The organism is Agrobacterium sp. OT33, assembly GCF_017313365.1.
Taxonomy (GTDB): domain Bacteria; phylum Pseudomonadota; class Alphaproteobacteria; order Rhizobiales; family Rhizobiaceae; genus Agrobacterium; species Agrobacterium rhizogenes_A.
The window spans coordinates 166186-394846 of the sequence record NZ_JAFLMZ010000001.1 but is presented as its reverse complement, the minus strand read 5'-3'; the positions used below and the strand labels follow the sequence as shown (position 1 = coordinate 394846).

The 228661-nt window shown below is 60.3% G+C and carries 211 protein-coding genes, 2 tRNA genes and 1 pseudogene (2 of these 214 running past the window's edge); 128 read left to right on the top strand and 86 right to left on the bottom strand.

Annotated features, from left to right (window positions below; all coding sequences use genetic code 11):
- The 10 genes from JZX88_RS01940 to JZX88_RS01895 all read left to right on the top strand — a co-directional run.
- Positions 1–1156: the 3' portion of a chemotaxis protein CheA gene (locus JZX88_RS01940; RefSeq protein ID WP_206912362.1), read on the top strand. It extends 1106 nt beyond the left edge of the window; the window shows 1156 of its 2262 coding nt (coding positions 1107–2262); the start codon falls outside the window, past its left edge; its stop codon occupies positions 1154–1156.
- A gap of 12 nt (positions 1157–1168) precedes the next feature.
- Positions 1169–2077, top strand: coding sequence for a protein-glutamate O-methyltransferase CheR (gene cheR, locus JZX88_RS01935; protein WP_142855297.1), 909 nt, complete (start codon positions 1169–1171; stop codon positions 2075–2077).
- Positions 2074–3129 (top strand): protein-glutamate O-methylesterase CheB, encoded by a 1056-nt coding sequence (cheB, locus tag JZX88_RS01930; RefSeq protein ID WP_046800554.1) that lies wholly within the window; start codon positions 2074–2076, stop codon positions 3127–3129. Before cheR ends, cheB begins: the two co-directional genes overlap by 4 nt.
- The gene (gene cheY2 / locus JZX88_RS01925) at positions 3129–3518 is read left to right on the top strand and encodes a chemotaxis response regulator CheY2 (protein WP_003493781.1); all 390 of its coding nucleotides are present in this window, start codon (positions 3129–3131) and stop codon (positions 3516–3518) included. The genes cheB and cheY2 overlap by 1 nt, the downstream gene beginning before the upstream one ends.
- The gene (gene cheD / locus JZX88_RS01920) at positions 3515–4060 is read left to right on the top strand and encodes a chemoreceptor glutamine deamidase CheD (RefSeq protein WP_065114815.1); all 546 of its coding nucleotides are present in this window, start codon (positions 3515–3517) and stop codon (positions 4058–4060) included. The genes cheY2 and cheD overlap by 4 nt, the downstream gene beginning before the upstream one ends.
- Before the next feature lie 14 nt (positions 4061–4074).
- Positions 4075–4458, top strand: a complete 384-nt coding sequence (locus tag JZX88_RS01915) for a hypothetical protein (RefSeq protein WP_065114816.1) — start codon at positions 4075–4077, stop codon at positions 4456–4458.
- A 130-nt stretch (positions 4459–4588) separates the two neighbouring features.
- Positions 4589–6271 carry a flagellar basal-body MS-ring/collar protein FliF gene (gene fliF / locus JZX88_RS01910; protein ID WP_174028846.1) on the top strand — a complete coding sequence of 561 codons (1683 nt, stop codon included), beginning with the start codon at positions 4589–4591 and terminating at the stop codon, positions 6269–6271.
- Between the two features lie 370 nt (positions 6272–6641).
- A complete protein-coding gene (visN, locus tag JZX88_RS01905; protein ID WP_065114818.1) occupies positions 6642–7373 on the top strand; it encodes a transcriptional regulator VisN in 732 nt (243 codons plus the stop codon).
- Positions 7374–7426: 53 nt separating this feature from the next.
- Complete coding sequence (visR, locus tag JZX88_RS01900) at positions 7427–8128, top strand: transcriptional regulator VisR (RefSeq protein WP_065116124.1); 702 nt, start codon at positions 7427–7429, stop codon at positions 8126–8128.
- A gap of 153 nt (positions 8129–8281) precedes the next feature.
- Positions 8282–10129, top strand: a complete 1848-nt coding sequence (locus tag JZX88_RS01895) for a methyl-accepting chemotaxis protein (protein ID WP_065114819.1) — start codon at positions 8282–8284, stop codon at positions 10127–10129.
- Between the two features lie 53 nt (positions 10130–10182).
- Here JZX88_RS01895 and JZX88_RS01890 read toward each other — a convergent pair whose 3' ends face one another.
- Positions 10183–13692, bottom strand: a complete 3510-nt coding sequence (locus JZX88_RS01890; protein WP_174030540.1) for a PAS domain-containing hybrid sensor histidine kinase/response regulator — start codon at positions 13690–13692, stop codon at positions 10183–10185.
- Between the two features lie 219 nt (positions 13693–13911).
- Here JZX88_RS01890 and mscL point away from each other — a divergent pair, with 219 nt between their 5' ends.
- The 3 genes from mscL (at position 13912) to galE (ending at position 17027) form a co-directional block, all read left to right on the top strand.
- A complete protein-coding gene (mscL, locus tag JZX88_RS01885) occupies positions 13912–14340 on the top strand; it encodes a large conductance mechanosensitive channel protein MscL (RefSeq protein ID WP_065114821.1) in 429 nt (142 codons plus the stop codon).
- Between the two features lie 157 nt (positions 14341–14497).
- On the top strand, positions 14498–15664 hold the full coding sequence (locus JZX88_RS01880) for a pyridoxal phosphate-dependent aminotransferase (RefSeq protein ID WP_110755526.1): 1167 nt from the start codon (positions 14498–14500) through the stop codon (positions 15662–15664).
- Positions 15665–15995: 331 nt separating this feature from the next.
- Positions 15996–17027: a UDP-glucose 4-epimerase GalE gene (galE, locus tag JZX88_RS01875; RefSeq protein ID WP_065114823.1), complete on the top strand. Its 1032-nt coding sequence runs from the start codon at positions 15996–15998 to the stop codon at positions 17025–17027.
- A 12-nt stretch (positions 17028–17039) separates the two neighbouring features.
- Here the strand turns inward: galE and JZX88_RS01870 are convergent, their stop codons facing one another.
- The 12 genes from JZX88_RS01870 to JZX88_RS01815 form a co-directional block, all read right to left on the bottom strand.
- The gene (locus JZX88_RS01870) at positions 17040–17876 is read right to left on the bottom strand and encodes a DUF6030 family protein (RefSeq protein ID WP_206912361.1); all 837 of its coding nucleotides are present in this window, start codon (positions 17874–17876) and stop codon (positions 17040–17042) included.
- 146 nt (positions 17877–18022) lie between these two features.
- Positions 18023–18250: a DNA gyrase inhibitor YacG gene (gene yacG / locus JZX88_RS01865; RefSeq protein ID WP_065114825.1), complete on the bottom strand. Its 228-nt coding sequence runs from the start codon at positions 18248–18250 to the stop codon at positions 18023–18025.
- A gap of 3 nt (positions 18251–18253) precedes the next feature.
- Positions 18254–18877 (bottom strand): Maf-like protein, encoded by a 624-nt coding sequence (locus JZX88_RS01860; RefSeq protein ID WP_110755520.1) that lies wholly within the window; start codon positions 18875–18877, stop codon positions 18254–18256.
- Between the two features lie 32 nt (positions 18878–18909).
- The gene (infA, locus tag JZX88_RS01855) at positions 18910–19128 is read right to left on the bottom strand and encodes a translation initiation factor IF-1 (RefSeq protein ID WP_003503453.1); all 219 of its coding nucleotides are present in this window, start codon (positions 19126–19128) and stop codon (positions 18910–18912) included.
- Between the two features lie 144 nt (positions 19129–19272).
- Positions 19273–19761, bottom strand: a complete 489-nt coding sequence (locus tag JZX88_RS01850; RefSeq protein WP_046800566.1) for a low molecular weight phosphatase family protein — start codon at positions 19759–19761, stop codon at positions 19273–19275.
- A gap of 2 nt (positions 19762–19763) precedes the next feature.
- A complete protein-coding gene (locus JZX88_RS01845) occupies positions 19764–20237 on the bottom strand; it encodes a UPF0262 family protein (protein ID WP_065114827.1) in 474 nt (157 codons plus the stop codon).
- A gap of 3 nt (positions 20238–20240) precedes the next feature.
- Positions 20241–21539, bottom strand: a complete 1299-nt coding sequence (hisD, locus tag JZX88_RS01840; RefSeq protein WP_206912360.1) for a histidinol dehydrogenase — start codon at positions 21537–21539, stop codon at positions 20241–20243.
- A gap of 133 nt (positions 21540–21672) precedes the next feature.
- Positions 21673–22113: a DUF2948 family protein gene (locus JZX88_RS01835; RefSeq protein ID WP_065114829.1), complete on the bottom strand. Its 441-nt coding sequence runs from the start codon at positions 22111–22113 to the stop codon at positions 21673–21675.
- A 170-nt stretch (positions 22114–22283) separates the two neighbouring features.
- A complete protein-coding gene (locus JZX88_RS01830) occupies positions 22284–22838 on the bottom strand; it encodes a YbhB/YbcL family Raf kinase inhibitor-like protein (RefSeq protein ID WP_246753418.1) in 555 nt (184 codons plus the stop codon).
- A gap of 94 nt (positions 22839–22932) precedes the next feature.
- Positions 22933–23508, bottom strand: coding sequence for a helix-turn-helix transcriptional regulator (locus JZX88_RS01825; protein WP_246753417.1), 576 nt, complete (start codon positions 23506–23508; stop codon positions 22933–22935).
- Positions 23509–23840: 332 nt separating this feature from the next.
- Entirely contained in the window at positions 23841–25133 is a 1293-nt protein-coding gene (murA, locus tag JZX88_RS01820) for a UDP-N-acetylglucosamine 1-carboxyvinyltransferase (protein ID WP_065114831.1), read from the bottom strand.
- 102 nt (positions 25134–25235) lie between these two features.
- On the bottom strand, positions 25236–25502 hold the full coding sequence (locus tag JZX88_RS01815; RefSeq protein WP_206912359.1) for a hypothetical protein: 267 nt from the start codon (positions 25500–25502) through the stop codon (positions 25236–25238).
- 155 nt (positions 25503–25657) lie between these two features.
- Here JZX88_RS01815 and JZX88_RS01810 point away from each other — a divergent pair.
- Positions 25658–25732, top strand: a tRNA-Thr gene (locus JZX88_RS01810).
- A 201-nt stretch (positions 25733–25933) separates the two neighbouring features.
- Here the strand turns inward: JZX88_RS01810 and JZX88_RS01805 are convergent.
- The 13 genes and pseudogenes from JZX88_RS01805 to flgB form a co-directional block, all read right to left on the bottom strand.
- Positions 25934–27268 (bottom strand): flagellin, encoded by a 1335-nt coding sequence (locus tag JZX88_RS01805; protein ID WP_206912357.1) that lies wholly within the window; start codon positions 27266–27268, stop codon positions 25934–25936.
- 260 nt (positions 27269–27528) lie between these two features.
- On the bottom strand, positions 27529–28860 hold the full coding sequence (locus tag JZX88_RS01800; RefSeq protein ID WP_110755513.1) for a flagellin: 1332 nt from the start codon (positions 28858–28860) through the stop codon (positions 27529–27531).
- A 589-nt stretch (positions 28861–29449) separates the two neighbouring features.
- Complete coding sequence (locus JZX88_RS01795) at positions 29450–30451, bottom strand: flagellin (protein ID WP_110755511.1); 1002 nt, start codon at positions 30449–30451, stop codon at positions 29450–29452.
- Positions 30452–30823: 372 nt separating this feature from the next.
- Positions 30824–31561, bottom strand: coding sequence for a flagellar type III secretion system pore protein FliP (gene fliP / locus JZX88_RS01790; protein ID WP_110755509.1), 738 nt, complete (start codon positions 31559–31561; stop codon positions 30824–30826).
- Positions 31558–32061 (bottom strand): flagellar basal body-associated FliL family protein, encoded by a 504-nt coding sequence (locus tag JZX88_RS01785; RefSeq protein ID WP_206912356.1) that lies wholly within the window; start codon positions 32059–32061, stop codon positions 31558–31560. Before JZX88_RS01785 ends, fliP begins: the two co-directional genes overlap by 4 nt.
- Before the next feature lie 27 nt (positions 32062–32088).
- Positions 32089–32808 carry a flagellar basal body L-ring protein FlgH gene (gene flgH / locus JZX88_RS01780; RefSeq protein ID WP_046800576.1) on the bottom strand — a complete coding sequence of 240 codons (720 nt, stop codon included), beginning with the start codon at positions 32806–32808 and terminating at the stop codon, positions 32089–32091.
- Positions 32805–33341: a MotE family protein gene (locus tag JZX88_RS01775; protein WP_065114836.1), complete on the bottom strand. Its 537-nt coding sequence runs from the start codon at positions 33339–33341 to the stop codon at positions 32805–32807. Before JZX88_RS01775 ends, flgH begins: the two co-directional genes overlap by 4 nt.
- Positions 33338–34393 (bottom strand): annotated as a pseudogene (locus JZX88_RS01770) (flagellar basal body P-ring protein FlgI); the annotation flags it as partial. The pseudogene JZX88_RS01770 and the gene JZX88_RS01775, both read right to left, overlap by 4 nt.
- A 62-nt stretch (positions 34394–34455) precedes the next feature.
- Entirely contained in the window at positions 34456–34944 is a 489-nt protein-coding gene (gene flgA, locus JZX88_RS01765) for a flagellar basal body P-ring formation chaperone FlgA (protein WP_065114838.1), read from the bottom strand.
- Positions 34945–34964: 20 nt separating this feature from the next.
- The gene (gene flgG / locus JZX88_RS01760) at positions 34965–35753 is read right to left on the bottom strand and encodes a flagellar basal-body rod protein FlgG (RefSeq protein WP_065114839.1); all 789 of its coding nucleotides are present in this window, start codon (positions 35751–35753) and stop codon (positions 34965–34967) included.
- A gap of 18 nt (positions 35754–35771) precedes the next feature.
- Positions 35772–36107, bottom strand: a complete 336-nt coding sequence (locus tag JZX88_RS01755; protein WP_065114840.1) for a flagellar hook-basal body complex protein FliE — start codon at positions 36105–36107, stop codon at positions 35772–35774.
- Positions 36104–36523 carry a flagellar basal body rod protein FlgC gene (flgC, locus tag JZX88_RS01750; protein ID WP_065114841.1) on the bottom strand — a complete coding sequence of 140 codons (420 nt, stop codon included), beginning with the start codon at positions 36521–36523 and terminating at the stop codon, positions 36104–36106. The genes JZX88_RS01755 and flgC overlap by 4 nt, the downstream gene beginning before the upstream one ends.
- Positions 36524–36526: 3 nt before the next feature.
- Complete coding sequence (gene flgB, locus JZX88_RS01745; RefSeq protein ID WP_065114842.1) at positions 36527–36919, bottom strand: flagellar basal body rod protein FlgB; 393 nt, start codon at positions 36917–36919, stop codon at positions 36527–36529.
- 309 nt (positions 36920–37228) lie between these two features.
- Between flgB and JZX88_RS01740 the strand changes: the two genes are divergently transcribed.
- The gene (locus JZX88_RS01740) at positions 37229–37879 is read left to right on the top strand and encodes a LysE family translocator (RefSeq protein ID WP_065114843.1); all 651 of its coding nucleotides are present in this window, start codon (positions 37229–37231) and stop codon (positions 37877–37879) included.
- A gap of 123 nt (positions 37880–38002) precedes the next feature.
- Here the strand turns inward: JZX88_RS01740 and JZX88_RS01735 are convergent, their stop codons facing one another.
- Genes JZX88_RS01735 through JZX88_RS01720 form a run of 4 tightly spaced genes read right to left on the bottom strand, consistent with a single transcriptional unit; the run spans position 38003 to position 41500 of the window.
- Positions 38003–38563, bottom strand: a complete 561-nt coding sequence (locus JZX88_RS01735; protein ID WP_065114844.1) for a hypothetical protein — start codon at positions 38561–38563, stop codon at positions 38003–38005.
- 3 nt (positions 38564–38566) lie between these two features.
- Positions 38567–39973 carry a flagellar protein export ATPase FliI gene (gene fliI, locus JZX88_RS01730; protein WP_065114845.1) on the bottom strand — a complete coding sequence of 469 codons (1407 nt, stop codon included), beginning with the start codon at positions 39971–39973 and terminating at the stop codon, positions 38567–38569.
- An 11-nt stretch (positions 39974–39984) separates the two neighbouring features.
- Entirely contained in the window at positions 39985–40719 is a 735-nt protein-coding gene (flgF, locus tag JZX88_RS01725; RefSeq protein ID WP_065114846.1) for a flagellar basal-body rod protein FlgF, read from the bottom strand.
- Between the two features lies 1 nt (position 40720).
- Complete coding sequence (locus JZX88_RS01720) at positions 40721–41500, bottom strand: DUF1217 domain-containing protein (RefSeq protein ID WP_110755502.1); 780 nt, start codon at positions 41498–41500, stop codon at positions 40721–40723.
- Positions 41501–41685: 185 nt separating this feature from the next.
- Between JZX88_RS01720 and motA the strand changes: the two genes are divergently transcribed.
- The 30 genes from motA to JZX88_RS01570 all read left to right on the top strand — a co-directional run bounded on the left by motA (position 41686) and on the right by JZX88_RS01570 (position 71567).
- Entirely contained in the window at positions 41686–42558 is an 873-nt protein-coding gene (gene motA, locus JZX88_RS01715; protein WP_004432509.1) for a flagellar motor stator protein MotA, read from the top strand.
- Positions 42555–43514: a FliM/FliN family flagellar motor switch protein gene (locus JZX88_RS01710; protein ID WP_206912351.1), complete on the top strand. Its 960-nt coding sequence runs from the start codon at positions 42555–42557 to the stop codon at positions 43512–43514. The genes motA and JZX88_RS01710 overlap by 4 nt, the downstream gene beginning before the upstream one ends.
- 65 nt (positions 43515–43579) lie before the next feature.
- Entirely contained in the window at positions 43580–44119 is a 540-nt protein-coding gene (gene fliN / locus JZX88_RS01705) for a flagellar motor switch protein FliN (RefSeq protein WP_065114849.1), read from the top strand.
- Positions 44120–44146: 27 nt separating this feature from the next.
- Positions 44147–45190 (top strand): flagellar motor switch protein FliG, encoded by a 1044-nt coding sequence (gene fliG, locus JZX88_RS01700; protein WP_065114850.1) that lies wholly within the window; start codon positions 44147–44149, stop codon positions 45188–45190.
- Between the two features lie 124 nt (positions 45191–45314).
- The gene (flhB, locus tag JZX88_RS01695; RefSeq protein ID WP_065114851.1) at positions 45315–46397 is read left to right on the top strand and encodes a flagellar biosynthesis protein FlhB; all 1083 of its coding nucleotides are present in this window, start codon (positions 45315–45317) and stop codon (positions 46395–46397) included.
- Between the two features lie 5 nt (positions 46398–46402).
- Positions 46403–46840: a hypothetical protein gene (locus JZX88_RS01690; protein ID WP_065114852.1), complete on the top strand. Its 438-nt coding sequence runs from the start codon at positions 46403–46405 to the stop codon at positions 46838–46840.
- A 305-nt stretch (positions 46841–47145) separates the two neighbouring features.
- Positions 47146–48462, top strand: coding sequence for a flagellin (locus JZX88_RS01685; RefSeq protein WP_206912349.1), 1317 nt, complete (start codon positions 47146–47148; stop codon positions 48460–48462).
- A gap of 248 nt (positions 48463–48710) precedes the next feature.
- Positions 48711–49361: a hypothetical protein gene (locus JZX88_RS01680; protein ID WP_065114854.1), complete on the top strand. Its 651-nt coding sequence runs from the start codon at positions 48711–48713 to the stop codon at positions 49359–49361.
- Positions 49358–50665, top strand: coding sequence for a MotB family protein (locus JZX88_RS01675; protein WP_142855313.1), 1308 nt, complete (start codon positions 49358–49360; stop codon positions 50663–50665). The genes JZX88_RS01680 and JZX88_RS01675 overlap by 4 nt, the downstream gene beginning before the upstream one ends.
- On the top strand, positions 50662–51936 hold the full coding sequence (gene motC, locus JZX88_RS01670; RefSeq protein WP_206912347.1) for a chemotaxis protein MotC: 1275 nt from the start codon (positions 50662–50664) through the stop codon (positions 51934–51936). The genes JZX88_RS01675 and motC overlap by 4 nt, the downstream gene beginning before the upstream one ends.
- On the top strand, positions 51933–53285 hold the full coding sequence (locus JZX88_RS01665; protein WP_206912346.1) for a flagellar hook-length control protein FliK: 1353 nt from the start codon (positions 51933–51935) through the stop codon (positions 53283–53285). Before motC ends, JZX88_RS01665 begins: the two co-directional genes overlap by 4 nt.
- Complete coding sequence (locus JZX88_RS01660) at positions 53233–53799, top strand: lytic transglycosylase domain-containing protein (protein WP_065114858.1); 567 nt, start codon at positions 53233–53235, stop codon at positions 53797–53799. Before JZX88_RS01665 ends, JZX88_RS01660 begins: the two co-directional genes overlap by 53 nt.
- Positions 53800–54081: 282 nt before the next feature.
- Positions 54082–54753, top strand: a complete 672-nt coding sequence (locus JZX88_RS01655) for a response regulator transcription factor (RefSeq protein WP_065114859.1) — start codon at positions 54082–54084, stop codon at positions 54751–54753.
- Between the two features lie 105 nt (positions 54754–54858).
- Complete coding sequence (locus JZX88_RS01650; RefSeq protein ID WP_110755490.1) at positions 54859–56157, top strand: flagellar hook protein FlgE; 1299 nt, start codon at positions 54859–54861, stop codon at positions 56155–56157.
- A gap of 22 nt (positions 56158–56179) precedes the next feature.
- Entirely contained in the window at positions 56180–57673 is a 1494-nt protein-coding gene (gene flgK, locus JZX88_RS01645; protein ID WP_142855316.1) for a flagellar hook-associated protein FlgK, read from the top strand.
- A gap of 3 nt (positions 57674–57676) precedes the next feature.
- On the top strand, positions 57677–58780 hold the full coding sequence (locus tag JZX88_RS01640) for a flagellar hook-associated family protein (protein ID WP_065114862.1): 1104 nt from the start codon (positions 57677–57679) through the stop codon (positions 58778–58780).
- A 34-nt stretch (positions 58781–58814) separates the two neighbouring features.
- Positions 58815–59159 carry a flagellar biosynthesis regulator FlaF gene (gene flaF, locus JZX88_RS01635; RefSeq protein WP_065114863.1) on the top strand — a complete coding sequence of 115 codons (345 nt, stop codon included), beginning with the start codon at positions 58815–58817 and terminating at the stop codon, positions 59157–59159.
- A complete protein-coding gene (flbT, locus tag JZX88_RS01630; RefSeq protein ID WP_065114864.1) occupies positions 59156–59605 on the top strand; it encodes a flagellar biosynthesis repressor FlbT in 450 nt (149 codons plus the stop codon). The genes flaF and flbT overlap by 4 nt, the downstream gene beginning before the upstream one ends.
- The gene (gene flgD / locus JZX88_RS01625; RefSeq protein WP_174028862.1) at positions 59596–60066 is read left to right on the top strand and encodes a flagellar hook assembly protein FlgD; all 471 of its coding nucleotides are present in this window, start codon (positions 59596–59598) and stop codon (positions 60064–60066) included. Before flbT ends, flgD begins: the two co-directional genes overlap by 10 nt.
- Before the next feature lie 49 nt (positions 60067–60115).
- On the top strand, positions 60116–60382 hold the full coding sequence (locus JZX88_RS01620) for a flagellar biosynthetic protein FliQ (protein ID WP_003515115.1): 267 nt from the start codon (positions 60116–60118) through the stop codon (positions 60380–60382).
- A 329-nt stretch (positions 60383–60711) separates the two neighbouring features.
- Complete coding sequence (locus tag JZX88_RS01615) at positions 60712–62541, top strand: PhoX family phosphatase (protein ID WP_371741047.1); 1830 nt, start codon at positions 60712–60714, stop codon at positions 62539–62541.
- A gap of 404 nt (positions 62542–62945) precedes the next feature.
- On the top strand, positions 62946–65033 hold the full coding sequence (gene flhA, locus JZX88_RS01610) for a flagellar biosynthesis protein FlhA (RefSeq protein ID WP_065114866.1): 2088 nt from the start codon (positions 62946–62948) through the stop codon (positions 65031–65033).
- A complete protein-coding gene (gene fliR / locus JZX88_RS01605) occupies positions 65030–65785 on the top strand; it encodes a flagellar biosynthetic protein FliR (protein ID WP_065114867.1) in 756 nt (251 codons plus the stop codon). Before flhA ends, fliR begins: the two co-directional genes overlap by 4 nt.
- A gap of 15 nt (positions 65786–65800) precedes the next feature.
- Complete coding sequence (locus JZX88_RS01600) at positions 65801–66220, top strand: hypothetical protein (protein ID WP_206912344.1); 420 nt, start codon at positions 65801–65803, stop codon at positions 66218–66220.
- A 115-nt stretch (positions 66221–66335) separates the two neighbouring features.
- Positions 66336–66893 (top strand): rod-binding protein, encoded by a 558-nt coding sequence (locus JZX88_RS01595; RefSeq protein ID WP_065116126.1) that lies wholly within the window; start codon positions 66336–66338, stop codon positions 66891–66893.
- A gap of 29 nt (positions 66894–66922) precedes the next feature.
- Positions 66923–67291, top strand: a complete 369-nt coding sequence (locus tag JZX88_RS01590; RefSeq protein WP_065116127.1) for a hypothetical protein — start codon at positions 66923–66925, stop codon at positions 67289–67291.
- The gene (locus JZX88_RS01585) at positions 67291–67833 is read left to right on the top strand and encodes a flagellar basal body-associated FliL family protein (protein ID WP_142855318.1); all 543 of its coding nucleotides are present in this window, start codon (positions 67291–67293) and stop codon (positions 67831–67833) included. Before JZX88_RS01590 ends, JZX88_RS01585 begins: the two co-directional genes overlap by 1 nt.
- Positions 67834–68033: 200 nt before the next feature.
- Positions 68034–68732, top strand: coding sequence for a WecB/TagA/CpsF family glycosyltransferase (locus JZX88_RS01580; protein ID WP_206912343.1), 699 nt, complete (start codon positions 68034–68036; stop codon positions 68730–68732).
- 88 nt (positions 68733–68820) lie between these two features.
- Positions 68821–70590 (top strand): GumC family protein, encoded by a 1770-nt coding sequence (locus JZX88_RS01575; RefSeq protein WP_206912342.1) that lies wholly within the window; start codon positions 68821–68823, stop codon positions 70588–70590.
- A gap of 77 nt (positions 70591–70667) precedes the next feature.
- Positions 70668–71567, top strand: coding sequence for a bifunctional methylenetetrahydrofolate dehydrogenase/methenyltetrahydrofolate cyclohydrolase (locus JZX88_RS01570; RefSeq protein ID WP_206912341.1), 900 nt, complete (start codon positions 70668–70670; stop codon positions 71565–71567).
- Between the two features lie 20 nt (positions 71568–71587).
- Here JZX88_RS01570 and JZX88_RS01565 read toward each other — a convergent pair whose 3' ends face one another.
- A complete protein-coding gene (locus JZX88_RS01565; RefSeq protein WP_206912340.1) occupies positions 71588–72613 on the bottom strand; it encodes a LacI family DNA-binding transcriptional regulator in 1026 nt (341 codons plus the stop codon).
- 275 nt (positions 72614–72888) lie between these two features.
- Between JZX88_RS01565 and JZX88_RS01560 the strand changes: the two genes are divergently transcribed.
- The 6 genes from JZX88_RS01560 to JZX88_RS01535 all read left to right on the top strand — a co-directional run bounded on the left by JZX88_RS01560 (position 72889) and on the right by JZX88_RS01535 (position 79927).
- Positions 72889–74250 carry an ABC transporter substrate-binding protein gene (locus JZX88_RS01560; RefSeq protein WP_174030563.1) on the top strand — a complete coding sequence of 454 codons (1362 nt, stop codon included), beginning with the start codon at positions 72889–72891 and terminating at the stop codon, positions 74248–74250.
- Between the two features lie 103 nt (positions 74251–74353).
- Entirely contained in the window at positions 74354–75367 is a 1014-nt protein-coding gene (locus tag JZX88_RS01555) for a carbohydrate ABC transporter permease (protein WP_206912339.1), read from the top strand.
- Between the two features lies 1 nt (position 75368).
- Positions 75369–76529: a carbohydrate ABC transporter permease gene (locus tag JZX88_RS01550; RefSeq protein WP_142855323.1), complete on the top strand. Its 1161-nt coding sequence runs from the start codon at positions 75369–75371 to the stop codon at positions 76527–76529.
- A 37-nt stretch (positions 76530–76566) separates the two neighbouring features.
- Positions 76567–78222: an alpha-glucosidase family protein gene (locus tag JZX88_RS01545; protein ID WP_206912338.1), complete on the top strand. Its 1656-nt coding sequence runs from the start codon at positions 76567–76569 to the stop codon at positions 78220–78222.
- A 20-nt stretch (positions 78223–78242) separates the two neighbouring features.
- Positions 78243–79331, top strand: coding sequence for an ABC transporter ATP-binding protein (locus tag JZX88_RS01540; RefSeq protein WP_142855325.1), 1089 nt, complete (start codon positions 78243–78245; stop codon positions 79329–79331).
- Positions 79332–79570: 239 nt separating this feature from the next.
- Positions 79571–79927, top strand: a complete 357-nt coding sequence (locus JZX88_RS01535; protein ID WP_034501827.1) for a hypothetical protein — start codon at positions 79571–79573, stop codon at positions 79925–79927.
- 23 nt (positions 79928–79950) lie between these two features.
- On the opposite strand, the gene JZX88_RS01530 is transcribed toward JZX88_RS01535, so the two are convergent.
- The 6 genes from JZX88_RS01530 to JZX88_RS01505 all read right to left on the bottom strand — a co-directional run bounded on the left by JZX88_RS01530 (position 79951) and on the right by JZX88_RS01505 (position 88544).
- Positions 79951–81315, bottom strand: a complete 1365-nt coding sequence (locus JZX88_RS01530) for a metallophosphoesterase (protein ID WP_206912336.1) — start codon at positions 81313–81315, stop codon at positions 79951–79953.
- Positions 81316–81533: 218 nt separating this feature from the next.
- Positions 81534–83354, bottom strand: coding sequence for a phosphogluconate dehydratase (gene edd, locus JZX88_RS01525; protein WP_174030571.1), 1821 nt, complete (start codon positions 83352–83354; stop codon positions 81534–81536).
- A 129-nt stretch (positions 83355–83483) separates the two neighbouring features.
- On the bottom strand, positions 83484–84182 hold the full coding sequence (gene pgl / locus JZX88_RS01520) for a 6-phosphogluconolactonase (protein ID WP_065114878.1): 699 nt from the start codon (positions 84180–84182) through the stop codon (positions 83484–83486).
- A 10-nt stretch (positions 84183–84192) separates the two neighbouring features.
- Positions 84193–85668, bottom strand: coding sequence for a glucose-6-phosphate dehydrogenase (gene zwf / locus JZX88_RS01515; protein WP_065114879.1), 1476 nt, complete (start codon positions 85666–85668; stop codon positions 84193–84195).
- Between the two features lie 137 nt (positions 85669–85805).
- Positions 85806–87092 (bottom strand): FAD-binding oxidoreductase, encoded by a 1287-nt coding sequence (locus JZX88_RS01510; RefSeq protein WP_206912335.1) that lies wholly within the window; start codon positions 87090–87092, stop codon positions 85806–85808.
- A gap of 12 nt (positions 87093–87104) precedes the next feature.
- Complete coding sequence (locus tag JZX88_RS01505) at positions 87105–88544, bottom strand: glutamine synthetase family protein (RefSeq protein WP_065114881.1); 1440 nt, start codon at positions 88542–88544, stop codon at positions 87105–87107.
- 123 nt (positions 88545–88667) lie between these two features.
- Here JZX88_RS01505 and JZX88_RS01500 point away from each other — a divergent pair, with 123 nt between their 5' ends.
- Complete coding sequence (locus JZX88_RS01500) at positions 88668–89852, top strand: NAD(P)/FAD-dependent oxidoreductase (protein WP_206912333.1); 1185 nt, start codon at positions 88668–88670, stop codon at positions 89850–89852.
- 110 nt (positions 89853–89962) lie between these two features.
- Here JZX88_RS01500 and JZX88_RS01495 read toward each other — a convergent pair whose 3' ends face one another.
- Entirely contained in the window at positions 89963–90310 is a 348-nt protein-coding gene (locus JZX88_RS01495; protein ID WP_174030581.1) for a hypothetical protein, read from the bottom strand.
- A gap of 86 nt (positions 90311–90396) precedes the next feature.
- Between JZX88_RS01495 and JZX88_RS01490 the strand changes: the two genes are divergently transcribed.
- Positions 90397–91269 (top strand): LysR family transcriptional regulator, encoded by an 873-nt coding sequence (locus JZX88_RS01490; protein WP_206912331.1) that lies wholly within the window; start codon positions 90397–90399, stop codon positions 91267–91269.
- A gap of 141 nt (positions 91270–91410) precedes the next feature.
- A complete protein-coding gene (locus JZX88_RS01485; RefSeq protein ID WP_080852665.1) occupies positions 91411–91734 on the top strand; it encodes a hypothetical protein in 324 nt (107 codons plus the stop codon).
- A gap of 64 nt (positions 91735–91798) precedes the next feature.
- On the opposite strand, the gene JZX88_RS01480 is transcribed toward JZX88_RS01485, so the two are convergent.
- Positions 91799–92056: a hypothetical protein gene (locus JZX88_RS01480; protein WP_004432604.1), complete on the bottom strand. Its 258-nt coding sequence runs from the start codon at positions 92054–92056 to the stop codon at positions 91799–91801.
- 84 nt (positions 92057–92140) lie between these two features.
- Complete coding sequence (gene aceA / locus JZX88_RS01475; protein ID WP_110755456.1) at positions 92141–93430, bottom strand: isocitrate lyase; 1290 nt, start codon at positions 93428–93430, stop codon at positions 92141–92143.
- Between the two features lie 256 nt (positions 93431–93686).
- Here aceA and JZX88_RS01470 point away from each other — a divergent pair, with 256 nt between their 5' ends.
- The 5 genes from JZX88_RS01470 to JZX88_RS01450 all read left to right on the top strand — a co-directional run bounded on the left by JZX88_RS01470 (position 93687) and on the right by JZX88_RS01450 (position 99382).
- Positions 93687–95102, top strand: a complete 1416-nt coding sequence (locus JZX88_RS01470) for a short-chain fatty acyl-CoA regulator family protein (RefSeq protein ID WP_206912329.1) — start codon at positions 93687–93689, stop codon at positions 95100–95102.
- A gap of 152 nt (positions 95103–95254) precedes the next feature.
- Positions 95255–96352, top strand: coding sequence for a polyamine ABC transporter substrate-binding protein (locus tag JZX88_RS01465; RefSeq protein ID WP_065114888.1), 1098 nt, complete (start codon positions 95255–95257; stop codon positions 96350–96352).
- Positions 96353–96487: 135 nt separating this feature from the next.
- Positions 96488–97645, top strand: coding sequence for an ABC transporter ATP-binding protein (locus JZX88_RS01460; protein ID WP_206912328.1), 1158 nt, complete (start codon positions 96488–96490; stop codon positions 97643–97645).
- An 11-nt stretch (positions 97646–97656) separates the two neighbouring features.
- Positions 97657–98565 carry an ABC transporter permease subunit gene (locus tag JZX88_RS01455; RefSeq protein WP_065114890.1) on the top strand — a complete coding sequence of 303 codons (909 nt, stop codon included), beginning with the start codon at positions 97657–97659 and terminating at the stop codon, positions 98563–98565.
- 4 nt (positions 98566–98569) lie between these two features.
- The gene (locus tag JZX88_RS01450; protein ID WP_004432617.1) at positions 98570–99382 is read left to right on the top strand and encodes an ABC transporter permease; all 813 of its coding nucleotides are present in this window, start codon (positions 98570–98572) and stop codon (positions 99380–99382) included.
- A gap of 311 nt (positions 99383–99693) precedes the next feature.
- Here the strand turns inward: JZX88_RS01450 and JZX88_RS01445 are convergent, their stop codons facing one another.
- Entirely contained in the window at positions 99694–101352 is a 1659-nt protein-coding gene (locus JZX88_RS01445; protein ID WP_065114891.1) for an iron ABC transporter permease, read from the bottom strand.
- A gap of 280 nt (positions 101353–101632) precedes the next feature.
- Positions 101633–105388, bottom strand: a complete 3756-nt coding sequence (locus JZX88_RS01440; protein ID WP_206912327.1) for an ATP-binding protein — start codon at positions 105386–105388, stop codon at positions 101633–101635.
- A gap of 348 nt (positions 105389–105736) precedes the next feature.
- Between JZX88_RS01440 and JZX88_RS01435 the strand changes: the two genes are divergently transcribed.
- The 3 genes from JZX88_RS01435 (at position 105737) to JZX88_RS01425 (ending at position 108416) form a co-directional block, all read left to right on the top strand.
- Positions 105737–105813, top strand: a tRNA-His gene (locus JZX88_RS01435).
- A 231-nt stretch (positions 105814–106044) separates the two neighbouring features.
- Positions 106045–107679 (top strand): Ppx/GppA phosphatase family protein, encoded by a 1635-nt coding sequence (locus tag JZX88_RS01430; protein WP_206912326.1) that lies wholly within the window; start codon positions 106045–106047, stop codon positions 107677–107679.
- Complete coding sequence (locus tag JZX88_RS01425; protein WP_110755445.1) at positions 107676–108416, top strand: RlmE family RNA methyltransferase; 741 nt, start codon at positions 107676–107678, stop codon at positions 108414–108416. Before JZX88_RS01430 ends, JZX88_RS01425 begins: the two co-directional genes overlap by 4 nt.
- Here JZX88_RS01425 and JZX88_RS01420 read toward each other — a convergent pair whose 3' ends face one another.
- The gene (locus tag JZX88_RS01420; protein ID WP_065114920.1) at positions 108417–109814 is read right to left on the bottom strand and encodes an MDR family MFS transporter; all 1398 of its coding nucleotides are present in this window, start codon (positions 109812–109814) and stop codon (positions 108417–108419) included.
- Between the two features lie 208 nt (positions 109815–110022).
- On the opposite strand from JZX88_RS01420, the gene JZX88_RS01415 reads away from it, so the two are divergent.
- From JZX88_RS01415 to JZX88_RS01395, 5 genes are all read left to right on the top strand, one after another.
- Positions 110023–111024, top strand: coding sequence for an MBL fold metallo-hydrolase (locus JZX88_RS01415; protein WP_206912325.1), 1002 nt, complete (start codon positions 110023–110025; stop codon positions 111022–111024).
- A gap of 284 nt (positions 111025–111308) precedes the next feature.
- On the top strand, positions 111309–112814 hold the full coding sequence (gene guaB, locus JZX88_RS01410) for an IMP dehydrogenase (protein ID WP_065114921.1): 1506 nt from the start codon (positions 111309–111311) through the stop codon (positions 112812–112814).
- Between the two features lie 114 nt (positions 112815–112928).
- Positions 112929–113330 carry an MAPEG family protein gene (locus JZX88_RS01405; protein ID WP_161991334.1) on the top strand — a complete coding sequence of 134 codons (402 nt, stop codon included), beginning with the start codon at positions 112929–112931 and terminating at the stop codon, positions 113328–113330.
- Between the two features lie 148 nt (positions 113331–113478).
- Complete coding sequence (adhP, locus tag JZX88_RS01400; RefSeq protein WP_110755438.1) at positions 113479–114507, top strand: alcohol dehydrogenase AdhP; 1029 nt, start codon at positions 113479–113481, stop codon at positions 114505–114507.
- Between the two features lie 121 nt (positions 114508–114628).
- Positions 114629–115504: a dienelactone hydrolase family protein gene (locus JZX88_RS01395; protein WP_206912324.1), complete on the top strand. Its 876-nt coding sequence runs from the start codon at positions 114629–114631 to the stop codon at positions 115502–115504.
- Positions 115505–115779: 275 nt separating this feature from the next.
- Here the strand turns inward: JZX88_RS01395 and moaB are convergent, their stop codons facing one another.
- The 4 genes from moaB to JZX88_RS01375 form a co-directional block, all read right to left on the bottom strand.
- On the bottom strand, positions 115780–116325 hold the full coding sequence (moaB, locus tag JZX88_RS01390; protein WP_206912323.1) for a molybdenum cofactor biosynthesis protein B: 546 nt from the start codon (positions 116323–116325) through the stop codon (positions 115780–115782).
- 10 nt (positions 116326–116335) lie between these two features.
- Positions 116336–117220, bottom strand: coding sequence for a 4-(cytidine 5'-diphospho)-2-C-methyl-D-erythritol kinase (locus JZX88_RS01385; protein WP_206912322.1), 885 nt, complete (start codon positions 117218–117220; stop codon positions 116336–116338).
- Positions 117221–117226: 6 nt separating this feature from the next.
- Complete coding sequence (locus JZX88_RS01380) at positions 117227–119119, bottom strand: tetratricopeptide repeat protein (protein ID WP_206912321.1); 1893 nt, start codon at positions 119117–119119, stop codon at positions 117227–117229.
- A gap of 142 nt (positions 119120–119261) precedes the next feature.
- A complete protein-coding gene (locus tag JZX88_RS01375) occupies positions 119262–120278 on the bottom strand; it encodes a polyprenyl synthetase family protein (RefSeq protein WP_206912319.1) in 1017 nt (338 codons plus the stop codon).
- Positions 120279–120389: 111 nt separating this feature from the next.
- On the opposite strand from JZX88_RS01375, the gene JZX88_RS01370 reads away from it, so the two are divergent.
- The 11 genes from JZX88_RS01370 to JZX88_RS01320 all read left to right on the top strand — a co-directional run bounded on the left by JZX88_RS01370 (position 120390) and on the right by JZX88_RS01320 (position 131796).
- Entirely contained in the window at positions 120390–120620 is a 231-nt protein-coding gene (locus JZX88_RS01370) for a DUF2007 domain-containing protein (protein WP_065114928.1), read from the top strand.
- Between the two features lie 6 nt (positions 120621–120626).
- Positions 120627–121427, top strand: coding sequence for a tRNA1(Val) (adenine(37)-N6)-methyltransferase (locus JZX88_RS01365; protein WP_206912318.1), 801 nt, complete (start codon positions 120627–120629; stop codon positions 121425–121427).
- Positions 121428–121516: 89 nt separating this feature from the next.
- Entirely contained in the window at positions 121517–122383 is an 867-nt protein-coding gene (locus JZX88_RS01360; RefSeq protein ID WP_161991597.1) for a S49 family peptidase, read from the top strand.
- A 20-nt stretch (positions 122384–122403) separates the two neighbouring features.
- The gene (locus JZX88_RS01355) at positions 122404–122598 is read left to right on the top strand and encodes an NfeD family protein (RefSeq protein WP_065114931.1); all 195 of its coding nucleotides are present in this window, start codon (positions 122404–122406) and stop codon (positions 122596–122598) included.
- A 208-nt stretch (positions 122599–122806) separates the two neighbouring features.
- On the top strand, positions 122807–123787 hold the full coding sequence (locus tag JZX88_RS01350) for an acyltransferase (protein WP_174028882.1): 981 nt from the start codon (positions 122807–122809) through the stop codon (positions 123785–123787).
- A 113-nt stretch (positions 123788–123900) separates the two neighbouring features.
- Positions 123901–124863, top strand: coding sequence for a glycine--tRNA ligase subunit alpha (locus JZX88_RS01345; RefSeq protein ID WP_059760683.1), 963 nt, complete (start codon positions 123901–123903; stop codon positions 124861–124863).
- A 78-nt stretch (positions 124864–124941) separates the two neighbouring features.
- The gene (locus JZX88_RS01340) at positions 124942–125493 is read left to right on the top strand and encodes a LemA family protein (RefSeq protein WP_004432753.1); all 552 of its coding nucleotides are present in this window, start codon (positions 124942–124944) and stop codon (positions 125491–125493) included.
- An 87-nt stretch (positions 125494–125580) separates the two neighbouring features.
- Entirely contained in the window at positions 125581–126858 is a 1278-nt protein-coding gene (locus JZX88_RS01335) for a 3-phosphoshikimate 1-carboxyvinyltransferase (RefSeq protein ID WP_206912314.1), read from the top strand.
- Between the two features lie 22 nt (positions 126859–126880).
- A complete protein-coding gene (locus JZX88_RS01330) occupies positions 126881–128818 on the top strand; it encodes a DUF2207 domain-containing protein (protein ID WP_206912312.1) in 1938 nt (645 codons plus the stop codon).
- Positions 128819–128916: 98 nt separating this feature from the next.
- Positions 128917–131070 (top strand): glycine--tRNA ligase subunit beta, encoded by a 2154-nt coding sequence (gene glyS, locus JZX88_RS01325; protein ID WP_206912310.1) that lies wholly within the window; start codon positions 128917–128919, stop codon positions 131068–131070.
- A gap of 231 nt (positions 131071–131301) precedes the next feature.
- Complete coding sequence (locus tag JZX88_RS01320) at positions 131302–131796, top strand: DUF523 domain-containing protein (RefSeq protein WP_206912308.1); 495 nt, start codon at positions 131302–131304, stop codon at positions 131794–131796.
- 57 nt (positions 131797–131853) lie between these two features.
- Here the strand turns inward: JZX88_RS01320 and JZX88_RS01315 are convergent, their stop codons facing one another.
- From JZX88_RS01315 to purD, 3 genes are all read right to left on the bottom strand, one after another.
- Positions 131854–133677: a methyl-accepting chemotaxis protein gene (locus tag JZX88_RS01315; RefSeq protein ID WP_065114937.1), complete on the bottom strand. Its 1824-nt coding sequence runs from the start codon at positions 133675–133677 to the stop codon at positions 131854–131856.
- Between the two features lie 324 nt (positions 133678–134001).
- Positions 134002–134514 (bottom strand): plant virulence effector HPE1-like domain-containing protein, encoded by a 513-nt coding sequence (locus JZX88_RS01310; protein ID WP_206912306.1) that lies wholly within the window; start codon positions 134512–134514, stop codon positions 134002–134004.
- A gap of 157 nt (positions 134515–134671) precedes the next feature.
- The gene (purD, locus tag JZX88_RS01305) at positions 134672–135943 is read right to left on the bottom strand and encodes a phosphoribosylamine--glycine ligase (RefSeq protein WP_206912304.1); all 1272 of its coding nucleotides are present in this window, start codon (positions 135941–135943) and stop codon (positions 134672–134674) included.
- Between the two features lie 201 nt (positions 135944–136144).
- On the opposite strand from purD, the gene JZX88_RS01300 reads away from it, so the two are divergent.
- From JZX88_RS01300 to ubiA, 4 genes are all read left to right on the top strand, one after another.
- Positions 136145–138463, top strand: a complete 2319-nt coding sequence (locus tag JZX88_RS01300; RefSeq protein ID WP_206912302.1) for a Tex family protein — start codon at positions 136145–136147, stop codon at positions 138461–138463.
- Between the two features lie 168 nt (positions 138464–138631).
- Positions 138632–139888 carry a cyclopropane-fatty-acyl-phospholipid synthase family protein gene (locus JZX88_RS01295; protein ID WP_065114940.1) on the top strand — a complete coding sequence of 419 codons (1257 nt, stop codon included), beginning with the start codon at positions 138632–138634 and terminating at the stop codon, positions 139886–139888.
- Between the two features lie 246 nt (positions 139889–140134).
- Positions 140135–140935, top strand: a complete 801-nt coding sequence (locus JZX88_RS01290; RefSeq protein WP_206912300.1) for a MipA/OmpV family protein — start codon at positions 140135–140137, stop codon at positions 140933–140935.
- Between the two features lie 120 nt (positions 140936–141055).
- On the top strand, positions 141056–142009 hold the full coding sequence (gene ubiA, locus JZX88_RS01285; protein ID WP_206912297.1) for a 4-hydroxybenzoate octaprenyltransferase: 954 nt from the start codon (positions 141056–141058) through the stop codon (positions 142007–142009).
- Between the two features lie 80 nt (positions 142010–142089).
- Here ubiA and JZX88_RS01280 read toward each other — a convergent pair whose 3' ends face one another.
- Positions 142090–142656: a DUF6101 family protein gene (locus JZX88_RS01280; RefSeq protein ID WP_065114942.1), complete on the bottom strand. Its 567-nt coding sequence runs from the start codon at positions 142654–142656 to the stop codon at positions 142090–142092.
- 367 nt (positions 142657–143023) lie between these two features.
- Here JZX88_RS01280 and JZX88_RS01275 point away from each other — a divergent pair, with 367 nt between their 5' ends.
- Entirely contained in the window at positions 143024–145462 is a 2439-nt protein-coding gene (locus JZX88_RS01275) for a DUF1217 domain-containing protein (protein ID WP_206912296.1), read from the top strand.
- Positions 145463–145531: 69 nt separating this feature from the next.
- On the opposite strand, the gene JZX88_RS01270 is transcribed toward JZX88_RS01275, so the two are convergent.
- Positions 145532–146482, bottom strand: a complete 951-nt coding sequence (locus JZX88_RS01270) for a LysR substrate-binding domain-containing protein (protein WP_004432791.1) — start codon at positions 146480–146482, stop codon at positions 145532–145534.
- Between the two features lie 202 nt (positions 146483–146684).
- Here JZX88_RS01270 and JZX88_RS01265 point away from each other — a divergent pair, with 202 nt between their 5' ends.
- Positions 146685–146978, top strand: a complete 294-nt coding sequence (locus JZX88_RS01265; RefSeq protein WP_127756322.1) for a DUF1127 domain-containing protein — start codon at positions 146685–146687, stop codon at positions 146976–146978.
- Between the two features lie 228 nt (positions 146979–147206).
- Here the strand turns inward: JZX88_RS01265 and JZX88_RS01260 are convergent, their stop codons facing one another.
- From JZX88_RS01260 to JZX88_RS01230, 7 genes are all read right to left on the bottom strand, one after another.
- Entirely contained in the window at positions 147207–148580 is a 1374-nt protein-coding gene (locus JZX88_RS01260) for a glutamate--cysteine ligase (protein WP_206912295.1), read from the bottom strand.
- A gap of 118 nt (positions 148581–148698) precedes the next feature.
- Positions 148699–149436: a 16S rRNA (uracil(1498)-N(3))-methyltransferase gene (locus JZX88_RS01255; protein ID WP_065114946.1), complete on the bottom strand. Its 738-nt coding sequence runs from the start codon at positions 149434–149436 to the stop codon at positions 148699–148701.
- A gap of 17 nt (positions 149437–149453) precedes the next feature.
- Positions 149454–150959, bottom strand: coding sequence for an inorganic phosphate transporter (locus JZX88_RS01250; protein ID WP_206912294.1), 1506 nt, complete (start codon positions 150957–150959; stop codon positions 149454–149456).
- A 161-nt stretch (positions 150960–151120) separates the two neighbouring features.
- A complete protein-coding gene (locus JZX88_RS01245; RefSeq protein WP_065114948.1) occupies positions 151121–151561 on the bottom strand; it encodes an NUDIX hydrolase in 441 nt (146 codons plus the stop codon).
- 295 nt (positions 151562–151856) lie between these two features.
- Positions 151857–152603: an HAD-IIB family hydrolase gene (locus JZX88_RS01240; RefSeq protein ID WP_142855356.1), complete on the bottom strand. Its 747-nt coding sequence runs from the start codon at positions 152601–152603 to the stop codon at positions 151857–151859.
- Positions 152600–153946, bottom strand: a complete 1347-nt coding sequence (locus JZX88_RS01235) for a glycosyltransferase family 1 protein (RefSeq protein WP_161991599.1) — start codon at positions 153944–153946, stop codon at positions 152600–152602. The genes JZX88_RS01240 and JZX88_RS01235 overlap by 4 nt, the downstream gene beginning before the upstream one ends.
- Positions 153947–154049: 103 nt before the next feature.
- Positions 154050–154823 carry a FadR/GntR family transcriptional regulator gene (locus JZX88_RS01230; protein ID WP_206912293.1) on the bottom strand — a complete coding sequence of 258 codons (774 nt, stop codon included), beginning with the start codon at positions 154821–154823 and terminating at the stop codon, positions 154050–154052.
- A gap of 296 nt (positions 154824–155119) precedes the next feature.
- On the opposite strand from JZX88_RS01230, the gene JZX88_RS01225 reads away from it, so the two are divergent.
- On the top strand, positions 155120–156394 hold the full coding sequence (locus JZX88_RS01225) for a DUF3422 family protein (RefSeq protein WP_065114952.1): 1275 nt from the start codon (positions 155120–155122) through the stop codon (positions 156392–156394).
- A 74-nt stretch (positions 156395–156468) separates the two neighbouring features.
- Here the strand turns inward: JZX88_RS01225 and JZX88_RS01220 are convergent, their stop codons facing one another.
- Positions 156469–157368 (bottom strand): LysR family transcriptional regulator, encoded by a 900-nt coding sequence (locus JZX88_RS01220; protein ID WP_065114953.1) that lies wholly within the window; start codon positions 157366–157368, stop codon positions 156469–156471.
- A 110-nt stretch (positions 157369–157478) separates the two neighbouring features.
- On the opposite strand from JZX88_RS01220, the gene JZX88_RS01215 reads away from it, so the two are divergent.
- The 3 genes from JZX88_RS01215 to glcF all read left to right on the top strand — a co-directional run bounded on the left by JZX88_RS01215 (position 157479) and on the right by glcF (position 161694).
- Complete coding sequence (locus JZX88_RS01215; protein ID WP_206912292.1) at positions 157479–158912, top strand: FAD-linked oxidase C-terminal domain-containing protein; 1434 nt, start codon at positions 157479–157481, stop codon at positions 158910–158912.
- A 262-nt stretch (positions 158913–159174) separates the two neighbouring features.
- Complete coding sequence (gene glcE / locus JZX88_RS01210; protein WP_174030728.1) at positions 159175–160377, top strand: glycolate oxidase subunit GlcE; 1203 nt, start codon at positions 159175–159177, stop codon at positions 160375–160377.
- A gap of 15 nt (positions 160378–160392) precedes the next feature.
- On the top strand, positions 160393–161694 hold the full coding sequence (glcF, locus tag JZX88_RS01205; RefSeq protein ID WP_206912291.1) for a glycolate oxidase subunit GlcF: 1302 nt from the start codon (positions 160393–160395) through the stop codon (positions 161692–161694).
- 233 nt (positions 161695–161927) lie between these two features.
- Here glcF and JZX88_RS01200 read toward each other — a convergent pair whose 3' ends face one another.
- Positions 161928–162587, bottom strand: coding sequence for an outer membrane beta-barrel protein (locus JZX88_RS01200; protein WP_142855362.1), 660 nt, complete (start codon positions 162585–162587; stop codon positions 161928–161930).
- 275 nt (positions 162588–162862) lie between these two features.
- Positions 162863–163639: a L,D-transpeptidase gene (locus JZX88_RS01195; RefSeq protein WP_065114958.1), complete on the bottom strand. Its 777-nt coding sequence runs from the start codon at positions 163637–163639 to the stop codon at positions 162863–162865.
- A gap of 238 nt (positions 163640–163877) precedes the next feature.
- Between JZX88_RS01195 and JZX88_RS01190 the strand changes: the two genes are divergently transcribed.
- Together JZX88_RS01190 and JZX88_RS01185 are read left to right on the top strand one after the other, a co-directional pair.
- Complete coding sequence (locus tag JZX88_RS01190; protein WP_206912290.1) at positions 163878–164507, top strand: DNA-3-methyladenine glycosylase I; 630 nt, start codon at positions 163878–163880, stop codon at positions 164505–164507.
- Complete coding sequence (locus tag JZX88_RS01185; protein ID WP_206912289.1) at positions 164504–164947, top strand: hypothetical protein; 444 nt, start codon at positions 164504–164506, stop codon at positions 164945–164947. Before JZX88_RS01190 ends, JZX88_RS01185 begins: the two co-directional genes overlap by 4 nt.
- Positions 164948–164957: 10 nt before the next feature.
- Here JZX88_RS01185 and JZX88_RS01180 read toward each other — a convergent pair whose 3' ends face one another.
- Positions 164958–166001 (bottom strand): YeiH family protein, encoded by a 1044-nt coding sequence (locus JZX88_RS01180; protein ID WP_206912288.1) that lies wholly within the window; start codon positions 165999–166001, stop codon positions 164958–164960.
- 81 nt (positions 166002–166082) lie between these two features.
- Between JZX88_RS01180 and JZX88_RS01175 the strand changes: the two genes are divergently transcribed.
- Positions 166083–167000, top strand: coding sequence for a LysR substrate-binding domain-containing protein (locus JZX88_RS01175; protein ID WP_142855367.1), 918 nt, complete (start codon positions 166083–166085; stop codon positions 166998–167000).
- 134 nt (positions 167001–167134) lie between these two features.
- Here the strand turns inward: JZX88_RS01175 and JZX88_RS01170 are convergent, their stop codons facing one another.
- The 5 genes from JZX88_RS01170 to JZX88_RS01150 all read right to left on the bottom strand — a co-directional run bounded on the left by JZX88_RS01170 (position 167135) and on the right by JZX88_RS01150 (position 169271).
- A complete protein-coding gene (locus JZX88_RS01170; RefSeq protein ID WP_142855368.1) occupies positions 167135–167509 on the bottom strand; it encodes a DUF305 domain-containing protein in 375 nt (124 codons plus the stop codon).
- Between the two features lie 58 nt (positions 167510–167567).
- Positions 167568–167876: a hypothetical protein gene (locus tag JZX88_RS01165; RefSeq protein WP_246753416.1), complete on the bottom strand. Its 309-nt coding sequence runs from the start codon at positions 167874–167876 to the stop codon at positions 167568–167570.
- Positions 167877–168013: 137 nt separating this feature from the next.
- Entirely contained in the window at positions 168014–168778 is a 765-nt protein-coding gene (locus JZX88_RS01160) for a hypothetical protein (RefSeq protein ID WP_206912287.1), read from the bottom strand.
- 6 nt (positions 168779–168784) lie between these two features.
- On the bottom strand, positions 168785–169054 hold the full coding sequence (locus tag JZX88_RS01155; RefSeq protein WP_206912286.1) for a type II toxin-antitoxin system RelE/ParE family toxin: 270 nt from the start codon (positions 169052–169054) through the stop codon (positions 168785–168787).
- On the bottom strand, positions 169038–169271 hold the full coding sequence (locus JZX88_RS01150) for a DUF6290 family protein (RefSeq protein ID WP_003503188.1): 234 nt from the start codon (positions 169269–169271) through the stop codon (positions 169038–169040). Before JZX88_RS01150 ends, JZX88_RS01155 begins: the two co-directional genes overlap by 17 nt.
- 157 nt (positions 169272–169428) lie before the next feature.
- Here JZX88_RS01150 and hisS point away from each other — a divergent pair, with 157 nt between their 5' ends.
- The 4 genes from hisS to hisG are packed head-to-tail and all read left to right on the top strand — an operon-like array spanning position 169429 to position 173158.
- The gene (gene hisS, locus JZX88_RS01145; RefSeq protein ID WP_206912284.1) at positions 169429–170952 is read left to right on the top strand and encodes a histidine--tRNA ligase; all 1524 of its coding nucleotides are present in this window, start codon (positions 169429–169431) and stop codon (positions 170950–170952) included.
- A 4-nt stretch (positions 170953–170956) separates the two neighbouring features.
- Positions 170957–171325, top strand: coding sequence for a VOC family protein (locus tag JZX88_RS01140; RefSeq protein ID WP_174028905.1), 369 nt, complete (start codon positions 170957–170959; stop codon positions 171323–171325).
- A 16-nt stretch (positions 171326–171341) separates the two neighbouring features.
- The gene (locus JZX88_RS01135) at positions 171342–172469 is read left to right on the top strand and encodes an ATP phosphoribosyltransferase regulatory subunit (protein ID WP_206912283.1); all 1128 of its coding nucleotides are present in this window, start codon (positions 171342–171344) and stop codon (positions 172467–172469) included.
- Positions 172466–173158 carry an ATP phosphoribosyltransferase gene (gene hisG / locus JZX88_RS01130; protein WP_206912282.1) on the top strand — a complete coding sequence of 231 codons (693 nt, stop codon included), beginning with the start codon at positions 172466–172468 and terminating at the stop codon, positions 173156–173158. The genes JZX88_RS01135 and hisG overlap by 4 nt, the downstream gene beginning before the upstream one ends.
- 64 nt (positions 173159–173222) lie before the next feature.
- Here hisG and JZX88_RS01125 read toward each other — a convergent pair whose 3' ends face one another.
- The 4 genes from JZX88_RS01125 to groES form a co-directional block, all read right to left on the bottom strand.
- Entirely contained in the window at positions 173223–173669 is a 447-nt protein-coding gene (locus JZX88_RS01125; RefSeq protein WP_206912281.1) for a DoxX family protein, read from the bottom strand.
- Positions 173670–173822: 153 nt separating this feature from the next.
- On the bottom strand, positions 173823–174191 hold the full coding sequence (locus JZX88_RS01120) for a hypothetical protein (protein ID WP_371741042.1): 369 nt from the start codon (positions 174189–174191) through the stop codon (positions 173823–173825).
- Between the two features lie 701 nt (positions 174192–174892).
- Complete coding sequence (gene groL, locus JZX88_RS01115; RefSeq protein ID WP_063947704.1) at positions 174893–176527, bottom strand: chaperonin GroEL; 1635 nt, start codon at positions 176525–176527, stop codon at positions 174893–174895.
- Positions 176528–176601: 74 nt separating this feature from the next.
- Positions 176602–176898, bottom strand: coding sequence for a co-chaperone GroES (gene groES / locus JZX88_RS01110; RefSeq protein WP_003522946.1), 297 nt, complete (start codon positions 176896–176898; stop codon positions 176602–176604).
- Positions 176899–177266: 368 nt separating this feature from the next.
- Here groES and JZX88_RS01105 point away from each other — a divergent pair, with 368 nt between their 5' ends.
- From JZX88_RS01105 to JZX88_RS01090, 4 genes are all read left to right on the top strand, one after another.
- Positions 177267–178115 carry a TIGR01459 family HAD-type hydrolase gene (locus JZX88_RS01105; RefSeq protein WP_206912280.1) on the top strand — a complete coding sequence of 283 codons (849 nt, stop codon included), beginning with the start codon at positions 177267–177269 and terminating at the stop codon, positions 178113–178115.
- A gap of 63 nt (positions 178116–178178) precedes the next feature.
- Entirely contained in the window at positions 178179–179159 is a 981-nt protein-coding gene (locus JZX88_RS01100) for a bifunctional riboflavin kinase/FAD synthetase (protein ID WP_065114973.1), read from the top strand.
- 280 nt (positions 179160–179439) lie between these two features.
- Positions 179440–182385, top strand: coding sequence for an isoleucine--tRNA ligase (gene ileS, locus JZX88_RS01095; RefSeq protein ID WP_206912279.1), 2946 nt, complete (start codon positions 179440–179442; stop codon positions 182383–182385).
- A gap of 142 nt (positions 182386–182527) precedes the next feature.
- Positions 182528–183172, top strand: coding sequence for a hypothetical protein (locus JZX88_RS01090; protein WP_065114975.1), 645 nt, complete (start codon positions 182528–182530; stop codon positions 183170–183172).
- Between the two features lie 61 nt (positions 183173–183233).
- Here JZX88_RS01090 and JZX88_RS01085 read toward each other — a convergent pair whose 3' ends face one another.
- Complete coding sequence (locus JZX88_RS01085) at positions 183234–183692, bottom strand: nucleoside deaminase (protein WP_065114976.1); 459 nt, start codon at positions 183690–183692, stop codon at positions 183234–183236.
- Positions 183693–183763: 71 nt separating this feature from the next.
- Here JZX88_RS01085 and JZX88_RS01080 point away from each other — a divergent pair, with 71 nt between their 5' ends.
- From JZX88_RS01080 to JZX88_RS01070, 3 genes are all read left to right on the top strand, one after another.
- A complete protein-coding gene (locus tag JZX88_RS01080; RefSeq protein ID WP_174030751.1) occupies positions 183764–185671 on the top strand; it encodes a pseudouridine synthase in 1908 nt (635 codons plus the stop codon).
- The gene (gene rsmD, locus JZX88_RS01075; protein ID WP_065114978.1) at positions 185652–186209 is read left to right on the top strand and encodes a 16S rRNA (guanine(966)-N(2))-methyltransferase RsmD; all 558 of its coding nucleotides are present in this window, start codon (positions 185652–185654) and stop codon (positions 186207–186209) included. Before JZX88_RS01080 ends, rsmD begins: the two co-directional genes overlap by 20 nt.
- Positions 186210–186396: 187 nt before the next feature.
- Complete coding sequence (locus JZX88_RS01070; RefSeq protein ID WP_174030753.1) at positions 186397–187323, top strand: patatin-like phospholipase family protein; 927 nt, start codon at positions 186397–186399, stop codon at positions 187321–187323.
- Between the two features lie 110 nt (positions 187324–187433).
- Here the strand turns inward: JZX88_RS01070 and JZX88_RS01065 are convergent, their stop codons facing one another.
- Positions 187434–189266, bottom strand: coding sequence for a monovalent cation:proton antiporter-2 (CPA2) family protein (locus JZX88_RS01065; protein WP_065114980.1), 1833 nt, complete (start codon positions 189264–189266; stop codon positions 187434–187436).
- A 116-nt stretch (positions 189267–189382) separates the two neighbouring features.
- Here JZX88_RS01065 and JZX88_RS01060 point away from each other — a divergent pair, with 116 nt between their 5' ends.
- From JZX88_RS01060 to lpxK, 6 genes are all read left to right on the top strand, one after another.
- Entirely contained in the window at positions 189383–190729 is a 1347-nt protein-coding gene (locus tag JZX88_RS01060; protein WP_110757254.1) for a TldD/PmbA family protein, read from the top strand.
- 94 nt (positions 190730–190823) lie between these two features.
- Complete coding sequence (locus JZX88_RS01055; protein ID WP_065114981.1) at positions 190824–191630, top strand: 3'(2'),5'-bisphosphate nucleotidase CysQ; 807 nt, start codon at positions 190824–190826, stop codon at positions 191628–191630.
- A gap of 61 nt (positions 191631–191691) precedes the next feature.
- Positions 191692–191931 (top strand): DUF4170 domain-containing protein, encoded by a 240-nt coding sequence (locus JZX88_RS01050; RefSeq protein ID WP_065116138.1) that lies wholly within the window; start codon positions 191692–191694, stop codon positions 191929–191931.
- A gap of 215 nt (positions 191932–192146) precedes the next feature.
- Positions 192147–193469 carry a lipid IV(A) 3-deoxy-D-manno-octulosonic acid transferase gene (gene waaA, locus JZX88_RS01045; RefSeq protein ID WP_065114982.1) on the top strand — a complete coding sequence of 441 codons (1323 nt, stop codon included), beginning with the start codon at positions 192147–192149 and terminating at the stop codon, positions 193467–193469.
- Entirely contained in the window at positions 193463–194200 is a 738-nt protein-coding gene (locus JZX88_RS01040; protein ID WP_206912278.1) for an HAD family hydrolase, read from the top strand. The genes waaA and JZX88_RS01040 overlap by 7 nt, the downstream gene beginning before the upstream one ends.
- Before the next feature lie 352 nt (positions 194201–194552).
- The gene (gene lpxK, locus JZX88_RS01035) at positions 194553–195599 is read left to right on the top strand and encodes a tetraacyldisaccharide 4'-kinase (protein WP_206912276.1); all 1047 of its coding nucleotides are present in this window, start codon (positions 194553–194555) and stop codon (positions 195597–195599) included.
- Between the two features lie 202 nt (positions 195600–195801).
- Here the strand turns inward: lpxK and JZX88_RS01030 are convergent, their stop codons facing one another.
- Both JZX88_RS01030 and mutL read right to left on the bottom strand, forming a co-directional pair.
- The gene (locus JZX88_RS01030; RefSeq protein ID WP_065114985.1) at positions 195802–196023 is read right to left on the bottom strand and encodes a DUF2093 domain-containing protein; all 222 of its coding nucleotides are present in this window, start codon (positions 196021–196023) and stop codon (positions 195802–195804) included.
- A gap of 151 nt (positions 196024–196174) precedes the next feature.
- Positions 196175–198007, bottom strand: a complete 1833-nt coding sequence (gene mutL / locus JZX88_RS01025) for a DNA mismatch repair endonuclease MutL (RefSeq protein WP_206912608.1) — start codon at positions 198005–198007, stop codon at positions 196175–196177.
- A 407-nt stretch (positions 198008–198414) separates the two neighbouring features.
- Between mutL and JZX88_RS01020 the strand changes: the two genes are divergently transcribed.
- Together JZX88_RS01020 and JZX88_RS01015 are read left to right on the top strand one after the other, a co-directional pair.
- The gene (locus JZX88_RS01020; protein WP_206912607.1) at positions 198415–200034 is read left to right on the top strand and encodes a response regulator; all 1620 of its coding nucleotides are present in this window, start codon (positions 198415–198417) and stop codon (positions 200032–200034) included.
- Positions 200035–200218: 184 nt separating this feature from the next.
- The gene (locus JZX88_RS01015; protein ID WP_174030761.1) at positions 200219–201571 is read left to right on the top strand and encodes a bifunctional diguanylate cyclase/phosphodiesterase; all 1353 of its coding nucleotides are present in this window, start codon (positions 200219–200221) and stop codon (positions 201569–201571) included.
- A gap of 175 nt (positions 201572–201746) precedes the next feature.
- On the opposite strand, the gene JZX88_RS01010 is transcribed toward JZX88_RS01015, so the two are convergent.
- From JZX88_RS01010 to JZX88_RS00995, 4 genes are read right to left on the bottom strand one after another with little or no spacing between them, the layout of a single operon-like run.
- Entirely contained in the window at positions 201747–202634 is an 888-nt protein-coding gene (locus JZX88_RS01010) for an SMP-30/gluconolactonase/LRE family protein (protein ID WP_206912274.1), read from the bottom strand.
- Positions 202635–202638: 4 nt separating this feature from the next.
- Positions 202639–203268, bottom strand: coding sequence for a 2-dehydro-3-deoxy-6-phosphogalactonate aldolase (locus JZX88_RS01005; protein ID WP_206912273.1), 630 nt, complete (start codon positions 203266–203268; stop codon positions 202639–202641).
- Between the two features lie 14 nt (positions 203269–203282).
- On the bottom strand, positions 203283–204197 hold the full coding sequence (locus tag JZX88_RS01000; RefSeq protein ID WP_206912272.1) for a 2-dehydro-3-deoxygalactonokinase: 915 nt from the start codon (positions 204195–204197) through the stop codon (positions 203283–203285).
- The gene (locus JZX88_RS00995; protein ID WP_174030767.1) at positions 204197–204979 is read right to left on the bottom strand and encodes an SDR family NAD(P)-dependent oxidoreductase; all 783 of its coding nucleotides are present in this window, start codon (positions 204977–204979) and stop codon (positions 204197–204199) included. The genes JZX88_RS01000 and JZX88_RS00995 overlap by 1 nt, the downstream gene beginning before the upstream one ends.
- Positions 204980–205051: 72 nt before the next feature.
- Between JZX88_RS00995 and JZX88_RS00990 the strand changes: the two genes are divergently transcribed.
- From JZX88_RS00990 to JZX88_RS00935, 12 genes are all read left to right on the top strand, one after another.
- On the top strand, positions 205052–205921 hold the full coding sequence (locus JZX88_RS00990; RefSeq protein ID WP_174028919.1) for an IclR family transcriptional regulator: 870 nt from the start codon (positions 205052–205054) through the stop codon (positions 205919–205921).
- Positions 205922–206131: 210 nt separating this feature from the next.
- The gene (locus JZX88_RS00985) at positions 206132–206872 is read left to right on the top strand and encodes a LuxR family transcriptional regulator (protein WP_065114993.1); all 741 of its coding nucleotides are present in this window, start codon (positions 206132–206134) and stop codon (positions 206870–206872) included.
- 78 nt (positions 206873–206950) lie between these two features.
- Positions 206951–208174 carry a CmpA/NrtA family ABC transporter substrate-binding protein gene (locus tag JZX88_RS00980; protein WP_206912271.1) on the top strand — a complete coding sequence of 408 codons (1224 nt, stop codon included), beginning with the start codon at positions 206951–206953 and terminating at the stop codon, positions 208172–208174.
- A gap of 128 nt (positions 208175–208302) precedes the next feature.
- A complete protein-coding gene (locus tag JZX88_RS00975; RefSeq protein WP_142855386.1) occupies positions 208303–209427 on the top strand; it encodes an Mrp/NBP35 family ATP-binding protein in 1125 nt (374 codons plus the stop codon).
- 339 nt (positions 209428–209766) lie between these two features.
- Positions 209767–210744, top strand: a complete 978-nt coding sequence (locus JZX88_RS00970; protein ID WP_065114996.1) for a magnesium transporter CorA family protein — start codon at positions 209767–209769, stop codon at positions 210742–210744.
- Between the two features lie 15 nt (positions 210745–210759).
- The gene (locus JZX88_RS00965; RefSeq protein WP_065114997.1) at positions 210760–212679 is read left to right on the top strand and encodes a potassium transporter Kup; all 1920 of its coding nucleotides are present in this window, start codon (positions 210760–210762) and stop codon (positions 212677–212679) included.
- 367 nt (positions 212680–213046) lie between these two features.
- Positions 213047–214210: a cell wall hydrolase gene (locus tag JZX88_RS00960; RefSeq protein WP_065114998.1), complete on the top strand. Its 1164-nt coding sequence runs from the start codon at positions 213047–213049 to the stop codon at positions 214208–214210.
- 269 nt (positions 214211–214479) lie between these two features.
- Entirely contained in the window at positions 214480–214845 is a 366-nt protein-coding gene (locus tag JZX88_RS00955) for an AtpZ/AtpI family protein (RefSeq protein WP_065114999.1), read from the top strand.
- A gap of 60 nt (positions 214846–214905) precedes the next feature.
- A complete protein-coding gene (locus JZX88_RS00950) occupies positions 214906–215655 on the top strand; it encodes a F0F1 ATP synthase subunit A (RefSeq protein WP_065115000.1) in 750 nt (249 codons plus the stop codon).
- Between the two features lie 72 nt (positions 215656–215727).
- The gene (locus JZX88_RS00945; RefSeq protein ID WP_003494147.1) at positions 215728–215955 is read left to right on the top strand and encodes a F0F1 ATP synthase subunit C; all 228 of its coding nucleotides are present in this window, start codon (positions 215728–215730) and stop codon (positions 215953–215955) included.
- Between the two features lie 79 nt (positions 215956–216034).
- Positions 216035–216676: a F0F1 ATP synthase subunit B gene (locus JZX88_RS00940; RefSeq protein WP_065115001.1), complete on the top strand. Its 642-nt coding sequence runs from the start codon at positions 216035–216037 to the stop codon at positions 216674–216676.
- A gap of 1 nt (position 216677) precedes the next feature.
- Positions 216678–217163 carry a F0F1 ATP synthase subunit B gene (locus JZX88_RS00935; protein ID WP_065115002.1) on the top strand — a complete coding sequence of 162 codons (486 nt, stop codon included), beginning with the start codon at positions 216678–216680 and terminating at the stop codon, positions 217161–217163.
- Between the two features lie 258 nt (positions 217164–217421).
- Here JZX88_RS00935 and JZX88_RS00930 read toward each other — a convergent pair whose 3' ends face one another.
- Positions 217422–218234 (bottom strand): aminotransferase class IV family protein, encoded by an 813-nt coding sequence (locus JZX88_RS00930; RefSeq protein WP_206912270.1) that lies wholly within the window; start codon positions 218232–218234, stop codon positions 217422–217424.
- A gap of 79 nt (positions 218235–218313) precedes the next feature.
- On the opposite strand from JZX88_RS00930, the gene JZX88_RS00925 reads away from it, so the two are divergent.
- Positions 218314–218688 (top strand): MerR family transcriptional regulator, encoded by a 375-nt coding sequence (locus JZX88_RS00925; protein ID WP_065115004.1) that lies wholly within the window; start codon positions 218314–218316, stop codon positions 218686–218688.
- 158 nt (positions 218689–218846) lie between these two features.
- Here JZX88_RS00925 and JZX88_RS00920 read toward each other — a convergent pair whose 3' ends face one another.
- Both JZX88_RS00920 and JZX88_RS00915 read right to left on the bottom strand, forming a co-directional pair.
- Positions 218847–219500: a ribonuclease HII gene (locus tag JZX88_RS00920; RefSeq protein ID WP_065115005.1), complete on the bottom strand. Its 654-nt coding sequence runs from the start codon at positions 219498–219500 to the stop codon at positions 218847–218849.
- A gap of 337 nt (positions 219501–219837) precedes the next feature.
- Positions 219838–220995 carry a PA0069 family radical SAM protein gene (locus JZX88_RS00915; protein WP_206912269.1) on the bottom strand — a complete coding sequence of 386 codons (1158 nt, stop codon included), beginning with the start codon at positions 220993–220995 and terminating at the stop codon, positions 219838–219840.
- A gap of 284 nt (positions 220996–221279) precedes the next feature.
- On the opposite strand from JZX88_RS00915, the gene JZX88_RS00910 reads away from it, so the two are divergent.
- A complete protein-coding gene (locus JZX88_RS00910; RefSeq protein ID WP_065116140.1) occupies positions 221280–221798 on the top strand; it encodes a glycosyl transferase in 519 nt (172 codons plus the stop codon).
- A gap of 15 nt (positions 221799–221813) precedes the next feature.
- On the opposite strand, the gene JZX88_RS00905 is transcribed toward JZX88_RS00910, so the two are convergent.
- The 3 genes from JZX88_RS00905 to JZX88_RS00895 form a co-directional block, all read right to left on the bottom strand.
- Positions 221814–223244 (bottom strand): FAD-binding oxidoreductase, encoded by a 1431-nt coding sequence (locus tag JZX88_RS00905; RefSeq protein ID WP_206912268.1) that lies wholly within the window; start codon positions 223242–223244, stop codon positions 221814–221816.
- 45 nt (positions 223245–223289) lie between these two features.
- Entirely contained in the window at positions 223290–224267 is a 978-nt protein-coding gene (locus JZX88_RS00900) for an L-threonylcarbamoyladenylate synthase (RefSeq protein WP_206912267.1), read from the bottom strand.
- 147 nt (positions 224268–224414) lie between these two features.
- Positions 224415–225023: a DUF6656 family protein gene (locus JZX88_RS00895; RefSeq protein WP_161991603.1), complete on the bottom strand. Its 609-nt coding sequence runs from the start codon at positions 225021–225023 to the stop codon at positions 224415–224417.
- Positions 225024–225354: 331 nt separating this feature from the next.
- On the opposite strand from JZX88_RS00895, the gene JZX88_RS00890 reads away from it, so the two are divergent.
- The 4 genes from JZX88_RS00890 to JZX88_RS00875 form a co-directional block, all read left to right on the top strand.
- Positions 225355–226599, top strand: coding sequence for an aromatic ring-hydroxylating dioxygenase subunit alpha (locus JZX88_RS00890; RefSeq protein WP_142855392.1), 1245 nt, complete (start codon positions 225355–225357; stop codon positions 226597–226599).
- Positions 226600–226606: 7 nt separating this feature from the next.
- Positions 226607–227689 (top strand): hybrid-cluster NAD(P)-dependent oxidoreductase, encoded by a 1083-nt coding sequence (locus JZX88_RS00885; RefSeq protein WP_065115010.1) that lies wholly within the window; start codon positions 226607–226609, stop codon positions 227687–227689.
- A 187-nt stretch (positions 227690–227876) separates the two neighbouring features.
- A complete protein-coding gene (locus JZX88_RS00880; RefSeq protein ID WP_065115011.1) occupies positions 227877–228335 on the top strand; it encodes a BA14K family protein in 459 nt (152 codons plus the stop codon).
- 240 nt (positions 228336–228575) lie between these two features.
- Positions 228576–228661, top strand: the beginning of a protein-coding gene (locus JZX88_RS00875; protein WP_065115012.1) for a BA14K family protein. It continues 430 nt past the right edge of the window; 86 of the gene's 516 nt are visible here — the first part of the coding sequence; the start codon lies at positions 228576–228578; the stop codon falls past the right edge of the window.

Sequence of the window (228661 nt, the reverse complement as noted above, 5' to 3'; positions counted from 1 at the left end):
CGTCGGCGAACTCGTCATCAATCAGGCGATGCTGTCCCAGAGCGTCATCGAAAACGATGCGAGCGGCACCTCCGCCGTCAATATGGGCCTCGACGAGCTGCAGCAGCTGACGCGCGAAATCCAGGACAGCGTCATGGCCATCCGCGCGCAGCCGGTGAAGCCGGTTTTCCAGCGCATGTCGCGTATCGTGCGCGAAGTCGCCGACATGATCGGCAAGCAGATCCGCCTCGTCACCGAAGGTGAGAACACCGAGGTCGACAAGACGGTCATCGACAAGCTGGCCGAACCCCTGACGCACATGATCCGCAATGCCGTCGACCACGGCATCGAAACACCGGAAAAACGCGAAGCGGCCGGCAAGAACCCGGAAGGCACCATCAAGCTTTCGGCCAAGCATCGCTCGGGCCGCATCCTGATCGAGCTTCAGGACGATGGCGCCGGCATCAATCGCGAGCGTGTCCGCCAGAAGGCGATCGACAATGATCTTATTGCCGCTGATGCGAACCTGACCGACGAGGAGATCGACAATCTGATCTTCGCGCCGGGCTTCTCCACCGCCGACAAGATTTCCGACATTTCCGGCCGCGGCGTTGGCATGGATGTGGTCAAGCGTTCCATTCAGGCGCTTGGCGGCCGCATCAGCATCTCCTCGCGCCCCGGTCACGGTTCCACCTTCACCATGAGTCTGCCGCTGACGCTCGCCGTCCTTGACGGCATGGTGGTGACGGTGGCCGGTCAGACGCTCGTCGTGCCCTTGACCGCAATTGTCGAAACCCTGCAGCCGGAAGCGAAGAACATCCACTCCTTCGGCTCCAACCAGCGGCTGATCTCCATCCGCAACTCCTTCTGCCCGCTGGTCGATGTCGGACGTGTTCTGAACTTCCGCCCGACGCAGGCCGATCCGGTTGAAGGTGTCGCGCTTCTGGTGGAATCGGAAGGCGGCGGCCAGCGCGCCCTGATGGTCGATGCGATCCAGGGCCAGCGCCAGGTCGTCATCAAGTCGTTGGAAGCGAACTATACCCATGTTCCGGGCATTGCCGCCGCCACCATTCTCGGTGACGGGCGCGTCGCGCTCATTCTGGATGTAGACGCCATCGTCAGCGCCTCGCGCGGACAGCCACTGAAGCAGGAAATGTCCCTAGCGGCGACCGGTTGAAACGGATAATCCATGGCAGCACTTAATCTCAGCGACCAGCGCCAGTCTTCCGACGACGTTCTTGCCAGCGGTGAATACCCGCTGACGCGACGCGACCTGTCGGAAATCGCTGCGATGATCTACGCGGATGCGGGCATCTATCTCAACGACACCAAGGCGTCGCTGGTCTATTCCCGCCTGTCGAAACATATCCGCAATCTCGGTCTTTCCGGTTTCCGCGAATATTGCGCGCTCGTCTCCTCACCGGAAGGCGCGCAGGCACGACGCGAAATGCTGTCGCATCTGACGACAAATTTCACGCGTTTCTTCCGCGAGAACCATCATTTCGAACATCTGCGTGACGAGGTCCTGCCGGGTCTCATCGCCCGCGCGAAAAGCGGTGGACGTGTCCGCATCTGGTCGGCGGCCTGTTCCGACGGGCAGGAGCCCTATTCCATCGCGCTTACCGTGCTCGCCATGTTCCCGAATGCGGCCGACTACGATTTCAAAATCCTCGCGACGGATATCGATCCCAAGATCCTGGCGCAGGCCCGCGCCGGCGTCTATGACGACAACGCGCTCGAAACCGTTTCCCCCGCCATGCGCAAGCAATGGTTCACGGAGGTCGATGCCGGCGGTCGCCGCAAATTCCGTATCGACGACAAGGTCAAGCGCCTCATCACCTTCAACGAATTGAACCTGATGACGCAATGGCCCTTCAAGGGCAATTTCGACGTCATCTTCTGCCGCAACGTCGTCATCTATTTCGACGAGCCGACACAGACGCGCATCTGGTCGCGTTTCGCCGGGCTGCTGCCGGAGGGTGGTCATCTTTATATCGGCCATTCCGAACGCGTCTCCGGCGATGCCAAGAACCTGTTCGACAATACCGGCATCACCACCTACCGCTTCATTGGTCACGCATCCGGGAGGAAGGCATGAGCGCACTCGCACGGGTACTCGTCGTCGATGATAGTCCAACGATGCGTGGCCTGATTTCGGCTGTCCTCAAGGCCGATCCGGAAGTCGAAGTGGTCGGGCAGGCCGGCAACGCCATGGAAGCGCGCGCCGCCATCAAGCAGCTCAACCCCGATGTCGTGACGCTCGACATCGAGATGCCGGAAATGAACGGGCTGGAATTCCTCGAAAAGATCATGCGCCTGCGGCCCATGCCGGTGATCATGGTCTCGTCGCTGACCCATCGTGGTGCGGATGCTTCGCTGGCGGCGCTTGAAATCGGTGCTTTCGATTGCGTCGGCAAGCCGGCGCCGGGCGATGCGCGCCCCTTTGGCGATCTCGCCGATAAGGTAAAAGCTGCTGCCCGCTCCCAGCACGCCGCCTATCGCGCGGCGCGCCCGGAAAGCGCCGCGGCAGTGCAGCCTACCCCGGTCAGTGATTATCGCGCGGGCCGCAAGGTCGTGGCCATCGGCTCCTCCACGGGCGGCGTCGAGGCGCTGATCGCCGTGCTGCAAAAGTTCCCGGCCAATTGCCCGCCGACCGTCATCACCCAGCATATGCCGCCGACCTTCACCAGGAGCTTCGCCGAAAGGCTGAACCGCATCTGCGCTCCCGTGGTGGAAGAGGCAACCGATGGCGCGCGCCTGCAGACCGGCAAGATCTATCTCGCGCCGGGCGGTGAACGCCATCTGCAGATTGCCAACCGGGCCGCGCCCTGCTGCCGGCTCATCGAGCGCGATCCGGTTAACGGCCATCGTCCCTCCGTCGATGTGCTGTTTGATTCGGTGGCCGAGCTTGCCGGCCGCAACGCCGTCGGTGTCATTCTGACCGGCATGGGCCGCGATGGCGCGGCCGGACTCTTGAAAATGCGCCATGCCGGTGCCCGCACCGTCGGCCAGAACGAAAAAACATGTGTCGTCTACGGCATGCCCCGCGTGGCCTACGAGCTCGGTGCCGTCGAACAGCAATTGCCGCTGGCCTCCATCGGTGAAGAAATCCTGAAACTAACCACTGCCCGCAAAGAAGGTGCTGACTAATGTCTCTCGCAGAAAAGATCAAAGTTCTGATCGTTGACGATCAGGTGACCAGCCGGCTGCTCCTCAGCGATGCGCTGACACAGCTGGGCTTCAAGCAGATCACTGCCGCCGGCGATGGCGAGCAGGGATTGAAGATCATGGAGCAGCAGCCCCATCATCTCGTCATCTCCGACTTCAATATGCCGAAGATGGACGGTCTCGGTTTCCTGCACGCCGTGCGGGCCAACCCGACCACCAAGAAGGCAGCCTTCATCATCCTGACGGCGCAGGGCGACCGCGCGCTGGTGCAGAAGGCGGCGCAGCTCGGCGCGAACAACGTGCTGGCCAAGCCCTTCACCATCGACAAGATGCGCGCGGCCATCGAGGCGGTTTTCGGATCGCTGAAATGATTGAAGCTGCGGCCAAGCGCGTACATATCATTCAGGGCGAGTATAAGGTTGTCAGCGATCCCGACGTGGTCATGACGACGATACTCGGTTCGTGCGTGGCCGCCTGTCTGAGAGACCCCGTTGCCGGCATTGGAGGAATGAACCACTTCCTTCTGCCGGGAACGGGCAGTGTGACCGGGGGAGACGCGACGCGTTACGGCGTGCATCTCATGGAACTTCTGATCAACGGCCTTCTGAAGAAGGGCGCCCGCCGCGACCGGCTGGAGGCCAAGGTTTTCGGCGGCGCCAAGACGATCGCCAGCTTCTCGAATGTCGGTGAGCAGAATGCCATCTTCGCCATGCAGTTTCTGAAGGATGAAGGCATTCCGGTCATAAGCTCCTCCACGGGCGGGGAACATGGCCGCAAGATCGAGTTCTGGCCGGTTTCGGGTCGCGCGCGTCAGCATCCGCTCAGCGGCGCGGAAACCCAGAAGACGGTCGCCATGGAAACGCGTCCGGTGCCGGCCCCCAAGCCCGTCGCCAACGACATCGAATTTTTCTAGTCACGGAGTTTCCAATGCAGATTGCAGACCACGCCGGCGCTACTCCGTTCGAAGAGGCCCTGCCGGATGTTCTCATGCGCGTGGTGTCGGAACTGCACGATGTCGCCTATCTCATAGAGCGCATCGAACCGCAATTGCTGGAGGCGACCAGCGGCCAATTGTCCGGCGATGGCATCAAGCTGCTGCAGGGCATCGATCTCGCCGTCCAGAAGACCCGCGGTCTTGCCGAGTTCATCGATACGATCACCGGCTCCATCCCCGGCGACTGGTTCGTGGATGTGTCCACGGCGCTCAGCCTCGTCAAGCTTGCCGAAATGCAGAAGGCGCTCGGCGCGGCCTTCCGCCACGGCCACTCGCAGCCGCTCGACAAGGCGTCCGGCGACTTCGACCTGTTCTAGACCGCATTTCAGCCGATGTTCCTTTCCGTCGCGGAATGCGGAGAAAGGCAACGCTCGCGCAAGCTTCGCACCCTATTGTCACGACGGGGCCAAAAGGTCTCGGACTCTATGAATGACGGTGCGGAACAGAATGAATCTGTTAAATCAAATCCCTCAGGTCTTGAAGAATGTCGCGGCGCTGGGGCAGACACGGCTGCTGATGCTTGGCGGCGTGGGCGTCCTGTCCATGGCCCTTATCCTTGCAGCAGCCCTTTACGTGAACCGTCCCGCTTACGAGACCCTTTATGTGGGGCTTGAAAAAAGCGACCTCAACAAGATCAGCATTGCGCTTGCAGAATCAGGGCTGGACTTCCAGGTCGGAACCGACGGCGCCAGCCTCCAGGTTCCCGTTGGGCTCACCAGCAAGGCAAGGCTGCTTCTGGCCGAGCGCGGCCTGCCTGATAGCGCCAATGCCGGTTACGAGCTTTTCGACAATGTCGGCTCTCTCGGCCTGACCTCCTTCATGCAGGAAGTGACGCGCGTTCGCGCCCTCGAGGGCGAGATCAGCCGCTCCATTCAGCAGATCGACGGCGTTGCGGCCGCGCGCGTGCATATCGTCATGCCTGATGTCGGCAATTTCCGCCGCGGCGAACAGAAACCCACCGCATCGGTCATGATCCGGGCCAGCGCCACCGCGGGGCGCAAGGCCTCCGCCTCCATCCGTCACCTCGTTGCCTCGGCCGTTCCCGGTCTTGAAGTCGACGACGTGACGCTGCTCGATTCCACCGGCCAGCTTCTGGCTTCCGGTGACGATGTCACCAATGCCGCGATGAACCGCTCGCTGACGCTGGCGCAGAATGTGCAGCAGGAAATCACCACCAATATCGACAAGGCGCTGGCGCCTTTCCTCGGCATGGACAACTTCCGCTCCAGCGTGACGGCGCAGCTGAATACCGACAGCCGGCAGATTCAGGAAACCGTCTACGATCCGGAATCGCGTGTCGAACGTTCCGTGCGGACGGTGAAGGAAGACCAGAAGTCCCATGAGACGCAGCCTGATACGGCCGCGACTGTGGAGCAGAACGTACCGCAGGCAGCCCCCCAGGGTGGCGGCAGTGGCCCGCAATCTTCGGATGAATCGGCCAAGAAGGAAGAGCAGACGAACTACGAGATCAATTCCAAGACGGTCGCCACGGTCAAGAACGGCTATACCGTCGAGAAGATTTCGGTCGCCGTGGTGGTCAACAAGGGACGTATCGCCAAGATGGTCGGCGAGCCTGTCGATCAGGCCAAGATCGACGCCTATCTCGCCGAAATGCAGAAGATCGTGACCTCGGCGGCGGGTATCTCTTCCGATCGCGGTGATGTCGTGACGCTGACGGCGATGGACTTCCTTGAAACGCAGTTGCTGGACGAGGCCGCCACTGGCCCCGGCATCATGGAAGTGCTGAGCCGCAATTCCGCCGGCATCATCAACTCGCTTGCCTTCGTCGCCGTCGCCTTCCTCGTCGTCTGGCTTGGTGTGCGTCCCCTGGTGCGCACGGTTACCGGCAACGGTGCGGCTGCGGGCCAGCTCAGCCAGGAGACGGCCGGTCTCGAACTGCCGGATTTCTCTCCGGGCATGGATGCGGGTGCGGGCGGTCTCATGGAAGGTTTCGGGGCGGATTTCGGCTTCGACAGCACCGACGATCTTCTGGCAGGCGGCGACAGCGAGGGCACCTTCAACCGCCGGGTTCGCGAAGGACCAGAACGCAGGCTCTCCCGCATGGTGGAAATCAGCGAGGAAAGAGCAGCCAAGATCCTGCGCAAATGGGCGGTGGAAAAAGCAGCATAATTCTGAAAAGGCCGGTTTTACCCGGCCTTTTTCGCATTTCGCGGGCTTTTTGCTATCCTTGGCGAAGAGGTCGTGGCAATCTCGTTTCAGGACAGTGTTTACAAAAAATTCAGCAACGATACAGTTTGCTGGGAATAGGCTGAGAATGCCGTTTATGAATTGAACAGCTTTTCAGTATGTTTTTTTAGCAATAGACGAACAGGGAAATACGTGGAAAGGCTGTTGTCAGGTAATGGCAAATTCCGGTCGGTTCCATAAAATGAAGTGATTCGGTCTCCGGGGGCGTGCCATTCCGTTTGGTAAGCTTCTTGAATGGAATGATTCCATCCCGATGTATAATCTCCCGCTGGGAGCAAGAGGGCGTAGGCGATTGAAAGTCGATGTTGATATCCGCAGGCTGTCTGCCAAGCCTATGGAGGGCATGGGTAAGCCCTTGCCGCGCGATCAGCTTGCCAAGAACGTCGCAGCCACGGCTGCTGCCGGTAACGTTGCAGGCGCGCTGGATTTGCTTGTAACCTATGCCGGCGCCTCGCATTATCTGCTGGCGCGGGACGATCTTCTCGAAGAAACCGGGCTGAAATTCATCGTCACATCCGACTGGCCATTCGATCTTGTCCGCAGGCTCGGCATCGAGCTGACGAACAGCCAGAACAGATCGAGCGAAATGGAAAAATGCCTTTCGCTTCTGCAGCCGCGATTGCTGTTTCTTCCCGATGACGTCGCGGTTCCCTACGGTATCGACCGGCAATATTCCGCACTCTCCTTCTGTGTTGGCCGTATCCGCCTTTCCCTCCTGCTGCTCTTTCCCGAAGAGGCGGTTCCTTCGCCGGAGCGCCTGCGTGAAATCGCCCTGCTGACGGGCTATTGCGTCAGTTTCGGCATTGCCAGCGAAGCAAAGGCCGTGCGCGATATCGATCTCACCGAGCGTGAACTCGAGTGCCTCTTCTGGATCGCGGAAGGCAAGACAAGCGACGAAATTGCCATGATCCTTGGCATTTCCCGCAATACGATCAATAATTACATCACCAGCGTGATGCGTAAAACCGCGACAAAAACCCGCTCGGAGGCAATTGCCTATGCCGTGCGCAACAACCTCGTATAATGGTCGGACGGATGGTACAGACGAAAGACAATGAGGGCACAGGTCAAACGGGCATGTTTTACCGCAGCCCTGTCGTAACGAGCCGGTCGGATCTTTTTCCGAAGCTGGTCGCGATGCAAAAGCTGGTCGGCGCGCGAAATTTCGTGGTGACGAAGGCTGCCGCTTCCGGTTTCCCGAACAAGAAGAAGCTGACCTGCGAGCTGGAAAACTGGGGCATGAATGCCGCCGAGCAGAGCGGGCAGTTCATCCGCGCCGTCGGCGATATTCTTCTCGATCACATTGAAACGTCGCTGCTGCCGGTCATCTGGCGCAACAAGAACGCCGGCGGCTTTGCCGATCTTCCCGACGTTCCTGCTTTGCTGCGCCGGATCGAGAATGACACATTGTCCTATGCCGGACTGGCCCTGCCGGTGCGGCTCGGCACGATCGGCAACGGCTATATCGTCTTTTGCGGCACCAACCTCGTTCTCGACAACGAGGTGGTCATCGAGCAGCATATCAAATGCTGCGAGATCATGGTCGACATGCTGGCGCTGGACGAGCGCAAGGCCGCGCCCTCGGAAGCCTTGAGCGAAAGGGAAATCGCCTGCCTGCAGCTGGCTGGTGACGGCCGCATCAGTGAAGAGATCGCGGTCAAGCTCGGGCTCTCCGTGCACACCGTCAATGCCTATCTCGGTTCCGCAACGATCAAGCTCGATTCCGTCAACCGCATCCAGGCAATCGCGAAAGCCATCCGGCTCGGTTATATCCACTGATCGGGGACGGGATTTTCCCGTCCTGCAGACCAGCCGTTCAGGGGCCGTCAAACGTGCTTTTCCCGGCGTGAGGCGTGGCAAAGCGCCTCATTTCGCGTTTTTTAACAGTTGCCAACTAGAACTGTCACAGGTTTGGCTTTGGGGAACTGTTTCATGCACAACCGCCTCTTTAAGACCGTCGCGAGTAAGGTTGTCGTGCTGACGATCGGCTTGATCATGCTCAGCGTGGCGGCAGTTGGTTTTTCCACCTACATGCGCCTGAAGGATAATATCATCACGACCGCGTTGCGCGATACGCACAGTGCAATGCGCGGCATGGCGATCCTGTATGAGCTCAAGGTTGGCGGCGTGTCCCTCGATATGGGAGACGGTGAGCTGAAGAGCGTCGGACGCGCCAGCATCGGGACGTTGCGCGACAACGACCTCGTCGACCGCACGGCCGCCGGCAATGGCGGTATCGCCACGGTTTTTGAAACCAAGGCCGGCGAATATGTCCGTCTGACCACCAATCTGAAAAATGAAAAGGGCGAACGGGCGGTCGGCACGAAGCTTGCCACGGATCACCCCGCTTTCGAGAAAATCTCCAAAGGCGAAGCCTATTTCGGTCCCGCCACCCTTTTCGGCGTTGATTATATGACCGGTTATATGCCGGTCCTGAACAAAACCGGCGTGACCGTTGGCATCCTGTTCGTGGGTGTTCCCATGGATGTCTACAATGCGCAGATATACAGCCTGCGCGACATGATGCTGATCTGTGGCGCGCTCGCCATGGTCGGGGTGGGGCTGCTCGCCTATTTCGTCATCAGGCGCACCCTGCAGCCTTTGGGCAAGCTGACCGATGCGGTGAAGTCCCTTTCGGATGGCAATCTCGATACGCCGATCCCCTATGCCACCAATACGAACGAGTTCGGCAACATCGCGCGCGCGCTGGTGATATTCCGCGAGAATGCACTTGAAAAGCTGGCCATCGAGGGAAAAAGCGCCGAGGAACGCACTGCTGCGGAATCCGAACGCTACCGTAATGACATCGAAAAGCAGGAACTTGACGGACAGATCGAATTTGCGGTCGCGCAGATCGCATCCGGTCTCGGCCGGCTTTCGCGTGGCGATCTGAGCCTTACGATCGAGACGCCCTTCGCCGGCCGTCTGGACCGGTTGCGCACGGACTTCAACGAATCCCTTCTCAACCTGCGTGATGCGCTGGGCCAGATTCGCGAACGCACGCTGATCATCCAGCACAGCGGCTTTGAAATCGAGCAATCGTCGGTCGATCTGTCGAAGCGAACCGAAAACCAGGCGGCGTCGCTGGAAGAGACGGCAGCCGCCGTCGAAGAAATCACCGCAACCGTCAGATCGTCGGCCGAGCGGGCGAGAGAGGCCAATGAGGCTGTTCGCGTCACCAAGCAGAGCGCCGACAGCTCCGGTTCGGTCGTCAGCAATGCCGTGGATGCCATGGGCCGCATCGAGGACGCTTCCCGCAAGATCGAGCAGATCATCGAGGTCATCGACGATATCGCCTTCCAGACCAACCTTCTTGCGCTCAATGCCGGCATCGAGGCGGCGCGCGCGGGTGAGGCGGGCAAGGGCTTTGCCGTCGTGGCGCAGGAAGTGCGCGAGCTTGCCCAGCGCTCCGCCGATGCCGCCCGCGAGATCAAGCAGCTCATCAACCAGTCGACACATGAGGTCAGTTCCGGGTCCAAGCTGGTGCAGGAGGCGGGCACGGTTCTGTCCGCCATCAGCCAGCAGATCGTCACCGTCAGCCAGCATGTCGAAACCATCGCGACGGCGACGCAGGACCAGTCTTCCGCGCTTCACAACGTCAACAGCTCCGTCAACCAGATGGACCAGATGACCCAGCAGAATGCAGCACTTGCCGAACAGTCGAGCGCCGCCAGCAGGGTGCTGTCCGGCGAGGTGGAAGCGCTGCTCGAGCTTGTCCAGCGCTTTCAGATGGAGCAGGGTTCGGCAACTGGCAGAGACCGGTTGAGCCGGGCGGCCTGAACCTTCGCATCCTGAACGCCAGCTACTCCCGGATCGCAGGGTCCGGGAGTTTTTTATTCTGCCGCGGCCCGCGCCGCGCTGGATATCTGGTTTATATAGGCGCGCAGCGCCGCCGGTTTGACCGGCTTGTGCTGAACGGAAATCCCGTATTTTTCGGCATCGCTGCGCACTTCCGGGCTGCGGTCCGCCGTCACAAGCAGGGCAGGAATTGCCTTGCCGTGGAATGTCCGGATCAGGCGGATGGCGCTGATGCCGTCACCATCGTCGAGATGGTAATCGGCGATGATGACATCGGGCGCCGCCGCCAGGCTGAGGAAGGGCTCCTCCAGTGTCGCCACGGAGCCCGCCGGCAGAACCTCGCAGCCCCACCCCGTCAGCAACAGCGTCATGCCTTCGAGGATTTTCGGTTCATTGTCGATGCACAGGACCCTGACGTCCTGAAGGCGGTCGCTCGCCACCGGACTGGCGATCCCGCCGCCGGCTTTGGCGGGCATAAGGCGATCCGATTCACGCGGCAGATGAATGCGGAAGGTCGTGCCCTTGCCGGGCGTCGAGGTCAGCTGCACGGGATGATGCAGCATGCGTGACAGCCGGTCGACGATGGAAAGACCGAGCCCGAGGCCGGATGCCGTTTTTGCTCCCTCGTCCAGCCGGGCGAATTCCTTGAAGACGGTGCGGAATTTGGATGCGGGAATGCCGATGCCGGAATCCGTCACCTGAATGACGACTTCGTTGCCCCGGCGGCGCGCACCGACCACCACCTTGCCCTTCAGCGTATATTTGATGGCGTTCGAGACCAGATTCTGTACCAGCCGTCGCAACAGGTTGGGGTCGGAACGGACCGTGAGCGACGTGGGCATGACCACGAGATCGAGATTCTTTTCCTGCGCCATGGGCGCAAAATCGGTCTCGATGCGTTTCAGCAGCTCGTTTAGCGGCACCGAGGTCATGCGCGCCTTCATCGAACCCGTGTCGAGGCGGGAAATATCGAGAACGGCGCCCAGAATGGTCTCGACCGATTCCAGCGCCGAATCGATATTCTGCACCAGTTCGCTTTCTCCCGATGCACCCAGCCGTTCGACGAGCGAGGACGAATAGAGGCGCGCGGCATTGAGTGGCTGGAGAATGTCGTGGCCGGCGGCGGCGAAGAAGCGTGTCTTGCCGATATTCGCCTCATCGGCCGAGGCCCGCGCTTCGGCGAGCTCGCGGTTGACGCGGGTGAGTTCGACAGTGCGCTCCGCAACACGCTGCTCCAGTGTCTCATTGGCCTGTTTCAGCGCCTGATCGCTTGCCACACGCTGCGTGATGTCGGTGAAGGTGGCGACGATGCCCTTGTCCGGCATGGTGTTGGACCGCACTTCGATGATGCGCTCTCCGCCCGCCAGCACCAGTGAGAAGGGCAGGTCCATGGTCAGGAAGCTGGTGATCAACTCATCCGTATCACCATCAGGCATATCGCCGCGCTCCTGCAGCATGGAGACGATTTCGGTCAGCGGCACGCCCACCTGGCCGAATTGTTCCGGCAGATCCAGCAGGGTGCGGAAGCGCCGGTTCCAGATGGTCAGCTGCTGCGAACTGTCGAAAACGGCAATGCCCTGATCCATCTGCGCCAGCGCCGTCTGCAGCATGTCCTGGTTATATTGCAGGGCTTCACTGGCCTGATCGAGCAGCCATGCCGTGTCCGCGCTGGTGTCTTCCGCCTTCTGGAGAATGATCGAAAGCACGAGGCGGGCCGAGGAGGAGCCGATGGCGCTGCCCAGCAATTGTTCGGAGAAATGGATCAGCGCCATGTCCGCCGGCTGGTCGTCATTGAGCTTCCGGCCGGCCGTCTTTTCATAGGTGGCGAGTGAGCGCAGCATGCGCTCTTCCCCGAGATAACGGGCGATGGCGCTTTTGAGGTCGCCGACGCTCACGCGGGTTTTCCAGCCGCGCGTGGCAAATTGCGATTTCGAATGGCGCTTGACGAAAATGCCGGACTGGATGCGCTCCACCGGCCGCGGATTGCGCGAAAGTGAGCCGAGCACGAAGGCCATGCTGTTGACGAGCAGGCTGAGAATGACCGCGTTCACGAATGGATCGGCCTCGGGACCGTTGAATACGGTGCTGCCGGAAAACAGGAAGCCGAGAATATTCGCCGCGACTTCCGAATTGTCGGGTCCGCCGAAGCTTGGCAGAAACAGCAGATAGGCCCAGACGAAAAAGCCCGAACTGAGACCCGCGATTGCGCCGCGCGCATTGGCCCGCCGCCAGAACAGGCCGCCAAAAAGGGCAGGGGCCATCTGGGCGATGGCGGCGAAGGCCAGAAGGCCGATGGAGGCAAGCCCCGTGGCGCTGTCGGCGGCGCGATAATAGCCATAACCCAGCAACAGAACCGCGAAGATCGCCGTCCTGCGGATGTTGAGCAGCGTCTTGGCGAAATTATCCCGGTGCGGCGAGCGGTTCAGCAGCTTCTGCCGCAGAAAGATCGGCATGACAATGTCATTGGAAATCATGATCGACAGCGCCACCGAAGCGACGATCACCATCGCGGTTGCCGCCGAAAAACCGCCGATGAAGGTGATCAGCGATACGACCGGCATCTGATGGGTGAGCGGCAATTGCAGCACGTAGAGGTCGGCATCGCCGTTGGCGCCGAGCGTCAGAATGCCGGCGAGCGCGATCGGCAGCACGAAGATATTGATGGCGATGAGATAGAGCGGTAGCAGGAACCCCGCCATGCGCAGTTCTTCCGGCGTGCGGTTCTCCACCACTGCGACATGAAACTGGCGCGGCAGGAGGATGATGGCGAAGCCGGACAGCAGCGTCATCACGATCCAGCGGCTGACGGGCGTGTGATAGGATATGGCCCGCATGGCCTGCTCATTCTCCGTGGCAAGCTGCCACAGATGGGTGGGGCCGTCGAACAGGACGAACAGCACATAAAAGCCGACGGTACACATGGCGACGAGCTTGACCAGCGATTCCATCGAGATCGCCAGAATAAGCCCGTCCTGATGTTCGGTGGCGTCCGTATGCCGGGTGCCGAACATGACGGCGAAACCCGCCATGACAATGGTGACCACAAGTGGCAGGTCGAGGAAATAGAGATTGCCGCTGCCGATGCCGTAGTCGCCGGGATCCACCATCGTCGCCACCGAGCTGGAAACGGCCTTCAGCTGCAACGCGATATAGGGAATGGCGCCGACGAGCGCTATGACGGCGACGATCATCGCCACGGTGGAGTTTTTGCCGTAACGGGCGGCGATGAAATCCGCAACCGATGTCAGCTTTTCCGTTTTGGCCAGTTCAACGATTCGGCGAATGATCGGCATGCCGATGGTGAAGGCGAGGATTGGCCCGGTGTAGATACCGAGGAACTCCAGCCCCCTGTCGGCGGCAAGCCCGACACCGCCGAAATAGGTCCAGGAGGTGCAGTAGATCGCCAGGCTGAGCGCATAGACGAACGGACGTCCCCTTTTGGGTGCGTTTCTTTTCCGGCTGTTCCTGTCCCCGAAGCTGGCAACCGCAAACAATAGCAGGACATAAGCGAAGGCCGAACCGAATATGATCCACCCAGGAAGCACGCATCCTCCCCATGCAAGAATTCCCTGAGATGAGCATAGGCGAAATCCGCACCGTTGAGAATGAGCGCGGTCTGATCATAAAGTTCAAGATGAGCGTGCAAAAAAGCTAATAAATGCAATCTTGACGAATTCCAAATGCGGAAACGAATCTATATGGTTGAAGGCGTAGGGACAGTCACATAGCTTCAGCTTTCGAAGCAGAAGAGAGGGACAATCTGGATGCTTAACGAATTTAAAACCTTCATTGCCCGCGGCAATGTCATGGACTTGGCCGTGGGTGTTATCATTGGAGCGGCTTTCAGCAAGATCGTCGATTCCGTCGTCAACGATCTCATCATGCCGATCGTCGGCGCGATTTTCGGCGGGTTCGACTTTTCGAACTACTTCCTGCCGTTGAGTTCCAGCGTCACCGCCACCTCGCTGGCCGCCGCCCGCGATCAGGGTGCCGTTTTCGCTTACGGTAGCTTTCTGACGGTTCTCATCAACTTCCTTATCCTGGCCTGGATCATTTTCCTGATGGTCAAGGGCGTCAACAAGCTTCGTGATTCGGTTGATCGCAAGAAGGTTGAGGAAAAGCCGGAAGCAGCTCCGCCGCCGGAAGACGTCAAGCTCCTCACCGAAATCCGCGATCTGCTCAAGACGCGTTGATGCCGGAATTATTCCCGGCCTGGTCTCGCCGGTCCTTCGGGCCGGCGGTCTCTCCCGCCGGGGATCAATCCATAAAGAAAATCCATGTTCGCCTCACGGAATATCATGCATATCGCCGGTTCGATGCGATAAGAAGGCACCAAACGGAGTGTCTTTAATGTCCATTTTGAACAGTCTGAGTGCGCGCTCTCTGGCGGCCCCGCAGAGCGGCATCGTTGAAGTCGTGAATTATGCCCGGGGACGCGACAATCTGTTGCCCCTCTGGGTTGGTGAAGGCGATCTGCCGAGCCCGGACTTCATCAATCAGGCTGCCATCGACGGGCTGAACAATGGCGAAACCTTCTACACCTGGCAGCGCGGCATTCCCGAACTGCGTCAGGCGCTGAGCCGTTATTACGAGCGGCATTTCGCGGCCTCGCTGTCGCCGGATCATTTTTATGTCACCGGCTCCGGCATGCAGGCCATTGCGCTTGCCGTGCAGGCGCTGACCTCGCCCGGCGACGAGATGGTCTATCTCTCTCCGACATGGCCCAATATTGTCGCTGCCATCGGTGTGGCGGGCGCGAAGGCCGTCCCGGTCGGCATCGATTTCCGCGATGGCCGCTGGGATCTCGATATCGGCAAGCTGGAAAGCGCGATCACCGGCAAGACGAAGGCGCTTTTCATAAACACACCTTCCAATCCCACCGGCTGGACAGCGACGAGCGACAATCTGCGCGATGTTCTGGCGCTTGCCCGCAAACACGATCTGTGGATCGTGGCGGATGAGATTTACGCGCTTTATCATTATGCCGGCACTCGCGCGCCATCGTTTCTCGATGTGATGGAGCCGGATGACAAGATCGTTTTCGCCAATTCCTTTTCGAAGAACTGGTCCATGACCGGCTGGCGGGTCGGCTGGCTTGCCGCGCCGCCAGCCATCGGTCAGGTCATTGAGAACCTCATTCAATATTCCACGTCAGGTGTGGCGCAATTCATGCAGCGCGGCGCCGTTGCAGCCCTCGATCAGGGCGACGGTTTCATCCGCGAAAACTATGAACGCGCCTTGATGTCGCGCGATATCCTTTGCGATGCGCTGATCGCGACGAACCGTGTGGAAACGCTGAAGCCGGACGGTGCCCTTTATGCATTCCTCAAGATAGACGGTGTAACGGACAGCCGCGCCACAGCGCTGGACATCGTCGACAAGACCGGCGTTGGCCTCGCGCCCGGCACCGCCTTCGGCCCGGGAGGGGAACTGTTTCTGCGGGCCTGCTTCCTGCGCAACCCAAGGCAGATAGAAGATGCCGCCGATCGGCTGGCATCCTACATCCTCAGCAGGTAAGGCCTCGATCTTCTCTCACGCTGTTTGCCCTGTCGCGTCGGGTATCTTGCCGCGACAGGCGCATCTGCTCCGGAAAACACAGTGACGCTCCAAAACTACAACCCCACGGCGTAACCATCGACGTGCGGGATTTTCTGTGTTATGCGGTTTTTGTTCCATTTATGAGAACATTTTCATCTAATCAATAAAAAGCAGGTCATTGCGCTAACCAATCGTAAGCCACCTTTTGAAAGGGGCGGGGGATTGGCTGCGTATTCTCTGTGCAAGTAATCAATGATGAAGAATTATTGGCTTTGATGGGCTCAAGAAAAGCAAACAGGGAAGTATTGTCATGGCTGTTCTGGTCACGGGTGGGGCCGGTTATATAGGAAGCCACATGGTGTGGGCCCTGCTCGATGCCGGGGAAGAGGTCGTCGTGGTCGACCGGCTTTCCACGGGGTCGCGTTGGGCCGTCGCTCCGGCGGCGCGTTTTTATCTGGGCGATGCGGCGGATCGCGCCATGCTCGACCAGATTTTCGAAGAAAACCAGATCGAGACCATTTTCCATTTCGCCGGCTCCGTCAGCGTCCCTGAATCGATCAGCCAGCCGCTCGAATATTACGAAAACAATACCGGCACGACCCGCGCGCTCGTCGCTGCGGCGGTCGCCCATGGCATCCGCAATTTCATTTTCTCCTCGACAGCAGCGGTTTACGGCAACCAGCCGTTTGAGGGGCCGGTGCCGGAAACGGCGATACTCAGCCCGGAAAATCCTTACGGCCTGTCGAAACTCGCCTCTGAAATCATGCTGCGCGATGTCGTGCAGGCGCATGATTTCAACTATGTGGCACTGCGTTATTTCAACGTGGCCGGGGCCGACCCGCAGGGCCGCGCCGGGCCTTCGCCGACGGGCGTGGCAAACCTCATCAAGGTGGCGTGCGAAGCCGCAACCGGCCGGCGGGATCGGGTGGAGGTCTACGGCACGGATTATCCCACCGCCGATGGCACTGGCGTTCGCGACTATATCCATGTCAGCGATCTCATCGATGCGCATGTGCTGGCCATGGCGCATCTGCGCGCCGGCGGCGGCACCAGGACATTGAATTGCGGTTATGGCGTCGGTTATTCGGTGCTGGACGTCCTGCATGCGGTACAGCGGGAATCGGAGCATGAATTCCCGATCATCCATTGTCCCCGCCGCGCAGGCGATATTGCGACCATGGTGGCGGATTCCGCTCGTATTCAGTCGGAGCTAGGTTGGCGCCCGCGCTTCAACGATCTGTCGACCATCGTTCGCACGGCATTGCAGTGGGAGGCCAAACGTCAGGCCCAGCAGAATGACAGGCTGCCACCGATCCGGCGCAAGCTGGCGGTGATAGGCTGAGCCGTTTCCGCATCATCGGATGCGGTTTGTCTTGACGGAAGGATAAAGGACAGGACGGTCCGGGACGATGGCGGAAGGAAGCCATCGTTCGCTGTCGAAAAAGCTGCGCGTCAGCTTCAGCCCCGGCGATTGTTCGGTTGCGAGCAAAATCACGTTCAGACGATGTGGCGCGGTCTGCTCCGGCTTCATGGAAACCGAAATGCCGAAGTGCTGCGCCTGATAGGGCTGCAGCGTGCGTGCCGGTTCACGCATGGCCGCAAGGTCGGCAAAGCGCGTCTGTTCGATGATCAGGATCAGCGTATCGTCAAGTTTTGCCCTGATGGCGGTGCCATCGGGTGTCTGAGGTGCCACTGCCTTCATGCGGATGGATCGAACCTTGCCGTCAGCCTCGCCTCTGATTTCAACGAAAAGCGATGCCGGTTCCGCCGGGGCTTCCGCGGTCCCCATGGTAAGATCGGCCATGCATTCGAAATTGTGGATGTTGACCGGGCTGGCATGCCAGCCTTTCGGGTTGGAAAAACCCTCAGCGGTGAAGCGGCCGCATAAATCCTTGCCGGAAAGAAGGAAATCGCGTGCGAAAGAGGCTCTTTCGCCACCCTGTTCGGGTTTCAGCAAATGGGGCGGCAGATCGATTTTTCTGGCGGCGAGTTTCTTGCGCTTGACGGGCTGCATCCGGGGAGGGGGCTCGACGGAATATGTGGCGGGGGCCAGTTTGAGGTAGGTCAGCAGGCTTTTGAGGTGCTTTCCGTCATTGGCAAGCAGCACTGTCGCCAGAATGGCGAAACAGACGGCCAGCACCGCAAGCAGCAGCGCGCCATGGCTTACTCTTTTTTGCAGGTTTGCGTCCATCGCAGAACCCTAATGGCTGACGGGTCAGGGAAACAGCCGGTTTTGGTATGAATTTCGGGCTGTTGAAAGCCCCGTGAATATGGGCGTGAGCGGAGGGGCTCAAAAATATCGTGCCATGCATGCGGGCGTTTCCCCCGCATGGAGAGTTATTCGGAGGTATTTTTACCTGCGTCCTGTCCACCGGCGCTGCTCTCATCGTCAGCGACCGGAATGGCGTAGGAGCCGTTTAGCCAGCGGGAGAGATCAAGCGAACGGCAGCGATCCGAACAGAAAGGGTAATCGTCGCGCGTCGAAGGGCGCCCGCATTCCGGGCATGGCTGGGGCTTGCGAAGCGGCGCGACATTTCCGGCGCCTTCAGTGGAGGATTTTGCCATGGTCTATCCCTCAAGCCAGCCCGAAGTCACCTCGAAGCCTTCGCCCGAAAGAAGCGACATCGTCTCGTAGAGCGGCAGTCCGACGACGTTGGTGTAGGAACCCGTCAGTTTCTGCACGAATGCGCCGGCAATGCCCTGAATGCCATAGGCACCGGCTTTACCACGCCATTGTCCAGATGCGATGTAGGCATCGATTTCGCGCGTCGAGAGGCGCTTGAAACGAACCTTGGTTTCCACCACCTTCTGGCGAACCTTGCCGCCGGGTGTCACGAGGCAGATACCGGTATAGACCCAATGGCTGCGCCCCGAAAGAAGATGCAGCGCCGCCGAAGCATCCTCGGTATATTCCGCCTTGCCGACGATGCGGCGACCGACAGCCACCACGGTATCGGACCCCAGAACATAGGCGTCTTTCCACGTCTGTTCATTCTTCAGCGCCGCCTGTGCCGCTTCGGCCTTCTGCAGCGAAAGACGACGGCAGAGCGTGCGCGGATGCTCGAGCTTCGCAGGCGTCTCGTCAATATCCATCGGCATCAGGCGCGCCGGTTCGACACCGATCTGATGCAGCAGTTCCAGACGCCGCGGCGAGCCGGATGCCAGAACGAGCTTTTGTTTTGAATTGGTCATTGCGCTGCCCGGGCGTCCGATGCGGAAGTGGATTACTTGAAGCGGTAGGTAATGCGGCCCTTGGTCAGGTCGTAAGGCGTCATTTCGACCAGCACCTTATCGCCCGCCAGAACGCGGATACGGTTCTTGCGCATGCGGCCCGCCGTGTGGGCGATGATTTCGTGGTCGTTCTCAAGCTTCACGCGGAATGTTGCGTTCGGCAGCAATTCGGTTACGATGCCCGGGAATTCAAGGACTTCTTCTTTTGTCATGTAAGGGTTTTCTTCCTGTTGATAGTGCCGGACATGGCGTGTCCGGGAAAATTGCGCGGAAACTACACAATCCCGGCACATTTGTGAACCTCTAAAGCATCGGCTTGAAAATCAGTACCGATTTTCATGAGGCGAGGGCAGTTTTCAGTCTTTTGAAAGCGTATCCGCCACCGGCTGCTGCCGCCCCGGCAGGCGTTCCGAAATCAGTTTCGACAGATGGTCCCGCACCTCGCGATAGGCGTCGAGGATCTGCTCGCGCGTACCTGTGATCACCGTCGGGTCCATGGTCGGCCAATAGACCACATCGAGCGAATTCGAGCGCGTCAGTTCCAGTGCGGCGTGATGGGCTTCCGGCGTCAATGTAATGATCAGATCGAAAAAATCATCCTCGATCTCATCCAGCGTGCGCGGCTTGTGCTTGCCGAGCGAAAAACCCTGTTCTTCCAGTACGGCATCCACGAAGGGGTCGCGCTCGCCGGCCCGCACGCCGGCCGACTGGATGTAGATGCCGGGCGCCACCAGCCGTTTGGCGATCACCTCTGCCATGGGGGAACGGATGGAGTTCATGCCGCACATGAAGAGGACCGATTTGGGCGCTCGTCCCTCGTTTGGCGCTGCGGCAGGATCGCTCATCTCTAACCCCGCCAATAAAGCACGCAGACAAGGGTGAAGAGGCGGCGCGCGGTATCGAAATCCACCTTGATCTTGCCGGAAAGCCGATCCATCAGCGTCTGCGAACCGTCATTGTGAATGCCGCGCCGGCCCATGTCGATCGCCTCGATCTGACTGGGTGTGGAGGAGCGGATCGCCTCGTAATAGCTCTCGCAGATCAGGAAATAATCCTTGATGATGCGGCGAAACGGCGTCAGCGACAGGATATGGGTCGCGACATCCTTCTCGTCTTCGGTGCGGATCGAAAAGACCAGCTTGGCGTCCACCAGCGAGATATGCAGCCGATATGGCCCGCCGGCATGGCCGAGCGGCTCGAAGCTGTTTTCTTCGATCAGGTCGAAAATGGCGACGGCGCGTTCATGCTCCACGTCGGGCGTGGACCGGCCGATGCTGTCGTCCAGAACCACGTCGCAGAGCCGGAAATCGCCTGAAGCCATCGCTTAACTTTCCGGATTGAGGCGGATTGCGACCGAGCGCGCATGCGCGTCCAGTCCTTCCGAACGGGCAAGGGTGATTGCCGCCGGTGCAAGCTGGCGCAATTGCTCCGGCCCAAGCCGCAGGATCGAGGTGCGCTTGACGAAATCCAGCACCGAAAGCCCGGAGGAGAAGCGCGCCGAGCGCGCCGTCGGCAGAACGTGGTTGGAGCCGCCGACGTAATCGCCGATCACTTCCGGCGTGTGGCGCCCGACGAAGATCGCGCCGGCATTGCGGATATGCGCCATCAGCGCGTCAGGATCGTCGACCGCAAGCTCCAGATGCTCGGCGGCGATGCGGTTGGCGAGCGGAATGGCGTCGGTAAGCTTTTCGACCAGAATGATCGCGCCGAAATCCGCCCAGCTTGCCGCCGCCGTCTCGGAGCGCGACAGGCGCTTCAGTTGCCGTTCGACGGCGGCCTCCACCGCCTTGCCGAGTTCGGCATTGTCGGTGACGAGAATGGATTGCGCGCCGCGATCGTGCTCCGCCTGCGCCAGAAGATCGGCGGCCAGCCAGTCGGGATCGTTATCCTTGTCGGCAATGACAAGCACTTCGGAGGGGCCGGCGATCATGTCGATGCCGACAGTGCCGAAAACCTGGCGCTTGGCCGCCGCCACATAGGCATTGCCGGGGCCGACGATCTTGGCGACCGGCGCGATGGCTTCCGTGCCATAGGCAAGCGCCGCCACGGCCTGCGCCCCGCCGATGCGATAGATTTCCTCGACGCCCGCGATGCGCGCGGCGGCAAGCACGGCGGGATTGACCGCACCGCCATTTGCCGGCACGACCATGACGATGCGCTCGACACCGGCAACCTTGGCCGGCACGGCGTTCATCAGGACCGAGCTTGGATAGCTGGCCGTGCCGCCGGGCACATAAAGGCCCACGGCCTCGATGGCCGTCCAGCGAGAGCCGAGGCCCACGCCGATATCGTCCTCGTAAATATCGTCCTTCGGCATTTGCCGCGCATGGTGTTTTTCAATGCGCCGGGCCGCGAGTTCGAGGGCTTCGATGACGTTTTTGTCGACCGCCGAATAGGCGGCATCGATTTCATCCGCCGTTACCCGCATCGGGGCCTTGGCAAAATCGATGCCGTCGAATTTGAGGGAATAATGGGCAAGCGCCGCATCGCCGCGATGGCGGACATCGTTGATGATGTCGCGAACGGTCGCGTTGACGTCTTCGGAAACTTCTCTCTTGGTTGTCAGGAAGGCAGCGAACTTCCGTTCGAAATCAGCCGATGCCTGCTCCAGCCAGATTGCCACGCCATTACCCTTTCATTGTCCCCGCGGGCGATCCCGCAGGGTGCACGAACTCACCGCAGAACAATTGCGGCTCTGGTATGTGGCATAAATCGAAACGGTGACGAAAGGCAACCGTTGCAATGGCGCGGCGCGTTTATTCGCTGTCGGGGTGATGCGGTTTGGAGGCGGTTTCCCAGGCGCCGCTCACATCCGTCAACTGCGCTTCGATGCACTCGACATCAAGCGCGATGGCGCCACCGCCCGAAAGCGTCAGTTCGACGGACCCGTCAGGCCCCTCGCCATTCGGCACGAACCGCATGGCGAGCAGCGACAGCACCTGTTCCTTGTCGGCGCGGTTGATGCCGTGCGAGCGCACGGCCGAGACACGTTTCAGGAAAATGACGCTGCGGCAGCGCTCCGGCGGCAGGTTCTTCTTCTCGGTGCTTTCCCAGACGAAACGATTGGCGGAAAGCGTGAACTGGCCATGTTTCGGCTCGAAGGCAACGTCTTTCAGCTTGAAGACGCTGTCCTGCATATGCGTCGAGATGACGGAGAGATCTTCAGTATCCAGCGCGAGCAATTTCAGGCCGCTCATCGTTTTCTTCCTTTTCCGCGGGCCACGGGCCGCAATGTCTATTTCTTGTACTGGAAATAGGCAGTCGAGGCCCGCTCTGCAACGGGTAGAAGCGGATGAGCGGCGGTTGAGGCATTCAGGCAGCGGCGTGAACCATGGGTTTGCCGGCAAAGCTGCCCCCCGCCTTGATATTACCTGTTATACACAGCCGTAATGCTCGCTTGGGAAATCGTATTGGCGCGCACCATGAAGCCGGCGAGAGCGTTGCTCGCACCTTCGGGCAGTTCAAGCTTTTCAACGCCGAGCGCATATACGGTAAAGACGTATCGATGCATCTCGCCGGGAGGCGGGCAGGCGCCGCCGAAACCCGTTGTTCCATAGTCGTTCCGCAATTCCAGCGCGCCTTTCGGCATGTCGTCTTTTCCGCTCGCGCCAGCGTCAAGCTGCATGATCTCGACCGGAATATTCACGACATTCCAATGCCACCAGCCCGAACCGGTCGGCGCGTCGGGATCATAGGCGGTGATGGCAAAGCTCTTGGCTTCCTTCGGTGCGCCGGACCACGACAATTGTGGAGACAGATTACCGCCTTCACAACCAAAGCCCTGGAAGACCTGAACGGCCGCAAGCTGGTTTCCTTCCGAAATGGAGGAGCTGGACAAGCGGAAATCGTCGGCAAGGGCGGGTGCAGACATCGCGGTCGCAATGGTCAAACCGGCAAAGAGTAGCTTTTGAAATCTGGACATATCGTTTCCTTCAGGGACGTTGATAACGGCCGAACGATATAGTCCCCGGGCGGCGCACGCTTCCGGCAGAGATGCAACGACTATCGAAAAACGATCAATCGCCGGCCGATCTTATCGCCTTCGGTTTGATCCCGAATCGTTTTTTGAAAGAATCGGAAAAATGCGATGGTGTTTTGAACCCACATTCCAGCGCGATCTGCGAAATGGGAGCGTCGGTCGCCTGCAGCAGGGCAAGGCCCTTTTCGAGGCGGGTATTCTGTAGAACCCGCGAGAAGCCCAGACCTGATCTGGCAAGGGAGCGACGAAATGTTGCTTCGCTCATGGCAAAGCTTCTGGCGACATCCGACACCCGCCAGTCACGGCTCGGATCGCTTTCGATCAAACTCCGCAACTTGCTCGAAGGCTGTTCATCCGTCCTCGCGGAAAGGCGGATTCCCTGATGCTGCAACCAGATCAAGGGTTCCCGCAGCCGGTGTCGGCGTATGGGCGGGGGAAGGCTGCTGTCATTGAGCGTATCTTGAATACGCTCAAGAATATCCGGTGCATTCGCAAGTGCGCGAATGACCTGTATGCCGGGCGGACTATCGGAATGCCGTTGATCCGTGAAAACGGAATTGATCAAGTCATGGCTGAAATACACACCTTCGGCCCGGTAATGTGCGTCCAGCAATGGCCGGTTTTCCAGCGTTACCAGAGACCCCGGAGGGAAAACCAGCAAATCCCCCTCTCGGGCCGTCAGTTCACCATTGATCGGGCAAATTACTCTCTTGGAGCCTGCGCGGATAAAGCAGAGGAAGGTCAGCCTGATAAAGAGACCGGAAAATGTCGCGGCCGTCGCCTGCGTGATCGACAGGACGGAGACGTCGTCCTTGCATGGCGTGGCGGTTTCGATGTGCGGCGTGGCAAATGGTTTCACGAGGAATTCTCCCTTCGCCGCCTCGCGTCGATTGTCATGAAATCCACCCGGTTGCGCTGACAGCCGGGTGGATTTTTCAGTCGGTATCAGTCGCTGACGCGTTCGACCAGAGCGCCGCAGCGGGTGAGCTTTTCTTCAAGACGTTCGAAACCGCGATCGAGGTGATAGACCCGCGAAACCATGGTCTCGCCTTCTGCCACGAGGCCGGCAATGACCAGTGACACGGAAGCGCGCAGGTCGGTCGCCATCACAGGTGCGCCCTTCAGGCGGGAAACGCCTTCGATGCGGGCCATCTGGCCGGAGAGCGAAATCTTCGCGCCGAGGCGCGCCAGTTCCTGCACGTGCATGAAGCGGTTCTCGAAGATGGTTTCGGTAATGTGCGAAACGCCCTGCGACCGGGTCATCAGGGCCATGAACTGTGCCTGCAGGTCGGTCGGGAAGCCGGGGAAGGGTTCTGTGACGATATCGACCGGCTGGATGCCATTGCCGTTGCGCACCACCCGAAGGCCGGTCTCGGTCTCGCTGATCGTGGCACCGGCAAGCCGCAGCGTATCGAGTGCATTGTCCAGCAGCGATGCGCGCGTGCCTTCCAGCACCACGTCACCGCCGGCCATGGCAACCGCCATGGCATAGGTGCCGGTTTCGATACGGTCCGGCAGAACCCGGTGGCGTGCGCCGGAAAGCGAGGTGACGCCCTCGATGGTGATGGTGGAGGTGCCCGCACCTTCGATCTTCGCGCCCATGGCTGTCAGGCACTGGGCCAGATCGACCACTTCCGGCTCGCGGGCGGCGTTGTGGATGACGGTTGTGCCGCGGGCAAGGCTGGCGGCCATCAGCATCACATGCGTCGCGCCGACGGACACTTTGGGGAAGGTGTAAACCGCGCCGATGAGGCCGCCCTTCGGGGCGCTGGCGTTGATGTAACCGCCATCGATCTCCATCGTCGCGCCGAGTGCCTCGAGGCCCTCGATGAACAGGTCGACCGGACGTGTGCCGATGGCGCATCCGCCGGGCAGGGAAACACGGGCACGGCCTTCACGCGCCAGAAGCGGGCCGATGACCCAGAAGCTTGCGCGCATCTTGGATACCAGCTCGTAAGGAGCGGTGGTATCGACAATGGTGCGGCAGGTGAAGTGCACGGTACGGGAATAGGCTTCGCCCTGGCTTTCGCGGCGGCCGTTGACGGAAATATCGACGCCGTGATTGCCGAGAATACGGATGAGCTGCTCCACGTCAGCCAGGTGCGGCACGTTTTCGAGCGTCAGCGTGTCGCTGGTCAGAAGCGATGCGATCATCAACGGCAGGGCGGCGTTTTTTGCGCCGGAGATGGGTATGATGCCGTTGAGCTTGTTACCACCCGTGATTCTGATGCGATCCATGCGTCCCTACGGGCCTGTGCCCGCCTTTCTTTATCGTGCCTTGCGGAAGGCGCGTCCTTAGACGAATTTCCGCGGCGTTTCAATTTTATGCTGATGAATTCTCTATGAGGATGATTCGTCCGTTTTTGCGGCAGGCAGGCCGATCGTCTCGTCAGCATCGCCGGCGCGGCGTGCGCGAAGCTGCTGTTTGCGCTTCAAAAGATTCTCACGAAGCTTTTTCGCCGCGCGCGCCTTGCGCTCTGCCTCACGCTCGCGCGCCTTTTCGCCCGGGCCAGCCTGCTGGTTGCCTGCCGCCGTCAAGGCCGACGGTTTCGCGGCGGCATCAGCGCCAACCGCCAGCTTTGCCTGTTTGTCATGATGTTCGTTCATAAATTCAGCAATATCCGAAAAATGTATTTTTCAACAGGGGGCACGCTTTTTTGCTCCACTTGATCAAGAATATCGTTTTGCGACTTGCGCTCGTCAAAAACCTATGGCAATAGGCCGCCACGCTTGATGCTGAAGCAAACGCTTCGGCACCGGATGCTGCTATAGCTCAGGGGTAGAGCACTCCCTTGGTAAGGGAGAGGCCGAGAGTTCAAATCTCTCTAGCAGCACCATTTTCCCCGTCAAATCAGATATTTCCGCACCGGCCGTTGCCGCATCTGTTTTGCGCGACGCAATCTGCATGTTTTGCCACACAGTCCGAGCAGGTCCCTGCAAACGGGAAAACCACGCTTCCTGCGAAGCGCGGTTTCCGTATCCGAATATTCTGTTGCTGCCAGAGCGGGACGAAACCGCCCGTAGCCAACGGGCGCCGCTTACTGGCGGAATAGCGACAGGATATTTTCGGAGCTGGTATTGGCGATGGAGAGCGACTGGATGGCCAGCTGCTGCTGCGTCTGGAGCGCCTTGAGCTTGGTGGATTCCTCGTTCATATCCGCGTCGACGAGGCGGCCGATGCCCTTGTCGATGGAGTCGGTCAGCTTGGAGACGAAGTCTTCCTGCAGGTCGAGGCGCATCTTGATCGAGCCGAGATCGGCGCTGGCGCTGATAAGCGATTCCAGCTGCGTGTTGACGAACTGGATCATGTTATCAAGGCCGTCATTCTCCGTCAGCGGCTGGCCGTTGGCGTCCGTCAGCCCGCTGAGGTCCTTGGTGATGTCGAGATCGATCAGCGAGTAATCGAGTTTCTGCGCCATCTGCGAGTCTGCTGCGACGGTTTCGAGATAGATATTGTTGTTGGACGAGCCACCGGTGCCGATCGATGTCACTGTGGTGCCTGTAGGCGTTGGCGTCGTATTGTTGGCTTTCACGTAAAGTGCTTCGCCAGCCTCGTTTTCACCGATCTTGAAGTAGGTGCCGTTGTTTCGTGTGGTGCTCGCCGCAGCAACGGTAACGAGACCGGTTGCCGCGTCCGGAGTGATCGTGGTCGTCGTACCTGACGGGAAACCCAGAAGCTGGGATTCAGTAAAGACTTTCGCGGTATAGGGAGTGGTTGTCGAAACACCCGCAGCCGTCGTCGTCGTGATCTCGAAATCGCGCAGAACGCCGGTGTCTGAGTAATAGGCGGCGCTGTCGAGAATGCCGTTTTTCGTTGCGCCGGTTGTCGTGTCGAAAAGCGCGGTCTTGTTGTCGACCTGAATATTGATGGTCTTGACGGCGACATTGCCCGCGCCATCGCGGATGAAGGAGCCGACGATCTGCTTGGTGACGGGTGTCAGGTTGCCGGAGGCGTCGCTGATCTTGCCCTTCAGCCAGTTTTCACCGGAGAAGGAGGCGGATTCGCCGATGCTTTTCAGCTGGTCCTGAAGCTGGCGGATTTCTTCCTGTATCTTGGCCTTGTCAACGCCGGCTTCGCGGGCGGCAACCAGCTTCTTGCTGATTTCCTTGACGACATCGACGGTGGTTTCCATGGCGGAGTAGGCGGTGTCGACCTTGGCTGCGCCGAGGCCGAGGGCATCCTGAACGGCGGAGAGGGCGCCATTGTCGGAACGCATGGTGGTTGCGATGGACCAATATGCGGCATTGTCGGATGCGGTCTTGACGCGCATGCCGGAGGAAACACGCGACTGCGTTTCTTCCATGTTGCTGCCGATGGCGCGAAGGGTCTGCAGGGCGGCCATGGCCGCGACGTTCGTCAAAATGCTGGTCATAATAATTTGCCCCTTGATTGGCTGAAATGAGAAGGGACATTCCGGATTGTCACCGGGAACGATCGAGCGGCTTGATGCCTGTTAACCTCTTTTTCGTCTTGGTTAACCAATCGTTTCGATGACTAGGTTTTAGGCGGCGAATGGTTAACAAAGCCTAAACCGGCAAAGGAAAAAATTAAGGAACGATAATTTTTCTTAACCATGACGAAAAAAGCCGCGCCTGAGGCGCGGCTTTCCGATGTGAATGATGTCGCTTGTGATTAGCGGAAGAGCGAGAGAATGCTCTGCGAGTCGTTGTTGGCAATCGACAGGGCCTGAACAGCAAGCTGCTGCTGGGTCTGAAGAGCCTTGAGGCGGGTCGATTCTTCGTTCATCTCGGCGTCGACCAGACGGCCGATACCGCTGTCGAGCGAGTCGGTCAGCTTGTTGACGAAGTTTTCCTGCAGTTCGACACGCATCTTGACAGAACCGAGATCGGCGGCTGCCGACGTCATGCTCTGGAGCTGCTTGTCGACGAAGGAAATCATGGCATCGAGATACTGGTTTTCCGACAGCGCGGTGCCGTCAGCGTTGGTGAACGAACCCTTCAGATCCTTGGTGATGTCGAGCGACGTCAGGGAGTAGGTCAGCTGCGTCGGTGCATCGATATTTGCAGCGGTCGTCTCGAGGTAATACTTCGTCGAGCCGATGGTGCCGACTTCGGAAGTGGTCGAGCCAGTTGCTGCCGGATCTGTGGTGACCACCTTAACGTACTGGTTCTCACCGATCTTGAGGTAGGTACCGTTCTGCTCCGTGCCGGAACCCAAGGTAACGGTAGCGAGGCCTGGTGTTGTCGTGTAGTCGATCGCGACCGGAGTGCCGGCGGTTGCCGGTGCGAGAGCGGCCAGCTGCGCTTCGGTGTAGATGGTAGCTGCAACGGGTTTTTCGGTCTTTGCGCCTGTCGCTGTGACGGTCGTCGTGATGTCGAACGACTTGTAGTTGCCGGTCGTGGAATAGTAAGCGAAGGAATCGAGGATACCCTGCTTGTCCTTGGCTGCGCCCGAAGACGTATCGAACAGAACCGTACCGTTGCTGAGGGCGACGTTGATCGTCTTGACCGAGACATTACCGCCAGCGTCGCGGATGAAAGAGCCGACAACCTGCTTCGTAACGTCGGTCAGCGTGCCTGCGCCGTCGCTGATCTTTGCCTGCAGCCAGTTTTCACCAGAGAAAGACGAAGAGCTGGAGATCGACTTCAGCTGGTCCTGAAGCTGGGTGATTTCTTCCTGGATTTTCGACTTGTCGACGCCAGGCTCGCGAGCCGCAACCAGCTTGTCCTTGATCTGCTTTACGACGTCGATAGACGATTCCATACCGGAATAGGCAGTATCAATCTTGGCGGCGCCGAGGCCCAGGGCGTCCTGAACAGCGGAAAGGGCCGAATTGTCCGAACGCATGGTCGTTGCGATCGACCAGTAGGCAGCGTTATCAGAAGCTTCGCCGACGCGGAGGCCGGAGGACACGCGATCCTGCGTGGATTCCATGTTCTGGCCGATGGTGCGCAGGGTCTGGAGAGCAGACATGGCTGCAATGTTGGTAAGAATGCTCGTCATAATAAAATTGCCCCTTGAATGGCTGATTAAAGAAGGGACATTCCGGTCTCACCGGGAACGGCGCACAGCATCATGCCTGCTAACCGGCTGATTTTTAATGGTTAGCTCACCGTTTCGATGGCACTAGCTAACCGCCATATGGTTAACGAAGACCTAAGGAGCATGAAAAAACACACACGCTGAGATTTTATTTTGCAATCTTTGCGCGTGCGCGCGCGTAGCCGAGAATGCTTAAAAAACAATAAAGCCGCATCCGTTTCCGGATGCGGCTTTTATCAACAGGCAATACGCTCGGGTCAGCCTCCTTCGCGTCTGCCATTTTACGCGGTTACAAGACGGTCAGCCCCCGCTCGTAATCCTGCGTTTATATCATTCCGGCCTGCGGCTATCCGCTTGTCCGTGCGAGAAACCTGACAGCCGGTGCTTTCCAATTTCCTAATTTCGGAAGGTACCCGGCTCTTCGCTCAAATCGTGGTAAATGCTTTGAAAGCAGGGATGGTAAATGAAATCTTTCAATCCCCGGGCCATGCCGTAAACGCGAAACCGCGCCCTTTCGGGCGCGGCTCGTTTCTTGTGATCTCTGGTCCGATTAACGGAAGAGCGACAGGATGTTCTGCGAGTCGCTGTTGGCGATCGACAGAGCCTGAATTGCCAGCTGCTGCTGTGTCTGCAGAGCCTTGAGGCGGGTGGACTCTTCGTTCATGTCGGCGTCGACCAGACGGCCGATACCCTTTTCCATGGTCGACGTCAGCTTGGAGACGAAGTCTTCCTGCATCGAGATGCGGTTGGAGACCGAACCCAGATCAGCAGCGGCGCTGTTGAGGGTTTCAAGCTGCTTGTCGACGTGGCTGATGAGAGCGTCAAGCACGTCGTTGTCTGTCGCGTTAGCGGCCACGAGACCTGTCGTGTCGTTCTTGTATCCAGCCAGCGTGGAGATATCGAGCGTCATGATCGAGGTCTTTGCGACATCAGCCTTTGCAGCAGAGTCGAGAATACCAGCGCTCAGTTTGCCGTCCGTTGTAAGGCCGGTGTCAATGAGAACGTTTGTGCCGCTGAGCTGCAGGTCAACACGCTGGACCTTGACGGCGCCAGCGGAGTCACGGGTGAAGGACGCGACAACCTGCTTTTTCAGATTTGCTATGTCGGCGTCAGCTGTCAATGCAGCGCCATCGTTGGTGACTTTCGTCTTCAGCCAGTTTTCACCGTTGAAGGTCGCGGAGTCGGCAATGGAGGTCAGCTGCTTCTGGAGCTGGCCGATTTCCTTCTGGATCTTGTTCTTGTCGGCGGTCGGGTCCTGGGCAAGGATCAGCTTGTCCTTGATTTCCTGAACGACCTTGATCGTCGCTTCCATGCCGGAATAGGCGGTGTCGACCTTGGCTGCGCCAATGCCGAGCGCGTCGGAAACGGTGGAGAGTGCCGAAGCATCCGAACGCATGGTGGTCGCGATGGACCAGTAAGCGGCGTTATCGGAAGCGGAGCCTACCTTCAGGCCCGACGAAATCCGGGCTTGCGTCGTTTCCATGTTGCTACCGATCGAACGCAGCGTCTGGAGAGCAGCCATGGAGGAGGCGTTGGTGAGAATGCTTGCCATAGTATTTGTCCCTTGTTTTTACGAGATACTGGAATTGGGGACATTCCGGACTGTGTATTACCGGTCACAACGTTTCGGCTTCATGCCACTCGGTTCAGAACTACTTGTTTCTGGAAACCAAACCCGCTGCGTGTGGAGAGAATTTCGCAGCCAAAAATTGCACAATTATTAATTTGAGAATTAAGAAATACTAGAAAATACTTATGGTTACTGGTTGGTTTTCATGAATGGTAAGTTTTTAATTTAAAATTATAGTTATTCAGCTGCTAGCAAAAATGGTAAGCAAAGCATTAAAACGACAAAACCCCGCGGCCGTGGGGCTGCGGGGTTAAGAAACAGGGTTAATGCGTGTCAATGCGGCACGGATGCCCGTCAGTTGAACGATCTGACGAGGCTGCCGACGAGCAGGTTCCAGCCGTCGATCAGTACGAAAAACAGGATCTTGAACGGCAGGGAAATGGAGGTGGGAGGCAGCATCATCATGCCCATGGCCATGGTGATGGTGGCAACGATCAGATCGATGACGAGGAATGGCAGGATGATGAGGAAACCGATCTCGAAACCGCGCCGGATTTCCGACAGCATGAAGGCCGGAACGAGCACGCGGTAGTCAACGACATTGTCGGTCATCACTTCCTGTCCGCGCTCGCGGGCAATATCCACGAAGAGCTTCAGATCCTTGTCACGCGTGTTGGCGTTCATGAAGGTGCGGAACGGTTCGGCGATGCGCTGAATGGCCTGCTGTTCGTTGATCTGGTTCTGCAGCAGCGGCTGCACGCCGTCGGTCCAGGCTTTGTCGAAGGTGGGCGACATGACGTAGAAGGTCATGAACATCGCCATCGACAGCAGGATCATGTTGGAGGGTGTCGATGCGAGCCCCATGCCGGAGCGCAGGATCGAAAAGGCGATCACGAAGCGCGGAAAGCTCGTGACCATGATCAGGATGCCCGGCGCGACGGAGAGGACCGTCAGAAGGCCGAAGGTGCGGATGATCCATGCCGCGACGGATCCGTCTATCTGCGTGTTGAACAGATCGGACGGAAATTGCTGGGCGTTGGCAAGGCCCGGCAAGGCGAGGAGGACGGCAATGGTTACAAGAAATCGAATCATTCGATGACAAAGGTCCGGAACATGACCTTGGATACGCGCCCTTGCGAGCGCAGGTCAACTCGTTCCTGAATGTCATCCTTAAGATATTGAAAGCCGCGCGGCCCTTCCAGCTGCTGAAGGGAAACGGTGCGCACATAGGCCAGGATATCCTGATGGATATCCTCCGCCAGCCCGACTTCCACCGGCCCCTTGAACATCAGCGCCACTTCCAGCCGCACCCAGTTGGTTGAAGGGTAGGCGAGGTTGGTGGTGATGGGATCGAGCTGGACGATGCCGTTCGCTTCGGCCGAGATTTTCTCGATGCCCTCGGCGGCCTTGCCCTTTTCACCCGAAGCGGCCGGTGCGTGCGCTGCGGCTTCCGCGCCGGCGATTTTCGGGGCGATCATGCCGCCCACCAGCCAGCCGCCGCCCGCACCGAGCAGCGTCAGGATCACAACCCCGGCGATGGTCATGACCACCGGGGAGGACTTTTTCTTGCTCTCAGCCTGTTCGTTTTCCATGGTCAGTCCCGCTCCCGCAAACCGGCGTCAGAGCGGCGAGAACAGGTCGACGACCTGCTGACCGACCGGGGGCTGCTGCACTTCCGTCAGGCGGCCACGACCGCCGTAGGAGATGCGGGCCTCGGCGATACGCTCATAGGAAATCATGTTCTGCGCATCGACATCCTGCGGCCTGACGATACCGCCGACATTGAGGATGCGGATTTCATGGTTGACGCGCACTTCCTGCGAACCGCTGATGATGAGGTTGCCGTTTTCCAGAATGCCGGTTACCACGGCGGCCACCATCAGCGTCAGCTTTTCGGAACGCTTGGTCTTGCCCTTGGCCTGGGTGTCGGTATCGGATCCGTATTTGATGTTGGAGTCCGCCTCCGGCGTCCAGCCGAAGATTTCCGCCTTGGCCTTCCAGTTCAGACCGCTGGAATTGGTGCGGTTGCGCTCGGTCTCGTTGTCGAAATCGGCCTTGTCGTTGATCTGGATGTTGACGGTCAGGATGTCGCCGATATTCAGCGCGCGCAGATCCTTGAACAAGGCGCCCTGGCTGTCGCTCCACAGCGAATAGCCGCTCGCCATGTGCTTCGGCTGCTTGGGATACATGCCCATCTGCGGCGTCTGGCTGAACTGCAGACCGCTGCCGATCGGGCTCATCGCGGGTGCGTTGCCGATTTCCTTCAGGGTCTGGTTGTTCTGGCAGCCTGCCAGGAGAGCGAGCGGCAGGAGGAGGGCCGGGAGACGACGCGTGCTCATGAAGGATCCTTCGAAGTGTTTTTGTCGGTTGCCTGCGACATGATGCCGGCGACAGTGGCGGCTTTCTGCGCATCCATCTCGCTGAGGATGAGGCCGGATTGGCGCGGCGGCAGCTGCATGATGATGGCGGCCGCAATCTCCACATGCATCTTCTCGAGCTGGGGTGCGGCGGCATCCGGCTTCATCGTCTTGTAGACATCGACGAGATTGGCTTTCGCCTGGGCGAGGAAATGTTCGCGGCGCGCCAGCCAGTCCTCATATTCCGCCTTGCGGTCCTCCAGCACGGAGATGCGCTCGTTGACGTCGGCCTGAAGCTTTTCAAGCTCCTGCTTCTGCATCAGGTACCGCTGGTCGCGGGCGGCATCGGCAATGTTGGTGCAGAATTTCTGGATTTCATCCTGCGTGCTGAGTTCGGAGACCACGTTCTGCTGGCTCTCGGCACCGGCCGCGGGCAGCAGGAACAGCAGCGAGGCGACGGCCGCGAAGCGGACGAGGCCATTCGAAAGCGGATTTTTGATCTGATGTTCCATCATTGCAGCACGAGCTCCGCCTGAAGGGCACCGGCGGATTTGATGCCTTGCAGAATGGCGATGATGCCGTCCGCCTTGAGCCCGATGCTGTTGAGACCGGCAACCAGCGTACGAAGGTCAGGCCCTTCGACGATGGCGACCTTGCTGCCTTCCTGCATGGCCATGATGTCGGTCTGTGGCTGTACGGCCGTCTGGCCGCGCGAGAAGGGAGCCGGCTGGATGACCTGCGGCGATTCCGTCACCTGCACGGTCAGCGTGCCGTAGCTGACGGCGACGCGGGAAATACGCACATCCGCGCCGATGACGATGGTGCCGGTGCGCTCATTGATCACGACCTTGGCGGGCGTATCCGTTTCCACCGTCAGGTTCTCGATTTCCGCCATCAGCCGGGTCAGATCCGCGGTGCGGGGCTTCTGCACCGCGATTTCCTGCGAATCGCGCGGTTCGGCGATCGGGTCGCCATAACGGGCGCGGGCAAAGGCATTGACGACGTCGGCGACGCGCACCGCGGTCGAAAAGTCCGGATTGCGCAGTTGAAGGACCAGATTGACCGAATCCTTGAACTTTGACGGCAGCTCACGCTCGATGATCGCACCGTTCGGCACGCGTGCCGAGGTGGTCACGCCCTGCGTCAGCGTTGCCGCGTCGCCCTGCGCTGAAAAGCCGTTGACGATCAGCGCACCCTGCGCGACCGCATAGATCTGCCCGTCCGCACCGGAAAGCGAGGTCATGATGAGGGTACCGCCGCGCAGCGACGTGGCATCGCCGAGCGAGCTGACCGTCACGTCGACACGGCTGCCGGGGCTGGCAAACGGCGGCAGGTTGGCCGTCACCATGACAGCCGCGATGTTCTTGGCGTTCGACTGGCCGCCCTGCGTGGTGATGCCGAGGTTCTGCAGCATGGCGCGCATGGATTGTTCGGTAAACGGCGAGGAACGCAGGCTGTCGCCCGTGCCCTGCAGGCCGACCACGAGGCCGTAGCCGATCAGCTGGTTGTCACGCCCCGCCTGCAGCGATGCGATGTCCTTGATGCGGGACGTATCGGCATGGGCTGCGGAGACGGAAAGGAAAGGCTGCGCCGAAAACAGGATGGCCGCTGCTATGATATGAAGCAATCTCATTTCGCCATCACCTGAATGGTTCCGTCCTTCATGACCGTGCCGTTGACGATGACGCCGGAATCGATGTTGCGCACGCGGACCACCTCGCCGAGCGAACCGTCGGTCATCGGCGTTCCCGACGCCATCAGCGTCATGTTGCCGATGGTGAAGACCAGTTTGACATTGGTGCCGCGGACCACCAGCGAGGGTTCGCGCAGTGCCGCAATGGGTATCGTGCGTCCGGGAAGCAGCGTCTGCTTGGAGATCATGCCTTCGACTTCGCTGATATCGCTCGCATAACCTGAGGAAATATTGGGATTGGTCACTTCCACCGGCTTGACCTGTTCGGGCGTGATCGTCTCGCCCGGATAGATGGTGCGGGTGGGAACCAGCGCCATCGGCGCCTGGGCAAGAGCGGGCGTCAGGACGCCCAGTGAAAAGGCAGACGCAAGGCATATACGGACGAGTGCCGTTCTGCTGCTGCTATGTTTCCGGCCAAACCTCATGTTCGCCTGCCTTTCCGTTCTTACTTCAGGTTCTTGCTGACAATCGAAGCCATTTCGTCAGCGGTGGTGATGACCTTGGAATTCATCTCATAGGCGCGCTGCGCCGTGATCAGGTCGGTGATTTCCTTGACGGCGTCGACGTTCGAGCCTTCGAGGTAGGACTGCTTGATGTAGCCGTAGCTCGGATCATCGGGCACACCGATCACCGCGTCGCCGGAAGCCGGCGTCTGGGCGAAGAGATTGTCGCCGAGCGGCTTGAGGCCCGCTTCGTTGGCGAAGTTGGCGATGGTCAGCTGGCCAAGCTCGGTAAAGTCCGCGGCATTGCCGATGCGGGCCGTCACCTGACCCGTGCGGGTAATGGTGATGTCCTGCGCATCGGTCGGGATATTGATGTTGGGGATGACATTGTAACCATCCACCGTCACCAGATTGCCGTCGGCATTCTTGTTGAAGGCGCCGGCGCGGCTGTAGAGGGTCGAACCGTCAGCCGCCTCGATCTGGAACCAGCCCTGTCCGATGATCGCGACGTCCAGCTTGTTGCCGGTCTCGATCAGGTTGCCCTGGGTATGGATGTTACGCACGGCCGACGTCTGCACGCCGAGGCCGATATTGGCGCCTTCCGGCACGATCGCCTGGTTGGCGCGGTTCGGCACGCCCTGCATGCGCTCGGTCTGGTAGAGAAGGTCGGTGAACTCCGCACGCGCGCGCTTGTAGCCGGTGGTGTTGATATTGGCGATGTTGTTGGCGATGACTTCCAGATTGGTCTGCTGGGCGTCCATACCGGTGGCAGCGATGGCAAGAGCTCTCATGTCAATATTCCTGCTGGGCTAGATCTGCATCTTGGTAATGTCGAGATAGGCCGACACGATCTTGTCGCGCAGCGCGATGGCGGTCTGCAGCGACTGCTCGGCCGAAAGCACGGCATCGACCACTTCACGCGTGTTCGCCTTGCCCTGAATGCCTTCGAAAGATGCCACTTCCGCTTTTTTCAGGCTGTTCATCGCATCGACGGACATGTTGCCGAGAACGCTGGCGAAACTTGCGCCCGTCTGCTGGGCAGGCGTTGTCTGCTCACTGCCAAAAACGCTTTCCGTCAGAGAGGAAATGCCGCTTGCGCCGCGGGTGAGCGAGAGGGAACTGACTTGCTTGATACCGTCGATCATTGCGATGCCTTCAGAAGGTCGATGGTGGAGGCGACGAGGTCGCGTGTCTGGCGGATGACCTGAAGATTGGCGTCGTAGCTGCGGTTTGCTTCGCGCATGTCGGCCATTTCGATCAGGATGTTGACGTTCGGCATCTTCACCATGCCGTTGCTATCGGCGGCCGGGTTGCCGGGGTCGTATTCATTGATGAAATCACCACGGTCGACGCCGAGTTTCTTCACCGTCACGCGCTCCACACCGCTGACGCGGTCGAGTTCCGAACCGAAAGTGACGGTCTTGCGGCGATAGGGATCGGCGCCGGGCGTATCGCCGGTCGATCGGGCGTTGGCGATGTTTTCGGAGACGATGCGCAGCCGGGTGGACTGCACTTCCAGGCCGCTGCCGGCGATCTTGCTCGCCGCACTCAAGGGATCCATGGCTTACCTCTTAACCGTCATCAGCATCATGCGATGGAAGGATTTGACGAGATTGGCGTTCAGGTCGTACTGCCGCTTGATCTCGCCGGTCTTGGTCATTTCTTCCGCAAGCGCGACCGAATTGCCCGACTCCTGCATGCCGATCTCGTTGTTGACCGGGTTGTCGCGCACCGCGATATTTTCGCTGAGGGCGCTCGCGCCGAAATGGGCGGGATGGGTCTTCGCCATGCCAACCTGCTGGCTGGTGGCCTGCATGACCGCTTCGAAGGGGCTGACATCCTTGGCGTGGAACTTGGGTGTGTTGGCGTTGGCGATGTTGGTCGCCACGACTTCCTGCCGCACGCTCAGCCATTCCGCTTGGCGGGATGCCAGATCGAACAGTTGAATCGGTTGCATAGACTTCTCCATCTCGTATGGCCCGAACCTACGGGGCTAATCTTGCGTCAGACTTGCGAAGAGGGACGAAGGCGATGGCAAGGGCAGGAAGCGGGAGGAAAAATGGCCTGCCGGAAACCAAAAAAGGGAAGCCTCAATCGACACCGCACCCGAAGCCCCTGGGGTGAACGCTTAAATTCCGAGGTCATGCCGGCCCAGGGTGGAAACTCACAGGCATGGGGCGAGGTGCTTGCTGAAGCAGCTTTATATCTCGCCTTGGAGACAGTCCGGTGCTATCGCTACGGTAGAGGGAAATGGAGGAGAGCAATCATGGATTTGGTAATTCCCAGCGCAGCCAATCTCGGCCTGTTCGTCAGCGCCACGCTGGTGCTGCTTCTTGTGCCGGGCCCGGCAGTCCTTTACATCTTTGCGCGCTCGGTCGAGCAGGGCCGTTCTGCCGGCCTCGTTTCAATCCTTGGCATTCATACCGCCACACTTGTTCACGTCGTCGCCGCCGCTGTTGGGCTCTCGGCGCTTTTGGCATCGTCAGCGCTTGCCTTCAGCGTGGTGAAATATGCGGGCGCGGCCTACCTGATCTGGCTTGGCCTCAAGAAGCTCCTCGGGTCGTCGGACATTCCCGACGTCGAGGGCGGTTTACCGAAGCGAAGCGGCATGCGCATCTTTCGTGAGGGCTTCATCGTCAATCTCCTCAATCCGAAGACCGCATTGTTCTTTCTGGCTTTCCTGCCGCAGTTCGTTGAGGTCGATCGTGGCCATATGGCAATGCAGATCGCCTTTCTCGGAATTCTCTACACGGTGATTGGTGTTCTGACGGATTGCACCTATGCACTTGCTGCCGGTACGGCCGGCAACTGGCTGAAGCGCAGTCCCGCCTATCTGAAGGCCGAACGCTGGGTTAGCGGCTTCGTTTACATCGGCCTTGGCCTGACGGCCGCTTTTGCGGGCAATCAGAAGAAGTAGATCGCCTGACGTCGTTTGAGACGTTTGCGGCCCCCCCCGGATCCGGCCCTGGGGGGCGCCACTTTTCGTATGCCGAGTTTTCAGCGAAATTCGATGATGACCTCAGGCCCGAGGTCGGTCTGACTACTTTTCCGGATAATAGGTCTTGCCGGAAGAGGTCTCGATCAGCCATTCGCCGTTACGCTGCTCGATCTTCGTCAGCTGCGCATTGTCAGGCAATGTGGAGCCGACCCGCACCATATACATGCCCGATCCGTCCTCGATCAGCGCGCGGCCGTTGGAAACATGCAGCAGACGGAAAGAGGTCTGGCCCGGGAAAGGCTGGTCTTCAAGCCCGGCTGCCAGATTGTTCTGCTTTTCCTTGCCGCTGGCGTTGACTGTCGCCGTGGTCAGCATGTCGGGCATTTCGGCCGGCGGCATGTCTTCCTTGTTGCGGTTGGTCATGGCCATGGGCGAGACGCTGAAGACTTCCCTCGGGCCGGTATGGGGCAGATCGCGGGTGCGGTCGCCGCCGGCAACCTTCATGCCGAACTTGTCCTCGTTGAAGAACACATACCAGGGAAAAAAGGCGGCAGCCGCGGCAAGCCCTATACCTGTCCATGCCAGAATACGGTCGGGCGTGAAGAAGGGAGGCTGCGACCGGGTGTCTTCGACAGCGCCATTGTCGATCTGTTTCTTTTTCACGGGTCAGCCTCTCATTCTCGGGTTCACCTGCGGCTGATTGTTCGGCACACCACCGCGCAACGCGGTTGCCAGATCGGCATAGGCGTCCTGCGCTGCCGGTTCGCTCGGAAGCTGTTTCAGCGTTTCATAAATGATCGGGACCTGCTTTACCGCCATGTCGAGATCGGGATCGGTGCCGGGCCGATAACCGCCGATGAGGCGCAGATCGCGTGTTTCCTCGAAACGATGCACCAGCGCCTTCAGGCGCGAGACCAGCTTTTCCTGATCCGGCGTCCACGCCTTCTTGGCGAGACGAGAGATGGAGGCAAGCGGATTGATCGGCGGATAACGGCCCTCTTCGGCAAGGCTGCGGTCGAGCACGATATGGCCATCGAGAATGCCACGCGTCGAATCGGCAATCGGATCGTTGTGATTGTCGCCGTCCACCAGAATGGAGACGATGGCGGTGATGGTGCCGGTGCCTTCCGCGCCGGGACCCGCCCGCTCCAGAAGGCGCGGCAGTTCGGTGAAGACCGAGGCCGGATAGCCGCGTGCCACCGGCGGCTCGCCCGAGGCGACGGCCACTTCGCGGATCGCATGGGCAAAGCGCGTCACGCTGTCGATGATGAGAAGAACATTGTCGCCCTGATCGCGAAAATGTTCGGCAATGGTGACCGCGGAAAGCGGCGCCATCTTGCGCAGCATTGGGCTTTCATCGCTGGTGGCGACAACGGCGATGGACTTGCTCATGTTTTCGCCCATCGTGTCTTCGATGAATTCGCGCACTTCGCGTCCGCGTTCGCCGACCAGCGCGATCACCACCTTGTCGAAGGCGTCGGCCTTGGCGAGCATCGACAGCAGCGTGGATTTGCCCACACCGGAGCCGGCAAAAATGCCAAGACGCTGCCCGAGGCACAAGGGCGAGAAGATATCGATTGCCCGCACGCCGGTCTTGAAAGGCGTCTCCACCCGCTTGCGCGTCATTGACGGCGGCGCATTGTTGGAGATCGAACGGCGCTCGGTGCCGGAGGCAAGCGGGCCCTGACCGTCGATGGGTTCGCCAAGGGCGTTGATGGTACGTCCGCACCAGCTGTCATCGGGCGCGACACGGAAAGCGCCCTTGCGAATGACGGTGTCGTGGATGCCGATCGGTTCGCCCGGCTCGATCGGGCAAACATAGCAGATATCGGGTTCGACACGCACAACTTCACCGAGATGGATGCCGGTCGCGCTGCGATGGGCGACGAATTCACCAAGCCTGACGTGCCGCGAAAGGCCGGAGACCGTATAGTGTCCGGCGGCAATGGTGCGCACGTGCCCGCCCGGCGCCACCGAAAATTCCGGATCGGCATAATGCCCGGCAAGGCTCGCCAGCTGCGCGAGCTTCGGTGAAATGGCGTCGGCCGAGAGCATGGATTCCGGCATTGTCATCACTCAGTTCCTCAACGCGCGCCGCCAAGCGTCTTGATGCCTTCACCGAAGGTCGATTCGGTGTCGCGCATCAGCGAGGAAATGCTCTCGAAGGCCCGGTTGACCTGGATGAGCTGCGTCATCTGGGAAATGCCGTTGACGTTCGACTGTTCGAGATAACCCTGAACGACGCCGACCTCATGATTGTTGACGACCGGAACCGGCTGCGCCACGGGCTTCACACCGCTGTTGGGATGGCGCAGGAAGCCTTGCGAGAAATCCGCCTGGAAGATGCCGAGGGTAGCGACGATGTTTTCGTTCTGCCTGATCGCACCGTCGAGACCAACGGTTATCGGGCCGCCATTCGGATTGAGCTGGATCGGACCGCCGCCGGCGTCGAGGACGGGATAACCGCTCGAAGAGATGAGCGCGCCATCCGGGCGCATGGTGAAACGGCCGTCGCGGGTCAATATCTGGCCGTCCGGCGTATCCAGCGAGAACCAGGCATCGCCCTTGATGGCGAAATCGAAGGAATTGCCGGTCTGCTCGAAAGCGCCCTGGCGGGTGGAGAGATAGTCGTTGCCCTGTGAGACGAAGGCCACCCGGGCATTCATGTCATTGTGGTTCTTGGCGACCATTTCGTCGAATTTCACTTCGGAGCCGCGGAAGCCGACCGTGTTCACATTCGCCATATTGTCGGAAATGGTGGTGAGACGACGCTCCAACGCGATCTGCGAGGAAAGGGCGACGTATAGTCCGGATTGCATATCATTTGCCTCCGAGTTTCAGGGAGTTGATGGAGATCAGCAGATCGGGGGAGATGCCGTAGCCGCTGGAGGAGCCGAAAACGGCCAGGGGATCATAGGTCGTCGATGGATTTTGCATTTCCCACATGATGGTGAAACGCTCGAGCAGCTTTCCGACCTTCTCAGGATCCTGCAGATCCTTGATGTTGATGGTTTTTTCGATGAGTGCCGCCTGTTTTTCGACATTGGCCGCGGCAAATTCGTCAGGCAGGTTGTAGGCCGTGCGAAACACCTGCGCGAGCGCATCATCCGCCAGGAAATCGAGACCGGACGTGATGGTGGATGCCTTGCGCTCGAAATAAAGGGCGAGCCGGACGCCATTATTGTCGTCGCCGGCTTCCTGTTCCAGCGTCTGGCGGGTGTATTTGTCGACAATGCCGGCCTGGGCGGCCTCGGTTGCGGTCGCCGCCGCGCCGAGGCTGGCGAAATCCAGCGACTTCGCGAAATCCGCATAGCGGCTGTCGGAAAGCTTGTTGGCGAAAGCGTCCTTGTCCGTGGTGCCTTCCGTCAGCACCTTGCGGATAAAGGCCTTCGCATAGGCCATGTCCTCGAGCCCGTGGGCCTTCAGCGCGTAATTGTAAAGACGCGTATCGGCCATGAAGTCGTCGATGGATTTCACCTCACCGATCTTCGCGCGGTAATATTCGGTTTCGCGCGCCACATCGGGCTGCTTCGACACCCGCTCAAGCGATTTGCCGATATCCTGACTGATCAGTCTGTAGCTGGTATAGGTGGAAGTCACTGAACCGCCGCTCTCGTTTGATCCCGATCTCAAGGCGCACGTCCGCCTTTGCCGGCATAGTGCCGTGGCTTGCTTGTGCGAAACTGGTTGCCGGAAGAGCTGAAAAGCGGGCTGGCGGACAGGTTCACGCAAGCCACATTTTCTAGACATGGCGGCATGGAACACTGTTCGGGCGTGGTCGATCAATGAATATTGTAATTGGACTTATAATCACCTTCGGCTGCATCATCGGCGGCTATATGGCGATGGGCGGTCATCTGGACGTGCTGATTCAGCCGTTCGAATTGATGATCATCGGCGGCGCCGGTCTCGGCGGCTTCATCATGGCGAACCCCATGAAGGTCGTGAAGGATTCGGGCAAGGCGCTCGGCGAGGCCTTCAAGCATTCGGTCCCGAAGGAGCGCAACTATCTCGACGTGCTCGGCGTGCTTTATTCGCTGATGCGCGATCTGCGCACGAAATCGCGCAACGAGATCGAGGCCCATATCGACAATCCGGAAGAATCCTCGATCTTCCAGAGCGCGCCCTCGGTACTTAAGAACAAGGAACTGACCTCGTTCATCTGTGACTATGTCCGCCTCATCATCATCGGCAATGCCCGCAGCCACGAAATCGAGGCGCTGATGGATGAGGAAATCGAGACCATCCTCAATGACAAGCTGAAGCCCTATCACGCGATCACCACCATGGGCGATTCCTTCCCCGCCATCGGTATCGTCGCGGCGGTTCTCGGCGTCATCAAGGCCATGGGCAAGATCAACGAATCGCCGGAGGTGCTGGGCGGCCTGATCGGGGCCGCACTCGTCGGCACCATGCTCGGCATCATCCTGTCCTATTCGATCTGCAACCCGCTCGCGTCGCAGGTCAAGATCGTCCGCACCAAGCAGCATCGCCTCTACATCATCGTCAAGCAGACGCTGATCGCCTACATGAACGGCTCGGTGCCGCAGGTCGCGCTTGAATATGGCCGCAAGACCATCTCCAACTATGAACGGCCGTCCATCGACGCCGTCGAGCAGGAGATGATGAATCCCGGCGGCGAAAACAAGGCGGCATGATCATGGCAAAAGCTGCAGCGCATAAAGCCCCGGCCATCGACACCGCCTTGCTCGCGAAGCTGACCGGAGGGCTCTCCGACCGCAGGACGATTGCGAAGATCGGCTCGGATATCGGTCATCTCTACAGCGAATTCCTGCCTGATATCTTCCACAGCGAGACCGGCATTGCGATTGACGTCGAATATGTCGGCTCCGAATCGGGGCTGATGACCGATCTCATCGCCAATGTCGGGCACAATGTTGCGGTTGCCGATTGTTCGCTGCGCAACTGGTGCTCCAATTTCATGATGGCGGTCGGCAACGGCTTCGTCATCGCGCTGATGGAGCGTATGCTGGGTGCTGCACCTGACACCATCGGTGAGCCGGACGAACGCCGCCTGTCCCATATCGAGCTCGACCTTGCGGCCATGGTTCTCGGCCGCATCGCGGGCGTGTTGCGCTCGGGGGTGAACGCGCCGGGCGGTTTCGAGGCGACGATCGACCCGCCATTCAATGCCAATGGCAGAAGTGCCTTCGACGAGATGATCGCCGGCGTTTACGGCGTGACCATCCGCATGAAGATCGATATCGGCAGGGTCTCGTCCGAGTTCGCTCTCATCGTGCCGCAGCGGCCCCTGCTCAAGACCTCCATCGTCGCCCCGAAAGCTTCGGCCCAGGCGCTGAAGAAGCAGGAAGAGTGGATGGAAATGATCTCGCAGCAGGTGAAGAGATCGCAGGTCACGCTCGAGGCGCGCATCAAGCTCGAAACGCTGACCTTGCGGACGATTTCCAGACTGGTGGCCGGTGACGTCATCCCGTTTCAGGACCTGAAGCAGGACGATATCGGCGTCGAGGTCAGCGCCAACGGCTCCAAGCTTTATAATTGCGAATTCGGCAAGTCCGGAGAGCGCTACATGGTTCGGGTGAAGAACAATGTCAGCACGGACGACGAGATTTTGCGACATTTGATGGGTTAAAATCCTGCCCGCCCTTTTGGGGTTTTGGGCAGGCTGACGCAAGTTTCAAAGGGAATAATCAGCGCATGGCTACGAAGAAAACACCTGTGACCGATGACGCAGCGTTGCCGTCGTTTGAAGACGGCGGCGACCTCGACCAGGCTATCGGCGATCTGCGTGGCGTCCTCAAGACGGATGCGGAAGGCTCGCTCTCCGATTTTGGCGACTTCGGCGATTTCGCAAGCACGGACGACGCATCCACCGACAGCGACCTTTCCGCCTTCGGTGGCGGAGCGGCGGATTTTGCGATGGATGATTTCGCGGCCGCCCCGCAGGTCGCGGGCCTGAAGGCGCCGCTCGGCAGCGGACTGTCCGAGAACATGGAACTGATCATGGATATCCCGATCGATGTCCAGATCGTTCTCGGCACGAGCAGAATGCTGGTCTCGGGCCTGATGGGCCTCGAAGAGGGTGCGACGATCGCGCTCGACCGCAAGATCGGCGAGCCGGTCGAGATCATGGTGAATGGCCGCCGTATTGCGCGCGGTGAGATAACGGTACTTGAAGACGACGATACGCGCTTCGGCGTAAAATTGATTGAAGTAATGAGTACGAGAAAAGCCTGATCCCTGTGGGGACGGAGAGGAAAGACCATGATGGACTTCGAGGATTTCGGTAACCCCCTTGCGGGCAAGCCGTTGTCTCAGGCCGACAAGGCGGCCGCGGTGCTTCTTGCCATGGGCAAGGGCGTTGCCGGCAAGCTGCTGAAATTTTTCACGCAGCACGAATTGCAGATGATCATTTCCTCGGCCCAGACCCTGCGCGTCATTCCTCCCGATGAACTCGCGCAGATCGTGGCGGAGTTTGAAGACCTGTTCACCGAAGGCACGGGTCTCATGGATAATGCCAAGGCAATTGAGAGCATTCTCGAAGAAGGCCTGACCCCTGAAGAGGTGGACAGCCTTCTTGGCCGTCGCACCGCCTTCCAGGCCTATGAGGCATCGATCTGGGATCGCCTGCAGGAAGCGGAGCCGGAATTTGTCGGCAAGTTCCTGCTGCGCGAACATCCCCAGACCATTGCGTATATTCTCTCAATGCTGCCCTCGTCCTTTGGTGCCAAGGTGCTTCTGACCATTCCCGAAGAACAGCGCGCCGATATCATGAACCGCACGGTGAATATGAAGGAAGTGAGCCCGACGGCCGCCCAGATCATCGAGAAGCGTGTGGTCAATCTGATCAACGAGATCGAGGCCGAGCGCAACGCCGGCGGTTCCACGAAGGTTGCCGATCTGATGAACGAACTGGAAAAGCCGCAGGTCGACACGCTGCTCAGCTCGCTGGAGACGCTCAGCAAGGAAGCCGCAAACAAGGTCAAGCCGAAGATATTCCTCTTCGACGACCTCATGTTCATGCCGCAGCGCAGCCGCGTCATGCTGCTCAACGATGTTTCGGCCGACGTTCTGACCATGGCGCTGCGCGGCGCCACGATGGAAATCAAGGAATGTGTGCTGTCCAGCATCAGCCCGCGCCAGCGCCGCATGATCGAGTCGGATCTCGCCGTACCGCAGGCATCCATCAACACCCGCGAAGTGGCGATTGCCCGCCGCGCGGTGGCCCAGGAAGCGATCCGTCTGGCCAATTCCGGCCAGATACAGCTGAAGGAAGCCGGGGCGGACGAACAATCGGCCGCCGCTTGAGCGGAAGCCGGTTGATAACCGCCTTGCAGTCAGGGCCCGCCATTGCGATGGCCGGCTCCGGGCGCTAGTTTCGGGATGACGGCCTGCCGGGATCGGCGGGCCTTTTTTATTCCGGGAACGTGCCTTGGCAGACGATCAGGACAAGGACAGTAAAACAGAAGCCCCGACGGAGAAAAAACTCCGCGATGCGGCCGAGAAGGGTAATCTTCCCTTTTCCCGCGAAGTGCCGATCTTTGCTTCGTCACTCGCCTTTTATTGTTACCTCGTTTTCTTCCTTCCCGATGGAGCCGGTCGAATCGGCGAGACGCTGAAGGATCTGTTCGGCCAGCCCGAACAATGGAATCTCGGCACCCGGCCGGATGCCCTGTCACTGCTTTATTTTCTCGGCACCTCGATGGCCTATCTGCTCATGCCGGCCATGATCATGTTCATCGTTTTCGGCCTCGCCTCGTCGTTTTTCCAGAACCTGCCATCGCCCGTGCTTGAAAGGGTGCGTCCGCAATGGTCGCGTGTTTCGCCCGCAAAGGGGTTTACGCGCATCTACAGCAAGCAGGGTTTCGTGGAATTCGGCAAGTCGCTGTTCAAGATACTGATCGTCTCGACCATCATGTTCTTTTCGCTGCGTGGCGATTTCTACAGTCTCATCGACCTGATGTTCTCCGATCCGCAGGTGATTTTCGTCCGGGTCGTCGAGATCGTCAAAAAGATGATGGTCGTGATCCTGCTTTCGACCGCTCTGCTCGCCGCCGTCGACCTTTTGTGGACGCGCCATCACTGGTTCACCCAGCTGAAAATGACGAAGCATGAGGTCAAGGAAGAATATAAGCAGTCGCAGGGCGATCCGGTGGTCAAATCCCGCCAGCGGTCGATCGCTCGCGATCGTGCCCGCCGCCGCATGATCAACAATGTGCCGCGCGCGACGCTTGTCATCGCCAACCCGACACACTTTGCGGTGGCGCTGCGTTATGTGCGTGAAGAAAGCGACGCGCCGATCGTCGTTGCCAAGGGCCAGGACCTTATCGCATTGAAAATCCGCGAGATTGCGGAAGAAAACAATATCCCCGTTTTTGAAGACCCGCCACTCGCGCGCTCCATGTTTGCGCAAGTCTCGATCGATAGTGTGATTCCACCAGCCTTTTATAAGGCCGTGGCTGAGCTCGTTCATCGGGTTTACGCCATGAAGTCATCGAAAATACGGGTTCAATAAAACCAATGAAAAAATCCGCCTATTCTGAACAGCGGGAAATGATCGTCGCAGAGGCGATCAACCCGATCGCCACCGAACTCCGACTGCTAGACCCGGCCGACCTGATTTCGCTGCTCAGATTCGAGTGCTACGGCAGTATTGCCGACCTCGTCTCCTCGGCCGCGGAACTTTATTATCATCCCGGCACGATCAATTTCGGTGCTGGTGGCGAATACAAACTGGAATGGGAAGGCGCGCCGGAGATCATCCTCGATCTCGAGATCAAACCGAAGGGCGCCACGGTCTATGCACAATTGGTCTTGGCCAATGAACATGCGGCGGTCGAGATCAATCATGTCTCGTTTCAGAACCCTTCGGAAAACCCCGACGAGAATACCGAGTTTCTCCGCAAAAGCCTGATGGCGGCCCGATTCGTTCCGACCCGTCAGGGCGAGGCGGCCTGAACCGCACTGCCGGATATGTCACTTTTACCCGTTGCGCCTGCTGGAACCGCCGGCGCAGCGGCTCCGTTGCGGTGCTTTTTCGCCCGACCTTGCCTGAAGCCTGCCGCTTTGCGCAAAACCCTTCTGCGAAAGCGAGGAACGCCTTGCAAATCAGCGTTGTTGTTTGGTACCTATCGAATTAACGATTTGTTAACGAACGGCAGGTCGCGGTGGCCCGTTTCAACCACCGCCGATGCGCATGATGCCTCTGCTCGTTTTCGGCGCAGCGCCGGATTTTTTCTTACATTTTGAATTGGGTGGAACCCATGACCAGCATTATGACCAATGCGGCGGCAATGGCCGCGCTGCAGACCTTGCGCATGATCGACAAGAGCCTTGAGACGACGCAGGCGCGTGTCTCCTCCGGCTACCGTGTCGAGACGGCAGCGGACAACGCGGCTTATTGGTCCATCTCCACGACCATGCGCTCCGACAATACGGCGCTTTCGGCCGTGCAGGATGCCCTGGGCCTCGGCGCCGCCAAGGTCGACACGGCTTTCGAAGCCATCGAAAGCGCTATTGAGACCGTCGAGTCCCTGAAGGCGAAGCTGGTTGCCGCCTATGGTGTGGGAAGCAACCGGTCGAAGATCCAGGAAGAAATCAAGCAGCTTCAGGATCAGCTGAAAAGCATTTCCGAATCGGCGTCCTTCTCCGGTGAAAACTGGCTTCAGGCAAAAATCGGCGATGGCAAGACGCCGGCCGCCGAAGAGCCGACCATCAAGAAGATCGTTGCATCGTTTACCCGTACCGCCGCTGGCGCGGTGGGTGTGACGACGGTCGACTATTCGCTCGATTCGAGCACGGTTCTGTTCGATCTGAGCGGCGGCAAGTTCGGTATTCTCGATACCGAGGCCCGCTTCCTTCGCAAGAACGAAACGATCGTGACGATGCGCACGACGGATACGCCTGCGTTGCCTGCCGTCCCCACCGTTACCGACAAGGATTATGTGGTCACGACGCTGAAGGACAGCGAAGTGGCGGCATTGAGCGGGTTTACCGTCAAGGCAACCGGCATCTACACCAATGCTGCCAATACGGAAGGCTATTTGAAGATCAGCGATGGTGTTTGGGTAAAGCTCACCTCCACCGATCCGGCAGATGCCGCGGCTCCGACCACGGACAGCACCACACCCGTCGTAACGACGACGTCGCCGAACACAAACTGGTACTACGACGTCTCCTCGGCAATCGACCCTGACGACCGCAAGCTCGGAATCTCCGTGTCGACGCTCGACATCAACAAGCTCACCGATCTCGCCCAGAAAATGGGAACGATGACGGGAGAGCAATATACCGAAGCCGATGTGCTGGACGCGATGATGTCCTTCGTCGATGGGCAGCTTGAAGCGATGACCAGCGCGGCTTCCAGTCTGGGTTCGCTGCAGAGCCGTATCGACATGCAGGAAAACTTCGTATCGAGCCTGATGGACGTGATCGACAAGGGTATCGGCCGTCTCGTCGATGCGGATATGAACGAGGAATCGACCAGGCTGAAGGCGCTGCAGACGCAGCAGCAGCTCGGCATCCAGTCGCTCTCCATCGCCAACGCCAATGCGGAAAATATCCTCCAGCTCTTCAAGTAACGGCTTTGGCCCGGCGTGGGCAGGTGCGAAGACGTGGCGTGGGCTTCCGGAACAGGCCGCCTTCATCCTCGCACAAGTTTGAACACCTAACGTCGGGGCAATATCGGGTGGATCGCATGGCGTGATCCTTCTGGACATCATGGAAGAGACGGACAGGTAGCAAGGATGACGGTGGTGCCGCCAAACGGCTTTGATCGCAGGCAAAAAAACATGTCTCGCCTCTCCGGCCAGTTTTGCCGGGGGCGTGCATGAGCGCCTCCATCGCAAGATATCTCAAGGATTTCGGCGACAGCCAGCCCGCCGGGCTGGCATTTGGCGATCCGCTGGCGGATGCCGAGGGCATGTCCGGTTTCGGTGACGTTGCGGCCGGTTTCGATGAATTCGAGACCGTCGATGTCGAAAGTGAGAAACAGGCTGCCTATGCCCGTGGCCACGAAGAGGCGACCCGCGAACTCACCGAGAAGATGCAGGCCGAGCGTGACACGCTGCTGGCCTCCCATGCGGCCGAACTGGAGGCCCTGCGTTCCGTCTATCTTGAGGAGATTGCCGTTTTCCTGTCCCGCGGTCTGCGCGAGGGCATCGATGCGATCGCCGCCAATCTGAGCGAGCAGACCGCCGGTATCCTTGCTCCGGTTCTGACTGAGGAGCTGTCGGCCAGGGCCGTCTCGGCTCTTGCGGATGTCGTGCGCGCTTCCATGCCGGATGGCGAGGCGGTCACACTTGTCGTGAAAGGTCCGAAAGATCTGTTCGAGCATCTGAAGACCCAGCCAGGCTTTGAGGCCGAAACGATGAAATTTACCGAGACCACGGATATCGACCTTTCCGTCGAGTTGGGTGAAAGCGTGTTCGTGACGCGCATGTCCGCCTGGGCGTCCAGTCTTCGCAAGGTGATGAAATGAGTGAAGGCGAAAATCACCACCACGGCAAAAACGAGATCATCATCGTCAAACGCCACAAGGGCGGGCACGATGGCGCCCATGGCGGCGCATGGAAAATCGCCTATGCCGACTTCATGACGGCCATGATGGCGTTCTTCCTCGTCATGTGGCTGGTCAATGCCGCCAACGAGGAGACCAAGGCCTCGGTCGCCAGCTATTTTAATCCGATAAAACTGTCCGATGAGAAACCCTCGTCCAAGGGGCTGGAAAAGCCGGTGGACAAGGAAGAGGGTGTCCAGAAAAAGGACCAGTCCAATATCAAGGCGGAAAAGGTGACCCAGGGTTCGGCCGCGGCGACGGGTGAGGACCTGACCTCCCAGACCGGTGAACAGTCGAACTTCTCCGAGGCGGACTTTTTCGAAAATCCCTATTCCGTGCTGGCGGAGATCGCCCAGCAAGTCGGGCAGCAGGCCAATGTCAGCGCCAAGGGTGAAGGCGGCGCTGCCGATTCCGGTCCGGCGACGGGCGCAAGCGGCGGTGAGGCCTATCGCGACCCCTTTGATCCCGATTTCTGGACCCAGCAGGTGAAGATCACCCGCGCCGACCAGCAGCAGGAGCCGGTCGAACCGCAGCAGGCGGCTGAGAGCAAGCAGCCGGACGCGGCCGAAAACGCGCAGGCGATCGCGCTCAAGTCGTCCGAGACACCGGCCGACAAGGCGGAAGACGGCAAGTCGATGGAAGTCGCCGCCGTGGTGCCGCAGCAGCGTCCGGATGCCTCCGAACAGGCGGCGCTTGCCCAGCCGAAGCCGGATGCGCAGCGGCAGGCGAGCGATGTACAGCAAAAGGCCAGCGACGCCGATCGGGAAAAGGCCGACACGCTGCGCGAAGAGATCGAGAAGCAGATATCCGGCATTGCCGGCAAGCTCGCTGAAGGTCTGGTGGTGACACCGGCCGAAGGCGGATTGCTGCTGACCATTTCCGACCAGACGGAAACGCCGATGTTCAACATCGGATCGGCCGTGCCCCGGCGCGAAATGGTTCTGGCCATGGAAAAGATCGGGAAACTGCTTCAGGAGCGGGGCGGCAGCGTGGTGATCCGCGGTCACACCGACGGACGGCAGTTCAAGGGCGAAGCCAATGACAACTGGCGGCTCTCCATGGATCGTGCCCACAGCGCCTATTACATGCTGGTGCGCGGCGGCCTGTCGGAAGAGCGGGTGAAGCAGGTTTCGGGCTTTGCGGACCGCAGATTGCAGGTGCCGGCAGACCCGATGGCGGATGCCAACCGCCGCATCGAAATTCTGCTTGAGGCCGATCGGGGGTGAGTGTGACGAAATCCTCGAAACGCTGGCTTTTTCTTGCGGCGACGCTTTGCGGTCTCGGTGCCGAGCCGATCAAGGCCTTTTCGCAGTCGCAAGACAGCCTCATGCCCTATGCGATGTTACGCTCCCTGCAATTCGTGCAGGATTCCGTGGCGATGGGAGATCACTCGGCGACCGAAATGCAGCGGTTTCTGCTGCAGACGATCGATGAGCGGCTTAAAAGCGCGCCTTCGGCGATCTTCAAGGACCCGCGTAATGTCGACGCGGCACTTGTCTATGCGATGAGCGGCGGCAATCCCGCCACGCTTGAATTGCTGGTCGCGCGCGATGTGGACGGTAATTTCGACAGCCGTGTCGCCGACATCCTGCGCAAATACCTTTCCGGCAAGGGAACGCTGGTGGCGCAGAGCATTGCCGCCATGGTGCCCGAATATCGCGGCACGCGGATTGGCGCCTACCTGGCGCTGATCGGCGGCAATGTGACGATTCCGCGTGATCCGCTGGCGGCGCTCAGCTTCTACGACATAGCCCGGCTCGAAGCGCCAGGCACCATCGTGGAGGAGGCGGCGCTGCGCCGCTCGCTTGCCATCGCGGTCGAAGACGGCGATGCGGCGCGCGGTGTCGAATATGCGCAGCGCTATGCCCGGCGCTTCCTGCATTCGCCCTATGCCAGCCAGTTTGCGGATCTTCTGGTCTCGCTGGTGGTCAAGCGGGTCGATTCCATCAGCGAGGAAACGATACAGGAAACATTCGCGATGATGGATACGGAGAGGCAGAAGGAGGCCTATCTGCGTCTCTCCCGCCTCGCGGCAATCAGCGGCAAGGATTCGCTGGCGCGCATGGCTGCACTGAAGGTGAAAGCTCTGTCGCCTGCCGCGCCGGACCAGCCGGAAGTGCAGGCAAATCTTTATGAGAGCCTTTCCAATATCGGCACGCCCGACGTGGTGAGCGCGATCGAGACGATCGTTCAGATTCCCGAAGCCCAGCTGTCGGATCGGGACAGGGCGCTGCGGGAGGCTGCAAGGGCGATAGCCGAACAGGTGGTTCGCCCGCCTTCCTTGCCCGGCGCTGATATCGACGCTGCCGCGGCGCAGAGCGCCGTGCCGAAACCATCGCAGGATGAGGCGGCGGCCACCGGGGAAAAAAGCATATGGCGGGTTGAAACCCACAAGGCTGACGATGAGGGCGAGAACGTCCGGCAGCTCGTGACGAGCGGCCGCAGCAAGCTCGATGAAATCGACAGCCTGTTGAAGAAAGGCGAGGGGGCACCATGATCGACGCAACCATCAACGCGATAGTGAATGCGCCGCAGGCCGATCCGCGTGCGGGCAGCACCGGTGCGCGGGATGACGCCAGGGGCGGTAGTTTCGGCGATGCGCTTTCCACGGTGCGCGACGAGCGGCCGCCACATTCGCGGCATCAGCAGGGGACAGGCTCGGCCGAAGAGCAGCATGCTCAGGCCGATGGTGAGGGGGAAAAGATGGATGTCCCGGTCAAGCGTCCCACGAATTTTCTGAATGTGGTCGCCAACGAGCATGGCGCGGAAGGTCGCACCCACGAGACGGTGGCCGAGTTTCAGAATGCGGTGAAAACCGCCCGCACATCGCCGGAGAATGGCAAGACCGGCAAGAAAACGAAGGACGATGCCGACAAGGACGCCGAGACGGTGGCGGATGCGTTGGATCCCAGGCTCGCGGAGCTGAAAATGATCGCCGCCAATGCCGGCGATATCGCGACGGCCAAGACGCCGCTTGAGGAGATCGCCCAGGCGATTGCCGGCAAGGCCGATCCGGTAAAATCGGACAAGGCCGACATGCCGCGGGTAAAGACGGAGCCTTCGCTCAAGGACATGCATACCGGTATGGAACTGGCCGGAAACGAAGCCGGATCTGGCTCCGACAACGAGGGCAATGCTTCCGCATTCCGTTTTTCCTCACCGCGTTCCGGTGCGGCCCGCGCTCTCGATATGAGCACGGTGCAGCGTGATGGCCGGGTCGAATTCGAAACCCGGGAGAGCGGCGGGAAGGCCGCCGATACCATAACGGTTCTCGATTCACGGCGGTTCATCGGTCTCGCGCCGTCGTCCAACGCTTCGGCTTTGACCGGCCTTATCGCCAATGATCCCGAGTGGGTCAGCGCCATGCAGCCCGGTTCGGCGCTTTCCAATGCCGCTGCCCAGAGCAGCACAGGCAAGGTCGTGCATACGCTGAAGCTGCACATGACGCCGATCGAGCTGGGATCGGTGACGATGTCGCTGCGTCTTGCCGGTGACGAACTCGCCGTTCACATGACGGTGGAGAGCGTCGCGGCCTATAAAAAGCTCCAGGAAGACAGCAAGAGCATCCTTGATGGCCTGAAAGCGCAGGGTCTGACGGTCGATAACATCACCATCAGCATCGCTTCTTCCGACAAGAGTGACCAAACGGGCACACAAGGCAACAATCAGCAAAATCAGCAGGCGCAGCAGCAGGGCCAGCAGGCGGCTGCAGGACGCAACCGTGACGAGTCCGGCGCACGGGATGGCCGGCAAGGCAATGGTGATAATTTGGGGGTGCATAATGAAGGCATGGATGGCGCTCTCGGCTCTGGCCGTTCTTCTGCTGACAATGGCGTCTACCTCTGAAAACGCCTCGGCTTCCGCAACATCAGGTGCCTGTGAAAGGGAAATCCAGTCCGCCGCGCGCAAATATGGCGTGCCGGAGGGAATTCTCTACTCCGTCGGCCTGACCGAGACGGGCCGCAAGGGCAAGCTGGACCCCAATGCCATGAATATCGAGGGAAAACCGGTATTTGCCTCGTCCACGGAGGAGGCGTTGTCCACTTTCGAGGCGGCGAAGCGCAATGGCGCCAAGCTGATCGATCTCGGCTGCATGCAGATAAACCACTATTTTCATGGCGAAAACTTTGCATCGACGCGTGAAATGTTCGATCCGCGCCGCAATGTCGAATATGCCGCCATGTTCCTGCGCAATCTTCACAACAGGCATGAAACCTGGACCATGGCGGTCGCGCGTTATCATGCCGGTCCCAACAATGACCCGGCGCAGAAGAAATATGTCTGCCGGGTAATCGCCAATCTGGTGGCGACGGGCTACGGAAAATGGACCGCCAACGCGAAAAACTTCTGCGACGGATAACAACCTGAAATTGCTTTCAGGCGGCGCAGGACTCGTATTTTGAAATGTGGCGATAGATTGATCGAAAAAAGGCATTTCAAGCGGTTTTTTCGGAATTTTGAAATTTCTACACAAAAATTTTGTGCCATATATGGTTAACAACCACTATATATAGATCAAATCGGCACAAAATAGTTAATCAATTATTAATAACTATCGATGATTTCCTACAGTTGTCGCTGAATCCCCCGATTCGTACCAATGCCACATTGGAAAACACCACACTGATTCGGAGGCGGACGAATGATCGTAGTGGTTGATGAGCGCGAGCTCGTTAAAGACGGCTATACATCTCTATTTGGGCGTGAGGGCATCCCCTCGACCGGTTTCGATCCGGCCGAATTCGGGGAATGGGTCTCGACGGCGGCGGAAAGCGATCTTGCGGCCGTGGAGGCCTTCCTGATCGGCCAGGGCGACCGGAGCTATTCCTTGCCGAAGGCGATCCGGGATCGCACGACGGCGCCGGTGATCGCGGTCAGCGACCAGCCCTCGCTGGAATCGACGCTGGCGCTGTTCGATAGCGGCGTCGACGATGTCGTGCGCAAGCCGGTTCACCCCCGTGAAATCCTTGCACGTGCGGCGGCGATCCGTCGCCGGCTGCAGGTCATCTCGAACTTCACCGATGCCGGACCGATCCGGGTTTTCTCCGACGGCCGTGATCCGGAAGTCGGCGGTGAAGTATTTCCCCTGCCGCGCCGCGAGCGCCGCATCCTTGAATATTTGATCGCCAATCGCGGACGCCGCGTTTCCAAGGCGCAGATTTTCAATGCCATCTACGGCATCTTCGATGATGACGTCGAAGAGAATGTCGTTGAAAGCCATATCAGCAAATTGCGCAAGAAGTTGCGCAAGAAGCTCGGCTACGATCCGGTCGATTCCAAGCGGTTCCTCGGCTACAGCATTGATTGGCAATGATCTTCATTGACCCGCGTGGTCTTTTTCAAACGCGGTATTTCAGACAGCTTCACGCAAGCCAAACGCTTTACCTTCTCCCTGAAAGATGACCACGAGGGTTTTTGAATGAGTATTTTCGGCACTATGCGAACCGGTGTGTCCGGCATGAATGCACAGGCGAACAAGCTGGGCACCGTGGGCGACAACATCGCCAACGCAAGCACCACCGGCTACAAGCGCGCATCGACGTCGTTCTCCTCGCTCGTTCTGCCCTCCTCGTCGGGCAGCTATGCCTCCGGCGGCGTGCAGTCCAACGTTCGCTACAGCATTTCGGAGCAGGGCAACCTCTCCTACACCACCTCGAGCACCGATCTTGCCATTCAGGGCAACGGCTTCTTCGTGGTTCAGGACGGTGCAGGCACACCTTACCTCACGCGCGCCGGTTCCTTCGTGAAGAATGCCGAAGGCTACCTCGAAAACGCAGCGGGCTTCCAGCTGATGGGTTACCCCTACGGCTCCAACCCGCCGGCGGCTGTCGTCAATGGCTTTACGGGTCTCGAGGCCATCAACGTCAACAATTTCGGCCTGACCGCATCGCCCTCCACGCAGGGCAGCTTCCCGGCCAACCTCAATCGTGACGAAGCAATCGTGCCCGCAGGTTCGCGTCCCAGTGACAATGTTGCGACGGCGACGATCGGCGCGAAGACGTCGCTGACGGCCTTCGATAGTGGCGGTGCCAAGGTCCTTTACGACTTCTACTATACGCGGATCGATAATGATGCGTCCGGCAATCCGCAATGGGAAGTGACGGTTTATCGTCAGGATCAGTCAACCGATGGCGGCTTCCCGTACACGGCGACTCCCCCTGCCACCGCCCCGGTGAAGGCAACGGTCCAGTTGACCTTTGATCCCGCCACCAACAAGCTCACGACCGGATCGGATAAATCGATCACGATCAACGACAGCACCAGCGGCGTAGCGCAGTCGATCGAGATCGACCTGTCGGAAATGACGCAGTTCTCCTCGAAGTTCACACCCGGCACCGCGGTTCTGAACGGCAACGGTCCGAGCCAGATCAAGGATGTCGAGATCGGCAAGGACGGCGTGGTGACGGCGGTTTATCAGGATGGCGGCCGTCGCAATATCTACCAGCTGGCGCTGGCAACCGTGCCGAGCGTCGACAATCTCAGCCCGCAGAACGGCAACGTTTATCTGCCGAGCAACGAGTCGGGCGTCGTCACCATCGGTTTCGCGCAGACGGGCAGCTTCGGCTACATCCAGAAGGGCGCGCTGGAAGGTTCGAACGTCGATATCGCCAGCGAACTCACCGACATGATTGAATCCCAGCGTATCTATACCGCGAATTCGAAGGTCTTCCAGACTGGATCGGATTTGATGGATGTCCTGATCAATCTGAAGAGATAGTAATTCCTACGGGGACAGATGAATGTCGCTCACGTCAGCAATGAATACTGCGCAGTCGATTTTCAATAATACAGGTAAGCAGACGGACGTTACCGCCAAGAATATTGCCAATGTCGGCAATGCGAATTACGTCAAGCGAACCGCCATTCTCGGCACGACCATGGCCGGTGCGACTATCGTCACCAATGGCCGTGCCCAGAATGAGAGTCTTCTCAGGCAGACGATCTCCAGCGCCTCGCTGGCCACCGGTCAGAATACCGTTCTGACCGGTCTGGAGGAGATGAGGAGCATTTTCGGCAGCAACAATTACGAAAGCGCGCCGTCCACCTACATGGAGGAGCTGCTGAAGAGCCTTAGCAGCTACGCTGCCAAGCCGAGCAATGCCGCTCTGGCGGCGACGGCTGTGACCTCCGCTTCGGATGTCGCCAGTTCGCTGAACAAGGCATCGGCCGAATTGCAGGCCATGCGCCTGCGCGCCGACAAGGAAATGTCCCTTCAGGTCGACAAGCTGAACGGCCTGCTTGCGAAATTCGAGGAAGCCAACAACGAGGTCAAGGCACAGACGGCGATCGGTGGTGATCCGAGCGACGCCCTTGATCAGCGCGAAACCTTGCTGAAGGACATTTCGTCCATCATCGGCATCAATGTCGTCAATCGTCCAAACAACGATGTGGCGCTTTATACGACGGAAGGCGCGACCCTGTTCGAGATCGTGCCGCGCAAGGTGACCTTCAAGGCGCAGCCGGGTTACGACGCCACGACCACGGGCAATGCGATCTATGTCGATGGCGTGGCGCTGAAGGCGGGTAGCGGCAGCAACACGACGGCGGAAGGATCGCTGCAGGGTCTGATGCAGATCCGCGACGACCTCGCGCCGACCATGCAGAGCCAGCTCGACGAAATCGCCCGTGGCCTGATCTCCATGTTTGCGGAAAAGCCGATTACCCAGCCGGCGCCGCCCGCGACCCCTTTGACGGCGAAACCCGGCCTGTTCACCTGGTCGACGGCCACCTCGACAAGCGAGATTCCCCCGGATGGCGTGATCGTTCCCGGTCTTGCTGCGAGCATTACCGTCAACTCCGCGTTAATTATTTCGCAAGGTGGAAACCCGGAATTGTTGCGCGACGGCGGCATCAACGGTACCGCTTATGTCGTCAATACCACGGCTACGGGCGGAACCGGGTTTTCCGCTCTGATCGACAGCTATGTGACCGCATTCGACGCGCCCATGAATTTTGCCGCGTCGACACGTATCGATACGAATACCAGCATCCTGAAATACGGCACCAACTCGATGGGTTGGCTCGAACAGGAACGATCCGGTGCGACTTCGGCGAACGAAGCGAAAAGCGCGCTCTATGAGCGCTCCGCCACCTCCTATTCGAACAACACGGCGGTTAGCCTGGATGAGGAGCTTTCGCTGCTCATGGACATCGAGCAGTCCTATAAGGCAGCCACGAAGCTGGTGACCACCGTCGATGAAATGCTCAAGTCCTTGATGGACATGGTGAGGTAAAAGATGAAAACGTCATTCATTTCATCGCTGGCGATGCAGAACAGCATGCGCAGCACCATCCTCAAGGCTCAGCTTGAGATGACCAAGCTGAATACCGAACTGACGACGGGCAAGCACGCGGATTTGGGCGTCACGCTGGGCGCGAATACGGCCCGCAGCCTCGATCTCAATCGGGATGTGGAGCGGATTTCCTCGCTTGTCACGGTCAATTCCTTCGCCACGCAGCGCCTTGAATCGTCGCAGACGGCATTGGATGGCATGGCAAAGGCGGCCGAGGAGATTCTCGGCGTTCTGGTGCCGAATACGACCAGCGAGCAGCCCACGCTTGCCACCGTGAACCAGAAAATCTCGAATGCGCTCAACAATTTCACCAGTTTTGCAAACACGGCGGTCGACGGGGAATATCTGTTTTCCGGTACGAATACGGATGTGAAACCGGTTGATGACTATTTCGCCGATGGTTCACCCCTGAAGGCGGCCTATGATGCCGAATTGAACCATTTCATGGCATCGCAGACGCCGCCGGTGGGCAACATCGCCAACCTGTCCAAGGAACAGGTCAACGATTTCATGACCCATATGGAAGGCGTGTTCAACGGCACGACGACCGTGACCAACCCGCCGCACAGCAGTCTCGCCGCCGGACAGAACGTCGATTTCTGGACGACATTCGGCTCCAAGGCCAGCGACACCAATATGACGAGCCGCATCAGCCAGAACGAAGTGATCGAGACGTCGACCAACAGCAATTCGCAGGGCATGCGTTATTTTATGATGACGGCCATGACGACGATGACCTTCCTTGACGACAAGGTCCCCAGCGACGTTCGCGAAGCGGTTGCCACCCGTGCTGTTACGACGATCGGTACCGCGATCGACGGTTTGAACCAGCAGGTAAGCGGTCTCGGCCTTTCCCAGGAACGCGTCAAGAAGTCGAACGACTCCCTGGCCGCGCAGAAGAAGATCATCGAGACGCATCTGCTGGATATCGAGGGCATCGATACCTACGAGGCGAAGACCCGTCTCGATCTGCTGCAGCAGCAGATCGAAATCGCATACAGCCTGACGTCACGTCTGCAAAAAATGAGTCTGGTGAACTACCTCTGATGAGCAGGGGTGGCGGCAGATAAAGGATACATGAATGTACCAGTTTTCCTACGCCGAAATCATGGAGGATGGTGTCGCCAACGCGAAGGATCGCGAGCGGCAGGCGTTGACAAAATCGATCGAACTGCTGGCGGAAGCGAGGGATTCTTCCTCCCAGCGCCATACGATCGAGGCGCTCTTTTACACTCGGCGGGTCTGGATCCGCTTCATTGAGGACCTCAAGCAGCCGGATAATCAGCTGGCCATGGAACTGAGGGCCAATCTGATCTCGATCGCGATCTGGATCTTGAAAGAGTGCGAACTGATCCGGAAACGTCAGTCGACGAATTTCCAGGGCATAATTGACGTGACAACCATCATCAGGGATGGACTGAAATGAAAAGTACACTTCGAATTTCGCTGAAATCGGGCGAAAAGATTTTCATCAACGGCGCGGTTTTGCGGGTGGATCGCAAGGTGGCGCTCGAGTTCCTGAACGATGTCACGTTCCTGCTTGAAAACCACGTGCTGCAGCCGGAGCAGGCGACAACGCCGCTCAGGCAGCTCTATTTCATCGCGCAGATGATCCTCATCAACCCGGAAGGGCGCGAACAGTCCACCAACATGTTCCGCAAGTCCGTAAGCATGCTGCTCAACTGCTTCCAGCACGATGAGGTTCTGGCTGAACTCAAGCGGATCGACGGTCTGGTTGCCTCGGGCAAGGCCTTCGAAGCGCTGAAGGCAATCCGCGGTCTTTATCCGACCGAGGAGAAAATCCTCAACAATCAGGAAATGACCCCCGCAACGATCGAACAGATTCGCAAGGAGATCGCACCATGGCGGTAGATGCAGTCACTTCGGCAGCCTCTAACCCCTGGGCAAATGCCGGGGCGAGCAGTTCCGACAGCAGCGCGGCTTCGCTGAACTACGACAGCTTCCTGAAGCTTCTCATCGCCCAGATGAAGAACCAGGATCCGACCAGCCCGATGGATGCCGGCGAGCAGATGTCGCAGCTCGCCAGCTTCTCGCAGGTCGAACAGACCATCAAGACCAACACCCACCTGAAGAGCATGCTGCAAGCGGAAGCCCTGACGCGCGCCTCCGATCTGGTCGGCAAGACGGTCAAGAGCGCCGACGACACGGTCACGGGCGTGGTAAAAGAAGTCGAAGTCTATTCGGACGGTGTCGTCGCGATTACCGAAGCTGGTGACAAAGTGCTGCTGCAGGCCGGTGTCACCTTCTCGAATGGCCCGATCGCGAGTACACCTGATACCGGTACCGATTCGGATAAACCTGCCGATTCGTGATATTGAAAAGGCGGCATGAGGTCGCCTTTCAGGAACAGAGGACGCGACGATGAACGAGGCCGATGCGCTTGATATCATGCAAGCGGCAGTCTGGACGGTTCTCGTCGCGGCCGGTCCGGCCGTTCTGGCCGCCATGATCGTCGGTGTCGCCATTGCCTTTATCCAGGCCCTGACCCAGGTTCAGGAAATGACGCTGACCTTCGTTCCCAAGATCGTGACGATCATGATCGTTCTCGGCGTTGCCGCCCCCTTCGTGGGTGCGCAGATAGCCCTTTTTTCCAATCTCGTCTTTTCGCGAGTCCAGTCGGGATTCTAGATCGTTTTGACTTTTCTTCGAATCGCCAAAATGATCTAGCTCTTTATTTTGCGCATGCCTTTCTTTTTAAAAAAACTCCCACTTTTGGGAGGTGCGCCCCAGTATTTGTTTTGTTGTTGTCACTGGGCTTTCATGCGGTCGTGCCAGTTAATCTACTCCAATTAGGAGTGCCCAAGATGACTGATCGTCTGAAGTCCAGACAACGCCCAAACCCGCGCCGCTCTTTCGCTCAGAGCTACGGCTCAATACTCGCTGAAGGCGTCAGTCGGAGAACTGTGCTCAAGGGCTTTTTCACTTCGACTGCGCTTGCAGCCATGGGAGGCTCCGTTGTGTCGGTCGCGGCGGAAACTGCGGCGCCTGCCGGCGCGTCGAGCCTGGCATTTACCGAGTTGAAGCGTGTGCGCGATGGCAAGGACCATTGGCCGGAGGGTTATGACCGGCAGGTGCTGCTGCGCTGGGGCGACGCGCTGTTTGACGACAGCCCGGCATTCGATATCGGCACGCTGGACGGTCCTGCGGCCGAACGCCAGTTCGGTTTCAATAACGATTTTACCGCATTTATTCCGCTGCCCTATGGCTCGCAGAGTTCCGATCACGGCCTGCTGGTGGTCAGCCATGAATATGTCGATCCCTATCTCATGTTCCCGGGACTGTCCGAAGAAGACTATCGTGAAAAGCTTACCGACGCCCAAATCCGGGCGATCATGGCCGCGGTTGGCGTCAGCATCGTCGAAATCAAACGCAACGGCGCGACGTGGGAGCCTGTGAGGGGTGGCCAATATAATCGGCGCATTCACATGGGCACCGAGATGGCGGTCTCCGGGCCGGCTGCCGGCGATCCGCGTCTCGCAACAAAGTCGGACCCGACCGGTCGTGTTGTCTTCGGTACGATCTCGAACTGCAACGGCGGCATCACGCCCTGGGGGACGATGCTTTCCGGCGAAGAGGGGGCGATGGACGTCTTCGCCGGGGACTATAAGATGCTGGCCAATCAGGAGTTGGTCGAGCGGCAGGGCTGGGACGAGGACGAAAACGATATTTATCGGGCCTCGAAAATCGACCAGCGCTTCAAGTTCGAAGAAGAGCCTAACGAATGGTTGAAATTCGACTGGGTTGTTGAAATCGATCCTTTCGATCCGACCTCGAAACCGGTCAAACGCACGGCGCTTGGCCGGATGACGCATGAAGGCGCGCAGGTCGCCCTGACCCCGGACAATCGCGTTGCCATCTACATGGGTGACGACGACGATTTCGAGTATCTTTACCGTTTCGTCACACGCGACGCATATAATCCCGATGACCGGAAGGCCAATAAGGATCTCCTCGACAACGGCACATTGTCGGTGGCGAAATTTGAGAGCGACGGTACGCTTATCTGGATACCGCTTGTCGCCGGACAGGGACCGCTCACGAAAGAAGCCGGCTTTGCCACGCAGGCCGACGTTGTTCTCAATACACGCGGCGCTGCCGATCTGGTGGGTGCTACACCGATGGACGCGCCGGAGGGCTTTGTTCCGCACAGCCGCACTGGAAAACTCTATGTGGCGATGACGGAGAATTTGGATCGCCTTCCAGCCGGGGGCGGTGAGCCGGGTGAGACCGTGAACGTCGCCAATCCGCGCGGGCCGAATCCCTATGGGCATCTACTTGAACTGGTGCCGCCCGGGGCGCCTGAGAAGCCGGATCACGCCGCCGACAATTACCGCTGGGACGTGTTCGTGCTGGGCGGCGACCCTGCGGTTCCCACGGATGAGGCCCGTTATCATCCGGACGTTACCGAGAATGGCTGGTTCACGGATCCGGATAATATCGGTGTCGACCCCGCGGGACGACTCTGGGTCACTACTGACGGGCCGCCGCCGCAAAACCACGTGGATGCGCTCTATGTTATGGACACTGAAGGTCCAGGCCGGGCATTGTCGCGCCTGTTTTACATTCCGCCGGTCGGCTCGGAATGCTGCTCGCCAGCTTTCACGCCGGATGGAACCTCGTTGTTCCTTTCTATCCAGCACCCTGGTGCTTTGCGGCTGGACGAAAACGAAGACGCAACCTCAGTCGCCAATGCTGGCACCAATTGGCCAGACTTTATCGACGGCATGCCTGCGCGCCCCTCGCTTGTCGTCATCACCAGACACGGCAATGGCGTGATCGGTAGCTAGAGCGTTTCCAGTAAAAGCGGAAACGCTTTTACGTCTGGAAAACAGGTGGAATCAAAGAGTTAGATCGTTTTGGCGATTCGAAGAAAAGTCAAAACGATCTAGAGTTTGTCAGAGAAAAGTGGAATCCGGTTTTCCCGAAAAGACAAACTCCAGCGCGTGTCTCCTAAAAGGTGTGAGCGGTTTTGGGAAAAGACAAGCGTGAAATCAAAGAACCGGGTCGCTTATCGATTTGAAGGGAAGCGAAACGATCCAGCTCATTTCCGGATGCAAAACCGCTTCGTATTATTGCTGGAAATGCTTAAGAGCGGGGGCCATTCTCGCGCAAGCTTCAGCCTCTAGTCATGGTTTGAAACCGTGCGGCGGCTTTTCCGTCGCCCTTCTCATGAAGAGACAGGACGATTTTTATGGCGCAACCACCAGTCATCTCCTTGCCCAAGGTAAGTCCGAGCACGCGTGACATCGGTTTCGCACTGGGCATCGTGGCGATCCTCTGCGTTCTCTTCCTGCCCATTCCGGTCATGCTGGTGGATATCGGGCTGGCGTTCTCGATCGCGCTTTCGGTCCTCATCCTCATGGTGGCCCTTTGGATCCAGCGCCCGCTGGATTTCTCGTCTTTCCCGACCGTGCTGCTGATCGCGACCATGATCCGCCTGTCGCTGAACATTGCGACGACGCGTGTCATCCTGTCGCACGGCAATGAGGGGCCGACCGCGGCGGGCGGCGTGATCGCCGGTTTCTCCAGCCTCGTCATGTCCGGCGATTTCGTCATCGGTCTGATCGTCTTTCTGATCCTGATCACCGTCAACTTCATCGTCATTACCAAGGGTGCGACACGTATCGCGGAAGTCGGTGCGCGCTTCACCCTGGATGCCATTCCCGGCAAACAGATGTCGATTGACGCGGATCTGTCCGCCGGCATCATCGACGAGAAGGAAGCGCAGCGCCGCCGCCGTGAGCTGGAAGAGGAAAGCTCCTTCTTCGGTTCGATGGACGGTGCCTCGAAATTCGTCCGCGGCGACGCCATTGCCGGCCTCATCATCACCGCGATCAATATTTTCGGCGGCATCATCATCGGTTATTTCCGCCACGGCATGCCGATCGGCGAAGCAGCCGACGTTTTCGTCAAGCTTTCCGTCGGTGACGGTATCGTTTCGCAGATCCCGGCCCTGATCGTATCGCTGGCCGCCGGCCTTCTGGTCTCGCGCGGCGGCACCGCCGGTTCGACGGATCAGGCCGTCGTCAATCAGCTGAGCGGTTACCCGCGTGCGCTCATGGTTTCGGCCATGCTGATGGGGCTGCTCGCCGTCATTCCGGGCCTTCCGTTCCTGCCCTTCATCTTCCTGGGCGGCATCATGGCCTTCGGCAGCTGGTATATTCCGCGCCAGGCGGAAGCCGAAAGCGCGCTTCGCCGCCAGGAGGAGGAGAACAAGGTTCTTCAGACCACGGAGGCGGAAAAGGATTCGGTCAAACAGGTGCTGAAGACGGCCGAGATCGAACTCGCGCTTGGCAAGCAGGTTTCGACCCGCCTTCTCGGGGCGCATCAGGAGCTGGCCTTCCGTGTCGGCAAGATGCGCAAGAAATTCGCCACCCAGTACGGTTTCGTCGTGCCGGAGATCAAGGTCTCAGACGATATCATGATACCGGAAAAGGCCTACCAGATCCGTGTCCACGGCACGACCATCGCGTCAAGCAACCTGCGTGTCGGCGATGTTCTTGTCGTGACCGGGGCAGGGCGCAAACCGAGCATTCCCGGCGATGAGATCCGCGAGCCCGCTTTCGGCATGCCCGCCGTCTCGATCCTCGAGACCTTTACCGAAGACCTGAAGCGCGAAGGTTTCCACCCGATCGACAACGTCTCCGTCGTGCTGACGCATCTGAGCGAAGTCATCCGCAACAACCTGCCACAACTTCTGTCCTACAAGGACGTGAAGATCCTCATCGACAGGCTTGATCCGGAATACAAGAAGCTGGCTGATGAAATCTGCTCGTCGCATATGTCCTATTCCGGCCTGCAGGCGGTTCTGAAACTGCTGCTTGCCGAACGTGTGTCGATCCGCAACCTGCATCTCATTCTCGAAGCGGTTGCCGAACTCGCGCCGCATGTGCGCAAGACGGAACAGATCGTCGAACACGTGCGGGTGCGCATGTCGCAGCAGCTTTGCGGCGATCTGGCGGACAATGGCGTGCTGCGCGTCCTGCGCCTCGGCAACAAATGGGACATGGTTTTCCATCAGGCGCTCAAGCGTGACCAAAAGGGCGAGATCGTCGAATTCGACATCGATCCGCGTCACCTTGAGGAGTTTTCCGAGCAGGCGTCCAAAGTTATCCGTGAATTCATGGATCGCGGCCTGCCCTTTGTCCTTGTAACCTCGCCGGAAACGCGGTCCTATGTGCGCATGATTATCGAGCGACTCTTTGCCACCCTGCCGGTTCTTTCGCACGTGGAACTGGCCAAGGGGCTGGAGATCAAGATCCTGGGCGCCATTTCATGATAACCGACCCGCAAGGGACCATTATCGCGTTGTTCCTTGCCATTTGTCGTATCGGCGCCTGTTTCATGACGATGCCGGGCTTTTCCAGTTCGCGCATCTCACCGCAGATCCGCATGCTGCTGTGCGTCGCGGTATCCATGGCGCTCCTGCCCGTGCTTTGGGATACGATCTATCCGAAGGTCTCTGGTGCAAGTCAGGGCACGGTCGTCGGCCTCATCTTCACCGAGATCGTTATCGGGGCGATGTATGGCCTGATCGCACGGTTTTATACGCTCGGTTTCCAGTTCACGGGCGCGCTCATCGGCGCTTCCATCGGCCTCAGCGCTCCTGGCGGTGCGGATGTCATCGAAGACGTGCAGGAAAACCAGATATCCAACTTCATCACCTTCGGCGGCCTGCTGGTGCTGTTCATGCTGGATTTCCACCATATTGTCCTGAAGGCGCTGGTGGATTCCTATACCGCCACGCCGGTCGGCGCCCTCATCAGCGGCCAGAAGATGCTGATCACGCTCACCGATACGCTGAGGGCAACCTTCTCGATCATGCTGCGGCTTGCAAGCCCCTTTGTGATCTATGGCCTGATGTTCAACGTCGCAGTCGGTCTCATCAACAAGCTTGCGCCGCAGATCCCGGTCTATTTCATCTCGACGCCCTTCGTTCTCGCGGGCGGTATCTTCATGCTCTATCTGTCGGTCGCCGCCCTCATCCGCCAGTTCGTGGATGGTTTCGGCCCGGTCTTCATCGGCTTCTGATCGGGAGAAAACGCCATGGCGTCGGACAAGCGCTCTGCCAAGCTCAAACGTCTCGTAACGGTACAGCGTCACATGGAGAAGATGGCCGAGGTGGAGCTTGCCGACACCGCGCGTGTCCGGACCGAGGTGGCGCAATCCATGGACAATGTGCTGGAAGCGATGAGTTCCATGGAGCCGGTGCACCAGACGTTTTCCCGGCATTATTCGGATCGTTACGGCCGTCTGGTGGTCAAGGACCGCCAGCTCGCCGGCGTGCAGCAATTGCAGGAAAACAAGGTGCTGAAGGAAAAGACCAAGGCGGACCGGCTGGAGGACAGGATGCATCTCGCCCGCGATCTCGAGGATCGTGAAGCCGATGATAATGCAATCTATGATCTGCTTGAAATGACAAACGCATCCCGGACACCAGCCTCCAGCAAGGTTGGCGATCCATAATCTGCCCCATTGTTGCATCGCGGGCGTTTTTGAAGAGGCCTCCGGCGATGTTTCTTGATTGAACGAACGCGTCGGCTTTCCCTGTCATGCGTTCTTCACCTCGGGAGATCGGGACGTGGCGATATCGGTTATAAGTGATCTGGTGATGGATGTGGTGCGCGCCGCGGACCCTCAGGAAGTACAGGTCGCCCAGGAAAAACTGAAGGCGAACAAGGCGGCCTTTGCGGCCACCAGCCTTGCCGATGCCGGCAAGGGTTTTGGCGCCGCCGTCGATATGCTGGATGGCGCCTCCTCGAAGGCGGGCCTTGGCGATACCAATATTCGTTCAGCGCGCACGGAGATTCCCGAAACATACCGCAAATATGAAGCCTCGGTACTCCAGACCTTCGTTGCCAACATGCTGCCGAAAGACAGCGAGGAAGTCTACGGCAAGGGTAATGCCGGCGAAATCTGGAAAAGCATGATGGCCGAACAGTTTGCCGATACGATCTCCAGAAATGGCGGCGTCGGTATTGCGGAACAGGCTTACAAGGATGCGTTGCGGAAAGCCGAAAGCAAGGGCATTACCGACGTTTCCATGAATGAAAAAGACCATAATGCTGCAATTCGGATGGTGGCGGAGTTCGAGCGGCAGGTCCTCGGCGTTTCCAATGAGAAAACGGACGAGGCTTGAAAATGAAAAACCTTAACGAGGAGACAAGCATGGACCTTATGTCGAACGACCACCGTATCCAATCCGTTCTCGGCCGCCTTGAGATGATCATCGACAATGAGAACGACAATATCGGTAAGGACCCGCAATTCGACTTCAAGGTTTCCAATGCCCATAAAAGCCGTTGCCTCTATGAGCTGACCATGCTGTTTCGCGATACGCCGCGCGAGGAAATCGCAAGCGGTTATCTGGAGCAGGTGAAGGGCATCAAGTCCAAGCTTGCGACCAATGCCAGCCGCGTCGAGGCGCATCTGAACGCGGTTCGTGCTGTCGCGGACCTGCTGAAGAACGCGATCCAGGAAGCCGATACGGACGGCACCTACTCGCAGGAACAGTTCATGTACGGCGCAGCCTCCTGATGTTGAAGCTTCTTCTCACCGGCGTCTGGGTTTGCGCCGTCACGCTCGGCGCGGTGTATTTCTCCGTCCAGATGGCGACGGCACCCGCGCCGGGGGATGAGGCGGGCGCGAAAAAGGCCAATCTGCAACTGGTCAAGGGCGAGAGCATCACCATCCCCGTCATCAATGACGGCGGCGTGAACGGCTATTTCCTCAGCCGGATTTCGCTGCGTGTCGACAAGGACAAGATGGCGAAGATCGAGCTGCCGGCAACGCAGCTGATGACCGACGAATTGTTCACGCTTCTGGCGGGTTCGTCCATGGTCAACATCGCCAATATTTCCACCTTCGATCCCGAGGCCTTCAAGCAGCGCATCCGCGAGGGGCTGAACAAGAGGCTCGATGACGAAGTGGTCGAGGACGTGCTGATCGAACAGCTCGATTATCTGTCCAAGGCCGATATTCGCGAGCAGAATGGCAATGGCACACCCCGTTCGGTCAAGATCGTCGAGGGCGAGAAGGCCGAGGCCGGAAAAGAAGCGGCCGCCGCGCCAAGCCACTGATACCGGAAGGCGCGGCTCACGCGCCGGGCCGGCGCAAAGCGGTCCACCGTTCTGGTTAATCCTTCCTTTGGATGACCCCGGGCATTCGAGCGATTGCTTTCAGGGTAACTTCAACCTGCACCTGTATAAACAGACCCATGAGCCGCCGTCCCGCAACCATGCGCCGGACCGGCGGCAGGTTTGGCATTCGGGGGTTGGTAATGAATTTCGCGGCAGGTTTTGCGCGGCCGGGATCGCAACGGAACATTCATGGACTGCGTGTCTGTGATCTCGACTGGAACGGTGCGCTGGAGCTCGTCAGCAGCCGGGCTTCGGCTTGCGAAGGGCACACGATGCTCTCGTTTCTCACCATCGACAAAGCCAGGCAGTCCCTCAGGGATATCGCCTATCGCGAGATTCTGGAAAGCTGCCTGCTTCTGCCGCAGGGCAAGGCCATGATCGCCGCCACCCGGGGCGAAAATGGCAGGCCTCTGTCCGCCGCCATCGATGGCGTCGCTTTCGTCATGGCGCTTCTGACCTATATGGCGGTCCCGAAACGGATCGGCGTTGCAGGCGACGATGCGGCACAGCTCGGTGAAGTGCTGGCGAAGCTGCGCGCTCACGCGCCCTGGCATGACTTCGTGATGCTCGGCCGCGACACCTCAGGGGTGAAGGTCGATGTTCTGCTTGCCGGTATGCTCGGTGAAAATCAGGAGAAATGGCTGCACCGCACCGTCAGCCGTGACGATGCGCGCGTCGCAATCGCGGTCGGCCCGCTGTTCAAGGTACTTTCGTCCGAAGTGGCGGGCATGCCGGAAATCTTCCGCAAGCTGCATATGAGCTGGCTCTACAGCCTCTGCGCCGAACCCTGGCACATTGCGCTTGGCAAAACCGAGGCGGGTTCGCGGAGCCCGCGTTAACCATTTGTTTGCCACGATCCTTTAACCTCTCGTAAGGTTTTGACAGTCGCCCGTTGCGGGCGGCATCGAGGGTGGTAGACGGCTTCAGATGGTTGATCACAGTCCGGATATGATGGCGGTTCGCCCGGAAGAGGACGATGTCGCCGTGCCCACGTCGCAATGGCGCAGACAGTGTCTGCGGCTTCTGACCGCCGGCTGCGTCGCGGCTGCGACCGTCACCGGTGCTGCGCTTCCGCTTTTGTTGATCGATTCCGGTTTTCGCGGTTATGTCTCGCAGGCCCGGATCGAAGTCACGCAATCTTCCTATGACGCTCCGGATGCTGCCCGCTTTCTGGCGATGGCCCGGCGCACGCTATTATCCTCTTCGGGGCTCGACCGGGTAACCGCTGACCTCAAGCTGAAAGCCGCCGATATGGTCGGGGTTCGCAATCAGGGTGAGCTTGGCCTGCTTGTCGATCTGCTGACAGGGACGGACGCACGCCCGCTTTCCCCGCGCGAGGCGCTGAATGGTGCGGTGGGCGAGGCAATACGGCTGGAACTGACGCCGGATGAAAATACACTGGTCGTAACCTCCAGGGCAGCCACACCGGAGGCCGCCATGCGGCTGACGGATTATCTTTCGATGCGGGTCATGGCGGATGGCAGGGCCGGCACCATGACACCCGCCATGCGCCAGACGGAACGGGCGCGGACAAGGCTCGATGAGGCGGAAGCGGCACTGAACGGCTTCCAGATGCGCCATGGCGATGCCGTCCTGTCGGAAGTGCAGCAGCTAGAGCAGCAATTGCGTGACGTGAACGACAGCCTTGCCAGAATGGCGCAGCAGCAACAGTCTCTTCAGGCCGATCTGGCGGTCGCTGCTGCACTCAAGCCGAATGATGTGCTGTCAAAGCCCGTGCCGGCAGGCGCGGCTTTCTCGGCGCTTGAGGATATCCGGCAGAAACATGCGACGGCCAGCATGGCGCTTGCCAGCGTATCGGTCGATTACGGGCCTAAGCACCCCCGCCGCATTGCCGCGCAGAATGCTGTCGATGCCGTACAGGCGCTTGCCGCCCCTGCCTTGCGCCAATTGGTCGATGGCCTGCGGGCGGATGAAAAACGCATCACCCAGGAGATCGCGACCGCCAGTGGTGAGCGCAAACAGCACCTTGATCGGCTGAACGGCCTTGGCGTTCCCCCCGGTGAACTTTCCCGGCTGCAGGCAGAGCTGGAGACGGCGCGAAATACCTATCTGGAAGCAAGCGAGCGTCGCGATCTGTCCGCATCCACCACTCCGACCGTCGAGACGCGCCTGACGAAGAAGGCGGTCCCCGGAGAATTGTCCCGTGATCTGACGCAGGCGGCGATGATGGCGGGCGGCGGCGGCCTGATCGGTCTGCTGGGCAGCCTTTATCTCCTGAGCTACCGCCGTCACGATGAGGAACAGGAGGGCCAGCTGGCCGTCGAAAATGGAGTGCAACTTCCGCCCTCCATGGATGAGCCGGAGCAATCCCTTCAGTTTTCCGAATTCGAGCAAATCGAGCCGGCGGTTTTTGATGATCTCGAAGAGCTTGCCGCGGATGATGTCCAGCCTGAAGACGCCTTCGCCGACTATTATGCCGAGGCCGCGAATGATGCTGACGACATGCCGCTGGACGAGCGTGTGCGGCAGGTGCTGATGGGTAACCGCACCGCCAGAACCGTCGACCAGATGTCGCCAGAGCTTCCGCCATTGCTCGGTGAAGCCCTTGCCGGACACTTCGATCATGAGCAGGCCGAAGCCGAGGAGTTGGCGGAATTGAGACGCGAGCTGGCGCATCTGAGGGAGCGTCTTGCCGATTACGCCGATCACCGTGACGGCTACCGCAAAACTGCCTGACGAGGCTGCATTTTTGCTTGCATTCCTGCAAAGGGGGCACCATACGGGGCCAACGTAATCCAGCAGGAGCAAGACGCATGGCAGTTGTGATTGACGGGAAGGCGAAGGCGGCTTCGGTAACGGAGGCGGTCCGCATATCGGCAGAAGCGCTCGAGGCGGAACGGGGCGTCAAGCCCGGTCTCGCGGTTGTCATCGTCGGTAATGATCCGGCCAGCCATGCTTACGTGAATTCCAAGAGCAAGATGGCCAAGCAATGCGGCTTCAACTCCATCCAGCACACGCTGCCGGAAGAGACGACGCAAGGCGAGCTTCTGAAGCTGGTCGGCGAACTGAATGCCGATGCCTCCATTCACGGCGTTCTGGTGCAGCTTCCGCTGCCGAAGCATTTCAATTCCGATGAGATCATCCAGTCGATCCTGCCCGAGAAGGATGTCGACGGTCTGAGCGTGCTCAACGCCGGCAAGCTGGCGACGGGCGATCTCGCCACCGGCCTTATTTCCTGCACGCCCGCCGGTGCCATGCTTCTGGTGCGCGGCATTCATGGCGACGATCTTTCCGGCCTGAATGCCGTGGTCATCGGTCGCTCGAACCTGTTCGGCAAGCCCATGGGCCAGCTTCTCCTCAATGCCAATGCCACGGTGACCATGGCGCATTCGCGCACCAAAGATCTCGCCACCGTCTGCAAGACGGCCGATATTCTCGTCGCGGCCGTCGGTCGCGCGGCAATGGTGAAGGGCGACTGGGTGAAGCCGGGCGCAACTGTCATCGATGTCGGCATCAACCGTATTCCTGCTCCCGAAAAGGGCGAAGGCAAGTCGAAGCTGGTTGGCGATGTCGCCTTTGACGAGGCAAGCGCCGTTGCCGCCGCCATCACGCCGGTTCCGGGCGGCGTCGGCCCGATGACGATTGCCATGCTGATGGCAAATACCGTCATCGCCGCCTATCGCGCACTCGGCAAGGCCGCGCCGAAGTTCTGAGTGAATTGAGACAGGCCGGCTCAGCCTTTGGGAGCCGGCCCTGTCGAAGCGCGCACCACAAGCTCCGCTTTCCAGAGCTCCTGATGGGGCTCCATCTGCTCGAACTTGATCCGGTTGATCAGGCGCTGCCCGACCCGAACGCCCGCAGCCCTGAGCGACGAGCGTGTGGTCGTCAGCGGCACGGAAAAATTATCCGGTTTCAGCAGCGGCAGCACGTCGTCATGGGCGATCAGCGAAATGTCCTTGCCGGGTTTTAACCCCCGCTGGTTCATCGAGCGGATAGCGCCGAGCGCAAGCGCGGTACTGGCGCAGAGAATGGCGGTCGGCTTTTCCGGTTGAGACAGCAGCGCCTCCATGCCGAGATAACCCTCCTCGTCCGTCATGCTGCTGTGCCGCTTATTGGCCGGGTGCAGGGCGAGGCCGCTTGCCTCGAGCGCCTTCTCCACCCCGAGACAGCGCCGGTAGGTGAAATCGTAGCCCTCCGGGCCGTTCAAAAGCCCGATGCGCTTATGGCCGAGCTGGAGGAGAAGCTGGGTCGCATCGCGAAACGCGCCCTCATTGTCCACATCGAGATAGGGATAATTCTCCTCCACGCCGACGGACCTGCCATGCACGAGGAAGGGCAGGGAGAGCGACTGCATCATGGCAATGCGCGCATCGTTCTTTTTCATATAGGCGAGATAGATGCCATCAACGCTGCCGCTTGCGGCAAGCCCGCGCAGGGCTTCACGCTCCTTTTCCGGCTCCGTCGGCATGATGACGAGATGAAAGCCGCTGCGCGACGCTTCCTCGCCGAGACCGCTTAAGAATTCGCCGAAATGCACATCGGAACGGTGGTGTTCGCCAATCGGCATGACGAGCCCGATGGAGCCGACCTTGCCGGTTGCCAGCCGCTGCGCCGCCGCGTTAGGGCGATATCCCGTCTTCTCGGCGGCCTCCATGACGCGGCGGCGCGTCTCCGCGCTCACCTCGGGATAGCCGTTGAGCGCCCTGCTGATGGTGGTCTGCGAAATGCCCAGCAGTTGCGACAACTGTTTCAGGTTCATGTCTTTAATTTCCTCCATGCGTGCACCCGGGAAGCGGCAAAAGCCTCTCCTCGCATTCCCAAAGCGCTTTAGATTTTTACCAGCCCCATCATGTTTTCTCAATCAAAAATGATAGCCGCCTTCTCAAATAAATATGATTATTCGCAAGGTGCTGCAACGTTTCCGAAGAAAGAGCCTCTTGACTCCGTCTGGATGACAATGAGATGAATAGGCAGCCAAAGCGCTTTGATTGGAGAGGACGCTTTGAGCCTTTTATGTGATGGGAGGTAAATCACATGCGGAAGACTCTTTTGGCGACGGCGGCTTCGATCGTGCTGCTGTCGGGTGCGGCCTTTGCCGCCGATCTGAAATTCGCGCCCGGCGAGGACGCCAAGTTTAACTGGAAAAGCTACGAGGACTTCAAGGCGGCCCATGCCGACCTGAAAGGTCAGACGCTGACGATTTTCGGCCCCTGGCGCGGTGAGGACGAGGCCCTGTTCCAGTCGGTGCTGGCCTATTTCGCTGACGCGACCGGCGTGAATGTCCGTTATTCCTCGTCGGAAAATTACGAGCAGCAGATCGTCATCGATACGCAGGCGGGTTCGCCGCCCAATATCGCCATCCTGCCGCAGCCCGGCCTACTGGCCGATCTCGCGGCCAAGGGTTTTCTGGTGCCGCTCGGCGATGAGACCGCCAATTGGGTCAAGGAAAATTACGGCGCAGGCCAGTCCTGGGTCGATCTCGGCAGCTACAAGGGCAAGGATGGCAACAAGGCTTACTTTGCGTTCCCCTTCAAGGCCGATGTGAAGTCGCTCGTCTGGTATGTGCCTGAGAACTTCGAGGAAGCGGGCTATAAAGTGCCCGAGAGCATGGAAGACCTGTTCAAGCTGACCGACCAGATCGTTGCCGATGGCGGCACGCCCTGGTGCATCGGCCTCGGCTCTGGCGGTGCGACCGGCTGGCCGGCAACCGACTGGGTGGAAGACCTGATGCTGCGCACGCAGCCGCTCGACGTTTACCAGAAGTGGACGACCAACGAGGTGAAGTTCACCGATCCGGCCGTGGTCGAGGCGATCAACGAATTCGGCAAATTCGCCAAGAACGAAAAATACGTGAGCGGTGGCGTCGCGGCCGTGGCCTCCACCGACTTCCGCGATAGCCCCAAGGGTCTCTTCGACATTCCGCCGAAATGCTACCTGCACCATCAGGCGTCGTTCATTCCGTCCTTCTTCCCTGAAGGCACCAAGGTCGGAACGGATGCGGATTTCTTCTACATGCCGACTTACGCGTCCAAGCCTGACCTCGGGAAACCGGTTCTCGGCGCCGGCACGCTCGTCACCGTTACCAAGGAAGCGCCTGCCGCCAAGGCATTCGTCGAATTCCTGAAAACCCCGATCGCCCATGAAGTGTGGATGGCGCAGTCCAGCTTCCTGACGCCCTATAAGGGTGTGAATGTCGACACCTATGCCAATGAGCAGATGAAGCGCCAGGGTGAAATCCTCACGACCGCGACAAGCTTCGGTTTCGATGGTTCCGACCTGATGCCCGGCAAGATCGGCGCCGGCGCATTCTGGACCGGCATGATCGATTTCGTCGGTGGCAAGTCCGCCGATCAGGTCGCCGCCGATATCCAGAAGGCCTGGGACGGCCTGAAGTAACAATCGGATCAGGCCCGGCGGCACGCTGCCGGGCCTTTACCAAATGGAACTGCCCCGACGACCGTATAAATCAGCGCGGCGCGGAGAGGATCAGGGAGGGAACATGGCTCAACAACTCGTGTCTGCCATCGGCGTCATGGTAGCGGGCGTTTTTGCCTGCGCGGCCTATTACTGGCTATCCGACAAGGCGCTGCAGGTGATTTTTCCCGTCCGCTCGGGAGATGTCATTCACGCTTCCCGCAATCTAAACCGCCGCGCCGCCGTCCGGCCCTGGCTGTTCATCGGCCCGGCGCTGATCCTTCTGCTCGTCTATCTGGTCTATCCCGTCATCGCCACGCTGGTCCTGTCCTTTTATGATCGCACAGGCAGCGAATTCGTCGGCCTCGCCAATTATCGCTGGGCGTTTTTCGATGCCGGTTTCCGCCAGTCGATCTTCAACAATATTCTCTGGCTTGCCGTCGTGCCGGCCGCCTGCACCTTCTTCGGCCTCGTCATTGCCGTCATGACCGACCGCATCTGGTGGGGCAACATCGCCAAATCCATCGTCTTCATGCCGATGGCGATTTCCTTCGTTGGCGCATCGGTCATCTGGAAGTTCATCTATGAATACCGTGCCGAAGGTCAGGTGCAGATCGGCCTCTTGAACGCCATCGTCGAGTTTTTCGGCGGCAGCCCGGAGGTTTGGATTTCCATGCCCTTCTGGAACAATTTCTTCCTGATGGTCATCCTCATCTGGATCCAGACCGGTTTCGCCATGGTCATCCTGTCCGCAGCGCTGCGCGGCATTCCGGAAGAAACCATCGAGGCTGCCGTCATCGACGGCGCCAATGGCTGGCAGATCTTCTGGAAGATCATGGTCCCGCAAATCTGGGGCACCATCGCCGTCGTCTGGACGACGATCACCATTCTCGTGCTCAAGGTCTTCGATATCGTGCTGACCATGACCAACGGCCAGTGGAACACCATGGTTCTAGCCAACCTCATGTTCGACTGGATGTTCCGCGGTGGCGGCGACAGCGGCCGAAGTGCTGTTATCGCACTCATCATCATGGCGGCGGTCACCCCGATCATGGTCTGGAATATCCGCCAGGCGAACCGCGAGATGGAGGGCCGCTGAGATGAATATCGTCAAACGCCTGCGCCGCGTCGGCCTGCCGCGCCTCATCGTCCATGCCAGCGTCCTCGTCGTCGTGCTTCTCTGGCTCCTGCCAACGCTCGGCATTCTCGTCAGCTCGCTGCGCGACAAGGACCAGATTACCGTGTCCGGCTGGTGGACGGCCTTCTCCAGTTCCGAACAAACCTCGGCGGTTCGCCTCGCCGATGCTTCCGTGCAGAAGCAGGACGGCAGCCGCTATGTGATATCAGGCAATGTATTCGAAAGCGGCGCGGGCGGAAAAGTCTCCGCCTTCGGCGTGCGCGTTCAGGAGCCGAGAGCCTTCAACGCCGGCGAACCGGCCGATATCGGCGATGGCGAAACCCTGCTCGTCAATACGGACGGCACCTACGAATACAGCAAGGCTTCAAGCTTCGAGGGCGCGCGCGGCAAGCGCGTCTATATTTCCGTCGCGACGCCGCCCGTCTTCACGCTCGATAATTACCGCACGGTTCTGACCTCGGAAGGCATCGGCCAGTCCTTCGTCAACTCACTCACCGTGGCCGTCCCGGCAACCGTCATCCCCATCCTCATTGCGGCCTTCGCCGCCTATGCGCTGTCATGGATGAGCTTTTCCGGCCGCAATCTGCTGATTGCCATGGTGGTGGGCCTCATCGTCGTGCCGTTGCAGATGTCGCTGATCCCGCTGCTGCGGCTCTATAATGAAATCGGCACCATCTTCGGTGTGCCGTCCAAGACCTATGCCGGCATCTGGCTGGCGCACACCGCCTTCGGCCTGCCGCTCGCCATCTATCTGCTGCGCAACTATATTTCCGGCCTGCCGAAGGAGATCATCGAAAGCGCCCGCGTGGATGGTGCCAGCGATTTTGAAATCTTCGTCAAGATCATCCTGCCGCTCTCCTTCCCGGCGCTCGCCTCCTTCGCCATCTTCCAGTTTCTGTGGACCTGGAACGACCTGCTTGTCGCCATGGTCTTCCTCGGCACGCAGAAGGACGAGCTGGTGCTGACCGGTGCGCTCAACGCGTTGCTCGGCTCGCGCGGCGGCAACTGGGAAATCCTCACCGCCTCGGCCTTTGTCACCATCATCGTGCCGCTTTGCGTCTTCTTTGCTCTTCAACGTTATCTCGTGCGTGGCCTGCTTGCAGGCTCCGTCAAGGGAGGCTGATCATTCCATGAACGCCCATACCAGACAGGACACTTCCATGACCGCTTCGGTGACTTCCGCTTTGACGCCCAACAAGGACTGGTGGCGCGGCGCTGTTATCTATCAGATCTATCCGCGCTCCTATCAGGACTCCAATGGCGACGGCATCGGCGACCTCAAGGGCATCACCGACCGGCTGGCGCATATTGCCGGCCTCGGTGCAGATGCGATCTGGATTTCGCCCTTCTTCACCTCGCCGATGAAGGATTTCGGTTACGACGTCTCGAATTATGTCGATGTCGATCCGATGTTCGGCACGCTTGCCGATTTCGACGGGCTGATTACCGAAGCCCACCGGCTCGGCATCCGCGTCATGATCGATCTCGTCATGTCGCACACGTCTGACCAGCACCCATGGTTCGTGGAAAGCCGCGCCAGCCGCAATAATGCGAAATCGGACTGGTATGTCTGGTCGGATGGCAAGCCGGATGGCACGCCGCCCAATAACTGGCTGTCGATCTTCGGCGGTCCGGGCTGGCAGTGGGACCCGACCCGCATGCAATATTACATGCACAACTTCCTGACCTCGCAGCCGGACCTCAACCTGCATAACCCTGAAGTGCAGGAAGAGCTGCTAAACATCACCCGTTTCTGGCTGAAGCGCGGCGTTGACGGTTTCCGCCTCGACACCATCAACTTCTATTTCCACGACCTTGAGCTGCGCGATAACCCGGCGCTCGCGCCGGAGCGCCGCAATGCCTCCACGGCACCTGCGGTCAATCCCTATAACTTCCAGGAACATCTCTACGACAAGAACCGCCCGGAAAACATCGCCTTCCTGAAGCGCTTCCGCGCCGTGCTGGACGAGTTTCCAGACATCGCCGCCGTTGGCGAAGTGGGCGACAGTCAGCGCGGCCTCGAAATCGTCGGTGAATATACTTCCGGCGACGACAAGATGCAGATGTGTTACGCCTTCGAATTCCTCGCACCCGACGCACTTACCCCGCAGCGCGTTGCCGATGTGCAGGCGGATTTTGCGAGAGCCGCCCCGGAAGGCTGGGCCTGCTGGGCTTTCTCCAACCATGATGTCGTGCGCCACGTCAGCCGCTGGGGCGAGCATGTCGAGGATAAGGACGCTTTCGCCAAGGTTCTCTCGGCGCTGCTGATGACGCAGCGCGGCTCCGTCTGCATCTATGAAGGCGAAGAACTCGGCCTCACCGAAGCCGATATCGCCTTCGAGGATTTGCAGGATCCATACGGCATCCAGTTCTGGCCGGAATTCAAGGGCCGCGATGGTTGCCGCACGCCGATGGTGTGGGATGCCGGCCACGCACAGGCCGGTTTTTCGACAGCTGACAAGACATGGCTGCCCATTCCGGCCGAGCACAAGCAGCGCGCCGTCAGCGCCCAGCAGGGCAATGAGGCTTCGGTGCTGGAACATTACCGCCGCTTCCTCGCTTTCCGCAGGCAGCATCCGGCCTTCGCAAAGGGTGGTATCGAATTCCACCCCGTGCAGGGTGAGGTGCTGAGCTATACCCGCAAGCTGGGCAACGAAACCGTGCTTTGCCTCTTCAACTTGTCCGCAACACCGGCAAAAGCCACGCTGCCGGAAGGGAACTGGGAGGTTCTCGAAGGTCACGGCTTTGCAGGCGGCCTTGAAGGCAGAAGCGTAGAACTTCCGGCATGGGGCGCATTCTTCGCCCGTTACGCCTGACAGAACAGGGAGGAACACCCATGACAAGTCTCGTTCTCAAGGATATCCGCAAATCATACGGGCAGGTGAAGGTCCTGCACGGCATCGATCTTTCGATCGAGCAGGGCGAATTCATCGTTTTCGTCGGCCCCTCCGGCTGCGGAAAATCGACGCTTCTGCGGATGATCGCCGGTCTGGAGGAAATCACCGGCGGCGAGATGTTCATTGATGGCCAGCTCGTCAATGAAATCCCGCCCTCGCGCCGGGGCATCGCCATGGTGTTCCAGTCCTATGCGCTTTATCCGCATATGACCGTTTATGACAACATGGCCTTTGGCATGAAAATCGCCAAAGAAAACAAGCAGGAAATCGACCGCCGCGTGCGTGCCGCCGCCGAAATCCTGCAGCTGACACAATATCTGGAGCGTCTGCCCAAGGCGCTCTCCGGCGGCCAGCGCCAGCGCGTCGCCATCGGTCGCGCCATCTGCCGCAATCCCAAGGTCTTCCTGTTCGATGAACCGCTGTCGAATCTCGATGCTGCCCTGCGTGTCGCCACCCGTATCGAGATCGCCAAGCTCAACGAGCAGATGGCCGATACGACGATGATCTACGTCACCCACGATCAGGTGGAGGCGATGACGCTGGCGGACCGCATCGTCGTTTTGAATGCCGGTCGTGTGGAACAGGTCGGCCCGCCGCTCGAGCTTTACGAAAGGCCGGCCAATCTTTTCGTGGCGAAGTTCATCGGCTCGCCCGCCATGAATATCATTTCGGCGAAGATCGTCGGAACCGGCGAACGCACATCGATCGAGCTCGCCGGCGGCAAGACGCTTGCCGTTTACGTGCCGACCCCCGCCACCGAGCAGGGCAAGGCTGCGAGCTTCGGTGTCCGGCCCGAAGATCTGAGCATTGTCACCGGTGACGACTATCTTTTCGAAGGCAAGGTGTCGATTGTCGAGGCTCTGGGTGAAGTGACGCTGCTTTATCTCGAGGCGCCGAAGGGCCAGGAACCGATCATCGTCAAGGTGCCGGGCATTGTTTCCGTCGGTAAGGGCGAAACCCTGCGGTTCGCCGCGCCGCAGGAAAAGCTCCACCTCTTCGATGCCGCAGGCAAGACCTACCGTCCATAAATATCCGCGATCCTGAAAACACGCCCCGGAGCAACCTTGCTCCGGGTTTTTTTATGGCTTTTTGCCCTTGTGGAAAAACATCGCAAATGTCCCGCTTCCGATCTGTTTAAGGCAGCTCTGATATGAATTGTTAAAGACTATGGCCTAGTCTCGATCCATTGGCAGAGCATGGGAGTCCGGGCGTGCAGAGCAGTGCGGGTGTCATCAGGAACAATTACCTGAGCAAGGAAGAATCCTTCATGTACGACCGCGAAGGCCGGTTCCGCATGGAAGATACCATGAATGCGGCTCGCATCGAATATACCGAAAAGGCCGTGATGCACATGGCGGCGCGCCGTTGCGATGTCATCCGCATCTCCCAGACCGAAGCGGTGCTGGCGTTGCTGACCAAATATAATCTGCCGAACCAGTTCTATCTCGATATTCCCGATGCCCGCATCACCAAGATCGGCTGCGTGATGTTGCGCGTCAACGCCAACAACACCATCCACGTCCGTTTCCTGCGCATGCTGACACAGAAGGAACTGGACCGTATTTTCGTGTTCAGCACGCATCCGGCGCATAAGGACCGGAAGCTCGATATCCGCTCGTTCTAAAAATCAGATGATCGGCGAGGGTCTTAAGCAAGCCCGCCCAGAACCGTCTGCTTCAGCTTCACATCCGGCACCTCGGTAAAGGCAAGATCGCTGCGGCCGAAATAGGATTTCTGGTTGGTGGCCGACCAGTCGTTGCAGACCAGCTTGTAGCGCTCTTTGGTTTGCGGATTTTCCGGCATGGCGTAGAGATAATCGCCGGTGCGCGCAGCAAGCGGAATATCACCGTCCTGATTGCAGCGCTTGAGGATTTGCACAAGCGCCTCACCATCCACTTCCGTCACCATCAGCTTGCCATCGAAACGCAGCGACGCGTTGAAATCGTAACGGCGAATATCGCCAGCCGGCAGGCCGGCGCCGAAGGAGGTGTGGCCGATGAAACCGACATCCGCACCGGTTTTTGCGGCGATGAGCCGGGCCGCATGGCGACCGGCCTCATCGACGGACATCGCCTTCGCCGCTTTGCCCACAACCGCCCGTTCTTCCGCGGTCAGGTGCTTTTCGAGCGTTTGTTCGATCAGGGTCTTGAGGGCCGGGGAGGCGGGAGCGCCACTGTCGATGGCGACGGTCTCGATGGTCGGGGCCTTACCGGGACCGGCGATCGTAGCGACCGTCATGGAGGTGCACCATGAGCCGGTATGGACATAACGCGTGGCACCCTGCTCGTGCACGAAGTTCAGGTGATCGTGACCGCCGACCAGCAGCGTGCCGTCCGGCAGCAAGGGCAGGATATCGCGGTCGGCGACGACGCCGGCATGGCTGAGAACGATGTTGATCGCGTCCGGTTTGACGATATCGGGAAGGTTGGCCTTGGCCCATTCGACCGGCTGCGGAATGTCGAGCATCTCGCGCGTGGGTTTCGGATAGGTGTTGATCGCATTGGTGGCGAGACCTGCGAGGATGACCTTCCGCTCGCCAAGGCTCACCTCGGCGCTCTCGGGCGCATAGGGCTTTCCGCTGCGCTTGTCGATGATGTTGGAAAGCACGGTGATGCCGAGTGCCTGTGCGCGGCTGACGAAATTGGTAAGATCATTGTCGATATCGGGCTCATGATTGCCGATATTGATGACGGTGGGGGCGAGCCTGGCGAGTGCCGCGAGGAATGTCCATTCGATTTCGCCGGCCGAACGCGCGGCCACCGCATTGCCGATCTCGAACAGGTCGCCATTCAGCAGAATGATATGGGGCACCTTGTCGGCGGCGATCCGCGTTTCGATGGCCGCGAGAAGCTGGCCGATACGCTCATAGGCCGAATGCAGGTCGGAGATGACGATTGCACGCAGCGCCACATCCTGCGCCATAACAGGCGTCGCCACCGCCATCAGCGGCAGCATGGCTGTGCCAGCCATAAGCTTCAGCACATCGCGGCGTTTGCTTGAGAAAATCGTCATGTCCTGGCCCCATCATCCGAAACTGCGCCGTCGTCCCACGGCTGGCTGAGAAGGCCCTAAAGGGCGATCATCACAGCCACATGACAAGTCTGACGTTTAAGGAACGGGAAATAAAGCGGTTTCTGCGCCCGATCTTTCGAGGGCGCAAGTGTAGTCAGGCGATACCACAAAGTGGGGTTGAAAGGCGAAAGCCGCACCCGGCCTTCGCCTTCCGCATATCAATGGAAGAGCACGCTGGCGCCCTGATCGGCCGGACCGGCATTGCGGCGGAAGGGGGCGAACAGTTCGCGGCCCATGCCCCATTCATTGCCGGAAAGATCGGCGCGCGCCGGTTCGCGTTTTGCCAGTTCAGCGGCGGACACCAGCACTTCCAGCGTTCCCGAAATGGCATCGAGGCGGATGATGTCGCCGTCGCGGATGAGCGAGATCGGGCCGCAGTCGGAAGCCTCCGGGGTGACGTGGATCGCGGCCGGCACCTTGCCGGAAGCGCCGGACATGCGTCCATCCGTCACCAGTGCCACCTTGAAACCGCGGTCCTGCAGCACGCCGAGCGGCGGTGTCAGGCGGTGCAGTTCCGGCATGCCATTGGCCTTCGGTCCCTGGAAGCGGACGACGGCGATGAAGTCGCGGTTGAGCTTGCCGTCCTTGAAGGCGTCCTGAAGCTCCTGCTGGTCGTGGAAGACGATCGCCGGCGCCTCGATGATGTGGCGTTCCGGCTTGACCGCGGAAATCTTGATAACCGATTTGCCGAGATTGCCCGTCAGCATCTTCAGGCCACCGGTCGGCTGGAACGGGGTCTCGATGCCGGCGAGAACCTTCGGGTCGTGGCTCTGCTCGGGTGAGGGCTCGCGGGTGACGGCGCCGTTTTCATCGAGCTTGGCATCCACGGTATAGGCTGCGAGGCCCTGTCCGAAGACGGTGCGCACATCGTCATGCACGAAGCCCTGCTTCAGCAGCTGCTTGATGAGGAAGCCCATGCCGCCGGCGGCGTGGAAATGGTTCACATCGGCAAGACCGTTGGGGTAGACGCGGGCGAGCAGCGGCACGATGTCGGAAAGATCGGAAATATCCTGCCAGGTGAGGATGATGCCGGCGGCGCGCGCCATGGCGATCAGATGCATGGTGTGGTTGGTGGAACCGCCCGTTGCATGCAGACCGACGACGCCGTTGACGACAGACCTTTCATCGATCATCTCGCCCGCCGGGGTGAACTCGTTGCCCTGCGCGGTAATCGCCAGCGCGCGCTTTGCAGCTTCACGCGTCAGCGCATCGCGCAGCGGTGTGCCGGGATTGATGAAGGAGGAACCGGGCATATGGAAACCCATGATTTCCATCAGCATCTGGTTGGAATTGGCGGTGCCGTAGAAGGTGCAGGTGCCGGGGCCGTGATAGGATTTCGATTCCGCATCCAGAAGCTCGGCGCGGCCGACCTTGCCTTCGGCGTAAAGCTGACGGATACGCGACTTCTCATCGTTCGGCAGGCCTGATGTCATCGGGCCGGCAGGAACGAAGACGGCGGGCAGATGGCCGAAGGCGAGGGCTGCGATGACGAGGCCGGGCACGATCTTGTCGCAGACACCGAGATAGACGGCGGCGTCGAACATGTTGTGCGACAGGCCGATGCCGGCCGCCATGGCGATGGCATCGCGGGAAAACAGCGAAAGCTCCATGCCGGGCTGGCCCTGGGTCACGCCATCGCACATGGCGGGAACCGCGCCCGCCACCTGCGCTATGCCGCCTGCCTCCTTGGCCGCATCGCGGATGATCGCCGGGAAGGTCTCGTAGGGCTGGTGCGCCGAGAGCATGTCGTTATAGGCGGTGATGATGCCGAGATTGGGAACCCGGTCGCCGGCAAGGATGTCCTTGTCGGCGGGGGAACAGACCGCAAATCCATGCGCGAGGTTACCGCAGGACAGAACGGAACGGTGAACGCCTTTTGAAACCTGCAGCCGCAGCCGCTCCAGATAGGTCTCGCGGTAAGGTTTGGAACGTTCGACGATGCGGGCGGTGATGGCCTGAATGCGGGAATCGGCGGACATGGGCGTTCATCCTGTTCGTTGGTCGGCAACCGGCGTTCCGGGAGGTGAACGGCCGGTTGTCGTGTTTCAGTCTTCATGTCTTCGGGGCGCTTTTGTCGCCGGGCCGCAATCGCGGCGATGGCGTTTGGCTTATGGCGCCCAGTATATATCCACGGGCGTTTCTGCCCGGTTCAGCACGGCGCGGATCGGCATTTCATCCTCATCCTCACCCGACTGTGCCTTCTCCAGCGTTGCCTTCTTGGCCGCACCTTCGATATGCAGCACGAGGAAACCGGCATCGTTGAGGCTCGAGAAGTTGAAGGTCAACCGCTCCTCGCCCGCATTCTCCGCCGCCATGGTCAGGACGCCGCGCGGTTCATCAAGGTCCAGCGCTTCGTAGAGATTGTCTCCACCGGGGAAGAACGATGCCGTGTGGCCATCCGTTCCCATGCCGAGAATGACGACATCGAAGGGATCGCAGATCGCTTCGGTCTTGACGGTCGCAAGCGTTGCCGCATCCTCCGGCGAGGCAGCCGGCTGGAACAGCGGCACGAAATAAGCCGCCTTCGCCTTGTCCTGCAAAAGGTTCTCGGCAACGAGGCGATGGTTCGAACGGTCGCTTTCCGGCGGCACGAAACGTTCGTCCACCAGCGTCACGCTGATGTTCGGCCAGTCGAGATCGTGCCTGGAAAGCGCCTGAAAGAACAGCTTGGGCGTCGAACCGCCGGAGACGGCGATGCTCGCCGCACCGCGATCCTTCGTGGCCGCATCAAGGCGTTTGGCAACCTCCGCCGAAAGAGCGGTGGCCAGCTCGGCGGCGGTGTCGAAGACGTGGATCGTTTCGCTCATCGCCCGGCCCTCAGTCGGCATCGTGCCAGGTGCGGCCGTCGCGCTCGATCAGTGCGATCGAGCCGCTCGGACCCCAGGTGCCGGCGGTATAACCCTGCACGCCCTGTCCCAGATCTTCCCAGCTCTTGAGAATGGGGTCGATCCAGTCCCACGCGGCCTCGACTTCGTCGCGGCGCATGAACAGCGTCTGGTTGGAGCGGATGGTGTCCATCAACAACCGCTCATAGGCATCGGGGCTGCGCACGTTGAAGGCTTCGGCAAAACTCATGTCCAGCGACACCTGGCGCAGGCGCATACCGCCCGGGCCGGGGTCCTTGATGAGGAGCGACTGCTTGACGCCTTCGTCCGGCTGCAGGCGAATGACCAGCTTGTTGGCCTCGATCTTGCCGGCCGCATCGTCGAAGATCGAATGCGGGATCTGCTTGAAGGTAACGACGATTTCCGAAACGCGGGTCGCAAGACGTTTGCCGGTGCGGATATAGAAGGGAACGCCGGCCCAGCGCCAGTTGGCGATTTCGGCCTTGATGGCGACGAAGGTTTCGGTGTTGGAAACGCCGCCTTCCAGCTCTTCCAGATAGCCCTTGACCGGGCCACCGGCGGAAGCGCCGGCGCGGTACTGGCCGCGAACCGTCTGCTTCTCGACATTGCTGGTATCGATCGGCTTCAGCGAGCGCAGAACCTTGAGCTTTTCGTCACGCACGGCCTCGGCATTCATCGATGCCGGCGGCTCCATGGCAACAAGGCAAAGCAGCTGCAGGATATGGTTCTGAACCATGTCGCGCAGTGCGCCAGCCTTGTCATAATAACCGGCGCGGCCTTCAAGACCGACCGCTTCGGCAACGGTGATCTGCACATGGTCGATATGGGCGGAATTCCACAGCGGCTCGTAGAGAGCATTGGCGAAACGCAGCGCCATCAGGTTCTGCACCGTCTCCTTGCCGAGATAGTGGTCGATGCGGAAGATCTGCTCTTCCTTGAAGACGTGGCCGATGGTGTCGTTCAGTTCCTGTGCGGAAGCCAGATCGCGGCCAATCGGCTTTTCAACGACGATGCGGGTCGAGCGGGTGATGAGCTTGTGCTCGCGGATCTTGTCGGCGATATCGCCGAAAATGCCGGGCGCGACGGCCAGATAGAAGGCACGCACGCGCTCCTTGCCCTCGTCCAGCAGCTTCTTCAGCACGTCCCAGCCATTGCTGCCCTTGGCATCGACTGGTACGTAGAAAAGCCTGTTCAGGAACACGGCAACCTGCGCGTCATCATATTCGCCGGCCTTCAGGTGCTCCTTCAGCGCATCCTGCGCGAATTTGCGATATTCCTCATGGGTCATGACCGAGCGCGATGCACCGATGATGCGGGTCGGTTCGGTGAACTGGCCTTCGACCTGGCGATGATAAAGGGCCGGCAGAAGCTTGCGCTCCGCCAGATCGCCTGTGCCGCCGAAAACGACACAATCAAAAGCTTCAACGGGAATGATCTGACTGCTCATATCGATTCTCTCGATCTTCAAAGGGTTGGGGCATCAATAATCTAATCGATTTAAAAATGCCAGACTCAGTTATGTGAAATTATGAATTTTGCTTCCGCCGGCTTGTCCGCCGCCGATAACAGTCTGTAAACATTGGCCTAAAACCTGTCTCGCAATGCGTACCACGAGAGCGCCAGGAAAAGCAGCGGCGCGCGCAGCGACGCCCCTCCGGGAAAAGGCGGCACCTTCAGCCGCGCGAAGGGCGCCAGCATGTCCTTTTTGCCGAGAACGAGATCGGCATAAAGCTTGCCGCAATAATTCGACAGCATCACCCCATGGCCGGAATAACCGCCGATGGAGGTGACGCCGGGCATGACCTCGCGCACGAAGACCTTGCGCGGCAGGGTAATGCCGACCGAACCGCCCCAGGAATGGGTGATGTCTATGTCTTTCAGCGCGGGATAGATTTCCGCGATCTGCCGGCGGATATGGCTGGAAATATCGCGCGGCGTATCGGCCGTATAGGCTTCGCGTCCGCCGAACAGCAGCCGGTTATCGGCCGTCTTGCGGAAATACCGCACCACGAACCGCGAATCCGCCACGGCCTCCCGGTCGGGAATGATGTCGGGAAACGTGTCCAGCGGCACGGTGGCGCCGATGAAGGAGCGGATCGGCATGATATGGGCGGCGGTGACCGGTTCCAGATTGCCGATATAGGCATTGGTGGCGATCAGCACCCGCGGCGCGGTGATCGTGCCGAAAGGCGTTTCGATGATGGTCTTGCCGCCCACTTGCCGGATGGATTTCGCCGGCGTCATTTCATAAATGCCGGCACCCGCCGCTTTCGCCGCCTTCGCCAGCCCGACCAGCAGCTTCAACGGGTGGATATGGCCGGTGCCGGTGTCGCGCGTGCCGCCGAAATAATGGGTGGAGCCGACGCGTTTGCGTGCTTCTGCGCGTTCCATGTAGGAAATATGCGGATAGCCATAACGGTTGTTCATCGCATCGACACTTCGGCGGTAATCGTCCTCGTAAGCGGCCTTGTGCGCCACATAGAGCTGCCCGGGAAGATACTCCATGTCGATGCCGCGACTGACGGCGAAGCCGCGCAGGTAGTTTTTGGCGTCCTCGGCAATGTCGAACAGCAGCTTCGACTGCTCGAAGCCGATCTCTTCTTCCATCTCGTCGGGGAAGGAACGCTGGCCGGTGCCGAATTGCCCGCCATTGCGGCCGGAAGCGCCATCGCCGAAACGATGTGCTTCGATGAGGGCGACGGAGACGCCATTTTCGGCGAGGTTACAGGCGGCCTGAAGACCGGTATAACCGCCGCCGATGATGGCGACATCAACCTCTCTCGACCCGTCGAGAGCGGGATAGTCCGGCCGCTCGCCGACGGTTGCCTGATACCAGGAAATTCCCGGCGCAATCGGGCTTTGCCATGTCATGCTCGGGGCTCCTCACACGTTGAGAAGCAGGAATTCCCGCTCCCAGGGGCTGATGACCTGCATGAAGGTCTCGAACTCCCCGCGTTTCAGGCCGGCATAGAGGCCCACGAATTCATGGCCGAACACCCGGTCGAACTGCTCTTCGCCTTCCAGCAGCGCCACGGCCTCAAGGAGACCGCGCGGCAGGTCGATGGAGCCTTCATTGGCCGTATCGGCGGTGGGCTCGGTCGGCTCGATATTGTTGACGATGCCGAGCCAGCCGCAGCCGAGCGAGGCGGCAAGCGCGAGATACGGATTGGCGTCCGAACTCGGCAGGCGGTTTTCGACACGCCGCGCCTGCGGGCCGGAAATCGGCACCCGGAAGGCGGTCGTGCGGTTGTCGTAACCCCAGGCATTGTTGACCGGGCAGGCCATGTCGGGCGTCAGGCGGCGATAGGAATTCACGTAAGGAGCAAGCATGACCAGCGCGTTCGGAACATAACGCTGCATGCCGCCCACGAAGGAGAAGAATTCCTTCGAAGGGCTGCCATCGGCATTGGAGAAGATATTGCGGCCGCTGTCGATTTCCACCACCGACTGGTGGATATGCATGGCCGAACCCGGCTGGCCCTGCATGGGCTTGGCCATGAAGGTGGCGTAGATGCCGTGCTTCAGCGCCGCCTCGCGAATGGTGCGCTTGAACAGGAACACCTGGTCGGCAAGCTCGATAGGATCGCCATGGCGCAGGTTGATTTCCAGCTGTGCCGGACCCTCCTCGTGGATCAGCGTATCGATCTCGAGGCCCTGTTTTTCCGAGAAGTGATAGATGTCATCGATCAGCTCGTCGAATTCGTTGATGCCGGCGATGGAATAGCTCTGTCCGCCGACGATGGAGCGGCCGGACCGGCCTTTCGGCGGATGCAGCGGATAATCCGGGTCGTCATTCATGGCGACGAGGTAGAATTCGATTTCCGGCGCGACAACCGGCTTCCAGCCCTTTTCGGTATAGAGCGAAAGCACGTTCTTCAGCACGTTGCGCGGCGTGTAGGGCACGAAATTGCCCTCGGCATCCACCACGTCACAGATCACCTGCGCGGTCGGGTCCGTTTCCCACGGCACGACGGAGAGCGTGGAGAGATCGGGCACCAGCTTCAGGTCGCTGTCGCGCGGCTCGTAGCGGAAATTGGCGGTCTCGTCAGGATATTCGCCTGATATCGTATGGCGGTAGAGTGCGGATGGCAGGGCAAGCGAGGTGTCGCCCGTGAACTTCGCCGTCGGCATCATCTTGCCGCGCGGAACGCCGGCAAGGTCGGGCGTGATGCATTCTATGTCTTCGATCCCGCGTGCCCTCAGCCATTGGGCGGCTTCGCGCCAAGAGGAAACGCCACGGGTGGAGGAAAGGTCGAGAGGAGGGGTCTTCTTTGCCATGGTTGCCTGTTTCTTCGGGCGGAGCATGGTTTTTTTGGCGGGCATGTATCACCGGGTCTGTGTTTCGACTGGCGCCATCATAACCGTAGTTTGGCAATTGGCGAGGGGGAAAGCGCCATTGACAAGCGGCGGCACTTCGAAAAGAGGAAAGGAAACGGATCGGATGGAATGATGACAGAGAAATGTGACGTGCTGATTTTGGGGGCGGGCGCCGCCGGCATGATGTGCGCCATCCGCGCCGGCCAGCGCGGCCGCTCCGTCGTCATTCTCGACCATGCGAAAGCGCCGGGCGAAAAAATCCGCATCTCCGGCGGCGGCCGCTGCAACTTCACCAATATCCATGCCGGGCCGAAGAACTATCTCTCCGCCAATCCGCATTTCGCCAAATCCGCGCTTGCCCGCTATACACCGCGCGATCTCATCGCCCTTGTCGAAAAACACCGCATCGCCTGGCATGAAAAAACGCTCGGCCAGCTCTTTTGCGATGACAGCGCCAAGGACATCATCCGCATGCTGCTTGGCGAAATGCAGGCGGTGAATGCAAAGCTGCGGCTCGAAACGTCAGTCTCGGCCGTCACCCATGATGGCGCCCGTTTTCGCGTCACGACATCCGGCGGCGTCATCGAGGCGGAAAGCCTCATTGTCGCGACGGGCGGCAAGTCCATCCCGAAAATGGGCGCGACCGGTTTCGCCTATCAGATCGCCGAACAATTCGGCCTCAAGCTCATCGAGACTCGTCCGGGCCTCGTGCCGCTGACGCTTGATCCCGCCATGCTGGAAAGGCTGAGCCCGCTTGCGGGTGTCGCGGTTCCGGCCGAGGTTTTCCATGGCAAGACCTCGTTTGAGGAAGCGCTGCTCTTCACGCATCGCGGTTTAAGCGGCCCTTCCATCCTGCAAATCTCTTCCTACTGGCGCGAGGGGGACGTGGTTCGCCTGAAGCTCGAGCCGCATCGCGATATAGCCGCATTGCTGAAGCAGGCGAAGCAGAAGAACGGCCGCCAGTCGCCCCAGACCGCCTTGTCGGAAATCCTGCCGAAGCGCCTTGCCCAGCATGTCGTCGAACAATCCGGCCTCACCGGCCATCTGGCGGATATGTCCGACAAGGCTCTGGCGAAGCTGGCAGGCGAGGTGCAGGACTGGCAGATCAAGCCCGCCGGTTCCGAAGGCTATCGCACGGCGGAGGTCACGCTCGGTGGCATCGACACGACCGGTCTCGATTCCCGCAGCATGGCGGCGAAATCCGTGCCCGGCCTCTTCTTCATCGGCGAATGTGTCGACGTGACCGGCTGGCTCGGCGGTTACAATTTTCAGTGGGCCTGGGCGTCCGGGCAGGCGGCCGGCGAATTCGCGTGAGACCGGGCCCGTTAATGCCTTGTTAACGGGCGTGGAGTCATCCTGACCAAATGCCAGCAAGGCTGGATCGCTCGATGATCCCGCTGCACATGATGTCCTGCTGGAGGCCCTCAACAGGGCATGGGTCGGTTGAGTTTTTCGTCTGGAGCCCGCGCATGAACAGATCCGCACATCGCCGCCCTCGGGCCATTGCCATCGCCCGCACTGACAACGAGAGCCGTCATCTGGCCTTTCGCCTGAGCCTCATCGCAGCCGGTGCCCTCGCGGCCCTGATCGCCCTCTTTCACTGATCTGCAGCGCTTCGCCTTCATCAAGCGGATGAGCGCGCTGAAAAACCGTGACGGGCGCGATGCCTCGGCCATGTCAGTATAAAATTTCTCTTCCTGCAGAATGGCTTCGCGCCGTGTGCGAGGCTGCTGGTTTTCGATGATGACCCGTGCTGCAAAAATCGCATGCATGTCGCTCTCCTTCTAAGTGCGGAGGGCCATGATGCACGCCGTTTTTTGATTTATCTGCGCAAGAAAATGCGCTACGTTTTTCACCTATGAAAAACGTTACCTGGGATTCCTATCAGCTTTTCCTCGATGTGTCACGCAGCGGCGGCCTGACGAGTGCGGCGGCGCTGACGGGCTTGAGCCCCGCGACGGTGGGACGGCGCATGATCGAACTGGAGGAGCGCATCGGCAAGGCGCTGTTCCAGCGCAGCCAGACGGGATATGCCCTGACGGCGGATGGCCGCGCGCTGTTCGACCGGCTTCAGGCGATGGAGAATGCGGCGAGGGACATCGAAGGATGGCAGAAGGCGTCGTCGGCCTCATCCGTCGTGCGCATTGCCGTCGGCACTTGGAATGCCTGGCTGCTGACCGGGAACTTCTCCGCCATCTGCACTGACCGCGATGATTTCCGCATCGATCTTTTCATCGCCGAACAGCGGGCGTCTCTGGCCTATCGTGAAAACGACATCGGCATCCGCGCTTTCGAGCCGCAGGAAAAGAACCTCGCCGCCATCAGGACGGGGGAGGTGGCCTATGCGCCCTACAGGCTGCGCAACGCCGCCACTACCGTCGCCGACCGCTGGCTGGCGGTGGCGGAGGAAAACGCCATTTCAACCTATCTGCGCTGGCCGCATGAAAATCGTAACAACGAGATCGTGGTAACGGTGAACCGGCCGGTGGCGCTTCTCGATCTGGTGCTGGCCGGGGCGGGGGTCGCCGTGCTTCCCTGTTTTGTGGGCGATGCGGATGCGCGGCTCGCTCGGGAAGGCGAAGAGCTGGAGAGCCTTCGCCACAACCAATGGATCGTCATGAACAATGACGATCGCCACCGCCGCGATATCAGGACGGTGGCGGACCGGATGACCCGTCTGATCAAGGGACATTCCGATTTATATGCCGGGCGCAAGAGCCGCCCCGCATAGGTGATATTACCTTAGATTGTGTGCTTTGTTTTTAATAATTTTTAGTTGCGTATCTGTCAGAATAGCCATAGGTTGCTTTTGTAGATTTAACTCCTTTAGGTTGAGGCCGCCATGATAATTTCAGCATCATATGTAAATGCGATGTCCGCAGCAGGAACACCGGAAGAAGCAGCAAAGCTCTTTTATGCAGCAGTCAGCAAGGGTCTCGCGGCAGTCGTTGCCGATGCTCTTTCGCAATCTGTCACGGCAATTGCGCCGGCAGCCGCAGGCACCAAGATCGCAGGCTGGGAAAAGCTCGTGGGTGGGGTGGCGATGCATCTGGCGTGGGAATCGCCGGCCGTTCTGAACCCGATTCCTCTGACGCAGCTTGCCTGCTTCGCTCCCTATGCGCCTCAACTCCAGGGTAACGTCGAGGCGATGGGCGTTAATGTAAGCATCGGCGTTTCCGTATCGGCGAGCTTCTGAGACCGCCACTCCGGATTTTTGCATTGAAGACCGGAGCATCGTCATGATGTTCCGGTCTTTTGTTTCAGGCGGCGTCACGCCCCTGCGCGACGATGACGGGGATCAGGAGGTCGCCCCAGTTGCCGCCGCCGCCATGGTGGCGGGCCGAGCGGACCAGCTCGACGGAAACACCGGCCTCGACGGCTTTCATGACGGCCTGGTTGAGGCGGTGCAGATCATTGGCCAGCATGCGGATGGCGGCCTGTTGATCCTGCGTCATGGCGGAGGATTGTTCCTCGGCGCGTTCCTTGACGTGGGTCTTGATGGGGTTATGGGCATTCATGGCATTTCTCCTCTCTTTATTGGTCGGGGTTCTTGATCCGGTTTGCAAGCCCTTCCCGATATCGGAAAGGGCCGTTTTGCCTGTTTATTCAGCCGCCGGGCGGAACTGGTCGTGCTCGGTGGATTCCTTCATGGCGGTGGTCGAAGACGTGCCGCCGGAGATCGCCAGCGACACGGCGTCGAAATAGCCGGTGCCGACTTCGCGCTGGTGCTTGGTGGCGGTGTAGCCATTGGCCTCGGCTGCGAATTCCGCTTCCTGAAGCTCGGAATAGGCTGCCATCTGCCGGTCCTTGTAACCGCGCGCCAGTTCGAACATGCCGAAATTCAGCTGGTGGAAACCGGCAAGGGTGATGAACTGGAACTTGTAGCCCATCGCGCCGAGTTCCCGCTGGAACTTGGCAATCGTCGCGTCGTCGAGGTTCTTTTTCCAGTTGAACGACGGTGAGCAGTTGTAAGCGAGCTTCTTGCCCGGATGCGCCTTGTGCACGCCTTCCGCAAACCTGCGCGCCTGTTCGAGATCCGGCTTTGATGTCTCGCACCAGATCAGGTCGCAATAGGGCGCATAGGCAACGGCGCGGGCGATGCAGGGCTCAAGACCGTTCTTGACCTGATAGAAGCCCTCAACGGTGCGGCCGGCATCATAATCCACGAAGGGACGGTCGCGCTCATCGATGTCGGAGGTCAGAAGCTTGGCGGCCTCCGCATCCGTGCGGGCGATAACCAGCGTCGGTACACCCATGACATCAGCCGCAAGCCGCGCGGCCGTCAGGTTGCGGATATGCGCCGCCGTCGGGATCAGAACCTTGCCGCCGAGATGACCGCATTTCTTTTCCGATGCCAGCTGGTCCTCATAATGAACGCCCGCCGCACCCGCTTCGATAAAGGCCTTCATGATCTCGAAGGCGTTGAGCGGGCCGCCGAAACCGGCCTCCGCATCGGCAACGATCGGCGCAAACCAGGTGTCGACCGAAAGACCCTTGCCCTCCGCCGTCTCGATCTGGTCGGCGCGCTGCAGGGTGCGGTTGATGCGCTTGGCAAGCTCCGGCGCGGCATTGGCGGGATAAAGCGACTGGTCCGGATACATGGCCGATGCCGTATTGGCATCCGCCGCAACCTGCCAGCCGGACAGATAGATCGCCTTCAGCCCGGCACGAACCATCTGCATGGCCTGGTTGCCCGAGAGCGCGCCGAGCGCATTGACGAAATTCTCCTCGTTGATCAGCTTCCACAGCCGGTTCGCGCCCATTTCGGCCAGCGAATGGCGGATTTCGACGGAGCCGCGCAGCCGCTCCACGTCGGCGGCGGTGTAGGTGCGCTCGATGCCGTCGAAACGCCCCTGCGGTGCGCCCGGAACAAGCTTGTAAAAATCCGTCATACTTCTCTCTCCCATGATAAATGCAGTTTCCGTAACGGGCCGTCTTCAACATCATATGGCGCCGTTTGATGTGACTACATTTACATTTTTCGAGATTTGAGCGCCAGAACAAACATAAAAACAGTGACTTGAAAGAGGTTATCCTGTAGGATGCGTGACAGGATGGAGCTGTAAAATTGTAAATTTTGTAAAAACCTTTGAGCCGATGAGTTTGTAACAGACTTGTATGAGTTGACGGGGATGGAGGAACGGCACTGTGTCGGAAAACAAGATTTTTGCTGGCCCGCGCGTGCGCCGCATTCGCAACGGTCTCGCGTTGACGCAGACGGCCATGGCCGAGGCGCTGGCGATCTCGCCGTCCTATCTCAATCTCATCGAGCGCAACCAGCGGCCGCTGACCGTGCAGCTGCTGCTGAAACTCGCCTCCGTCTACAAGGTCGATCTGGATGACCTGCAGGGCGAAAGCGCCGGTTCCGCCGGGCAGCTGCGCGAGGTCTTCGCCGATCCGCTGCTTTCGGGTGAGGTGCCGTCGCCGCAGGAGCTGATCGAGGTCGCCGATGCCGCGCCCAATGCGGCAAGTGGGGTGCTCAAGCTTTACCGGGCCTATCGGGAGCAGGCGCAACGCCTTTCCGACCTTTCCGATCTTCTGGCGCGCGAGGGACATGAAACGGCGCTTTCCTCCACCCGCCTGCCGATTGACGAGGTGCGCCACGTCTTTGAAAATCGGCCGGCCTATTTTCACACCATCGATGCGGCGGCGGAAGAACTCCATAAACAATTGTCGTCGGGCGATGATCTTGCCTCCGGTCTGCGCGCATGGCTCCAGAAAAACCACGGCATCGTCGTCAGAACCCTGCCGGTCCATGCCATGCCCAATCTGCGGCGGCGTTATGATCGCCATTCCATGCGGCTGTTTTTATCCGAGCGCCTGTCGCAGCCGGATCAGCTGCGGGAAATGGCGATGGAGACCTGTCTTCTGGCGCTTCGCGAAGAGATCGGTGCGGAACTGGAGGCGCTTGGCCTGAAGGGCGAGGAAGCGCGGCGCATCGCCCGTTTCGAGCTGGCACGATATGCCGCTCACGCGCTGATGATGCCGTATGGCGCATTCCTGAGCGCCGCCCAGCGTGCCAAATATGACCTTGATGTCCTGCGTTCGCGTTTCAACGTCTCTTTCGAACAGGCGGCCAACCGCCTCGTCAGCCTGCAACGGCCGTCAGCCGCGGCGATCCCGTTTTTCCTGATGGAGATCGACAATGCCGGCAACCGTTTCCGCCTTGCCGGGGCCAGCGGTTTTCCAAGGGCGCGTTTTGGCGGCCTCTGTCCGCGGCTCAATATCCATGCCGCTTTCGCCCAGCCGGGACAGGTGCTGGTGGAGGCGGTGGAGATGCCGGATGGCGATGCTTTCCTTACGGTGTCGCGCACGCTGGAAGGTCCACAGGCGGGTTTCGGCGAAAGGGTGCGGCGAACGGCCGTGCTTCTCGGCTGCGATTTTGCCCAGGCCGGAGAGACCGTCTATGGCCCCGCCGCCTCGGGTGCTGCGCCCGTCGCCGTCGGCCCTTCGTGCCGGCTGTGCGAAAGGCAGGGCTGTCTGTCGCGGGCCGAAGCGCCGCTGACACGGCCTTTGGGGCTCGATGAAATGGTCACCGGCCTCAGTGTTTTCGACTTCCAGTAGGTCTTTCCATCCGCTTTTTTGTGGCCGGAACACATTTGGTTGAAAATGCTGTGCCGCACATTTCCCGCTTGCTCCCTTTTGTTTTCCTTTCTAGTCTCTCCAAAAAAAGGGGATCACGCTCCCACCGTGAGGATGCGTTAACAGGAGACATCATGAAAAACCGTTCTCTCCGCCTGACCTTGGCTCTCACCACCGCGCTCGTTGCAGCAGGCTCGGCAATGGCCCAGGAGAAGGTCGTCCACGTCTATAACTGGTCGGATTATATCGACGAATCAGTGCTCGCCGATTTCACCAAGGAAACCGGCATCAAGGTTGTCTATGACGTGTTCGACAGCAACGAGCTTGTGGAAACCAAGCTTCTGGCCGGCAGCTCCGGTTATGATGTCGTGGTGCCGACCGGTCCCTTCCTTGCCCGCCAGATCAATGCCGGCGTGTTCCAGAAACTCGACAAGTCCAAGTTGCCGAATCTGAAGAACATGTGGCCCGAGGTTTCCGAGCGTCTGGCGAAATACGACCCCGGCAACGAATATGCCGTGAACTACATGTGGGGCACCACCGGCATCGGCTATAACGTCGCCAAGGTGAAGGCCGCGCTCGGTGATGTTCCGATTGATAGCTGGGATATCATCTTCAAGCCGGAAAATGCCGAAAAGCTGAAATCCTGCGGCATCAATATTCTCGATGCGTCGGACGAAACCTTTGCCATTGCCATGAACTATATCGGCAAGAATCCGGACAGCAAGGAAACCGCGGATCTCGAGGCGGGCGGCGATGTCTACATGAAGATCCGCCCCTATGTGAAAACCTTCAATTCTTCCGCCTATATCGATGAACTGGCGAATGGCGACAGCTGCATCACCATCGGCTGGTCGGGCGATATCCTGCAGGCGAAGAGCCGCGCCGAGGAAGCCAAGAACGGCGTCGAGGTGAACTACGTCATCCCGAAGGAAGGCACCTATATGTGGTTCGACAACCTTGCCATCCCGGCGGATGCCAAGAATGTCGAGGAAGCGCACGCTTTCATCAACTATCTGATGCGGCCGGAAGTCATCGCCAAGGCGTCGAACTACGTTCAATACGCCAATGGCAACCTTGCTTCGCAGGCGCTGATGGATGAGTCCGTTGCCAAGAACCCGGCGGTCTATCCCGATGCCGAGACGATGAAGAAGCTCTTCACCATCTCGCCCTACGGACCGAAGGAACAGCGCGTGCTGAACCGCGTCTGGACGCAGATAAAGACCGGCAGCTGACACCTCCGCCCGCTGGTTGAGGAACGGCCGGCGGGCCTGTTCCTCTGATCCTTTGCCGGCAGGTCCCGTTACCTGCCGGTGTCGCCCGCCCCGAAGCATCGATCGAAAGACCAACGGGATTTGAGGGTAGGGTGAATGGCGAAAACTCTGGGGCCGGTCAAACGCAAATTCAGCCCGTGGGACAACCCCGATGCGGTTCCCTTCATCCGTTTTGAAAATGTCACCAAGCGTTTCGGCGATTTTGTCGCCGTCAACAATCTGACGCTTGATATTTACGAGCGCGAGTTCTTCTCGCTGCTCGGTCCCTCCGGTTGCGGCAAGACCACGCTGATGCGCATGCTGGCCGGTTTCGAGGAGCCGACCGAAGGGCGCATCCTGCTGCAGGGCAAGGATATTTCCGGCGTCCCGCCCTATAAGCGTCCCACCAACATGATGTTCCAGTCCTACGCGCTTTTCCCGCATATGTCGGTGGAAAAGAACATCGCCTTCGGTCTGGAGCAGGACGGCTTGCCGAAAGCGGAAATCGCTTCCCGCGTCGAGGAAATGCTGCGGCTCGTCAAGCTCACGGAATTCGCCAAACGCAAGCCCAGCCAGCTTTCCGGCGGCCAGCGGCAGCGCGTGGCGCTGGCCCGGTCGCTCGCCAAGCGGCCGAAGGTGCTTTTGCTGGACGAACCGCTCGGTGCGCTCGACAAGAAGCTGCGTGAGGAAACGCAGTTCGAGCTGATGGATATCCAGACCAATCTCGGCCTCACCTTCCTCATCGTCACGCACGATCAGGAAGAGGCGATGACGGTGTCGGACCGCATTGCCGTCATGGACAAGGGTATCGTCGTGCAGGTGGCGACACCCGCCGAGATATATGAAGCGCCGAACAGCCGCTACGTGGCTGACTTTATCGGCGACATCAATATTTTCGACGCGAAGGTCGTCGCCAATGCCTCCGATATCGGTAAGCCCGGCCTCGTGACGCTGGATTGCGACGGGCTGAAGGTGGCGGTGGAGCAGGAATGTGCTGCTGCGACCGGCAGTCAGGTCGCTTACGCCATCCGCCCGGAAAAAGTCCGCATCTCGCTCGACCAGCCCGCCGACAGCAGCGTCAATTCCGCCTATGGCGAGGTCTGGGATATCGGTTATCTCGGCGACTTCTCCGTCTTCATCGTCAAGCTTGCCGATGGCCGCGTCCTCCGCGCCGCGCAGGCGAATGTTTCGCGTCTCGTGGATCGTCCGATCACCTTCGGCGACATGGTGTGGCTGAACTGGAAGCCGGATTCCGGCCTCGTCCTGACGCGCTGAGGGAGGCTTTCATGGCGATCACCACTCCCGAGAACCGGCAAAGCCCCTGGCGCTGGCTGGTCGTCGCGGTTCCCTATTTCTGGCTGCTGCTGTTTTTCGCAGCGCCTTTTTTCATCATCTTCAAAATCTCGCTGTCGGATACGGCGATCTCCATGCCGCCCTATACGCCGGTCTTCGAAGGGTTTTCGAAGCTCGGCGAATTCTTTTCGCAGCTGGATTTCGAAAACTACCTGTTCCTGACGGAAGACCCGCTCTACATCGACGCCTATCTGTCGTCGCTGCGCATCGCCTTCATCTCCACCTTCCTGCTGCTGCTCATCGGTTATCCCATGGCGCTGGCCATGGCACGCGCGCCGTCTTCCGTGCGCCCGACACTGGTGATGCTGGTGATCCTGCCGTTCTGGACCTCGTTCCTGATCCGCGTTTACGCCTGGATCGGTATTCTGAAGCCGGAAGGCCTGCTGACGGTGCTGTTCCAGTCGATCGGCCTTCTGGGACCAGACCAGCAGGTCAATATCTTCCGCACCGAAACGGCGATCTTCATCGGCATCGTTTATTCCTATCTGCCCTTCATGGTGCTGCCGCTTTATTCGGCGCTGGAGAAACTCGACAATACGCTTCTGGAAGCGGCGGCCGATCTTGGCTGCCCGCCATGGAAGGCCTTCTGGAAGATCACCTTTCCGCTGTCGCTGCCGGGTGTGGTCGCCGGGTCGATGATCTGCTTCATCCCGATAACAGGCGAATTCGTCATTCCCGATCTGCTCGGCGGCGCGCAGACATTGATGATCGGCAAGACGCTGTGGACGGAATTCTTCGGCAACCGCGACTGGCCTTTGGCATCGGCCGTCGCCGTGCTGCTCCTGTTGTTGCTGGTGGTGCCCATCGCCATCTTCCAGAACCAGCAGAAGAAGGTGGGGTGAGGCCATGAAGCGCGGAAAATTCGACATCACCGTCCTCACCCTCGGTTTTGCCTTTCTTTACATCCCGATCATCATCCTGATCGTTTATTCCTTCAACGCCTCGAAGCTCGTTACCGTCTGGGGTGGCTTCTCGCTGCAATGGTACCGCTCCATGTGGTCGAACCAGGGGCTGATGGATGCCGCCTGGGTGACGCTGCGTGTCGGTATCTTAAGCGCCACCATCGGCACCATCCTCGGAACGCTGGCGGCGCTGTCGCTCACCCGCTTCGCGCGGTTTCCGGGCCGGGTGCTGTTTTCCGGCATGATTTACGCGCCGCTCGTCATGCCTGAAGTCATCACCGGCCTGTCGCTGCTGCTGCTGTTCGTGGCGGTCGGGGTGGATCGCGGTTTCTGGACGGTGGTCATCGCCCACACCACCTTCACCATGTGCTACGTGGCGATCGTCGTGCAGTCGCGTCTTTTGACTTTTGATCGCAGTCTTGAGGAGGCGGCGCTCGATCTCGGCTGCCCGCCGGTCAAGACCTTCTTCCGCATCACCCTGCCTTTGATCTTCCCGGCCGTCATTGCCGGCTGGATGCTGGCCTTCACGCTGTCGCTCGATGATCTGGTGATCGCCAGCTTCGCCACCGGCCCCGGCGCAACCACGCTGCCGATCAAGATCTATTCGCAGGTTCGTCTCGGCGTGACGCCGGAAATCAACGCCATCTGCACGATCCTGATCGGGCTTGTGACCATCGGTGTGATCGTCGCCTCCATCGCCTCCAAGCGTACCGAGTTGCAGCGGATGCGCGACGAACACGCAGCTGCCCGAAACTGATCCGAACGCCTGTTTTGATTTCTTCGCGTTACTGTTGAAATCACGATGAAATTAGAAACTTTTAATTTAGTTTCGGCGCTTTACGGTCTCAGAATAGGAATTTTCGTCGGTAATTGCTCGATTTTGGTTTTAACCGCTTGTTAATAGGAGTTGGCGGAAAGTAAATCCAACGCAGGGCTGTCAAATTTCTGACGGCCGGGATTGATAATTTCCATCTGGCGAGGTTGTCCCCCTTTCTCTCGTTGAAAAAAGCACAACTAATACAGGCGGCCGAAAGGCCGCCTTTCTTTTTGCCGTCAATCCGGCCGGGGTCAGCCGTTTTCAGGATGATCCATCGATTTCGAGACCAGAAGCACGGGAACAAGCCCGGCAATGATGATGATGATCGCCGGTACGGCGGCATCTTGCACCCTGGAGCGGGATGCGTCCTCATAAACCAGCGTGGCCAGCGTGTTGAAACCGAAAGGCCGGAGCAGGATGGTCGCCGGCAGTTCCTTCATGGATTCGATCAGGACCAGAAGAAAGGCGGTGAGCGCCGCCGGGCGCATGTTCGGCAACAGCACCTTGAACAGCGTCTGCAGCCGGTTGCGCCCGAGCGTTCGCGAGGCCATGTCGATATGCGGCGAAAGCTTCTGGAAACCGGCATCGAGCGTGCCTTCGGCCATGGTCATGAAACGCACGCTATGGGCATAGATGATGGCAAACGCGGTGCCGGAAAGCAGCAGCCCGCTGGAAAAGCCGAAATGGGAACGGATGAAACCGTCGACGCCATTATCGAGGCCCGCCAGCGGAATGAGCACGCCGATGGCAAGCACTGTTCCCGGCACGCCATATCCCATGGAGCCGAAGCGGGCGGCGGCCTTCGATATGCCCGAGCGCTCGGTGCGCATGGCATAGGAAAATACGAAAGCCGCAATCAGCGTCACGAAGGCGGCCGAAAGCGAGACTTCGAGGCTGTGTCCAAGCGCTTTCAGGAGCTTCGGGGCGAATAGAGCGTCGAGCCTTTTGGCGGCATAGCCGCCCAACACGATGACGGGAATGAGAAAACCGCTTGCCACGGGCAGGAAGCAGAACAGGCTCGCGCACCACCGTTGCCAGCCGGCCAGCGTCTTCAGCCGGTGGCGCTGCGCCATGCTGGTCGCCTTGGGTGCGCCGAAACGCTGTTTTTCACGCGCATTGCGTTCGATGAAGATCAGCGCGCCGACGATGATGAGGATAACAGCGGCGATCTGCGTCGCATTGGCGAGATTACCGCGATTGAGCCAGGTCTCATAGATGGTGAAGGTCAGCGTCTGCACGCCGAGATATTCCACCGCGCCGATATCGTTCAGCGTCTCCATCAGCACCAGTGACAGCCCGATGGCGATTGCGGGCCGCGCCATCGGCAATTGCACGGAGAAGAACACGTTCAGCGGTTTTGCGCCAAGCGTGCGGGCCGCTTCGGCCGCAAAACGGCCCTGCATGGAAAAGGCGGCGCGGGCCGACAGATAGACATAAGGGTAAAGCACCGAGCTCAGAACAATCACGGCGCCGCCAAGCGAGCGGATATCGGGGAACCAGTAGTCGCGGATGCTGTGATAACCGAAGGCCGCACGGAGGGCGCTCTGCACCGGACCGGTGAAATCGAGGAATTCACCGAAGGCATAGGCGGCCAGATAGGAGGGAATGGCGAGCGGCAGCACGAGGGCAGCCGAAAATATCCGCCGCAATGGAAATTCGAATGTGGTGACGAGCCAGGCGCAGGCGATGCCGAAAAAGGCCGTCGTCGCCGCCGTCATCGCCAGCAGCAGGAAGGTACGAAACCCGGCACGCGGCAGGACGTTGGCGAGAAGATGCTGCCAACCCTCCGTGCTGCCGGTCAGCGCCAGCCAGAAGATCGCCAGAATGGGCATGGCGGCAATGACCGCGACGATCACCGCCGTGATCGGCAGCACCGAAACGCGTTTTGTCACTGGAAGGGAAACCGTCATGGGTATGCGGGCCTGCTGTCTTGCGAAAGCCTCAACCCGCTACGCATACCCTGGCGCCGTGTATGACCCGACGAATTCCTGTATTGTCGCATCCGTATTCCCTCATTCCTGTGCCTGTCACAGGAACCCAGCCGGCGCGGCTTTCGCGTGGCGAGAAGAGTCTTTTCAGCCCAAGGACTTGGGCTGGCTCGATTCCTGTGACAAGCACAGGAGTGAGGGAGAGACGGCAGCTTTGAAAAAGCACCGCTTCCTACCGTCCCATTGCTACGCCCGCATGGCCTCAGTTGGCAAGAACCCGCTGCGACGGAAAGGTGATTTCCACCAGCGTGCCTTCATTCGGCGTCGAGGTGATGGAGAAGTTTGCCCGGTTGGCGTCCACCATCGCCTTTGTCAGCGGCAGGCCAAGGCCGGTGCCGTCGCCGCGCACGCGCTTGCTGGATGAGGCCACCTGCCGGAACGGCTTCATGGCCTGTTCCAGCTCTGTCCGCGTCATGCCGATGCCGGTGTCACGGATGCGCAGCGATACGCTGCCATTTGCTTCATAGGCCGTGGAAACCACGATCTGGCCGCCGGAGGGCGTGAAGCGGATGGCGTTGGACAGGATGTTCAGCACGATCTGCTTGATCGAGCGCAGATCGGCGACGATCTGAGGGACCGATTGCGCAAGTGCGGTGCGGATGATGACACGCTGGTTGTTGGCCTGCGGCTGCACCAGCGAGACCGCCTCGGCCACCGTTTCGTTGAGCGGCACGGCGATGAAATCCACATCCATCTGCCCGGCCTCGATCTTGGATATATCGAGCAGATCGTTGACGATATCGAGCACGTGCCGGCCCGAACGGCCGATATCATTGGCATATTCCACATAACGCGGGTGGCCGATCGGCCCGAAACGTTCGGTTGCCATCATGTCGGCAAAGCCGATGATGGCGTTGAGCGGCGTGCGAATTTCATGGCTGACGCGCGCCAGAAAGTCGGTCTTGTGGGCATTGGCGGTTTCCGCCGCGCGCTTGGCGTTGCGCAGTTCCTCTTCCGTGCGCTTCCACTGGGTGATGTCGCGGATGACGGCGCAATAGCCATGCGAGGATTTGAGTCGCCCGATGGTCATGAACAGCGGCAGGAAGCCGCCGGAAGCCTCGCGGCCGATTACTTCGCGGCCGTCATTCAGCACGCTGGCGACACCGTTATTGGCGAGGCCGGAAAGATAATCCAGCACCGCCCGCTGGCTTTCATGGGCAAAGAGCGTCACGAAGGGCTTGCCGGCAATTTCGCCATTGTCATAGTTGAACAGTGCGCTGGCGGAACGGTTGAGCGAGCGGATTTCACCCTCGTCGCCCAGAAGCACCACGCCATCGGTCGCGGTTTCCAGAATGGAATGCAGTTCCTCCACTTCGCCCTGCAACAGGGAGAGGCTGCCTGCCTCGGTATCTGGCATTCCGGCGGCAACGGTGTTTTCGTTGGCGGCCGCAACCGGCGCCTGCTTTTCTTCCAGCGGAACCAGCGACAGCATCAGCGCCTTGGCTTCTTCCCAGCGGATGGACTGCAGCCGCGCCTTGACCGGAATGATGTCGTTTTCGGCACTGACCACCACCATGCCGCCCTCATTGTCTGGCATGTCGTGCAGTTCTTGCCGCTGCAGCAGCGCTTCCAGCCCGCCGACCTCTTCAAGCTCCGCAAGAGAGCTGTAGCCCGTCAGCCGCAGGAAATCCGGATTGGCGTGGATCAGCTTGTCGCCCGCATGGACAAGAAGCGCCACCGGCATCTGGTCCAGCGTTTCCGCGGTCAGCGCATTGGCGGCGCGAAGCGGCGGGCTGACCATTGCGGCGGCAATATCGGCCGCCGGCTGCCCATCCGTGGCATCGTCCTTCCTGTCTTCGGTCTCGGCCTCGTGGGTCGTCGCAGACGGCGCAACCGGCTGCTCGCCGCGAACATAATCGGCGAAGAGATCGTCTTCACCAGTCGCCTCGGCAGCTTCTTCGATGCCCTGCGGCAGATCCGCGTGCGTTTCTGATGGAATGTCTTCGCCGTTTTCCTGCGTCACCGGCTCGGCTGAAGCGACTTCTTCGTCCGTTTTCCGGTTTTCGTCCACAATGGCATCCATGGGCGCAAGCGTCCGGCCGATTTCCCGGAAGGCGGCCTGTTCACCCGCAGTCAGACCTTCGCGCGAACGCCAGCGGCGGTCTTCCAGATGAACGACCTTGTCGGAATAGGGCGGCTCAGGCGCCGGTGTGGTTGCCGGGGCGGGTACTTCGAATTCAGGCGGGCTGTAATCATGGTGCTGTTCCGCCGTTGAAATTCCGCCTGTCACCTCGTCGGCCTCCGCCGCCGGAGCTTCATCGTCACCGGCAGAATCAACACCATCCGCCGCGTCATCATCCTCATCGATAAAAGCCAGTAATTCGTGGCTTTCTTCCGTGGCGGCCTGTTGCGGTGAAGCTGCGCTGGGGGCAACCTCTTCCGTATCCAGGAAGGTCAGCCCGGTCGCGTGCGGATCTTCGGCGGCATCGGCCAGCCGCACGATGCCGAAACCACGGAAACCGTCGAATTCGCGCGAGCGCGTATAGGTTGGCAGCGCGGCAAGATCGATCGGCACCATCAGGGAAGTGCCTTCCACGGGCCAATAGATAGTCTTGCCCGACCATGTGTCGCGACGGCTGAGCAGTTCGCGGATCTTGCCATCCGGATCAAGATTAAAAAGTGCGGCCACATCGGCAAAGCCCATGCCTTCGACAGCCGCAGCCTTTGCGCCGACGGCCTCCGCAAATTCATGGGAGATCGAGCTGAAGCGCCCCTCCGCATCGATTTTCCAGACGAAACGGGATGCGCGGGCGGCGGGATTGAAGGTGAAGGAGCGGTTCTCTTCCTCAGGTCCCGCCTCTGCGGGCGGGGCGTCTCTGGCCACTGCCTCGGCGTGCACCTCTGCCGTTGCAGCGACGTCCGGCTCTTCCGGGACGCTTTCCGCGCCCGCAACCGGTTCGGCATAGTGTTCAACACCGGTGCTCTCGACGGGAGAAACTTTCGCCTCATCCGCATCGAGTTCAAAGAGATCGGCAATATCGTCGGTCATTGCCGCATTTGCGGCAACGTCCGCCACGGGGATGTCAAGCGGGGCCGCGGCCTGTTCCTCTTCTGGCGAAGGCGCAATGGCAGCCTCCTCCGGTTCCGTCACCGCCCCGTCTTCGGAATCGGCGGGCAATTCCTGCACGTCTTCCACATCCTCGATGCCGGCAACGGCATCGAGCACGGAAGCGAAGGACGCATCCGCTGCGGGCGAAGGCGTCGTTTCCGCAACTGGCAGAACCGGATCGGCGACGGCGGGAGATTCCTGTTGCCTGTCTTCGGCAAAGCCGTTGACGGGATCGAGCGTGCCGAGTGCGGTCTCGACCACGAACATCAGGTTGAGTTCGGGCGATGTCGTGATCTGGCCGGTGGCTGCCGGCAGATAACCCTTGCCCGTCGGCACGGGGCGCTTGACGAGATGGCCGGACTGGCCGGCGGCCATGCCCACCAGCGTTCTCGCCGTATGCGGGGTAATGCCGAGCGATGCGAATCGCGGCGATGCGGCGATGATCTCGTTGGCGCCGTTCAGAACGGCCATGTGAATGTCAGGGTCGTCAAAACCCTCGATCATGCGCCGGGCGCACTCCGCCGTGTCGGGCGCGGTCTGATCGGTGAGGGCGGAGAAGAGTATTGCGGGTTGGCCCGGTTCCGCCTCGATGATTTCCGCGCGGGCTGTCACGGCAAGGCTGCGGAAACCGGCATTGATGCGAATGGTGAAGGGCAGGCTGTCGCCCGCCTTGGAAAGCCGCGCCGCCGTCGCCGCCAGCTGCCGGAAGGTCACATCCTGCCGCCGGGGACCCTGTTCCAGAAAATCATAGACCATCGGCGTGCCAAACAGCGCCGCACCCCGGCCATTGGCCCACAGGGCGCTCTGGAGATCGAGCGAGAACAGAGCCATCGCCTCGCCGCGACCAAAACCTTCACGCACCCGTTCATGCACTGCGATATCGATAAAGGGATACTGGACGGCGGGCATGTCGAAACCTATTCTGGCACTACCGGACCTTGCGGGCTTTACAGCCTCCTCATGAGGCTGAAACGTAAACCCGCCGAGGCACCACGTTAACAGAATTTTAAATAACTTCACAGGGCGACGGGGTCCACCGCCGCCGGAATGAATCGCCAAACAGAGTTAACATGAACAGGCCCGTCGCCACCCTTCCCGGACCGGAGGTGAGACACTCGCCGATGCCGGCCGCTGGTCGCGACGAATGAAAAGCGCTTGCCTTTCGGTGCCTTTTTTCGCAAAATTCACCGAAGCACTTGCAAATGGCGAAAACACCTTTTATGTCACCCCCCGTGACGCCGCTTCGGCGTTTCATGTGCGGTTGTAGCTCAGTTGGTTAGAGCGCAGGTTTGTGGCACCTGAGGTCGGTGGTTCGACCCCACTCAACCGTACCATTCCCTTCTCCCGATAAGTTCAAATGCTACAAGGACTTACCGGGAGAGGGGAGTAACTTCCCCTCCTTGGCCATGGCTCCCGTTTCAGAAATCCCGCGAAAATGATTGCGGTGATCGTGCTGGTCCGTGCCGTTGCGTTGCGCAGCCTGTAGAGCCCCGCCGTTTTTCACGCAGGGAAAAACCATTTGGCTAAAATCTCTTGCGCTGGTATTGTCCACCCAACGAAACCTTATGAAAGCCAGCAGCATAGCGTCTACGCTTGTGCGCGGCGAAATGGACAAGACAGTGATCGACCCCGGAAACGGCCCAAAGCCGTCGGACCAAGGGGCATCGGTGGCGAACAAAGGGAAAGCGAAGCGATCCCGTCGTGGCAAGAAACACAAGCGTGACGGCAACCCCCGTGACGCCGCTGTGCTGTCGCATGATGTTGCCGCGGATGTTCCGGCCGGTTCCTCCTACGTATCGGCTCTAGAGCCGGATGCCGAGCCGCGCAAGAGAAAGCGCCGCAGGCGCTCTCGCGGCAAGGGCGCGGCCTCCCAGCAGGTAGCCCCCGCTGCCAGTGTGCAGGTGCAGGCTTCAACTGAAAACGACGCGACAAATCCATCATCCGTACCGCCCGGCGGCGGCCGAAAGTCACGCAACCGCAAACGCGGCCACCGTGATCCGCGCGGCCGCGATCCGCAGGGCCGCCCGCTGGTTTCCACCCATGCGCCAAGGCATGTCGGCAAGCAGGGCGGTCGTGCCAACGGCACGCACCCGGAATCGCATCGGCCACAATCGGAGATATCCGCCCGCCACTCCGGCCGCCAGCACGAGTCTGGTCAGGAACCGCCGGCGGACATGTATGCGGCGCTCGATCTCGGCACCAATAATTGCCGCCTCCTGATCGCGCAGCCGACAAGGCCCGGCCAGTTCCGGGTCGTTGACGCCTTTTCGCGGATCGTCAGGCTGGGCGAGGGTCTGGTATCCAGCGGCCGGCTTTCCGATGATGCGATGGACCGTGCCGTGGAAGCACTCAAGGTCTGCTCGGCGAAACTCTCCGGTCGTCCGATAAGACGCATGCGGTTGATCGCCACCGAAGCCTGCCGCGCGGCAACCAATGGCGAGGAGTTTCTGGCACGCGTCACCCGGGAAACGGGCCTGAAGCTTGAAATCATCAGCCGCGAGACGGAAGCCCGTCTTGCGGTGTCTGGCTGCGCCTCTCTTGTCGGGCGCGAAGCGCGCTCCGTCGTGCTGTTCGATATTGGTGGCGGATCGTCGGAAATCGCGGTCATCAAGGTCGGCGAAAACCGTTCCAACCGGCTCGCCAACCACATCACCCACTGGACCTCGCTGCCCGTCGGCGTCGTTACGCTTTCGGAACGTCATGGCGGGCGTGATGTGACGCCGGACGTCTTCGCCGCCATGGTGCGGGAAGTCGAGGGGCTGCTCGATGCCTTCCATTGCCCGCCTCTGGCGCCGCAAACCCATCACGAGGATTTTCATCTGATCGGAACCTCGGGCACGGTGACGACGCTTGCCGGCGTCCATCTCGATCTTCCGCGCTATGATCGCCGCAAGGTGGATGGCCTCTGGCTGTCCGATGCCGAGGTGACGGCGATGCAGGACAAGCTTCTGGCCTGGGATTTCGCGGGCCGCGCCGCCAATGCCTGCATCGGGCCTGACAGGGCCGATCTGGTTCTGGCCGGCTGCGCCATTCTCGAGGCCATTCGCCGCCGCTGGCCGGCGCGCCGGATGCGCGTGGCGGATCGTGGCCTGCGCGAAGGCCTTTTGACGGATATGATGGCGGATGACGGCGCATGGCGGCGCAACCGGATAAGGCGCATGCAGATGATACGGCAGGACAGGACGGAAGGTTTGACATGAGCAAGGCGCCGACAAGCAACAACCGCACCGGCCGCAAGATCGGCCAGAAGGTCAAGAAGACCAAGCTCAAGGCTTCCTCGCGCCGCTGGCTGGAACGTCATATCAATGACCCCTATGTGCAGCGCGCCAAGCTTGAAGGTTATCGCGCCCGCGCCGCCTTCAAGCTCCTGGAAATCAACGACAAGCACCAGATTCTGAAGGGCGCGCGCCGCATCATCGACCTTGGTGCCGCCCCCGGCAGCTGGTCGCAGATCGCGGCCAAGGTGACGGATTCGACCGAAGACGATATCCGCGTCGCGGCCATCGATTTCCTCGAAATCGACCCCATTCCCGGTGTGAAGATCCTGCAGCTCGACTTCCTCGATCCGAGCGCGCCGGAAAAGCTGATGGAGGCCGTCGGCGGCACGCCCGATCTGGTACTGTCGGACATGGCCGCACCGACCACCGGGCACCAGAAGACCGACCATATCCGCACCATGCATCTGTGCGAAGTCGCGGCCGATTTCGCCGTTCAGGTGCTGGCGGAAGGCGGCCATTTCCTTGCCAAGACCTTCCAGGGCGGCACGGAAAAGCAGCTGCTCGACATGCTGAAGAAGAACTTCAAGCAGGTCCTGCACATCAAACCGGCATCGTCACGTTCGGAATCGGTGGAAATGTTCCTGCTTGCCAAGCACTTCAAGGGCCGCAAGGGCGAGCCGCACGTCGATGCGGCAGCCGAAGAGGCTTCCGAAGACTGATCACTCCGCCGGTTGCGAGACCTTACCGCGGTGGCCGGAGACGGCCGCCCCGGCATTGCTGTCCATGCGGATGATCGGCACGATGGCGAACAGCGAGACGAGCGCCACGATGGTGAAGGCGATGTGGAAATCGGCGAGCTGCAGATGCGTGCCGGACATCATGCTGCTGACTTCCAGAATGGAAGCGGCGAAAGCCACGCCCAGCGCCAGGCTGATCTGCTGCAGCACCGACGCCATCGAGGTCGCCTGGCTGGCCTGGCTGTCCTCGATATCGGAATAGCTGAGCGCGTTCGATCCGGTGAAGAAGAAGGACCGGGCAAATCCCGCCGTGACCAGGAAGATCATGATCAGCGGATAGGGCGTTTCCGGCGTGAAGAAGCTGTTGGCGAGCGTCGTGCAGGCGCCGACGATGCCGGCTCCGATCAGCGTCGAGCGGAACCCCGTTGCCGCAAACACCCGCTTGGCCATGAACTTGGTGGTGATCGCCCCGATCGCCCCGGCAAAGGTGATCATGCCCGACTGGAACGGATTGAGCCCGAAGCCGATCTGCAGCATCAGCGGCATGAGGAAGGGAATGGCGCCCGTGGAAATGCGGAAAACGGTGCCGCCGACGGACGCCGCCCGGAAGGTCGCGTTCTGGAAAATGCGGAAATCCAGAATGGGGGCGGGGTGGCGCGCGGCGTGGCGCAGATAAAGAAAACCGCAGATAAAACCGATGATGGTCGAGGCGATGCCGATGGCCGGCGGCAGGGCGGGCAGGCTGACGACGGAGAGACCGAACACCACGCCGGAGGCGGCGATGCCCGACAGCACGAAACCCTTGCCGTCCATGGGCGGCGGGTTGGTGGTTTCGATTTCCGGCAGGAAGATCGTCGAGAGCCAGATACCGATGACACCGATGGGCACATTGATCAGGAAGATCCAGTGCCATGAAAAATAGGTGGTGATGAAGCCGCCGATAGGCGGGCCGGTCAGCGGCCCGACGAGCCCCGGTATCGTCAGCAGCGCCATGGCGGAGACGAGTTCGCTGCGCTTGGTCGTGCGCAGCAAAACGAGGCGGCCGACGGGCGTCATCATCGCCCCGCCCATGCCCTGCAGGAAACGCGAGAGCACGAATTCGAACACCGAGGAGGACACCGCGCAGCAGATCGACCCCACCACGAAGACGCCGATGGCGAAACGGAAGATTTTCTTCGCGCCGTATTTGTCGGCCATCCAGCCGCTGATGGGAATGAAGATCGCCAGCGCCACCATATAGGCGGTCAGCGCGAGCTTCAGGGTAATCGGGCCGACATTGAGGTCGGCGGCAATTGCCGGCAGCGAGGTGGCGATGACGGTGGAGTCCATCTGCTCCATGAAGAGAGCGACTGCCAGGATGAGGGGAATGATGCGGTTCATGGGCTGCCTGCGGCTTTCCGCTGCGACAAGGATATCGCCGTTCCTCCTACGCCTGATAAGCCCGCTTGCCAACACGTTAATTATCAATTTCTCAAGTTGCGATCAAACCTGCGTGAGGCCGGTTTTCTTGAAACTTTCTCGCTCTATTGTCCGTTGGGCAAAGTGCAGTTGGTGATAACGGCCAGTTGGCGATATCGGAGACAAGATGATGACCCAATCCTTGAGCATGAGCAGACGCGGCCTCATCGGTGTAGCGGGCGCAAGCGTTCTCGGCGCACCGCTGTTGATGGCGCGCACGGCAACGGCCCAGACGAACCAGCCGCAAACCTCCATGGAGATCAAACACGCCATGCCGCCGGAAACCAGCCGTTTCAAGCTCGGTAATTTCGAGGTGCTCGTCGTGAAGGACGGTGCACGCGCGGCTCCGAACCCCGGCGAGACCTTCGGCACCGACCAGACGGCGGAGACGGTCGGCAAATTGCTGGAAGACAATTTTCTGCCGAAGGAGCAATTCGTCAATTCCTTCTCGCCGGTTCTCATCAATACCGGCAGCGATCTCGTGCTGTTCGACACCGGTTTCGGCGAGGCCGGGCGTGGTGCCGGCAATGGCCGGCTGATCGAAGGCATGGCGGCGGCCGGTTATACGCCGGAAGATGTGACCGTGGTGGTGCTGACCCACATGCACGGCGACCATATTGGTGGCCTGATGGAAAAGGGCGCTCCGGCCTTTTCCAAGGCGCGCTACGTGTTCGGCCAGGCGGAATATGATTTCTGGACGGATGAGAAGCGCGTCGGCACGCCTGCCGAAGGCGGTCACAAGGGCGTTCTCGCAAACGTCAAGCCGCTGGCGGAAAAGGCGACCTTCATTGACGACGGCGCCAGTGTCGTATCCGGGATTACCAGCGTGGCGGCCTTTGGCCATTCGCCAGGTCACATGATCTTCCGTGTCGAATCGGAAGGCAAACAACTCATCCTGACGGCGGATACGGCCAACCATTTCGTCCTTTCCTTGCAGAAGCCGGACTGGGAGGTGAAGTTCGACATGGACAAGGCGGCGGCCGCTGCGACCCGTAAGAAGGTCTATGACATGATCGCCACGGACCGGCTGCCCTTCCTCGGCTATCACATGCCTTTCCCGTCTGTTGGTTACGCGGAAAAGCTGGATACGGGCTATCGTTTCGTGCCGAAATCTTACCAGTTCGACATCTGATGCGTGTCGCGCGAAAGTGTTAAGCGGTTTTGCGACAACGACATGCATGAAAACAAGTAGTTAGGGCGCATCGTGTGGAGCAGCGATCCACACGATGCGCCCTAGCGCCTGCTGCAACGCAGCAACAGAGAAAGCCCGGAAGCCGATTCCGGGTTTTTTCTATTCCCTTCCTGTCATGAACGTGTTACCAGCCCTCGCCAACTTCCAAGCAATCCTTGCAGGGCGCCGGGGTGAACTTTTCGTTCCGGAACGGCCACGCATTTTCAGTATGAAGGAATTTGGCCATGGCACGCATCATTCAAACACCCACTGGTTTGGACGCTCTCACATTTGACGATGTGTTGCTGCAGCCCGGACATTCCGAAGTCATGCCGGGGCAGACGAATATCTCGACCCGCATTGCCCGCGATATCGATCTCAACCTGCCGATCCTGTCTTCCGCCATGGACACGGTCACCGAAGGCCGTCTCGCCATCGCCATGGCCCAGGCCGGCGGCATCGGCGTCATCCATCGCAACCTGACCCCCATCGAGCAGGCCGAAGAAGTTCGGCAGGTGAAGAAGTTCGAAAGCGGCATGGTCGTCAACCCGGTCACGATCGGCCCGGATGCGACGCTTGCCGAAGCGCAGGCCTTGATGAAGGCGCATGGCATTTCCGGCATTCCGGTCGTGGAAAACGGCGGTTCCGGCGGCCACAAGAACGGCCGTCTCGTCGGCATTCTGACCAACCGCGACGTGCGTTTTGCCTCCGATCCGCAGCAAAAAATCTATGAACTGATGACCCGTGAAAATCTGGTCACGGTCAAGGAAAGCAGCGTCGATCAGCAGGAAGCCCGCCACCTGCTGCACAAGCATCGCATTGAAAAGCTGCTGGTGGTGGATGCCAAGGGCAATTGCGTCGGCCTCATCACCGTCAAGGATATCGAAAAGTCGCAGCTGAACCCCAACGCCACCAAGGATGCGCAGGGCCGCCTTCGCGCCGCCGCCGCCATTAGCGTCGGTGCTGACGCCATCGAGCGCGCCGAGCGCCTCATCGATGCCGGCGTCGACCTTCTGGTCGTCGATACCGCGCATGGCCATTCGCAGCGCGTGCTGGATGCCGTCTCGCAGGTCAAGAAGATGTCGAATTCGGTTCGCATCATCGCCGGCAATGTTGCCACCGCCGATGGCACCAAGGCGCTGATCGATGCCGGTGCTGACGCCGTCAAGGTCGGTATCGGTCCCGGTTCCATCTGCACGACGCGTATCGTCGCCGGTGTCGGCGTGCCGCAGCTGGCGGCTGTCATGGCTTCGGTGGAAGCGGCCAATGCCGCCGATATTCCCGTCATCGCCGATGGCGGTATCAAGTTCTCGGGAGATCTGGCCAAGGCCATCGCCGCCGGTGCTTCCGCCGTCATGATCGGCTCGCTGCTCGCCGGCACGGATGAAAGCCCGGGCGAAGTGTTCCTCTATCAGGGCCGTTCCTTCAAGGCCTATCGCGGCATGGGCTCCGTTGGCGCCATGGCTCGCGGTTCGGCCGACCGTTACTTCCAGGCGGAAGTGCGCGACACGCTGAAGCTCGTGCCTGAGGGTATCGAAGGTCAGGTGCCCTACAAGGGTCCGGTTTCCGGTGTCCTGCATCAGCTGGCCGGTGGCCTGAAGGCCGCCATGGGTTATGTCGGCGGCAGCAACATCAAGGAATTCCAGGAGCGCGCCACCTTCGTGCGTATCTCCAGCGCCGGCCTGCGTGAAAGCCACGCCCATGACGTGACGATCACCCGTGAAAGCCCGAACTATCCCGGCGCGGTTTGATCTTTCGAACCGAATCCGTAAAAAGATAGACTGAGTATTTGGCGCTCCCCGATTCCAGCCGGATCGGGGAGCGTTTTCACGATTGGGGGAGATAGCATGTCACCAACGACCGCAATGTTCTGGCCGATGATCGCCCATGTCTTTCTCGTTTTCTGGCTCTATGGCCTGCTGATCGTTCGGCGCAACAAATACACCTTCAAGGATCGCGAATCGGCGATCAAGCTGCGCGACCGGGGTGAGGAGGCGCGCGAGAGCTATCTGGTGAACCGCAACATCGCCAACCAGTTCGAACTGCCTGTCCTGTTCCACATCGCCTGCCTGCTGCTTTACATCACCGATGCGGATAACATCGTCACCATCGTGCTGGCCTGGCTGTTCGTGCTTTCGCGCTACGCCCATTCCTATGTGCATGTCACCAGCAACCGCCTGCGCCAGCGCGGGGCATTGTTCGGCATCGGCTTTGCGCTTGTGGTCTGCCTGTGGGGCTGGCTCGCCATCTGGTTGGCACTGGAATAAACAGCACTGTCCGGTTGCCTCATAAGTGAGACAATCGTCGCCTTCAAAATAATCCGACTTGCGATGGGTCAATTCCATGACGCCCCATCCCCGCTAATCTCTGCCCGCCGTCGAGGATTTCAGGCGAGCAGAGATTGAGGAGTATGTCATGGCAAAAACAATGAAGGCAGCCGTCGTCCGCGCGTTTGGGAAACCGCTGACCATCGAGGAAGTGGCGATACCGGATCCCGGCCCGGGTGAAATTCTCATCAACTACAAGGCGACGGGCGTTTGCCACACCGACCTGCACGCCGCAACGGGCGATTGGCCGGTCAAGCCCAACCCGCCCTTCATTCCCGGCCATGAAGGTGCCGGTTATGTCGCGAAAATCGGCGCTGGCGTCACCGGCATCAAGGAAGGCGACCGCGCCGGCACGCCCTGGCTCTACACCGCCTGCGGATGCTGCATCCCCTGCCGCACCGGCTGGGAAACCTTGTGCCCGAGCCAGAAGAACTCAGGTTATTCCGTCAATGGCAGCTTTGCCGAATATGGCCTTGCCGATCCGAAATTCGTCGGCCGCCTGCCGGACAATCTCGACTTCGGCCCGGCCGCACCGGTGCTCTGCGCCGGCGTCACCGTCTATAAGGGTTTGAAGGAAACCGAAGTCAGGCCCGGTGAGTGGGTGGTCATTTCAGGCATTGGCGGGCTTGGTCACATGGCCGTGCAATATGCCAAGGCCATGGGCATGCATGTCGTTGCCGCCGATATTTTCGATGACAAGCTGGCGCTCGCGAAAAAACTCGGGGCCGATGTCACCGTCAATGGTCGCGCGCCTGACGCGGTGGAGCAGGTGCAGAAGGCAACCGGCGGCGTCCATGGCGCGCTGGTGACGGCGGTGTCGCCCAAGGCCATGGAGCAGGCTTACGGCTTCCTGCGCTCCAAGGGCACCATGGCGCTTGTCGGCCTGCCGCCGGGCTTCATCTCCATTCCGGTGTTCGACACGGTGCTGAAGCGCATCACGGTGCGTGGCTCCATCGTCGGCACACGCCAGGATCTGGAGGAGGCGCTGACCTTCGCCGGTGAAGGCAAGGTGGCTGCCCACTTCTCGTGGGACAAGCTGGAAAATATCAACGATATCTTCCATCGCATGGAAGAGGGCAAGATCGACGGCCGTATCGTCGTGGACCTCGCCGCCTGAGGCAAATGACAGGGCCTGCGGCGCTCACGCAAAAGTGTGGCGCCGCCGCCGCCCGCTGCGTTCCCCGCAGGGCGATCTGCGTTATCCTGCCCGTCGCATCCGCGTTCAAGGAGGACAGGCGATGGACAAGCCGAAGATTACGCAGGCCATGATCGACGCTTACGATGAATATACCCATCTCAGCCTCGACCGCCGCAAATTCATGGAAAAGCTCACCGTGCTCGCCGGCTCAGGCGCTGCCGCGGCGGCCATAGCACCGCTCCTTTCCGCCAATAGCGCCCGTGCGGCCATCGTCTCGCCTGACGATGCTGGCATCGTCGCGGAGGACGTGACCTATCCCGCCCCCGGTGGCGAAATGAAGGGTTATCTCGTCACGCCGAAATCGGCATCGGGGCCGATCGGCTCCGTCATCGTCATCCATGAGAACCGTGGCCTGAACGACCATATCCGCGATGTGGCAAGGCGCGTGGCGCTTGCCGGTTTCCGGGCGCTGGCCGTCGATTTCCTCTCGCCGCAGGGCGGCACGCCATCGGATGAGGATAAGGCGCGAGAGATGTTCAGCGGTCTCGACATGGACGCGACCGTCGCCAATGTTGAAGCGGGCCGGGTCTGGCTTGCGGCAAGGCAGGGGGCCAACGGCAAGGTCGGCGCGGTCGGCTTCTGCTGGGGTGGCGGGCTGGTCAACCGTTTCGCCACCAAGTCGGCTGGCCTCAATGCCGGCGTCGCCTATTACGGCCAGCAGGCCCCGGCGGCCGATGTGCCAGCCATCAAGGCGCCGTTGCTTTTGCAATATGCCGGTCTCGATGAACGTATCAATGCCGGTATCGATGCCTATAAGAAGGCGTTGGAGGAAAACGGCAAGACCTTCGAGATTTTCGTTTATGACGGCGTCAACCACGCCTTCAACAATGATACGTCCTCGGCGCGATATGATAAGGCGGCGGCTGACCTCGCCTGGGGGCGGACGGTGGAATTTTTCAAGAAATATCTGGCGTGATTGGGTTTTTGGCGGCGCCCCACTCGGTTCTTCTGCTCGTTGGCGAAAGGCGCTGGATGTTGCCCTTGACCGTGGATCGAAGGCGTGTGGGGCTTACCCCCCCCTCTGCCCTGCCGGGCATCTCCCCCTCAAGGGGGGAGATCGACTCGCGGCTAGGTCTAGACAACCTCAACGTTGAGAGTGAAGTGGCAGTAGCCCCTCCTGCTGATCTCCCCCCTTGAGGGGGAGATGCCCGGCAGGGCAGAGGGGGGTAAAGCCACACGCACCTCGGGTCCCTAAACCCCACCACCCCCACGCTTCAAATGCTCATCCAGCCTCGGCATGATTTCCACGAAATTGCAGGGCAGGTGACGATAATCGAGCTGGGCCTTGAGAATGCCGTCCCAGGCATCCTTGCACGCACCCGGCGAGCCGGGCAGCACGAAAATGAAGGTGGCGTTCGCGACGCCGCCGGTCGCGCGTGACTGGATGGTGGCGGTGCCGATCTTGTCATAGGAAATGCGGTGGAAAAGGGCTGAAAACCCGTCCATGCGCTTTTCGAACAGCGGCTCCAGCGCCTCAGGCGTCACGTCACGACCGGTAAAGCCGGTGCCGCCGGTGGTGATCACCACATCCACGCCGGGGGCAAGTGTCCAGTCCCGCACGGTATTGAAGATGGCTTGCCTGTCATCCGGCACAATGGCGCGGGCGGAAAGGCGATGTCCCGCTTCTTCGAGCCGGGCGACGAGCGTATCGCCGGATTTGTCGCTTTCCAGCGTGCGGCTGTCGGACACGGTCAAAACCGCAATACCAAGGGGAATGAAGGGTCTTTCGCCTGCCATGGCCTAATCCTCAAATGGTCCGCGTCGCCTGAAAATACCAGTCGGGACGTTTTTTCCGAAGCGATGTTTCCGCGTCCTGGGCTGCGTCGAAGGAATGAAAAACCCCGAAACACGTTGCGCCCGAACCGGACATGCGCACAAGCGCGGCACCTTCCTGCGAAAGCAATTCGATGACCTCCCCGATCTCCGGCAGCAGGGCCTGCGCCGCAGGTTGCAGATCGTTGCGGCTTTGCGCCAGAAAATCCATCCAGCCAATTGTCGCATGTGCCGGCAGGCGGGGATTGGTCTTGCTTTGCAGGCGCCGGAATATATCCGGCGTCGAGACGGCTCTCAGCGGATTGGCGAGCACCAGAAACAGGCAGGGCAGATCGGTAACCGGTTCGATCTCTTCGCCGATACCGCGCGCGATGAGGGGCCAGCTCGAAAGGCACATCGGCACATCCGCGCCGAGTGTGAGCGCAATGGCGGCGAGTTCTTCCGGCTCTACCGTGACATGCCAGTGCCGCAACAACGCCCGCAGCGCCGCGGCGGCATCCGCCGAACCGCCGCCTATGCCGGAGGCGACCGGCAGGTTCTTTTCGAGATGAATGGCGACAGGGCGACCCGAGCGACCCGTGGCCGCAAGCGCATCGCGCAGCCTGTCCCGGGCGCGGGTAACGAGATTGTCACCGCCATCACCGGCGCGCAGAAGATCGCCGAAAGGACCGGAGATGGAGAAGGTGTCGGCATCGGCATCGCGGATGCGAATGCTGTCGCCGGCCTCGGTGAATGTCACCAGCGTTTCGAGCAGATGGTAGCCATCCGCCCGCTGGCCGGTCACATGCAGAGCCAGATTGATCTTGGCCGGGGCCGCCTCGATGGTCTCGGTCGCCCCGGTCTTCTCATCTACCCGCATGTGGCGTCAGGATTTCTTGTCCGGGGCAGGAGCGGGCGGTGCCGGGGGAGCCGGCGGTTGCGGCGCGGCGTCCTTCTTCGCGGTGTTCTCGGCATCCTTTTCGAGCGGCGGCAGGCCGTTGGCGATCTTTTCCTTCACCTTGGCCTTGTCCACGTCGTCGCTGTCGCCGATCAGGGCGCGGTTCCACTGATAGACGGCCTCGATCTTGCGGCCCACGCGCCAATAGGCGTCGCCCAGATGGTCGTTGATCGTCGGATCGCCGGCCTTCAGCTCGATTGCCCGTTCCAGTTCCGTCACGGCCTCATCGAAGGCGCCGAGGCGATAATGCGCCCAGCCAAGCGAATCGACGATGTAACCGTCATTCGGGCGAAGCTCGACGGCGCGGCTGATCATCTCCATGCCTTCATCGAGATTGATCCCCTTATCCACCCAGGAATAACCGAGATAGTTCAGCACCTGCGGCTGTTCCGGGTTCAATTCCAGCGCCCGCTTGAAATTCGGTTCCGCCTTGTCCCATTCCTTCAGGCGCTCATAGGCGATACCGCGCTGGAAGAACACCGACCAGTCGGATTTCTGCGGCACGGCGCCGATCACCTCGGTGGCCTTGTCGTAATTTTCGGCCATGGCGCGATAGTCTTTGGCGTCCGAAAGCACGCTGCCATAGGCGAGATACGACCTTATATCCTTCGGATCGGATTCGAGCAGGGATTTCAGATGCGTGCGCGCCTCATCCACCTTGCCGGTCTGGGCAAGCGTCAGCCCGAGCTGCAGCTCGGAGATGCGATACATCGGCGAGTCCTTCGGCACTTCGCGATAGAAGGCGATGGCGCGGTCGGGCTGTTTCAGCGCCTCGGCAAGCCCGCCCAGAAGAATGAGCGTATCCGGGCTCTTCGGATCGAGTGCGCGCGATGTCTGCAGGTAAAGGGTGACGATCTCCTCGGCGCCTTCGCGGTTCAGCGCACCCGCGATGGAGAACATCACGGAAGCGGCGCCCTCGACGGCATTGGTGATCTGCTGCTGCGGTTTCTCACCCTTCTCGATGGATTCGCGAAGCGCTTTCAGGGGGGCGTAATTCGGCGCGAAAGTATCGCCGACCGCAATCGCGTCCAGCGCCTTCTGCCGGTTGCCGGCGGAAGCTTCGAGCCGGGCAAGCGCCATCACCGCGCGCATGTAGGTATCGGAGGCGGTGGCCCCGCCTTCGCGGTCCGTCACGGCCTCGTTGAGGCTCTTGCGGGCGGCATCGGTATTGCCGCTGACGAGGGCGATTGCGGCGGCATTGTATTTCTGGAAGATCGAAATCCAGCCCGGACCCTTCATGTTGTTGACGAGCGCCAGCGCTTCCTTCGGCTTGCCGGAGCCGGCGCGCGCCCAGGCGGTCAAAAGCGTGTTGACCATGCGATCGAGATCGTTCGGGCCAGTATATTTCAGGATTTTTTCGGCCTTGGCGAATTCCTTGTCCTTGATGGCGTTGAGGCCGCGCACGATGGTCGTCACCCGTTCGACGGAGGTATCGTCCTTCATGGAATCGGCGATCTTGGCGCCGGCCTCGAAATTGCCGCTCAGAAGTTCGGCGATCATCAGCCGCTGGCGGATTTCCGAGTTGGCCGGATCAAATTCCAGCGCCTTCTTGTAGAGCGAAATCGCAGTCGGATAGTCCTGATCGACATCGGCATTGCGCCCGGCAAGGAAAGCGCCGGAGAAGGTGTTCACCTTGGCGGGATCGAACGTAACGGCTTTCTCTTCCGTTTTCGCCTTTGTCTCCGCAAAGCCGGGGCTTGCACCCGCGCCAATCGTGAGAGCGGCGACGAGAGCCGCGCTGCAAAGAAGACGGAGTGCTGGTTTACGCCGCATGAGGGAACCTTTGCCTTTGTGCATATGCACGGAAAAATCAGTTTCCATTGTTTGGTCACGATAGAATGGCTTTTTTGAAGCAACCCCGCAAGAAATTATGGCCCTGGCCACAATCCCGCCCTGCGGGGACTCCCACCCGAAATGCCGGGCGGATGATGGTGTCATCCGCCGTTCGCACCAGCCTCCGGCGTCAGTTGAGACGCTCGATGCAGAAGTCGATCACTTCCAGAAGCGCATTTTTCCACGGGCTCTGCGGCAGGGGCGCAAGAGCGTCGCGGGCGATGGTGCCGTAGTGCGTTGCACGGCTGATCGTGTCGCCGAGACCATTGTATTTGGTGATCAGCCCGAGTGCCTTTTCGAGGTTCTCGTCGCTGCTTTCGCCCTTTTCGATGGCGTTGCGCCAGAAGGCGCGCTCGTCCTGCGTGCCACGACGATAGGAAAGGATAACCGGCAGCGTGATCTTGCCTTCGCGGAAGTCGTCGCCGGTATTCTTGCCGAGATCGGCCGATTTGCCGCCATAGTCCAGCACGTCATCGACCAGCTGGAAGGCGAGGCCGAGATTCATGCCGTAGGACTTCAGCGCGCCGCGGCTTGCCTTGTCCGTCTTGGCGACGATGGGGCCGACTTCCGCCGCCGCGGCGAACAGGGCGGCCGTCTTGGCGCGAATCACCTGGAGATAGTCGTCCTCGGTGGTTTCCATGTTCTTGGCGACGGAAAGCTGCAGCACTTCGCCTTCGGCAATCACCGAAGCGGCGGTGGACAGCACGTCGAGGGCGTCGAGCGAGCCGACATCCACCATCATGCGGAAGGCCTGGCCGAGCAGGAAGTCGCCGACGAGAACGCTTGCCTGGTTGCCCCAGATGGTGCGCGCGGTGGATTTGCCACGGCGCAGATCGCTTTCGTCCACCACATCGTCATGCAAAAGCGTCGCCGTGTGCATGAATTCCACGCTGGTGGCGAGCTTGATGTGATGATCGCCCTGGTAACCGAACATGGAGGCCGAAGCCAGCGTCAGCATCGGCCGCAGGCGTTTGCCGCCGGACGAGATCAGATGGTTGGCCACCTCGGGTATCATCTGGACATCGGAGCCCGCCTTGGAAAGGATAAGCTGGTTCACCCGTTCCATGTCGGGGCGGGTCAGGTCGACAAGCGGCTTGACGGATGCGAGTTTGTTTTTGCTTTCTTCAAGCGGTATGACGACGCCCAAGGGACAGGACTCCTGTTCGAATTTGAATTCGACAATAAAAACTGGCGCCTTGCGCGGCAAGGGGCGAATTGCCGCTAGCCATTCAAAAAGATGGGAATTTAGGGCTTATCCATGCGTGAACTGATCCGTACCAACGATGCCGTGCTGCTCTCCTTCGCTGAAAGCCTGATGAAGGACGCTGGCATCCACTGCCTCATCGCCGATCAGGCCATGAGCATTCTGGAGGGTTCGCTCGGTCTTTTGCCCCGTCGCTTTCTGGTCGAGGAAGATCGCGCCGATCAGGCACGCCGCATCCTGATGGATGCGGGGCTGGGTGACGAACTGCGCAATGAAGAGGCTTGAGCGGCGGTGAGCGGCACTGTTTCCGAAACGATGGATGCCTTTCACCGCGGCCGGTTTCACATCCTCCAGCCGAAGGGCAGGGGCCACCGGGCCGGCATGGACGCCATGCTTCTGGCCTCGCTGGTGGCGGATGATCGCGCCTGCCGGATCGCCGATCTCGGCGCGGGCGCCGGCGCCGCCGGCATGGCGGTCGCGGCGCGGCTCGAAAAGGCGGAAGTGACGCTCTATGAACGCTCGCCGGAAATGGCGGATTTTGCCCGGCGCAGCCTGTTATTGCCGGAAAATGCCGCCTTCTCCGCTCGTGTGAGCGTGTGCGAGGCCGACGTGACCCTGCGCGCGAAAGCACGGGTTGAAGCGGGTCTGCCGGACGAGCATTTCCACCACGTCATCATGAACCCGCCCTATAATGACGCGGGCGACCGCCGCACACCGGATGCCCTGAAGGCCGAGGCCCACGCCATGACGGAAGGCCTGTTCGATGAGTGGATCAGGACCGCAGGCGCGATCATGGTGCCGGGCGGGCAGCTTTCGCTTATTGCGCGGCCGCAATCGGTGGCGGAGATCATTGCCGCCTGCGGCAGCCGTTTCGGCGGCATGGAGATCACCCTCATCCATCCGCGTCCGGGGGAGGACGCGGTGCGTATGCTGGTCACCGCCATCAAGGGCTCGCGCGCGAGACTGTCCTTCCGCGCGCCGCTTGTCATGCACGAAACCGGCAGCCACGCCTTCACGACCTTCGTGGATGACCTGAACAATGGCCGCGCCGCCTATTCGCGTAATGTAAGGGCAATCCGGCCCGCGCCATAAATATCGCCGTTCCGCCGGCTGCGCCATTGCGTTTTCCGGGGCGATACATACATCCGTGACGACGAGGCAAATGCTGCGAGGATTGAGTAGTGGGTTTTCTGAAGTATCTGGTGCCGAAACGTTTTCGCAAAAAGGAACTGGTCATTCCGGTCGTGCGTATGCATGGCGCGATCATGGCCGGTGGCAGCCAGTTCCGCCCCGCGCTCAATCTCGCCTCCTATGCGCCGCTCATTGAAAAGGCCTTCGCCATCAAGGATGCGCCAGCCGTCGCCATTCTGCTCAACTCGCCCGGCGGTTCGCCGGTGCAGGCGCGCATGATCTACAATCGTATCCGCCAGCTCGCCGAGGAAAAGGAAAAGAAGGTCCTGATCTTCGTGGAAGATGTGGCCGCTTCCGGCGGTTACATGATCGCGCTTGCCGGTGACGAGATCATTGCCGATCCAACCTCCATCGTCGGTTCGATCGGCGTCGTTTCCGGCGGCTTCGGTTTTCCCGAAATGCTGCGGAAGATCGGCGTGGAGCGCCGCGTCTATACGGCCGGCGAAAACAAGGTCATCCTCGATCCCTTCCAGCCGGAAAAGGAAGGCGATATCGACTACCTGAAGTCGCTTCAGGTCGAAATTCACAATGTTTTCATCGATATGGTCAAGATGCGTCGCGGCTCGAAGCTGAAGGAGGATGAGGCGATCTTCTCCGGCCTGTTCTGGACCGGCATGCGTGGCCTCGATCTCGGCCTGATCGACGGGCTGGGTGACATGCGGGAGGTCCTGCGCCGCCGTTACGGCGAAAAGGTCAAGCTCCAGCTTATCAGCGGCGGGCGCACCCTGTTCGGCAAGAAGGTGCCGGGCGTGAATGCGGCTTTGGGCCTCGATGCCGAAAGGCTCGCAGCCGGAGCCGTCTCGGGTCTTGCGGAAGTCGCTGAAGAAAAGGCATTGTGGTCGCGTTTCGGTCTATGATGTCGCGGGAATAGGGCCTTATGGCGCAGCTTATTACAATTCTTCTTCTGGTGGTGGGATCCATCATCCTCTACCGCCGTTTTGTCCGCGATGCGGAAAAGCTTTCGGCGAAATCGAAACGGCGTGAAAAGGAACGCGAAACCGGCGCCATCGGTACCCTGATCAAGGATCCCGAAACCGGCGAATACCGCGTCAAGCGCGAGGACGAGACGTGATCGCGTGCGAATAACGGCATGTTTCATCCGCTCCGTGCTTGAAGCCTGAAGTTAACCCAAAAACCAGCTTGTTGGGAAAGGCCCCAGTTTCCGCGAGTATTTTCGTGGGATCTGTGCAAATAGTAACCCGCGATATTTGAGGTTGATCTGCAGCGCTTCGGCCAGAACCGGCTGAAGCCTCGCACGCGGTGGCTGGACGGGGTATTTTTTGCAGAAGGTTCATTCCATTCAGTTTTTGCGGGCGATCGCCGCGCTGGCCGTGATGTTTTTTCATATTGCCGGGGCGCCATTTACGATCGGCGCAGCCGGGGTGGACGTGTTTTTCGTCATCTCGGGATTTGTCATGGGGCTGGTCGCCGACAAGTCGCCGCCCGGCAAATTCCTGCGTCATCGTCTCTTCCGTATCGTGCCGCTCTACTGGGCCGTCACATTCGTGATGTGCCTTGGCGCATTGGCAGGCGTGTTTTCCACCTTCACCTTCACCATGGAACATCTCTGGAAGTCATTGCTCTTCGTTCCCTACGCCAACGCTTCGGGCCAGGTCACACCGCTGGTGCTGGTGGGCTGGACGCTGAATATGGAGATATTCTTTTATCTCGTGTTCGCTCTGGGTCTTGCTCTGCGCGCGCCGATCGCCGTAACCGTCGCCATCCTGTCGGCAATGGTGGTCGCAGGGCAGCTGGCGGACTGGCAATCGCCGTTCATGCAGATCTGGGCCTCGCCCCTGCTGCTGGAGTTCCTCGCCGGGCTTGTCCTGTCTCGGATTGCCTTCGCGGGCATGCGCGGCGGCATCGCCGCCCTGGCCCTGTCCTTTGTCGGTTTTGTTTTCGCGGCGGGTATTGGTGAGCAGTTTGGTCTTCTGCGCATAGTGAGCTGGGGCTTGCCTGCCTTCCTGCTCGTCGCGGGTTGTGTGTGGATCGAAAGGGCCGGCGGCTGGCCTCAATCCCTCCTGAAGCCTTTCGAAATTGTCGGCGATGCCTCCTATGCGCTTTATCTCCTGCACGGACTGGTTATTTCGATCGTCCTGAAGGCCATGGCGCCGGGTTTTGCGGCAAGCATCGTGATCGTTATTGTCGCGCTGGCTGTGTCGATCGCGGCACATGTCCTGTTTGAAAAGCCCGTCATCAGGCTTTTCAGGAAGTTCGCGGATCGCGGTATCTCCGGTTCACGTGCCGAGGCCGCAGGCTGATCGCCTGCCGTTGCGGATCGACGCTTCGCATAAAACCTTGACCCTCAGGCCCTGCCGTGGCACGTGTCCGCATCCGAAGTAAGTCAGTGCTTACTTATCCTCCTAACGCCGCGATGACTGCAATGACCGATGTTCCCGACCATATGAACCCGAAGCGTTCCTTTCAGGCCCTGATCCTGACGCTGCATAATTACTGGGCCGACAAGGGCTGCGCGGTGCTGCAGCCCTATGATATGGAAGTGGGCGCAGGCACGTTTCATCCGGCGACGACGCTGCGCGCGCTTGGCCCGAAGCCGTGGAAGGCCGCCTACGTGCAGCCGTCACGCCGTCCATCCGATGGCCGTTACGGTGAAAACCCCAACCGCCTGCAGCATTATTACCAGTATCAGGTCATCCTGAAGCCCAACCCTTCGAACCTGCAGGAACTCTATCTCGGCTCGCTGAAGGCGATCGGTCTCGATCCGCTGCTGCACGATGTGCGCTTCGTCGAGGACGACTGGGAAAGCCCGACGCTCGGCGCCTGGGGCCTTGGCTGGGAATGCTGGTGCGACGGCATGGAAGTCTCGCAATTCACCTACTTCCAGCAGGTCTGCGGCATCGAGTGCTCACCGGTCGCCGGCGAACTGACCTATGGTCTGGAGCGTCTCGCCATGTATGTTCAGGGCGTCGACAATGTCTACGACCTGAACTTCAACGGCCGCGAGGGCGAAGAGAAGATTTCCTATGGCGACGTCTTCCTGCAGGCCGAGCAGGAATATTCCCGGCACAACTTCGAGTTTGCCGATACGGCCATGCTGCATCGCCATTTCATCGACGCCGAAAAGGAGTGCCAGGCGCTTCTCGCCGCCGGTGCGCCCGGTGATAACGACAATCAGCGCCTGCACAAATGCGTTTTCCCGGCCTATGACCAGTGCATCAAGGCCAGCCATGTCTTCAATCTTCTGGATGCGCGCGGCGTCATTTCGGTGACGGAACGCCAGAGCTATATCCTGCGCGTGCGCACGCTGGCGAAAGCCTGCGGCGAGGCCTTCCTGCTGACGGATGCCGGCGGGGTGAACTGGAACAGGGCCGCCTGACGATCTATCTAAGGCGGGCAACAGTCTAACGTGCGGATGCCGCTCATGGCGTCCGCGCCTCTTGAGGAGGGGTCGGGAATGTTCATCACGCTGGCAATCATCGCGGCAATCGCGCTTTATGTCGTCTTCATCTATAACGGGCTGGTCAAGGCGCGGCAGATGAAGGAAGAGGCGTGGTCGGGCATCGACGTGCAGCTGAAGCGCCGCGCCGATCTCATCCCCAACCTCATCGAGACCGTGAAGGGTTACGCGGCGCATGAAAAGAGCACCTTCGAGGAGGTGATCGCCATGCGCAACCGGGCGCAGGCCGTGCCGGCGGGCGATGTCGAGGGCCGCGCCCAGGCGGAAGGGTTGCTGTCGCAGGCGCTCGGTAAACTCTTTGCGCTCGCCGAAGCCTATCCCGATCTCAAGGCCAATACGAATTTTCTGGAATTGCAGCGCTCGCTTGAAACCATCGAAGGCGAAATCCAGATGTCGCGCCGTTATTACAATGGTGCCGCGCGTGATCTCAACGTCAAGGTGGAGAGCTTCCCGTCCAATCTGGTCGCCGGCCAGTTCGGCTTTGCCAAGGCGCCCTATTTCGAGATCGACAACCCGGCCGACCGCGCCGTGCCGACGGTGAAATTCTGAGGGCAAAGCTCTCCCGCCGGCTTAAGACCTCCCGCTCAAATTCCGATAATCCGGCCCCGCGCCGCATTCTTTGACAAGACGACAATCATGATCGAACTGACCATCACCCCGCCCGACCACCCGCTTTCCGGCAAGGTCGAGCCGCCCGGCTCCAAGTCCATCACCAATCGTGCGCTTCTCCTGGCTGGTCTTGCCAAGGGCAAAAGCCGGTTGACCGGCGCACTGAAAAGCGACGACACGCTTTATATGGCCGAAGCCCTGCGCGAGATGGGCGTCAAGGTAACCGAGCCTGATGCCACCACCTTCGTGGTGGAAGGCACGGGCGTTTTGCAACAGCCGGAAAAGCCGCTTTTCCTTGGCAATGCCGGTACCGCCACGCGCTTCCTGACCGCCGCTGCCGCACTTGTCGATGGCGCGGTCATCATCGATGGTGACGAGCACATGCGCAAACGCCCGATCATGCCACTGGTGGAGGCGCTGCGCTCCCTCGGTGTCGAGGCGGAAGCGCCGACCGGCTGCCCGCCCGTCACCGTCTGCGGCAAGGGCACGGGGTTCCCGAAGGGCAGCGTCACCATCGACGCCAACCTCTCCAGCCAATATGTGTCGGCGCTTCTGATGGCGGCTGCCTGCGGCGACAAGCCTGTCGATATCATCCTCAAGGGTGAGGAAATCGGTGCGAAAGGCTATATCGACCTCACCACCTCGGCCATGGAAGCTTTCGGTGCGAAGGTGGAGCGGGTGAGCAACGCCATCTGGCGCGTGCATCCGACGGGTTATACGGCGACCGATTTCCACATCGAGCCGGATGCTTCCGCCGCCACCTATCTCTGGGGTGCGGAACTGCTGACCGGCGGCGCGATCGATATCGGCACGCCCGCCGACAAGTTCACCCAGCCGGATGCCAAGGCCTACGACGTCATGGCCAAGTTTCCGCACCTGCCCGCCGAAATCGACGGCTCGCAGATGCAGGACGCCATTCCGACCATCGCGGTCCTCGCTGCCTTCAACGAAACGCCGGTGCGTTTCGTCGGCATCGCCAATCTGCGTGTCAAGGAATGCGACCGCATCCGCGCCGTCTCGCTTGGGCTCAATGAAATCCGCGCCGGTCTGGCGCATGAGGAAGGCGACGACCTGATCGTGCATTCCGATCCGGCACTTGCGGGCCAGACGGTCAAGGCCTCCATCGATACCTTTGCCGACCACCGCATCGCCATGAGCTTTGCGCTGGCGGCGCTGAAGATCGGCGGCATCGCCATCCAGAATCCGGCCTGCGTGGGCAAGACCTATCCCGGTTACTGGAAGGCGCTTGCCTCGCTCGGCGTTGACTACACGGAAAAGGAAAGCGCTGCCGAGCCGCAGCACTGAAGCCATCAAGGAGGGACCGCCCGTGAAGACCATCGCCGCAAGACTTCTCGCGCTGTTCGTCTTGCTGGGCGTGGCCTTCCCGGCCTTTGCGGAGGAATTCATCCGCTCCTACCATTCCGTTGTCGAGGTGGCGGCGGATGGCAAGCTGACGGTGACGGAAACCATCACCGCCCGCGCCGAAGGTCAGAACATCAAGCGCGGCATCTTCCGCGATTTCCCGCTTTATGCGCTGGATGCGAATAACCGCCGTACCAAGGTGGATTTCAACGTCGTTTCGGTGGAGCGCGATGGCGCGCCGGAAAACTGGCGTACCGAAACTGTCGATGGCGGCATCCGCATCTATACCGGCAGCGCCGAGCGTTTTCTGCCGACTGGCGAGCACATTTTCCAGATCACCTACACCACCGCCCGGCAGATCCGTTATTTCAGCGATTATGACGAGCTGACCTGGAATGTCACCGGCAATGGCTGGCAGTTCCCCATGGGCGAGATTTCCGCGACCATCACTCTGCCGCAGGGCGTCAAGGCCATCGATACGGCCGTCTTCACCGGTCCGCTTGGCGCGAAAGGCAAGGATGCCCGCATCCTCAGCGAAGGCAACGAAGTCTTTTTCGCTTCCACCCGCCCGTTTTCGGTGGGCGAAGGCATGACGATCGCCGTCAAACTGCCGAAGGGTGCCATTGCCGCGCCTGATACCTCACAGGAGGCGGGCTGGTGGCTGCGCGACAATCTGGCCATCCTGCTTTCGGGTGGCGGGCTTTTTGTCGTGCTGCTCTATTATCTGCGGGCGTGGTTCGCGGTCGGTCGTGATCCCGCCAAGGGCGTGGTGGTGCCGCGCTGGGATGCTCCGGAGGGGCTTTCCCCGGCTCTGGTCAACTATGTCGATAATCGCGGCTTTTCGGGTGCCGGCTGGACGGCGCTATCCGCCTCGGCCCTTGATCTGGCGGTCAAAGGCTATGTCGTTCTGGAAGACCTGAAAAATTCCATCGTCATCCGCCGCACGGAAAAGGTAACCGCCACCGATCTGCCGACCGGGCAGAAAACGCTGCTTTCCGCCATCGGCGGTGCGGGCAAGGTACTGACCATCGATAAGGCGCATGGGGCGGAAGTCGAAAAGGTCGGCACGCAGTTCCGCGCGGCGATAGAAAAGGAACATCGCGGCAAATATTACCGCAGCAATGCCGGTTACACCGTCTTCGGCATCTTCCTCAGCATCGCCCTCATCGTCGCGACGTTGATCTTCGGCGATCTCGATGAAAGCGCCATTGCCGCCGTGATGGTCTTCGGCTTTTTCGCCTTCTTCTTCAGCATCCTGTCGATCGGTATCGGCCGGCAGTTTTCGCGCGGCGCACCGCTGCGCAAGCGCATCGGCGGCATCGTCATGCTGGCCTTTGCCGGTTTCGTGGCCTTTTCCGCCATTGGCGGCATCGCCACGCAAATCCTGCTGGATGTGACGCATGACACCAAGTCGCTGGCGCTGGCCGCCATCGGCGGCATCGTGCTCACCAATGCGCTGTTCCTGTTCCTGATGGGCGCGCCGACACCGCTCGGCCGCAAGCTGATGGATGGCATCGAAGGGCTTAGAACCTATCTGACGCTGGCGGAAAAAGACCGGATGAACATGGCCGGCGCGCCCGCCATGTCGCCGCAGCATTTTGAGACATTGCTGCCCTATGCCGTGGCGCTCGGCGTTGAAAAACCGTGGAGCCGCACCTTCGAGGCATGGCTTGCCACAGCCGCCGCCGGTGCCGCTGCTGCAAGTTATGCGCCCGGCTGGTATGCGGGCAGCAATTACGGCAGCTTTGGCGACAGGATCGGCGGTTTTTCCACCTCCATGGCCAATACCATCGCTTCCACCATTCCTCAGCCCGTCAGCTCGTCCGGCTCCAGCTTTTCGGGCGGTGGCGGCGGCGGTTTTTCCGGCTCCGGCGGCGGCGGCGGTGGCGGTGGCGGCTGGTAACGCCTGCCGGCGGTAATTTAACCGATTGCTGGTGACTTTTGCCGCTGGTCTTGCTAAGTCCGCGACACTCTTTTGCAACAGATTAAAGTCCTTATCCCATGCCCGATCTTCTGCTTGAACTTCGCTCCGAGGAAATCCCCGCCCGCATGCAGCGCAAGGCGGCGGGCGATCTGAAGAAACTCGTCACCGATGCCTTGGTGGAGAGAGGGCTGACCTATGAGGGCGCGCGCGAATATTGGACGCCGCGCCGCCTGACGCTGGATATTCGTGGCCTCAACGCCCGCTCCGCCGATGTGCGCGAAGAAAAGAAGGGTCCGCGCACCGACGCCAATGAAAAGGCCATCGAAGGCTTTTTGCGCGGCGCCGGTCTCAATGATATCTCGGAAGCCCAGGTCGTTTCCGATCCGAAGAAGGGCGATTTCTACGTCGCCATCATCAACAAGCCCGGCCGTCCGGCGGAAGAGATCATCGCGGAAGTGATGCCCGGCATCATCCGCTCCTTCCCCTGGCCGAAATCCATGCGCTCCGGCCCGGCTTCCATGCCGAAGGGATCGAGCTATGCCGGCATCGAAGGCAAGGGCTCGGAAAGCCTGCGCTGGGTGCGCCCGCTGCAATCCATCGTCTGCCTGTTTGGCCCCGAGCACGATGAAACCCAGGTCATTCCTTTCGCCATCGACGGCATCGTCGCCGGCAACGTCACCTATGGCCATCGTTTCCATGCGCCGGGCCCGATCACCGTGCGCCGTTTCGAGGATTATGTCTCGAGCCTCGAAAAGGCGAAGGTCATTCTCGATGCAGAGCGCCGCAAGGATATCATCCTGCACGACGCCAAGGATCTGGCTTTCGCCAACGGTCTGGAACTGGTGGAAGACGAGGGCCTGCTGGAAGAAGTCTCCGGCCTTGTCGAATGGCCGCAGGTGCTGATGGGCACCTTCGAGGAAGATTACCTGCAAATCCCGGCGGAAATCATCCGCCTCACCATCAAGACCAACCAGAAGTGTTTCGTCACCCGCAATCAGGGTGCGGAAGAAGGCCTTTCCAATCGTTTCATCCTGATCTCGAATATCGAGGCAAGCGATGGCGGCAAGGAAATCATCCACGGCAACGGCAAGGTCGTGCGCGCCCGCCTGTCGGACGCCCGCCATTTCTGGAACCGCGATCAGGGCGATCTGCCCGATCTCGAAACGCTGAAAGATTCGGCTGCGAAATTCGGCCTCGATCTCAAGAAGCCGCTCGATCAGCGCATGGCCAAGCTCGATGCATTGAACGTTACCTTCCATGCCAAGCTCGGCACGCAGGGTGAGCGCGTGGCCCGCATCCGCGAACTGGCGAAGGCGCTGGCCCCGGTTGTCGGTGCCGATGCCGCGCTGGTGGACCGCGCCGTGGTGCTGGCCAAGGCTGACCTGCGCACCGAAGCTGTCGGCGAATTCCCCGAGCTTCAGGGCCTGATGGGCCGCAAATATGCGGCGCTGCAGGGCGAAAACGAAAGCGTTGCGGCTGCCATCGAGGACCACTACAAACCGCAGGGCCCCTCGGACCGCCTGCCGGCCGACAAGGTGGCGATCACGGTCGCTCTCGCCGACAAGCTCGATACACTCGTTGGTTTCTGGGCCATCGATGAAAAACCGACCGGCTCCAAGGACCCCTTCGCGCTGCGCCGTGCGGCGCTGGGCGTGGTGCGCATTCTGCTTGAGAAAAACGTGCGGCTTCCGCTGCTGAGCGTTGCGAAGGACCCGGACCTTCTCTCCTTCTTCCATGATCGCCTGAAGGTCTATCTGCGCGACCTCGGCGCCCGTTACGATCTGATCGACGCCGTTCTGACGCCGGAATCCGACGATCTCCTGATGATCGCCCGCCGTGTCGAGGCGCTCACCGCCTTCATCACCGGCGAGGATGGCCGCAACCTGCTGGCGGGCGCGAAGCGTGCAACCCAGCTTCTGGCTGCGGAGGAAAAGAAGGGCACCGTGGTCGCCGATGGCGTCTCGGAAGAGCTGTTGAAGCTCGATGCCGAAAAGGCGCTTTATGCGGCGATCAAGTCTGCCTCTGCCGATGCCGCGAAGGCTGTCGAAGGTGAGGATTTCCGCTCGGCCATGCAGGCGCTTTCGACACTGCGCGCGCCCGTCGACAAGTTCTTCGAGGATGTGCTCGTCAATGACGAGGATGCGGCCATCCGCGCCAACCGTCTGGCGCTGCTGAAGGCCATCCGCGAGGCAACTGGTACGGTTGCGGATTTCTCGAAGATCACGGGGTGAGGGGTCGGGGTAGCCAGGTATGTCAGCGTGCTTGGTTCACCCCCCTCTGTCCTGCCGGACATCTCCCCCTCAAGGGGGGAGATTGGCAAGACGGTCGCTCCCCGCAAAACATTGCAACGTTGAAGATGGTCGATACGTTGCCACGATGCGATCTCCCCCCTTGAGGGGGAGATGCCCGGCAGGGCAGAGGGGGGTAAGCCGCAACCGCGACTCTCACGGGACGACTCCCCATTGACCCACACTACCCCAAAAATCCTCATCAGCGCCTGCCTCCTCGGCCAGCCGGTCCGCTATGACGGCAGAGGCAAACCCCTATCCCACCCCGCAATAGACCGCTGGCGGCAGGAGCACAGGCTGGTGACGATCTGTCCGGAGATGGCGGGTGGCATGCCCGTGCCGCGCCCGCCGGCGGAAATCGAAAATGGTGCTTCCGGTTTCGATGTGCTGGAGGGCCGCGCCCGCGTGCTGGAGGTCACCGGCGGCGATGTCACGGCGCAATTTATCGCTGGTGCGGAAAGGGCGCTGGCCTTCGCCAGGGCCAATGGCTGCACATACGCGCTTCTGATCGATGGCAGCCCGTCCTGTGGCTCGGTTGCGATCTATAACGGTTCGTTTTCCGGCGTCAAACACGCGGGCAATGGCGTGACGGCGGCGCTATTCGAAAAAGCCGGTATTGCCGTATTTTCACCTGCCGATATCGATCGGCTGGCTGCTCTGACAAGCTAAAAGAAAAGCGCCGGAGTTTCCCCCGGCGCCGGTTTCCATCGATAGCCTTGAGGCGTATCACCCCGCCATGCGCATCTCTTGCGCCATGCCGTGAAGCTGGTGGCCGGAGGAGACGCGGAAGCCGCGGATGAGGTTCAGCAGTTCCTCGGTGTCCACGGCGAGCGCTTCCGCCGAAGCCGTGGTTTCTTCCGCCATGGCGGCATTATGCTGGGTGGCGACGTCGAGCTGGTTGAGCGACGACGAGATCGAGCGCAGCGTCGTATCCTGTTCGGCGGCCGAATGGGCGATCTTGCTGACGATCTCGTTTGCGGATTTGATCTGGTCCGAAATGCGTTTCAGCGCATCACCGGCCTCTCCGACAAGACGCACGCCGTTTTCCACCTGGGCAGAAGAACGGGCGATCTGGTCCTTGATCTCCTTGGCGGCGGCGGCGGATTTCTGCGCCAGTTCGCGCACTTCCTGCGCCACCACGGCAAAGCCCTTGCCGGCCTCACCCGCACGTGCCGCTTCCACACCGGCATTCAGCGCCAGAAGATTGGTCTGGAAGGCAATGTCGTCGATCACGCCGATGATGTTGGAAATCTGGTCGGAAGATTGCTCGATACCGCTCATCGCGGTGATCGCTTCTTCCACCACCCGGTCACTGCGCATGGCCTCCGAGCTGACGGTGGTGACGCGCTTGGCGGCGTCGGCTGCACCCTCTGCCGTCTGGCGCACCGCAACGGTCAATTCATCCAGAGCGGCCGAAGTTTCCTCAAGGTTTGCGGCCTGCCGTTCGGTGCGCTGCGAAAGCTCGTTGGAGGCCTTGCGGATTTCCTCCTTGGAGCCGCCAATATCGATGCTCTTGGAATTCACCTTGGCCATGGCAGCATCAAGATGGGTCAGGGCCTCGTTGAAATTGTCGCGCAGCGCCGCATAACGGTTGCCGAGATCGCCGCAGCGCACGGTCAGATCGCCGCCCGCCAGCTTTTCCAGCGCCTCGCCGATGGTGGTGACGACACGCGCCTGCAATTCCGCCTCGTCGCGCTGCATGTCGAGATTGTTCTGGCGCTCCGCATTGAGCTGCCGCTGCTGTTCTTCCTCACGGCGCTGCATGGCGTGGCGCTCGCGCACCTTGTCCTGCAGCGAGGCGGTGGCCTTGGCCATCATGCCCACTTCGTTGGTCAGGCCTGTGTGGGGAATGGCGAGCGAGACGTTTTCATTGGCCACTTCGCCGAGCGCCCGGTGAATATCGCCAAGCGGCTTCGAAATGCCACGGATGACATAGAAGGCGGCGGCCAGCGCCAGCACGAAGATGATAGCGCCGATCGACAGCGCCTTCATCACCTCGCCGCGCACCTGCGCGTTCAGATCGTCGATATAAACGCCGGTCACGACCACCACCTGCCATGGTTCGAAGGCAAGCGCATAGGAACTCTTGGCGTAGTCATTGCCTTCCATGCCGGGTTTCGGACCGTAAAAATCCGTCTGGCCGCCGCCATTGCGGCCAAGCCGCACCAGCTCGTCACGATAGGCGAAACCCTTGCTGTCCGGCTTGCCCTTGAAGCTCTCGCCGACCCGCTTCGGATCGGGATGGAACTTCATGGTCACGTCGTAATCGTAACCGAACAGATAGCCGTCAGGGGTGAACCGTATGGCGCTGACGGTGGCATAAGCCTGCTTCATGGCTTCTTCGCGCGACAGCGTTCCCGCCGTTTCCTTCTCGTGGAAGGACTGCAGAATGGAGATAGCCGACTGCACCTGTGTCCGCAGCATGCCGTAGCGTTCCTCATAGATCGCGTCGGTGGCGGATTTCAGCTGGTAAAACGTCGCCACGGCGAAGGCGGCCATAAGGGCCACCACGAGTACGATGAGCTGACGGGAGATGGAGAGATTCTTCATGGGCGCTCACAAGCGTTTTGCGTCGCGGCCAGAAAAGGCCGCGTGCTGCCGAAGTTTCGGAAATGGAAAGGGCGCCTGATGCGCGGTGAAGGGCCTGAATAGCTGATATCCGCTTCAGGCCTCATGGCGTGCTGCATTGCACTATGAGATCACTTAGCGGCCAAAAATTTGAATAAATATTTAATTAGAGAAAGCTTTATCAGCCCATCCGGCGGAATAACGGCGGACGAATTTATTATTCCCCGCATGGTTGCCATGGCTTCTGAAAAATACAGCGATCGCGTGATTATTTGACATTTGCCATGAAAATGTATCGGTCGCCTGTCAATTGCCGCGCAATTTGAAATCCGGGAATGCGGGTGCGGCAATCGTGGAGGCGGTAGCGGCAACGGCAGCCTTGTCGGCGGAGATTTCCTTGACACCGGCAGTCGTCGTTGTCGCGTCGATGCCGGCAGGCGTCGAAACCGCTTCCTCAGGATGCGCCACGGGTTCCACGTCGTCATAGGTCGCAATGGCGGTGCTGGGGGTTTCTTGCGGCATCCATGCGGGATTGGTGCTGACGAAGGTGACCGGCGCGCCGCCGAGCCAGGCTTCGGTGCGGATGAGGGTGCGCTTTCCGTCGACTTCGCGCATTTCCATATGCTGCGTACCCGGCTCGATGGACGGAATGGCATAACCTTCCGCTACCGTTTTATCCTTCGCGGGTTCGCAATCCGTGCAGTCATGACGAATGAAGCTGCCATTGCTGGCGTGTACGCCATTGATATATTCGATGGAGGATGCCATGGCCGACCCGCCGGCCAGTGCGACAATGGCTGTCAGAAAAACACGACGCATCGAAAAACCCCCGAAGTAACGGCAGCACCCGTGGTTCAGGCACGGTGCGCCATTTAAATATTCGGGCAAGTATTACCGGTCTTTCGTTTCCATCGGGTCAGCAAACTTGGTAAAAATTGAACGAAAGATTCGCCCTCACCGGTGTTTGCCTTAAGTATCAGGCCTTTTCGCGTGCGACAGCCTGCCAGCCGATATCGCGGCGGCAGAAGCCGTTTTCCCACTCGACCTTGTCGGCCAGCGCATAGGCGCGCGCCTGCGCTTCCGTCACGGTCTTTCCGAAAGCGGTGACGTTCAGCACGCGGCCGCCGGTTGCGACGAGTTCGCCGTCCTTCAGCGCGGTGCCGGCGTGGAAAACCTTCGCCTCTTCGCTCGCCTCGGGAATATGGGCGATCGGCGTGTTCTTGTCGTAAGCGCCGGGATAACCCTTCGAGGCGAGAACGACCGTCAGCGCCGCATCGTCGCGCCATTCCGCCTCAACCTTGTCCAGCGTGCCGGTGGCGGTGGCGTAGAGGATCGGTAGCAGATCGCTCTTGAGGCGCATCATCAGCACCTGGCACTCGGGATCGCCGAAGCGCACATTATATTCGATCAGTTCCGGGCCTTTGGCGGTAATCATCAGCCCGGCGAAGAATACGCCGGAGAAAGGATTGCCGTCCTTGGCCATGCCCGCAATCGTCGGCTCGATGATCTCCTTCATGGTGCGTTCCACCATGGCCGGTGTCATGACCGGGGCGGGGGAATAGGCGCCCATGCCGCCGGTATTCGGGCCGGTATCGCCGTCGCCGACGCGTTTGTGATCCTGCGCGGTTGCGAGCGCCAGCGCGGTCTTGCCGTCGGAAAGGCAGAAGAAGCTCGCTTCCTCGCCATCGAGGAAGGCTTCCACCACCACTTCGGCGCCGGCCGTGCCGAAAGCGCCGTCGAAACATTCGTCGATGGCGGCAAGCGCTTCCGCTTCCGTCATCGCAACGGTCACGCCCTTGCCGGCGGCAAGACCGTCCGCCTTGATGACGATCGGCGCGCCCTGTGCGCGAACATAGTCCCTGGCCGGTTCGGCGGTCTTGAAACGCTGGTAAGCGCCGGTCGGAATATCGTAGCGCGCGCAGAGATCCTTGGTGAAGCCCTTGGAGCCCTCAAGCTGGGCGGCGGCTTTCGAGGGTCCGAATGTGGCGATGCCGGCGGCACGCAGATCGTCCGCAAGACCCGCAACCAGCGGCGCTTCCGGGCCGACGACGACGAAGTCGATTGCCTTTTCCTTCGCAAATGCGATGACGGTCGCGTGGTCCTCCACGTTCAGCGCCACCAGCGTCGCGTGGTCGGCGATGCCGGGATTGCCGGGGGCGGCATAAAATTCATCGAGCAGGGGAGACTGGGCGATTTTCCACGCCAGCGCATGTTCGCGTCCGCCGGAACCGATCAACAGAACTTTCATGGTCAATACCCCTGCAAATTCGCCAGTAACCTTGTGGGACGGGCGTTAAGGGCAGGGGGGCGAAAGGTCAAGGAGAAAGCGCCGCAAATGCCCGTCTTTCCCTTGATCGCCGCCTTTCCTGTGGAATCGTGGATGCCTCTTGTTGTCACGCCACAATCAGACATTATGTTCGCCGCTCCAGACATTACAGCAGAGAACCTCATGACCGCAGACAATGCCCGCCTCGCCTCGCTCATAGCCTCCGAAATCAACGCCCGCCCCGATCAGGTGAAGGCGGCGGTGGCGCTGCTGGACGAGGGCGCGACCGTTCCCTTCATCGCCCGTTACCGCAAGGAGGTGACGGGAGGACTTGATGACACCCAGCTTCGCACGCTTTCGGAACGGCTTGTCTATCTGCGCGAACTTAATGCCCGGCGGGCTTCCATCGTCGATTCCATCACCGGTCAGGACAAGATGACCGATGAACTGATGGCCAAGATCATGCAGGCCGGCACCAAGGCGGAGCTGGAAGACCTCTACCTGCCCTACAAGCCGAAGCGCCGCACCCGCGCGGAAATCGCCCGCGAGCGTGGTCTCGGCCCGCTTGCCGAAGCCATATGGGAAAACCGCGCCGCCGATCCGGCGAAGCTGGCGGAGGCTTATGTTCAGGGCGAGGTGGCCGATGTGAAGGCGGCACTCGAGGGCGCGCGCGACATCGTGGCGGAAACCATGACGGAAAACGCCGATCTTCTCGGCCGCCTGCGCGACTACATGCGCCAGAACGCCACCTTCCGCGCCAAGGTGGTGGACGGCAAGCAGGCCACGGGCGAAAAATTCTCAGACTATTTCGATCATTTCGAGCGCTGGGCCACGGTGCCGGGCCACCGGGCGCTGGCCATGCTGCGCGGCTGGAACGAGGAAGTGCTGACATTGACCATCGATGTCGATGCGGACGATCCCTCACCGGTCAAGCCCGCGCAGCGCACCATCGCCGCCGCCTTCGATATCCGCAGTGCCGGCCCCGCCGATCAATGGCTGATGGAGGTCGCTGGCTGGACCTGGCGGGTGAAGCTTTCCATGTCGCTTTCGCTCGACCTGATGCGCGAATTGCGCGAACGTGCCGAAGAAGAGGCGATCAATGTCTTTGCCCGCAATCTGAAGGATCTGCTGCTGGCCGCCCCCGCCGGTTCCCGCGCCACCATGGGGCTCGATCCGGGCATCCGCACCGGCGTCAAGGTGGCTGTGGTGGATGGCACCGGCAAGCTGCTGGACACCACGACCGTCTATCCTTTCCCGCCGAAGAACGACGTGCGTGGCACACAGGCGGAACTCGCCCTGCTCATCCGCAAGCACAATGTCGAGCTGATTGCCATCGGCAATGGCACGGGCAGCCGCGAGACGGAAAAGCTGGTCGCCGATCTTCTGGCGCAGATGCCGGCTTCGGGCACAAAGCCCACCAAGGTCATCGTCTCGGAAGCGGGCGCATCTGTTTATTCCGCGTCGGAACGGGCGGCCGCGGAATTCCCCAATCTCGACGTTTCGCTGCGCGGTGCCGTCTCCATCGCCCGCCGCCTTCAGGACCCGCTGGCGGAACTGGTGAAGATCGAGCCGAAATCCATCGGCGTCGGGCAATACCAGCATGATGTCGATCAGGGCCGCCTCAGCCGCTCGCTCGATGCTGTCGTGGAAGACGCGGTGAATGCCGTCGGCGTCGATCTCAACACGGCCTCGTCGCCGCTTCTCGCGCGCGTATCGGGCCTCGGCAGCTCGATTGCCGACGCCATCGTCGCCCATCGCGACCAGACAGGACCTTTCGCCAGCCGCAAGGAACTGCTGAAGGTGCCGCGCCTTGGCCAGCGCACTTTCGAGCAATGCGCGGGCTTCCTGCGCATTCCGAACGGCAAGGAGCCGCTGGATGCCTCCTCGGTTCACCCGGAAGCCTATGGCGTGGCGAAAAAGATCGTCGCCGCCTGTGGCCGCGACCTGCGTTCGCTGATGGGTGACAGCGCCGCGCTGAAGGCGCTTGATCCGAAGACGTTCATTGATGAGCAGTTCGGTCTGCCGACGGTCAGGGACATCATCGCCGAACTGGAAAAGCCCGGTCGCGACCCGCGCCCGAGCTTCAAGACCGCGACCTTTGCCGAGGGCGTGGACGAGATCACCGATCTGAAGCCGGGCATGCTGCTCGAAGGCACCGTCACCAATGTCGCCGCCTTCGGCGCCTTCGTGGATATCGGCGTGCATCAGGATGGGCTGGTGCATGTCTCGCAGCTCGCCGACCGTTTCGTGAAGGACCCGCATGAGGTCGTCAAGGCGGGCGATGTGGTCAAGGTGCGTGTCGTGGAAGTGGATGTGAAGCGCAAGCGCATCGGTCTCACCATGCGCAAGGATGGCGGTGAGGCGGCGCCGCAGCCGATGCGTGAAAAGGGCAATGCGGGCGCCATGCGCCATGCGACATCCAAACCGAAAGACCGCAACGAAGGGTCGCAATCCGGTGGCGCCCTTGCCGCTGCCCTGGCGGAAGCCATGAAGCGACGCTGATCTAGGGTTGAAATGATTTTTTACCAAAAAGCCCCGCCGGACACCCCGGCGGGGCTTTTTGCTTGATGAAATCGTTCAATTTTTTTGAAATAAGACTATCTTGAAACTTGTGCCGAAAGGAATACGGTCAGGAAAATTGATAAGTGAGACTTAGCAATTGGGGGTGCCATGGCGTCGTCTCTGCATGTTCTGCTCGAAAAGATAATCAAGATCGGCGATCTTGTCGTAACCAGCCCGGGAGGAAGCCACACCTATGGTGATGGTACGGGCAAAAAGGTGGTTCTGAATTTCACTGACGAAGCCGCCATGCAGGAGATTGCCGCCGATCCGGCGCTGAAGCTTGCCGAAATGTATATGGAAGGGCGCGTGAAGGTCGCGGAAGGCGATATTTACGACTTTCTGGCGCTGGTCAAAGGCAATACGCTGAGCGAGGCGCTGTCCTTCGGCATGGTCTGGCGTGGCATGGCGCGCATCATCGCCGCCCGCATCAAGATGCATCTGCCGGTCAACCACAACAAGAGCAATGTTGCCCACCACTATGATCTGAGCGCCAAGCTGTTCGATCTCTTCCTCGATGAGGACTGGCAATATTCCTGCGCTTATTTCAACCCGCCCGGTATCAGCCTCTATGAGGCGCAGGTTGCGAAAAAACGGCATATCGCCGCCAAGCTGATGACCGAACCGGGCCAGAGCGTGCTGGAAATCGGCTCCGGCTGGGGCGGCATGGCGATGTATGTCGCTGAAAGCGCGGGCGCGGATGTGACCGGCATCACGCTCAGCGAAGAGCAGCTACGCGTTTCCCGCGACCGTGCGGCGAAACGTGGCATTGCCGACAATGTCCGCTTCGAATTGCAGGATTACCGCTACCTGCCGGCCTCGAAGAAATATGACCGCATCGTTTCCGTCGGCATGTTCGAACATGTCGGGCCGACGCATTACCGCGATTATTTCGACAAGGTGGCGGAGGTGCTGGACGACAAGGGTGTGATGGTGCTGCACTCCATCGGCCAGCCCTATCCGGCGCTGGCGACCAATCCCTTCATCGAAAAATATATTTTCCCTGGCGGTTATATTCCCTCGCTTGCCGAGGTGCTGCCGGCCATTGAAAAGTCGCGGCTGCTGGTGAAGGATATCGAAATCCTGCCCATGCATTACGCCCATACGCTGCGGCACTGGCGCGAGCGTTTCGTGGCGCGCAAGGCGGAAGCGGTAGCGCTTTATGACGAGCGCTTCTTCCGCATGTGGGAGTTTTATCTGGCGGGTTCGGAAATGGCCTTCACCCATGAAAACTTCCATATTTTCCAGATCCAGATCGCCAAGGATCGCGATGCCGTGCCGCATAACCGCGACTACATCGCACAGAACGAGGCGAAACTGCTGGAGTTCGAAAAGACGCGTGCGCCGCTGGAGAAGGTGACGTTCTGACGGGCGACTGTCCTGTGGTGTCTTGACCAACCCATCCGCAATCTCGGCATCATCCTCGGGCTTGTCCCGAGGATTTGTCCACGTCGCGGAAAGTCGGTCGAACGCAGATGATCGGGATAAACCCGAGCATGACGCAGGGTTAGGTTCGATGACCCCGCGTCCTCTCCCGCGCTGGTTAATGGAATGGAAAGACAATCCCTCTAAGTCTACGGGCACCTGTCTGTATTGCGTTTCTGGGGTTCTTTCATGTTCAAGCCGTCAGCGGCAGCCGCCGCCTGTGTCGTGTCGCTTTTTGCCGTGGGTAGTGCCCATGCCGAAGGCTGGTTTTCCGGCGACTGGTATCTGAAACTCGGCGGTGCGGGTTTCACCGCGCCGAAATATCAGGGCGACAACAAGAATGAATTCGGCTTTTCGCCCATCATTTCGCTCGGCCGTCAGGGGCAGGGCGCGCGTTTCACCTCCCGCAACGACAGCGCTTCGATCTCGCTTCTGGACAATGGCCCGATCAGCATGGGTCTCGCCGGCAAGCTTATATCCCCGCGCGATGAAGGCGACTCTTCCGATCTGAAGGGCATGACCCGCATCAAGCGCGGCGGCGAGCTTGGCGGTTTCGCCGAAGCCTATCCGACTGACTGGCTGCGCGTTCGTGGCGAAGTCCGTCAGGGCATCCGCAGCCACAGCGGTGTGGTCGGTGACGTTGCCGTCGATGCCTTCACCGATATCGCCCCCGGTATCCAGATTTCCGCCGGCCCGCGCGCCACATGGGTCAGCAGCAAATACAACGAGCGTTATTACGGCGTGAGCGCGGCACAGACGGCCGCCGGCGCGCCTTCGCCCTATAGCCCGGGCGGCGGCCTGCATTCCGCCGGCATCGGCGCCGCCATCACCTGGAAAGTCACCGAAAACGCCGAAGTCGGCTCGTTTGCGGAATATCGCCGTCTGACCGGCGACGCCGCCGACAGCTCGCTGGTGCGCGAGCGCGGTTCGAAGAACCAGTTCATCATCGGCGTTCAGGCAAGCTATAAATTCAATTTCTCTCTGCCCTGAAAATAACGGCGATATGGCCCTGCAAAGCCCCGTGGCGGAACCGCTGCGGGGCTTTTCTGCATGTGTGGCCGGGTGCTGAAATCCATTCCGATTTTGCCGCCGATGCTGTAGAACCGTCCCATGGTTCACCACAGCGATTTGTCAGACCGCGTTTCCGACGCGCCATCCAATAACTGGGTCTATCGGATTTTGCCGAGACCCCTCTGGCCCTATGCGCAACTGGCAAGGTGGGATCGCCCCATCGGCTGGCAATTGCTGATGTGGCCATGCTTCTGGTCCGCAGCCCTTGCGGCCAATGCCGCGTTGGAAAGCGGTGGGTTTTCCTGGGCGACGCTGATCTGGCACCTGGTGCTGTTCTTCATCGGATCGGTTGCGATGCGCGGCGCGGGCTGCACTTATAATGATCTGGCCGACCACAAGATCGACATGGCCGTGGCGCGCACCCGCTCCCGGCCGCTCCCGTCTGGCCGCGTGACCCGGATGCAGGCCAAGGTCTTCATCGTGCTGCAGGCGCTTGCCGGACTTGTCGTGCTTTTGCAGTTCAACGGTTTCGCAATCGCCACCGGAATCTTCTCGCTGGTTTTCGTGGCGATCTATCCCTTTGCCAAGCGCTTCACCAACTGGCCGCAATTTTTCCTCGGGCTGGCCTTTTCCTGGGGTGCGCTGATGGGCTGGGCCGGACAGTTCGGATCGATCGCCTGGCCTCCTGTCCTGCTTTATGTCGGCTCCATCGCCTGGACGATCGGTTATGATACAATCTACGCCCATCAGGACAAGGAAGACGACACCGCGGTGGGCATCGGTTCCACCGCCCTGCTGTTTGGCGAGAACACACATCGCTGGCTGGTTTTCCTTTATGGCACAGCCCTCGTCATGATTGCCCTGTCTTTCTGGGGCGCGGGTGTTAACGTCATTGCTTATAGCGGCCTTGCCGCTGCCGCCCTCATGCTGTTCCGGCAGGTCTGGGCGCTCAATATCGACGACGTCGATCAGTGCCTCGTGCTGTTCAAATCCAACAACCGTGTCGGCGTGCTGATTTTCGCAGGTCTCATCTTGCCGCTTCTCATGGCATAAGGTTACGGCAACGTAGAACATGAAAAAGCCCGGTCGCGTCATCCGCACCGGGCTTTTTTGATTTGTCTGGCTGAAGATTATCAGCTGCGGGCGATGATTTCCTTGCCCTCGATCTTCATGCTCATGCCCAGCGAACCGGTGGAGCGGCGAACGAGGAAGCGCGGGCGGCGATCCGCGAAATAGGAGTGGCGGCGGCGCGGGCGGGTATTCTGGGTGCGCACCTTGCCGAGATGTTCTTCCAGCGGGCGGGCAACACCATCGGCTTCCACCATCAGCATGGGAATGCGATAGGCCTCGGACCAGCTGCGCCAGTCGGCGGCGATGTCGCAGAGATCGTGGGCGACCAGCAGCGGAATGCAGAGGTCCGGATCGTCGTGGTGCAGTTCCAGCGTCACGGTCACCTGGCCGTCACCATGATCGATGGCACGGGCGGCGACGCCCTTGAAGGCGCGGGCGGGCAGGGCGAATGACAAAGGCAGGCCGGAAGAGGAAAGGACCTTTTTCAGGACGGCGCCCCGTTCATCGAGCGTCACGGCAACGTCGGTTGCGCCATTGCCTCTGCCATAGGTGACCTGTTGCGGAAAACGTGCCGGTTCAAGTCTGAGTGTGGCGACGGCCCAGTCGGGCTTCAGAACGGTATTGGTCATGTTTAATCTACCCTTGTTTTACCTGAGAGCCGGTTTCCGGTCTTCTCATCGGGACTTTTCGTCCTCTGATGTCAGGAGATTATCCGCCGCATGTTCGAGACTGCTTAAAAATCGCGGTTAAGAAAACTTTGCATTCCCAAATGGTTAGCAAAACCCACTGTGGCATGGTTTCGTTTGGGTAAAGCGGATCGAGACAATGCGGTTTTTATGCCGGCCGAAAATGTGCTCTTTCAAGCTCCGGGCAAGGCGTGTCCGGCATAGTCATGCCAAGGCTCGCCGTGCGTCCGGATGGCGCGCAACGGGTGGATTTAAAAACCGGAACATCGAGTTCTCCCCAAGGGACGCGCGGTGTTTCAGAGGGCATCAGATGGTATCGACTTATCTCAGCTACGACCTCATCAACCGCGATATGAAGACAAGCATCTCGCGCGTTGCGCAGCAGGGGCTCGTCGAGCGGCAGACGAAATATTACAAGGAAAACATCGGCAATGTGAAAAGCGTCGATGAGTTCCTCAATAACTACCAGCTCTATTCCTATGCCATGGACGCCTTCGGTCTCGGTGAAATGACCTATGCCAAGGCCTTCATGAAGAAGGTTCTGGAAAGCGATCTGAACGACCAGAACAGCTTCGCCAACAAGCTGACTGACGAGCGCTACCGCGAATTCGCCGCCGCCTTCAATTTCACAGCGTCGACGAAGACGGTCCAGACGGAGGCGCAGCTCGACAAGATGATCGGGCTTTACGACACGTCGATATCCGATCTTAACGACAGCCTTGCGGAAGAAACACGTTATTACAAGGCGATCATCGGCACGGTCACCAATGTGGACCAGCTGCTGCAGAACGACAGGACCCGCGCCTATATCTTCCAGGTCTTCAGCATCGATGAGAAGACCTACACCTACGCTCACATCAGGGGATTGATGACGAGCGACATTGACGATCCCGACAGCTACCTCAATCAGAAATTTGGCGCGGCCTATAATGATGCGGTCGAAAAGCTGGCGATGAAGGGCAACATCGAGCTTCACGGGCAGGTTACGGCGCGGATCACTGCTATCGACACCGCGCTTGCGGGCACGGAGCTGACGGACGAGGAGCGCACGGCGCTTGAAGCGGAAAAGGTCACCCGTCAGGATCAGCTGACGCAGCTGGAAGCCGTGCTCCCGCCACAGGATGAGTGGGAGACGAAGCTTGCTGCCATCACCGCGCAGCAGACAACGCTGACGAACACCGTCACGCAATATAACAAGATGGCGCAGCTTGCCGCCGCCTTCGAATTCAACAACGACGGCACTGTGACCGCTGGTGGAGCGCAGAAGGCCGACAATATCAAGATAATGACGGATGCCTATATCGGCAGCGCTCCCCGCGTGACGCCGACCGTCGCCACACTGAACCGGGATTATTTCGAATCGAAGATCGGTTCGATCAAGACCGTGGACGAACTGACCTCGGATGCGAGGCTTCTCAACTATATCAAGGTCGCCTTCGACCTTAATGACGTGACGATCGTGACGGCGACGATCGAGAATATCCTCACCAGCGATCTGAGCGATCCGAACAATTACATTGCAACCTTCGGCAAGAACGACAAGCGTTATATCGCCCTGAGAGAGGCGTTCAATTTCCAGACGGATGGAACGCTCGCCGAGGGTACGACGCCCCAGACGACGCTGCAAACCGCGACCACAACCAGCGGCTACATGACGCATTATAACGACAAGGACGACGCAGCCGACGAAAAGGCACTTAAGCTGTTCAAGAGCGACATAAGAAGCGTCACATCTGTCGGGGACTTTCTCGATAGCAGCGCTGTTTATACCTATGCGCTGAAGGCGGTGGGCCTCGACCCGGCCAAGGTGAACGTCGCAGATATCCGCAAGGTCCTCACCAGCGATCTGCAGGACAAGAAGAGCTTCGTCTATACGCTGAAGGACGAGCGCTACGTCAAGCTGGCTGAGCTTTTCAATTTCAAGTCAGACGGCACGGTCGGATCTCCCGTTCTGGCGCAGTCGGAAATTGAAATGCAGACCATGTCCGCCGATTATATCAAGAAGAAGTCGGCTTTCGGCACGGAGAAGGACAAGGAGGCGGCCAAGAAAGAGGCGGAATATTTCACGGCCGAGATGCAGAAGATCAAGACGCTCAAGGAGTTCCTGGCCAATGATCGCCTGACGAAGTTTGCGATGGAATCGCTTGGCATTGATCCGAAAAGCGTGACGAAGGATCAGATGGAAAAGATTTTCTCATCCAAACTGGATGACAAGGAAAGTTACCTCAACAAGGAGATGGACCCCGTCTTCCGCCGCCTCGTCACCGCTTTCAACTTCGATACCGACGGCAATATCCTCCACGAGGACCGGAGTTTGATCCAGACGCGGCGCGGCCTTTACGAGACGCTGGACAATTACCTGACCCAGACGCTGGAAACGCAGGCGGGTGAAGAGAATGCCGGTGTGCGTCTGGCGCTCTATTTCAAGCGCATGGCGGCAGGAACGACGTCCTATTATTCCATTCTCGCCGACACCGCGATCCAGAATTTTATCAACACCACCTTCGGCATTCCCGATGAGCTCGGCAATGCCCCGGTCGATACGCAGGTGGCGATGATGAAGAAATATTTCGACATCGAGGATTTTCAGGACCCGGAAAAGGTCAAGAAACTCGTCGCCCGTTTCACCATCATGTATGACAATGCGCAGAACACCACCGATCCGATCATGATGCTGTTTAATGGCAGCGGCTCGGCGGGCATCAGCGGCGATACGCTGCTGGCGGTCGCCACATTGCGGGCCCGGTAAACGGGAGCCGGTAGATGTACGATTAAAAAGGCCGGGATTTGTCCCGGCCTTTGCATTCGCACCTTCCGCCTACCAGCCCGGCAGCATATGCCCGGCGCGCAGGCGCGGCATCTTGGGGTAGGTCTTCACATCGCTGTCCATTTCGTCGGCAACGCTCATCGGTGAGATGTTGTCGAGGCAGGCGGTGATGTGGTCGGTGATGGCGTTCACCAGCGAGGGCGAAAGGCCCGGCCGTTTCATCAGGCCGATCTGTACCGGCGGCAGGGGCGGGAAGCCGTCCGCAGCGGTCAGGACCTTCATGCCGGTGCGCAGCGCCGATTCCGGCAGCACCGAGACGGCCATGCCGGCCAGTACGGCGGCGGCGACCACGGTGGAAGACCAGCTGGTGAACAGAACCTGATAATCCCGCCCGTCGGCATCGAGCGCCGAACAGGCAAGCTGGCGCCAGTGGCAGTCGCGCCGGCCGACGGCGAGCGGCACCGGCGCATCGTCCTTCAGCGGATGGTTGGCGGAAGCGACCCAGCAAAGCGGTTCGGTCCGCACCACATCGGAGGAGCGGGCACGGGGGTTGTGGGTGACGAGCGCGATATCCAGCTCGCCGCGCGCCATTTTTTCGGCAAGGCTGACAGAAGGTTCGCAGACGATGTAAAGCTCGACATTCGGATGGGTCTTGGCGAAACGCCCGATGATCTCCGGCATGTAGCGGTCGGCATAGTCATCGGGCGTACCGATGCGCAGCATGCCCTCCAGCCGGTTGTCATCGAAGGCGGCGATCGCCTCGTTGTTGAGGCGGATGATGCGGCGGGCATAATTCATCAGTTTTTCGCCCTCCGCCGTCAGGCGGTTGCCACGCCCGTCCTTGGCGAAAAGCTGTTTGCCGATCCGTTCTTCCAGCCGCCGCATCTGCATGGAAACGGCGGATTGCGTCTTGAAAACACGGTCTGCGGCCTTGGTGAAGCTGCCCGTGTCAACGATGGCGATGAAGGTGTGCAGCTGGTCTATGTCGAGAGGTGCGGACATGGATGGTCATCCATCAGAATGATTGATGTCTTACATTAGAAACATTCGTTGGACTGATCAATAGTCTTGCGACATTTTGACTTCAAGCAAATCAATCTCAACCCCGGGCCGGCGAAACGTCTGGCCCCAACCCGAGGCAGCTTCTCGCGCGTGGTGCGCCGGGGGCGGTGCCGCATCGTGCCGTTACGAAAGGATAAGTGTCATGCGCACGGCAGAACGGAGAATGGAACTGGAACTCGCAACCTCCCGGCAGAACGATACGCTGCGTCGTGTCGCTGTCCTCTTTGCTTTCCGCGTCAAAACGTTCTTGCAGCGCATCTACAACCGTATCGTGGCCAATGGCCTCACGGAACTCGATGACCGCCTTCTGGCCGATATCGGTCTGGCGCGCTCGGACGTGCGGGATGCACTCAATACCGGCCTGCTCGAGGATCCGACCGCTCATCTGACCCGTGCCGCACGCAACCGCGCGGTGACCCGGTTCAAGACCGTTTAAAGCATTTCCAGAAAAAGCTGGCCCCGGTTTTCTGTCCGGAAATGGCCAAGCGTTCCAGAATATGCGGGCAATTCCGGCAAACCTCCAGCTGCCGGAATTGCTCCGACCCCAAAGTTTTCCCCGCAGGGTGATTTGCCAATAGCCCTGCCTTTGCCCGGTGTCAGGCCCCTCGGCCGCGCCGGGCTTTTTTATGGCCTTGCCTGCCTGCGCCGTTTTGCCGGTACGGCCTCAGTACTGGTATTCCTCGAACACCGGCAGCACCGAACCGCCCCAGCGTCCGTTATAAAGCGCCAGCATGTCTTCGGCGAGCGTGGTCTTCTTCGCCAGCACTTCGTCCAGCGAAGACAGGAACACGGTCTCGTCCTGGCCTTCGCCGTTCAGGCGGTTGCGGTTTTTGAGGCCGGTGCGGGAAATAGCGAGCACCTCGCGGGCAATGCCGAGAAGCGGTTTGCCGGCGATCTCAGCGGTGAGACCCCTGGCCGGCACGGCATCGCGAAGGGCGATGACTTCATCGAAGCTCCAGCCGGCGGTCAGCGTATCGGCAGCGGTAAGCGCCTCGTCATCATAGAGAAGGCCGACCCAGAAGGCGGGCAGGGCGCAGATACGCCGCCACGGGCCGCCATCGGCGCCGCGCATTTCGAGAAAGCGCTTCAGGCGCACATCGGGGAACAGTGTCGAAAGATGGTTCGTCCAGTCGCCCATGGTCGGCTGCCAGTCGGCGATTTCACCCTTCAGCGCCCCGTTCATGAACTGACGGAAGGTGACATGGGTGCAATCGTGATATTTGCCGTCGCGCACGATGAAATACATCGGCACGTCGAGCGCCCATTCCACATAGTCCTTGAAGCCGAAGTCCGCCTCGAAGGTGAAAGGCAGCACGCCCGAGCGACGGTTGTCCGTATCGCGCCAGATATCGCCACGCCAGGAAAGCAGGCCGTTCGGCTTGCCTTCGGTGAAGGGCGAAGAGGCGAAGAGCGCTGTCGCCAGCGATTGCAGCTTCATGGAAACGCGCATCTTGCGGCGCATATCCGCTTCGGAGGAGAAATCGAGATTAACCTGGATCGTACAGGTGCGGTACATCATATCGAGACCCTTGGTCCCGACCTTCGGCATGTAGCGTGTCATGATCGCATAGCGCGACTTCGGCATGCGCGGCGTTTCGTCGTAGCTCCACAGCGGGCTGCCGCCGATGCCGAGGAAACGGATACCCATCGGTTCGGCCACTTCGCGCAGCGTCGCCAGATGCTGATTGGATTCCTTGCAGGTCTGGTGCAGGTTTTCCAGCGGCGCGCCAGAAAGCTCGAACTGGCCGCCGGGCTCGATGGAGATGGCGCCCATGCCATGCTGTTCGCCAAGACCGATGATGTTTTCACCGTCCATGATCGGCTCCCAGCCGAGCTTTGCCTGCATGCCCGTCAAAAGCGCGGAAATGCTGGCATCGCCGTAATAGGGAACCGGGCTGTTGTCCTCCCGGAAGAAGGCGAATTTTTCGTGTTCGGTGCCGATGCGGAAATCGGCTTCAGCCTTGCAACCGCCCGCCAGATAATCTGTAAGCTCCGTAACGGAGGAGAGGGGGGTCTGGTCGGTCGTGTCGCGTGCCATGGCTTACCTTGTTATGACGTCTCTGTTGCGGCGAGGCATATGATTGGCAGATAGAGCCGGATCGTATCCGGAGGCAAATGAATTTCTTTTAAAGATGCATGAAGCGCAATGCTGCCGTTCAATTCCAGTCGCCGATGGCCGCCTGAATGACGGCCAGCGCTGCGACGGCGGCCGTATCGGCTCTCAGGATGCGAGGCCCAAGCGGAATGGGGGTGACGAAGGCAAGGCTGCGCAGAAGTTCCCGCTCTTCCTCGGAAAAACCGCCTTCCGGGCCGACCAGCAGGGCGATTTTACGCTCCGTGACGGCTTGCAGGATCGGCAGCGGATTTTGTCCCGCATCGCCCTCGTCGCAATAGATGATGCGCCGGTCATGCGGCCAGGTCTCGAGCAGCTCTTTCAGTTTCACCGGTTCGGCCACTTCTGGCAGAGACAGAATGCCGCATTGTTCGGCCGCCTCGATGGCATTGGCGCGCAGCTTTTCGGTATTGTGGATCTTGCCCTGAACATGCTGCGTCATCACCGGCTGCAACAGGCCAGCGCCCATTTCCACCGCCTTCTGCACCAGATAGTCCATCCGCCCGACTTTCAGCGGCGCGAATAGATAGTGCAGATCCGGCGCGTCCGGCTGCGGCCGTGTCTGCTCGAGGGGAATGAGCACGATCTTCTTGCGGCTTGGAAAGGAGAGTTTCGCTTTCCATTCGCCATCGCGGCCGTTGAACAGCAGGATTTCGGCACCATCGGCCATGCGCAGCACATTGGCGAGGTAGTTGAACTGTTCGCCTGTGGCCTCCTGCGCCACGCCGGCTGCGAGAGTGGCTTCAAGGAACAGTCGTTGCATCCGGAAATTTGCGCGCATGGGATTCGGTTTCAGGTTCACAGAAAGAGGAAGGACATGAGCCAGTAGAGCAGCGCTGCAAGTGTAGCGCTTGCCGGAACGGTGACCAGCCAGGCGGCGATGATCGTCATGAAGTGGGAACGTCGGACGAGATAACGGCGGCGCACTTCGGAAGGATTGTCGGCGTATCTGTTTGTCCTTCGGGTCTGGCCCGTGCCGGCATTGACGAGTTCCTGCCGCCGCCGCGACGCCTGCGTGTACCATTCGCGGAAGAAACCGACGCCGAACACCGCGCCGATTGCCGTATGGGTGGTGCTGACCGGCAGGCCGAAGCGCGAGGCCACGAGAACGGTGAGCGCGGTCGCCACGGAAACGCAGAAGGCGCGCATCGGATTGAGCTTGGTGATCTGCTCGCCGACAAGGCGGATAAGGCGTGGGCCATAGAGGAGAATACCGCAGGAAAGCCCGAAAGCGCCGACCAGCATAACCCATAGCGGTGCGCGTGCCGAAGTTCCCACCGCCTCGTCATGCAGGGCCCGCACGATCGCCACCACGGGGCCGATGGCGTTTGAGACGTCATTTGCCCCGTGAGCGAAGGACATCAATCCGGCGGCAAGGACGAGCGGCCACTGGAACAGGATGCGAAGCGACTGGTTACGGTTCTCCAGACCTTCGGATTGTTTGCGAATGATCGGCACGCAGAGCCGCCAGGCGACGAGGCCGGTCACGAGCCCGATGATACTGGCATGGCCAAGCGACACATGCATGAGCTGCCGCAGTCCGACCCAGATGAGATAGGCGGCGAAAACTCCCGCCATCAGGCCGATGAGAACAGGCACCCACAGACGCGCGGATTCGATCTTGTCCTCGCGATAGATGATGCATTCCTTGATGAAGGCGAGGATGACGATGGCGATGGCGGCACTGATGAAGGGCGCAAGCACCCATGCAAAGGCGATGCTGCCAAGCGACAGCCAGTCGACCGCGCCGATGCCATAGGCCGCCAGGCCCGCGCCCGCAACGCCGCCGACCACCGTATGGGTGGTGGAGATCGGCGCTCTCGTCCATGTCGAAATATTGACGAGAAGGCCGGCGGCCAGAAGCGCTGATAACATTGCCCAGGAAAATGCAGTCCTGTCGGGAATGGTCTCGATATTGATGATGCCGCTGGAAATGGTCTCCACGACGTTGCCGCCGGTGATCAGCGCTCCTGCGATTTCGCAGGTCGCGGCGATGATGAGCGCGGCGGCGAGCGGCATGGCCTTGGCGCCGACCGCCGGGCCGACATTGTTCGTCACGTCGTTCGCGCCGATATTGATCGCCATATAGGCGCCGATGGCGACAGCGGCGATGATGATGACCGAGCCTGCGGTGCCGGTGACGAAGACACCGGCGAATATCGCCGCCAGGACAACGAACATGAATCCCGCGCCAAGGCCGGCAAGCTGCTGCGTGACGTGCAGCGTCGCCTCCTCGACACGGGTGATCTTGTCGAGGTCCTTGTCGAGTGTCGGCTTCATGTTCGATGGCGGTTTTATTGCCATTCAGACCTCGTTTGCCAGCATTCCCTTTCGTCCGGCAGTGTCGCAGGTTGAAGGCAATTTAAAGAAAGACTGTTACATCTCGCACATCTTTCCAAAAGGAAAGACGGTAACAGCCGTGTTGGAAAAACAAACTGCACATTGCCACTGTTCGGGCGGACGCGCTATTTCGAATGCGCCATCCGCTTGTCGAAAGCGAGCATCAGCGCCTTCAGCTCCGGTTCGTTGACCCGCCTGTTCGCTTCCTGGGGGCTGACCCATTCCAGCCGTCTGGAGTCCTTTTCGGGAAAGCTATCCTGCATTTCCGAGACTTCGAGCAGATGCACCTGAACCCTGCACGGCACGTTGATGCCGCTGTTCAGCTTTTTTTCGTATTCGTAAAAGCCGAAGGGTGCCTTCTCCACCGTGCCTTTGACACCGGCTTCCTCATAGGCTTCCTGTTCGGCCACCGCATGGGCCTTCTTGCCGCCCATCGGCCAACCTTTGGGAATGACCCATCGTCCGGTGTCCCTGCTGGTCAGCAACAGGACTTCCGGCGCCGGATTTTTTTTGGACAACCGATAGCACAGCGCCGCATATTGCTGTCGCGGCGGTCTGCGCAACATCAAGCCAACGTCTGTCGCCAATCGATTCAAAATCTTCAATCCGGATAGATCCTTCTTTGCCGGGTAGTGATAATTGCTAATATAGATACGCCGCAAGTTCCGCCAATCCCCCTTCATCCATAACCCACTACTGTCTTCACGCTGATGAAGCCTGCGGGCAAAGATGGACGGGGTGGATTGGCGAAAAAACTCGCGACCGGGTGGTTCCCATGCCAAACGGCTGACTACGGAATGCCGTTCTGTCCGCTTTCACGTCATTTGCAACGCAAGCCGCCCCGGACATGGCTGGAATAGGCTAGAGGGGGCGCAATCCCCAATGGCGGAGACCTTCGACCACGCCATCCGCTTCCGTTGCGTCCGAGAGGAAAAGCCGGCTATTGCCGTCTGCCAGGGACACCAGTTCCCGCAGGGCATTGCCAACGATCACGCCGCGAACGCCGCTTAATTCGAACATCGCCCGATCATTGCCAGTATCGCCCGCGACGACTGATTCGTCGAGGCCGATACGCAGTTGTCCACATAACCATGCAAGCGCTGCGCCCTTGTCGGCGGCCTTCGGCAATATGTCGAGGTCGCGGCCGCTGGAATAGACGATGCGGGCATCGATGTCTGCTGCCCGCAGAGCGTTTTCAATGTCGGCAAGCGCCTTTTCATCGGCGTCATGCAGAAACCAGCTGGATTTGAGGCTATGCTGGTAGCGCTCCTCCTGCATCGTCACGCCCGGCTGGCCGGTCATGACATCGGCAATCCTCAGCGGGTCGAAACCGGTGCCGAGCGAGTGGCTGTAGGCACCTTCCAGTTCGCTGTGCTCTTTCGCATGCAGCATGGTTCCGACGCCGCCGATGATATAGTCGGGCCGCGGCAACGGCACCTCTTCGAGCAGCGCAAGCTGGTCATCGACCAGCCTGCCACTGTTGAAGACGAGAAGCGGGCGACGCTCTTCCGGCAAGGCGTGCCAGAAATCGCGAAACCGGCGCGTGGCGTCGTTATCGCCGACGACGGTTCCGTCGAGATCGGTGGAAAAGAGGCGAAGCGGCCTCAATCGCCGTCATTCCACGGTTCGGCCCAGTCCGATTCTTCCAGAACCGGCATCATGGTCCTGCCTTCCACAAGGGCGAGAAGCTGCTGCGCAATGCCCGTCCAGGTGAACAGGCTGCGCGCCTTGTGCGCGCCCATGCGGGAAAGCCGTCCGTAAAGCCGCTCATGCTTGAACGGCTTCATCATGGTGATGCCGAGGTCTTCCTTGTCGAAAGGATCGGCAAACAGCGCGTGGCGGCCATAGCTCACGGCCCGGAACAGCCCGCCATGGATGGTAACAACGGTCGGCGTGCCGCTCGCCATCGCCTCGATCGCGGTCATGCCGAAGGGCTCGTAACGGCTCGAAAGCACGAAGAGATCGGCGGCGCGATACATGTCCGGCAGGTCCTCGTCCGCGACGTAACCCGAAAATGCCACCTTGCCTTCCAGACCGAGTGCCTGCACCCGCTCCTTCAGCTGGTTGAGGATGGTGGTTTCCTGCTCGTCCATGTTCTCGCCGCCGACGGCCAGATGCAGTCGCGCTTCCGGTTCGCGCTCCGCCAGAACGGAAAAGCCGTCGATCAGCAGGTCGTACCCCTTGTTGGTGGCAAGCCGCCCGAGCGCCAGCACCACCTTGCCCTCAAAGCCGAAACGCTGCCGGATCATCTGCCGTGTCGCATCCGAGACCGGGAAGAAACGGTTGTCGTCATAACCCGGCGGGATCATGTGGATGTGCTTGCGCTTGAGGCCGTAATCCTCGATCAGCACGTCCAGCTGCACCGGTGTTGTGGCGATCACCATGTCGCAGCTGCGATAGATGATCAGCTCGTGCTGGATGCGTTCCCTGAAGTTGAATTCCAGTTCGAACGTATCGGCCTTTTCCGGGTAATCGGTCTCCATCTGGCGCTTTTTCCAGATGCCGAGCGAATGCGGCGTGTGCAGATGCGGGATTTTCAGCGCTTCGGACAGCCGCTGCCCGGCCACGCCAGCATCCCAGTAATGGCTGTTGATGAAAGAATAATTCAGATCGTTTTTCTTGATGAAACGCAGCGCATTTTCGCACCATTCCATCAGGTGCCGGTGCAGATATTCCTTTGGAATGAAATCGCGCCCGCCGCAGGGAATGCGCACCACGCGGACGCGCTCGTCAACCTCGTCGAATTCCGGCTGGTCTTCGAAGCGGCGGGTGTAAAGATCGACAGTATAACCGAGCTGGCCGAGTTTGCGTGCAAGCTCAAGAACATAAACCACCTGTCCCCCGGTGTCCGCCGCGCCAAGTGGCGGGTGCGCAGCGACATAGCCATGCGTCGATATGAGAGCTATCCGCGGATAGCGTTCAGTTTCGCTCGTGGTCGTCATAGGTCCCATCTTGGTAAATTTTTCCAATTAACCCGATAAAAAGACCAAAGGGCACAAAAGGTTCCATCAAAACCTGAATAAAAGAGCTGCCATATTTCGCCGGATGGCGTTTTCAGGTGCTGCGCTGCTGCTGCCTCAGGCGCGAAATCCGGTCCCATTCCCGCGCCTGATGCGCCTTGGATGTCGTCTCCACGATGAAGTCGATATGGGCCTCCGCCGCCGCCCTTGCCGCTGCCGGATCGCCGGCCGCGATGGCGTCATGGATGGCGATATGCTGTCTCAGCACCTCGTCATGGGCGCCGGCAATGGTGAAGATGAGATGGCGATTGTAGAAGATATCGTCGCTCAGAAGCCGGTAGCAGGAGCGCAGCGTGTGCATCAGCACGATATTATGCGCCGCCTCGCCGATGGCGTTGTGAAATTCCACATCGCCGGCAAGCTCCTCTTCGAAGCGGCCTGCCTCATGCGCCTCACGCATCCTGTCGACGATGACAGCAAGGTTGCGCCTGTCCGGTTCCGTCGCCCGCTGCGCGGCAAGTTCGGCGGTCATGCCTTCGATATAACGGCGATATTCGAGGAAATCCCGCGTCGCCCGGCTGTGGCGGGTGATCAGCGCGCTCAGGGGATCGGAAAAGACCGGGCCGACAATATCGGCGACATAGGTGCCGCCGCCATGCCGGCTCACGAGAAGGCCACGGGTTTCAAGCTCCTTCAGCGCTTCCCGCAGGATTGGCCGGGAGACATCGAGCCGTTGCGCCAGCTCGCGCTCGCCCGGCAGCCGGTCGCCATCGCGCAATATACCGTCGAGGATCAGTTCCTCGAAGCGCAGGATCACCTCCTGCGATGTGCGGCTGTGCTCGATACGCGCAAAAAGGGTTTCGTCCATCGCAGAAGTCTCCGGCGAAAACCCGCCCCGTGCTTGATGCCGGGCAAATTATCAGCGAAGCATCGTACTGGTCAAATATTCTGTCCAGTTCCGCGCGGGTGGCGTCTTGTGTCCCTGCGGCAACTCGGCATCTGCCTTTCTAAACTGGCTTTTGTTAAAGCAGGCTTGGGACAGGGTGACGATGGCGGATTTTTGCCGTCAGATGGATCAAAACAATTACATCGGCTTCGATTGCGGTGTTTTCATCGTGATCGATGTTTTAGAAATCCGGGACAGGAAGCGGGGACGAAATCGCAATGGCCAAGGGTAGATTTGCTTTCGCAAGCGCGCCGGAAAGGTCGCTGGCTCTGGGCGAGGTGCATGCGCGCCCCACGGTGCTGCTCGCGCCGTCGCGCATCATCATCCAGCTTGCCTTCATGATGGATGGCGGCTCCGCCGTGCATCACTCCGTGATCGCGGAAATGTCGCGCAGCCGCGGTGTCGCGCCGCCGGAACGCGACGCCCGCCACCATGCCATGCCCTGGGGGCAGGGCACGCTGCGCTGGGAGCGGCACACGGAATTTTCCACCTGGTTCTGGGACGGGCCGGCGCCGGAAAAATTCGGCGGCGAGATTGCCGGCGACCCGTTCGGCGACGGCTTTTCGCCGCCTGGCTCGCTGATCTCGGGCGTGCGGCTGGAAATCCATCAGGACAACGCGCTCGCGGCGCGAGCCGAGACGATGTTCGAGCCGACCAGCCTCTGTCACAGCGACCTGCGCGACGGGCAGGCGGCGATCCTCACCGATTTCCGTCAGGATCGCGACGGGCTGACACAGATTCTGGTGATCGACCGCGGTTTGAGCGATTACAGCCGCGGCGCGCTGGTACAGCGGCTTCTCGATATCGAAACCTACCGCACCCTTGCCATGCTCGGCCTGCCGATGGCGCAGACACTGTCGCCGGAAATCCGCCGCATCGAGGATGGCCTGACCGGCATCACCCAGCGCATGAAAAACGGTGCGCGTGACGAGGCCGATGCGCTGCTGGCCGAGATGACCCGGCTTGCGGCCGAACTGGAAGCCAACGCCGCGCTCAGCCTTTATCGTTTCGGCGCCAGCCGTGCCTATGACGGCATCGTGCGTGAACGTATCCGGGCGCTCGCGGAAACCCCGGTGCACGGGCACGAAACCATGGGCAGCTTTCTGGAAAGGCGCATGGCGCCCGCCATGCGCACCTGCCAGTCGGTGGAAGAGCGGCAGGCGAACCTCTCGCGCAAGCTCTACCGCGCCACGGCGCTCGTCCGAAGCTGGATCGATGTGGAACTGGAGCGGCAGAATACCGTGCTCCTGAACACCATGAACAAGCGCGCGGCCATGCAGCTTCGCCTGCAGCAGACGGTGGAAGGCCTCTCCGTCGCCGCTATCTCCTATTATGTCGTCGGCCTCATCGGTTATCTCACCAAGGCGATCAGCCACGACGTGCTGCCGGTCGATCCCGCCGTGGTCACCGGTATCTCCGTTCCCTTCGCGGTTCTCGGCGTCTGGTGGGTGGTGCGTCGCATCCGCCGCTCCCATGCCGAGGGTGGGCACTGAGGGCCAGGTTTCCCTCTTTCCTATGACACGCACAGGGATGAGGGAGGATAGGGGGTGCCGATGCGAAGCCTGCCTCAGCCCTGCTCCCAATAGGGTGAAGGCCCATAAAGCCCGGCCAGATAATCGATGAACAGCCGCACTTTCGCAGGCAGGAACTGCCGGCTCGGATAAACCGCCGAGAGCGTGACGTTTCGCGACCCCTCATATCCCGGCAGGACCTGAACCAGCTTGCCGCTGCGCAATTCATGGCCGATATCCCAGGTGGAGCGCAGCGCAATGCCGAGTCCTGATATCACCGCCTCGCGGATCACCTCGCTGGAATTGGTTATAAGCATCCCCTCCGGGCGAATGCTCATCGCGCCGCCCGGTCCTTCCAGCCGCCAGACATCGTTATTGTGGGCCGGCAGGCAGCGGTGCCTTTTCAGATCCTCGATTGTCGCCGGCATCCCGTGCGCGGCCACATAATCCGCTGAAGCGCAGAGCACGCGACGCACCGGTGCCAGCCTGCGGGCGACGAGGCTGGAGGAATTGAGATCGGCGATGCGGATCGCCAGATCAAAACCACCCTCGATGATGTCGATGAACTCGTCGCTCAGCACGAGATTAACCGAGAGATCAGGATGCCGCTCCATGAAACCCTTCAGATGCGGCGCGATATGCATGCGCCCGAAGGAGGTCGGCGCGGAAACCTTCAGCGTGCCGTTGACCGTATTGGCGCGGCCGGACACGAAATCCTCGGCCTCTTCAAGTCCCTCCAGCACGGCCAGCACACGCTCGTAAAAACCCTGTCCCGCTTCGGTCAGGGAAATCTGCCGCGTGGTGCGCTGGAACAGCCGCGCGCCGAGCTTTTCTTCCAGCCGCTTGATGCGCTTGGAAATCACGGCGGGCGAATAACCAAGCTCTTTGGCGGCGAGCGACATGCTGCTGGAGGCGGCAACGCTTGCGAAGACTTCCAGATCGCCCAGATTCGTCATAGTTGCCCTCGATTGTTTCCGGAATGGAAAAAATCCATAACATTTGATTGCGCTGTTTCAAAGTGGTAAAGAAAGAATACCAGTTGGGAAAATGGCATGGAGGAGGCGCGGTGACGCAGCCGATCAAGTTTCTGGAGCCGCGCGCGAAAATCGTCGCCGGCCGTGACCGTATCATAGCGGACCTCAAGGATATTCTGCCGGCGGACTGTCTTGTGCACGAACCGCGCGAACTCGTGCCTTTCGAAACCGATGCCTTCGTCTCTTATCGCCGGCTGCCGCTGGCCGTGGCGCTGCCGAAGACGACGGAAGAGGTGGCGGCGGTGATGAAATATTGTCACCGTTACGGCATTCCGGTCGTGCCGCGCGGTGCCGGCACGTCGCTCTCCGGCGGCGCGATCCCGCAGGAGGATGCGGTGGTGATCGGCCTGTCGAAAATGGCCTCGATCCTCGAACTTGATTTTTATAACCGTACCGCACGGGTGCAGGCGGGCGTCACCAATCTCTCCATTTCCGATGCGGCCGGCGCGGAAGGTTTCTTTTATGCGCCGGACCCCAGCTCCCAGCTTGCCTGCACCATCGGCGGCAATATCGGCATGAATTCCGGCGGCGCGCATTGCCTGAAATACGGCGTCACCACCAATAATCTGCTCGGCGTGAAAATGGTGCTGGTGGATGGCGCGGTGCTGGAACTGGGCGGTAAGCACCTCGACGCTACCGGTTACGATCTGCTCGCCCTCGTCTGTGGTTCGGAAGGCCAGCTCGGTATCGTGACGGAAGCGACAGTGCGGCTGATCGCCAGGCCGGAAGGCGCGCGACCGGTGCTGTTCGGCTTCGAGACATCCGAGGAGGCTGGCTCCTGTGTGGCCGATATCATCGGCGCGGGTATCATCCCGGTCGCCATCGAATTCATGGACAAGCCGGCCATCGAGATTTGCGAGGCCTTCGCCAAGGCGGGATATCCGCTGGATGTCGGCGCGCTGCTGATCGTCGAGGTTGAAGGTTCAGAGGCGGAAATGGACGCCATGCTGGCCGATATCGTCACCATCGCCCGAAAACATGGCGTGAAGACTGTGAAGGAATGCCAGTCGGCCATGGAAGCGGCGGCGATCTGGAAAGGCCGCAAATCCGCCTTCGGCGCGACGGGCCGTATCGCGGACTATATCTGCATGGATGGCACCGTGCCGCTTTCGCAACTTTCCTACGTGCTGAAAAAGACGAGCGAGATTACCGACCGGCTCGGCCTGCGCGTCGCCAATGTCTTCCATGCCGGCGATGGCAACATGCACCCGCTGATCCTGTTCAATGCCAATGACCCTGAAGATGCGGCCCGCGCCGAGGAGGCGGGCAATGAGATATTGAAGCTCTGCGTGGATGCCGGCGGGTGTTTGACCGGCGAGCACGGTGTCGGCATCGAAAAGCGCGATCTGATGCGCCACCAGTATGCTGAGGCCGATCTTGCCCAGCAGATGGCGGTGAGGGCGGCTTTCGATGAGGGCTGGCTGATGAACCCTTCCAAGGTGTTTCCGCTGGAGGGGAGGGGATGATGGGTGTGAGGTTTGTGACGTTGATGGGTGTGGCTTACCCCCCTCTGCCCTGCCGGGCATCTCCCCCTCAAGGGGGGAGATCGACAAGCGGCGAACTCCCGTTCAATTCTCGAACGGTGCGATTGAAACGATGCGCAAGCCTCTTGCCGATCTCCCCCCTTGAGGGGGAGATGCCCGGCAGGGCAGAGGGGGGTATCTCTTGCTCGGAGCAGAATCTTTCTTGCGCTAACCGCGCTATCCCATGCTCGGAGCCCGCCACCCCATGCTGACCCCATACTCAGAAACACAGGCCGCCGATATCATCCGCGACCACGCAACGCGAAAAAAACCGCTGAAAATCATCGGTGGCAACACCCGTTCCGGTTTCGGCAACGCAGTCGCGGCAAATGATGCGCTCTCCTCCCGCGCCATGAACGGCATCGTCTCTTACGTTCCCGCCGAAATGGTTATGACCGTCAAGGCCGGCACTCCACTCGCTACCGTCGAAGCCGCCCTTGCTGAAAACCGCCAGATGATGGCCTTCGAGCCGATGGACCATCGCCCGATCATGGGAACTGCGGGCGAGCCGACCATCGGCGGCGTCTTCGCCGCCAATGTTTCCGGCCCCCGCCGTTATGTGGCGGGTGCGGCCCGCGACAGCCTGCTCGGCATCCGTTTCGTCAATGGCGGCGGAGAGATCATCAAGGCCGGCGGCCGCGTCATGAAGAATGTCACCGGGCTCGATCTGTCGAAATTTCTCGCCGGCTCCTTCGGCACGCTCGGTTTCCTCACCGAAGTGACCTTCCGTGTGCTGCCGAAACCGCCGGCCGAAAGAACCGTGGTCGTGTCCGGTCTCGATGACGAGGCGGCGACACGCATCATGGCGGCGGCGATGGCAATGAGCGTCGAGGTATCAGGCGCCGCGCATCTGCCGGAAAGCGTTCGTTCCCGTTTCATCGATGGCGGATTACCGGACGGCCCGGCGACCATCCTGCGGCTGGAAGGGCTTTCCGCCTCGGTGGAGGCGCGCACGGCCAAACTCCTCTCGGTCATGGATCGGGTCGGGCCGTGGGCGCTGCTGGAGGCTGAGGAGAGCAGGCTTTTGTGGCGTCAGGTGCGGGATGTTGCACCCTATGCCGGACAGGGAGCGAAGCCCTTGTGGAAAGTATCGGTCGCGCCTTCGGTGGGTCATCAGCTTGTCGCGGCGCTGCGCATGGAAGCGGGCATAGACGCCTTTTACGATTGGCAGGGCGGCCTTGTCTGGATGCAGATGGAGGCCGACCCCGAGGCGGATTTGCTGCGCGGCGCCATCCGGGCGCTCGGCGGCGGCCATGCAACGCTGGTGAGGGCAAGCGATGCGGTGCGCGCCACGGTCGCGGCATTCGAGCCGCGCCCGGCGGCGGAGGCCATCCTGTCGGCACGGATCAGGGAAAAACTCGATCCGGCGGGTATCTTCAATCCCGGCAAGATGGCCGGAGCGATATAAGGGGCGGTCTGAACCATGCAAACATCCTTCACGCCGCAACAGCTGGCCGATCCGCATGTGGCGGAATCCGAAAAAATCCTGCGCAAATGTGTGCATTGCGGTTTCTGCACTGCCACCTGTCCCACCTATGTCACGCTCGGCAACGAGCTGGACAGCCCGCGCGGCCGCATCTACCTCATCAAGGACATGCTGGAAAACAGCCGCCCGGCCGACCGCGAGGTCGTCACCCATATCGACCGCTGTCTCTCCTGCCTTGCCTGCACCACCACCTGTCCCTCCGGCGTGGATTACATGCATCTGGTTGATCATGCCCGCGCCCATATCGAACAGACATACAAGCGCCCCTTCATGGATCGGCTGTTCCGCAATCTTCTGGTCGCCGTCCTGCCCCATCCCACGCGTTTCCGGTTGGCGCTGCACCTGGCCCGGCTGGCGCGGCCCTTCTCAGGCCTGCTTGCCAGGGTTCCGGCGCTGAAACCGCTGCAATCCATGCTCGCTCTCGCGCCCGCCGCCGTGCCTGCCGCCTCCGCTTCCGCCCGTCCGGGTGAACGGCCGGCCGAGGGCGAAAAGCGCGGGCGTGTCGCCATTCTCACCGGCTGCGCCCAGCCGGTGCTTGACCCCGGCATCAACGAGGCGACACTGCGCCTGCTGGCGCGGCTCGGCATCGAGGTCGTGGTGCCGAAGGGCGAGGGCTGCTGTGGTTCGCTGGTGCATCACATGGGACGGGAGGAAGAAGCGCTCGCTTCAGCCCGGCGTAATGTCGATGTCTGGACGCGGGAGATGGAGAGCGGCGGCCTTGACGCCATCATCATCACGGCTTCCGGCTGCGGCACCACCATCAAGGATTACGGCCATATGCTGCGGCTCGATCCGGCCTATGCGGAAAAAGCCGCGCGGGTCTCGGCGCTTGCAAAGGACATCACCGAATATCTCGCCACGCTCGATCTGCCGCAACGGCAAAGCCAGGGCCTGACGGTCGCTTATCATTCCGCCTGCTCCATGCAACACGGCCAGAAGATCACGCTCGCCCCGAAACAGCTGCTGAAGGCGGCGGGTTTTACCGTTCGCGATCCGGCGGAAGGCCATCTCTGCTGCGGCTCGGCCGGAACCTACAATATCCTGCAGCCGGAAATTTCCGCCAAGCTCAAGGCGCGCAAGGTTAAGAATATCGAGGCCACCCGCGCGGATGTCATCGCCACCGGCAATATCGGCTGCATCACGCAGATCGGAACCGGCACTGATATGCCGATCCTGCACACGGTTGAGCTGCTGGACTGGGCCTATGGCGGGCCGAAGCCGGCGCGGCTTTCGGTTTAGAAACGTCCCGTGGTACTTTCGACCGCGCAGTACCCGAGGCAGCTTTCGCGCACGCACTTTCGCACTTTCGGCATCCGTCATGCCGGGCTTGACCCGGCATCCAGCCGGCGCGCGTCGGCGCGACGAGAAGAGTCTTTCCAGCCCAATGACTTGGGCTGACTGGATTCCGGCTCATGGCCGGAATGACGAAGAAAGAGAGCGTCGTCCACGCGGCACGCTTTGCGCCATATCTTTTAGAACTTATACGCCACGCCGAAATTCACCGCATTGGTGATGATATCGGTCTTCAGCGACGCGCCATTGTCGATATCCACATCGATAAAGGAATAGGTGCCCTTATATTCCACAAAGGTCGACCAGTTGTCGGTGATGCGGTAGCTGAGGCCGGCCTGCGCCTGCAGGGTGGCGCCGCCAAACTGGTATTCGAAGGTCTTGCCCGACGGACGGTTCACTTCCACATGCGGCACGTTGATGCCGACGCCGGCGCCCACATAAGGGGTGATCGGCAGGGATTCCAGCGGAAAGCGATAGAGCGCGTTGAGCGTCAGAAGGTTCAGGCCGTCGGTGAATTCGAAATGCGACCAGCCGGAGCGGGCAAGCGTCTGATCGTCGGCATAAACCTTGTCATGGGTGAAATCGAGCGAGATACCGAAATTGTTGAGCCGGCCCTCTTCGAACCAGTAGGTGCCGCGCACGCCCCAATAGGGCGGGCTGGAGAACGACTTGCCTTCCCAGCCGGCGCGAAAATCCGGTCCGTCGGAAACCGTCACATCGCTGTGCGGCGCGCTTTGCCAGCCGCCATAACCGGAAATTTCAAATTCGCCTGCGATTGCGGCAGAGAAGGAAACGCCGCTGAGGAGCAGGGCGCAGACAAAAGAAGTGTGGCGCGGCATGGAGAGAATCCAAGTTGATATCAGAAATCCACCAAACCGTTTTTTGATAACATTTGAATGACAGAAACGAAAAACGGGCGGTCAGCTGACCACCCGTTTTAAGGCCGTTCCATCATCCCCCTGAGAGAGGTCCGGCGCCTGGCGTCCCCCGCCAAGTCTCGTCGAATGCTTCGTTCGATTGAATTCAGCCCGAGTGTACCCGCGCAAGGCGGCAATTCAAGCGGATACGCCGCCCTGCCGGTCCTGAAGCGGCCGGAATGGCGTCACCGTTGCCGTCATATCACAATGACCTTGGTTCCGACGTTTACGCGCTCATAAAGATCGGTGACATCCTCGTTGCGCATGCGAATGCAGCCGGAGGAGTTGTTGCTGCCGATGGTCCAGGGCTGGTTGGTGCCGTGGATGCGGTAAAGCGTGGAGCCGAGATACATGGCGCGCGCGCCCATCGGGTTGGCCGGGCCGCCTTCCATGAAGGCCGGCAGGTAATGTCCCTTGGCCGCCTCGCGGGTGATCATTTCCTTCGGCGGGGTCCAGCTCGGCCATTCCGCCTTGCGGGTCACCTTGTGGGTTCCTGCCCATTCGAAGCCGGGTTTGCCGACGCCGACGCCATAACGCCGCGCCTTGCCGTCGGCGAGCACGAGATAGAGGAAGCGGTTCGGCGTATCGATGACGATGGTGCCGGGTTTTTCATTGGTCTGGTAGGTGACGATCTGCGGCAGGAACTGCGGCGCGATCTGCGTGCGCACCGGCGCGTTGGGTCGCACGGCGGCGTTCTGCACCCGCGCCGGGCGCTGCGATGTGACGCCGGAGCTGGGGCGCTGCGGCATGGCGGCCTGACGCTGCTGGAAGAATGGCTGGCGTGCGGCAGGTGCGCGCGGATAAACCACCGGCCGCACATTGCCGCGACCACCCAGCTGCGTGACCCATGGTGCGGAAAGGTCCGGGCTGACGACGATCGGCGGGCGCTCGCGGTAACGCTCATTGGCCATGGCAGCCGGCACGGCGAGGGTGGAAACGAGGCTCAGCGCCAGAAAAACGGACTTCATCGTCATCGGGTGGACTCTCTCTGCGGTATGCCGCAACAATGGAAATGGCGGGGAATATTGTCCCGCATTGCCGGACACGTTCGCACCTCGACGCCAGCGAATCGTAAATGGCTGTTCATTAAAAAGCCCTTGATTAGGGAAAGCTGGATTTAAGGTTAGCGCCCGGTTTTGAAACGTGGTGAATGAGTGGTAAGTGCGCAGCTTCCAACGGTCACGGGCGGGAGCGGAAAAGGGTTGTTGCGGAATGAGCGAAGCGGGACTTGAAACCGGTGCGGATGGCCGCGTGCGGTGTTTCTGGCAGCAGGGGCTGGAGGATTACAGCCGATATCACGATGAGGAATGGGGTTATCCCGTCACGGATGATCGACGGCTGTTCGAGAAAATCTGTCTGGAAGGTTTCCAGTCCGGGCTTTCCTGGCTGACGGTTCTGCGCAAGCGGGAAGCTTTCCGGCTTGCCTTCGCCAATTTCGAATTCGAAACAGTGGCGGAGTTTGGCGAAACCGATATCGAGCGCTGCGTTGCGGACAAGGCCATCATCCGCCATCGCGGCAAGATCGTTTCGACCATCAACAATGCCCGCCGCGCCGTGGCGCTGCGGGACGAATTCGGCTCGCTTGCCCGATATTTCTGGGGTTTCGAACCCGCCGCCGCAGAAAGGCCGCAAAGGCTGGACTATGCGACGTTAAGGGCCAACCCCACCAGCGCCGCCTCTATCCGTCTTTCCAAGGATCTGAAGAAGCGGGGCTGGACCTTCGTCGGCCCGACGACCGTTTATGCATTCATGCAGGCCATGGGTATGGTCAACGACCATATCGAGGGCTGCCATTGCCGCCAGCCGATCGAGGCCCTGCGGCGGGAGTTCATACGTCCATGAAGGCAACGTCCCTTCTTCTGGCTTTCACCATGACTGTGGCGGCCGTGCCGCATCCGTCTTTTGCGGAAAGCCGCAATGTCGATGGCATCTGGCTCGATGACGGTGAAAGGCTGAAGGAAGTGGCGCTGCCGCCGTCCGGACCGCTGACGCTGGATGGCTGGACCCGGCGCGGGCGTGGCGATGTCTATCGCCTGAAAGTGAAGGCCGGGCAGACGGTGAAGATCGAGCTTGCCGCCTCCAGCGAATTTGTCCTGATGGCGATCTTCGATTTTTCGACGCCGGATGAGGATGCGATCTTCTTCAGCGATTCCGGCGGCAAGATCGCGACGCTGACGCCGAAGGCGGATACCGAATGGCTGATCCGCCCGACACTCATTCTGGGGTCGCCGCGCCGTGGCCTCGGCGCGCATTACACGTTGACGGTCAGCGCCGGGACATAACGGCGCGCCCTCAGGCTGCCTGTGTCAGCACGATCAGGCCGAAACTCAGAACACCCAGCAGCACCAGCGATAGGCTGGCGGCGACGATGACCTTGCCGCCGGCATGGCGAAGGCTACGGATATCGACCGAAAGACCCAGCGCCGCCATCGACATGATGGTCAGGATATTGGAGAGCGAGGCGACGGGGGAAAGCAGAACCTCTGGAATGAGGCCGAAGGAGCGGGCCATGATCATCAGCACGAAGCCGATGATGAACCACGGAACCATCTGCTGCAGCTTCAGGCGTCCCTTGCCGGACTGGCCATGGATGACGGAAAGCGTGGCGATGACCGGCCCCAGCATCAGCACGCGGATGAGCTTGACGATGGTGCCGGTCTGCACGGCAATCGCGCCGAGCGGGGCGGTGGCGGCCAGAACCTGCGGCACGGCATAGACCGTCAGGCCGGCGAAAATGCCGTATTGGGTGGCATCGAGACCCAGAAGCTGCGGCAGGAATGGCATCAAAAGCACGGCGGCGACGCCGAGAATCGCGGTGAAGGCAATCGATGCGGCGACATCTTCCGGCTTGGCACCAATGGCGGGCGCGGCGGCGGCGATGGCGGAATTGCCGCAGATGGAATTACCGCAGGCGATCAGCGTCGCAAGCTTGGGCGGCAGGCCCAGCATTCGCCCGGCGGCATAGCTGACGATTAGCGACAGCGCGACGATCAGCGCGATGCCACCAATCAGCAGCCCGCCGGCGCCCTTGAGAATGGCAAGGCTGAGAGACGCGCCGAGAAGCGCCACCGCGATTTCCAGCAGGGTCTTGGCGCTGAACCTGATGCCGGCCGAAGCGACCGCTGGAAGCGACACCAGAGAACGCAGAAGTGTGCCGATCAGAATGGCAAGCACAAGATCGCCAAGCCATGCGTGGCCGGCAAGCCGCACCTGAAAACGCTCGGCCAGAATGGCGGCGCAGCTGACGGCTGTGCAAAGCAGGATGCCCGGCAGAAGCGGGGTGAACCAACGTAGGGAAAACTGAAAGGGATGGGTGAGGGTGCGATGCTGTGCCATGGCCAGACAATGCCGTAGCGGCCTGTTTTATTCTATCAAATAATATGGCATATATTATTCGATAAAATCGAATGAAAAGCCATGACGTTTGAACAACTCCGTATCTTTATCGCCGTCGCCGAACGCGAACATCTGACAAGGGCCGCCGAAGCCATCGGCCTGACAGCTTCCGCCGTCAGTTCCGCCATCAAGAATCTCGAGGCGTTTTATAATGTCGAGCTGTTCCATCGTGTCGGCCGCAACATCGAACTGACCGAAAGCGGCCGGGTATTTCTGGGCGAAGCAAAGGCGACGCTGGCCCGTGTGCGCAATGCGGAATTGATTCTTTCCGAAATGGGCGGGCTGACGCGCGGCGAAATCACCGTCTGCGCCAGCCAGACCATTGCAAGCTACTGGTTGCCGCCGATCCTGATGCAATTCAAGAAGCTCTACCCCGGCGTGACCGTGCGGCTCGATATCGGCAATACCAAGACTGTCACGCAGGCGGTGCTGGACGGTCTGGCGGAAGTCGGTTTCATCGAGGGCAGGATCGACGAGCCGGCCTTGCTGGTGCAGCCCGTCGTGTCCGACAAGCTGCTGGTCGTCACCGGTTCGGCCCATCCCTTCGCCGATGGCCGTTATCTCACCGCGCTCGATATGCTCTATGGCACCTCATGGGTGTTGCGTGAGCAGGGCTCCGGCACCCGCTCCGCCTTCGAGGCGGCGGTGCGGCAGATGGGCGTCGATCCCGGCGAGCTTTCCGTCATGCTGGAACTGCCGTCCAACGAGGCGGTGGTGATGGCGGCGCGCTCGGGTGGGGCCGCGACGGCAGTTTCAGCCTCGGTGGCATCCCTCTTCCTGCGGCAGGGGTTGCTGGTCCGCGCCGGCATTGATCTGCCCGCCCGCAACTTCGCTTTGTTGCGTCACAAGGAGCGCCACACCAGCCGGGCGGCCATGGAGCTGGAACGCCTCAGTCGGGCGGCATCGGAGGATTACAAGGCCGGTCTTGCGGGGGTGTAATAGAGTGCGGAGTGGTACGGGCCGCGTTCGCGCGGTTGCCGTAGGCATGGGAAAGCTTCCGCTTGTTTCTTCTCCCCGGCGGGGAGAAGAAAAAGTGGAGCGCCGCAGCCGGCGCTCCACTTCAACAATAGCAATCACTTGCCCTTGGACTTCAGCCAGGCCTTCATCATGGCGATTTCGCCTTCCTGCGCCTTGATCACCTCTTCGGCCAGCTTGCGGATTTCCGGGTCCTTGCCATATTCGAGCTGGACCTTGGCCATATCGATCGCGCCCTGATGATGCGGGATCATGCCGCGCACGAAATCGACATCGGCATCGCCGCTGTAATCGATGGCCATATCGCCATGCATCTTCTTGCTGGCTTCCATGAAAGCCTTGGTGGAATCGGTTTCGCTTGCGGCACCCTTGGACATGGTGTGCCCGGCATGGCCGCCCGCTTCCTGTGCGAAAACGGGCATGGCGAAAACGGCCGCGAAAGCGGCGGCGAGTGTGATGGTCTTGATAGACATGGATTATCCTTCCTGTGTCTGACGGATTTTTCGATGGATTGACTGGAAAAATCTGGTGTCAGGCGCGGGGAGGCGGCAGTGGCGGCGCGAAAGCCTTGCCATTAAAGAGAACGCCACGCTGCGGCTTGGGGTAGTCGAAGATCATCCGGCCGGCATCGGCGAAGATCATTTGCGGAACCACGATCAGGCAGGCAGCGCAGGATCCGGGATGCGCGGCGTCATCGCCATGTGGGCAGCAATCGCCCATGCCGGATTTATGGGCTTTGGCTATATCCTGCGCATGGGTCTCGGCGCCGATGTCCCGATCTCCGGCATGGTTTGAATGGCGATTTTCATGACTCATCGCAGGTTGCGACGAAACGGCCATGTCAGCAGTCGCCGGCATGCTCATCGCCATCTGCGCCGGCATTGCACCGTAAAGCAGGCAGGCAAGAAACATCAAAGTGCGGACCATCAGGTGCATGGTGTGAATTTACCGCGAAAATTGTGGAATAAGCATGACGCTCAGGTCAGTTCACGCGCGATGACGTGATGCACGATGCGGTAATCCCTGCTTTCCTCGCCGAAGGGGGCAAGCGGCCATTCCCACGCGGCGGTGGGTGAGGGAATCTCGATGCGGTGCAGCAAATCCTCGTGCTGTTGCAGGCTGCCATCCCTGCCGATGACATCGAAGGATGTGTCCGTTACCAGACAGGCCTTGCAGGGAAGCCCGGCCAGCGCATCGAGATGCGTCCGAATGAGTTTCGCCAGCAGATCATCCGGCGCATTCGTGATCTTCTCGCGCTCCAGCCGGTGGTGTGCGCCGGTGCCGATCTGCGACAGGAGATTGGCTGAAACGACGAGATCGAGATAGGGCACCCGCCGTAGGAAATCGAGCGGTTCCGGCTGTCGGTCGGCGAGTACATCGTCAAAGCCGGAAAGATCGCGGTTGGCGATGCGGACGTTCTTTTTGGCATTGAGGCGCAGTTTTGCCTGCACGCTGGCGAGATGTACCAGATCGACCAGAACGACGGTATCGAACATCGCCACCAGCGCGTCATAGGGCACATCGCGCAAGAGGCCGGACCCCAGCACCACTGCCGTTCGCCGCTGTTTCAGCTTTCTGGCGGATTGCAGCACGAATTGCCGGCTGTTGTCCTCATGCTCCGCCCATGCCTTGGCGCAGCGGTTGGCGCGCGCCCACAGGTTGACGGAATAGCGGATATGCGGCCGGAATTCTTTCGGCGTGACCGCGCGGGTGGCGGCATATTGCAGGGCTTCGAGGATCATGGATGCCTAACGGTAGATTTCACGGCGATGACCGATTTCGACCACCAGCACGACGAGCTTGTGATCCTGTATATCGCAGATGATGCGATAATCGCCCACCCGGTAGCGCGAGAAATTTCCAAGCTCGGAGCCCTGCAGGGCGGCGCCGGTTTTACGGGGGTTGTCATCCTTGGCGATCCGGTCCGCCAGAAAGGAAATGATGCGATTGGCATCACTCTTCGCCAACTTGCCCAGTTGTTTGACGGCAGCCCGTTGGAATTCAATTCTCCAGGTCAAGATCACGCATCACTTCTTCCAGAGTATAGGTGCGTTCTTTATTGGCGATGCGCTGCCGCGTCGCCTCTTCCGCGAGATAGAGGTCTTCCATATCCTCGATATGTTTCTCGATCGCCTCGCGGATGTAATAGGCGGATGTGCGGCCGGTGCGCTCGGAAAGCGCCTTCAGCCGCTCATAGGTCTCATCAGGCAGGCGGATGGCCGTCTGTTTGCTCATGGGTCGCGTCCTTCCCGATCTCAATTGGGATACATGTATCCCATATAGCACCGCTTGGCTGCGCAGGCCAGTAAAACCGCAGCCTTTGCGGCTTGCCGCACCGGGCTTCATCCTCTAATACACCGGCTTGATTTCAGGAAAATATCGGACCGGTCCCATGAGCGAAAAAGCAAAAAAGCCTCAGAAACTGAAAGCCCGCCTGCCGCGCGGCTTCGTGGATCGCTCGGTTGCCGATATCCATGCCACCAATGAGATGATCGAGAAGATCCGCAGGGTCTATGAGCTTTACGGCTTCGATCCGGTGGAGACCCCGCTGTTCGAATATACCGATGCGCTCGGCAAGTTCCTGCCGGATAGCGACCGCCCGAATGAAGGTGTGTTTTCGCTACAGGACGATGACGACCAGTGGATGAGCCTGCGCTACGATCTCACCGCGCCGCTCGCTCGCCATGTCGCGGAAAATTTCAACGAAATCCAGCTGCCATACCGCACCTATCGCGCCGGCTACGTCTTCCGCAACGAAAAGCCCGGCCCCGGCCGCTTCCGGCAGTTCATGCAGTTCGATGCCGATACGGTGGGCGCTGCCGGCGTGCAAGCGGATGCCGAAATGTGCATGATGATGGCCGATACGCTGGAAGCGCTCGGTATTGCGCGCGGCGACTATGTCATCCGCGTCAACAACCGCAAGGTGCTCGACGGCGTCATGGAAGCCATCGGCCTCGGCGGCGAGGACAATGCCGGCCGCCGCCTCAATGTGCTGCGTGCCATCGACAAGCTCGACAAGTTCGGTCCTGAAGGCGTGAAGCTGCTGCTTGGTCCCGGCCGCAAGGATGAATCCGGCGATTTCACCAAGGGTGCGGGCCTTGGCGAAGAGCAGATCGAAAAGGTGCTGTTTTTCGTTGGCATCAAGGACTATGCGGAAAGCGCCGATGATCTGGCCAAACTGGTCGCGGGCACCTCGAAAGGCGAGGAAGGCGTTGAGGAGCTGAACATCATCGGCGCTCTGGTCACCAGTGCCGATTACGATGCGACGCGCATCAAGATCGACCCCTCCGTCGTGCGTGGCCTCGAATATTACACCGGCCCGGTCTATGAGGCCGAACTGACCTTCGATGTCACCAATGAAAAGGGCGAAAAAGTCGTGTTCGGCTCGGTCGGCGGCGGCGGCCGTTACGATGGTCTCGTTTCGCGCTTCATGGGCCAGCCGGTTCCGGCCACGGGCTTCTCCATCGGCGTTTCGCGCCTGATGACGGCGCTGAAGAACCTCGGCAAGCTCGGTCAGGTCAAGCCGCTTGCCCCCGTTCTCATCACCGTCATGGATGGCGATGTGGAGAGCATGGGCCGTTACCAGCGCTTCACGCAGGCGCTGCGCGCCGAAGGCATCCGCGCTGAAATGTATCAGGGCAACTGGAAGAAATTCGGCAACCAGCTGAAATATGCCGACCGTCTCGGCTCCCCCATCGCCATCATCCAGGGCGGTGACGAGCGTGCCGAAGGCGTGGTGCAGATCAAGGATCTGATCGAAGGCAAGCGCCTCTCCGGCGAGATCGAGGACAATGCCAGCTGGCGCGAGGCGCGTGTGGCGCAGGTCAGCGTGCCGGAGGCCGAACTGGTGGCGAAGGTCCGCGAGATTTTGGAGCATCAGGCAGAGGACGTTCGCCGCGCCGCCGAAGGGCGTTAAGGCCATGGCGATCCTCGCGCTCGACCATGTTCAATTGGCGATGCCGGCGGGCCGCGAAGATGAGGCGCGCGCTTTCTATGGCGGCCTGCTCGGCTTTGCGGAGCAGGCAAAGCCTGCCAATCTGGCCGCGCGCGGCGGGTGCTGGTTCAGCCGGGGTTCGATAAAACTGCATCTCGGCGTCGAGCAGGATTTCCGCCCGGCACGCAAAGCCCATCCGGCCTTTCTGGTCGATGATCTGGCAACCTTGCGAAAAACACTTGAAACAGCAGGCTGCCATGTGGTTGAGGATGAGCCGCTGGAAGGGTATCACCGGTTTTATGTCCATGATCCCTTCGGAAACCGCATCGAAATGATGCAGCCGCTCGAACCGTGACGAAAAGTACCGTTCCATGCCCCTGATCGACATGCCGGAATTTTCCGGAGAGCTACTGGAAGAATTCGCCGCGCGCCGCACGAGCCGTGTGAACACGCCCGTCATCCAGCCCGCCGAACCGTTCCTGGATATGGCCGGCGAGGATTTGCGCCGCCGTATCTTCATGACGGAGAACGAAACGGGGACAAGCCTGTGCCTGCGCCCCGAATTCACCATTCCCGTCTGCCTGCGCCACATCGAGACGGCGACCGGCACGCCGAAGCGTTATTCCTATCTCGGCGAAGTCTTCCGCCAGCGCCGTGAGGGCGCCAACGAGTTTTATCAGGCCGGCATCGAGGATCTTGGTGATACCGATATCGCTGCCGCCGATGCCCGTGCCGTCATCGACGCAACCGCCATATTGAAACGGCTGCTGCCCGGCCGGGCGCTCGCCGTCACGCTCGGCGACCAGCAGGTTTTCGAGGCGGTGGTTGCCGCCCTCGGCCTGCCGCTCGGCTGGCAGAAGCGGCTGGTGCAGGCTTTCGGCGATATGGCGCAGCTCGACGCGCTGCTGGAAAGCCTTGTGCATCCCAAGCCGATGACCGGCCTCGATGCCCGCGTCGCCGGCCTGCTGGCGACGGGCGACGAGACGGTGCTGGTCGATTATCTCGATACGGTGATGCAGGAAACCGGCTATTCCACCAATGCCAGCCGCTCGCCGCAGGAAATCGCCCGCCGTCTGCGGGAGAAGCTGGCGCTCGCGGCCACGCGGCTGCCGGATGAAAGCTTTGCGCTGCTCAAGCAGTTCCTTGCCTTGAAGGCACCCCTGCCGCAGGCTTCGCAGGTTCTGGCTGATTTTGCCGCAAAGGCGAAGCTGAAACTGGATGGCGCGCTGTCCGCTTTCGATAAACGTGTCGCAGCCCTTGCCAATGCCGGTGTCGATCTCGAAACCGTGACCTATGGCGCGGCCTTCGGTCGCCCGCTCGATTATTACACCGGCCTTGTCTTCGAGGTGGTGGAAGCGGGCGGCGACAGCGTGCTGGCCGGCGGCGGCCGTTTCGACCGGCTGCTGACCCTGCTCGGCGCACAGGAAGAAATCCCGGCCGTGGGCTTCTCGCTCTGGCTGGATCGGATCGAAGCGGTGCGCGGGAGCGACAAGCCATGATCACCATCGCATTGCCCTCCAAGGGCCGGATGAAGGAAGATGCCTCCGCCGTTCTGGAACGCGCCGGGCTGAAAGTCGCGGCTGTCGGCAATGACCGCTCCTATCGCGGCCGCATCGAAGGGCGAGACGATATCGAGATCGCCTATCTGTCGGCTTCCGAGATCGCCCGAGAGATCGGCGCCGGCACGGTGGATTTCGGCGTGACGGGTGAGGACCTTGTGCGCGAGGGACTGACCAATGCCGATGCGCAGGTGGAATTCTGCGCCCGCCTCGGTTTCGGCCATGCGGATGTCGTGGTTGCTGTGCCGGAAATCTGGCTGGATGTGGACAGCATGGCTGATCTTGGCGATGTGGCCTCGGAATTCCGCGCCCGCCATGGCCGGAGACTGGCGATCGCCACCAAATATTGGCGGCTGACGCAGCAGTTCTTTTCGCGCCAGCACGGCATCCAGCTTTACCGCATCGTCGAAAGCCTTGGCGCGACCGAGGGTGCGCCGGCGGTGGGGCAGGCGGATATCATCGTCGATATAACCTCCACCGGCTCGACGCTGAAGGCCAACCATCTGAAAATCCTCTCCGATGGCATCATCGTCCGTTCGGAAGCCTGCTTCGTGCGTGCCCGCAAGCCGGAACATGATGGCGATGCGACGGTTCAGGAGATCGCCTCGCGCATAAGGGCGGCGGTCTGACGATAAAAAACAAAAAAGCCGCCGGAGCGATCCGGCGGCTTTTTTGTTGGTCGATTTATTTGGCTTATGCGTGGGCAACAGCCGCGCCGTGCCGAGCGTCGATGGAATAGGCGCCGGGGCCGAAGGCGGCAAGCAGGATGTAAGCGCCGGCAAGGGTGATGTTCTTCACCATCATGATGCCGTTCAGCGTGTTGATCCAGCCAAGAGCCGGCTCAGGCCAGCCGGGAACGGCAACAGTGCCGCTGTGGAAAACCAGACCGGTGAAGACGCAGAAGACGGCAAGCGCCCAGGCGGCGATTTTGGTCTGGAAACCAACGAGAATGGCAAGACCGGCAACGAGTTCGAACAGGCCTGCGAGATAGGCAAGCGCGGTTGCGGCGGGCAGGCCGGCGCCGGTGATCATGCCGGCCGTGCCGGCCGGATCGCCGAGCTTGCCAAAGCCCGACGAGATGAAGATGAAGGAAAGCAGAATGCGGGCGATGAGAACGAGGACGTTCTGGCTGCTGGACATGGATATCTCCGGTGGATGATCGGCGTGTCGCCGGTTAGCTGCAAGGCAATGTCTGGAGATATCAATGCCCGAAAATCACTCATCTATAAAGATGAACGACAGAAGACAAATTGTCTTCATTCTGTGAACAATCGCCGGTCTCTACCGGTGTGGTCAGGCGGCGAAGCGGATATCTTCAAACCGCGGAAACAGGAACAGCCCGGAAATCCAGCCCTGCTGGCCGCCTTCGAAGCCGGAGGATTCACCCATGCAGATGACCGGCTGCCGCATTGCCGGCAAGATGGAGACGCCGGTTGAAAAACAGAAGCGCGAGGGGGCGGTGGAAGCCTGCTCGAAAAGTTCGAGCACGCGCGCGTGGTCGCCACGGTCATAGCAGCGGACCAGGCTGAGCAGTCCGCATTCGCCCGGCGGCAGGCCGTGCATGAAAGACGCGTGCTCGCCAAGCCGGATGACGCCGCTCGCAAGATCGCTGCTCCATTCCTCCGAAATAAAGAAATGCGACAGGGTTTGCGGATCGGGCATGGTTGCCGCAGCTCCGGGCAGAGCATCGTTGCGTCTTGATATCTCGAACAAATCGCGCCCCCGCTGAACATCGTGCCAGCGCCGCTATTTCCAAGCGCCGCCGTCAGATTGTACTTTCACCGCCATCCGCAGTTGGACGTATTTGCAAGCATCGAAACCCCTTCAATGCTTGCGTCCTGTCGCGGCACCCTTATGGGCGCTGACTTATAGTTTATTTTCCTCTACCGACAACAACCGATCAGTGAGAAAATCAAAAATATTATGTATTCCTTCATCGCAATCGCGAAATATATGAAAAAAGACAACTAAATGTCGAACTTATAGGCCCGGAAATGCGGAATTCCGAGCCGCCGGCGATGGTGATTCGCCCATCTGGATGTCCCATTATTGCATAGGTCGCTGAAAACAAGCCGGCTAAAGTTGCAGATGTCTCAAAAAGAGACAATATTTTGAAGCGACGCCCGCCATTGCAGTTTGCAGGCTCCTGTATAGCCTGAATGCGGAGTTGCTCCGTGGAATTTTTCAAAAGAAAAAGGGCGATCCGAAGACCGCCCTTTCTTAATTCCGGTGACAGGACTGATTGGAAGTCCATGCCGTCTGTCTGGCGCGCTTGCGACGCCGGACCGCTCGAAGGGCATGGGCGGCAAACGAAAAAGGGCGATCCGAAGACCGCCCTTTCTTAATTCCAGTGACAGGACTGATTAGAAGTCCATGCCGCCCATGCCGCCGCCCGGCATTGCCGGCATCGGAGCGTCCTTCTTCGGAAGCTCGGCGATCATGGCTTCGGTGGTGATCAGCAGCGAAGCAACCGAAGCTGCGTTCTGCAGAGCCGTACGGACAACCTTGACCGGGTCGACGATGCCGAGCTGGATCAGGTCGCCATATTCGCCGGTCTGGGCGTTGTAGCCGTAGTTGTCTTCGTTCTTCTCGAGGATCTTGCCGACAACGATGGAAGCTTCGTCACCTGCGTTGTCTGCGATCTGGCGAACCAGAGCCTGCAGGGCGCGGCGGATGATGTTGATACCGGCTTCCTGATCGTCGTTTTCACCCTTTGCGGTGATCTTCGTGGACGAACGCAGCAGGGCAACGCCGCCGCCCGGTACGATGCCTTCCTGAACGGCAGCGCGCGTCGCGTTGAGAGCGTCGTCGATGCGATCCTTCTTTTCCTTCACTTCGACTTCCGTCGAACCGCCGACGCGGATAACGGCAACGCCGCCAGCGAGCTTGGCAAGACGTTCCTGCAGCTTCTCGCGGTCGTAGTCGGAAGTGGTTTCTTCGATCTGGGCCTTGATCTGGGCAACACGACCTTCGATGTCGGACTTCTGGCCGGCGCCGTCAACGATCGTGGTGTTTTCCTTGGAGATCGAAACCTTCTTCGACTTGCCGAGCATGTCGAGGGTCACGTTTTCGAGCTTGATGCCGAGGTCTTCGGAAATGACGGTACCACCGGTCAGGATGGCGATGTCTTCCAGCATGGCCTTGCGGCGGTCGCCGAAGCCCGGAGCCTTGACGGCAGCGATCTTGAGGCCGCCACGCAGCTTGTTGACGACGAGCGTTGCAAGAGCTTCGCCTTCGACGTCTTCAGCGATGATGACGAGCGGCTTGCCGGTCTGAACGACAGCTTCGAGAACCGGCAGCATGGCCTGGAGGTTCGAGAGCTTCTTTTCGTGCAGGAGGATGTAGGCGTCTTCGAGGTCCGCAACCATCTTTTCCGGGTTGGTCACGAAGTAGGGCGACAGGTAGCCGCGGTCGAACTGCATGCCTTCGACGACTTCGAGTTCGGTTTCGGCGGTCTTGGCTTCTTCAACGGTGATGACGCCTTCGTTGCCGACCTTCTGCATTGCTTCAGCAATGTCGAGACCGATCTGACGCTCGCCGTTTGCGGAGATCGTGCCGACCTGCGCAACTTCTTCGGACGTGTTGATCTTCTTGGCCTTGGCCTGAAGGTCCTTGACGACTTCTGCAACGGCCAGATCGATACCGCGCTTCAGGTCCATCGGGTTCATGCCGGCAGCAACTGCCTTGGAACCTTCGCGAACGATGGCCTGGGCCAGAACGGTCGCGGTGGTGGTGCCGTCGCCGGCGATGTCGTTGGTCTTGGAGGCAACTTCGCGAACGAGCTGTGCGCCCATGTTCTCGAACTTGTCTTCCAGTTCGATTTCCTTGGCGACGGAAACGCCGTCCTTGGTGATGCGCGGAGCGCCGAAGGACTTGTCGATAACGACGTTACGACCCTTCGGGCCGAGGGTTACCTTCACTGCATCAGCAAGAACGTCGACGCCCTTGAGCATCTTTTCGCGCGCTGTGCGGCCGAATTTTACTTCTTTGGCTGCCATGTTCAAAACTCCTGGTTTCGAATGGCCGGAACGGGTCCGGCTTGAAATTTAAGGAAACGATGGGTCGACTGAAATCAGCCGATGATGCCCATGATGTCGGCTTCCTTCATGATCAGAAGGTCTTCGCCGTTGAGCTTGACTTCGGTGCCCGACCACTTGCCGAACAGAACGCGGTCGCCAGCCTTGACGTCGAGAGCGACAACCTTGCCGGACTCGTCACGTGCGCCGGAACCGACGGCGACGATTTCGCCTTCCTGCGGCTTTTCCTTGGCGGTATCGGGAATGATGATGCCGCCCTTGGTCTTGGCTTCGGATTCAACGCGACGAACGACGACGCGATCGTGAAGCGGGCGGAAATTGGTGCTTGTCATTGCCTAATCCCTCGATCAAATGACTGCGCGAGCTTTTGGAACTCGCCTGATGGGTGTTAGCACTCTCCTTTATCGAGTGCCAGCGGAACCGAGATAAGGAGGGCTTCTGCCGGAGTCAAGAACGCCCTGTCTGAAAAATTTCATGGCTTATGGTTATCAGCGTTCCATGACAGAAATTTCCCATGCGCGGACGGGCGCGCAGACGTCGTTCTTTTTGCCCGTTGCGGCCGCATCGCATCTAAGGGGCATTTGTGTTCATGCTGCGTCAGGCGGGCCAAAGACCGGTCTGGCGGCGCTTTTTTCCTTGCCATCGGCGTCCCGCTTTGCGATGTGACGCTCACCCTTTTCTCGCATCCGGAAAGCATCTCATGGCCCATCGCATTCTCACCCTCGGCGAAATCACTGATGGGTTCGACGTTATTCTTTCGGATGTCTGGGGCGTGCTGCACAATGGCGTCAGCGCCTTTCCGGATGCGGCGGTTGCACTGCGGGAAGCGCGCAACACCGGCAAGACGGTGGTGCTCATCACCAATTCGCCGCGCCCCGCTCCCGGCGTCATTGCCCAGCTGCGCGTTCTCGGCGTACCGGATGAGGCCTATGACCGCATCATCACGTCCGGCGACGTCACCCGCGGCCTGATCGCGGAAGGCCCGAAAAAAGTCTTCCTGCTCGGCCCGGAGCGGGACATGCCGCTGCTTGACGGTCTCGATGTCGAGCGCGTCGGCGAGGCGGAAGCGCAATCCGTGGTCTGCACCGGCTTTTTCGATGACGAGACGGAAACGCCCGAGGATTATACCGAAATGCTCAAGGGCTTCATTGCCCGCAACGTGCCGATGATCTGCGCCAATCCCGATCTGGTGGTGGAGCGCGGTGAGCGCATCATTCCCTGCGCCGGCGCCATGGCCGCCTATTACGAACAGCTCGGCGGCGAGGTCCGCATTGCCGGCAAGCCGCATGCGCCGATCTATGAAGCCTGCCTTGCGGCGGCCAAAGAGGTGCGCGGCGCCTTCGCCAAGGATCGCGTGCTTGCCATCGGCGACGGCATGCCGACGGATGTGAAGGGCGCGATTGCGAGCGGCCTCAACCTTCTTTATATCAGCGGCGGCATTCACGCCGCCGAATACACGCTGAACGGCCAGACGGACGAGGCGCTTCTCAACGCCTATCTCAAGGGGCAGGGCGCGGCTCCCGGCTGGTGGATGCCCCGTCTTGCCTGAAGATGTCTTGCCTGAGTGGCGTCTCGGCTGAGGAATAGCTGGCGCAGGAATGGATCGATTGCCATGACCGTCTTTCACCGCAATGAAAAAAAGGAGCCGCTGCCGGAAGCTCTTCGCGGCGGCGTCATCGCCATCGGCAATTTCGACGGCGTGCATCGCGGCCACCGGGCCGTGCTGGATCGTGCCCTGGAGTTGGCGGAAGCCCGTGGCGTTCCCGCGCTGGTGCTGACTTTCGAGCCGCATCCCCGTTCCATCTTCCGTCCCGATACGCCGGTCTTTCGCCTCACGCCCGCGCCACTCAAGGCGCGCATCCTTGAGGCCATCGGTTTCCGCTCCGTCATCGAATATCCCTTCGACCGGGAATTTTCGCAGCGCTCGGCGGAGGAATTCGTCCAGTCCATTCTGGTCGACTGGCTTCACGCCAGCGCTGTCGTCACCGGCTTCGATTTCCATTTCGGCAAGGGCCGCGAAGGCGGGCCGGCATTTCTGATGGAGGCCGGCAAACGCCATGGCTTCGACGTGACGCTGGTGGACGCCTTCCGCGACGAGGGCGCGGATGTCGTTTCTTCCAGCCGTATCCGCTCGCTTCTGTGCGAAGGCGATGTGGCCGGCGCCGCCGGCCTGCTCGGTTATCGCTTCACGGTGGAAAGCGAGGTCATCGGCGGCCAGAAGCTCGGTCGCACGCTGGGTTATCCCACCGCCAACATGGCGCTGGCGCCGGAAACGGAACTGAAGGCCGGCATCTATGCCGTGCGGTTCCGCCGCCCGGACGGTTCGATCCGCGATGGCGTGGCAAGCTTCGGTTACCGCCCGACCGTCACCGAAAACGGTGCGGCGCTGCTTGAAACATTCGTCTTCGATTTTTCCGGCGATCTCTATGGCGAGGTCTGTTCGGTCTCCTTCTTCGGGCACCTGCGCGATGAGTTGAAATTCGACGGTCTCGATCCGCTCGTCGCCCAGATCAGGCGCGATGAAGAAGAGGCGAGGGCGATGTTATCGGGCGTGCGCCCGCTCAGCGAACTGGACGCCAGGATCGCGTTCTGACCGGGTAAGGCCGGTCAGCCCCTGTTCCGGCCGATATTGCCGTCGCTTTTCTCTTCCTTTTTGCCGGAAAACCGCATAAACAACCGGCCATGTCCCAATACCGGTTGATGTTTAAAACTCAGATTGGCCGAATTATTGGCCCGGCCTTCCGCCCGCTCTGACGAGCCGGAAGGTCCGGGATTTTGGCGCTTGTCATGACTTTGGTCATGGCGCTTTCCGTATTTGCCCTCTTTGAAATTGAGACGGCGCGACCGACACGGCGCGCAACAACGGTACGATTATGAGCGACACCGCAGAAAAACTGGATTACTCCTCCACCCTCTATCTGCCGCAGACGGATTTTCCGATGCGTGCCGGCCTGCCGCAGAAGGAACCGGAAACGGTGAAACGCTGGCAGGAAATGGGCCTCTACAAACGCCTGCGCGCCTCCGCCGCCGGCCGCGAAAAATTCGTGCTGCATGACGGCCCGCCCTATGCCAACGGCAATATCCACATCGGCCATGCGCTGAACAAGATCCTGAAAGACGTCATCACCCGCTCGTTCCAGATGCGCGGTTACGACGCCAATTACGTGCCGGGCTGGGATTGCCACGGCCTGCCGATCGAATGGAAGATCGAGGAAGCCTATCGCGCCAGGGGCAAGAACAAGGACGAGGTTCCGGTCAACGAATTCCGCAAGGAGTGCCGTGACTTCGCGGCCGGCTGGATCAAGGTTCAGTCGGAAGAGTTCAAGCGCCTCGGCATCGAGGGCGACTTCGACAATCCCTACACCACGATGAACTTCCACGCCGAAGCCCGCATCGCCGGCGAACTCCTGAAGATCGCCCGCACCGGCCAGCTCTATCGCGGCTCGAAGCCCATCATGTGGTCGGTCGTCGAGCGCACGGCGCTGGCGGAAGCTGAAGTCGAATATGCGGATGTCGAGAGCGACATGATCTGGGTGAAGTTCCCGGTAGTGCATGATCAGCGTCCAGCCAATGTCGTGGATGGTAAGTTTGAATTCCCTGCAATGTCGGCAGGAGAAGCATCGGTAGTCATCTGGACGACGACGCCGTGGACCATCCCCGGCAACCGCGCCATCGCGTTTTCGTCGCGGGTCGAGTATGGCCTCTACGAAGTGGAAAGCGCCCAGAACGATTTCGGCCCGCAGCCGGGTGAAAAGCTGATCTTCGCCAAGAAGCTTGCCGATGAGGCCGCAACCAAGGCGAAGCTGACCTTCAAGCTCGTTCGCGACGTGAAAACCGAAGAACTGGCCGCCATCACCTGCGCCCATCCTCTGGCATCGCTCGGCTATGATTTCCCGGTTCCGCTTCTCGATGGCGATCACGTCACCGACGATGCCGGTACGGGCTTCGTGCACACCGCGCCAAGCCATGGCCGCGAGGACTTTGACGTCTGGACCGCGCATCAGCGTGAGCTGGAAGCGCGCGGCGTTTCGTCGGCCATCCCGTTCCCGGTTGGCGATGACGGTTTCTACACCGAAGACGCCCCCGGTTTCGGCCCGTCCGCCGAAGGCGGCGCTGCCCGTGTCATGGACGACAACGGCAAGAAGGGTGACGCGAACGAGCGTGTCATCAAGGCGCTGATCGCGGAAAACAACCTGTTTGCCCGTGGCCGCCTGAAGCACAGCTATCCGCATAGCTGGCGCTCCAAGAAGCCGGTCATCTTCCGCAACACGCCGCAATGGTTCGTCTATATGGACAAGGAACTGGGCGACGGCACGACGCTGCGGTCGCGCTCGCTTGATGCCATCGACCAGACCCGCTTCGTTCCGGCCTCCGGCCAGAACCGCCTGCGCGCCATGATCGAAGGTCGTCCCGACTGGGTTCTGTCGCGCCAGCGCAGCTGGGGCGTGCCGATCGCCGTCTTCGCCGATGAAAAGGGTGAGGTTCTGGTCGATGAGGCCGTCAACGCCCGCATTCTGGAGGCCTTCGAGGCCGAAGGCGCGGATGCCTGGTTCGCCGAAGGCGCCAAGGAACGTTTCCTCGGCAACGACCACGACCATGCCCGTTGGCAGCAGGTCATGGACATTCTCGACGTCTGGTTCGACAGCGGCTGCACCCATACCTTCACGCTGGAAGATCGCCCGGACATGAAGTGGCCGGCGGATGTCTATCTCGAAGGTTCCGACCAGCATCGCGGCTGGTTCCATTCGTCGCTGCTCGAAAGCTGCGCGACGCGCGGCCGTGCGCCCTATAACGCCGTTGTCACCCATGGTTTCACCATGGATGAGAAGGGCGAGAAGATGTCCAAGTCCAAGGGCAACGTCGTCTCGCCGCAGGAAGTCATGAAGGACGCGGGCGCCGATATCCTGCGCCTGTGGGTCATGACAACAGACTACTGGGATGACCAGCGCCTCGGCAAGGCCATCATCCAGACCAATGTCGATGCCTATCGCAAGCTGCGCAACACCATCCGCTGGATGCTCGGCACCCTTGCCCACTACAAGGGCGAAGAGATCGCCTATGACGATCTGCCGGAGCTGGAAAAGCTGGTGCTGCACCGCCTGTCCGATCTGGATAAGGTCGTGCGCGAGGGTTATGACGGCTTCGAATTCAAGAAGATCGCCCGCGCATTGGTGGATTTCGCCAATGTCGAGCTTTCCGCCTTCTACTTCGATATCCGCAAGGACACGCTTTATTGCGACGCGCCGTCGTCGCTGAAGCGCCGCGCCGCCCTGTCGGTCATCGCCAAACTGTTCGACTGCCTCGTGTCTTGGCTCGCGCCGATGCTGCCCTTCACAACGGAAGAAGCGTGGCTGTCGCGTTATCCGGATGCGGAATCGGTGCATCTCGTCCAGTTCCCGGCAATCCCGGCGGAATGGAAAAACGATGCGCTGGAAGCGAAGTGGGAAAAAATCCGCAAGGTCCGCACCGTCGTCACCGGCGCGCTGGAAGTCGAACGCCGTGAAAAGCGCATCGGTTCCTCGCTCGAGGCCGCGCCGATCGTCCACATCGCCGATGCCGATCTTCTGGCAGCGCTGAAGGGCCAGGACTTCGCCGAAATCTGCATCACCTCGGCCATCTCGGTTGTGGGCGATGAAGGCCCCGCCGATGGCTTCCGTCTGCCGGAAGTTGCAAAGGTCGTGGTCGAGCAGAAGCTGGCGGAAGGCGCAAAATGCGCCCGCTCCTGGCGCATCACCACCGATGTCGGCTCCGATCCGGACTATCCCGATGTATCGGCCCGCGACGCGGCGGCGCTGCGTGAGCTTGCCGCACTCTCGTAATGAAAATGGCCGGATGAATTGCGCTTTGCCTCTTCATCCGGTACATCTGCCTGAAAATGGCCGGATTTGCACGGCAATGCGGGCTGCCGCCTGCCGAAAGACGATGTCTGGCGAAGTGGGACGGACGGCTGGAAGGGTTTCAATGAAGACGATGCAGGGTAATGCGCAGGGTTTGGGCATGTTTCGCACGGTTGTTGGCGTCACGACGATAGGCGTGCTGCTGGGCGCCTGCACGAGCCCGACCTACGGTACGGGCAAGACGGCGGCTGAACAGCTTGTCGACGATCTCGGCAGCGCGACCTCGATCACCGGCAACGATCAGGAAAAGCGTAACCTGAAATACAGCCCGCGCCCCGGCCTCGTCGTTCCCGCCCAGGCCCGTGCCGAACAGCTGGCCGCGCCGCAGCAGAACATGGCGAACCGCGAAAACAATCCGCAATGGGTCGAATCGCCGGAAGAAACCCGCGAACGCCTGCGCGAAGAGGCGGACGCCAACAAGAACAACCCGCATTACCGCTCGCCGCTGCTTGCCGGCAACGGCACGGCTGGCCAGATGACCGAAAGCCAGAAATGGGAAGCCTTCCGCAAGGCCAAGGCCGACGCCCAGGGCGGTTCCGTCGTCAATGCCCAGCGCCGCTTCCTTACCGACCCGCCGGCTGAATATCGCAGTGTTCCGCAGGATCAGCTGACCGATCTTGGCGAGCCGGAACAGAAGAAGGAAAAGCGCCGCAAGAAAGAAGCGGCCGTGGCAAATACCGGCAAGAGCTGGTGGAACCCTTTCCAGTAAAAACTGGCCGGTAAAAAATGGCTGATGGCTGGCGGGAAGCTTCATCTCTCCCGCTCGCCGCTCAATCCTCGAGACGTTTCTCGCGAAAGAACTGCCGCAGAATGTCAGCACTTTCGCTTTCCGCCAGTCCCGAATAGACATCCGGCGCATGGTGGCATGTCGGCTGGCTGAAGAAGCGCACGCCACTCTCCACTGCGCCGCCCTTTGGGTCCTGCGCGCCGTAATAGAGCCGGCGGATACGGGCGAATGAAATCGCCGCCGCGCACATGGTGCAGGGCTCCAGCGTAACGTAGAGATCGGCGCCCGGCAGGCGTTCCTGCCCCAGAGCCTCGCAGGCCATGCGGATCACGGCGATTTCGGCGTGAGCCGTCACATCGTTCAATTCACGGGTGCGATTGCCGGAACGGGCGATGACGCGGCCGTCCAGAACCAGTACGGCGCCGATCGGAACCTCCTGCCGCTCAGCCGCGGCTCGGGCTTCCGCAAGCGCCAGCTCCATGAAATGCGTCCTTTCGGCCATTGCGTTTCAATTTCCTCTTAACCCTTGTGCTTGGACCTGATAGGACAGCCCAAACAACAGGCAAACAGCAAATGACTTTTAAAGACAAGCCGAAGCGTGACGGTGGCAAGACATTTAGCCGCGACAGGAAGCCGAAAGGCCCCGGCAAGCCCGCCGCAGAGCGTGAAAAGAAACCGGCCGAGGCAAAGGCTGCCCCGGCGCCCGAAACCGTTGGCGGTGGCAAGCCGGAGCGCATTTCCAAGATCATGGCGCGCGCCGGTGTCGCCTCGCGCCGCGATGTCGAGCGCATGATCATGGAAGGCCGCGTGTCGCTGAACGGCGTCAAGCTGGATACGCCGGTGGTCAACGCCACGCTGTCCGACAAGATCGAAGTGGACGGCATGCCGATTCGCGGTGCCGAGCGCACGCGACTGTGGCTCTACCACAAGCCCGCCGGTCTGGTGACGACCAATTCCGACCCGGAAGGCCGTCCGACCGTTTTCGACAATCTGCCGGGCGAGCTGCCCCGTGTGCTCTCCATCGGCCGCCTCGATATCAATACCGAAGGCCTGCTGCTGCTCACAAACGATGGCGGTCTTTCCCGCGTGCTGGAACTACCGACCACCGGCTGGCTGCGCCGCTACCGCGTGCGCGCCCATGGCGAGGTCGATCAGGCCGCACTCGACAAGCTGAAGGAAGGTATCGCCGTCGACGGCGTGCTTTATGGCGCGATCGACGCGACGCTGGACCGTACTCAGGGCCATAATGTCTGGATCAGCATGGGCCTGCGCGAAGGCAAGAACCGCGAGATCAAGAACGTGCTCGGCGCGCTGGGTCTCGAGGTCAACCGCCTGATCCGCGTTTCCTACGGCCCGTTCCAGCTTGGCGATCTGGCCGAGGGCAAGGTGCTGGAAGTGCGTGGCCGCATGCTGCGCGACCAGCTTGGCCCGCGCCTGATCGAAGAGGCGGGCGCCAATTTCGATGCGCCGATCTATAATGCGCCCGTTGAGGATGAGGAAGACAACGCGCCGAAGCGGCCCGTGAAATCCGAATGGGCAAAGAGCGATGCGCCGGAAGGCAAGCCGCGCTTCGAAAAGGGCGGCAAGCCTGAGGATCGTCGCGAAAAGGCGCTCGGCCGTCTCGATACCAAGCGTGGCGACAAGCCAGCCGGCAAGTTCGGCTCCAAGCCCGCCGGGAAATTTGGCGCCAAGGGCCGCAGCGAGGATGATGGCGACGACCGCCGCCCACGCCAGCCGGCCGGCACCAGCCGCACGGCCAATGTCTGGATGGCGCCCGGTGCAAGGCCGACCCGTGACGGCAAGGAACGCAAGTCTTCCGCCCGTGCGGAAGCCGAAAACCTCTTCAAGAAGCCTTCCGCCCAGGACGAAGCGCGCCGCAACGTCGTGCGGCATGCGGATGCCGAGGGCGAGTGGATCCGCTCAGATTCCCCCCGCGAAGAAGAAGGCGGTCGCGGACGCGGCGACCGTCCGCGTGGCGAAAAGAGCTTTGGTGATCGTGGTGGACGCGGCGCAAAGCCGTTCGGCGACCGGCCATTCCGCGACAGGCCGCGTGAAGAAGGGGATCGTCCGCGCGGTGAAAAGAGCTTCGGCGACCGCCCGGCGCGCGGCGGCAAAGCTTTCGGCGACCGTCCGTTCCGTGACAGGCCGCGCGAAGAGGGTGACCGCCCGCGCAGCGACCGTCCACGTGGCGAAAAACCTTTCGGTGACCGGCCGTTCCGCGACAGGCCCCGTGAAGACGGTGACCGCCCACGCGGTGAGCGCCCGGCGGGAGACAAGCCCCGTGGCGGCAAGCCGGCCGGTAAACCCGGCTTCGGCAAGCCATCTTTCGGAAAATCGGGCGAGCGTGGCGAACGTTCGGGTTTCTCAGGCAAGAGCAAAGGCCCCGGTGGTCCCGGCGGCGGCAAGCCGGGCGGCAAAGGCCCGGGTGGCAAACCTTCTGGAGGCAGGGGAATGACACGTAATGCGGATCGTAGGCGGTGAGTTCCGCGGCCGGACTTTGGCCGCGCCGAAAACCAATTCCATTCGTCCGACCATCGACAGGACGCGGGAAAGCCTCTTCAACATTCTGAGCCACGCCTATCCGGAAAGTCTTGACGGTACGCGGGTTCTGGACGTTTTCGCCGGAACCGGCGCGGTCGGGCTGGAGGCTCTGTCGCGCGGGTGCCGGGTGGCGCTCTTCGTCGAAAACGGCGTTGAGGGCAGGGGGCTGCTCTGGGAAAATATCGATGCGCTGGGTCTGCATGGCCGTGCCCGCATCCTGCGGCGTGACGCCACCAAGCTCGGCGGCGTCAACAATATCGAGCCCTTCGATCTTCTCTTCGCCGATCCGCCCTATGGCCATGGCCATGGCGAAAAGGCTTTCGCGGCGGCGCATGGCGGCGGCTGGCTGACACCCGGCGCGCTCGCCATTCTGGAAGAGCGCGGCGACGTCACGGTGAAGGTCGATGCAGCGTTCAAACCGCTCGAAAGCCGCATCTTCGGTGACACGAAAATGCATTTCTACCGCTACGAGCCCTAGGGCATTTCCAGGAAAAGCGGAGACCGGTTTCCGTCCGGAAACGCGACAGAACAAAGAGTTAGAGCGTTTTGGCGATTCTTGGGAAAAGCGAAACGCTCTAACAGGAACACCTTCCCGTCACGCCACGGTCTTGTCTTGTTTGCCGAATAGGCAAAGTCTTTTCCGCGGAGAGAGTTTGGGTATTCGCATGGATCAGGGTGTAAACGAGAACGTCACGGTCGTCCGCGCCGGGGAAGATGTCCTCAAGGGCGATGGTGCGGGCAGCCACGAGCCGACATTCGGGCTGGCACTTGGCGGTGGCGGTGCACGCGGCATCTGCCACATCAATGTCATCGAAGCGCTGGACGAACTCGGCATCCGGCCGGTGGCGTTGTCCGGCTCCTCCATCGGCTCCATCATCGGCGCGGGCATGGCGGCAGGCATGTCGGGCCGGGAAATCCGCGAATACACGCTCGAACTCATGGGGCGCAAGGGTTCGGTCGCCAACCGGCTCTGGAGCCTCGGGCCTGCATCCATGCGCCACGCGGTCGATGGTTTTCGCCTCGGGCAGTTCAATCTCGAGCTTATCCTCCATGCCTTGATGCCGCAGGCTTTGCCGAAGGACTTCTCAGAGCTTGCCATTCCCCTGAAGGTGGTCACGACGGATTATTACGCCCAGACCGAAGTGGTGGTGGAAAGCGGCGAGATTATCCAGGCGCTGGCGGCATCCGCCGCCATTCCGGCGCTGTTCATGCCGGTGCGCATCGATGGCCGCATCATGATCGATGGCGGCATCTTCAATCCCGTTCCCTATGAGCACCTGCTGGATCATGCCGATATCGTCATCGGCATCGATGTGGTCGGCGGCCCGGAAGGCGACGGCACCACCATGCCGAACCGTCTGGACAGCCTGTTCGGCGCCAGCCAGCTGATGATGCAGGCGGCGATTGCCCTGAAACTCAGATTACGCCCGCCGCATATCTTCCTGCGCCCGCCGGTGCACCGTTTCGGCGTGCTGGATTTCCTGAAGTCGGAAGAGGTGCTGAACGCCTCCGCCGGCATCAAGGACGATCTGAAACGGCAGATCGACATGCAGGTGGAGCTGTTTCATCGCGGGCAGGGCGTGGAAGCCTGAGCGCTCTCCCTTGAGTATTCTCCAGAAACGAGCGGGTGCCACTGATTTCTTCTCCCCGGCGGGGAGAAGAAACACGCGGCGCGCTCCCAGTCACTGACTTGACGTGGAATTCACAACGACACTTCCGTCTCGCTGTCCTCCATATCCCCTTCTTCCTCCTCCCGCTTCTCCGCCTTGTTCTTCGGCTTCATCAGCGGCTCCGGCTTCACTTCGCGCACCGGCTTGTTGTGCAGCATCTGCCGGCCGGCGGCGAGGCCTTCCACGGCCTGCAGCTGCAGCCGTTCCTCGTCACGTTCGCGAATATCGTCGGAGATCGCCAGCGCCCGCTCGCCATCCATGTCCAGCCCTTCCAGAATCCGCCTGCCGAACAGCAAGCCGGATTCCAGCGTTTCACGGATTTCATATTCCACGCCCTTTTTCCTCAGCGACAGGGAATGGACGCGATCATAGGAGCGGGCATAGATACGCACACTGGGAAATTCCGACTGGATCATGTCGATGATGCGGTCGGTGACCTCTTTCTTGTGGGTGCAGACGGCCACGAGATCGGCCCGCTCTATTCCGGCGGCGATCAGCACGTCCTTGCGGGTGCCGTCTCCGAAAAAGATACGGAAACCGAAACGGGCAGCCTGGCGCACACGGTCGGCGGAACTGTCGATGACAGTGACGTCGCGTCCGCCGGCCAGAAGAATCTGCGAGGCGATCTGGCCGAAGCGGGAAAAACCGATCATCAGCACATCCGCACCCGCGCCGTCGAAATCCTCTTCCAGCTTGTCCTCCTCCGCATCCTCCGCCGTCAGTCGGCGGGAAATCACCGCCAGAAGCGGCGTCAGCGCCATGGAAAGCGTGACGACGGCAACAAGGATCGAGGCGGTCGCCTGCGGAAACAGCCCCGAAGCTGCGGCCGTGGTGAAGAGTACGAAGCCGAATTCGCCGCCCTGCGCCAGAAGCAGCGCGATGCGGCTCGATGCATAACGCGAGGAACCGGCAATGCGGCAAAGAGCATAGATCAGCGCCGCCTTCACCGCCATCATCGCCGGCACGGCGATCAGGATGAGGAGAATGTGCTCATAGACGATGTTGACATGCAGCGACATGCCGACGGCCATGAAGAACAACGCCAGAAACAGTCCGCGAAACGGCTCGATATCGGCTTCCAGCTCGTGCCGGTAGGAGGATTCCGACAGCATCAGCCCCGCCAGCAGCGCTCCCATGCCCATGGAAAGCCCGACAGCCTCCATGATGGCGGCCGCACCGATGACGACGAAGAGTGCCGCCGCGATCATTACCTCGCGTGCGCCCGTGCGGGCGATGATCTGGAACATCGGTGTCAGCAGGAAGCGTCCGGCCAGCACCATGCCCGCCACCGCAAGGACCGAGGCGACGAGATCGTAAACCATCGAGTCCGATGCCACATCCGGCCGGTTGGAAAGAATGGTGACGAGGGCGAGAAGCGGTACGATGGCGAGGTCCTGAAACAGCAGGATCGAAAAGGACCGATTGCCGTGCCGGGTATTCATGTCGCCGTCATCTTCAAGGATTTGCAGCGCGAAGGCGGTGGAGGAAAGCGCAAGACCGAAGCCCGCAACGAGGCTGCCGCGCGCATCGATCAGCCCCGCCCACCAGGCAATGGCCGCCAGCACGCTGCCGGTCACCAGCACCTGCGCCAGCCCGAGACCTAAAATATCGCGCCGCATCTGCCATATGCGCGATGGCTTCAGTTCCAGACCGATGATGAAGAGCAGGAAAACCACGCCCAGTTCCGAGACATTGAAGATGTCCTTCGCATCCGTGACCAGATGCAGGAACGGCCCGATGATGATGCCCGCCACCAGATAACCGAGCACGGTGCCCAGCCCGAGCTTGCGGAAAACCGAGGCCGCGATGACCGCGCCGGCCAGAAGCAGCAGGGGTTCGGAAAAGAGAGCGTCGTGCTCGGTCATGCGGGCGGACTTTCGAATAGGGTGGCGACAATACCGTCCGAATGGAGAAAGCGGCGTTTCGCCCTTGATGCGGGGTTGCTGGCACAATAAATGGAACAGGAATGAAAGGCCAACTCATGTCCTCAGAAATAGATTCTTCCAAACTTCTCGATCGCGCCAGCGAACTTGTCGATCTTGCCCGTGCCGCCGGCGCGGATGAGGCGGATGCCGTCGTCGTGCGCTCCCGCTCGCAATCGGTCGGTGTGCGGCTCGGCAAGGTGGAAAGCACCGAATCCTCCGAAAGCGACGATTTTTCCCTGCGCGTCTTCGTTGGCCGCCGGGTGGCGAGCGTTTCGGCCAATCCCGGCTTTGATCTGAAGACGCTGGCCGAACGGGCGGTGGCCATGGCGAAGGTCTCGCCGGAAGATCCCTTTGCCTGCCTTGCGGACAAGGAACGGCTGGCGACATCCTATGACGATCTCCAGCTTTTCGACGCGACGGAAGTGTCGGCCGATCAGCTGCGCGAGGCTGCCCTTGCCTCGGAAGAGGCGGCACTCGGCGTCAAGGGCGTCAGCAATTCCTCGGGCGCCGGCGCATCGAGCGGCATGGGCGGCCTCGTGCTTGCCACGTCGCACGGTTTTTCCGGCAGCTATATGGGCAGCCGCTTCAGCCGTTCCGTCAGCGTCATCGCCGGCGAAGGCACGAAGATGGAGCGCGACTACGATTTCGACAGCCGGCTTTATTATGCCGATCTGGACGCCGCCGAGGAGATTGGCCGCCGCGCCGGTGAAAAAGTGGTGCGGCGCGTCGGCCCGCGTCAGGTCGATACCGGCAGCGATATCACCGTGGTTTTCGATCCGCGCATCGCCCGCGGCTTTGTCGGTGCGATTGCCGGCGCCATCAATGGCGCCTCGGTTGCCCGCAAGACCAGCTTCCTGCGCGATAAAATGGGCCAGCAGGTTCTGAAAAAGGGCCTTTACCTTACGGATGATCCGCAGATCGTGCGCGGCCCGTCCTCGCGTCCCTTCGATGGCGAGGGTGTCCGGGGCGAGAAGATGGTAATGATCGAGGACGGAGTGCTGAAGCACTGGTTCCTTTCCACCTCGGCGGCGCGGGAACTCGGCCTTGAAACCAACGGGCGCGGCGTGCGCGGCGGCACCTCGGTTTCGCCGGCCTCCACCAATCTGGCGCTGGAGCCGGGGGATATTTCGCCAGAGGACTTGCTGCGGCAGGTCGGAACCGGCTTTTACGTCACCGAGCTGATCGGCCATGGCGCCAACATGATCACGGGCGAATACAGCTGCGGCGCGAGCGGTTTCTGGATCGAGAATGGCGAAAAGTCCTTCCCCGTATCCGAGGTGACCATCGCCTCGAACCTGAAGGACATGTTCATGCGGGTTACGCCGGCCAATGATATCGACCGCAAATATGGCGTTGCCGCACCGACGCTGGCCATCGAAGGCATGACGATCGCGGGCAAGTAACCCAAGCCTGCGGGTTGTTTTCGCCGGCACTTTATGTGCAAGTGCGAAGGGAAAAACGGGCGCGCCGCGCAAGGCGCGCGGAAAAGACGGCAAAATGAACGATATGGCTGAGGCCCGCTGGGCCTCCGATCTGAGACTGGTCCTTAAAGCCGCGCGCAAGGCGGGCGAAACGGCTCTCGGCTTCTTCCGCAAGGACCCCGAGGTCTGGTGGAAGAATGGCGGGCTTTCACCGGTCAGCGCGGCTGACTATGCCGCCAACGAAATTCTCGAAACCATCCTGCGCTCCGCCCGGCCGGACTATGGCTGGCTTTCGGAAGAGACGGATGACGATACCGGGAGGCTTTCCCGCTCCACCGTCTTCGTTGTCGATCCCATCGACGGAACCCGCGCCTTCATCGGCGGCAGGGATACCTGGTGCGTCAGCGTCGCGGTGGTGCATGAAGGACGGCCGGTGGTGGGTGTTCTTGTTGCACCGGCGCTTGCCGAGGAGTTTACCGCACTTGAAGGTGGTGAGGCACTGAAGAACGGAGAGCCCATTTTCGCCGTGCGCGAAAATGCCGGCATCTTCCATCTGGCGGCGCCCGAAGACGTGATCTCGCATCTGCCGGAAGAGGTGCGAAGCGGCGTAAAGCGCATCCCGCACGTGCCGTCGCTGGCCTACCGGCTGGCAATGGTGGCGGATGGCCGCATCGACGGAACGCTGGTCAAGGCCAATTCGCATGAGTGGGATCTTGCCGCTGCCGATCTTATCCTTGAAAGGTCCGGCGGCCGGCTGGTCGGCCTCGATGGAAAACCCCTGATGTATAATCGCCGCCAGGTAAACCACCCCGCATTGTGCGCTGCAGCAGATTATGCGCTGCCCGCACTTTTGAAAGCGTTTTCACATCTGTCTGACAGTTGACCTTTGCCGGGAAATCCCGCAGATGGGTGGCTCTCTCAGCGTTCAAGAAAGAGATAAAGACATGACGGAATCCGGCAAACCGAAACAGCTGCTGCACCTCGTCTTCGGCGGCGAACTGGAAAACCTTCAGGATGTTCAGTTCCGGGATTTGAAGGCGCTCGATATCGTCGGCATCTATCCAGACTATGCTTCCGCGCTCACGGCATGGAAGTCCAAGGCGCAAATGACTGTCGATAACGCCCATATGCGTTATTTTATCGTGCATATGCACCGTCTTCTCAATCCCGACGACAAAAATTGAGTCCCTTTGCCCTTGCGTTGTAATACTATTGGGTGAAAGCGAGCTTTCCCGTGATTCCTGCTTGAGAACGGCAGGCCGGGAGTTCCTGCACGATAAAATGTGATCGCGCTTTCGTTTCCGATGACAAAAAATGACGCAATTTAAGAAGAAGTAGGCGGCGATAACAACAAGAACAGGGGAAGGGCATTGCGCGGAATGATCAAGGGCAGAATGTCATGAGCAGCCGTATCGCACGTTTCGCTCTTTCCGGTTACCGGATCGCCGGTATTGCCGCCTATCCCTTTGCCCGGCCCTATCTTTCCTATCGGGCCGCAAAGGGCAAGGAAGACAAGCGCCGCCGCTTCGAACGTTTCGGTTATGCCAGCGCCGAGCGCCCGCGCGGGCCGCTCGTCTGGTTCCATGCCGCAAGCGTGGGCGAAACGCTTGCCCTCATTCCGCTGATCCGCGAAATCCGCAAACGCGACATTTTCGTGCTCCTGACTACCGGCACCGTCACCTCGGCCGAACTGACCCGCACGCGGCTGGGCGACGATGTGATCCACCAATATGTGCCGCTCGATATCAAGATCGCGGTCAACCGCTTCCTCACCTATTGGGCGCCGGATGCCGCCATAACAGCTGAATCGGAAATCTGGCCGGTGACGATGATGGAGCTGGAGCGCCGGCATATCCCGCAGATCCGGGTCAATGCCCGTCTGTCCGACCGGTCCTTCGACCGCTGGAAAAACCGGCACGATATTGCGGAATCGCTGTTTTCCAAGCTGGCGCTGGTGGTTGCGCAATCCGATCTCGATGCCGAGCGTTTCCGCGATCTCGGCTCCTGGCCGGTGGTGATATCGGGTAATCTCAAGGGCGATACCGACCCGCCGCCCTGCGACGAGGCGCTGCTGGAGACCTATCGCAAGCAGGTCGGCAACCGCAAGACCTGGGCGGCGATCTCCACCTTCGACGGCGAAGAAAAGGCCGCAGCCACCGTGCACGCGGCGATCAAGTCGCGCAACGGTCAGTTGACCATCATCGTGCCGCGCCATCCAGAGCGTGGCGACGATGTGGAAGCCATGCTGAAGGGCATGGGACTGACGGTGGCGCGCCGTAGCCGCAACGACGTGATCACGCCGGAAACCGATATTTTCCTTGGCGATTCCATCGGCGAAATGGGGCTTTACCTGCGGTTGACCGAGCTTGCCTTCGTCGGCCGGTCGCTGACGGCGGAAGGCGGGCAGAACCCGCTGGAGCCGGCCATGCTCGGCTGTGCCGTTTTGTCGGGCGCGCATGTGCAGAATTTCCGCGAGGCCTATCAGAAGCTCATCCGCGCCGGCGGTGGTCGTATCATCCGCGATATAGAGATGCTGGCCAAGGCAGTGCATTATCTGCTGGTCAACGACAATGAGCGTTACAAGATGATCGATGCGGGCAATCGCGTCATTCAGGATATGCGCGGCGCGCTGTCCTCCACCGTCAAGGCGCTGGAACCCTATATCAATCCGCTTACCGTTTCGGCCAAGCTGCAACCGCGGAGCGCCATCGGTTCATGGTAGCGGATATCGAACTTGATGCGGCGCAGTCGATTGTCGCTGTCCTTTTCGACAAGGACGGAACGCTTTTAGGTTATGACGCCAGCTGGGGACCGGTGAACCGCGAACTTGCGGCGATCGCGGCCAAAGGCGACGCGGCGCTTGCCGACCGGCTTCTCATCGCCTGCGGCATGGACCCCGTCACTGGCCATGTGGTGCCCGACAGCCTGCTGGCCGCCGGCAATACGGCGGAAATCGCCGCCGGTCTGGTCGCTGCCGGCTCGCCCTGTGATGTCGGCGAACTGACGGCGCGCCTCGATCGGCTCTTCACCGAGGCCGCCGATAAATCCGTGCCCGTCACCGATCTCAAGGCGTTTTTCGCACGGCTGAAGGCGCGCGGCTACAAGCTCGGCATCGCCTCCAGCGACAATGAAAATTCCATTCGCCAGACGGCCATCCGCTTCGGTTTCGAGAGCGATGTCGATTTCGTCGCGGGTTATGACAGCGGTTACGGCACCAAGCCGCAGCCCGGCATGGTTCTCGGTTTCTGCGAGGCGATCGGATTCCCGCCGGAACGTGTGGCTGTTGTCGGCGACAATAACCACGATCTGCATATGGCGAGGAACGCGGGTGCGGGGTTGCGCATCGCCGTTCTGACGGGAACCGGTTCCCGCGAAAGCCTCGGCGCGGATGCGGATTATTGTCTTGACGATATTACCGCGCTTGAAGCCCTGCTGCCGGAACGGGTTGTTTGAAGCGGTAAGCGCGCGGCTTTCCGCGCGCCTTTCATTGTCGCGGCCCTCTCTATGTCCCGTCATACCGGCCCTGAGCCGGTATCCAGCCGACGGGCGTCTGCCCGACGAAAGGACTTTTCTCAGCCCAAGGACTTGGTTTGGCTGGATACCGGCTCGAGGCCGGTATGACGATAGAATGGATATCGCGGCGCTCAGTTTGAAGCTCCGTGTTGAAGCACGGCAGCCCGTGTCGGACCGATGCGTGAAACCCGTCTATTCCGATTTTGCAATTTACGGTTTTTTCTGGCAAACAACCCCTGACGTATAACATCCGAACGAATGCCGTGGGCGACGCGGCCGGGAGCGGAAATAGATGGTTTCTGAGGCGCCGCCCTTCTGGTGGCAGAAAGCGGGCTGGCAGGCATGGCTCCTGTCGCCTTTCTCGCTTCTCTACGGCAAGGTCGCCGGACGGCGGATGCGAACGGCGAAACGGGCAAGCGTTGCCGTCCCCGTGATCTGCATCGGCAATTTCACGGTCGGCGGTGCAGGCAAGACACCGACCGCGATAGCAATCGCCCGGGCCGCCGTTGCCAAGGGAATGAAACCCGGTTTCCTCAGCCGCGGTTATGGCGGCACGCTTGATGTCACCACCCTTGTCGATCCACAGCACCACCGCTCCGCCGATGTCGGCGATGAGCCGCTGCTTCTGGCGCGTGAGGCGGTGACGGTGATTTCACGCCGGCGCGTGGAAGGCGCACACCGGCTGGTGAAGGAGGGCGTCGATCTCATCATCATGGATGACGGTTTCCAGAGCGCGCGCCTGACGCTCGATTATGCGCTTGTCGTCATCGATACGGTACGCGGTATCGGCAATGGCCATCTCGTGCCGGGTGGCCCCGTCAGGGCGCCGCTGGCCGAGCAGATGCGGCAGATGACCGGTCTTTTGAAGGTTGGCAACGGCCATGCCGCCGATCCGCTTGTGAGACAGGCGGCAAAGGCCGCCAAACCCGTCTTCGTGGCGGCGATCACGCCACAGGAGCCGCAGGATTTCAGGGGAAGGCGCGTGCTGGCCTATGCCGGTATCGCCGATCCGGCCAAGTTTTTCAGAACCGTCGAGGCGCTTGGCGGCGATATCGTGCTGCAGCGCTCTTTCCCGGATCATCACCACTTCAGCGACGATGAGATCGCCGATCTTCTGCAGGATGCAGGCAGGCAGAACTTGCAGCTGGTGACGACCGCCAAGGACGCCGTTCGGCTTAACGGGCACCACGGCCGGGCGGAAGAATTACTGTGGAACAGCCTGGTGATCGAGATCGACATGGTGTTCGATGACCCCAACGCGGCCGCGACGATCATCGATGCCGCAATCCAGCATTGCCGCGCCCGCCTGCTGCGGGAAAATGCCCGGTCGTCATTTTAGAGGTTGTCGGCAAGGTCCGGAAACCTCTCCTCCGTCATGCTCGGGCCTGTCCCGAGCATCTGCAACCTATCGATTTATGAGACATCAGCAGATCCTCGGCGCAAGGCCGAGGATGACGTCGAGTGAGGGTGTCAGCCGCCTCTGCAACGGCTCCTGAGAAAGCCGCTTAACATTGAAACGCGTCAGCACGCCGCTTCCCAACTCACGCCGGCAAATTGCCAGCCTTCTGCTCGGCCTCCAGCGAAGCCGCCGCATCCAAATAGGCTTCCTGTCGCGCCACGCTCCAGTAGCGTAATTCATCGAGCGGAACGGCCTTGCCGGTGATGGCGCAGATGACATGCGAGCCGGTCTGGACGATGCGGAAGTCACCGTCGAGATATTCGATGACGGCGAGGCGGTTGCCGCCTCCTTCAAATCTGTTCATCCGTTTTCGTCTCCTGCTCTGTCCTGTCAGGGCACCCAGTCCGAAACGGCGTAGCGTTCTCCTGAACAATCCGGATGCTCCAGTGTCCTGAATTTATATAGTCCGGCGCGGCGCAAGGCCAGCCCCGCCCGCCTGCCATTTAATGAAGGCGTCAGCTTCGGCCGAAGAGCCGTTCTATATCGGAAAGTTTCAGTTCGATATAGGTCGGACGGCCATGATTGCACTGTCCCGAGCCCGGCGTGTTTTCCATTTGCCGCAAAAGCGCGTTCATTTCTTCCGGCCGCATGCGCCGGCCGGAACGCACGGAACCGTGGCAGGCCATGGTGGCGGCGACATATTCCAGCTTGTTGGCCAGCGTGGAGGCCGCATCCCATTCGGCGATCTCGTCGGCAAGCTGGCGCACCAGCCCCTGCACATTGACCTCGCCCAGCATGGCCGGCGTTTCCCGGACGGCGACCGCGCCCGGACCGAAACGCTCGATGACGAGGCCCAGCGCATCGAAGCCGGCGGCATGATCCATCAGCCGGTCGCAATCCTCTTCCGGCAGATCGATGATCTCAGGAATGAGCAGCACCTGCGAAGGTGGCCGCCTGGAATGCAGCGCATTGCGCATTTCCTCGAACACCAGCCGCTCATGCGCGGCATGCTGGTCGACGATGACGAGGCCGTTTTCCGTCTGCGCGATGATGTAGTTCTCATGCAGCTGCGCCCTTGCGGCTCCGAGCGGGTAGAGCACCGGTTCGGGCGAGGGGGCTGCGGCGGCTTCGTAAACCTCACGCGGTTCGGCCCGCGCTGTCGGCATGGTGATGTCGGAAAAGCGCGATTGCACCGCTTCCGCAAATTGCATGTCCCCGGAAACGGTAAGCGGCCGCGAAGGCGAGGTGGCGGCAGACCATGGCGCGGAAGCCGGCATGGAAGGCGAGGGCCGCAGGCCGGACGGGCTATAGCCGGGGCGGAAGGCGTTCATCATCTGGCTGGCGCCCGTTGTCGCAGCCCTGTCGCCGTCGCGCGTCAGCGCCTGCCGGATCGCACCGACGATCAGCCCGCGAATGAGGCCGGGGTCGCGAAAACGCACGTCGGATTTCGCCGGATGCACGTTCACATCCACAAAGGCGGGGTCGAGCGTGATGGACAGCACCGCGACCGGATATCGTCCATGCGGCACGGTTTCGGCATAGGCGCCGCGAATGGCGGATAAAAGCAGCTTGTCCTGCACCGGGCGACCGTTGACGAAGACATATTGATGCGCCGAGTTGCCGCGATTGAAGGTCGGCACGCCGGCAAAGCCGGTCAGCGTCACATCCTCGCGTCCGGCATCGATCTCGATGGCGTTGTCCTTGAATTCCGCGCCGAGGATTTGCGCCATGCGGGCGAGATGATCGTCGCCCGTGGAGGGGATTTCGAGCGTCGAACGGTCCGTGCCTGACAGCACGAAGCGGATATGCGGAAAGGCGATCGCCATGCGCTTGACGACCTCGGTGATCGCGGCCGCCTCGGCGCGTTCCGTCTTCAGGAATTTCAGCCGTGCTGGCGTGGCAAAGAACAGGTCGCGTACCTCGACGATGGTGCCGGCATTCGAGGCGGCGGGCCGCACATCCGAAACCCTGCCGCCGGTGACGGAAATCACCGAGCCCTGTTCCGCGCCCTGTTGGCGGCTGGTAATCGTCAGCTTGGCGACGGAGCCGATGGAGGGCAGCGCCTCGCCGCGAAACCCGAGCGTGCGGATATCATCCAGCGTATCGGAAATTTTCGAGGTGCAGTGACGCCTGACCGCAAGCTCCAGATCGGCAGGCGACATGCCGGAGCCGTTGTCGGTAATCCGCACCAGCCCCTTGCCGCCACCCGCAGTGGCGATCTCGATGCGGGTCGCGCCCGCGTCGATGGCGTTTTCCACCAGTTCCTTCGTGGCGCTGGACGGTCTTTCGATGACCTCGCCGGCGGCGATCTGGTTGATGAGGGTTTCTGAAAGCTGCTTGATGGCCATGATCGTCATTTTCGCGGATTCGCGGCTGCTTCGAAAGTAAAAAACCCGGGCTGCGGAAATTTGCACATGTTTTGCGGGTTTCCGGGCATTTGATCATTTCCGTCAACACCCGGGTAAGCGTTAATCCGCCTTTAATCGGCCTTGATTATGGTGGGGCGGCTTGAAATGACCGCAGGAAAGAGGCCCCCTTTTCGGGTGGTGTGTGACGTCGATTATGGGTGAACGTCATCTTCTCCTCAAGACTGCTTCAAGTGGCGAACCCTGATGTCTCTTTTTCGGAATTTGTCGTTTCATCCCGGCATCTGCCCTGAACGATTCCATTAGAAACATAAGCCTGACCCATTAAAACAGGCGGGAGTTTGCAGTTGAGTGATTTGGCGTCCTCTGGCGCGGGCGTTCATACGGTGATGCTTGATGCCCTTTGCGACGCGCTTGGCGCGGCGATCGTCGTTTACGACCGTAACGATCACATTATTTTCGCAAGCCGGAAACTCATGAGTTTTTTCCCGCTGGAAGAGGCCGTTGTCGGCCCCGGTGCGCGGCTGCGCGATTATCTGAGCGCGCTCTATGATTGCTACCTGCTCGAGACGGAAAACCTTGCCGCCAATGCCCGCCAGCTTGGGCGGGACGAATGGATCGGCGAGCGGCTGGCGCTGCACTGGAAGGAAAGATCGGAAAAGACCGAACGCCTGAAGGGAGAGCGCTTCCTGCGCTTCGTCATGAACCGCCTGCCTTCCGGGCTCGGCATCAGTGTCGTCGCCGATATTTCCGAACAGAAGAAAAGGGAAGAACAGTGGCGCATCGACCTTGAACGGGTGCAGCTGATCGAGGACATCCTCGACAATCTGCCGTTTCCCGTCTTCGTCAAGGACAGGAACATGGCCTATGCGGCCGTGAACAAATCCGCTTGCGCCATGGTCGAAACCAGTGCGGAGAGCATTCTCGGCAAGACGGTGTTCGATCTGCATTCGCGCAAGGTCGCCGCGCAGATCGACGCGGCCGACCGCATGGTGATGGACAGCGGCACATCGAGCCTCATTCCCGAAAGGGTGAGACGCCTCAATGGCGAGGAAGTGCTGACGATTACCCGCAAGCAGCGTGTGGGCCGTCCGGGCCGGCATTTTCTGGTGACGACGATGGAGGATGTCACGGCACTTGCCACCGTCGATGCGAGCGGCAGGCCCGTCATTCCCTCGCTTGAACATGTTGCCTTCGTCGCCTCGACCTATGGCAGGGGCGACGAGGGCGATCCGGCAAAAGACCTGCTGAAAAGCAAGGCGGTCCTCATCGTGTCCGAAAGCGGACGTTTTGCCGAAGCCGCCGGCCGCCGGCTTGCCGCCGGCGGCATGGATCATGCGGCGGTGACGAGCGAGCAGGAGCAGCGGGCATTCATCGATATCGCCGCTTCCGCCGGCGTGAATATCGACGTCGTCGTCGTCGATGCCCAGATGAGCGTCACATGTCTCGATATCGCCGCTGCGCATGGTCTGCCGGTCGTCACCATCGAGGAAGGGGAGATCGATGCCTCCCTGCTGCATTATGTCGCCGTTGGCCTCAGGTCGTCGCCAGGCGAGAAATCGCCGGAGGAAGACTGGGAGATCATGACGGAAGACCTGCCCGATATCCTCAAGACGGGTGGCGTCTGCGAGATACTTCTCGTTGAGGATAACCGGGTCAACCAGATCGTCTTTTCGCAGATACTGGAAGGGTTGGGGCTTTCCTGGCGGCTTGCCATCACGGGTGAGGAGGCCCTGCGTCTTTTCAAGGAACAGGCGCCCTCCGTTGTCCTGCTCGACACGACGCTTGCCGATATCGACGGTTTCGAGGTTGCCCGCCGTATGCGTGAACTGGCTGGCGAGCACCATATCCCCATCGTCGGCGTCATCACCCACGCCTTCGAGGGCGATCTGGACAAATGCCTCGCGTCCGGCATGAATGACATGTTGCTTAAACCCGTCAGTCCCGACATGGTCGAGGCGGTTTTCCTGCGGCTTTTCGGCAAGGATGCCCTTAGGCTTCATGCCTGATACCCGCCGCCGCCTGGTTGCGGCGGTGAAGGGAAAATACAATTCTTTGCCGCGCCGGGGTCATTTTGCGCGCGCCGTGTACTTTCGGGAAATGCCGCCGCATTTTGGTCCGCGGCTCTATGGTTTTTTTAATACTTGCCCTGCATTGTGAGCGCGGTCGACACAGGATTCACGAGATGCAGGAATGAAACGGGCAGAGCCGCAATCGTTGCAGGTCAGCCAGAACGAATTGCAGGCCATGGCCTACAGCGATCCGCTGACGGGGCTCGGCAACCGTTACCGTCTGCGGGACAAGATTCGCATGCTGGCCAGCGAACGTTCCAGCGACCCGGCGCCCTTCACGGTCGGCATTGCCAATATAGACGGCTTCAAACCCATCAATGATCTTTTCGGCGTTCAGGCGGGCGATGAAATCCTGTGTCAGGTTGCGCACCGGCTGAAGGCCTGCATTCCCGATGGCGCCGTCGTGACGCGCCATGACGGAGACGAATTCGCCTTCGTCCTGCCTTTGGTGTTCGAACGCACCGGCGCGGAGCGTATCGGCAACATGATCAAGGACGTGCTTTCCGCCCCTTACGATCTTGGTGACCGCAACGTCCGGCTCTCCTCTTCCTTCGGTTTTGCCATCTATCCCTTTGCCGGCGATGATTTCGAGGATCTGCTGAAAAGCGCCGAGACGGCGCTTTATCGCTCAAAACGGCGCGGCCGTGGCCAGATAACGGTCTATTCGCGTGAGATCGCCCAGGAAATGAAGCGCGCCACGCAGCTGGAGCAGGCGCTCAGAAACGCCATCATCACCGACGCGATCGACGTGCATTTCCAGCCCATCGTCCGGCTGGAAGAGGCGAAGGTCATCGGTTTCGAGGCGCTGGCCCGCTGGAACGATCCCGATCTCGGTTTCGTATCGCCCGCCGTTTTCGTGCCGCTTGCCGAAGAACGCGGTTTCATCGACGCGTTGTCGGAAGCTTTGCTCCGAAAGGCGGCGGAAGCGGCCCTGTTCTGGCCGCGTGAACTCTTCCTGTCCTTCAACCTGTCGTCAGCGCAATTGATGGACCCGAGCACGGCGGACAATATTCTCTCCATCCTTTCCCGCGTCGGCCTCGACCCGCACCGGCTGGAACTGGAGATCACCGAAACGGCCGTCATGACTTCAGCCGATACCGCGCAACGCATCATCAGCGAATTGCAGAGCGCCGGCGTTCGCATTTCCCTTGACGATTTCGGCACTGGCCAGTCGAGCCTTGGCCGCCTGCGCGACTTCACCTTCGACAAGGTGAAGATCGACCGCGCCTTCGTCTCGCGCATCAGCAGCGATCGTCCCTCGGAACATATCATCAAGGCCATCGTCGCCATGTGCGACGGTCTCGATCTCGAAGTCGTGGCCGAAGGGATCGAGGAACGGGTGGAAGAGGAAAAGCTGCGCGCGCTTGGCTGCGCCATGGGGCAGGGTTATTTCTACGGCCGGCCGGCCGATGCCGCCGCGACCCAGCGGTATCTGCACGAGAACTATCGCGAGATATTGTCGGATATTTCCTGAGACGGTGCGGCCTCGCAGCGACGCTTGGCGGCGCAGTATCCCGGACAGGCTTGTATGCGCCGGCGTATCCCCACAACCCTCATTCCGCTGACATGCAAAGGAATGAGGGAAGTCATTTCGGGGATGCCGACTGGACGGCGCTCCGCATTTTGTTGCGGGCGGCCCGCGCCTCGCTTCACAACCGGTAAAGCGGCTCGAACCGGCCCTTGACCTCTATGCCGAGATCGAAAGTCAGGCCATGCTGCGGATTGGCGGCAATGGCGTCATCATCGAGATGTTCGCGCGCCGAGGTGACCAGAAGGCGCGATGCGTCCGGGCCGATGAAGGCCGGGCAGGTTGTCTGTCCGCCGGGCACCTCATATCGGGCTATATGGTTGCCGTCCGCGTCGTAGCGATCGACCGCACCCACGCCCCAGCGGGCGTTCCAGATATGTCCTTCGGCATCGCAGACCGACCCGTCAATGCCGCCTTTGATACCGGTGGAATCGATGAGGACTTCAGCCCTGCCGGAGGGAAGGCCGGTCCCGGCATCGAGCGGCACCCGCATCAGCTTGTTCACCTTGGTATCGACGTAATATCCCGTCGCGCCGTCGGGCGAAAAGCAGATCGAATTCGGAATGCTGATATCGGCAAACAGCTTCGTCACGGCGCCTTTGGAAACATGGTAGATGCTGCCCGCGCCAATTTCCGCCTTGCGGCCCATGGTGCCGATCCACAGCGCACCGGAAGGGTGCATGCGCCCGTCATTGGAGCGGTTGCCGGGCAGGTCCTTTTCCAGTTCCGCGTAAAGGGTCAGCACGCCGGTGGCCGCATCGCGCAGGAAAAGCCCGTCATCGGAGGCGATCAACTGCTTGCTGTCGCTGATCTTGGCGAGCGCGCTGCCCATGAAGGGCAGGGCGTGTACGGCCTTGCGGCCGGAGGCGATGTGCAACTCGTGCAATTCGCGTTCGATGATATTGAACCACCAGGCGGTGCCGGCGACGGGATCGAAGGTCGGGCCCTCGCCAAGCGTCATCGGCGTTTCGTCAAGCACACGTCCGGCAAACGGAAAAACGGTCACCACGCTCTTATCCTCCGATGGCTGCGTCATAGGCCGCGAGCGTGACGGTGGCGCGCTCGCGCACCTCCGCCGCCGTCATGCCGGGCTTGTAGAGGCTGGTTCCAAGGCCGAAAGCGGTGATGCCGGCCGAGGTATATTCGGCAAAATTCCGATCCGAGACGCCGCCGACCGCGGCGATGACCAGATCCTTCGGCAGGATCGTCCTGATCGCATTGATGCCGGAAGGGCCGATGATGCTGGCGGGGAAGAATTTCAGCCCCGTGGCTCCGGCCTTTGCGGCCACCAGCGCTTCGGTGGGGGTGAGAACGCCCGGCATCGTCACCATGCCCTTGACGCGCGCGGCAACGATCACATCGGCGTCGGCATTGGGGCTCACCATCAGCTTGCCGCCGGCCGCATCCAGCGATGCGACATCCTCCACGCTCAGCACGGTGCCGGCGCCGATCAGGCAGTCGGCCGGGGCCATCTTCGCGGCGATCTCGATGGAGCGGAACGGATCTGGCGAATTGAGCGGGATTTCGATGGCGCGGAAGCCGGTTTCGATCAGCGCGCCGACCACGCCTTCGGTTTCCTCGGGTCTGAGACCGCGCAGGATGGCGATCAGCGGATATTTGATGGAAGGGAAGGGAATACGCATGATGTCTCTTTATCCTATGGCCAGATGGCATTCGCAGCGGCCAGCAACCCGCGCCGCACGGCCTCGTCGGCGTCGATGACCGTATAATGTATATCAAGGGCGGTGAAGGCGCCTTCGTAAAGCGCGCCGAGCGCGCCGGAGCCGATCAGCACGACAGGTGTGTCCCGCCGCGCGTTGGAGTGAGCGCCGGCAATTTCCAGCCCGATCATGGTGCCGGAAAGCTTGGCCTTCGCATCGGTGGCGGTGAGGCCGTGCAGCAATTGCCCGGACCGCAGGGTGAACAGGCGATTGGTGGCGAGTTGCGGATTGGCGTAGATGTCGCGCACGGCGGCCTTGAAGGCGTCGTGCGCGCCGGTAAAGGCGTCCGCTTCGGCCACCGCGTGGGAAAGGATCGTCTGTTTCGAGATGACCTCGAACAGTTCGCCGGTCATGAAGGTGGCAAATCGGGTCACCGCGCCGCTACGGACGGTCACCCACTTGGAATGCGTGCCCGGCATGCAGACCAGCTTTTCGCCGACATCGGCGGAGGCGAGCGCGCCGAGCAGTTGCGTTTCCTCGCCGCGCATCACATCGGGTGCGGCTTTATCGCGTTGCGCCAGCCCCGGAAGAATGCGGACATCCCGTGTCTGGCCCGGCACACGGACCGCGCCGTCCAGAACCGCCGAAAGCGATGCCGGAACGTCGATATAACCCGCCTCGACCCAGCCCTGCCGGGCGCCGGCCATGCCGCAGACGAGAACCGGCAGGTTTTCCGGTGCGCCGATGGCATCGAGATGCGATTGCAGCACCTCGGCAAAGCCGGTGCGCATGGCGGTGGTCATGCCTTCCGCGCTGCGCCGCTCGCCCAGCACCGCGCCCGACCGGCTGAGAAGCCAGAGCCGGAAACTGGTCGTGCCCCAGTCGACGGCGATAAAAGCGGGTTCAGACATTATAGGAGGCCTCCGTCTACGATTATGGATTGCGCCGTGATGGCGCCCGATGCCGATGATGCGAGAAACAGGCTCGGGCCCGCCAGATCGGCGGCGACGAGCGTGCGTTTGAGACATTGCCGTGCCATGGTGGCGGCAATACCCTCGTCCGTCAGCCACAGTTCCTTCTGCCGCTCCGTCACGATCATGCCGGGCAGCAGCGTGTTGACGCGGATATTGTCCGGTCCCAGCCTGCCGGCAAGGCTTTTCGTCAGGCCGATAATGCCGGCCTTGGCCGCCGCATAGGACGGCAGTTCACCCATGTTCAGCAGGAACGAGATGGACGAAAAATTGACGATGGATGCATTATTTGCCTGCCGCAGATAGGGCAGCGCGGCCTGAACCGTGAAGAATATCTGCTTGAGATTGATCGCCTGATTGGCGTCCCAATAGGCTTCCGTCACGGTATCGATATCGTGGCGGTCGTCCCATGCGGCGTTGTTGACCAGCACCTTGATGCCGCCGGTGGCGGAGGCAGCCGCATCCACTGTGCTTGCGATCGCAGCGATGTCGCGCAGATCGGTCCTGAAGAAATGCACCGGATGCGGTGCGAGTCCGGCAAGCCGCCGGACAAGTGCCGTGCTCGGCTCCTCGGCGATGTCGATGAAGGCAACCTTCGCCCCCTGCATTGCAAAGGCTTCCACCAGCGATGCCCCGATGCCGGAACCGCCGCCCGTTATGAGCACGCCCGCATCCTTGAGGTCTGGAAAGAGGGCTTGAGTCATCGGTTTCGTCTCATCCATTGATGGGCTTGATTGTTCCAATATATGGAACTAGATTTTACTAAATGGAATTATTCTCTTGGCGTCACGCTTATGTCAAGGCAGATGACGGTGGATGTTGCCATGCCCGGTAGTAAAATGCCCAATGATCAAAAACATGATCCCGTTCCCGGCCGTGTGCGAAAAGCGGAAATGGAGACGGGGACGCTCGGAAAGGCCGTCTCGCTTCTGGAGCTTGTCGCCTTTGCCGAAAAACCGATGCGCTTTACCGATGTGGTCGAGGCTTGCGGCCAGCCGCGTGGCACGGTTCACCGCCAGCTCGCCCATCTCCTCGCCGAAGGCCTGATCGACCATGCCCCCGACCAGACCTATGTCGTGGGCCTGAGGCTGTTGCAACTGGCCGCAAAGGCCTGGAGCGGCAATGATCTGCGCAGCGTCGCCGCGCCGCATCTGGCGGCGCTGCAGGATGCGACGCAGGAATCCGTGCATCTCGCCGTTCTCAACGGCGGACAGGTCACCTATCTCGACAAGATCGAGGGCAGGCATACCCTGCGCATGCATTCGCAGGTCGGCAAGAGTTCACCGGTCTATTGTACGGGCGTGGGCAAGGCGGCGCTGTCCCTGCTGCCGGCCGATGATCTGGCAGAGCTTGCCGCCGGGCTGGATTTTCACCGCTTCACGGACAATACCATCGTCACGCCGGAGGCTCTGGTGAAGGATGTGGCGGCCATCCGCATGAACGGTTACGGTTTCGACCTTCAGGAACACGAGATCGGCATTCATTGCGTTGCCGCGCCGGTTCATGCGCCGGGGCGCAATTTCCATGCGGCGATTTCCGTGACCGGTCCCGCCTATCGGGTGGATGTCGAACAGCTTCGCAAATGGGCGCCGCAGGTGCGCGAAACGGCCGACAGAATTTCGGCGGAACTGGCCTGCCGATTATCCCCGGTTGCGGATGGTTGAGGAAAAGTGGGCGTGCTGATCCCTCGATTTTCGCCGTTGATATGGCGGATCGGGCGTCAATTTGCGCGAGTTAAATCTTATTTTCGATTATTCTGAATTAAGTTTTCAACTTTTGTTTGCATGAATCGTTTTGGTGAGTAACATCCCCGGCAATTTCCGGGCAAAGGTGGCCTTTGCGGCGGTATTTCTCATTCTCGAAGAACAGCTTTCATGCAGAAAACAGAGACGGCCGCCGTTCAGGCGATTGGTGTTGATTGCGTTCGCGAGATCGCCGGTCTGAACACGCAATTCGACATATTCCGGTTCTTGAAACGGCTGACGGAGGCCTGGGAATTCAGGGCTTTCATGGTGCTGGACCTGTCATCCGAAATGGCCAGCGAACTGTCGCAATATACCATCATCACCAGCTGGCCGGCCGAGCTTCTGCAGCGTTACGACGAAGAGGGGATGCTGCAGAACAGCCGGGTCATGGCCCAGCTGAAAAAATCGACCGTGCCCTTTTCCGTTTCCATGGATTTTCTGGCCAGAGGCGACGAGCACATCGCCAGGAAAACGGTGATCGGCCTGTTCGAGCGGTTCGAAATGATCAATTCGGTGTGGTTTCCCGTTCACGACATCACCACGACGCGGGGCGCGGTATCCTTTTCCGGCAACAAGACGCTTCTGCCGGCGAACCGCCTGGCGGAGCTTCTCTATATTTCCAGCCACGTCTTTGCCCGGCTGTCTGAAATCCGCCGGCTGGATCTCAGGGTTCCCGAAACCCTGAGCGAACGGGAGATCGATTGTCTGAACTGGACGGCGGCCGGCAAGACCAGCGCCGAGATCGCTGAAATCATGATGTTGTCGGAGCATACCATCAATCATTACCTGAACCGTGCGACGAAAAAACTCGATACAGTCAACCGCACCCAGGCTGTCGCCAAGGCGCTGCGGGTCGGTCTGATAAAATAGCGAAATCGTAATTTTATCATTGTGATAAACCGCTTCCTGGGCGATCCTTCTTTCGAATCACCGGAAAGGAGAAATCGTTTGCCGGAACGGCATAGGGTAAAAGCGGGATTTTCTCCGACTGTCGATTGCGCCGTGCTGATAGTCGCTGCCGAAAAAGGCTTTGCTGCCGATGAAGGCATTGAACTGAACCTTGTCCGAAAACAATCCGCACGCGCTGTCCTGACCGCGCTTGCCGGGGATGACGTTCACATTGCCCATCTGCCCGCTCCGGTGCCGGTCGGTTCAGCCGTCGGTCTCGATAACCTGCCGGCCGACATTGTCGGTGTTTTCACGCTCTCCCTCGGCGGATCGGCAACGACCGTTTCGCACGGTTTCTACGACGAGCTTTATCGTGAGGGCCTGAAGCTGCCGGACCCCGCGGCTTTCGGCCGGGCGATGGCCCGCGTCTGCGCGGCACGCCGGGCGGCGGGTGAAAATCCGCCGGTCTTTGCGGTCGAGGATATTGTCTCCACACCCTTTTATGCGCTGCGCTATCTCCTTGGCAGCTGCGGTGTGCTGCTTGGCCGGGACATGGAGATCGTCGAAGCCATGCCCAAGGCCATGCCGGGATTGCTCGAAAGCGGCAAGGTCGATGCACTCTGTACCGCCGAACCGGCGGGCAGCGCCGTGGTGCTGGGCGGCGCCGGGCGGATTGTCACGACCGGAGCGCTGATCTGGCACAACGCGCCGGAAAAGATACTGGCGGTGAAGCGGTCCTGGGCGGAGGAGAACGCCACCCCGCTGGAGGGGCTGCTTCGCGCGCTCTACCGCGCTGGGGAATGGTGTGCCAATTCAGCCAATATAGAGGAGCTCACGGGCATACTCGCCGCTCCCCACTATATGGACGAAAACGGTGAATTCCTGCTGCCGGCGCTGACGGGCTATATTTCCACCTCGCAGAGGGACATGCGGCGCTACCCGGAATTTTTCGTCACCAGCGCGAAGGCAGCCAATTTTCCCTGGCAGAGCCAGGCCCTGTGGTTCTTCAGCCAGATGCTGCGCTGGGGCGAAATTCCCGCCGAACGCCGGTTCGATGCGGCCATGCTGGAGGCTGCCCGCAATGCCTACCGGCCGGATATCTTCCGCAAGGCGATGAAGCCGCTTTTCGTGCCGGTGCCGGGCGCGAACCTGAAGCTGGAAGGCACGCTCAGGGAGCCGGTCCATGTCGGCGCGTCGCGCACGGGCCTCGTCCTCGGCCCGAACTGTTTTTTCGACGGCCGTGTCTTTGATCCCGAGACGCTGGATATGGACGACGAAATCTGAAATCACAGCGTTGAATCGTCGCTGGTCTTGGTTGTTTGCGCTTTGGCATTGGCGAAGCGCTCCCGCTTGTCTATGGATGACGCGGAGTTGAGCCCATATCCGGCCGGACGATGCAACGGAGTAAGACAATGGCAGAAGTCAGCAAGAACCAGGTGGAAAAGGCTTTGGAAGCCATCATCTATCCCGGCAGCGGCAAAAGCATCGTGGCGCTCGGCATGGTCTCGGAAATCTTCATCGCCGATGCGAAGGCTTATTTCTCGATCACCGTACCTGCGGACAAGGCGCAGGAGATGGAGCCTTTGCGGCTTTCCGCCGAACAGGCGGCAAAGGGTGTTCCGGGCATGGTCGGCGCGGTGGTGGCGCTGACGGCGGATCGCAAGCCGGGCCAGCAGCAGCCTGCCCGTCCCGCCGCCGCAACCGGTCGACCGGCCGCGCAGCCGCGCTCTTCCAAGGTGGGCGTGCCGGGTGTCGGCGCCATCATCGCCGTCGCTTCGGGCAAGGGCGGGGTCGGCAAATCGACGACATCAGTCAATCTGGCGCTCGGTCTTCAGGCGCTCGGCCTCAAGGTCGGCATGCTCGATGCCGATATTTACGGTCCGTCGCTGCCGCGGCTCCTGAAGATTTCGGGTCGCCCGCAGCAGCAGGAAGACCGCATCATCCTTCCCATGGAAAATTATGGCCTGAAGGTCATGTCCATGGGCTTCCTGGTGGATGAGGAGGCGGCAATGATCTGGCGCGGACCGATGGTGCAGTCCGCCCTGATGCAGATGCTGCGCGAAGTGGCCTGGGGCGAACTGGATGTGCTGGTGCTGGACATGCCGCCCGGCACGGGTGACGCGCAGTTGACCATCGCCCAGCAGGTGCCGCTTGCCGGTGCCGTCATCGTCTCCACGCCGCAGGACCTGGCGCTGATCGATGCGCGCAAGGGCATCACCATGTTCCGCAAGGTGGAAGTGCCGCTGCTCGGCGTCATCGAGAACATGAGCTATTTCATCGCGCCGGATACCGGTGCGCGTTACGATATTTTCGGCCATGGCGGCGCGAAGGCCGAAGCCGAAAGGATCGGCGTGCCGTTCCTCGGCGAGGTGCCGCTCACCATTTCCATCCGTGAAATGTCGGATGCCGGAACGCCTGTCGTCGCCGCCGAGCCGGATGGCCCGCAGGCGGCGATCTATCGCGATATCGCCGAAAAAGTCTGGGCGCGCATCGGCGCGGGCGAGAGAAAAGCCGCACCGAAGATCGTTTTCGAATAAGGCAGCGGCTTCCGGCGCAAAACCCGACGGGCCAATGTCAGCTTTGAATCGCCTTTTGAAAACAGAAGATTAGTCGCCAGTATCGGGCAAGCTTTCAGGACTGGAACGTCCAGAAATGCTTCGCCTGCAATGCTGTCGAGAAAAAATATTGCTTGATTGCATCTCGCTTTGGGCGCATACGCCTGCGCCGTTTGGCTCTTGGTCCATCGGGGTCGCGGGATATGAAATTCCGCAGGTCCCGGCGTTCCCTGAAGTGTCGTCCAAAGGTTTGCCGACCGCAAACAGGATATGTTAAGCAGCATTGCGGCTGAAGCTTGCGATGTGGACCGGAGAAACGGATTGATAAAAGCCTATCGCGCCAATTGCGAGGCGATCAGCCTGTCGCCTGACGACGGCTCCGAACAGATTCCCGACGACATCGTCTGGGTCGACATCGTCAATCCGGACAGGGCGGAAGAGCAGCATGTGGAAAAGCTGCTGGGGCTTGATCTGCCCACCCGCGAGGATCTGAAGGATATCGAACCCTCCAGCCGGCTTTACATGGAAGACGGCAATGTCTTCATGACCGCTTCCCTGGTCTGGAAAGCGGATTCGGACGATCCGCGCCTCACCGATGTCGCCTTCATTCTCGCCGGCCGGCGCCTCGTGACGATCCGTTATGCCGAGCCGAAATCCTTCCATCTCTTCATTGCCGCCATCACCCGCGTGCCGCACGAAATGCGCAGCGGCGCGGCGCTGCTTCTGAAGCTGCTTGAAACCATCGTTGACCGCACGGCGGAGATTCTCGAAAATTCGGTCACGGGGATCGACAATCTCGCCGCCGACATTCTTGGCAGCCAGGCCCGCTCCAAACGCAAGGCGCCGCGTTATCTCGAAGACCGCCTGAGCAACATCGCCGCCTATCACCGGCTGATCTCGAAGGTCCGCGTGAGCCTTGCATCCCTGGCGCGCCTTCAGACCTTTCTGTCCACCAGCGATCAGGTTCGCGAGGACAAGGGCGCGCGCGAGCAGGGCAAGTCGATCGGGCGCGATATTCAGTCGCTGAACGAACATGCCTCCTTCGTTTCCGGCAATCTGACCTTTCTGCTGGATGCCTCGCTCGGCATCATCAATATCGAGCAGAACAGCATCATCAAGATTTTCTCCATCGCTTCGGTGGTGTTCCTGCCACCGACGCTGGTGGCCTCGGTTTATGGAATGAACTTTCAGCTCATGCCGGAGTTGAACTGGACATTTGGTTATCCACTCGCGCTCATCGTCATGCTGATGTCCGCCATCATTCCGTTTCTCTTTTTTCGTTGGAAGGGCTGGCTCTGAGGAGCCAGGATCATCATGTCTCAAATCGTCGACAAGGACGTTGCCGAGAAACCGGATGCGGATGACAAGCATCAGAACAAGGGGCTTTATGCCGCGATCCTTGGCTCCATCGGCGTTGTCTATGGCGATATCGGCACCAGCCCGCTTTATGCCTTCCGCGAGGCCCTGCGGCCGATCGCCTATGATGGCGTGACGCGCGAGGAGGTCATCGGCCTGACATCCCTGATGATCTGGGCTTTGACGATCATCGTGACGTTCAAATACATCACCCTTCTGCTGCGGGCCGACAATGACGGCGAGGGCGGAACGCTCTCGCTGCTCGCGCTGCTGATGAAGACGGCGGGCACCCACCGCAGCGTTCTCATCGTCCTTGGTCTCATCGGTGCTGCGCTGTTCCTCGGCGATGCGATGATCACGCCGGCGCTGTCGGTGCTGTCGGCGGTCGAGGGGCTGAAACTCGTCACGCCCGCCATGGACGATTTCGTGATTCCCATATCGGTCGGCATTCTCATCGGCCTCTTCGCCATCCAGTCGCATGGCACGGGCACGGTGGCGAAATTCTTCGGGCCGATCACCGCGGTCTGGTTCATCGTCATGGGGCTTGCCGGCCTCATCCACATCGCCGATGACTTCGGCATTCTTTTCGCCTTCAATCCCTGGCACGCGGTGGAATTCCTGGCCAGTGAAGGGTTTCACGGCTTTATTGTGCTCGGTGCGGTTTTCCTGACGATCACGGGCGCGGAAGCGCTTTATGCCGATCTCGGGCATTTCGGCCGCCGTCCCATCCAGTGGGCGTGGTTCTGCCTGGTCTTCCCGGCTTTGACGCTGAATTATCTGGGGCAGGGCGCGCTGGTGCTGAAAGACCCGGCGGCCATGTCCAATCCCTTCTACCTCATGTTCCCGCAATGGGCGATCCTGCCGGCTGTCATCCTGGCCACCGCCGCTACCATCATCGCCAGCCAGGCGGTGATAACAGGCGCGTTCTCGCTCGTGCGCCAGGCGATCCACCTCGGATACCTGCCGCGCATGGAAATCCTCTTCACGTCTGAAACCAATACCGGGCAGATCTATCTGCCGGCCGTCAACACCATCCTGCTGTTCGGTGTCGTCGCGCTGGTCTTCACCTTCAAGAGTTCGGATGCGCTGGCCACCGCCTATGGCATTTCCGTCACCGGCGCGATGGTCGTCACCAGCCTGATGTTCTTCGAATTCGTGCGCAAGCGCTGGCAATGGTCGGTCTGGCTGGCAATTGCCGTGCTGGCGCCGCTTCTGCTGCTGGAACTGATCTTCCTCGGCGCGAACCTCCTGAAGATTCACGACGGCGGCTACGTGCCGGTGCTTCTGGCGATTGCCTTCACCATCATCATGACCACCTGGCAACGCGGTTCGAAGATTCTTTTCGCCAAGACCCGCCGCACCGATGTGCCGCTGAAGGCTTTCGTCGCCTCAGTGGAAAAGGAAAGCGCCCATGCGCCGGTGCGTGTGCCCGGCACGGCGATCTTCCTCACCGGCGATCCGGAGACGGCGCCGGCGGCGCTGCTGCACAATCTCAAGCATAACCACGTCCTTCACGACAAGAACGTCATTCTGACCATTCGCACCGAGGACCAGCCGCGCGTTCACCCGGAAGAGCGTTATACGCTGACGAAGATGAGCGACCGCTTTGCCGTGGTCGAGCTGCATTTCGGCTTCATGGAAACCCAGAATGTCACCCAGGCGCTGGGTTATCTGAGACGCACCGGCTACAAGTTCGATATCATGTCGACCTCGTTTTATCTCGGCCGCCGCAAGCTGGTGCCGGATCCGAAGTCCGGTATGCCGGGCTGGCAGAACCGCCTGTTCATCGCGCTTGCCGAAACCGCCGCCGATCCCTCGGATTATTTCCGCCTTCCGGCCAACCGCGTGGTGGAACTGGGCTCGCACGTCGTCGTCTGATGAGGTGGGCATGCCCTTAATGTAGCTGGGCGGTCTCCTTCTCTCCGTCATACCGGCCTTGAGCCGGTATCCAGCCAGCCCAAGTCCTTGGGCTGAAAGGAGTCTTTACGCCGCGCCGACGCGCGTCGGCTGGATTCCGGCTCGAGGCCGGAATGACGGATGTGGAGATGCCGTGCGGGACAGTTATGATCGGCACATGCGAACTCGACTCCACGCCACGCGCATTAGAATATGGCTACACATGAACGTGAAGCCGCGTCCTCGCGCGGCGTTAACCAAGCATCAAGGTTAATAAGAGATTCTCGAACACCTGTAGCAAATATGGTTGTCGGTGTTCGGAGTGCTGGTTTTGCGTTCGAAAAGAGTAATGCGTCGTCGGTCCTCCGTGTCCTTTCCGGGGTGGGCGTCAAAATGGACCTCGCCCGTCGTCTTCGGCCTTGCCGCCTGGCTTGTCTTTCCATCCCTCGCCGCGCGTGCCGATCTGGCCTCGCTGCTGGCCGGGCTGGACAATGGCGGCGAACAATGGCGCATGGTGCTGACGGCCTCTCCGGCGGGTTCGGTGCACAATGCCTCTCTCACCTTCAACGATGCGGCGGGGGAGGCGGCCCTGCATGGCGGCGGCATGACCCTGCCCGATGGCCGCAAGGTTGCCTTCGTCACCAACAAGAAGGGTGAGGCATCGACGCCGGATAGCGAGCGTGTGAACCGCGCCGCCAAGAAGGGTCGCATCGTTGCGACCGAAATCATGCAGCCGCCGAAGGCTTTCACCGCCGGCTCCGTCCTTCAACGCACCAGCATGCTGGATATAGAGCCGCTGAAGCGCAAGGACCGCACGGCTTTCGTGAAGCCGAAGCGCGGCAAGGATGTTGAACTCGCCTCCTTCTATTTCCGCCGCGATGAAAAGAAGGTGGACAAGAGCGTCTCGCCGATGCTCGCGGAACTCATCACCAACCGTACCCCCGACATTCTCGCCACGGCTTACGCGCCAGCCGCACCTGATTTCGCCCGCGAGTCGCCATTCGACGCCATTCTCAAAAAGCCGGAGGCTGGCCGCTTCGTGCCGCAGATCAGCCCGGAAGACCACGCATGGGCCGCGACCCCGCTGCCGGCCGAGGTGTTTTCCGCAGCCGAGCAGCAATGCCTGGCATCCGGCATCTATTTCGAGGCGCGCGGAGAATCGGTCAAGGGACAGGCGGCGGTGGCGCAGGTCATTCTTAACCGCGTGCGCAACCCCGCTTACCCCAAAACCATCTGCGGCGTGGTTTACCAGAACAAGGACTGGCGCAACCGCTGCCAGTTTTCCTTCGCCTGCGACAATATCAAGGACCGCGTGAATTCCGAGCGCCACTGGAAAATGGCGCGCGAAGTGGCCATGGCCACCACGGCCGGCAAGATCTGGCTGAAGGAAGTGGGCTCCGCCACCCATTATCATGCCGTTTACGTGCGTCCCGCCTGGGGCAAGTCCATGAAGAAGGTCGGCAGGATCGGTCTGCACGTGTTTTACCGTACCTATGGTGGCGGCTGGAGCTGATACCACCGCCGATTTGTCGCATTTTGCGTGTCAAAAATGCCGATTCCCTGGCGAAACATCGCCCCCAAACAGCGATTTGATGTCAAGCTATTGTTTTTGCATGATTAATTTGTGCTGCAACAACCGTCGCCAGTGCCTTGACTAGAGAAGCCCCTAAAACTATGTTGCGCGCGACTTCAGAGCGGGCTGGAACAGGCTTAATCCGTCACCGTTTACAACTCCAAAGGGTTCTGGCATGGCTGGAACGGAGAAAATGGGTGGGATTTTAGATGACTGGCAACCGTGACGATAGTCTGGACGAGCGCCGCAAGCGCCTTGCTGAAGAGCTGGCAAAGGTGAAGGCGGAGGATGAGGCGGAAGTGAGGGCGGAGACCAACGCTGCGGAAAGCCGGAAAGGCTTTGCGATGGCGGTCAAGCTCTCATCTGAGTTCATCTCGGCCATCGTGGTCGGCGCTATGCTGGGTTATCTTCTGGACTATTTTGTCGGCACGATGCCGTGGGGGATGATCGTTTTTCTTCTTCTCGGTTTCTGCGCAGGCGTATTGAATGTGTTGCGCTCGACGGGTGCCGTGGCCAAGCCGCCGCTGCTCGAGAGGGCCGACAAGCAGGACGAGGGTGGAAAAGGCGGCGTTTAAGCTGTTTTTTCTTGCAGTTGAGATGCCGCGATGCGCGGCGACAGGTAAAGAGGGCAGCCGGTGGCAAACGATCCGACCCATCAGTTCTTGGTGCAGCCGATCATTCCGATCGAAATTGGCGGCGTCGATTTTTCCTTCACCAATGCGTCGCTTTTCATGGTCGCGACCGTGGCTGCGGCTTCCGGTTTCCTTTATTTCGCAACGTCGAACCGCGGTCTGATCCCGACCCGCATGCAGTCCGTTGCTGAAATGTCCTACGAATTCATCGCCTCCATGCTGCGCGAAGGCGCCGGCAAGAAGGGCATGGTGTTCTTCCCCTTCGTCTTCTCGCTGTTCATGTTCGTGCTGACGGCCAACCTTCTCGGCATGTTCCCGTATTTCTTCACGGTCACCAGCCAGATCATCGTCACCTTCGCGCTCGCCTGCCTCGTCATCGGCACGGTCGTCGTTTACGGTTTCTGGAAGCACGGCCTGCATTTCTTCGGCATCTTCGCCCCTTCGGGCGTTCCCAAGGCGCTTCTGCCGCTGGTGTCCGCCATTGAAATGATTTCGTTTCTGTCGCGCCCGATCAGCCTTTCGGTTCGTCTTTTCGCGAACATGCTGGCCGGCCACATCACGCTCAAGGTTTTCGCAGGCTTCGTCGCCTCCATGAGCGCGCTCGGCGCGCTCGGCGTCGGCGGCGCTGTCCTGCCTCTGCTCATGACGGTCGCCATGACCGCTCTCGAATTTCTCGTTGCCTTCCTGCAGGCTTATGTCTTCGCGGTACTGACTTGCATGTACCTGAACGACGCCGTGCATGGTGGTCACTGAGAAGTAAAGTCGCTGGCCCCGGCAACGGGTGTCAAAAACAGCCGCAACAACCAATATCTCAAGGAGTCTCACATGGAAGCGGAAGCAGCAAAGTACATCGGCGCAGGTCTCGCATGCCTCGGCATGGCTGGTACGTCCCTCGCACTCGGCCGTATCTTCGGTGATTACCTGTCCGGCGCACTGCGCAACCCCTCTGCTGCCGACAGCCAGTTCGGCCGTCTGGTATTCGGCTTCGCCGTTACGGAAGCTCTGGGCATCTTCTCGCTGCTCGTTGCTCTCCTTCTCCTGTTCGCTGTTTAATATCAGCATCAGGTCTGGATCACGGCCCGCAAATGGCGTGCCGTGATCCTTCGCATTTGCAGTCCCCCTGGAGGTGAGCATGTTCGTGACCGAGGCTTATGCCCAGTCAGCACCGACCGTAGGTGAAACGCATACGGAAACTCCGGCTGTCGGCCAGCCGCAACCGGAAGCCACGCACACGGAAACCGGTGTGGCGCATGGCGCCGAACACGGCGCTTCCGGCGTATTCCCGCCGTTCGACCAGTCTACTTACGCATCGCAGGTTCTCTGGCTGGCGATCACGTTCGGCCTTTTCTACCTGCTCATGCAGAAGGTCATCGTTCCGCGCGTCGGCGGCATTCTCGAAAACCGTCATGGACGCATCGCACAGGATCTCGATGAAGCGGCACGGCTGAAAAGCGAAGCCGACGCAGCCGTCGAAACCTATGAAAAAGAACTCGCGGCAGCCCGCGCCAAGGCAGGCTCCATCGGCTCTGCCGCCCGTGACGCTGCCAAGGCGAAGGCCGATGCCGACCGCGCCGCCATCGAGGCCGGTCTTGCTGAAAAGCTCGCCGCCGCCGAAAAGCGCATTGCCGGCATCAAGGAACAGGCATTCGCCGATGTCGGTGCCATTGCCGAGGAAACCGCGACCGCGATTGTTGACCAGCTGGTCGGCGCCAAGGTCAAGGATACCGACGTCAAGGCCGCCATTGCCGCTGCTTCGACCGTGAAGGGAGCCTGACATGGCATTTGATGCATCATTTTTCGCTCTCGTCGGTCTCGTCCTCTTCTTCGTTCTGGTCGCCTATCTCAAGGTTCCCGGCATGCTCGCCAAGTCTCTGGACGAGCGCGCCCAGAACATTCAGGACGAATTGGCCGAAGCCAAGCGCCTGCGCGAAGAAGCCCAGCACCTGCTGGCCGAATATCAGCGCAAGCGTAAGGAAGCTGAAGCCGAAGCCGCAGGCATCGTCGCCGCCGCTGAACGCGAAGCCGCTGCCCTGACGGAAGAAGCCAAGCAGAAGACGGAAGAATTCGTCGCCCGCCGCACGGCCCTTTCGGAACAGAAGATCAAGCAGGCCGAAGAAGACGCCATCGGCGCCGTTCGCGCCGCCGCCGTGGATATCGCCATTGCCGCTTCCGAGAAGCTCATTGCCGAAAAAACCACCGCTGCCGCAAAGGCCAAGCTGTTCACCGCCACCATCGGCGAAGTGAAGTCGAAGCTGAACTGAGATTTATCTCGGACTGTTCAAAACCCCTCCGGCGCGAGCCGCGAGGGGTTTTTTGTTTGAACTATCTAGGTCGTTTAGAAATACGGCGCTGGAGGCTGAGGCTCCATCTCGGCTCGAATTCCCATGGAGCTACCCGGCAGCGCTTTTGTTTGGTGCCAGATGCAGTCGCGGGACAGTGCTGATGTCTAACCGCCCCAAATTCGCGCTCTAGCCATTGTTCTGTCGCCCGTCGTCAGCCAAATGCGGTCTCCGCGCCGGTCATATGTTGACCAGCGGTTCTCGCTTGTAGGCTTCGCGGAGGATTTCCATGAAGGCTGGCGATAAGGGTACGGAGGCGGTGTCAAACGCGCTGACTGCAACGCCGGGCGTCCATGAATTCATGATCGCGGCCCCCTTCATGTCGATCACGCGGGCAGGGCTGATCGGTTCCTCCCGCTGCTCAATACCGAGTGTTTCAAGGTGACGGCGAATGATCGTCATTGTGATACCGTGCAGAAGTGCCGCCTCGGGCCAGACGACCGCTTTGCCATCCCAGAACGCCAGGTTCCAGATTGTCGCTTCGCTCAGGCGCCCACGGGTATCGATGAATGCTGCGTCGTCATAGCCCTTTTTGACAGCCTGCCGAAGGTATTGTGTTTTTGACGCCTCGCCAACATGCTTGATCGTCGGAAAAGGTCTCTCATGCTGGACGACGGACAAGCGGAAAGGTCCCGCAGGGCCATCGAACGGAGGTGCCGTGCGCACCAGGATGGCGGGGTCGTCCGAAGCCCCGGTCGGAGTAAACTCGCCGCGACGGGAAAACATCGTGGCTGTCACGGAGAGGGCTGAAGGGGCACTCTCAATAGCATGACGAATGCGCCCGCGCACCAATTCGTCGGGAAGCGCCTGCCCGAAGAACTCAATCGACGCCGACCTCAACCGCGCCAGGTGAAACTCCAACCCCCGTACTGCGCCTTCGCGCACTTGCATTGCCGTGAAATGTGCGAAGCCCGCAAACGCGAGTGAGGAAAGATCCTCTGCTGTAGCCACGCAGCCATTTATCTCTGTCCGAAATCCCGATTTCCGGTTCATTTCTATGCTCCTGTAACGGTTTACATGATGGAGCGTCCTGCCTACAGTATGACACCGCTGTCAGAGTCAAGGGCCCGGAATGAAAATCGGTGAGCTGTCCCGAAGAACCAGCGTCAGCATCAGGATGCTGCGCTATTATGAAGCCGAGGGTCTTCTCGCACCGGTTCGCACTGAAACAGGATATCGGGATTACGGTCCCGCCGACGTGGAGACGGTCGGGCGCATCCGTTTGTTGGGAAATGCCGGTATGACGTTAGCCGCCATTCGGGATTTCCTGCCGTGCTCGCTTGAGCGAAGGCACGCTTTTGAACCTTGCGATGAGCTGAAGTTGAAGCTGCGTATGCAAATCAGCTCGATTGACGAACAGAGCCGGAAACTCTCAGAGAGCCGAAGCTTGCTGAGTGACCTGCTAGAAGCGTTCGAAGCGTCAACGCCGGTTTCAACTCGCTCGTAGCCTGCATCTGATCTCTGTTGGAATGCCAGCTGTCCGTTGCGTCAAGCGAAAGTGAAATATCGCTTCTCCGCTCCCCATCCGTCTTGCTCTGATCGGCCCCGATGCCTTGCTGGCCTGATAACGGAAGTTAAGGCTGGCCCATTGTTCCGCTGTCGCGATCAATCCCGCTTCAGCGGCCGAAAGCTCATCCTGTGCAATGGGCAAGGCCCGTGGCTTTCAATGGCACGCAGATGGGCCGGTGTGCCGTAACCCGCATGCCCTTCAAAGCCGTAGGATGTGTGCACCATACCGGCGCGCTCCATCATCCGGTCACGTGTCACCTTGGCGATGATCGAGGCGGCGGCGATGGAGAGGGAGCGGGAATCGCCCTTGATGACGGCCTTGGCTTCGCAGGGGATGCCCGGCGGCCTGTCGCGGCCGTCGGCGAGGACCAGGGCGGGTGAGGTTTCGAGGCCGAGCACGGCGCGGCGCATGGCGTCGAGGCTGGCGCGCAGGATGTTCATGCTGTCGATCAGGCCGGGGCCGGAGGAGGCGACCGAAACGATCGAGCTTTCCATGATGAGCATGAACAGGCTCTCCCGTTTCTGCTTCGTCAGCTTCTTGGAATCATTGAGGCCAGCAGGAATATTATCCGGATCGAGAATGACCGCGGCCGCAACGACCGGTCCGGCAAGTGGCCCACGGCCTGCCTCATCCGTGCCGGCCACGGGCCAGAGGCCCCTGTTTTTCGCTTCCAGCTCGAAGGAAAAATCCGGGCCAGTATCGGCAAGATCGAAGAGGGCAGGAGAATCGGGTGTGGTGCGGCGTTTCATGCGGCGAAACTTGCACACACACCCGATCTCCTGCAAGCCCCCGGAGGCGGGCGATGACAGGCAGGGCGAGCCGGGGTCAAGGGGCGTGGCTCACTATGCCCTCAAGGTCATCATGACCTTTGATCCTCCAGCGGGGCGGCGGAGGAAAAACGATCGCACGCGAGGCGGCGGTTCCGGGGGTAATGTCCGGCGGGCCAGGGAAAACCCGCCGGGCATTTCATGGGGAGGGTGGCCGCGAGAAGGGGAGAGGCCAGCGCTCCTTGTCGTGTTCCGCCCGATATCGCCGCACGGTCTGTGTGGTGCTTCGATCAGGCAGGGTGTCTTCAGCGTCCGTTTCTCAAAGCAGCGACAATTGCACGCCGGTGCCACCCGGCGGCACGAAGAGATCGTCGCGCAGATGAATGCCACGGCGGATGAGGCCGAGCCTCTTCGTCGCCATCTCGAAACGCCTGCCGATCTGCCAGGCATAGGGGCCGGCACCCTTCATGCGTTTTCCGAATTCCGCATCATAATCCTTGCCGTCGCGCATCGAGCGCACCAGCGACATGACATGACGGTAGCGGTCCGGATAGTTGCGCAGCAGCCAGTCGCGAAAGAGCGGGCTCACCTCAAGCGGCAGGCGCAGCAGCACGTAAGAGGCTTCCGTTGCGCCGGCGGCCTTGCCGGCCTCGAGAATACGCTCGATCTCATGATCGTTGAGTGCCGGAATGACAGGCGCCATCATCACGGCGACTGGAATGCCAGCCCCCGTCAGCGCCTTGACCGCTTCCAGCCGCTTTTCCGGCGTGGCGGCGCGTGGCTCCATGTTGCGCGAGAGCTTGCGATCCAGCGTCGTCACGGAAATGCCAACCTTGGCGAGGCCCTTTTTGGCCATAGGTGCCAGAATGTCGATATCCCGCTTGATCAGCGCCGATTTGGTGACGATGGCGACAGGATGGTCGGCCTTGGCCAGCACTTCCAGTATCTGCCGCATGATGCGCCATTCGCGCTCGATCGGCTGATAGGGGTCGGTATTGGTGCCGATGGCGATCACCCGCGGCTTGTAGCCCGGCTTGGCCAGTTCCCGCTCCAGAAGTTTTGCCGCATCCGGCTTGGCGAAGAGTTTCGATTCGAAATCCAGCCCGGCGGAAAGGCCCATATAGCTGTGGGTCGGCCTTGCGAAACAATAGATGCAGCCATGTTCGCAGCCGCGATAGGGATTGATGGAGCGGTCGAACGGGATATCGGGGGATTCATTGCGGCTGATGATGCTGCGCGGCTTCTCCACCTGCACTTCGGTGCGGAATTCCGGCATGTCTTCCAGCGTCTGCCAGCCATCGTCGAAAACCTCGTGCTGCAGGGCCTCGAAGCGCCCGTCAGGGTTAAGCCCGGCGCCACGGCCGCGACGACGGTCGATCTCGATGCGCAGGCCCGACGCATCGGCCAGCGCATTGGCAATGTCAGGCATATGGCTCGGCTGGAAGGCAGCCTGCCCCGAAAGCGTATGGTTTCTCATCTGGATGCTCCCGGGCGCCGCGCGCCTGAAGGCCCGCCAAACACCCTAAACCGTTTCCGTTCGAACAGGCTTCCATCACCTTTTCGATGATTAAATTCCTAATGCAAAAACGAGAACAATACAAGAACAAAAAATGCAGAACCGATATTTGTTCCCATCCCGGCAGGGGAAGGCTGGGGAGTGATTTCGCCGCGGGGCGGGGTGCTGATCCGCACCGGGAATGGCGGATTTTACCACGATGGGAATAGTGGCAATTTATTGTGCGATGCGTTAGAGCTATGCATATGTTGACAGTCATAATGGAATGCCGGGATCAGGAACCGGAGCTGGCGCACACGCTGTCCGCGCTTGTCACCGGGGCCGTGGAAGGGCTTGTAAGCGATGTGGTGATCCTTGATCACGGGTCGCGCGATGGATCGTCGCGTGTCGCCGATGCCGCCGGCTGCCGTTTTTATGGGCAATGGGACATCGAGGACATCGTGCAATCCGCGCGCGGCGGCTGGCTGCTTCTGATCGAGCCCGGCGCCCGTCCACAGGCCGGCTGGATCGATGAGATTCTCGAATATGTGGCGATCTGCGCCCAGCCCGCACGCTTTTCGCCATCGCGTTATCATCGCCGCAATATCTTCAGCCGTGTGCTGCGCCGCGCGCCGCCGCTGGAGCACGGATACCTGCTGCCCAAGAAACACGCCCTGTCGATTGCCAGGCCGGGCATGGGCCTGACGCAACTGATTGGCGGGCAGAAGCCGCGCCGGCTGAATGCGGAGATGGTGCCCGCCTGGGCGCTGCGGGCTCCGGCCTGACGCCGGGAGGCTGTCTTACCCTGCCAGAACCTTGCCCGGGTTCATGATGCCGGCCGGATCGAAGGCGTGCTTGATGCGGCGCATCAGTTCCATCTCGATGCCGGGCCGAATGGCGGCCAGCTCATCGCGTTTCAGCTGGCCTATGCCATGTTCGGCGGAAATGGAGCCGCCGAGCGACAGCACGATGCCGTGCACGATCTCGTTCATGTCCCGCCAGCGGCCAAGGAACTCGGCCTTGTCGGCTCCCACCGGCTGGGAAATATTGTAATGGATATTGCCGTCGCCGAGATGGCCGAAGGCGCAGACGCGGGCGCCGGGGATGGCGGCGATAACCGCCTTTTCCGCCGTCGCCATGAATTCCGGTATTTTCGATACCGGAACGGAAACATCGTGCTTGATCGACCCGCCTTCCGGTTTCTGCGCATCCGACATGCTTTCGCGCATGTGCCACAGCGCCTGCCGCTGTGCTTCTGACGCGGCGATCACCGCATCCTCGACCAGGCCCGGCTCAAAACCGCGCTCCAGCAGCGATTGCATCATCGTCTCGGCCGTTTCCGCCGAATCGGAGGTGGAGATATCGATGAGCGCGTACCAGTCATGCGGCGTCTGCAGCGGGTCGCGCACGCCGGGAATGTGTTTCGTGGTGAATTCGACGCCGATACGCGGCATGAGCTCAAAGCCGGTCAGCGCAGTGCCGCAGAGGTTCGAGGCCATTTCGAACAGTTTCAGCGCGTCATTCGTGGATGAGAGCCCGGCGAACGCCACCTGATGGCCGAGCGGCTTCGGGAACAGCTTCAGCACCGCGCCGGTGATGACGCCAAGTGTGCCTTCCGAGCCGATGAAGAGATCGCGCAGATCATAACCCGTATTGTCCTTTTTCAGCCGGCGCAGCCCGTTCCAGATTTCACCTGTTGGCAGCACCACCTCCAGCCCGAGGCAGAGCTGGCGCATATTGCCATAGGCAAGCACCGCCGTGCCGCCGGCATTGGTGGCGAGATTGCCGCCGATGCGGCAGGAGCCCTGCGAGCCGAGCGACAGCGGGAACATGCGTTCCACCGTATCGGCGGCCTTGTGGATGTCGTCGAGAATGCAGCCGGCATCGGCGACGATGACATTGGCCACCGGATCGATGTCGCGGATGCGGTTCATGCGCTCCAGCGACAGGATGATGTCGGTGCCGCCGGCCCGCGGTGTCTGGCCGCCGACAAGGCCGGTATTGCCGGTCTGCGGCACGATGGGTGTGCCGGTCTCGCTGGCGAGCTTCAGGATGGCGGCAACCTCTTCGACCGAACCGGGCTTGATGAGCAGCGGGGAGGCACCACGGTAAAGCCCGCGATTTTCCACAAGGCGCGGCGCCATTTCCGCCGGGTCGCGCACCGCATTCTTCTCGCCGACGATTGTCGTGAAGCGGTCGAGGGTATCGGATGAGGGGGCGATGGCAGTCATGGGCGTCTCGCTGTCATTGAAACGGTGGGCGAAATGGTGGGCGGGTCAGCCTCTCGGCGCGGCGGCGCGGGACAGGCGGTCGTTGATCGCCTCTCCAAGACCATGCATGGGAATGGCGGTGATTGCGATCATGTCCGCACCGCTCGCATCGGCGGCTTTCAGATAATCGAACAGATTGGCGGCGGCCTCGGCAAGATCGCCGGCGGGGCTGAGGTCGAGAACGGTGCGCGCGGCGTCTTCGCCTGAAACGGCGCGGCCGCCGAAACGGATCAGCGCCTCACCTGGCAGAACCGATGTGGCGCCGAGCCGCACGGCAGCACCCGGCGCATAATGCGAAGCCAGCATTCCGGGCGCTTCAATGGCGGCAGCGGCTTTTTTCGGCCGCTCGAGCCGCGCGCCGGCAACCCGCTCGATGTCTGCGGTGACGATGCCGCCCGGGCGAAGCAGCCGCAGGCGTCCGTCTTCTTCCACCTTGACGATGGTGGATTCGACGCCGACGGCCGCCGCCCCGCCATCAAGAACGAGATTGATCTTCTGGCCGAGATCGGCCTCCACATGGGCCGCGCTCGTCGGGCTGATCTTGCCGGAACTATTGGCGCTGGGCGCGGCCAGTGGCCTGCCGAAGCGGCGGATAAGCTCGCTGGCAAAACCCTGCGGCACGCGGATGCCGACCGTATCGAGACCGGCCGTCGCCAGCGAATGAATGCCGCTTGCCGGTTTCAATGGCAGAACCAGCGTCAGCGGGCCGGGCCAGAAGGCCTTGGCGAGCTTCAGCGAAACGGGGTCGAAAACGGCATAATGTTCGGCCATGGCGATATCGGCCATGTGGCAGATCAATGGGTTGAACTGCGGCCGGCCCTTGGTCTCGTAAATGCGGGTGATGGCCGCCGGATTGGTGGCGTCGGCGGCAAGGCCATAGACGGTTTCCGTCGGCAGGGCGATGGGCCGTCCGTCCGCAAGCTCCGCCACGGATGCCTGCAGGGCTGTTTCACGCTCTTTTTCGATATTGATATGACGCGCCATGATGCTGCCTTTCACGGCGGTCAATAGCGTATTTCAGGGCGGAGTGGAAAGCGCTAATGCATGGCGCCCGAAAGTGGCGAGCGGTTTCGGGATGGCGACATGCATAAACCCGATAAGGATACGGCGTCCGGGACGCTTTATCGCGTCTTATATCGCCTTGATGATCTTGCGCATCTCCTCCGAGCGGGCGCCGAGCATGAGCACGTTTTTCAGCGCCACCCGCGGATCATGGGTCTGGAACAGCAGGCCGCCACGGTGGAAGGACGTGTCGACGGCGATTTCCTGATCGGGAAGCGCATTGATGGCGACGGCAAAATACATGCGCGAGTAGCGCGCATCGATATTTTCGAAGAAGTTCTCGGCGCCGCTCAGTTCGGCGAAAAAATTCGCGAAATAGAAGGACCACAGCACATGACGTTCGGCATCAAAACTGGTTTTTGACGCCGTGACATGACAGTAGCCGAGATGCGGCCGGTCGTTGAGCAGATGGTGGAAGACCATCTTCGGAAAACGGATGGACTGGTGAAAGGTGTTGAGACGGCTATGGGTGGCATCGGCGGCGGCCTCGAGCTTGCGCCCGGTCATCGCCGCCACCTCGTCGTGGCTGTAATAGACACGCTCCCTCGGCAGCCAGCGTTCTTCATATCGGCTGATCCGGCCGGTGCGGAGAAAATCCGAATGCGCGGTCTTCGACCGTATCGGCGTGACCGAATGTCTGCCTGCATCGAAATAACGTATGCGTGTCGCCTTCTCCACCAGGAACGCCCTCGTTGCCGTCGGTCAGGCAAGATAATTTAGTCCGTGTTAATACTCCGTTGCCTGATAGCCCCTGTTTTCTGACGGGTGGAAGGTAATCGCGCCGCATCATGCGTCATATTGCGACGTGCCTGCGCCTGCCGAATAGCTGCCGGATTTCGCAGCGGAATGGCCTGATGCCGCCATTGGCGCATGTCGCAATTTGTCGCCAATGCGGAAGCCGATGTCGCTGTCTGTGCTGCTGCAAATGACCGCCGGTGTTTAGATGGGATCATGCTTCCGCAGCCCGGTAAATGGTGCCGGGCAGGGCGGTTTGATCGAGGATTTGGCCATGGAATTGCGTGATACCGTATTGCGCCAGCTGAAGAACCGCCGCGAGGGTTTCAGCCTGGAACAGCCCTTCTACACGGACCCGGATTATTTCAAGCTGGATATGGAAACGATCTGGTATCGCGACTGGCTGTTTGTCGGCCATGATTGCGAAGTGCCCAAATCCGGCAATTATTTCACCGTGCAGGTTGGTTCCTATTCCGTCGTCATCGTCCGTGGACGCGACGGGCAAATTCGCGCCCTCCACAATTCCTGTCGCCATCGCGGTTCCCGCGTCTGCTCCGCCCACAAGGGCCAGTCCGCCCGCCTCGTCTGTCCCTATCACCAGTGGACCTACGATCTCGATGGCAAGCTCCTGTTCGCCCGCCATATGGGCGAGGAGTTCGACAAGGCGGAATTCGGCCTGAAGCCGGTCGCCTGCGAGACCGTCGCCGGTTACGTCTTCATTTGCCTTGCCGATCAGCCGGCGGATTTCGCGCCCATGCGCGCCGAAGTCGAGAGCTACATGGCGCCGCACCGCATCTGGGAAGCCAAGGTCGCGCATGAAAGCACGATCATCGAAAAGGGCAACTGGAAGCTCGTCTGGGAAAACAACCGCGAGTGCTACCATTGCGCCGCCAACCACCCGGAACTCTGCCGCACCTACCCCGAAAACCCGAGCGTGACGGGAACGGATGGTGGTGCCAGCGACCCCGAGATCGGCGGTCACTGGGCGCGCTGCGAGGCCGCCGGCCTGCCCAGCCGTTTCAAGATCGATCCCAAGGGCCAGTTCCGCGTCGCCCGCATGCCGCTGATCGGCGAGGCGGAAAGTTACACCATGTCGGGCAAGCGCGCCGTGCGCCGGCCGCTGTCCGAAGATGTCAGCATCAGCCATATCGGCGCGTTGCTGCTGTTCCATTATCCGACGACCTGGAACCACTTCCTTGGCGACCACACCATTTCCTTCCGTGTGCTGCCGCTCAATGCCAATGAGACCATGGTCACCACCAAATGGCTGGTGCACAAGGATGCGGTGGAAGGCGTGGATTACGATCTGGAAGATCTCACCCACGTCTGGAACGAAACCAACGATCAGGACCGCCGTATCGTCGAGGAAAACGCCTTCGGCATCCGGTCGCCCGCCTACCAGCCCGGCCCGTACTCCATGGAAGACGAGGGCGGTGTGATGCAGTTCGTCAACTGGTATGCCGATTTCATGATCGACCGGCTTTCCGGCGACAAGGCCCGGCTTTCGGCAGTAGCGTGATGCGAAGATGAATATGGTTGTGACCTACAAGCACATAGACGAGATGAAGCCGTGGAGCGACAAGCTCCAGCTGCTGGAGTGCATTTCGGTGACGCCCGAGACGCAGGATGTGATGACGTTCCTGTTCCGCTCCGAGGACCAGAACTGGTTCCGGTATCTGCCGGGTCAGTTCGTCACGCTGGAACTGCCGGTGGGCAAGGAGCCGCTCTATCGCACCTATACATTGTCCTCCAGCCCGTCACGGCCCTATGCGCTTTCGGTCACGGTCAAGGCGCAGGCCAACAGCATCGGCACGCGCTGGATGTTCGACAATCTGAAGCCCGGCATGAAAATCCGGGCGCTCGGACCGCTCGGCGATTTCTCCTATGTCCGGCATCCCGGTGACAAATATCTGTTCATCTCGGCAGGCTCCGGCGTCACGCCGATGATGTCGATGGTGCGCGACATGAGCGACCGTGCGCCGCAGAGCGACATCGCCTTCATCAACTGCTCGCGCTCGCCGTCCGATATCGTCTTCCGCCACGAGCTGGAATATCTCGCCCGCTTCATGCCGAAGCTGTCGCTTGGTTTCATCGTGGAAAATTGCGGTCGCACCGATCTCTGGTCCGGCCTGAAGGGCATGGTGGACAAGGCCAAGATCGCGCTTCTCGCCCCCGACTTCATGGACCGCACCGTGTTCTGCTGCGGGCCGGAACCGTTCATGGCCGCCGTCCGCTCCATGCTCGAGGCGTCCGGCTTCGACATGGGCCGTTACCATCAGGAAAGCTTCTCGCCGGCCGCCCCGGTCACGGTCGGCGAGAGCGTTCTCACCGATGTGGACGGCGAAGCGCTGGCGATGGTGGGTTTCACCCTCTCAGGAAAAGAGATGGCCTGCCAGCCCGGCCAGACGGTTCTGATGACGGCGCGTGCCGCCGGGGTACGCATTGGCGCCGCCTGCGAATCGGGCATCTGCGGCACCTGCCGGGTGCTGAAGCTGTCCGGCGAGGTGGAGATGAACCACAATGGCGGCATTCTCGATGACGAGATCGAGGAAGGTTATATTCTCGCCTGCTGCTCGCGGCCCCTGACCGATGTGAAGGTGGAGGCCTGACGCCAGCGGGCGTTTTATACTCTTCTTCTTTCACCGGATGGTTGTCATGGAACCAAATTTCCCTAAACTCGTTTGCACGTCATCGAATTCTTTTCGGGCATAGAAACGGGGGCTACCCTTGATCTCCGACAAGAGTGAGTGGGTGAAAAGGCGCGGGCCAACGCGCTGAAGCAAATGGAGGAAGATCATGATGAATTTCCGGACAACGAGCGTCGCCACAGCGATCGTCGTGTTCCTCACAAGCTTTACGCCGTCACAGGCGTTCCAGGTGCCTGTTCCGATGCCCAAGCCGGCGGTTTCGACCGACAATGTGGTGCCGGTGCAATATCGCGAATGGGACCGCAGATACCGGCACGGTGACCGCATGTACCGTCCGCGCCCGCCGCGCGACGGCTGGTATAATGGTCATCGCGGCTACCGCGATCGCCGTCCGGGCTACCGTTACCACAATGGTTACTGGTTCCCGCTGGCAGCCTTTGCGGCCGGTGCGATCATCGGCGGCGCCATGCAGCAGCCGCGTCCGGCCTATGGCGGCAGCCATGTCTCCTGGTGTCAGAACCGCTGGCGCTCGTACCGAGCCTACGACAACACCTATCAGCCGAACAATGGCCCGCGTCGCATATGCGTATCGCCCTACAGCCGTTAATTGCATAAATGCAGAAGCCCGGTTCCATCCGGGCTTTTGTCTTCCCGGCCTGTCTTCTCCGGGAAATGCGTGATTTTTGATAAACGAAGCGTGATCGCTCCGTTAATCGTGGGTTCAGCCACACGCCCCTAGGCTGCAAAGGTAAGCGACGCTGCCTCAACATGGTGGCGGTGTTGAGAGAAGAAAAACGAAGAATTCACGTAGAACGGCCTGTCGACCGTCGTGAATGGAGGAAGTCAGATGAAAAGCTATGTGAGGAATATCCTGGCTGTCGGTCTTTCTGCGATCGTGGTTGCAGGAGCGATTGTTCCGGCGGAAGCGGCAAT

What these genes read in the sequence shown, in the direction of transcription:
- JZX88_RS01295 (WP_065114940.1), top strand. Translation starts at nt 138,632, where the DNA reads ATGGCGTCGTCTCTGCATGTTCTGCTCGAAAAGATAATCAAGATCGGC.
- JZX88_RS01385 (WP_206912322.1), bottom strand. Translation starts at nt 117,220, where the DNA reads ATGCGGGTAGATGAGAAGACCGGGGCGACCGAGACCATCGAGGCGGCC.
- JZX88_RS01200 (WP_142855362.1), bottom strand. Translation starts at nt 162,587, where the DNA reads ATGCCGCGCCACACTTCTTTTGTCTGCGCCCTGCTCCTCAGCGGCGTT.
- fliF (WP_174028846.1), top strand. Translation starts at nt 4,589, where the DNA reads ATGAATCTGTTAAATCAAATCCCTCAGGTCTTGAAGAATGTCGCGGCG.
- JZX88_RS01355 (WP_065114931.1), top strand. Translation starts at nt 122,404, where the DNA reads ATGGCGCAGCTTATTACAATTCTTCTTCTGGTGGTGGGATCCATCATC.
- JZX88_RS01500 (WP_206912333.1), top strand. Translation starts at nt 88,668, where the DNA reads ATGATGACAGAGAAATGTGACGTGCTGATTTTGGGGGCGGGCGCCGCC.
- JZX88_RS01555 (WP_206912339.1), top strand. Translation starts at nt 74,354, where the DNA reads ATGGCTCAACAACTCGTGTCTGCCATCGGCGTCATGGTAGCGGGCGTT.
- JZX88_RS01290 (WP_206912300.1), top strand. Translation starts at nt 140,135, where the DNA reads ATGTTCAAGCCGTCAGCGGCAGCCGCCGCCTGTGTCGTGTCGCTTTTT.
- JZX88_RS01915 (WP_065114816.1), top strand. Translation starts at nt 4,075, where the DNA reads ATGCAGATTGCAGACCACGCCGGCGCTACTCCGTTCGAAGAGGCCCTG.
- JZX88_RS00935 (WP_065115002.1), top strand. Translation starts at nt 216,678, where the DNA reads ATGGCATTTGATGCATCATTTTTCGCTCTCGTCGGTCTCGTCCTCTTC.
- JZX88_RS01070 (WP_174030753.1), top strand. Translation starts at nt 186,397, where the DNA reads ATGGATCAGGGTGTAAACGAGAACGTCACGGTCGTCCGCGCCGGGGAA.
- glyS (WP_206912310.1), top strand. Translation starts at nt 128,917, where the DNA reads ATGCCCGATCTTCTGCTTGAACTTCGCTCCGAGGAAATCCCCGCCCGC.
- JZX88_RS00945 (WP_003494147.1), top strand. Translation starts at nt 215,728, where the DNA reads ATGGAAGCGGAAGCAGCAAAGTACATCGGCGCAGGTCTCGCATGCCTC.
- JZX88_RS01845 (WP_065114827.1), bottom strand. Translation starts at nt 20,237, where the DNA reads ATGGCTTCAGGCGATTTCCGGCTCTGCGACGTGGTTCTGGACGACAGC.
- fliR (WP_065114867.1), top strand. Translation starts at nt 65,030, where the DNA reads ATGATAACCGACCCGCAAGGGACCATTATCGCGTTGTTCCTTGCCATT.
- JZX88_RS00965 (WP_065114997.1), top strand. Translation starts at nt 210,760, where the DNA reads ATGTCTCAAATCGTCGACAAGGACGTTGCCGAGAAACCGGATGCGGAT.
- JZX88_RS00880 (WP_065115011.1), top strand. Translation starts at nt 227,877, where the DNA reads ATGATGAATTTCCGGACAACGAGCGTCGCCACAGCGATCGTCGTGTTC.
- glcE (WP_174030728.1), top strand. Translation starts at nt 159,175, where the DNA reads ATGCTGACCCCATACTCAGAAACACAGGCCGCCGATATCATCCGCGAC.
- JZX88_RS00960 (WP_065114998.1), top strand. Translation starts at nt 213,047, where the DNA reads ATGCGTCGTCGGTCCTCCGTGTCCTTTCCGGGGTGGGCGTCAAAATGG.
- groES (WP_003522946.1), bottom strand. Translation starts at nt 176,898, where the DNA reads ATGACAAGCACCAATTTCCGCCCGCTTCACGATCGCGTCGTCGTTCGT.
- JZX88_RS01160 (WP_206912287.1), bottom strand. Translation starts at nt 168,778, where the DNA reads ATGATCCTCGAAGCCCTGCAATATGCCGCCACCCGCGCGGTCACGCCG.
- JZX88_RS01485 (WP_080852665.1), top strand. Translation starts at nt 91,411, where the DNA reads ATGTCCGCAGCAGGAACACCGGAAGAAGCAGCAAAGCTCTTTTATGCA.
- JZX88_RS01465 (WP_065114888.1), top strand. Translation starts at nt 95,255, where the DNA reads ATGAAAAACCGTTCTCTCCGCCTGACCTTGGCTCTCACCACCGCGCTC.
- JZX88_RS01005 (WP_206912273.1), bottom strand. Translation starts at nt 203,268, where the DNA reads ATGCGTATTCCCTTCCCTTCCATCAAATATCCGCTGATCGCCATCCTG.
- ubiA (WP_206912297.1), top strand. Translation starts at nt 141,056, where the DNA reads ATGGTTCACCACAGCGATTTGTCAGACCGCGTTTCCGACGCGCCATCC.
- edd (WP_174030571.1), bottom strand. Translation starts at nt 83,354, where the DNA reads ATGTCCGCCGATTCCCGCATTCAGGCCATCACCGCCCGCATCGTCGAA.
- JZX88_RS01545 (WP_206912338.1), top strand. Translation starts at nt 76,567, where the DNA reads ATGACCGCTTCGGTGACTTCCGCTTTGACGCCCAACAAGGACTGGTGG.
- moaB (WP_206912323.1), bottom strand. Translation starts at nt 116,325, where the DNA reads ATGGCAGGCGAAAGACCCTTCATTCCCCTTGGTATTGCGGTTTTGACC.
- JZX88_RS01585 (WP_142855318.1), top strand. Translation starts at nt 67,291, where the DNA reads ATGTTGAAGCTTCTTCTCACCGGCGTCTGGGTTTGCGCCGTCACGCTC.
- JZX88_RS01895 (WP_065114819.1), top strand. Translation starts at nt 8,282, where the DNA reads ATGCACAACCGCCTCTTTAAGACCGTCGCGAGTAAGGTTGTCGTGCTG.
- JZX88_RS01265 (WP_127756322.1), top strand. Translation starts at nt 146,685, where the DNA reads ATGCGCACGGCAGAACGGAGAATGGAACTGGAACTCGCAACCTCCCGG.
- JZX88_RS00915 (WP_206912269.1), bottom strand. Translation starts at nt 220,995, where the DNA reads ATGAGAAACCATACGCTTTCGGGGCAGGCTGCCTTCCAGCCGAGCCAT.
- JZX88_RS01315 (WP_065114937.1), bottom strand. Translation starts at nt 133,677, where the DNA reads ATGAAGAATCTCTCCATCTCCCGTCAGCTCATCGTACTCGTGGTGGCC.
- JZX88_RS01620 (WP_003515115.1), top strand. Translation starts at nt 60,116, where the DNA reads ATGAACGAGGCCGATGCGCTTGATATCATGCAAGCGGCAGTCTGGACG.
- JZX88_RS01165 (WP_246753416.1), bottom strand. Translation starts at nt 167,876, where the DNA reads ATGGCCGTTTCGTCGCAACCTGCGATGAGTCATGAAAATCGCCATTCA.
- JZX88_RS01150 (WP_003503188.1), bottom strand. Translation starts at nt 169,271, where the DNA reads ATGAGCAAACAGACGGCCATCCGCCTGCCTGATGAGACCTATGAGCGG.
- JZX88_RS01710 (WP_206912351.1), top strand. Translation starts at nt 42,555, where the DNA reads ATGATCATGGCAAAAGCTGCAGCGCATAAAGCCCCGGCCATCGACACC.
- visR (WP_065116124.1), top strand. Translation starts at nt 7,427, where the DNA reads ATGTTTTACCGCAGCCCTGTCGTAACGAGCCGGTCGGATCTTTTTCCG.
- JZX88_RS01275 (WP_206912296.1), top strand. Translation starts at nt 143,024, where the DNA reads ATGGTATCGACTTATCTCAGCTACGACCTCATCAACCGCGATATGAAG.
- cheY2 (WP_003493781.1), top strand. Translation starts at nt 3,129, where the DNA reads ATGTCTCTCGCAGAAAAGATCAAAGTTCTGATCGTTGACGATCAGGTG.
- JZX88_RS01445 (WP_065114891.1), bottom strand. Translation starts at nt 101,352, where the DNA reads ATGACGGTTTCCCTTCCAGTGACAAAACGCGTTTCGGTGCTGCCGATC.
- murA (WP_065114831.1), bottom strand. Translation starts at nt 25,133, where the DNA reads ATGGATCGCATCAGAATCACGGGTGGTAACAAGCTCAACGGCATCATA.
- ileS (WP_206912279.1), top strand. Translation starts at nt 179,440, where the DNA reads ATGAGCGACACCGCAGAAAAACTGGATTACTCCTCCACCCTCTATCTG.
- guaB (WP_065114921.1), top strand. Translation starts at nt 111,309, where the DNA reads ATGGCACGCATCATTCAAACACCCACTGGTTTGGACGCTCTCACATTT.
- JZX88_RS00930 (WP_206912270.1), bottom strand. Translation starts at nt 218,234, where the DNA reads ATGAACCGGAAATCGGGATTTCGGACAGAGATAAATGGCTGCGTGGCT.
- JZX88_RS01575 (WP_206912342.1), top strand. Translation starts at nt 68,821, where the DNA reads ATGGTTGATCACAGTCCGGATATGATGGCGGTTCGCCCGGAAGAGGAC.
- JZX88_RS01565 (WP_206912340.1), bottom strand. Translation starts at nt 72,613, where the DNA reads ATGAACCTGAAACAGTTGTCGCAACTGCTGGGCATTTCGCAGACCACC.
- flgB (WP_065114842.1), bottom strand. Translation starts at nt 36,919, where the DNA reads ATGCAACCGATTCAACTGTTCGATCTGGCATCCCGCCAAGCGGAATGG.
- cheR (WP_142855297.1), top strand. Translation starts at nt 1,169, where the DNA reads ATGGCAGCACTTAATCTCAGCGACCAGCGCCAGTCTTCCGACGACGTT.
- JZX88_RS00905 (WP_206912268.1), bottom strand. Translation starts at nt 223,244, where the DNA reads ATGACTGCCATCGCCCCCTCATCCGATACCCTCGACCGCTTCACGACA.
- JZX88_RS01245 (WP_065114948.1), bottom strand. Translation starts at nt 151,561, where the DNA reads ATGTTGCGCAGACCGCCGCGACAGCAATATGCGGCGCTGTGCTATCGG.
- JZX88_RS01085 (WP_065114976.1), bottom strand. Translation starts at nt 183,692, where the DNA reads ATGGCCGAAAGGACGCATTTCATGGAGCTGGCGCTTGCGGAAGCCCGA.
- JZX88_RS01560 (WP_174030563.1), top strand. Translation starts at nt 72,889, where the DNA reads ATGCGGAAGACTCTTTTGGCGACGGCGGCTTCGATCGTGCTGCTGTCG.
- mutL (WP_206912608.1), bottom strand. Translation starts at nt 198,007, where the DNA reads ATGGCCATCAAGCAGCTTTCAGAAACCCTCATCAACCAGATCGCCGCC.
- JZX88_RS01310 (WP_206912306.1), bottom strand. Translation starts at nt 134,514, where the DNA reads ATGCGTCGTGTTTTTCTGACAGCCATTGTCGCACTGGCCGGCGGGTCG.
- JZX88_RS01140 (WP_174028905.1), top strand. Translation starts at nt 170,957, where the DNA reads ATGGCGATCCTCGCGCTCGACCATGTTCAATTGGCGATGCCGGCGGGC.
- hisG (WP_206912282.1), top strand. Translation starts at nt 172,466, where the DNA reads ATGATCACCATCGCATTGCCCTCCAAGGGCCGGATGAAGGAAGATGCC.
- JZX88_RS01135 (WP_206912283.1), top strand. Translation starts at nt 171,342, where the DNA reads ATGCCCCTGATCGACATGCCGGAATTTTCCGGAGAGCTACTGGAAGAA.
- JZX88_RS01405 (WP_161991334.1), top strand. Translation starts at nt 112,929, where the DNA reads ATGTTCTGGCCGATGATCGCCCATGTCTTTCTCGTTTTCTGGCTCTAT.
- JZX88_RS01030 (WP_065114985.1), bottom strand. Translation starts at nt 196,023, where the DNA reads ATGAACAGATTTGAAGGAGGCGGCAACCGCCTCGCCGTCATCGAATAT.
- JZX88_RS01860 (WP_110755520.1), bottom strand. Translation starts at nt 18,877, where the DNA reads ATGACCAATTCAAAACAAAAGCTCGTTCTGGCATCCGGCTCGCCGCGG.
- JZX88_RS01250 (WP_206912294.1), bottom strand. Translation starts at nt 150,959, where the DNA reads ATGGCAATAAAACCGCCATCGAACATGAAGCCGACACTCGACAAGGAC.
- flgF (WP_065114846.1), bottom strand. Translation starts at nt 40,719, where the DNA reads ATGCAATCCGGACTATACGTCGCCCTTTCCTCGCAGATCGCGTTGGAG.
- JZX88_RS01380 (WP_206912321.1), bottom strand. Translation starts at nt 119,119, where the DNA reads ATGGAAACTGATTTTTCCGTGCATATGCACAAAGGCAAAGGTTCCCTC.
- JZX88_RS01415 (WP_206912325.1), top strand. Translation starts at nt 110,023, where the DNA reads ATGACCCAATCCTTGAGCATGAGCAGACGCGGCCTCATCGGTGTAGCG.
- JZX88_RS01795 (WP_110755511.1), bottom strand. Translation starts at nt 30,451, where the DNA reads ATGGCAAGCATTCTCACCAACGCCTCCTCCATGGCTGCTCTCCAGACG.
- hisS (WP_206912284.1), top strand. Translation starts at nt 169,429, where the DNA reads ATGAGCGAAAAAGCAAAAAAGCCTCAGAAACTGAAAGCCCGCCTGCCG.
- JZX88_RS01090 (WP_065114975.1), top strand. Translation starts at nt 182,528, where the DNA reads ATGAAGACGATGCAGGGTAATGCGCAGGGTTTGGGCATGTTTCGCACG.
- JZX88_RS01815 (WP_206912359.1), bottom strand. Translation starts at nt 25,502, where the DNA reads ATGAACGAACATCATGACAAACAGGCAAAGCTGGCGGTTGGCGCTGAT.
- JZX88_RS00985 (WP_065114993.1), top strand. Translation starts at nt 206,132, where the DNA reads ATGCAGAAAACAGAGACGGCCGCCGTTCAGGCGATTGGTGTTGATTGC.
- groL (WP_063947704.1), bottom strand. Translation starts at nt 176,527, where the DNA reads ATGGCAGCCAAAGAAGTAAAATTCGGCCGCACAGCGCGCGAAAAGATG.
- JZX88_RS00925 (WP_065115004.1), top strand. Translation starts at nt 218,314, where the DNA reads ATGAAAATCGGTGAGCTGTCCCGAAGAACCAGCGTCAGCATCAGGATG.
- cheD (WP_065114815.1), top strand. Translation starts at nt 3,515, where the DNA reads ATGATTGAAGCTGCGGCCAAGCGCGTACATATCATTCAGGGCGAGTAT.
- JZX88_RS00900 (WP_206912267.1), bottom strand. Translation starts at nt 224,267, where the DNA reads ATGGCGCGTCATATCAATATCGAAAAAGAGCGTGAAACAGCCCTGCAG.
- JZX88_RS00995 (WP_174030767.1), bottom strand. Translation starts at nt 204,979, where the DNA reads ATGGATGAGACGAAACCGATGACTCAAGCCCTCTTTCCAGACCTCAAG.
- JZX88_RS01510 (WP_206912335.1), bottom strand. Translation starts at nt 87,092, where the DNA reads ATGACATGGCAAAGCCCGATTGCGCCGGGAATTTCCTGGTATCAGGCA.
- flbT (WP_065114864.1), top strand. Translation starts at nt 59,156, where the DNA reads ATGAAAAGTACACTTCGAATTTCGCTGAAATCGGGCGAAAAGATTTTC.
- JZX88_RS01425 (WP_110755445.1), top strand. Translation starts at nt 107,676, where the DNA reads ATGAGCAAGGCGCCGACAAGCAACAACCGCACCGGCCGCAAGATCGGC.
- JZX88_RS01170 (WP_142855368.1), bottom strand. Translation starts at nt 167,509, where the DNA reads ATGTCTATCAAGACCATCACACTCGCCGCCGCTTTCGCGGCCGTTTTC.
- pgl (WP_065114878.1), bottom strand. Translation starts at nt 84,182, where the DNA reads ATGAGCGAAACGATCCACGTCTTCGACACCGCCGCCGAGCTGGCCACC.
- JZX88_RS01660 (WP_065114858.1), top strand. Translation starts at nt 53,233, where the DNA reads ATGGCGCTCTCGGCTCTGGCCGTTCTTCTGCTGACAATGGCGTCTACC.
- JZX88_RS01450 (WP_004432617.1), top strand. Translation starts at nt 98,570, where the DNA reads ATGAAGCGCGGAAAATTCGACATCACCGTCCTCACCCTCGGTTTTGCC.
- JZX88_RS01870 (WP_206912361.1), bottom strand. Translation starts at nt 17,876, where the DNA reads ATGGACGCAAACCTGCAAAAAAGAGTAAGCCATGGCGCGCTGCTGCTT.
- flhA (WP_065114866.1), top strand. Translation starts at nt 62,946, where the DNA reads ATGGCGCAACCACCAGTCATCTCCTTGCCCAAGGTAAGTCCGAGCACG.
- flgK (WP_142855316.1), top strand. Translation starts at nt 56,180, where the DNA reads ATGTCGCTCACGTCAGCAATGAATACTGCGCAGTCGATTTTCAATAAT.
- yacG (WP_065114825.1), bottom strand. Translation starts at nt 18,250, where the DNA reads ATGGCAAAATCCTCCACTGAAGGCGCCGGAAATGTCGCGCCGCTTCGC.
- JZX88_RS01690 (WP_065114852.1), top strand. Translation starts at nt 46,403, where the DNA reads ATGAAAAAATCCGCCTATTCTGAACAGCGGGAAATGATCGTCGCAGAG.
- flgG (WP_065114839.1), bottom strand. Translation starts at nt 35,753, where the DNA reads ATGAGAGCTCTTGCCATCGCTGCCACCGGTATGGACGCCCAGCAGACC.
- galE (WP_065114823.1), top strand. Translation starts at nt 15,996, where the DNA reads ATGGCTGTTCTGGTCACGGGTGGGGCCGGTTATATAGGAAGCCACATG.
- JZX88_RS01055 (WP_065114981.1), top strand. Translation starts at nt 190,824, where the DNA reads ATGAACGATATGGCTGAGGCCCGCTGGGCCTCCGATCTGAGACTGGTC.
- flgD (WP_174028862.1), top strand. Translation starts at nt 59,596, where the DNA reads ATGGCGGTAGATGCAGTCACTTCGGCAGCCTCTAACCCCTGGGCAAAT.
- JZX88_RS01080 (WP_174030751.1), top strand. Translation starts at nt 183,764, where the DNA reads ATGACTTTTAAAGACAAGCCGAAGCGTGACGGTGGCAAGACATTTAGC.
- JZX88_RS01100 (WP_065114973.1), top strand. Translation starts at nt 178,179, where the DNA reads ATGACCGTCTTTCACCGCAATGAAAAAAAGGAGCCGCTGCCGGAAGCT.
- JZX88_RS01550 (WP_142855323.1), top strand. Translation starts at nt 75,369, where the DNA reads ATGAATATCGTCAAACGCCTGCGCCGCGTCGGCCTGCCGCGCCTCATC.
- JZX88_RS01260 (WP_206912295.1), bottom strand. Translation starts at nt 148,580, where the DNA reads ATGGCACGCGACACGACCGACCAGACCCCCCTCTCCTCCGTTACGGAG.
- mscL (WP_065114821.1), top strand. Translation starts at nt 13,912, where the DNA reads ATGCTTAACGAATTTAAAACCTTCATTGCCCGCGGCAATGTCATGGAC.
- JZX88_RS01255 (WP_065114946.1), bottom strand. Translation starts at nt 149,436, where the DNA reads ATGCGCGCAAATTTCCGGATGCAACGACTGTTCCTTGAAGCCACTCTC.
- JZX88_RS01800 (WP_110755513.1), bottom strand. Translation starts at nt 28,860, where the DNA reads ATGACGAGCATTCTTACCAACATTGCAGCCATGTCTGCTCTCCAGACC.
- JZX88_RS01420 (WP_065114920.1), bottom strand. Translation starts at nt 109,814, where the DNA reads ATGAACCGCATCATTCCCCTCATCCTGGCAGTCGCTCTCTTCATGGAG.
- JZX88_RS01590 (WP_065116127.1), top strand. Translation starts at nt 66,923, where the DNA reads ATGGACCTTATGTCGAACGACCACCGTATCCAATCCGTTCTCGGCCGC.
- JZX88_RS01230 (WP_206912293.1), bottom strand. Translation starts at nt 154,823, where the DNA reads ATGGACGAAACCCTTTTTGCGCGTATCGAGCACAGCCGCACATCGCAG.
- JZX88_RS01050 (WP_065116138.1), top strand. Translation starts at nt 191,692, where the DNA reads ATGACGGAATCCGGCAAACCGAAACAGCTGCTGCACCTCGTCTTCGGC.
- JZX88_RS01195 (WP_065114958.1), bottom strand. Translation starts at nt 163,639, where the DNA reads ATGACGATGAAGTCCGTTTTTCTGGCGCTGAGCCTCGTTTCCACCCTC.
- JZX88_RS01225 (WP_065114952.1), top strand. Translation starts at nt 155,120, where the DNA reads ATGGCCAAGGGTAGATTTGCTTTCGCAAGCGCGCCGGAAAGGTCGCTG.
- JZX88_RS00940 (WP_065115001.1), top strand. Translation starts at nt 216,035, where the DNA reads ATGTTCGTGACCGAGGCTTATGCCCAGTCAGCACCGACCGTAGGTGAA.
- JZX88_RS01680 (WP_065114854.1), top strand. Translation starts at nt 48,711, where the DNA reads ATGAGCGCCTCCATCGCAAGATATCTCAAGGATTTCGGCGACAGCCAG.
- JZX88_RS01190 (WP_206912290.1), top strand. Translation starts at nt 163,878, where the DNA reads ATGAGCGAAGCGGGACTTGAAACCGGTGCGGATGGCCGCGTGCGGTGT.
- JZX88_RS01440 (WP_206912327.1), bottom strand. Translation starts at nt 105,388, where the DNA reads ATGCCCGCCGTCCAGTATCCCTTTATCGATATCGCAGTGCATGAACGG.
- JZX88_RS01060 (WP_110757254.1), top strand. Translation starts at nt 189,383, where the DNA reads ATGTCCTCAGAAATAGATTCTTCCAAACTTCTCGATCGCGCCAGCGAA.
- fliN (WP_065114849.1), top strand. Translation starts at nt 43,580, where the DNA reads ATGGCTACGAAGAAAACACCTGTGACCGATGACGCAGCGTTGCCGTCG.
- JZX88_RS00920 (WP_065115005.1), bottom strand. Translation starts at nt 219,500, where the DNA reads ATGAAACGCCGCACCACACCCGATTCTCCTGCCCTCTTCGATCTTGCC.
- fliI (WP_065114845.1), bottom strand. Translation starts at nt 39,973, where the DNA reads ATGACAATGCCGGAATCCATGCTCTCGGCCGACGCCATTTCACCGAAG.
- JZX88_RS01535 (WP_034501827.1), top strand. Translation starts at nt 79,571, where the DNA reads ATGTACGACCGCGAAGGCCGGTTCCGCATGGAAGATACCATGAATGCG.
- JZX88_RS01065 (WP_065114980.1), bottom strand. Translation starts at nt 189,266, where the DNA reads ATGACCGAGCACGACGCTCTCTTTTCCGAACCCCTGCTGCTTCTGGCC.
- JZX88_RS00975 (WP_142855386.1), top strand. Translation starts at nt 208,303, where the DNA reads ATGGCAGAAGTCAGCAAGAACCAGGTGGAAAAGGCTTTGGAAGCCATC.
- JZX88_RS01180 (WP_206912288.1), bottom strand. Translation starts at nt 166,001, where the DNA reads ATGGCACAGCATCGCACCCTCACCCATCCCTTTCAGTTTTCCCTACGT.
- fliP (WP_110755509.1), bottom strand. Translation starts at nt 31,561, where the DNA reads ATGATTCGATTTCTTGTAACCATTGCCGTCCTCCTCGCCTTGCCGGGC.
- purD (WP_206912304.1), bottom strand. Translation starts at nt 135,943, where the DNA reads ATGAAAGTTCTGTTGATCGGTTCCGGCGGACGCGAACATGCGCTGGCG.
- JZX88_RS01105 (WP_206912280.1), top strand. Translation starts at nt 177,267, where the DNA reads ATGGCCCATCGCATTCTCACCCTCGGCGAAATCACTGATGGGTTCGAC.
- JZX88_RS01580 (WP_206912343.1), top strand. Translation starts at nt 68,034, where the DNA reads ATGAATTTCGCGGCAGGTTTTGCGCGGCCGGGATCGCAACGGAACATT.
- JZX88_RS01270 (WP_004432791.1), bottom strand. Translation starts at nt 146,482, where the DNA reads ATGTCCGCACCTCTCGACATAGACCAGCTGCACACCTTCATCGCCATC.
- zwf (WP_065114879.1), bottom strand. Translation starts at nt 85,668, where the DNA reads ATGAGCAGTCAGATCATTCCCGTTGAAGCTTTTGATTGTGTCGTTTTC.
- JZX88_RS01480 (WP_004432604.1), bottom strand. Translation starts at nt 92,056, where the DNA reads ATGAATGCCCATAACCCCATCAAGACCCACGTCAAGGAACGCGCCGAG.
- JZX88_RS01235 (WP_161991599.1), bottom strand. Translation starts at nt 153,946, where the DNA reads ATGGGACCTATGACGACCACGAGCGAAACTGAACGCTATCCGCGGATA.
- JZX88_RS01370 (WP_065114928.1), top strand. Translation starts at nt 120,390, where the DNA reads ATGCGTGAACTGATCCGTACCAACGATGCCGTGCTGCTCTCCTTCGCT.
- JZX88_RS01675 (WP_142855313.1), top strand. Translation starts at nt 49,358, where the DNA reads ATGAGTGAAGGCGAAAATCACCACCACGGCAAAAACGAGATCATCATC.
- JZX88_RS01835 (WP_065114829.1), bottom strand. Translation starts at nt 22,113, where the DNA reads ATGAGCGGCCTGAAATTGCTCGCGCTGGATACTGAAGATCTCTCCGTC.
- JZX88_RS01640 (WP_065114862.1), top strand. Translation starts at nt 57,677, where the DNA reads ATGAAAACGTCATTCATTTCATCGCTGGCGATGCAGAACAGCATGCGC.
- JZX88_RS01220 (WP_065114953.1), bottom strand. Translation starts at nt 157,368, where the DNA reads ATGACGAATCTGGGCGATCTGGAAGTCTTCGCAAGCGTTGCCGCCTCC.
- flgC (WP_065114841.1), bottom strand. Translation starts at nt 36,523, where the DNA reads ATGGATCCCTTGAGTGCGGCGAGCAAGATCGCCGGCAGCGGCCTGGAA.
- JZX88_RS01880 (WP_110755526.1), top strand. Translation starts at nt 14,498, where the DNA reads ATGTCCATTTTGAACAGTCTGAGTGCGCGCTCTCTGGCGGCCCCGCAG.
- JZX88_RS01570 (WP_206912341.1), top strand. Translation starts at nt 70,668, where the DNA reads ATGGCAGTTGTGATTGACGGGAAGGCGAAGGCGGCTTCGGTAACGGAG.
- JZX88_RS00890 (WP_142855392.1), top strand. Translation starts at nt 225,355, where the DNA reads ATGGAATTGCGTGATACCGTATTGCGCCAGCTGAAGAACCGCCGCGAG.
- JZX88_RS01015 (WP_174030761.1), top strand. Translation starts at nt 200,219, where the DNA reads ATGAAACGGGCAGAGCCGCAATCGTTGCAGGTCAGCCAGAACGAATTG.
- JZX88_RS01850 (WP_046800566.1), bottom strand. Translation starts at nt 19,761, where the DNA reads ATGAGCGATCCTGCCGCAGCGCCAAACGAGGGACGAGCGCCCAAATCG.
- lpxK (WP_206912276.1), top strand. Translation starts at nt 194,553, where the DNA reads ATGGTTTCTGAGGCGCCGCCCTTCTGGTGGCAGAAAGCGGGCTGGCAG.
- JZX88_RS01175 (WP_142855367.1), top strand. Translation starts at nt 166,083, where the DNA reads ATGACGTTTGAACAACTCCGTATCTTTATCGCCGTCGCCGAACGCGAA.
- JZX88_RS01830 (WP_246753418.1), bottom strand. Translation starts at nt 22,838, where the DNA reads ATGTCCAGATTTCAAAAGCTACTCTTTGCCGGTTTGACCATTGCGACC.
- JZX88_RS01340 (WP_004432753.1), top strand. Translation starts at nt 124,942, where the DNA reads ATGTTCATCACGCTGGCAATCATCGCGGCAATCGCGCTTTATGTCGTC.
- JZX88_RS01455 (WP_065114890.1), top strand. Translation starts at nt 97,657, where the DNA reads ATGGCGATCACCACTCCCGAGAACCGGCAAAGCCCCTGGCGCTGGCTG.
- JZX88_RS00910 (WP_065116140.1), top strand. Translation starts at nt 221,280, where the DNA reads ATGTTGACAGTCATAATGGAATGCCGGGATCAGGAACCGGAGCTGGCG.
- JZX88_RS01345 (WP_059760683.1), top strand. Translation starts at nt 123,901, where the DNA reads ATGACTGCAATGACCGATGTTCCCGACCATATGAACCCGAAGCGTTCC.
- JZX88_RS01600 (WP_206912344.1), top strand. Translation starts at nt 65,801, where the DNA reads ATGGCGTCGGACAAGCGCTCTGCCAAGCTCAAACGTCTCGTAACGGTA.
- flgH (WP_046800576.1), bottom strand. Translation starts at nt 32,808, where the DNA reads ATGAGCACGCGTCGTCTCCCGGCCCTCCTCCTGCCGCTCGCTCTCCTG.
- infA (WP_003503453.1), bottom strand. Translation starts at nt 19,128, where the DNA reads ATGACAAAAGAAGAAGTCCTTGAATTCCCGGGCATCGTAACCGAATTG.
- rsmD (WP_065114978.1), top strand. Translation starts at nt 185,652, where the DNA reads ATGCGGATCGTAGGCGGTGAGTTCCGCGGCCGGACTTTGGCCGCGCCG.
- JZX88_RS01740 (WP_065114843.1), top strand. Translation starts at nt 37,229, where the DNA reads ATGGATTTGGTAATTCCCAGCGCAGCCAATCTCGGCCTGTTCGTCAGC.
- JZX88_RS00955 (WP_065114999.1), top strand. Translation starts at nt 214,480, where the DNA reads ATGACTGGCAACCGTGACGATAGTCTGGACGAGCGCCGCAAGCGCCTT.
- JZX88_RS01495 (WP_174030581.1), bottom strand. Translation starts at nt 90,310, where the DNA reads ATGCATGCGATTTTTGCAGCACGGGTCATCATCGAAAACCAGCAGCCT.
- JZX88_RS01125 (WP_206912281.1), bottom strand. Translation starts at nt 173,669, where the DNA reads ATGTCCAGCAGCCAGAACGTCCTCGTTCTCATCGCCCGCATTCTGCTT.
- JZX88_RS01020 (WP_206912607.1), top strand. Translation starts at nt 198,415, where the DNA reads ATGCTTGATGCCCTTTGCGACGCGCTTGGCGCGGCGATCGTCGTTTAC.
- motA (WP_004432509.1), top strand. Translation starts at nt 41,686, where the DNA reads ATGAATATTGTAATTGGACTTATAATCACCTTCGGCTGCATCATCGGC.
- JZX88_RS01280 (WP_065114942.1), bottom strand. Translation starts at nt 142,656, where the DNA reads ATGACCAATACCGTTCTGAAGCCCGACTGGGCCGTCGCCACACTCAGA.
- JZX88_RS01335 (WP_206912314.1), top strand. Translation starts at nt 125,581, where the DNA reads ATGATCGAACTGACCATCACCCCGCCCGACCACCCGCTTTCCGGCAAG.
- JZX88_RS01775 (WP_065114836.1), bottom strand. Translation starts at nt 33,341, where the DNA reads ATGATGGAACATCAGATCAAAAATCCGCTTTCGAATGGCCTCGTCCGC.
- JZX88_RS01000 (WP_206912272.1), bottom strand. Translation starts at nt 204,197, where the DNA reads ATGTCTGAACCCGCTTTTATCGCCGTCGACTGGGGCACGACCAGTTTC.
- JZX88_RS01785 (WP_206912356.1), bottom strand. Translation starts at nt 32,061, where the DNA reads ATGGAAAACGAACAGGCTGAGAGCAAGAAAAAGTCCTCCCCGGTGGTC.
- JZX88_RS01505 (WP_065114881.1), bottom strand. Translation starts at nt 88,544, where the DNA reads ATGCCCGCCAAAAAAACCATGCTCCGCCCGAAGAAACAGGCAACCATG.
- JZX88_RS00990 (WP_174028919.1), top strand. Translation starts at nt 205,052, where the DNA reads ATGTCAAGGCAGATGACGGTGGATGTTGCCATGCCCGGTAGTAAAATG.
- JZX88_RS01300 (WP_206912302.1), top strand. Translation starts at nt 136,145, where the DNA reads ATGACCGCAGACAATGCCCGCCTCGCCTCGCTCATAGCCTCCGAAATC.
- fliG (WP_065114850.1), top strand. Translation starts at nt 44,147, where the DNA reads ATGATGGACTTCGAGGATTTCGGTAACCCCCTTGCGGGCAAGCCGTTG.
- JZX88_RS01655 (WP_065114859.1), top strand. Translation starts at nt 54,082, where the DNA reads ATGATCGTAGTGGTTGATGAGCGCGAGCTCGTTAAAGACGGCTATACA.
- JZX88_RS01685 (WP_206912349.1), top strand. Translation starts at nt 47,146, where the DNA reads ATGACCAGCATTATGACCAATGCGGCGGCAATGGCCGCGCTGCAGACC.
- JZX88_RS01120 (WP_371741042.1), bottom strand. Translation starts at nt 174,191, where the DNA reads ATGCCCGATCCGCAAACCCTGTCGCATTTCTTTATTTCGGAGGAATGG.
- JZX88_RS01530 (WP_206912336.1), bottom strand. Translation starts at nt 81,315, where the DNA reads ATGACGATTTTCTCAAGCAAACGCCGCGATGTGCTGAAGCTTATGGCT.
- adhP (WP_110755438.1), top strand. Translation starts at nt 113,479, where the DNA reads ATGGCAAAAACAATGAAGGCAGCCGTCGTCCGCGCGTTTGGGAAACCG.
- waaA (WP_065114982.1), top strand. Translation starts at nt 192,147, where the DNA reads ATGAGCAGCCGTATCGCACGTTTCGCTCTTTCCGGTTACCGGATCGCC.
- JZX88_RS01540 (WP_142855325.1), top strand. Translation starts at nt 78,243, where the DNA reads ATGACAAGTCTCGTTCTCAAGGATATCCGCAAATCATACGGGCAGGTG.
- JZX88_RS01430 (WP_206912326.1), top strand. Translation starts at nt 106,045, where the DNA reads ATGAAAGCCAGCAGCATAGCGTCTACGCTTGTGCGCGGCGAAATGGAC.
- flgA (WP_065114838.1), bottom strand. Translation starts at nt 34,944, where the DNA reads ATGAGGTTTGGCCGGAAACATAGCAGCAGCAGAACGGCACTCGTCCGT.
- aceA (WP_110755456.1), bottom strand. Translation starts at nt 93,430, where the DNA reads ATGACGGATTTTTACAAGCTTGTTCCGGGCGCACCGCAGGGGCGTTTC.
- JZX88_RS00885 (WP_065115010.1), top strand. Translation starts at nt 226,607, where the DNA reads ATGAATATGGTTGTGACCTACAAGCACATAGACGAGATGAAGCCGTGG.
- JZX88_RS01040 (WP_206912278.1), top strand. Translation starts at nt 193,463, where the DNA reads ATGGTAGCGGATATCGAACTTGATGCGGCGCAGTCGATTGTCGCTGTC.
- JZX88_RS01665 (WP_206912346.1), top strand. Translation starts at nt 51,933, where the DNA reads ATGATCGACGCAACCATCAACGCGATAGTGAATGCGCCGCAGGCCGAT.
- cheB (WP_046800554.1), top strand. Translation starts at nt 2,074, where the DNA reads ATGAGCGCACTCGCACGGGTACTCGTCGTCGATGATAGTCCAACGATG.
- JZX88_RS01490 (WP_206912331.1), top strand. Translation starts at nt 90,397, where the DNA reads ATGAAAAACGTTACCTGGGATTCCTATCAGCTTTTCCTCGATGTGTCA.
- JZX88_RS01755 (WP_065114840.1), bottom strand. Translation starts at nt 36,107, where the DNA reads ATGATCGACGGTATCAAGCAAGTCAGTTCCCTCTCGCTCACCCGCGGC.
- glcF (WP_206912291.1), top strand. Translation starts at nt 160,393, where the DNA reads ATGCAAACATCCTTCACGCCGCAACAGCTGGCCGATCCGCATGTGGCG.
- JZX88_RS01185 (WP_206912289.1), top strand. Translation starts at nt 164,504, where the DNA reads ATGAAGGCAACGTCCCTTCTTCTGGCTTTCACCATGACTGTGGCGGCC.
- flaF (WP_065114863.1), top strand. Translation starts at nt 58,815, where the DNA reads ATGTACCAGTTTTCCTACGCCGAAATCATGGAGGATGGTGTCGCCAAC.
- JZX88_RS01460 (WP_206912328.1), top strand. Translation starts at nt 96,488, where the DNA reads ATGGCGAAAACTCTGGGGCCGGTCAAACGCAAATTCAGCCCGTGGGAC.
- JZX88_RS01395 (WP_206912324.1), top strand. Translation starts at nt 114,629, where the DNA reads ATGGACAAGCCGAAGATTACGCAGGCCATGATCGACGCTTACGATGAA.
- JZX88_RS01650 (WP_110755490.1), top strand. Translation starts at nt 54,859, where the DNA reads ATGAGTATTTTCGGCACTATGCGAACCGGTGTGTCCGGCATGAATGCA.
- JZX88_RS01805 (WP_206912357.1), bottom strand. Translation starts at nt 27,268, where the DNA reads ATGACCAGCATTTTGACGAACGTCGCGGCCATGGCCGCCCTGCAGACC.